Origin of the sequence: Leucobacter sp. OLIS6 (assembly GCF_002752355.1) — a bacterium.
In the GTDB taxonomy this organism is placed as follows: domain Bacteria; phylum Actinomycetota; class Actinomycetes; order Actinomycetales; family Microbacteriaceae; genus Leucobacter.
The window spans coordinates 230,687-454,147 of sequence record NZ_MRAV01000014.1 but is presented as its reverse complement, the minus strand read 5'-3'; the positions used below and the strand labels follow the sequence as shown (position 1 = coordinate 454,147).

The following is a 223,461-nucleotide window of genomic DNA, read 5'->3' as shown; positions in this document are numbered from 1 at the left end:
GCTGCCGGCGCACGAGGCGCTCGCGCGCATCGCGGACTGCGAGCTCGCGTTCCCGGTGCTGCACGGCGTCGACGGCGAGGACGGGGCGATCGCCGGCCTGCTGCGCATGGCCGGGATCCCCTTCGTCGGATCCCCGGTGCGGGCGGGCGCGCTCGGGATGGACAAGTGGGCGACGAAGCTCATCGCGGACGATCTCGGCATCGCCACCTCCCGCGGCGCGCTGGCCGGCGGATGGGCGGCGCCCGTCGGGGCCGCGTTCGCCTCGGAGCTCAGGCCGCCGCTCGTGGTGAAGCCCACCGCCGGGGGATCGAGCAACGGCGTCTTCGTCGTCGCGGACCGCTCCGACCTCGTCGCGACCGTCGAGCAGGCCCGCGCCTACGGCGATACGGTGCTGGTCGAGGAGTACGTGCGCGGCCGCGAGGTCGACATCGCCGTGTTCCGGGACGCGTCCGGTGGACTGCGAGTCGGATCGACCCTCGAGATCGGCGTGGTTCCCGGCGGGGTGTTCGACCGGGCCGAGAAATACGACGGAAGCGCCGAATTCACGATCCCGGCATCGCTCGACCCGCGCGAGGAGGGAGCGATCCGGCGGGCGGCCGTGCTGCTCTACGAGGCGCTCGGCTGCGCCGGCGTCGCGCGCTTCGACTTCTTCGCGACCGACGACGGTGTGGTGCTGAACGAGATCAACACCTCGCCCGGCATGACCGAGCAGTCGCAGGTGCCGCGAATGTACGCCGCGGTCGGCCTCGACTACGCGGGTCTTGTGGGCGAGCTGATCGCAGCCGCTCGCGAGGGGATCCGGCCTCTGTAGGAGGCCTCGGGGAGGCACCTTCCTGCTGAGCCCGGAACTCCCTCGGACTTCCGGCCGGGCACTCGGCCTAGAGCTTCCGGACCGCCTCGAACACGGTGGCGGGGAGATCCGGGTTCTCGCCCGTGCCGTTGATCAGCACCGCGATGACGTGCTCCGTCGCGGGGTCGTACATGACGAGACCCTGGAATCCGAGGCCCGTGCCGGTGTGGCCGCGCCACCCGTCGGTGCGGCCCAGCGCGAAGCCGTAGGCGTCGTAGAGCGGGCTGGCGGGATCGTCGGCGGTCGAGCCGAACTGATCCAGTCGCCACCGCTGGGCGCCCTGCGAGACGAGCGACCCCGAGCCCAGCGAACGCCCCCAGACGGCGAGGTCCGCGGCGTTGCCGGTGAGTCCGCCCGCCGCTCCGAACCAGCCGGGTGCGACCACCGGCAGCTGCTCGGCGATCTTGCCGTCGGCGAGCTGGAACCCCGTCGCGTTCTCGCTCCCCGAGACGAATCCGTTGCCCACGCTCTCCAGCTTCAGCGGTCGCAGCAGTCGCTGATCGACGGCCGTGACCCAATCGTCCCCGGTGACCTTCCGGATCACCTCGCCGAGCAGCAGGGTGTTCGTGTTCGAGTACTCGTAGGCGGTGCCGGGCGCGACGGGCTTCACGGCGTAGGAGAGCGCAAGGAGCTCGGAGGTCTGCGGGTCGCGAGCCGGATCCTTGCCGAGCATCGCGCCGAGGCCGGGCCTCGCCGAGTAGTTCGCGAGCCCGGATCGCATGTCGCCGAGCTCGGCGATGGTGATCCGGTCGCCGTTCGGCACCCCGGCGACGTACTTCGACACCGGATCCTCGAGCGACAGCCGCTTCTCGTCGGCGAGCTGCAGGATCACCGTGCCCACGAAGGACTTGGTGATGCTCCGGTAGGCGAAGCGCGTGTCCGCCGTCACCGGTTCGCCGGGGGCGCGTTCACCGAAGACCACGGTCGTCGAGCCTCCCGCGGCATCGGAGACGACGACCGCGCCGCCGGGCACGCCCGAACCGGCCAGCGCGGACTCGACCGCGGTCCGCAGATCATCCTCGCTCGGCAGCACTCCGGAGCCCGACGCGGAGGTCGCTGGTGGTGGATCGGCCGGCGGCGCGCCGGAGCACGCGGCGAGCAGCAGGACGAGCACGAGCAGCGGGGCGCGTCCGAGACGCGAGGCGATCGACGTCATGGGCTCATCGAAGCATCCCGGCGCCCCGCGCGCCAGTCCGAGTTCTCCCGCAGCGGTCGACCGGAGCCGAGCGCGCCCGGGAATGACCGCGCGACAGCCCGTGACAGCGTCGCGGCAGCGCGGTGACAGCGGCCCCCGCGAGGCTTGCCGCATGACATCACCACTGAACGAATGGGCCGTCGAGGCCGACGGGCTCGTCAAGGTGTTCGGCGACAACCGGGCGGTCGACGGCGTCGACCTCCGCGTGGCCGCGGGATCCATCTACGGCGTGCTCGGCCCGAACGGCGCAGGCAAGACCACCACCATCAGCATGCTCGCGACCCTGCTTCGCCCGGACGGCGGCAGCGCCCGGGTGTTCGGGCACGACGTCGTCCGCGAGCCGCAGGTCGTGCGGCAGCTGATCGGCGTGACCGGCCAGTACGCGTCGGTCGACGAGACGCTCTCGGCCACCGAGAACCTGATCATCTTCGGGCGCCTGCTCGGTCTCTCGCGGATCGAGGCCCGCGCGAAGGCCGTCGATCTGCTCGAGCGCTTCGGCCTGACCGAGGCGGCGAAGCGTCCCCTGAAGAAGTTCTCCGGCGGCATGCGCCGCAGGCTCGACCTCGCCGCGTCGCTCATCGCGCAGCCCCCGCTCATCTTCCTCGACGAGCCCACCACCGGGCTCGACCCGCGCACCCGCGGGCAGATGTGGGACACGATCCGCGAGCTCGTCGCGACCGGATCGACCGTGCTGCTCACGACGCAGTACCTCGACGAGGCCGATCAGCTGGCCGACCGCATCGCCGTGATCGACCGCGGACGCGTCGTGGCCGAGGGCACGCCGGACGAGCTGAAGAGCTCGGTCGGTACTTCGTCGCTCCAGCTGCGTATCGGCGGACGCGACGGGGGAGCCGTGCTCGGTTCCGATCTGGAGACCGCCTCGCGCGCGATCCAGCGAGTGCTCGGTGTCACCGCGGCACCGTCGCCCGAGGGAACCCGGCTCACGGCGCCCATGGCCGACGCTGACCGCGTCGCCGATCTGCTGATCACCCTCCGCGAAGAGGGGATCCCACTCGTCGAGATGAGCGTGCAGAAGCCGACCCTCGACGAGGTCTTCCTCGCCATCACCGGGCACGACGCCGCCGACCAGGCGGAATCGGCCGACGCCGAACTCCAGGAGGTCCGAGCATGAGCACCGCTACTCTCGAACGCATCGTCCCCGCCGCCGAGCGGGACCTCAAGAACCACACCAGCCTGAGCCAGTCCATCGCGAACACGTTCACGATGGCCTATCGCGGGCTCGTCAAGATCCGGCGCACGCCGGAACAGCTCGTCGACGTCACGGTCCAGCCGATCATCTTCACGCTGATGTTCGCGTACATCTTCGGCGGCGCGATCTCCGGCGACGTGCAGAAGTACCTGCCGTTGCTGATCCCCGGGATCCTGGTGCAGACCGTGATCACCGGTTCGGTCGTCACCGGCACCCAACTGCGCGAGGACATGGACAAGGGCGTGTTCGACCGGTTCCGTTCACTGCCGATCGCCCGCATCGCACCGCTCTCGGGAGCGCTGCTCGCGGACACGGTCCGGTATACGATCGCGACCACGATGACCTTCTTCGTCGGCTTCCTCATGGGCTACCGACCCGGCGGCGGACTCGGCGGGGTCGTGCTCGCCGGCCTGCTCGTGATCGCCTGCTCGTGGGCGATCAGCTGGATCTTCGCCTTCTTCGGGGTGATCGCACGCACCGCATCGAGCGTGCAGGGCATCTCGATGCTGATCCTGTTCCCGCTGACGTTCCTGTCGAACGCCTTCGTACCGGCGAACACCCTGCCCGCCTGGCTGCGCTGGTTCGCCGACATCAACCCGGTGTCGCACCTCGTCACCGCGGTGCGCGATCTCGCGAACTCCGGCACGGTCGGCGCGGACCTCTGGGTGTCGCTGCTGGGAGCCGCGGTGATCGTCGTGATCTTTGCCCCGCTCACGGTCAGGGCCTACATGCGCAAGGCCTGAGCCGGGATCCGGCATTCCGGGGTCCGACGCTCCGGATCCGGGTGCCGGATCAGACCGGCGGAACGGGTGCCCCGAGCACGGTGAATGCTCGAGGCACCCGTTCGTCCGCGCTCAGCGCGCGCGCCCGGGTGCGCGCCCGCTCGACCGCATCGGCTCCGACGAGGCGCGCGGCACGCACGCGGTGCAGTTCGAGCGCGAGGCAGGGCTGATCCTGGCGCGCGCCCAGCAGTTCGGCGAGGGCGAGCGCTTCAAGACCGCGATCCTGCAGCTCGGGGATCCCGATGGCCCAGGACGACCAACCGGTGAGCGCGGTGCCGAGCACGGGGCGATCGACGTAGACCGACCGCAGCCGCTGCAGCACGAGGAGCCGCTGTACCGCGATGGTCCGGGAGCGCAGCTTCGCGGCGAGCCGGGCCTGCTCGGCGGGCGGCAGCGAGTCGTCGATGCAGGCGGCCGAGACGTAGCCGGCCAGGGCAATCAGGTACCAGGGAGATGCGCGCTGATCGCTCTCGCGGAACTCGGAGATGGCGCGACCGAAGCTCAGGATCGCGTCGTCGAACCGTCCGCGGGATCGCTCGATCTCGGCGATGCCGAACCAGCCGATCGACGCGAGGCCCATCCCGTCGTCGGTGCGATCGACGGCGCCGGTGAGGTCGCGGAACATCGCTTCGGCCTCGTCCGCGCGTCCGAGCGAGATCAGCGCGAGGCCGCGGAGCCAGCCGCGCTCGCCCATCTCGTCCTCGGCCCCGAAATCCTCGAAGCCGGCGGTGCCGATGTCGAGCCAGTGCAGCGCCTCGGCCGGCCGTGCGGACTGGCTGGCGAGCTGCGCGAGCGAGTGCGCGGCCATGGCCGCGATCCACGGCTCGTCGGCGGAGGTCGCGAGCCGCCAGGTGCGTTCGGCGGCGATGCGCGCGGTCTCCGGCTCGCCGTCGTTCTCGGCGAGCTGGGCGACGAGCATCTCGGCGAAGAGCCGTGCGTCGGCGTCGGGGCCGGACCGCAGCGTCTCGAGCTCGGCCCGGGTGGCGTCGGCATCGAGCCCGGACTCGAGCATGTGCGAGACGCCCTGCCACAGCGGGCTCAGCGCGGGATCGCTGCGGCGCAGCCGGCGCAGGAGCGCGATGGCGCGGACCGCGCGGCCGGGATCGGTGCCGCCGAGCCCGACCGCGCAGGTGGCCAGGCAGAGCGCGAGCGCGTCGCTCGGGACCTCGGCGCCGTCCGTCCGACGTGCGGCGCGAGCGACGGTGTCGAAGACTTCGGACGCGGTGCGGGTGAACTCGGTGAACGCGCCGCGAACCGTCCACGACTGGGCCAGCACGCCGAGCAGCAGCACCGCCTCGCTGCGGCGGTCGTCGAGCACCGCGCGGCGCAGGGCTGCGAGCAGGTTGTCCTGCTCGGCTCGGATGATCCGGTAGGCCGGAGCTCCGAGCGAGCCGGGCAGCGCGAAGATCCCCGGGGATCGTGCGTCCGCGAAACCTCGCCCCCAAGCGAGCACCGCGTCCCAGGCCGCGTCCTCGATACCGTCGAGCCGGAGCCGGGCGAGACCGAACTCCCGGACCGTTTCGAGCATGCGGAAGCGGATCGTGCCGGATCCCGCGTCCTCGAACACCACGAGCAGCGATTGCGAGACGAGCCGGTCGAGGACCTCGTCGACCTCGGTCTCGCTCGCGCACACGCCATCGGAGCGCAGGACGCCGTTCGCGGTCTCGAGCGAGAGGCCGCCCGGCAGCACCGAGAGCATCGCCAGAGCGCGGCGGTCGACGGGTTCGAGCAGCTCCCAGCTCCACTCGATGACGGCCTGGAGGGTCCGGTGCCGCTCGGGTGCCGCGCGGTCCCCGACGGTGAGCAGCGCGAAGCGGTCCTCGAGCCGGGCCTCGATCTGCGCGGGGCTCATCGTCCTGATCCGCGCGGCCGCCAGTTCGATCGCGAGCGGGAGGCCGTCGAGGCGCGCGCACAGGCGGGCGACGACCTCGAGCGGGAGATCCGCGCCCGGCCTGACGGCCCGCGCGCGCTCGACGAAGAGGCGGACCGCGGACCCGGTGACCTCGTCGTAGGCGAGCGGATCGAGGGGGCGGCAGACCTCGGCTGCGAGCGCGAGCGGGGTGCGGCTCGTCGTGAGGATCCGCAGGCCGGGCACCGAAGCGAGCGCCTCGGCCGCCCACGACGCGACACCCGAGACGACTTGCTCGCAGTTGTCGAGCACGAGCAGGGTGTCGCGTTCACCGAGCGCGGAGAGCACGCGCTGGCGGAGGTCCGGTTGCGCGCGGGCGTCGGCGAGCCGCGTGCTCGTGGTGGTCTCGCTGATGCCGAGCGCTCCGCCGATGGCGGGGAGTACATCCGCGGATTCGCGTGCGCCGGCGAGCGGCACGAAGACGACGGACGGAGCGTCGGAGGCCGTGGCGACGGCTGCGGCGAGGCGTGTCTTGCCGAGGCCGCCGGCTCCGAGGACGGTGACGAGCCGGTGGGTGCGGAGCAGCGCGGAGGTCTCGTCGATATCGGAGTCGCGGCCGATGAGCGGGCTCAGAGCGACGGGGAGCCCGATCCTGACGAGGGCCCTGCGGGTGGTGCCGCTCGCCGCACCGCCCGCGGCTGCGGCGGGGGCGGGGGTGCTCCCGGGACGGTCGCGAGGCGTGTCGAGCCCACCATCGCCGCGCAGGATCCGGGCGTTGAGCTCGGTGATCGCGGTGCTCGGCGAGGCGCCGAGCTCGTCGCGAAGGCGAGTGCGGAACTCCGCGTAGACCGCGAGGGCGTCGGCGGCGCGTCCGGCGTGGGCGAGCAGCTCCATGAGTTCGACGTGCCGCCGCTCGTCGAGCGGGTGCGCCGTGAGCAGCGAGCGGAGCTCGCGTGCGGCCGCGTCGAGGTCGTCGGCTCGCCCGGTCGTCGCGAGCGCTCGCGCCCGCTCGGTGCGCAGGCGGTCGTGCAGACCGGCGGCCGCGACCCGGAGGTCCTCCGCGACGGGGGAGTCGCCGAGGTCCCGGCCGGGTTCCCCGGTCCAGAGCATCAGCGCCGCGTCGAGGGCCTGCACCCGGTCGGCCGGTTCGCGTTCACGTCGATCTCCGCCCACCGGGCGGTCTGCGACCTCGCGGGCGAGGTCGAGGTCGCTGCGCGCATCGGTGATCTCCCGGTGGTTCTCGCCCCGTGGACGTTCGAGGGCGTACCCGCCCGGGAGGGTCGTGATGATGCCTCCGTCGCCGGCGGCCCGTGCCCGGGAGACGAGGCTCTGCAGCGAGGCCTTCGGATTCTGGGGGAGGTCGTCCCCCCAGAGGTCGGCGGAGAGCGCATCGACCGAACGCGGTGCGCCGCTAGGTTCGAGGGCGAGGGCGACGAGGAGCGCCCGGAGCATCGGGCCGCCGGGATCCCGGCCGTCGAGGCGGACGGGACCGAGCACCGCGAGACGGGGAGACTCGGAACGCATGGGGTCGAGTGTATCCAGGGCATCGATGTCAGTGGTACGGAGTAGCCTCGAACGCATGGAACCGACACGTAGTGTGCGCCCGTTCGAGGTCATCAGCGAATACGAGCCGAGCGGCGATCAGCCGCAGGCGATCGCCGAGCTGGCGCAGCGCATCAACGCCGGCGAGACCGACGTCGTACTGCTCGGCGCGACGGGCACGGGCAAGTCGGCGACCACGGCGTGGCTCATCGAAGAGGTGCAGCGTCCCACGCTGGTGCTCGCGCACAACAAGACGCTCGCGGCGCAGCTCGCGAACGAGTTCCGCAGCCTGCTGCCCAACAACGCGGTCGAGTACTTCGTCAGCTACTACGACTACTACCAGCCCGAGGCCTACGTTCCGCAGACCGACACCTTCATCGAGAAGGACTCGTCGGTCAACGCCGAGGTCGAGCGTCTGCGGCACTCGACCACCAACGCGCTGCTGAGCCGGCGCGATGTGGTCGTGGTCTCCACCGTCTCGTGCATCTACGGCCTCGGCAAGCCCGAGGAATACTACGAGGCGATGGTCCCGCTGGTCGTGGGCGACCGCCTCGACCGGGACGTGCTGCTGCGGCGCTTCGTCGATATGCAGTACCAGCGCAACGACATCGAGTTCGTGCGCGGCAACTTCCGGGTGCGCGGCGACACGGTCGAGATCATCCCCATGTACGAGGAGAACGCGATCCGCATCGAGTTCTTCGGCGACGAGATCGAGGCGCTCTACTACCTGCATCCGCTCACGGGCGAGGTCATCCGCCAGGTCGACGCCGTGTCGGTGTTCCCGGGATCCCACTACGTCGCCAGCCGCCAGGTCATGAACCGCGCCATGGGCACCATCGCCGAGGAGCTCGACTGGCGCACCCGCGAGCTGAAAGAGCAGACGAAGCTCGTCGAGGAGCAACGCCTGCGCATGCGCACCACCTTCGACCTCGAGATGATGGAACAGATCGGCTTCTGCTCCGGCATCGAGAACTACTCGCGGCACATCGACGGCCGGCAGCCCGGCGAGGCCCCGCACTGCCTGCTCGACTACTTCCCCGACGACTTCCTCGTCGTCATCGACGAGTCGCACGTGACGGTGCCGCAGATCGGCGCCATGTACGAGGGCGACGCGTCGCGCAAGCGGACACTGGTCGAGCACGGGTTCCGCCTGCCGAGCGCGCTCGACAACCGGCCGCTCAAGTTCTCCGAGTTCCAGGAACGGGTCGGCCAGGTCGTCTACCTCTCGGCGACGCCCGGCAAGTATGAGATGGAGCGCGCGGACGGCGTCGTCGAGCAGATCATCCGCCCGACCGGGCTCATCGACCCGCGCATCGTCGTGAAGCCGAGCGAGGGCCAGATCGACGACCTGCTGGAGCAGGTCCGCATCCGTGCCGAGCGCGACGAGCGCGTGCTCGTCACGACCCTCACCAAGAAGATGGCCGAGCAGCTGACCACCTTCATGGAAGAGGCCGGCATCCGCGTCCGCTACCTGCATTCCGACGTCGACACGCTCCGGCGCGTCGAGCTGCTCACCGAACTGCGCGCGGGCATCTTCGACGTGCTCGTCGGCATCAACCTGCTGCGCGAGGGCCTCGACCTGCCCGAGGTGTCGCTCGTCTCGATCCTCGACGCCGACAAGGAGGGCTTCCTCCGATCCTCGACCTCGCTCATCCAGACCATCGGCCGCGCTGCCCGAAACGTGTCGGGCGAGGTGCACATGTACGCCGACAAGATCACCCGCTCCATGCGCGAGGCCATCGACGAGACCGACCGCCGCCGCGAGAAGCAGCTCGCCTACAACGCCGAGCACGGCATCGATCCGACCCCGCTGCGCAAGAAGATCGGCGACATCACCGAGCTCCTCGCACGCGAGGCGGCGGACACCGAGGACGTGCTCTCGCGCACCGGCGCCCACGCGCAGCGCAAGGCGGTCTCGCCGCAGCGGGCGAAGGGCAAAGCCGCGGCACGCGCCGGAGCGATCGCAGGCGAGGGCGCGGCCCAGCTCGAAGAGCTCATCGCGGACCTCACCCAGCAGATGCTCACCGCCGCAGAGGAACTCAAGTTCGAGCTCGCGGCACGCCTCCGCGACGAGGTATCCGAGCTCAAGCGCGAGCTGCGCAGCATGGACCAGGCCGGGCACCGCTAGAGCGCGGGCACCGCCGTGTATCGCGAGATCGAGCTCCCCGGCCTCGGAGTGCTCTGGCGCTCCGAGCGCTCGGTCGGCGCAGGTGCGCCCGCGGTGATCCCGGCCGACGGCAGCGCCGACATCATCCTGCGCGACGACGAACTCGTGGTCGCCGGCCCCTCGACGCGCTGGCTCCTCGGCAGCGGCAGCATCCACGGCGCCACGATCGGGCTCCGCTTCACGCCCGGGCACGCCGGTCGGGCGCTCGAGCTCGACGCGTCCGAGCTGCGAGACAGCCTGGTGCCCGCGACCGACGTGCTGGCGCCCGAGGTGCGGCGCCGCGGCGAACGACTGCTGCGCGTGCTCGGTGAGTCCTTCGGCGTCGCCGCGGGGGAGCCGTCCACGTCGGCGCTCCGCGCCCGATCCGCCGAACCGTTCGACATCGGCGCACCCGGCTGGACCGCTGAGGCGCTCCGCCTGGCTCGGCGAGGCGCGACCGCCGCACGGGCCGCTGCGGTGCTCGGATACTCCGAACGGCAGCTGCAGCGCCGCATGCTGCAGCACTTCGGCTACGGGTACACCGCGCTGCGCAGAGTGCTGCGCGCGGAGCGTGCGAGAGGGCTGCTCGGCTCCGGATCCTCCGTCGAGGCCGCGGCGCTCAGCACCGGCTACAGCGATCAGGCCCACCTCACGCGCGAGTTCGGCCGCATCGTCGGAACCACGCCGGCCCGATTCGTCGCGGCGAACGTCGGTGCGGCTCCGTCCCGGAACCGCACCGACGGGGCTCAGGCCGCGGGCTCGGCGGCGAGCGGCGCGTAGATGTCGATCGAATTGCCGTCGGGATCGAGCACCGTCGAGTAGCGCTGCCCCCACGGGGCATCCCACGGCGCCATCGACGCCGCGGCGGGGAACCGGTCTACGATCTCGGCATAGACTCGATCCACCTCGGCCGGTGTGGCCGCGCTGAACGCGAAGCCGATCCGGTTCTCACCGGTCGGCAGTTCGAAATCGGGAATGAACCCGCGGACGGTCGAGACTGGATCCCAGGCGAGCGTCATGCCGCCGGGTAGCACCGTCTCGACGTGGGGCGCCTCGTCCTGCCCCTCCGGGATGTCGAGGCCGAGCGCGCGGTAGAAGCTGAGGGACGCCGAGAGGTCGGCCGTCACGATGCCGATGAAGTCGAATGCGAGTGTCATGCGCTCAGCCTACGAGCGTCGACCCGGTCCCGTCTTGAACGAATCGGACACGCGTCGGACGCGCGGGGGAGCACGCTTCCGTTCGTACATGTATTCGAATATCCGGCTCGGATTCGATAGGATGGTCGGGTGACCTCGAAGCGCGAAAACACCCCCGTCCGCTCCAGCTCCGCCCACGCGCAGATCAGCGTGCAGGGCGCGCGGGTGCACAACCTGCGCGACGTCGACCTGGCGATTCCCCGCGACTCGATGGTGGTCTTCACCGGCCTCTCGGGCAGCGGCAAATCGAGCCTCGCGTTCGACACGATCTTCGCCGAGGGTCAGCGCCGCTACGTCGAGAGCCTGAGCGCCTACGCCCGCCAGTTCCTCGGGCAGGTGGATCGCCCCGACGTCGACTTCATCGAGGGACTCAGCCCCGCGGTCTCCATCGACCAGAAGTCGACCAACCGCAACCCGCGCTCGACGGTCGGCACCATCACCGAGATCTACGACTACATGCGCCTGCTCTGGGCGCGCGTGGGCATCCCGCACTGCGCGATCTGCGGTGAGCGCATCGCTGCGCAGACCGTGCAGCAGATCGCGGACGTGCTGATGGAGCTGCCCGAGAGCACGCGCTACCAGGTGCTCGCGCCCATCGTCAGCAAGAAGAAGGGCGAGTTCGTCGACCTCTTCCAGGACCTGGCGGCGAGCGGATACTCGCGCGCACTGGTCGACGGCGAGATGGTGCAGCTCTCCGATCCGCCGACGCTGAAGAAGCAGGTCAAGCACGACATCTCGGTCGTGGTCGACCGCCTCGTCGCCAGCCCCGACGGGCTCGGTCGCCTCACCGACTCGCTCGAGACGGCGCTCAAGCTCGCCGACGGGCTCGTCACCATCGACTACGTCGACCGCGAGGCGGGCGCCGCCGACCGCAGCCGCACGTTCAGCGAGAAACTGAGCTGCCCCAACGGGCACCCCGTCTCGCTCACCGAGATCGAGCCGCGGACCTTCTCGTTCAACGCCCCCTTCGGCGCCTGCCCCACCTGTTCGGGACTCGGCACCAGCATGTCGGTCGACGAGGACCTGGTACTCGGCGATCCCGATCTGTCGATCGAGGAGGGCGTGATCGTCCCCTGGACCAGCCAGGGCAAGAGCCTGTACCAGTACTACGAGAAGCTGCTGATCGGGCTGGCCCGCGACCTGGGCTTCACGCTCGATACGCCCTGGCGTCTGCTCCCCGAAGAAGTGCGCGATGCCGTGCTCTACGGCAACAACTTCAAGGTCAACGTGCGCTGGAAGAACCGCTTCGGCCGCGAGGTGAAGTACAGCTCCGGATTCGAGGGCGTGATCCCGTTCATCGAGCGCCAGTACGCCGAGGCGGAATCCGACAACCGGCGCGAGCGCTGGGCCGAGTTCCTCCGGGAGGTGCCCTGCCACGCCTGCAACGGCCAGCGGCTCAAGCCCGAGGTGCTCGCGGTCACGATCGACGGCGAGTCGATCGCGAGCGTCGGCGACTACAGCCTGAGCGATGCGCAGCGCTTCTTCCAGCAGGTCGAGCTCACCGAGCGCGAGGCCAAGATCGCGGCCCAGGTGCTGCGCGAGATCCGGCTCCGCTTCGACTTCCTCATCGAGGTCGGGCTCGGCTACCTCACCCTTGCCCGCGCCGCGGGCACCCTGTCGGGCGGCGAGGCCCAGCGCATCCGCCTCGCTACCCAGATCGGATCCGGGCTCACCGGCGTGCTCTACGTCCTCGACGAGCCCTCCATCGGCCTGCACCAGCGCGACAACCGGCGCCTCATCGAGACGCTGATCAAGCTCCGCAACCTGGGCAACACCCTCATCGTCGTCGAGCACGACGAAGAGACGATCGAGGCCGCCGACTGGATCGTCGACATCGGTCCCGGCGCGGGCGTCGAGGGCGGCACCGTCGTGCACTCGGGCGACTACGCCTCGCTGCTCGAGAACCGAGCATCGATGACGGGCGACTTCCTCGCGGGACGCCGGGCCATCGAGACCCCCAAGAAGCGACGCAAGCGCGAGCGCGGCCGCGAGCTCAAGGTCGTCGGGGCCCGCTCCAACAATCTGCAGAACGTCGACGCCACCTTCCCCCTCGGCATCATGACCGCGGTCACGGGCGTCAGCGGTTCGGGCAAGTCGACCCTCGTCAACGACATCCTCTACCGGGTGCTCGCCAACCAGCTCAACGGCGCCCGCATGGTGCCCGGCAAGCACACCCGCGTCACCGGACTCGAGCACCTCGACAAGGTCGTCCACGTCGACCAGGCGCCCATCGGCCGTACGCCGCGATCGAACCCGGCGACCTACACCGGTGTCTTCGACAAGATCCGCAACCTGTTCGCCGACACTCCCGAGGCCAAGACCCGCGGATACCTCGCCGGCCGGTTCAGCTTCAACGTCAAGGGCGGCCGCTGCGAGGCCTGCTCGGGCGACGGAACGCTCAAGATCGAGATGAACTTCCTGCCCGACGTCTACGTCGCGTGCGAGGTCTGCGGCGGATCCCGCTACAACCGCGAGACGCTGCAGGTCCGCTACAAGGGCAAGAACATCTCGGAGGTGCTCGAGATGCCGATCGCCGAGGCCGCCGAGTTCTTCGAGCCCATCTCGAGCATCCACCGCTACCTCAAGACCCTCGTCGACGTCGGCCTCGGCTACGTGCGCCTGGGCCAGGCGGCGACCACGCTGTCGGGCGGCGAAGCGCAGCGCGTCAAGCTCGCGACCGAACTGCAGAAACGCTCCAACGGGCGCAGCATCTACGTGCTCGACGAGCCCACCACCGGCCTGCACTTCGAGGACGTGCGCAAGCTGCTGCTCGTGCTCAACGGCCTCGTCGACAAGGGCAACACGGTCATCACCATCGAGCACAACCTCGACGTGATCCGCAGCGCCGACTGGATCATCGACCTCGGGCCCGAGGGCGGCTCCGGCGGCGGTACGATCCTCGCGACCGGCACGCCCGAGCAGATCGCCAAGGTCGAGGAGAGCTACACGGGGCAGTTCCTCGCCGAGATGCTGGCGAAGCACTGATGAACGAGGGCGATCACCGCGCGGCGTTCCGACCGGCGCAGGGCGAGATCCCCACCACGCCCGGCGTCTACCGGTTCTCGGACCGGCACGGGCGCGTGCTCTACATCGGCAAGGCGAAGAACCTGCGAGCCCGGCTCGCGAACTACTTCCAGCCGATGCACGCGCTCATGCCGCGCACCCAGCGCATGCTCACCCTCGCGGCGCAGCTCGACTGGACGGTCGTCGCGACCGATACCGAGTCGCTCGTGCTCGAGCACACCTGGATCACCGAGTACAAGCCGCCGTTCAACGTCCAGTTCAAGGACGACAAGACCTACCCCTACCTCGCGGTCACGCTGCGCGAGGACGCTCCGCGCTTGATCATCACGCGCAACGAGAAGATCCGCGGCGCCCGGTACTTCGGTCCCTACCCGAAGGTCTGGGCGCTCCGCGAGACCACGAACCTGCTGCAGCAGGCGTTCCCGATCCGCACCTGCAACGATGCCGACTACAAGCGGGCGATGGACTCGGGCCGGCCCTGCCTCGCGGGGCAGATCGGCCGCTGCAACGGACCATGCTCCGGCAAGATCTCGTTGGAGGCCCACCGCGAGCGCGTCGACGAACTCGTCGCGTTCCTCGCCGGCGGCGACACCAGCCATCTCAAGCAGCTGCAGCACGCCATGCGCGACGCGGCCGCCGAGCAGCGCTACGAGGACGCCGCCCGTCTGCGCGACCAGGTGCAGGCGGTCGAGCACGTGCTCGAGAAGAACGCGATCGTGCTCGGGCTCGACGTCGAGCTCGACGTCTTCGGGCTCAAGTCCGACGAGCTCTCGGCCGCGGCGCACCAGTTCATCATCCGCGGCGGGCGCATCCGCGGCGAGCGGAGCTGGATCGTCGACGTCGAACTGGACGACTCGCCCGGGACGCTCCTCGAGCAGGTGATCCAGTCCGCGTACGACGATGGCCACGAGGCGCCGGCGAAGATCCTCGTGTCGACCATGCCCGCCGACCTGCCCGCGCTCGAGGAAGCGCTCCGGGCGAACCGGCCCCGCCGCGGCAAGGTGCGGATCCAGGTGCCCGAGCGCGGCGACAAGGCGCAGCTCATGAACCGCGCACTGCTGAACGCGGGCGAGAACCTGCTGCGCCACAAGCTCAAGCGCGCGGCCGACATCACCGCGCGCACCGATGCGCTCGCCGAGCTGCAGGAGGGGCTCGACATGGGCGAGGCCCCGCTGCGCATCGAGTGCATCGACGTCTCGCACCTGCAGGGCACGGGCGTCGTCGCTTCCCTCGTGGTGTTCGAGGACGGCCTGCCCGCGAAGGGCGCCTACCGCAAGTACCGCATCGAGCAGACGACCGACGACACCGACTCGATCTATCAGGTCGTGTCGCGTCGGGCCGCGCAGCTCAACGCCGCGGTCGAGGCGGGGGAGCCGCCCAGCGGGAGGTACCGCGATCGGCCCCAGCTCCTGATCGTCGACGGCGGCCAGCCGCAGGTCGCGGCCGCGCAGCGCGCCCTGCGCGAGGCCGGCATCACCGACGTGGCGCTCTGCGGCGTCGCCAAGCGGCTCGAGGAGCTGTGGCTGCCCGACGATCCGTTCCCCGTGATCCTGCCCCGCACGAGCGAGTCCCTCTTCCTCGTGCAGCGCATCAGAGACGAGGCCCACCGCTTCGCGATCACTTTCCAGCGGCAGCGGCGCAGCACCGCCATCAGCAGCCAGCTCAGCGAGATCCCGGGGCTCGGACCCAAGCGCGTGCAGGCGCTGCTCAAGCATTTCGGATCGGTCGCACGGCTCCGCGCCGCGAGCCCGGAGGAGATCGCGAGCGCCCCCGGAGTGGGCGATCAGCTCGCCGAGCAGATCCATCGGCACGTGCATGCTCCAGCAGCCGGTAAGCTGGTGGGCGGAGAATCGGCTGAGACATCGGAGGAGGACGGCGAGTGAGCGAGCACGCACCCGGACAAGAGATCCTCATCGTCACCGGAATGTCGGGGGCCGGCCGGTCCACGGTCGCGAACGCCCTCGAAGACCTCGGCTGGTACGTGGTCGACAATCTTCCGCTCCCCATGCTCAAGACGCTGGCCGACATGGCCGATCGGTCGGGCGGCGCGCTGCCCAAGATCGTCGCCGTGATCGACGTGCGCGGGCGCGACCTGTTCGACGACATCCAGCAGACCGTCGCCGAGCTGCGCGGGCACGCGACCGTCCGGGTCGTGTTCCTCGATGCCACGGACGACATCCTGGTGCGCCGCTACGAGGCCGTGCGGCGCCCGCACCCGCTCCAGGCCGAAGGCAGCCTGCTCGACGGCATCCGGCTCGAGCGCGAGCGGCTGCAAGAGCTGCGCGCGTCCAGCGACGTCGTCATCGACACCTCGCGCTACAACGTGCACGACCTGTCGACCGCCACCCGAGAGATGTTCTCGGCGGAGGACACTCCCGGTCTGCAACTATCGGTGCAGAGCTTCGGCTTCAAGTACGGAGCCCCGACCGACGTCGACCTGATGGTCGACATGCGCTTCATCCCCAATCCGTTCTGGGAGCCCGAGCTCCGCCCCCTCACCGGCGTCGATGCCGAGGTGAAGGACTACGTACTCAGCCGCGAGGGGGCGGCCGAGTTCCTCGAGCACTACGTCGCCGCGCTGCAACCGGTCCTCGCCGGATTCCAGCGCGAGAACAAGCGACATGTGTCGCTCGCGGTCGGCTGCACGGGCGGTAAGCACCGCTCGGTCGCCATGGCCCGCGAGCTCGCAGACCGCCTCGCCGGGGTGCCCGGCGTGAGCGTGAGTCTGCGCCACCGCGACCTCGGTCGCGAGTAGTCCGCCGGCCGTTCCCGGCCAGCAGTCTGTCATCTCATCCGCATCCCTTCGAGAGGATCCTTTTCGTGCCATCGACCCCCGACGTCAAAACCGAGCTCGTCCGCGTTGTCCCGCAGCGCACCAGCGAGCGTGTATCGGAGCTGGCGACGATCCTGCGGCTCTCCGGGGGACTCCACACCATCTCGGGGCGGATCGCCCTCGAAGCCGAGCTGCACACCCCCGCGATCGTGCAGCGCGTCCGCAAGGATCTGGCCGAGATCTACGGCGTCCGCTCGGACGCCATGCAGCTCCCCGCGTCGAGCACGCGCCCCGGCGCCCCGCAGTTCCTCGTCCGCGTGCTCGACGGCGAGACCATCGCCCGCCAGCTGGGTCTCATGGATCCCCGCCGCCGCCCCATCCGCGGCCTGCCCAACCGTCTGACCACCGGCTCGCAGCCCGAGCTCGCGGCCATCTGGCGCGGCGCGTTCCTGGCGCGCGGCTCGGTCACCCCGCCCGGCCGCTCGGCGAGCCTCGAAGTCGTGTGCCCGACGAACGAGACCACCATGGCGCTCGTGGGCGCCGCGGGCCGCCTCGGCATCGCGGCCAAGAGCCGCGACATCCGCGGTCAGCACAAGGTGCTCGTGCGCGACGGCGAGGCGATCGGCGAGATGCTGAGCGCCATGGGCGCCGTCGATGCCCGCGCCGCCTGGGACGAGCTGCGCAAGGCGCGCGAGACCCGCGCCACCGCGAACCGCCTCGTCAACTTCGACGATGCGAACCTCCGCCGCTCCGCCCAGGCCTCCGTGGCCGCGTGCGCCCGCGTCGAGCGCGCGCTCGAGATCCTCGGCGACGAGACCCCCGAGCACCTGCGCTACGCCGGCGCGCTCCGCCTGAGCCACCGCGAGGCCAGCCTCGACGAACTCGGCGCCCGGGCCGATCCGCCCCTCACCAAGGACGCGATCGCCGGCCGGATCCGCCGACTGCTCGCGATGGCCGACAAGGAGGCCGAGTCGCGCGGCATCCCCGGCACCGAGGCGAGCCTGCCCGAAGAGCTCGACGCGCTCTGAAGCCGCTGCGAACACCGGTCATCTCGCGGAATATCTCGCGGTCGGGTCCGGTTGTCGGCATAGACTGAAGTCACATCAACGAAGAATTCGAAGGAGCGCCACATGGCCGCATACACCCTGCCCGAACTTCCCTACGATTACGCCGCCCTCGAGCCGCACATCAGCGGCAAGATCATGCAGCTGCACCACGACAAGCACCACCAGGCCTACGTGACCGGCGCGAACAACGCGGTCGATCAGCTGGCTGAGGCTCGCGAGAGCGGCAACCTGGCCACGGTCAACAAGCTCGAGAAGGACCTCGCCTTCAACCTCGGCGGTCACGTCAACCACACCATCTTCTGGAACAACCTGTCGCCCGAAGGCGGAGATCGCCCCGAGGGCGAGCTCGCCGCGGCGATCGACGAGTACTTCGGCTCGTTCGAGAAGTTCCAGGCGCAGTTCACCGCGACCGCGCTGGGCGTGCAGGGCTCCGGCTGGGCGCTCCTCGCGTGGGACACGCTCGGCCAGCGTCCGCACATCCAGCAGCTGTTCGACCAGCAGGGCAACCTGCCGGCCGGCCAGATCCCGCTGCTGATGCTCGACGTCTGGGAGCACGCGTACTACCTCGACTACCTGAACGTGCGAGCGGATTACGTCTCCGCGTTCTGGAACATCGCGAACTGGCAGGACGTGGCGAAGCGCTTCGATTCGGCGCGCACGCAGACCAGCGGGCTGATCCAGCTCGGCGAGTGAGTCGGCTCGGGCCGGTCCCTTCGGGGATCGGCCCGTTCGTCTCTCGGCGGGGCCCGCGGGTCGCCGTCGAGTGGTGCGGATCGCTCACCCGAGCGGTCCGCGCACCGGGGCGGGGAGTCCGTCTCGGCCATCTCAACAGTTGAAAGGCACGTGAATGGGCACACGGATCGCTATCAACGGTTTCGGTCGAATCGGCCGGAACTTCCTTCGTGCGGCGCTGAGCCAGGGGTCGGATCTCGACCTCGTCGCGGTGAATGATCTCACCGACACGGCGACGCTCGCACACCTCCTCAAATACGACTCCGTCGGCGGGATCCTCGATGCAGAGGTCACGCACGACGACACATCGATCACGGTGAACGGCGACACCTTCCGGGTGGTCTCCGAGCGGGATCCCGGGAAGCTGCCGTGGGCGGAGCTCGGCGTCGACGTCGTGATCGAGTCCACCGGACGCTTCACCCAGGTGAGCGATGCCGAGGCGCACCGCACCGCCGGCGCGCGCAAGGTGATCATCTCCGCGCCGGCCACGGGCCCCGCTCCCACCTTCGTCATGGGCATCAACGAGGACCGGTACGACGCGGCCAACGACCACGTCATCTCGAACGCGTCCTGCACCACGAACTGCCTCGCGCCCGTCGCGAGCGTGTTCGACGAGGCTTTCGGCATCGAGCGCGGCTTCATGATGACCGCGCACGCCTACACGGCCGATCAGGTCCTGCAGGACAGCCCGCACCGCGATCTCCGTCGCGCCCGCGCTGCCGCGATCAACATCGTCCCGACCTCGACCGGCGCGGCGAAGGCCATCGGCCTCGTCCTGCCGAAGCTCGCGGGCAAGCTCGACGGATCCTCCTACCGCGTTCCCGTGCCGACCGGCTCGATCGTCGACCTGACGCTGGTCACGCGCGACGGCCTCACGGCCGATGAGATCAACGCGGCGTTCCGCGCGGCGGCCGACGGGCCGCTCGCCGGGTACCTCCAGTACTCGACGGATCCGCTGGTCTCCAGCGACATCCAGCAGAACCCGCACTCGGCGATCTTCGATTCGGAGCTCACCGCCGTCTCGGGCAACCTGGCGAAGGTCTCGGCCTGGTACGACAACGAGTGGGGCTACTCCAACCGTCTCGTCGACCTGACCCGCTTCGTCGGATCCCAGCTCTCCTGAGCGCGAAGTCGGACGCCGGCCGACTCCAGCCCCCGGCACCCACATCCCCCTGAAGGAGGACCCAAGCCGCCATGCGCACCATCGAATCCCTCGGCCAGCTCCGGTCGAAGACGGTGATCGTCCGCTGCGATCTGAACGTTCCGCTCGCCGACGGCGAGATCACCGACGACGGACGGATCCGCGCTTCGCTCACCACGATCCGCGAGCTCCGCGAGGCCGGTGCTCGGATCGTGCTCATCAGCCACCTCGGCCGTCCGGCCGGTGCACCTGAGGAGCGCTACTCGCTGCGTCCGGTCGCGGTGCGCATGGCGGAACTGCTCGGGGCCCCCGTCGCGTTCGTCGGCGAGACCGTCGGGACCGAGGCCTCGGCCGCGGTCTCGGCGCTCGGCGACGGCGATGTGGTGCTCCTCGAGAACCTGCGATTCAACCCGGGCGAGACCAGCAAGGACGCGGAGGAGCGCCGAGCGTTCGCCGCGCGCCTCGCCGAGTTCGGCGACGCGTTCGTGTCCGACGGGTTCGGCGTCGTGCACCGCCGTCAGGCCAGCGTGACCGAGCTGGCCGAGGCGCTCCCGAGCGCCGCGGGCCGCCTGGTCGAGGCCGAGCTGCGCGTGCTCGAGCGACTGACCGTGACTCCTGAGCGGCCGTACGCGGTCGTGCTCGGCGGGTCGAAGGTCTCCGACAAGCTCGGCGTCATCTCGCACCTCATCGAACGGGTCGACACGCTGCTCATCGGTGGAGGAATGGTTTTCACCTTCCTCGCCGCGCAGGGGCATGAAGTGGCCTCCAGCCTCCTCGAGGCGGATCAGCTCGACACCGTGCGCGGGTATCTCGCCGACGCCGAGAAGCGCGGCGTGCGCATCGTGTTGCCGACCGACATCGTCGTGGCGGAGCGGTTCGCCGCCGACGCCGCGCACGAGGTGGTCGCCGCCGACGCCATCGACGGAAGCTCCTTCGGCGAGTCCGGCATCGGCCTCGACATCGGTCCGGCATCGGCCGCGGCATTCGCCGAGGTCATCTCCGAGGCCAAGACCGTCTTCTGGAACGGGCCCATGGGCGTATTCGAGATGGCGGCGTTCGCAGAGGGTACCCGCACCGTGGCGCGGGCGTTGACCGAGACCGACGGGTTCACCGTGGTCGGCGGCGGCGACTCCGCCGCGGCCGTGCGCGCGCTCGGCTTCCGCGACGACCAGTTCGGACATATCTCGACTGGCGGCGGCGCCAGCCTCGAGTTCCTTGAGGGGAAGACCCTTCCCGGTTTGGAGGTGCTCGCATGAGCAACGAATCGCAGAACGAGGCGCAGGACGCCGAGCTCGTCACCGACGACACCGTCGAGGTGGCGCCGCTCGCCGAGCAGGACGCAGCACCCGCGGCCGATGAGGCAGCCGAGCCGGTCGAACCCGTCGAGCTGCCGCAGGTCGAGCGCACCCCGCTCATCGCCGGCAACTGGAAGATGAACCTCGACCACCTGCAGGCGATCGCGTTCGTGCAGAAGCTCTCGTGGGCGCTGAAGGATGCGCGCCACGACTACGCGGATGTCGAGGTCGCGGTGTTCCCGCCGTTCACCGACCTGCGTTCGGTGCAGACGCTGCTCGCCGCCGATAAGCTCTCGTTGAAGCTCGGCGCGCAGGACGTCTCCCCGCACGAGTCGGGCGCCTACACGGGCGACATCTCGGCGCAGTTCCTCGCCAAGCTCGAGGCGGCCTACGTCATCGTGGGGCACTCCGAGCGCCGTCACGGGCACGGCGAGGACGACGCGACCGTCGGAGCCAAGGCCCGCGCGGCCGCGGCTGCCGGGGTCACCCCGGTCATCTGCGTCGGCGAGACCGCCGAGGACCTCGCCGAGCACGGGGCGGCGGCGATCCCGGTCGCGCAGCTCGAGGCCGCGCTCGCCGAGCTCCCGAAGGGTGCCGAGTTCGTGCTCGCCTACGAGCCGGTCTGGGCGATCGGCAGCGGCCAAGCCGCCACGCCCGAGCAGGCCGAAGCGGTCGCCCGCGCCCTGCGCGAGGCGATCCTGCGCGCGCGCGGCGAAGAGGCGGCCGGTTCCACCCGGATCCTCTACGGCGGCTCGGTGACGAGCCAGAACATCGCCGGCTTCATGCGGCAGCCGAACGTCGACGGCGCGCTCGTCGGCGGGGCCAGCCTCAAGTCCGACGAGTTCTCCCGAATCATCCAGTTCAAGAAGCACGTCACCGGCGCGTAGTCGGCGACGCACCGTGCCGTCCGGGGGAGGCCCCGGACGGCACGGTATACTGGTCGATGGCGCGCTGCGCCTCGACCCCTCGAAAGGTGGCCCGCGTGGGTATCCTCAAGATCGTTCTGCTCGTCTTCCTGGTGATCACCAGCCTGCTGTTGACGCTCTTCATCCTGCTGCACAAGGGTCGCGGCGGAGGACTGTCCGACATGTTCGGCGGCGGCGTCACCTCGAGCCTCGGTTCGTCGGGGGTTGCGGAGCGCAACCTCAACCGCATCACCATCGGCGTTTCGCTGGTGTGGTTCGCCTCGATCGTGGGCCTCGGCCTGGTCGAGCGCTTCGCGACGGTCTGACCGTCCGACGCCGTCCGGCGCACCACTGACCAGCAGCAGCCACGGCTGCATCGCAAGAAAGGCAACACGTGTCCGGTAGCAACGCTATCCGCGGTGCGCGAGTCGGATCCGGCCCCATGGGCGAGAAGGATCACGGCGTTCGCGCTGACCGCAAAGAGATCTCGTACTGGGATGCACTCGGCAACGAGACCGTCCGCTACTTCTCGGCGGACGTCTCCGAAGAGGAGATCCCCGAGCAGATCGATTCCCCGCACAGCGGCCTGCCCGCCGGCCGGGATCAGAACAATCCGCCGGAGCTCCTCAAGAACGAGCCGTACAAGACGCACCTCGCATACGTGAAGGAGCGTCGCACTCCCGAGGAGGCCGAGGAACTGCTGGAGGAGGCACTGCAGAAGCTGCGTGCCCGCCGCGGTTCGGCGCGCTCCAAGGCGTAATCGCACCTCGCCCGCGACCAGCGGGCACCGAGCGGCGCTCGGCCCGGATATCAGTTCCGGCCGAGCGCCGCTTCGTCTGCCCAGAGCACCGTTTCGACGCTGCCGCGTGCGCGACCGGCCGGCAGCGGCTCGGGGTCGGCGGCGGAGCGCACTCGTGCAATCGCCGGAGCCTTCTCTGCACCCGCGGCGAGCAGCCACAGGTGCTCGACCCGATCCAGTGCGCGGAAGCTCAGGCTGACCCGCTCGGGCGGCGGTTTCGGCGACTCGCGCACGGCGATGGCGAGCGGCTGCGCATCGTCGACGCGGAGCAGATCGTCACGGCCGGGGAAGAGCGAGCAGAGGTGCCCGTCGGGGCCGACGCCGTTCAGTGCGAGGTCGATGCGGTCGAGCCCGGCGATCAGTTCGGCGTACGCCGCCGCCGCGTCGTCCAGGCTCAGGCCGGTATCGGCGGCCGCGACGCGGTGCACGAGCGCGGGATCGACGTCCACCGTGCCGAAGAGCAGGTCGTCGGCGAGCCGGTCGTTGCGCTCCGCGTCGCCGGCGGGGAGCCAGCGCTCGTCGCCCCAGAGCACGCGCACCCGGCGCCAGTCGACGAGACCGCGGTCGCGGTGCGCGGCGATGCCCGCGAGGGACGCCTTGCCCATGCTTCCGCCGGTGAGCACGAGCACCGGGATCCGACCGTCCTGCTGAGCGCGCCGCAGCACGCCGATGAGGCGCTCGACGATCCGCTCGGTGAGCGCCGCGGTGTCGGGTGCGGACTCGACGCGGAGCCCGGCGGTCATCGCTCGCCCTCCGGCTGATCGGCGAGCAGCAGGGGAACGCCCGCGGTGAGGACGCGGCCGAAGAGCTGGTCGGCCTGCAGCAGGCGCAGATCCTCGACCAGGCACTGCGCGCGACCGCGCCGGGGGATCGGGACCTCGAGGCGCGGGTGCCCAGGCTGCGTGATGGCGGCGAAGGTGCCCCGCGAGCGCTCGATGACGGTGTCGGCGTCGTCGGAATGGATCGTGACGGACTGGATGCCCCACTCGATACCCGCGGATTCCGGCAGGTCGAGCAGGCGCACCGGCACGCCGAGCTGCAGGCGCAGCCAGGCGCCGAGCAGCATGGTCGAGGAGGAGTCGGGGGTGCCGCACACGGTGGCGCCCGTGATGCGTCGCTCGGGCGCGTTGTCGAGCGCCGCCGCGAGCTGCGCGCGCCAGAGCGTCACGCGGGACCAGGCGAGGTCCGTGTCGCCCGCGCGATAGCCGGAGGCGAGCTCCGTGAGGTGCGCGGCGGGATCCCGGAAGCCTCCGCTGTCGCTGATGCGGCGCTGCGCGAGCCGGCCGAGCGGGGTGTCGATGGTGCGGCTGGGCCACACGTCGGACCACCATACGACCACGGGTGCATCAGCGAGCAGCAGACCGCTGACCAGGCGTTCGGGATCGACGGCGACGGCTCCCCGGGGACGCAGGACGATGACCTCGCCCGCGCCGGCGTCGCGACCCACCCGGATCTCGGCGTCGAGCCCGCTGACCGGGACGTCGCCGATGCCGAGCTCGCGCTGCCGTGCGTCGCGGCTGACCTCGCCGACCCAGGTGGGGCGGTCCTCGCCCTCGGGCAGCGTGATCGCGATGATGCGCATGGGGTGCTCGCGCGACGCGAAGTTCGCGGCCGCGACCGCGTCCTCGAGCCCCTCGGAAGTGCTGAAGATCAGCAGGGTGAGCACGCGGCTGAGGGTGGTCGCACCGCCCTCGGCGCGCAGCAGCACGAGACGCTTGCTGATCCCGCTGACGGTGGTATCGGGCAGGGTCTCGATCACGGCATCCTCCAAGCGCGGCCGCTGCGTCCGAGCATCCGCTCGGCGCTCGTCGGGCCCCATCCGCCCGGATGGTAGGGCTCGGGCGCTCCGCTCGCGCTCCAGGCCTCTTCGATCGGATCGAGGATCCGCCAGGAGAGCTCGACCTCGCGCTGGCCGGGGAAGAGCGGGGGCTCGCCCAGCAGCACGTCGAGGATCAGGCGCTCGTAGGCCTCCGGGCTGGCCTCGGTGAAGGCGTGGCTGTAGCCGAAGTCCATGGTGACATCGCGGATCTGCAGGCCGGGGCCGGGCACCTTGGACGAGAAGCGGGTGGTCACGCCCTCGTCGGGCTGCACCCGGATCACGAGGGCGTTGTTGCCGAGCATCTCGGGAGCGACCAGCGGGTCGGCCGCCTTCTTGAACACGATGGCGATCTCGGTGACCCGCTTGGCCAGGCGCTTGCCGGTGCGCAGGTAGAACGGCACTCCGCGCCAGCGGGGCGTATCGATCCCGAGGGTGATCGCCGCGAAGGTCTCGGTGGTGGAGTGCGGGGCCATGCCCTCCTCCTCGAGGAAGCCGGTGACGCTCGCGCCGCCCTGCCAGCCGCCGAGGTACTGGCCCCGCGCGGTGGTCTCGACGAGGTCGTCGGGCAGCACAACCGACTCGAGCACCTGCTCCTTCGCCGCCCGCAGATCGTCGGCGCCGAGGCTGGCGGGCCGATCCATCGCGGTCAGCGCGAGCAGCTGCAGCAGGTGGTTCTGGATCACGTCGCGCGCCGCGCCGATGCCGTCGTAGTAGCCGGCGCGGCCGGCGACGCCGATGTCCTCCGCCATCGTGATCTGCACGTGGTCGACGTGCTCGGCGTTCCAGATCGGTTCGTAGAATACGTTCGCGAAGCGGAGCGCGAGCAGGTTCTGCACCGTCTCCTTGCCGAGGTAGTGGTCGATGCGGAAGACGTGCTCGGGAGGGAACACCGCGTCGATGGCGCGGCCGAGCTCCCGCGAGCTCTCGAGGTCGTGCCCGAACGGCTTCTCGATGACGACCCGGCGCCAGCTGTTCGACGGGGATTCGGCGAGGCCGACGTCGCGCAGCTGAGTGCTGACCGTCTGGAACGTCTTGGGCGGGATCGACAGGTAGAACGCGGTGTTGCCCCCGGTCCCGCGATCCCGCTCGAGCTCGCCGAGCACCTCGGCCAGACGTTCGTAGGCGGAGGCGTCGTCGAAGGCGCCGGTGACGAAACGGATCCCGGTGCAGAACTGCTCCCAGGTGTCCGGATCGAACGGCGTACGCGCGTGCGCGTCGACGGCCTCGCGCACCACCTGGGTGAACTCGGCGTCGCTCCACTCGCGCCGGCCGAAGCCGACGAGGGCGAAGCCGGGCGGCAGCAGGCCACGATTGGCGAGGTCGTAGATGGCGGGCAGGAGCTTCTTGCGCGCCAGGTCGCCGGTCACGCCGAAGAGCACGATGGCGCAGGGGCCGGCGACGCGGTCGAGCCGGAGATCGTCGGGGGAGCGGAGCGGATTCCCGATCACGCAGAGGCCTCCTCGGAGCCCCGCAGCGGCGCATCGGCGAATGCGGCCGCGATCGTGCGTGCGGCAGCGGCCGGGTCGGCGCAGCGCAGGGCGAACACCGGGCGGCCGCGCTCGGCGAGCACGTCGCGATCACCGCGGGCCTGCGCGGCGATGAGCTCGCCGAAACCGGAGTCCGACTCGGCGATGGCCAGCTCGGGCTCGGCCGCGTCGAGGATCTGCAGGAAGACGCCCACCGCCGGTCCGCCCTTGTGCAGCTGCCCCGTGGAGTGCAGGAACCGAGGTCCCCACCCGAAGGTGACGGGGGCCAGGAGCCGCTCCGCCGCGGCGGCCCGGAGCGTATGCAGCGCGCCTGCGGCGTCGCCCTCGCGGTCGAGATAGGCCTGGATCGCGAGGTAGCCGCGTGGGCCGACGGCGGCGCGGAGCGACGCGACGAGCTCGGCGATCGTGGACGGGAGGGAGGCCGCGGGTGCCGCGAGCACCTCGATGCCGAGATCCGCGGTGCCGGAGGCGTCTCCGATCGCTCCGATGGCCGGAATCGTGCCGTGTGCGTCGTCGAGGGCGGCCCGCGCGGCGACCTTCGCCGACTCGACGTCCGGCTGATCGAACGGGTCGATCCCCATGAGGAATCCGAGGGCGGCCGTCGCGACCTCCCAGGTGAGCATCTGAGCGCCGAGCGGACCCGAGACCGAGAGATCGAGTCGCGGCGCGGACGGGAGCTCGCCGTGATCGACAGCGCCGACGGTGACGCCGAGCGCGGTCGTCGGGAGGCCTTCGACGAGCTCGGGGGCGGCCGGGTCCAGCACGACCGGGAGCACGCCCCGGCCCGACTTGCCGGTCGACTCGGCTACGAGCTGCTCGATCCAGTCGCCGAGCCCCCAACGGGCATCGGCGGCCTCGGCGATGGCCAGCGCGAACCGCTCGGGAAGCCCCGCGGCGATCGCGGCGGCGAGCTGCAGCGCGGGGTTCTCGGATGCATCGGTCGCGAGCGCGGCGCGTACGTCCTCCGCTTCGGAGACGAGCGCGGCGACATCGGCGCCGGCGAGCCCCGAGGGGACGAGCCCGAAAGCGGTGAGTGCGGAGTAGCGGCCGCCGACGTTCGGGTCGGCGAGGAACACCCGTTGCCCGGCGTCGCGCGCGGAGGCCTCGAGGGGGGAACCGGGATCCGTTACCACGACGATGCGATCCGCGGGATCGATGCCCGCGTCGCGGAACGCCTGCGCGAAGGTCGCGCGGTGGCTCCGGGTCTCGATGGTGGATCCGGATTTGGAGCTCACGACGATCGCGGTCCGCGCGAGGTCTCCCGAGAGCGCGCGTCGCACCTGATCCGGGTGCGTCGAGTCGAGCACGACGAGCTCGACGCCGTCGTGCCGAGCGATGACCTCGGGTGCGAGGCTCGAACCGCCCATGCCGCACAGCACGATCCGGTCGATGCCGCGCGAGGCGAAGTCGCTCCGGAGCGCTGCGATGCCGCTCAGCAGTTCCGCGGCCCGAGCCGAGGCATCGGTCCATCCCAGACGGATCCGTGCCTCGGCCTCGGCTTCGGAACCCCAGATCGCAGCGTCGTGCGCCGCGATCCGGCTCGCGATGCGGCCGGAGACGAGGCGCTCCAGGAGCGCCTCGACCGAACCGCCGGTGGCAGCGCCCGCGGCGCCGCCGGTGTGGTCAGCCAGTGGGCTGCCGTTCGGCTCGTCGGCCGAACGCTCGCGCGTCAGAGGTTGCCCGTTCCCCATCCGCACGACCGGGTTCACCGCACGCCCTCCCGAGCGGCGCTCAGCGCGCCTCTGACCGTCTCGACCAGTTCTGCCCAGGAGACGTCGAACTTCTGCAGTCCCTCGACCTCGAGCAGCTCGGTCACCTCCGCGTAGTCGACGCCCTGGGCATCGATCGCGTTGAGCACCTGATCGGCCTCGCGGTACGTGCCGGTGACGGTGTCACCGCGGACCTCGCCGTGGTCGGCGACCGCCTCGAGCGTGGCTTCGGGCATGGTGTTGACGACGCCGGGCGCGACCAGGTCGATCACGTAGAGCGTGTCGGGCAGCGCGGGATCCTTGACGCCCGTGGACGCCCAGAGCGGACGCTGGGGGTTCGCACCGGCGGCGCGCAGCAGCGCGGCGCGCTCGGAGGCGAAGGACTGCTCGAAGACCTCGTAGGCGAGGCGCGCGTTCGCAACGCCGGCGGCGCCGGTGAGCGCCAGGGCCTCGTCGGTGCCCGCGGCACGCAGCCGCGCATCGATCTCGGTGTCCACTCGCGACACGAAGAACGACGCGACCGAGTGGATCGTCGACAGGTCGATGCCGGCCTCGCGGGCCCGCTCGAGCCCGGTGAGGTAGGCGTTGATCACCTGGCGGTAGCGCTCGAGGCTGAAGATCAGGGTCACGTTGACGCTGATGCCGGCTGCGATGGTCTCCGTGATGGCTTCGAGGCCCTCGACCGTGGCAGGGATCTTGATCATGGCGTTCGCCTTGCCGACGCGCTCCCAGAGCTGCTTGGCCTGGGCGACGGTCCCCGCGGTGTCTCGGGCGAGACCGGGCTCGACCTCGATCGAGACCCGGCCGTCGAGACCGTTCGAGGCGGCGTAGACATCGGCGAAGATGTCGCAGGCGTCGGCCACGTCGGCGGTCGTGAGCTCGAAGATCGTCTCGGTGACGTCCAGGCCGCGCTCGGCGCAGGAGGCGATGCGCGTGTCATAGCCGTGGCCCTTCGCCAGTGCATTGGCGAAGATCGTCGGGTTGGTGGTCACGCCGACGACGTTGCGCGAGCCGATCAGCTCGGCCAGGTTGCCGCTCTCGATGCGCGAGCGCGAGAGATCGTCGAGCCAGATGCTGACGCCGGCGGCGCTGAGGTCTGCGGTGGGTGATGCGGTCATCATTCGATCCTTTCGGGCGTGTCAGACAGCGGCGATGGTCTCGCGCGCGGCGGAGACGACGGCCTCGGTGGTGATCCCGAACTCGCGGAACAGGGTCTGGTAGTCGGCGGAGGCGCCGAAGTGCTCGATCGAGACGGAGCGGCCGCGGTCGCCCACGTAGCGCTCCCAGCCGAGCGAGAGGCCGGCCTCGACGCTGACGCGCGCGGTGACGGCGGCGGGCAGCACGCTCTCGCGGTACTCGGCGGTCTGCTCGGCGAACCACTCGAGGCACGGGGCGCTGACGACGCGGGCGCCGACGCCTTCGGCGGCGAGGATCTCGCGCGCCTCGACGGCGAGCTGCACCTCGGAGCCCGTGGCGATGAGCACCACGTCGACGGATCCGGTGGGGGAGTCGGCGAGCACGTAGGCGCCGCGACGCACGCCCTCGGCCGCCTGCTCGGCGGTGGCGAACTCGCCGCCGCGCGGCAGCACCGGGACGTTCTGCCGGGTCAGCGCGATGCCGGTCGGGCCCGCGTGGCGGGTGAGGATCTCGTGCCACGCGACCGAGACCTCGTTGGCGTCGGCGGGGCGCACCATCGCGAGGTTCGGGATCGCGCGCAGCGTGGCGAGCTGCTCGATCGGCTGGTGCGTCGGACCGTCCTCGCCGAGGGCGATCGAGTCGTGGGTCCAGACGAAGACGCTCGGCACGTTCATGAGCGCCGCCAGACGGACCGCCGGACGCATGTAGTCGCTGAAGATCAGGAAGGTGCCGCCGTAGCTGCGGGTCTTGCCGTGCAGCTGGATCCCGTTGAGGATCGCGCCCATCGCGTGCTCGCGGATGCCGAAGTGCAGGACCCGCCCGTAATCGTTGCCCGACCAGGCGCCGGTCGAGTGGTGCGCAGGCACGAAGGACGCGGCGCCGGCGATGGTCGTGTTGTTCGACCCGGCGAGGTCGGCGGAACCGCCCCACAGCTCGGGCATGACCGGGCCGAGCGCGTTCAGCACCTTGCCGCTCGCAGCGCGGGTGGCGATGCTGGTGCCGGGCTCGAACGCGGGCAGCACCTCCGCGGCCTCGGCCGGGAGCTCCTGCGCCTCGACGCGGTCGAACAGCGCCTTGCGCTCCGGGTTCGCGGCGGCCCAGGCGTCGAAGCCGGCCTGCCACTCGGCGCGCTTCTCGGCGCCGCGCTGCACGGCCTCGCGGGTGTGCGAGATGACCTCGGGCGCGACGGCGAAGTGCTGCTCGGGGTCGAAGCCGAGCGCCTCCTTCAGGCCTGCGAGCTCGTCGGCGCCGAGCGCCGAACCGTGGATCCCGCCGGTGTTCTGCTTGCCGGGCGAGGGCCAGCCGATGATGGTCTTCAGGATGATGAGGCTCGGCTTGCCGGTCTCGGCCTTCGCGGCCTCGATCGCCGAGTAGAGCTCGGCGACGTCCTCGACGTAGGCGCCGGTCTTCTTCCAGTCGACCTCGAGCACCTGCCAGCCGTAGGACTCGTAGCGCTTCGCGACGTCCTCGGAGAACGAGATATCGGTGTCGTCCTCGATCGAGATCTGGTTGGAATCGTAGATCGCGATCAGGTTGCCGAGCTCCTGGTGGCCCGCGAGCGACGACGCCTCGCTGGTCACGCCCTCCTGCAGGTCGCCGTCGCCGGCGACGACGTAGATGAAGTGGTCGAAGGGACTGGTGCCCGGAGCCGCCTCGGGATCGAAGAGGCCGCGCTCGTAGCGCGCGGCGTAGGCGAAGCCGACGGCCGACGCGAGACCCTGGCCGAGCGGGCCCGTGGTGATCTCGACGCCCTTCGTGTGGCCGTACTCGGGGTGACCGGGGGTCTTCGAACCCCAGGTGCGCAGCGACTCGAGATCTTCGAGCTCGAGGCCGTAGCCGCCGAGGTAGAGCTGCACGTACTGGGTGAGCGACGAGTGCCCGACCGACAGGATGAAGCGATCGCGACCCACCCAGTCGGCGTCGGCCGGATCGTGCCGCATCACCTTCTGGTGCAGCAGATACGAGACCGGTGCGAGGCTGATCGCGGTGCCCGGATGGCCGTTGCCGACCTTCTCGACCGCGTCCGCGGCCAGCACACGAGCGGTGTCCACCGCACGATCGTCGAGTTCATCCCACTGCAGTTCGTTTGCCAATGCCCAGCCTCTCGGAACCGTTGATTGCGCGAAGGCCGCGCAGACCGGCTCCCAGCCTACCGCGGGTCGGGATATCATGGAGAGCGATGTCCACCGAGATCGCAGCCCCCGAACAGCTCCACGAGCCGCGTCAGCGGCCGGGATTCCGCCGTACCGTGAAGGCATACGTGTCGCTGACCAAGCCTCGCGTCATGGAGCTGCTGCTGGTGGTGACGATCCCGGCCATGTTCCTCGCGCAGCGCGGGGTGCCGAACCTCTGGCTGGTGCTCGCGACGCTCATCGGCGGCGCCATGAGCGCCGGCTCGGCCGGCGCGTTCAACTGCTACATCGACCGCGACATGGATCGCAAGATGAAGCGCACCAAGAACCGTCCGCTCGTCACCGGCGAGATCTCGGACCGCGGCGCGCTGATCTTCTCCTGGGTGCTCGGCGTCCTGTCGGTCGTCTGGCTCTGGGCCACGACCAACTGGCTGGCGGCGGCGCTGTCGGCCGCGGCGATCTTCTTCTACGTCGTGATCTACACGATCGTGCTCAAGCGCCACAGCGAGCAGAACATCGTGTGGGGCGGCATCGCCGGCTGCTTCCCGGTGCTCATCGGATGGGCCGCCGTCACCGGTTCGCTCGATTGGCCGGCGTGGGTCTTCTTCCTCGTCATCTTCCTCTGGACCCCGGCCCACTACTGGCCGCTCTCCATGCGCTACCGCGAGGACTACGCCGCCGCCGGCGTGCCGATGCTCGGGGTGGTGCGCGGCCGGGTCACCGTCGGCCTGCAGGTGATCCTCTACACCTGGGCGACCGTCGTCGCGAGCCTCCTCCTCATTCCCGTCGCGGGCATGGGCCTGCTCTACTCGATCGCGGCGACCGCGTTCGGCGCCTACTTCATCGTGCAGGCGCACCGTCTCTACGGGCAGGCGATCCGCGGCAAGGAGGGCAAGCCGATGCAGGTCTTCCACACGGCGAACCTCTACCTCTCGGTGCTCTCGCTCCTCATCGCGGTCGACGCGCTGCTGCCCTTCTAAGAGCCGCAGGCGTGCTCACCGGTCCTGTTCAGGGCCCGGCCTGGTCTGGCCGACTGCGCTCGGCCGCGCGGTCGAACCCCATCGTGTAGGCGCGGGCCAACGTGCGACGCAGCGGAGTGCGCATCGCGGCAGGGATTCCAGCGCTGAGCATCGCGTGAACGGCGCGTGACCGCGCGCGACCCAGTGCGGTGTTGAGGCTCCCGAGTCGTGCCGCGGTGCGTGCGGAAGCGAGCCGGTCGTGCTCCCAGGCGCGCAGCGCGACGTCGAGGTCGTCATCTCGGCGCAGCCGAGCGGCGAGGAGCGGCGCGAGGCCGGCCGCGTCGAGCAGGCCGAGGTTCATGCCCTGCCCGCCGATCGGGCTCACCTCGTGCGCCGCGTCTCCGATGACGAAGAGCCGGCCGGCTGGATCGAGGCGCATGCGGTGGACGATCGCGCGGCGGATGCGAAAAGGCGAGACCGAGCCGATCGCGGCGGCGAGCGCGTCGGACCCCGCGCGTTCTGCGACCGCTCGACGGAGCGCATCCACCGCGGTGCGGTCGGGGCGCCCGTCGGCGTGCGCGGTGATCCGGGCGACGAGGCGACGTCCGCCTCCTGCCAGGGGGAAGGACTCGAGCACGCCGCGCCGGTCGAGGGTGATGATCGCGGTCCGGTCGTCCGCGCGGGGGTCGAGCGCGGCCGGGGCGTCGCTCATGAGGTAGCGGTCGGGGTACTCGTGCAGCGAGAACCCGGTGAAGGGCAGCGCCAGGTCGCGCCCGGCCGCTCCGGTCGCGATGACGACGGCGCGCGCCGTGCGCTCATGGGTGCGTACGCCGGTCCGTACAGAAACGCGGACGACCCCGGGTTCGGGCGCGAGCTCAGTGACGCGCGCGCCGCGGAGCGCTGCCGGCCCGGACGCCGAGATGGCGCGCTCGGTGGTGTGCTGCGGGATCGATGCGGCGAACGGGAATCGGGCGCCGAGTACGGAGAGGTCGAGGGTCGCGAGTCGCCGGGCGCGGTCGTATGCGGCCCCGCGTTCGATCCGTGCGGCCTCCTCGAGGATCCGCTCGGTCGCGCCGCACGCCTCGAGGGCGGCGAGCGCGGGCGGGTGCAGGCCGATCGCGCGACCGTTCGGAGCGCTGCCGGAGCGGGACCGCGTCTCGGCCGTGCCGTCCCGTTGCTCGAGCAGGAGCGTCTCCATCCCGTGCCGCTGGAGCTCGGCGGCCAGGAACTGGCCGACGGGCCCGGCCCCGACGACGATCGCGTCGTGGTCGACCGGGGGAGTCACGAGTCACCGCTCCGGGCGTCGCGCACGGCGAGCAGCCGGAACCTGCCGACGGTCTCGACCCGCCAGTCGGCCGGGAGGCGAGTCGCGAGCTCCGCGGGCGTGTAGCTCCTGCGGATGCTTCGCAGCCCGTCGACGCGGAGGAACGTTCCGTGCGCGACTGGAATCGCGCCGATCGCGAACCCGGCGTAGGCGAGGCGTCCGCGCGCGATGTCCGAGTGGATGCAGAGCCGTGAGGAGAGCGCCGCGGAATCGTCGATCAGCGCGTCGAACGCCGTGTCGTCGAGATGGTGCAGCACGTGGTTGGAGATGACGAGGTCGAACGCCTCGCCCGCCCGGACCAGGTCGTCGCTCGAGGCACTGCGGAAGCGGACTCCGGGCATCTGCGGCGCGCTCCGCGCTGCGCGTGCGGCGCGGGGGTCGGGGTCCGCTCCGAGTCCCTCGACCGCGAAGCCGTCGCGGCGCGCGAGCCCGACGATGCGGCGCAGCACGTCGCCGCCGCCGGAACCGATGTCGAGGATCCTGACCGGCCCGTGCGATTCGGCGAGCAGCGGACGGATGCTGGTGCGGTACACGCGACCCCAGCGCGACACGGCACGGTTGACCCGATCGAATCCGCGCAGCGTCCGCTGCAGCGTCTCCGGGTCGCAGCCGGGATCGTCCATGAGCTCGGCGAGCTCCGTGTCGCGCGAGCCGAGGCGCACCCGCGTCATGCGAGTGCCTGGGACGCCGTACGCCGCACGAGACGAACGGTCTCCACAGTGAGCCCGGGACCGAAGCAGAGGCCGACGACCCGGGCTCCGTCGGAGAGCGTCGCGTCGCCGAGGACGCGCTGGAGGATGAAGAGGATGGTCGCGCTCGACATGTTGCCGTAGTCCCGCAGGACGTCGCGGGAGTAGGTCATCGCCGCGTCGGGCAGGCCGACGCCGTCCTGCACGCGGTCGAGCACGCTCCTGCCGCCCGGATGGACCGCCCAGGCGTCCACCTCGGCGAGGGGATCGGCGCCGGCGCCGAGCACGGCCTTCACCACACCGGCGATCTCGCGGCCGATGATGCGGGGGACGTTCGCGGTCAGCCGCATCTCGAAACCGTGATCGCCGATGGTCCAGTCCATGTCCTCCTCGCCCTCGGAGGTGAGCGCGGTCGAGAAGGCCCCGACCTCGAGCGACGCCTCACGCCGCGCGGGAGCGGAGGCGACGACCGCGGCCCCCGACCCGTCGCCGAACACGGCGGAGGCGACGATCTGCTCCGGATCGCTCGAGGAGCGGATGTGCAGGGAGCAGAGCTCGGTGCAGACCACGAGGACGACTGAACCGGGCTGTGCGTCGCAGATCCTGGTGGCGGCGCGCAGCGCGGGGAATGCGGCGGCGCAGCCCATGAACCCGATGTGGGTCCGCTCGGCGGTGCTCGGGATGCCGAGCTGTCGGACGAGCAGGTAGTCGGGACCGGGCGCGAAGAAGCCCGTGCACGACGCGGTGACCACGTGGGTGACTTCCTCTGCCGCGTAGCCCGAACGGTCGAGCGCCTCCCGGGCAGCGGCGGTGCTCAGCACGGGCGCCTCCTGTCGGTAGAGCAGATTGCGTTCGCCGGTGCTCGGTGCGCGCAGCGTCGCGCCGTCCTCCGTGAACAGGTTCTCGCCCTCGCCGAACCCGCCGATGACCGAGTACCGGGTGTCGATCGCCGACGAGTCGAACGCAGCACCGATCAGTCGGGCCGTGAGCCGGCTGACTCCGGGCTGCGCCGCGAAGAAATCGCGGGTGCTCGGCTGCAGCAGCCGGGCCTGGGGGACTGCGGTGCCGATGGCGAGGATTCGTGTCGTCATGGGCTCATGTAACGCCCCTTCCGGCGCCAAGGGAAGCCCTTGACAGCAGAAATGCGGTTCGGAACTTACACCGCCGCGTGTCAACCCCCGGGCGAGACCGGTCCACATGCTCGAGACTGGCCGTGGTGTGCGTGCGCGGCGCACGCGGGAGCACGGAGGCGATGTGGCGACGACACGGAGGCGCTTCGCCTGCACGCCGGAAGCGGTGTTCGCGGTACTGGCGGACGGCTGGCTGTATCCGAGCTGGGTCGTCGGTGCCTCGCGGATGCGGGACGTCTCGGACTCCTGGCCGGCGCCCGGCGCGATCCTCGCCCACTCGGTCGGAGTCTGGCCGCTGCTGCTGAACGATTCGACCACGTGCGAGCTCTGGGACCCGCCGCGCCGGGCAATCCTCACAGCGAGGGGGCGCCCGTTCGGCGAGGCGCGGGTGGAACTCCTCGTCACTCCGGTGCCGAACGGCTGCGAGGTCGAGATGCGCGAGTACGCGGTGCGGGGGCCGGCCCGCCTCATCCCGCGCAGGATCGAGAGCCATCTCATCGGGCTCAGGAATGCGGAGACGCTGCGCCGCCTGCGTTTCCTGGCTGAGGGGAGGGCGCCCGGCCGCGCCGCTCGGCCTCGACAGGAGCCGCCCACGCAGTCGAACGGAGACGCATAGCCGAGCGAGAGGCAGGAGTCAAGGCCCTACGAGGGAACCCGGTTCCGCAGCAGAGTGATCCCAGGCCGGTGTACGGCGGGGCGCTCGCCCCGCACGATGCTGGGTCCGGACGGTCCTGATCGGATGCGTCACGAACTGTTCAAGGGAGAACCACCATGAGCTCCTCACCCAATCGCATCGTCGGAGGCATCTTCGGCGCCGTCTATGTGCTCGTCGGTCTGCTCGGCTTCGCCGTCACCGGGGGCGTCGGCTTCATCGCCACCAAGGGCGGGCTGCTGCTCGGTCTGTTCGCGGTGAATCCGCTGCACAACATCGTCCACCTGCTGATCGGTGCCGTGCTGCTGCTCGCCGCCTTCTCGGGCGTGCGCGCCGCGAAGGGCGCGAACGGAACGGTCGGCTTCGTCTACCTCCTGGTCGGTATCGTGGGCTTCTTCATCGCGGACACCGCGGCGAACATCCTCGCCCTCAACACCGCCGACCACGTGCTGCACCTCGCGAGCGCGCTCGTCCTGATCGTCGTCAGTCTCGCGGCGGACCGCGCGGTCTCGGCGTCGCCCACGCGTCTGACGCCCTCGCCGGCTCCGTGAACGGAACCCTCTGGTCGTCGCTCGCGGGATTCGGCATCGCCCTGATCCTGTGCGCGACGGCCGCGGGCAGCGGGATCGCGATCGCGGTCCCGCTGCTGCTGCTCGCGGCCGCCCACCTGGCCTGGGCGGTCGCCACGCTGCGGCTCGGGCGGATCGCGATGCCTCGGTTCGTCTGCGCTCTCGCGGCGAGCGAGGTGCTGCTCGCGGGCGGGATGCTGATCACCGGCGTGATCGGGTTCGTCCCGTTCCTCGCGCTCGCCGGACTCAGCTGGAGCGTGTCGGCCGTCGCCGCGATCGCGCTGCGCAGTGCGCGGCGGGAGCCTGCCGCCCTTCCGGTGTCTCGCGCTCGCCGGCCGGGCGTCTTCGTGCTCGTGCTCATCGCGGAGGCACTCGTCGTCTCCGCGGTGACGACGCCGGCGCTCGCGCTCTCGACGCCGGGCGAGTTCGCGCTGCCGCACGGCGAGTCCCACCAGGGGCACTGACGCCTCGCGGTCCCACCGCCGGCGAACACCTCGGCGGGAGGAACTCGGTCCGCAACCCCCTGGCGCCGAGCCGAACGCACTCATATCCTGGCGCCATGAACGCCATCGAGATCCTCACCGACCTGGCCCGGCGGCCGCGCGACGCGGCGGAGCACCTGCGCGAGCGGCTGACTCCGGAGCTGCTCAACGCCCACCCGCATCACGACAACTCGGTCGCGTGGTTGCTCTGGCACGCGGCCCGCGAGATCGACGAGCAGCTCTCGGCGCTCTCCGGGCGCGAGCCGGTGTGGACCGCCGACGGGTTCGACCTCCGTTTCGGACTCGCGATCGGAGCTCACGAACTCGGTTACGGCCACAGCGCCGAGCAGGCGCGTGCGATCCGAGTGGAGGACGCGGACCTGCTGCTGGACCACCTGGGAGCGGTGATCGCCGCGCAGCTCGCCTACCTGTCCGAACTCGACGAAGCCGCGCTCGCGCAGGTGATCGACGACCGCTGGGACCCGCCGGTGACGCGCGGTTCCCGTCTCGTCAGCATGACTGCGGACGCCCTCGAGCACGTGGGCCAGGCCGCGTACATCGCCGGGATGTCCCGCGACGCGTTCGAGGGAGGCCAGGCATGAGCGACCAGGACGTCGCCTCCGTCATGCACCTCGACCTGCAGCGCTACCTGGGGCTCTGGTTCGAGATCGGGCGTCTGCCGCTCCGATTCGAGGACGACGATGCGATCCGTGTCACCGCGGAGTACTCCCTGCTCGAGGACGGCACTATCCGGGTCGACAACCGCTGCATCGACGGCGAGGGCGTCCCGACGCAGGCCATCGGCAAGGCGGAACCTGTCGATGAACATCCCGGTCGGCTGCGGGTGACCTTCCTCCCCGCCGGTCTCCGCTGGATCCCCTTCACCCGGGCGGACTACTGGGTGCTCCGCATCGACCCCGACTACCGCATCGCGCTCGTCGGCACCCCCGATCGGAAGCACCTCTGGCTCCTCGCGCGGGACCCGGAACTCGATCCCGCGACGGCCGCCGACTACGCCGGCACGGCACGGGCGCAGGGCTTCGACCTGTCGCAGTGGATTCGAACCGAGCAGACGGGCACCCCGGTGGCGGACGTCGAGCTGAGAACGGACGCGCCCGAGTGAACGGCCTCGTCCGACGCGCGACCGCGTGGGCGCTCCGGCTGCGGCTGGTGCGCGCGTTGCTGCTCTACACCGAGCGCCGAGGAGCGATGCTGGCGGACAGTATCACCTACCGTGCGCTGTTCAGCATCTTCGCGGCCGTCCTGCTCGGGTTCTCGCTCGCCGCGCTGTGGCTCGGCGGCGATCCCGAGGCGCTGCGCGCCCTCCGGGACGCCCTCGAACGAGTCCTCCCCGGACTGTCGAAGGTGGTGGATCCCACTTCCGTCCGGGCACCGGTCGGTTTCACCGTCGTCGGCGCGCTGTCGCTCATCGGGCTCGTCGGCGCTGCGATCAGCGCGATCGGCAGCCTGCGCACCGCGCTCAGAGCGCTGTCCGACGAGCTGCACGACGATGGATTCTTCCTCTGGACGCTGCTGCGAAACCTCCTGGTCGGCGTCGCCTTCGGGGGACTCCTGATCGTGGCCGCCGTACTGGGCGTCGCCGCGTCGACGGGCGTCGAGGCCGTCTCCGGGTGGCTGGGGTGGTCCGCGCGCAGCGCCGGGGCCGTGTTCGCCGCACGGGGACTGGGCATCCTGATCGTCTTCGCGATCGACCTGGCGGCTATCGCCCTGGCGTTCCGTTTGCTGTCGGGGGTTCGCGCGCCCGCCCGGGCGCTGTGGACGGGCGCTGCGCTGGGGGCGCTCGCCCTGACGATCCTGCAGGAGCTCTCGGGCCTCTTCGTCCGCGGCGCCGCGGCGAACCCGCTGCTCGCGACCTTCGCGGCCCTCATCGCGCTGTTGCTCTGGGTGAACCTCTCGGTGCAGGCGATCCTGATCGCGAGCAGCTACATCATCACCGCGACCGCTGAGACGCACGATCGGGTGCGGCTGCGATACGGCGCGGAGACCTTCGCCCAGCGGCGTCGGCAGCAGGCCGAGGATCGGGTGCGCGTCGCGAAGGCCGAACTGCGCGCCGCGCAGGAGGCCGAGCGCGAGGAGCGCGAAGGGATCAGACCTGCGGACGATCCCCGGGAGTGACACGCGCCAGACGTCGGATGCCCACCACCGCGAGCAGGAGCACCAGGACGATCATCGCGATCAGGCTCGTCAGATAGAGCGGGGCTTCGAGGCGGTGCACCGCCTCGGAGTCCCAGTCGGCGTAGGTATCGCCGATCGAATTCAGATTGGCGAACGAGAGCATGAAGTAGGCGGGGCTGCCGAGCACGAGCAGTGCCAGGTAGATCGCCGCGAGCGCCCAGGACGGAAGCTCGCTGGACTTGAGCGCGGCGAACGCGGGGCCGGCAGCCGCGGCGACGGTCAACGCGATGAAGATGCCGCCGGGAACGAGAGCACGATCCTGACCCGCCCGTTGCATCGCGTCCAGCGTCCGGTCCAGCGGTTCGTGGCTGGCTGCGACGAGACCCCAGTCGTTCATCACCATGAGCCCGAAGAATCCGAACGCGAGGACCAGCAGGGACCCGGCGACGGCGATCGCGATGCGCACGCGGCGAGCCTCAGCCGTTCGCCGCCACCGGCCGCTTCAGCCGCAGCACGACGATGGTCATGGTCGCCGCCGTGAGCGAGGCGAGCACCATGTGCACGCCGACGGCCAGCGGGGGCAGACCCGAACGCGACTGGTAGACGCCGACGATGATCTGCACGATGAGCAGGCCGAGCAATGCGGCGGTCCAGCGGCGGGGACGGAGCTCGCGGGTGATGGCCCAGCCGAAGAGCACGGCCACGAGGGCGAACGAGATGTATCCGGGCCACGCGTGCACGTGCGCGAGGATCGAGGCGTCGAGGCCGTGGCGCTGGATATCGGCATCGCCCGAGTGCGGGCCCGCTCCGGTCGTGAGCACGCCGACCACCACGAGGATCGCCATGACGAAGGTGGTGATGTGCGTGAGGATCGCGAAGGGCTTCGGCACGGCGCGCTCGCGAGCACCGGGAGCCTCGTACATGCGCGCGATGTACGCGGCGGTGAGGCAGACGAGAACGAGCGAGACGATGTAGTGGAAGCTGACGAGGTTCGCGTTCAGGTGCAGCCACACGATGACGCCGCCGACAAGGGCCTGGACGAGCACGAGGACGAGGACGACGACCGAGAGGGTGAAGAGGTCGCGGCGGACCGCGCGGATGCGCCAGCTGAGGATCGCGACGAGGATCGCGAAGACGAGCAGCGGACCCGAGATGGTGCGGTTGCCGAACTCGATGAGCGAGTGGTAGCTCAGCTCATCGGTGGGGACCAGCGAGCCGGCGGTGCAGAGCGGCCAGGTGGGGCAGCCGAGGCCGGAGCCGGTGAGGCGGACGGCGCCGCCGGTCGCGATGATCGTCGCGTTCAGCACGAAGGACACCCACGCGGCGATGCGCAGGAAGCGCGAGGCGCGGAAGGTCGGACCCGCCGCGGGCGAATCGGATGCGGGGGAGACGGTGCTCGCGCTCGACACGGTTGAATTCCTCTCGATGCTGGGAACGAGCGGACCGGGTTCGTCGAACCGCGGCGCACCTCTCCCGTTTTCACAGTGAGTCTGTAGAATGGTGAGTTGAGGTTGCGTGCGGCGACCCGGAGCGCGGTGCCCAGCACCTGCGGTCTCGGAGTCACGGCCGCTCACGGCCCAGACTACTGCACCGCTGCAGGGAACTCGCAGGGCGCGGTCGCGCTCCGAGGGCCGGATCCCTCCGGTCTCGCGTCGGGTTCCCGCGCGGAGACGATCGAGGGATGGAAGCCATGCCAGAGGTGCTGATTGACCGGCCCGAGCTCGAGGGCTTGGGCGTATACGAGTTCGGCTGGCACGATGCCGATGAAGCCGGCGCTGCGGCGCAGCGCGGCCTCAGCGAAGCCGTCGTGCGCAATATCTCGGCGCTCAAGAACGAGCCCGAATGGATGCTGCAGCGACGCCTGAAGGCTCTGCAGATCTTCGACCGGAAGCCGATGCCCGGCTGGGGAGCCGACCTCTCCGAGATCGACTTCGACAACATCAAGTACTTCGTGCGCTCCACCGAGAAGCAGGCGACCTCCTGGGAGGAGCTTCCCGAGGAGATCAAGGAGACCTACGAGCGCCTCGGGATCCCCGAGGCCGAGCGTCAGCGCCTCGTCGCGGGCGTCGCTGCCCAGTACGAGTCGGAGGTCGTCTACCACCAGATCCGCGAGGATCTGGAGGAGCAGGGAGTCATCTTCCTCGACACCGACACCGCGCTGCGTGAGCACCCCGAGATCTTCGAGGAGTACTTCGGCACCGTCATCCCCTCCGGCGACAACAAGTTCGCTGCGCTGAACACCGCCGTCTGGTCGGGCGGCTCCTTCGTCTACGTCCCCAAGGGCGTGCACGTCGAGATCCCCCTGCAGGCCTACTTCCGCATCAACACGGAGAACATGGGCCAGTTCGAGCGCACGCTCATCATCGCCGACGAGGACAGCTACGTCCACTACATCGAGGGCTGCACCGCTCCGATCTACAAGAGCGATTCGCTGCACTCGGCCGTCGTCGAGATCATCGTGAAGAAGAACGCCCGCGTGCGCTACACGACGATCCAGAACTGGTCGAACAACGTCTACAACCTGGTCACCAAGCGCGCCGTCGCCGAGGCGGGCGCGACCATGGAGTGGGTCGACGGCAACATCGGCTCCAAGGTCACCATGAAGTACCCGTCGATCTACCTGACCGGCGAGCACGCGAAGGGCGAGACCCTCTCGGTCGCCTTCGCCGGCCCCGGCCAGCACCAGGACACGGGCGCGAAGATGATCCACCTCGCACCCCACACCAAGTCGTCGATCCTCGCGAAGTCGATCGCGCGCGGCGGCGGCCGCACGGGATACCGCGGCGAGGTCCGCGTGGAGGCGAGCGCGCACCACGCCGCCAACTCGGTCGTCTGCGACGCGCTGCTCGTCGACACCATCTCGCGCAGCGACACCTACCCGGCTATCGACATCCGCACGGACGATGCCGAGCTCGGCCACGAGGCGACCGTCTCGCGGGTCAGCGAGGAGCAGCTCTTCTACCTGATGAGTCGCGGGCTCGCCGAAGAAGAGGCAATGGCCATGATCGTCCGCGGCTTCATCGAGCCGATCGCCCGAGAGCTGCCCATGGAGTACGCGCTCGAACTGAACAAGCTCATCGAGATGGGCATGGAAGGATCCGTCGGATAATGACGAACGCTGCAGCAACGATGGACCCCGCTCAGCACGGCGCCGTGGCGCACTCGGACGGCGGCTGGGACCGCAAGATCCCGGTGCAGACCCGATCCGATCGGTTCACCTCGACCGATGTCGCCGATTTCCCGCAGGTCACCGGCCGCGAGGCCACCTGGAAGTTCGCGCCCATCGCGAAGTTCCAGGGTCTGCTCGACGGTGCGCTCGACGGTTCGCGCCTCCCGGTGTCGGTGACCGAGGTCGCCGGCGTCTCGAGCGAGTGGATCGGCCGTGACGACGCCCGCATCGGCCGCGCGGGCACCCCCGAGGAGCGGGGTGCGGCGAACGCCTGGACCGCGTTCGGCGAGGCGCACCTCGTGACCATCTCGGGCGACGAGACGGTCACCGCGATCGTCCGCCGCGACGCGCTCGACCACGCGGAGCGCGCCGCGCACACCGTGATCGAGGCCGCACCGCAGTCGCAGGGTCTCGTGATCCTCGAGAACGCGGGCGACGCGAACCTCACCGAGAACGTCGAGATCGTCGTCGGCGACGGCGCGAAGCTGACCGTCGTCAGCGTCCAGCAGTGGGACGACGAGGCGATCCACCTCGCCAGCCACTACGCCACCGTGGGTCGCGACGCGTCGCTCACCCACATCGTGGTGTCGCTCGGCGGTTCCGTGGTGCGCCTCAACCCCTCGATCCACCTCGATCACGAGGGCGCCAACGGCGAGGCGCTCGGCGCCTACTTCGCCGATGCGGGCCAGCACCTCGAGCACCAGGTCTACATGGATCACGACGCTCCCCACACCCGCAGTCGCGTCACCTACAAGGGCGCGCTGCAGGGCGAGGGCGCGCACACCGTGTGGATCGGCGACGTGCTCATCCGGCAGAACGCCGACGGCACCGACAGCTACGAGCAGAACCGCAACCTCGTACTCTCCGAGGGCACCCGGGCGGATTCGATCCCGAACCTCGAGATCGAGACCGGCAACATCGAGGGTGCGGGACACGCCTCCGCGACGGGCCGCTTCGACGACGAGCACATCTTCTACCTCCAGAGCCGTGGCATCTCGGCGGAAGAGGCGCGCAAGCTCGTCGTCCGCGGCTTCCTGCTCGAGGTGATCGCCCAGATCGGCGATGCCGCGACCGAGGAGCGTCTGAACGACGCCATCGAGGCGGAGCTCGCCGCGAGCGTGCGCTCGTGACCCGACAGAAGGCTCTGGCGCTCGCCGACCTCACGCAGGACCAGGCGGTCCGCGTCGAGATCGACGGCGTGCCGATCGCCGTCGTGCTCGACAGCCAGGGGGAGGTGCACGCCATCGGCGACACCTGCACCCACGGCCAGATCAGCCTCTCCGAGGGGTTCGTCGAGGACGACACGCTCGAGTGCTGGGCGCACGGCTCGGCCTTCTCGCTCCGCACCGGCGCACCGCAGAACCTCCCGGCCTACGAGCCGGTTCCCGTCTTCGTCGTCGAAATCGAAGACGGTGACGTGTACATCGATCCCACTGTTACGAAAGAGATTTGAACCATGGCCTCCATTCTTGAGATCAAGGACCTCCACGTCAGCGTCGAGACCGACCAGGGCGCGAAGCAGATCCTGAAGGGCGTCGACCTGACCATCCGCCAGGGCGAGACCCACGCGATCATGGGCCCCAACGGCTCGGGCAAGTCGACGCTCGCCTACGCGATCGCCGGCCACCCCCGCTACGAGGTCACGAGCGGCTCGATCCTGCTCGACGGCGAAGAGGTGCTCGAGATGAGCGTCGACGAGCGCGCGCAGGCGGGCCTGTTCCTCGCGATGCAGTACCCCGTCGAGATCCCCGGCGTCACCAACGCCAACTTCCTCCGCACCGCGAAGACCGCCATCGACGGCGAGGCGCCCGCCATCCGCACCTGGATGAAGGACGTCAAGGCTGCGATGAAGGATCTCCGCATGGACTCCTCGTTCGCCGAGCGCAACGTCAACGAGGGCTTCTCGGGCGGCGAGAAGAAGCGCAACGAGATCCTCCAGCTCGAGCTGCTCAAGCCGAAGTTCGCTGTGCTCGACGAGACCGACTCCGGTCTCGACGTCGACGCGCTGAAGATCGTGTCGGAGGGCGTCAACCGCGCCAAGGAGAACACCGGCCTCGGCGTGCTGCTCATCACGCACTACACCCGCATCCTCCGCTACATCAAGCCCGACTTCGTGCACGTCTTCGTCGACGGCCGCGTCGCCGAGCAGGGCGGCCCGGAGCTCGCGAACCGTCTCGAGGAAGAGGGCTACGACCGCTTCCTCACCGTCGAGGCGTAAGCTGCGAGCATGAGCGACTCCGCCACCACCACGTCGATCGACCCGGAGTTCCGGGAGCAGGCGCTCGAAGCGCTGAAGGACGTCTCGGACCCCGAGCTCGGCGTCAACATCGTCGACCTGGGCTTGATCTACGACCTGGCCTTCGACGACGAGCACGACGCGCTGGTCATCAGCATGACGCTGACGAGCGCCGGCTGCCCGCTGACCGACGTGATCGAGAACGACATCGCCGAGGCGCTCGACGGCCTCGTCACGGCCTTCCGCATCAACTGGGTGTGGATGCCGCCGTGGACGCCCGAGCGGATCACCGACGACGGTCGGGATATGATGAGAGCTTTGGGCTTCGCGATCTGATTCGCGAGCCTGCTCAGCGCCGAGGCCCGGGACGAGGAGACTCGTCCCGGGCCTCGGCGCGCAGATACAAGTGCAGGAGAGAACACCATGATCACCGTCGAGGATCTCGCGATCGACGTCGGCGCCCGACGCCTCATGTCGGGAGTGACGTTCCGGGTGAACCCGGGCGACAAGATCGGCCTGGTCGGACGCAACGGCGCCGGCAAGACGACGCTCACCCGTACCCTGTCGGGTGAGCTGCAGCCCGCCGAGGGCAAGATCACCATCTCGGGGGAGCTCGGCTTCCTGCCGCAGGACCCCCGCACCGGCGATCCCGAGCAGATCGCCAGGCACCGGATCCTCGACGCCCGCGGGCTCGGCACGCTGCAGCAGAACATCGAGAAGGCCACCGAGGACATGGCCTCCGACGATCCCGCCGTCGCGGAGAAGGCGATGAAGCGCTTCGGCAACCTGACGGACCGCTTCCAGGCGCTCGGCGGGTACGCCGCGGAGTCCGAGGCCGCCTCGATCTCGCACAACCTCGGGCTGCCCGACCGGATCCTCGACCAGCAGCTCAAGACGCTGTCGGGCGGTCAGCGCCGCCGCATCGAGCTCGCGCGCATCCTGTTCTCGGACGCCGACACGATGATCCTCGACGAGCCGACGAACCACCTCGACGCCGATTCGATCGTGTGGTTGCGCGAGTTCCTCAAGAACTCGAAGGCCGGCGTCATCGTGATCAGCCACGACATCGACCTCGTGGGCGAGACGGTGAACCGCGTCTTCTACCTCGACGCGAACCGCCAGGTCATCGACATCTACAACATGAACTGGAAGCTCTACCTGCGCCAGCGCGCCGCCGATGAGGAGCGCCGCCGGAAGGAGCGCGCCAACGTCGAGAAGAAGGCGACGGCGCTCAAGGATCAGGCGGCGAAGTTCGGCGCGAAGGCGTCGAAGGCCGCGGCCGCGCACCAGATGGTCGCGCGCGCCGAGCGGATGCTCTCCGGCCTCGACGAGGTCCGCCAGGTGGAGCGCGTCGCGAAGCTCCGGTTCCCGGATCCCGCGCCGTGCGGCAAGACCCCGCTCATGGCCGAGGGGCTGTCGAAGTCCTACGGTTCGCTCGAGATCTTCGCCGGTGTCGATCTCGCGATCGACCGCGGATCGAAGGTCGTCGTGCTCGGGCTCAACGGTGCGGGCAAGACGACGCTGCTGCGCCTGCTGGCCGGCGTCGACGAGCCCGACACGGGCGGCCTCGTCGCAGGCCACGGCCTGAAGGTCGGCTACTACGCGCAGGAGCACGAGACGCTCGACGTGAAGGCGAGCGTGCTGCAGAACATGATCTCCGTGTCGCAGCACCTCACCGAGACGGAAGCGCGACGCGTGCTCGGCTCGTTCCTGTTCACCGGCGACGACGTGCACAAGCCGGCCGGCGTGCTGTCGGGCGGCGAGAAGACCCGACTCGCGCTCGCGATGCTCGTGGTGTCGAGCGCGAACGTGCTGCTGCTCGACGAGCCCACGAACAACCTCGACCCGGCCAGCCGCGAGGAGGTGCTCGACGCGCTCGCGCACTTCTCGGGCGCTGTCGTGCTCGTCTCGCACGACCCCGGTGCCGTCGAGGCGCTGAACCCCGAGCGCGTGCTGATCATGCCCGACGCGACCGAGGACCACTGGTCGAAGGAGTACCTGGAGCTCATCGAGCTGGCGTAGCGAGATACTAGGCTAACGGCATGGCTCAATCCATCTCGTACAACCTGGGGGAGATGCACCGGGCGGCATCCGGCAAGTCGCGCACGCGACGGACGCGAATCGAATCGTCGCCGGCGGGGTCGGCATCGGCGCAGGGGATACGTGGAGCCGGCAGGCGGAGAACCTGAAGAAGGTCGTACACCGGTATGGGAAGTGACGTGCTGCGGCGCGGAGTCGCTGCCTGGATCTACTGGAGTACCGTTCTGGCGGTCGGGTCGGCGACGATCTACGGGGTCGTCCAGCACGCCGAAGATGCCGGTGGTAGTGGCGGTATCGGGTGGTTCTATGCGCTCATCTGGCTTCCCGCCCTATTCGGCGGATTGACTCTGGGGGCCGTGCTCGGGCTGCTTGCCCGTGCCCTCAATTCGAGGCCGCGAACCGACCGCCCACAAGATGAATCGCGGCCTCGATTTCCCGCTGCGGCGCTCTGGACTGGCGTCTGGTGCGCCGGCGGCTTTCTCGTGATCGCTGGGGCGATTCTGCTCGCCGATCGGCTCGCTCGCCCCGCGGAGGTCCTCGGCGGTTCCCTGTATGCCGTCCTTCCACTCCTCATCCCGGCGATTCCCCTGGGCCTGGTCAGCGCGCTCGGGACAGTCGTGGTGCCGCGGACGCTGCTGACCAGCCCTGCAGCGCCGGCGCGCCCTGACCGGATGGCGATGTTCGGAGCCGGACTCGGTGCGGCCCTGGTCGGGGGCGTGCCCTTGGGTCTCGTCCCGTCTGCTACTTTCTCATTCGCGGCAGCGGTTCCGTTCGGCGTCGGCTTCCCGATCGCATTCGTCCTGCTCTTCCTCCTGGCGATCGGATTCACCGGCTTTCGACTGCGGAGCCTGCACGGTCGGTGAGCGGCGCGAGCTTCAGCGCCGCTCGCGCGGGCCGAGCAGGCCGATGACGAACGCGGCGCCCTCGGCCTGCATGCCGTTGCGGTAGTACGACACGTGACCCTTCTCGTCCAACGAGTCGCTGGCCTGGCAGACGAAGTCGTTCTTGACGCAGTAGTCGCGGATGCGGTCCGCGAACGGCGCGAGCACGCCGGCACGACGGGGGAGGATCCCGCCGACCTTCTCGTCGAAGGTGCCGACGTCGTAGGGTTCGCCGCCCGCGAAGCGGGGATCCCCGTAGAGGACCACCGCGAGGATCCGATCCTTCGCCGCTGCATCGAGCTCGCCGACCGTCTCACCGATCAGCCGGTCCTTCGGCTCCGCGAGCGCGTCCCCGATGACGAAAGCGCCCTGGGAATACCCGAGCAGGATCGTCCGCTGATCGGGGCAGTGCTCCGCCTGAACGTTGAGCTGATCGATCAGCCGGCGCACGCCCTCGGTGCCGCCCTCGTTGATGTCGGTGTCCGCCGGGTAGAACAGGTTCGCCGTGAGCATCTCACCGGGGCGCGCCTCGGCGATGCGACGAGCGACCGGGGTGACGAGCTGGTTGTCCATGGGCTCACCCGTGCCGCGCGCGGTGATGACGAGATACGCGGTGCAGTATTCGGGCTGGGCGACGGGGGCCGGATGCTTCTTCGCGTCGAACTTCTCGGCGGCCTTCGGGGGAGCGGCGGGCTCCGTCACCTTCGACAGCGAGCTCCGGGTCGCCTGCGCGTCGGGCTCGGGCGCGCAGGCCGAGAGCAACGGCGGCAGCAGCACGGCGAGTCCCAGTACCGCGGCGAGCGCCGCGCGCCGGCGGCGGACAGGCCGCACCCGGCCGCCGCGCACGGTCGAATCCATCGCGCGGTCACGCATCGAGCATCGCGTCTTCCTCATCGGCGTCGCTGGGCCCGCGTCGCTGCTTGCGTCGTGCACTGCGTTCGTCCTGGCGGCGCACGGCCTCGCCGTCGGCGTTCAGCGTGCGGTACTCCTGACGCGCGGCGTAGCCGACGCCGATCAGGGCGATGAGGATGAAGACGTACCACTGGAGGGCGTAGGAGAGATGCGGACCCTCGTCGCGCTCGGGCTTCGGCGGGAGGGTTCCGATCTTCGCGCTCGGGGTCTCCGAGATGAGCTGACCGTAGGACGCGGAGTAGACCTCCCCGGTCACCCCCGCGAGCTCGATCAGCTCGGGCACGTCGATGCTCGCGACGGTGTGGCCCGTGCTGCTGCGTCCCGCGATGGAGGGCTCGCTCGCGCGGAGCCGCGCCTGCACCTCGACCTCGCCCTCGGGGCCGCGCGGCAGATCCTTCGGAACGGCCTGGTTGCCGTCGACCGGAACCCAGCCCCGGTCGATGAAGAAGACGCGGCCGTCGTCGAGCCGGAACGCCTGGATCAGATCGGATCCGACGCGACCCTCGCCCGGGCGATTGCGCGCGAGGTAGGTGTCGCCGATGTATTCGCCGCGCAGTTCGACCGGGTGCCACTTCATGCGGTCTTCGTCGAACTTCGCGGGATCGGTCACGATCTCGTCGAGCGGAACCGCGGCGGCGGCGTAGTTCGCGTCGAGACGGTTGATCTCGGCGCGGGCCTCGGCCCGTCGCTCGAACTGCCAGTTGCCGAGCAGCACGCAGGCGACGGCGAAGACCGCGAACAGCGCGAAGTAGCCCAGCCAGCGGCGGCTGCGGAGGAAGCTCCACCCGATTTCGGCGGTCATCGGTCGCTGGCCTCCGCATCGTCGAGTTCGCCCACCGGCACGACCGCGAGCGGGAAGTCGCGCGCGGCGAGGAAGTCGCGCAGCACCTCCAGGTGCGCATCGCAGGCCAACCAGGTCTTGCGCCGGTCTTCGGTATGGATCTTGGGATTGCGCCAGCGGATCGCGCTCGTCGCGGCATCGGTGCAGCCGGCGCGCGAGCAGGTGAAACGCATGGCGGGTTCCTCGCCGAACGCGAGGGGGAGTCCGAGGCTCACGCGGTCGCGCCCGTCGGGTCGTCGCCCTCGGCGCTCGAGGCGGAAGACGGCCGTGCGGAGCGTCGTTCCGCGGGGGCGTCGATCACGATCAGCGTCTCCGCGGGATTCTCGTCCGCCGAATCCTCGGTCTCGGCGGCCGGCTCGGCGCTCTCGAGCTGCAGCGGGCTCGGCGCGTCGGGACGTTCGCCGTCCGTGTTGGACACCGCATTGGCGATGAGTACGGCGAAATAGGGGAGGATGATCGCTCCCGCAGCGGACAGCAGCACCCACCAGCCGCGCACGAAGAAGAGCGATGCGACGCAAGCGATCCTGATCGTCATCATGATGAAGTACGCGCGCATTCGGTGCGCACGATCCTCGGCCGGGGCCGCCCCCACCGATGTCACGCGATACTGCTCGGCCATGCTCACCTGTCCTTCCACTCAAGCCTACGCGCTCCGGGCGCGTGCAAACTGACCGTGAACCGCGATCCTCTAGGCTGGGAACCCACTCCCACGGAAGGACCCTCGATGACCACTCCCCGTACTGTGCTCGTGACCGGCGGAAACCGCGGCATCGGCTTCGCCATCGCGGAGCGCATGATCGCCGACGGGCATCGCGTGGCCGTGACCTCCCGTTCGGGCGAGGGCGGTCCCGAGGGCGCGCTCACCGTGCGCGCGGACGTGAGCGACGCCGCGTCGATCGACGCCGCGTTCTCCGAGATCGAGGCCGAGCTGGGCGCGGTCGAGGTCGTCGTCGCGAACGCCGGGATCACCAAGGACACGCTGCTGCTGCGCATGACGGAGGAGGAGTTCACGAGCGTCATCGACACGAACCTGACCGGCACCTTCCGCGTGGTGAAGCGCGCCGCCAAGGGGCTGCTCAAGGGGCGCTTCGGACGCGTCATCCTCATCTCGAGCGTGGTCGGCCTCTACGGTTCGCCCGGGCAGATCAACTACTCGTCCTCGAAGGCCGCGCTCGTGGGCTTCGCCCGCTCGCTCACCCGCGAGCTCGGTGCGCGCAACATCACTGCGAACGTCATCGCCCCGGGCTTCATCGAGACCGACATGACCGCGGCCCTTCCCGAGGCGCAGCAGGAGCAGTACCGGGCGTCGATCCCCGCCGGCCGCTTCGGGCAGGTCTCCGAGATCGCCGGCGCGGCATCCTTCCTCGCAGGCGACGACGCGGCCTACATCTCCGGCGCGATCATCCCGGTCGACGGCGGCATGGGCATGGGCCACTGACCTCATCCTGACGGCTGGCCGGGAAGGGGCGTCGAACCCTGGCCCGGCCGGTCGACCGGGTCTAGATTGGGCCCATGAGCGCAGAGACGAGTCCCCGTTCCCTCGACCGAGTCGCCGCCGACGCGGCGCAGCTGACGCAGGCCTACCGGGCCCCCGAGATCCTGCGGGTGGTGAACGTCTGGGACGCGGTCAGCGCGCGCGTCGTCGCCGATCTCCCGGGCACCACGGCGATCGCCACCGCCGGGCACGCCATCGCCGCGAGCCACGGATACGGTGACGGCGAGCAGATCCCGCTCGACCTCATGATCGCGGCGATCGAGCGGATCGTGCGGGCCGTCGATCTGCCGGTCACCGCCGACCTCGACGGCGGCTTCGCGGACGCGGGGGAGACGGTGCGGCGCGCGATCGGCGCGGGAGCTTCCGGTGCGAACATCGAGGATCGCCTGCGGCCGTTCGACGAATCGGTCGCGCTGATGCGCGCGGCGGTCGAGGCCGGCGAGCGCGAGGGCGTGCCGTTCGCGCTGAACGCGCGCACCGATGCGCTGGTCCGCGGTGGCGACCGCCCCCGGAGCGAGAGCATCGCCGACGCGATCGAGCGCGGACGGGCCTACTTGGACGCCGGCGCCACCGCCGTGTTCGTCCCGGCGATCCTGAACGCCGACGAGACCGAGCAGCTGGTCGCGGGCATCGGCGATCGGCGTATCAGCGTCATCGGCCTGCCCGGTGCGCTGCGCGCGGCGGAGTACGAGGCGCTCGGCGTCGCCCGCATCTCGTACGGTCCGATGCCGCAGAACGTCGCGCTGGGCGCGCTGAAGGCGCTCGGAACGGACCTGCTCGCCGACGGCGTGCTGCCGGCGGACGTGGAGCAGCTCAACAACTTCTGAGCCGGTGTCATCCGAGCGAGCGCGAAGGGGCGCTGCCGACCCGGTCGGCAGCGCCCCTTCGGCCGCTGAGAGGCTCGGATGCTCGGATGCTCAGGAGAGACGATCGAGCAGGGGGATCGTCAGCGCGAGATCGTCCTCGATGGTCACGTCGGCGCGCTCGCGCACGACGGGCTTGGCGTTGAACCCGACGGAGAGCTCCGCGACGGCCATCATCTCGAGATCGTTGGCGCCGTCCCCGATGGCGACGGTCGCGGAGAGCGGGATCCCCGCCTCCTCGGCCCACTCGCGCAGCGCCTCCGCCTTGGCCGCGGCGTCGATGATCGGACCGGTGACGCGGCCGGTGAGCACGCCGTCCGCGACCTCGAGCCGGTTGGCGCGCCAGCGATCGAGTGCCAGGTCGGCCGCGAGGGGATCGAGTACCTCGTGGAACCCGCCCGAGACCACGCCGACCACGCCGCCGCGCGCGTGCACCTCGGCGACGAGTTCGTGGATGCCGCGGCTCGGACGCACCCGGGCGTACGCGTCGGCGAACACCGACTCCGGGGTGCCCCCGAGTGTTGCCACCCGTTCGCGCAGGCTCTCGGCGAAATCGAGCTCGCCGCGCATGGCGCGCTCCGTCACCTCGGCGACGAGTTCGCGGGTGCCGGCGACCTCGGCGAGCAGTTCGATCACCTCGTCCTGGATGGTGGTGGAGTCGCAGTCGAGCACGACGAGCGGGCGAACACGAGAATCGGCGGTCATGCGCACCAGTCTGGCACGCGGGCGGGGCTAGGCTTGACCGCATGGTGAATGTGCTCCGACTCTCCGATGTGTCCTACGTGCGCGACCGCCGGCCGATCCTCGACGGGATCGACTGGGCCGTGGAGAGCGATCAGCGCTGGGTGGTGCTCGGACCCAACGGCGCGGGCAAGACCACCCTGCTGAAGCTCGCGACCGCGAATGACTACCCGACGCGCGGCACCGTCGAGGTGCTCGACGAGACGCTCGGCCGCGTCGACATCTTCGAACTGCGCAACCGGCTCGGCTTCGCGTCCTCGGCGACCGCCCGCCGGATCCCGAACGACGAGACGGTGCGCAATCTGGTGCTGACCGCCGCGTACTCGGTCGAGGGCCGGTGGAACGAGGAGTACGACGACTACGACCTGCGGCGCACCGATCGCGTGCTCGCCGAGTGGGACCTGCTCGCGCTCGCCGACAACGCCTTCGGCACGCTGAGCGACGGTGAGCGCAAGCGCGCCATGATCGCGCGGTCGGTCATGACGGATCCGGAGCTGCTGCTGCTCGACGAGCCGAGCGCGAGCCTCGACCTCGGTGCGCGCGAGCGCCTGCTGCAGATGCTGTCGGGCTTCGCGCAGTCGCCCAGTTCGCCCGCGATGGTCATGGTCACCCACCACGTCGAGGAGATCCCGCCGGGGTTCACCCACCTGCTGATGCTCCGCGACGGGCGCGTGCAGGCCGCGGGCCCGCTGGCGGAGACCCTGACCGAGCAGAACCTCGAGGCGACGTTCGGGCTGCCGTTCGAGCTCTCGGTGCGCGACGGCCGCTACGCCGCGATCGCGCGTCCGTAGGGAAACGCCTCGCCCCGACCCGGCGCCCGCGGCCGCGCTCGTGATAGAATCGATCCTCGGTGCGGGTAACCGTGCCGCTCCCAAGACCTCTGGGCGTGCTGTTACACGCCCTTTCCAGGCGCACATCTTAAGGACCACTCCATGAAGAACGACATCCACCCCGAGTACAACGCCATCGTGTTCCGCGACCTGGCCTCGGGCGAGACCTTCCTCACCCGTTCGACGCTGACCAGCGAGAAGACCATCGAGCTCGACGGCGCGACCTACCCGGTCATCGACGTCGAGATCTCGAGCGCCTCGCACCCGTTCTACACGGGCAAGCAGCGCATCATGGACTCGGCCGGCCGCGTCGAGAAGTTCAACCAGCGCTTCAAGGGCTTCGGCGCCTAAGCAGCTGCAGCCAGACCGGCTCCTGGCGGGGCGGCGATCTTCGGATCGCCGCCCCGCCGTCGTTTTCGGGGCGGTGTTCGCGGTCGAGGCCGGGCTCAGGCCCAGTGTGCCGGCTGCGCTCTAGGCTGGCTGGGCGCTGCGTCGGCTGCGCCCTGCGAGAGGACGGGTTTTCGACGAGAGAACGGGTGTTGTCCAGGCGATCAGGCGTTCTCTCGTCGAACTCCCGTGCTCTCGTCGCCCCGAGAGCTCAGCCGTTCGTGCGCAGCGGCCAACCGCCGTCGGCGATGAAGTGCGGATCCCGAGCACGGCGCATGTAGTCCTGGAAACTCGCAGCCTGCGCGGCGGCCCAGCCGATCTGCGCCTGATGGAGCTCAGGCAGCTCTCCCGGGAGTGAGGCGGCGTACTTGCGCGCGATGGCCTGGAGCACGCGGCCCGTCGCGATGGCGTCCTCGCCGGCGTCGTGCGCCGCGGTGCCCAGCTCGACGCCGTAGTGCTCGGCCACCGCGACGAGCGTGCGCTTGCCCTTGCGGTACCGGTCGAACTGCTTGTCGAGGATGAGCGGGTCGAGCACGGGGGAGAGGGGCTCGAGCCAGGCGACCCCGTGGCGCGCGGCCTCGGCACGCAGCAGCGAGAGATCGAACGGCGCGTTGTACGCGACGATCGGGAATCCGCGCTCGATCATGGCGGCGAGCTGCTCGATGATCTGCGCGACGCCCACAGCCGGGTCGACGCCGCTCGCGCGGGCCACCTCGGTGCTGATGCCGTGCACGCGCACGGCGGGCTCGGGGATCTCGACGCCCGGATCGATCAGCCAGTCGTAGCGCTCGGTCACCTCGCCGCCGGGGCCGACGAGCGCGATGGTCGAGGTCACGATGCGTGCGCTCGCGGTCTCCACGCCGGTGGTCTCGGTGTCGAACACCGCGAGGTGCTCTGCCCAGAGGGGGAGTCGTTCGGTCATTCGCTGATCCTTCCTTCGGCTCGATGCTATCGGCGGCCGCCGACAACGGCCGCGGCGCCGCGTTCGGATCGGATGCCCAGGCCTTCCCGGGCTTCTGCACACCCGCGGCTCCGCATTCGCACAGGGCCGCCCGGATACACTCGGACTGTGAACGACGCACCTTCCGACCTCATCGTGCCGACCCTCGGAATCGGCACGCGCACCTGGCAGTACGGCGATCCTGACGGCGCCGCACTGATCCTCGTGCACGGGTTCCGCGGCGACCATCACGGGCTCGAGGGGCTCGCTCTGCGCATCGCCGAGCTGCAGCCCGACCTGCGCGTCCTCGTTCCCGACCTGCCCGGTTTCGGCGAGACCCCGGCGGTGCCCGACCGCGAGCACGGCATCGCGCTCTACGGCGAGTGGCTGCGCGCCTTCGCCTCGGAGGCGGCGCCCGACGGGCACGCGATCCTCGGGCACTCGTTCGGCACGCTCGTCGTCTCGAACGCGGTCTCCACGGGCCTCGATCCGCGCCTCGCGATCCTCATCAATCCGATTTCGGCGCCGGCGCTCGAAGGCCCGCAGGCGCTGCTCACGCAGCTGGCGATCGCGTACTATCGCGCGGCCGACGTGCTGCCGGAGCGCGCGGCCCGCGGGCTGCTCGGGCATCCGGCGATCGTGCGCACCATGAGCATCGTCATGGCGAAGACCCCTGACCCCGAGGAACGCGCTTGGATCCACGGTCAGCACGACCGCTATTTCAGCCGGTTCTCCGACACGACCACGCTGCTGCAGGCGTTCCGAGCCTCCGTGTCGCACACGGTCACCGCGTCAGCCCCCGACTACTCCATGCCGACGCTCATCATCGCCGGTGAGGTCGACGACATCACCCCGATCACCGAACAGCTGTCGCTGCACCGCAAGATCGAGGGATCCGAGCTCCGGATCCTGCCGGCCATCGGGCATCTCGTGCACTACGAAGCGGTGGAGGACGCTGCGGCGATGATCACGGCATTCCTGCGGGCGCACGCGGGGGAGCGGGTCGCGTGAGGATCCACCGCATCGACGATCTCTCCGCTCCCGAACTGGCCGACTACACGCAGCTGACCGACGTCGCGCTGCGCCGGGTCCGGGAGCCCGAAGAAGGGCTCTACCTCGCCGAGTCTCCGAAGGTGATCGACCGGGCGCTGCGCGCCGGTCATCGTCCGCGCTCGGTGCTCCTCCTGGAGGAGTGGATCCCGAAGCTCGAGGACGTGCTCGCCGGGCACCCCGAGGTACCGGTCTACGTCGGCTCCTCCGAGCAGCTGGCGCAGCTGACCGGCTTCCACATGCACCGGGGCGCGCTCGCCTCGATGCATCGCCCGGCGCCGCGCGACCCGGGGGAGCTGCTGCGCGCCTCCCGCCGCGTCGTCGTGCTCGAGGATCTCGCGGACCACACCAACGTCGGCGCGATCTTCCGTTCGGTCGCCGCGCTCGGAGCCGACGCGGTGCTGCTGACCCCCGCGTGCGCGGATCCGCTCTACCGCAGGGCCGTGCGCGTGAGCATGGGCGCCGTGCTGCAGGTGCCCTGGGCGCGCCTGCCGGACTGGCGCGAGGCCGGTCCGCTGATCCGCGAGTCCGGCTACGAGCTCGCGGCGTTCGCCCTCAGCGACGATGCGATCGACCTCGCCGACTACGTCGGTGCACTGCCGGATCGTCTCGCACTCATGTTCGGGACCGAAGGGGACGGCCTCACCCGCCGCGCCCTCGCCTCGTCGACCCGCGTCGTGACGATCCCGATGGAGCACGGCGTCGACTCCCTGAACGTCTCCACGGCCGCCGCGCTCGCGCTGTGGGCGGTGCGTACCGCCGACCGCCCGGCGGGTGCGGGGGAGCTCGCGCAGTGACCGACGTCGCCAGGGTGAGCAGAGGCCGGGCGATCGCGATCGCGATCTGCGCGGCGGTGATCGGCGTGCTGTCGTACGTGCTCGGCGTCGGCAGCACGACGGGTCAGCAGGCGGAGGCGAGCGTACTGGATGCGGCGACCTTCACGATGGATCCGCCGGCGCCGCTCAACCTCGTCTCGGTGTCCTCCGTCGCACTGGCCCTCGCACTGATCGGTGGTCTGACCATTGCGGCACACGGTTTCCGCCGTGCGTTCGTGATCGTCTTCACGGCGGGCTTCGCGATCCTCGCTTCTCAGCTGCTCAAGCAGCAGCTGCTGACCCGACCGGGCCTGTTCGAGTTCGACGCGCCGAACACCTTCCCGAGCGGCCACATGACCGTCTTCACGGCGCTCCTCGCCGCGGTGATCTGGGCCGTACCCCCGCGAGTCCGGGCCGTGGTGGGGCTGGTCGGCGCCCTCGTGATCGGCGCGGCGGCCTGGCAGCTGCTCGCCTTCGGCTGGCACCGCCCGAGCGACGTCCTCGGCGCGCAGGCGCTCGTGCTGTTCATCTTCGCGCTGCTGACCGTGCTCCATCCGCCGCGCCTCGGGTCACCGGCGGCGCTCGGCGCGACCGCTCGCGTGATCCTGACCGTGCTCGGCGTGATCGCCGTGCTCATCGCCCTGGCGATCGCGGCGTTCGCGGCCCTCGACTCGGCGAGTTCGTTGCTGCTCATCGCGGGGGAGCTGGGAGTGCTCGGCACCGGGCTGCTCACCACCCGGTGCCTGCTCGCGCTGGCCGGCTAGCTCGCAGCAGGAGGAGCGGCAGAACCGCTCAGCCGCGATCGGCCAGGCGCGCCTCGAGCTGCGTGATCCGCGCCTCGAGATAGGCGATGTAGTCGGCAGCGAAGTCGGCCTTGGCCTCGAGCCGATCGAGGCGCGGCAGGATGTGATGGTCGTTTCCGGCGAGCGGCATCCTCAGCGGATGGGCCGCATCGATGAGGGCGAAGTTCTGGTGGACGGCGTTGTTCTCCACCGGTACAGATTCCGTCATGGCTTCGACGCTAGCGCAGGAATCGCGACGATTCGGATTGTCGCGTCTGTTGTTATGTCAGCTCTACCGCTTGGCGCCGCGATGTCCCGGTCTGCCAGAGCGGATCGTCGCCTCCGAAGCCGAATGCGCGGTCGGCGTCGTCGGTGCGCCTCGGGTCGATGCGCCGCATTCGCAGCCGGATCTTGATCGGTATCCGGTGGGCGCCGCACCATACGTCGCGACGAGACCCGATGTCGCGTGGGCGGAAATGCGAGCATGCGGCCACACCAGCCTCGGTCTTTCCTCGCACCGCCATGTCTCGATAATCTATATTATGTCAGTTTGGGTTTGACGCGGGGTCCCCTGCGTTGTCGGGTGCGTGCGCCTGAGCTCTGAGAACCATCCGCAAACCTCTCTGGTGGTCGGTCGTCAACAGAATGGCGTGGCGGCTGAACGCCCAGTCCCGGCCGAGTGCACAAGGAACTGCGCGACCAGGAATCGAGCGGGCGAAGTCAAGCCGACAGAGCTCCGCGATCCGGGCTGAACGCCGTCGCGTTCCTGCCTTCGAAGGGCCTAGCCGGCCTGATTCGCCGCCGCGTAGTCCGGCAGCTCCTGCAACGTCCAGGTGTTGCCGTCGGGATCGTCGAACCAGACGAATCTGCCCCAGCCCAGGTCCTCGATCCCCCTGGTGGCGATCCCCCGGGCTTCGAGCATGGCCTTCGCTTCGTCGGCGCTCGGCACGACCACCTGGATGGTCTTCTGCTGGCCCGGTTCGAGCGGGATGTCGAGTCCGGTGCCGAACGCGATCGAGCAGGCGGAACCCGGCGGTGTCATCTGCACGAAGCGAAGCCCCTCGGTGGGCGTGTGATCGTGGTCGGCATTGAAGCCGATTCCCACGTAGAACTCTTTCGCGCGATCCACGTCCGTGACGGGAACGAAGATCAGCTCGATTTTCCAGGTCATGCCGCACCTCCAACGCGGGACGACCCCGCTCGCCCACAGCGTACGCGCGGCCACCGACATTCGAAAGAGCGCCATGGCGATTGCCAACGAGGCAGGATGACGCCCGCCTTCCCGAGGTACGGTGGCCTGGAACGGCACCCGAAGATGTGAGGTCGATATGGCGAACGTCCCCCGGATCATTCCCGCGATCACGAGCCGCGATGTCGCTGCCGCCGAGGCGCTCTACTGCGGCATCCTCGGCCTGGAGGTCGCGATGCGCGACGAGGACTCGGGGTTCCGCATGCTCCGCTCCCCCTCGAATCCGTCCGCGCAGCTCGTGATCAACGACGACGGTGCGGTCGCGCTGCCGCCCGGACTCGTGATCGATGTCGGCGAGGCCGGGGAGGTCGACCGCGTGCACGCCAGCGTCTCCGGTATGGGCCTGCCCGTCGTGGACGCGCTGAGCACTCGGGACTGGGGCATTCGACGATTCTCGTTCGTCGACACCCAGGGCGTGTGCGTCACCGTGGTCGCGCATGAGTCACCCGCGGAGCGAAGCCCCGAGGCGAACTGAAAACGGTGGGCCCGGCCGGGATCGAACCGACGACATCCACGGTGAAAGCGCCGCGGTTGGCGGTGGTCACTCCCCTGCGCAGAACCGCATGATATCAGCGGAAATCCGGGCCTCGCGGCGCTGGCACGCTTCGAGCATGGAAACTTTGCTTGAAGCGTTTAGCGTCTATCAGCGCGCCCAAAACCTCGCAGACACGACCATACGGAACCGCGAATCAATCGTCCGGTCATTCGGGCGGCGTGTCGCCACTCCCCTGCTGGAAGTCGGCACGCGCGAACTGCGCCAGTACATCGGACGCTCGGGGGTGACCGCTGGCACCAGGCGCACCGAGCGCGGTGCGCTCATCGCGTTCTACGCCTGCATGGTTGCAGACGGATACCTCCATTCGAACCCTGCTGAGGGTCTGCCCGTCGTGCGGGTACCCAAGGGCCAGCCGCGACCGTTCAGCGCTGAGCAGGTCGCCGTGATGCTCGAGAGCGGTGCGTACCGTCGCACGCGGGCGATGATCATGCTTGGCTATCACCAAGGCTTCCGCGTATCCCAGATCGCGCGAGTACGCGGCGACGATATCGACCTCGCCGAGCGCACGTTTTCAACCGTCTCGAAAGGTGGAAAGCCGGGGCTACTCCCCCTTCATCCCGAAGTCGCCGAACTTGCGCTCGATATGCCACGCACGGGCTGGTGGTTCCCGGCGCGCGACGGCAGCGACCGCCCGATAAGGGGCAGCTCAGTAACGGACTTGATAACAAAAGCCATTCGCCGTTCCGGGATCACTGATCCGCGCCTCACGCCGCATTCTCTCCGCCACGGCTTCGGCAGCGGCCTCGTTGAGCAGGGCGTCGATATCCGCGTGGTGCAGGAACTTATGCTGCATGAGGATCTATCGACCACGCAGATTTACACTCAGGTGTCACGAAAACGGAAGCACGAGGGAATCCAAGCGCTGCCGTCCGTGCGTCCTCCTGCGCGCTCAGGCCGTAGGATCGCAGCATGAATAAGCCCATCGCAGCTATTGCCCTCTCTTTGTCGTGCCTATTCCTCGCGGGGTGCTCAGCAGCTCCCGCCGGCGACGGGCGCGCGTGCATCGAGGTGCCGGCAGCGGTCAAGTCCGCAATTGCCGAAGGCGCCAATGGGGCGGCCATTACCCCCGGCGCTGCCGGCGCGGTGAAAAGCAAGGCGATGAAGGATGTGACCATCGTCGCAATGGAGTTCACCACGCCGGACGGCGAGACGTCCAAGGGTGTGTGGGGCGTTGGCGGCGACCTCGCGAGCGCGGCCGAGGCCGGCGGGACCATCGTCGCCATCGACGGATTCGCCGGCCAGTTCACGGACTGGCCGAAGCAGATCAACGGCCACAAGTTCGACGTGACCGAGGACGGCGCCGACGAGGCGCTCGCCTGCCTCGCGGCCTAGTCCGGGGTCGGGTTCGCCAGAGCGGTCCCCGTGACCCCGAACAGTGCGCCGCCGAGCACGAGCCACGCGGCGAGCTGTTCGGGGTTCACGAGCCCGTAGACGAGCGCGACGCCGCCGGCGCCGGCGAGGATGCCGTACAGCCAGCGCCGGCGGGCCAGCGTCAGCCGCTTCGTGCGCTCCCGGCGCTCGCGGCGGGTTGGGGTCTGGTCGGTCATGGGGTCGAGTCCTCTCGATAGAGCTTGTCAACGTAGGTGGGCGGATCGGCCGGCTGCCCGCCGAGGCGGTACACCTGATCGATCAGACGGCGCGTGTACGCCCACAGAGCACGGTTGGTCTGTTCAGCGGCGCCGAGGTCGCGCTGCATCCGTCCCTGAGCGGCGGTCACGTAGGTGAGCAGCGCCGCGACCACAACGCCGAACGCGGTGATCGCGGCGACTTCTACGCTCATGCGTCCGGGATGGCGTCGAGGTCCGCCTTGCTGATCTGACCGACGGCGAGCTTTTCGCCGCCGGCCTTCTCGGCGGCTCGGTAGCCGTTCCACTCGGCCTTGCTTACCGGCCGCTTCTTGCCAGTAATGGGGCTCACGGCGTAGATCGTGCCCTGCCCCTTGGTCGCTGCGTCCTGAACATAGGTCGGGTTCGCCATGAGTTCCTCCTGAGTGATGGCGGGTGCTGCCGGCTTCGAGGCCGGCTTGCTGGTGGGTGTGGTCTTGGTGATGGGTCGGAGCACGCCGAGGATCCCCCGCCGGCTGAGGTGCTCGCGGTGCACAGGGCCGGGATTCTGCGTGAGGCAATAGACGGTGTACTGGCCGGCGTTCGCGAGGGCGACGGCGACGTGCGGGAGCCCGTTGCCGTCGTAGGCGGACCAGAACACGACGTCGCCCGCCTTGATCGTCTTCCCGTCGTGACGGGTGAACAGCTTGGCAAGGTTCGGCCGATGCTTCGGGAACTGCCGCCACACCTCCGATGTCCAGCCCTCGGCGCCGGGTGCGTGCCCGTCGCCGGGCTTGCCGCCGAGCGCGTAGAGGTAGCTGAGCCACACGTCGTGACATTGGGCCGGCTGCTGCGTAGGCGCGGCGTCGAGGTCGAGCAGCTCGCCGTCAATCGACGCGGCCCACTTCTCGAGGTTCATACGGGGACTACCTTCCAGATGAATGAGACGGCCATCTGCTGGTTGTTCGCGAACTGGTAATGGCCGACGTTGATCTGTGTGTCGGTGGCGCCGCGTGAGGTCACGTTGCGCAAGACGACGAGCCCGAATCCGGTGCCGACGTTGTTGCACGAGACTTCGATGGTTTCGTCAGCGGCGATGACGGTGGGCAGCGAGACGACAGCGGTACGGCCGTAGAACGGGGCCACGCTGCTGCTCCACGCGCCGGCCGCTACGGACGCGAGGCCGGCGTAGAGGCGCCAGCCGCCGGCGCCGTTGCTTATGTAGGTCTTGCGGCCGGCATCGGTGTCCTGCCAGATCACGCCGTAGCGGGCGGCAGCGGCGGCGTTCGCTCGCTCTTGCGCGGTGCCGGACATGCGGCCGTTCCGAGCGGCGAGCACCTCGAGCGCGGCCACGCGGCTGAGGACGGCGGCGGGGTCGGCGCCGGAGTAGTCGAAGTTCTTGAGGGTGTTGTCGATGCCGAGCAGCATCTGTTGCAGCTCGGCGCCGAGCTTGTTGAACGGCGTGGTCGGGCTCGGGCCGGTCAGACCGAACGTGGGCGAGGTATACATGCTGCGGTGTCCTATCGGAGTGCGGTGATCTTGCTGTGATCGGCGACGAGGTAGCCGGCCGCGAGCTGGCCGATTGCGCGAGTGGAGGTGACTTGGCCGAGGGTGACGGTGGCGGATCCGAACACGGGGACGGGTGCCGGGTTCAGCTCGGCGCTCCACCCGCGGGGTCCGTAGCTGAGGGTGCCGCCGACGATGGAGAACGGGCCGGTGCCCGGCGCCCAGTTCGTCAGGGAGTTTCGGAACATGAACACTTCGGGCCGGCCGTTCGCGTCGAGCGGCGGGGCCGGGTTAAGGAAGCGCCGGCCGTAGCCGCCGAGGTACGTCTCAATGTCCTCGCGCGGGTGCCACTCGATTGGGCCTGTGGTCTGCCGCCCGTAGGTGCCCGTGATGGTGGTGTAGAGGTTGATATCCCACTGCGGCCAGTAGTCATATCCCCACGAGTGATCGGTGGTCATCTGCACGGTCATGGCGCTCGGCGCGTTCGGAATGAAGTTCCGTTCGTCCGACAGCTCTGTCATGGTCATGTAGGTGGGCGTGTCCGACTTCTGTCGGGTCTCGGCGCGGCGGGTCAGCTCCACGCGGGTGACCTGCTCGCGCGCTGTCGAGGCGGCGCTGATCCCGTTCTTGGGGCTGAACTGGGCGCCGTCGAGCACGAGTCCGTCGTCGTCGGATAGCCGCTGCTCGCCGTTCGCGAGCATCTCGATGCGCCGGCCGTCCGGCGGCGCGATGAACCGGATGATGTTGGCGCCCGGATCGTAGTAGACGCGGTTCTGCACCTCGGAGATTCGCGCGGTGTTCTGCAGCACGGTCAGCACCGAAACGTTCTGCTGCGTCTCGTAGGCTGCGACCGGGTACACAAGCAGCATCGACGCGTTGTCGTACTGATCGAGCCGGGTGGGCTGCCAGGCGATTGGGCTCGCGGTGCGGATATCGAGAAACAGCTTGCGCTCGGCCATCGTGCCCGGACCCCAGTGGAGCCGCTTCTGTGTCTCCTCACGGTTCGGCCATTTCGGGCCGTGTCGGCGGTCGGCCGCGAGCGGGCCGAGCTGATCGCGGGCCATGATGTCGATGAACCATACGTCTCGCCGGTTCCCGGTCTGGGGGTCGGTGAGCTTGCCGTACTTCGCGGTGATGGTCTCGATCTGGCCATCGAACACGGTCGCCTCGCCGCTCGCCGACATGACATCGCGGCGGCGGATGGTGATGGGGATCCGCCGGCCCTCGGCGGCCGTGTAGGCGAGCAGCTCGGCGCGGGGGTCGATGAGCCGCATCTTGAGCTCGGCGGGGTCCACCGCGCTCCACCAGTCGTTGGCGCCCCACGATATGTCGAACTTGGCGATGGCGGCGAGCCCTTCGGAGTGCCCGGATGCGACGAGCTGCCCGTCGATGTAGACCCGCGGGCGGTGGTTCTCAATCGTCTGCGGATCGGTCATGCGTAGATGTTCCTTTCGCGGTCGATCTGGTCGTCCTCGAGCGCCTCGCGGATCATGGCCACGAGTTCGTCGCGGTCGCCCACGTAGGCCGGGAAATTGAACTCCTGCTTGCGGTTGTCGATGACGGTGGTGCCAGCCTCGGAGCCCTTGGGGGTCGGCACGCGGGGCGCTTCGTAGGCGAGCGCGTAGCCGGCGGCGCGCGCAGTGTCGGCGAGCGGCGCCGAGTAGCCGGCGACGGCCGAATACTCGGGCGCGCTGAACGCCGCCACCTCGGGCGCAATGAGCATTCGCGCGGAGAACGACGGCATGTCGAACGCGGCGAGTTCGGGCTGCACGGGCGCCGCGAACGATGCCTTCGACATGCCGAGTAGATCCTTCGCCCACCCGGGGATCGCGTTGCTCGCGAGGTTCGCGATCCAGTCGATGGCGTTTTTCACCCAGTCGATGATGGCTTGGAAGACGCCCACGGCGGTGTTCTTGAGACTGGTGAACATGTCGCCGACAGCGCGGATCGGCGCCATGACGCGCTCGCCGAGCCAGCCGACGGCCTGCTGGATCCACTGAATGATGGCCTGCCACACGAGCACGGCCGTGTTCTTGAGATTGTTCCACCAGCCGACGACGGCGGCGATGGCCTCGCCGATGCGGTCGCCGAGCCACTGCGCGGCCTGCTTGATCCAGTCGATCACGGCCTGCCAGACAGCGGCGGCGACCTCGGCGATCTTGTCCCAGTTCTGAATGACGACGACGATAATGGCGATGAGCAGCGCGATAGCCGCGATCACGGCCAGGATGATCCACGTGATGGGCGAGGCGAGCCACGCGGCGTTGTTGGCCCACTGCGCGGCGGTCTGCACGGCCTGGATCGCGGCCCACGCCTTCATCGCGCCGTTGATGACGACGATGCCGGCCGCGAACGCTCCGAACGCGCCCACGAGCGGAGTGATCCACTCGCTGTTCTGCTGGAAATACTTGGCCAGCTCCGAGAGCTTCGTCGCGGCGTCCGCGACGATGGGCAGCAGCGACTCCCCGAGCGCGGCCTTCGCGTTCTCGAAGTTCGCTGCGGCCTTCTGCGCTGCGCCGGCTACGGTGTCCTGCTCGCGCGCGAACTGGCCTTGGGCGTCGCCGGTCTGCTTGGAGAGCAGCGAGAGCGTGGCCTGGGCCTTCGCCTGAGCGGTCATCTCGCCGGTCGAGCCGGCGGTGGCCTTCTCGAGCGCGCTGTTCGCGCTGGTGAGCGAGGCGTGCGCGCTGATGGCCTGCGTGCTCTCGGCGCCGAACTTCGCCACGGCGTCGTTGTACTTGGTCTGCGCGACGGTTGCGCGGTCCTGCGCCGCGCTCACCTTCGACACGTCCACGCTCGACTTGATGAGGCCGAGAGACATGGCCTCGGCCTTCACCATGGCTTCGTTCATCGTGACGCCGTAGCGCTCGATGGGGTCACGCTCGCCGCGGAGCAGCGAGCCGAGCGCTTCGACGGCCTCGGCAGTCGTGCCGCCGTAGGTCGCGGCGAGGTCCGAGCCGAGCCCGATCAGGTCGTTCGTCTTGGTCGCGGCGTCGCCCATCTCGAAACCCATGCCCTTGAGCTGGGCACCGAGGACGGACGCCATGTTGCCGTAGGCGGACGCGGAGAGCCCCACGGCGTCGGCCGCGTCCGCGCCGTACTTCTTCATGGTGTCGGCGTACTCGCCGAACACGCTCTCGACGGCGCCGCCGGCCTGCTGTAGCTCGCTCGCGGAGCCCACACAGTCGGCGGCGGCGGCGCCGATGGCGACGAGTGAGGCGCCGGCCCACTTCGCCGCGGTGTTCATGCGCTGGCCGAAGGCGTCGCTCTTCCCCGCGGCGTCGTCCATCGCCTTCACGGCGCTCGAGGCGTCGCCGATGATCTTGACAGCGAGGATGAGACTCTTGCCCACGGCCAGCTCCTTTCAGGTTCGGGATTCGATTTCGTCGTTCGCCACCTCGGTGACGTGCACCGCGGTGGCGTAGTCCTCTAGTCGCGGGCCGTCTTCGCCGCGCCAGCTCCACGGCGTGCCGCCGTAGTCGCGCGCGAGGACGACGGAGAGGAACTCGAGGGTTCCGTCGGGGTATCTTTTCCCAGGCCGGGCACCTCGAGGTCGGCGTCGGCATCCTCGGGCTCATCGGCGGGCGGCTCGACGCTCAGCGCTGCGGTGTCGCCGCTCGTGAACTCGGCCCACGAGAGTTCGGTCTTGCCGGTGCGACGGGCGGCGTTCCACGCGAGGAACGGCATCATCTTCATGGCGTTGTCCTCGAGCTTTCCCCACCCGCGGTTCTTGCGCAGCGCGGACTCGAACGCCAGGCGATCCTCGAGGGTGGTCTGCACGGTCTCGGTGCTGCCGTCAGAGAACGTAATGGTGAGCTGGTTGGTGGACATAGGTCAGGCTCCTTGAATTCGTGCGATGGCCTTCGCCACGAGGTCGTCGTAGATCCGGCCCCACTGGGGTTCGGTGGCCTTCGCCGCGTCTGCGGCGAACGGCCGGGGGGTGATGTGTCGTGCCGGCCATCCCCAATGGATGACGCCGGCGTACGGTACGGACTTGCGGCCGGCGCGGATGACGCCGGCGGTCTTGGTGCCCGATGAGCGGATGGTGCTGGCCAGCCGGCCGGTCGCGCCGCGGGGCACCCGGCGGCGGGTCTCGCCTTCGACGATTCCCGCCGCCTTGGCGTGGGCTTCCTTCATTTCCTCGAGGTCGTCGCCGGCCGCTCGCAGCGTCTTGCGGAACTTGGCCGCGCCGCGCTGTTCAATGCGGAGGTACTCGGATCCCGAGCTGACGGTGGAGCCCACGGGGCTGGCCTATTCGGTCGGCCAGGTGGGATCGCCGATCAGCGGCCACTCGAAGTCGTTGCTGTTCTTCTTCTTGACGTCGCCGCCGAGGCCGATGGGGCGCACCTTCACGACGCCGCCGTACTCGGCGCCGGTGTCGGCGTTCGGGACGAACACGAACGGCAGCTCCTTGCCGGCGTTCTGCGCGGCCCACTGCGCCAAGCTGTCCTTGGTGTACTGGTCGAGCGAGGTGCCGGAGAGCGCCCACGTGGTCGAGTCGGCGCCGCTCTCGTTGCTGCCGTCGAGCAGCGGGATATCGTCCTCGCTGTCGGTCGAGGGCGTGAGGCTGATCTTGGTGAGGTCGGCGGCGAGCTGCCGGGGCGAACCGACGGCGCCCACGGTGAGGCTGCCGGGGCCGAGAATGCGAGACATGGGTGCTCCTTAGCTGGGGATGATGAGGGTGTAGGCGGAGAGGGCGCCGCCGGTCGCCGGCTGGTAGGTGGCCGGCGTCGCCCTGGTGATCGGGAGGGTGGAGTGCTCGAGCGCGTCGAGCATGGCGTCGAGCTTCTGCCACGCCTGAGTCATCGACCCCGAGGGGCCGGCGATCAGGTGCACCTCCCAGTCGGCGGACCATTCCTCGGAGGTCGGGAAGGTCAGGGCCGGCGGCGTCACGAGCGCGACGCCGTAGCGCGAGGCCGAGGCCACGGCGGAGTCGTGCACGGTGGCGGTCGCCTTCGCGGCGTCGGCGGACGCCTTGAAGATCGCGGCGATGCGCTCGGCAAGCCGGTCGGCGGCGTCGATGCGGGGGGTGGGCATGGTCAGAGTCCAGACACGAGGAACGGGCGGAGGAACGGGTAGGCGGCGGTCATCGGATCGCGGTTCAGGCGCATCGGCTGCGGGGCCATGTCGCCCTCGAACGAAGTGATGCCGTTGCGGGCGAGCCGGCGATAGTAGAGGTCCGCGCCGACCTCGAGCACCGCCCGCTCGACGGCCGCGACCGGCACGCCGAACGGGTTGTCAGCGCCGCCGATGAATCCGTGCACGAGCGTCTCGGCTTCGTGCTTGGATCGCGCCGCGTACGGCGCGTCATCGTCAATCGCATCGACGTACCACGCGAGGTCGGTAGCCGGCGGCGGTGTGGTGCTCGAGGTCGTCATGGCTTAGGCCAGAAACTCGATGGGGAGCAGCGCGGTCGGGTGCTGGCACGCCTGCGCGAGGTAGCCGTACTTCGACACGTCCTTGGTCAGGTCCACGATGTTCTCCTGGTCGAGCTGCCAGGGGGCGCCGGCCGATTCCCACGTGGTGATCGCGAGAGGGTCGTAGAACGTGCCGGTGTTCGCGCCGGCGCCGGCGAGCAGCTCGAACCGGACGGGGCCCAGCTTGCCGCTGATGCTCGAGAGGTCGATGGAGCCCACCTGATTGACGCCGGTGCCGGACACGAGCATGAGGCGGTTGCCGGCGGTGTCCTCGAGGCGGAGCAGCCGCTTGAACACGTCCTTGGAAACCTTCGCGGCTTCGATGGTGTAGCCGCGATCCTCGTACTCGGAGAGGGCGTCCACGAGCAGGTCGAGCCACTCGTCGGCGCCGGCGCCGGCGGCGAGGCTGATCTTGTTACCGGCGGTCATCTGCGCCGTGATCGCTTCCTTGAGCAGCGTCCGAGTCGCGGCCTCGGTCGCGCGAGCGTACTCAAGATCCATCGCGCGGAACGCGGTGTTCAGGTAGAGCGCATCGGTGCGCTCGATCACCTGGCGGGAGAGCTTGGTGTATCCGCCGTAGGTGTCCACCGAGGCGGTGGCGCTGCCGAGCTGGATCTTTCCGAACTTGAGCGCCTCGCCCTCGCCGGACTGCTTCTCCACGGTCATGGAGTTCGACTTGAGCGTCATGTACTCGAGCGTCATGCCCTTCGCGGGCAGGGGCTCGCGGTGGAAGCTGTTGAGCGTCTTGCGGTTCTGCTCCACGAGACGCACGGTGTCGGCCACCCAGGTGTTGGGCTGGTGTGCGTCGGGGGTCGCGGCGCCTTCGTAGGCGAGGCGCTGCGCGTACTCGCGGGCGGTGTCGTCGCCGCCGGCGGCGGCGAGGATCAGGTCGCCGTAGCTGGCGAACGTCGGAGCCGTCTCGGGCTCGGCGTCGCTGAGCTGGGCCAGGCGTGCCTCGAGGCGGCGGTCGGAGTCGGTGCCGAAGGCGTCGAGCGCGGCGTCGAGATCCTCGCGGGTCAGGGTATCGGTCATGATGGGTTCCTTTCGGGGGCGGTCGATGGTGGCGGCAACGTCGGTGACGCCGGCGCCGGCGAGAGCGGGGATCGCGCACAGTGAGGTCTCGAGCAGCTCGGCCGCGTAGACGTGGTTCGTGTCGTCGGCTTCGTCGTACATGAGGGCGCCGGGCACGTCGCGCAGGATGTTGATTCCGACGCTGAGGCCGTCGCGCAGACCGTTCTCGGCCTCGGCGAGGGCGCGGTCGCCGTTCTCGCCCTCGGGGACGCTGAACGTTGCGGTGTCGCCGCCGTCGTAGCTGAGCATGAATCCCACGGGGTCGCGGTCGTCGTGGTCGCGGAGCAGCTTGACGGCCTTGAGCGGCTGACGCGGCGTGAGCGCGCCGGGCTCGATGACGATGCGGCGGTAGTCGGACGACGGGACGCCGAACACGACGATCTTGCCGGTGATGGTGCGCTTGGCGCGGTCGAGGGTCAGGGGGCCGTCGCTCGCGATGGTGAGCGTGGTGAGGCTCGCGGTGAGGTCGGTCATGCGGTGGGCTCCGTTTCGGGCGCGGGATCGGTGGCGGGCTCGGCGGGCGCCGGCTCGGGCTGGTCGTCAATGCCGTCGATGGGCATGAGCCCTTCATCGGCGCGGACCTCGGAGCGCGTCTTCCAGCGGCCGGCCAAGGCGAGGTTGTGCGCTTCGTACCGGGTCTTGGTGTCGGTGCGGAGCAGCGCGTCAACGTTGAACCGGGCGCGCTGGCCGGCGGGCAGCAGCTCGGAGAGCGCCTCTTCGATTTCGCGCAGCGGCTTCATGAGCGAGAACCGCACGTAGCCGATCCAGTCCTGTTCGACGTTGCTGTACGTCTGCGAGTTGCCTTCGACGGCGGCGAGCAGCAGCGAGGCCGGCGTGCCGAGCAGCCGGGCCACCTGTGTGGTGGTGAACTGCTGCGTTTCGAGGAACTGCACGTCGCTCGGCTTGAGCATGAGGGGCTGGTAGCGGAGCCCGGAGCCCATGACGCGGAGCCGCTCGGTGGGGCCGAACGCGACGGCGCCCTCGGCGGCGGTCCGCTTACTGCCGTCGGGGTTCCGGCCGTACCAGACGTGCTTGTACTTGTCGGCGTCGCCCGGTGCGAGTACCTGGTCGGTGGTGAGCACGCCGTCGGGCATCGACTGGTCCGAGAGCCACATGGCGCCGTAGTCGCGGGCGTCGAGCGCGCCGCGGAGTTCCATCTGCGCGGCCTGGATCGGGCCGAGCCCGCGGTCGAGGCCGGGGACGCGGAGCAGCTGCAAGTGCTTGACTTCGCCGTTGATCTTCCGGCCGAGGTGGTAGTAGGTGATCCGCTTGCGGCCGAGGGGCAGCCGCTCGACCTTGACCGTCACCTCGTTGGGGTCGAGCACGGTGATGTTCGACACGGTGCCGGGCCGGCGGGTGCCGGGGCCGAACCGTTCGATGACCCAGAACGCGTTGCCGTCGAGGTAGAGCGACGTGATGTTGTACTCGATCCATGCCGGCCGGTGCATCTCCATGCACGGCCGTTCGATGATCGAGGGCGTCGGGATCCGCACGTCATCGCGCTCGGCGCGGATCGAGAGCTGCATGCCGGCGGTCGCATGGATCTGCACGCCGCGGTAGACGGTCGAGAGCGACAGCGCGGCCTCGGGGCTCACGCTCGTGATCCGGTCGGAGCGCACCGGCAGCTCGGGAGCTGCGGCGGTGAGCTTCGCGGCGCGGGTCATCGGGGCGGTGAGCCATTCGAGCGCCGTAGTGAGGATCGACATGGCCACGAGCTTGGGGCCGGCTCGCCGCCGGCCCCAAGGTTCGATGCCCGTTCGGGGACTCTCGAGGACTTTCGAGGACTTTCAGGGACTTTCAGCCGAGCTGGAAGCCGACGGCCTTGGGGGCGTTGTCGAGCCCGAACGCGGCGAGCGTTCCGGACTCGAGCGCGCTGATCGAGCCCACCGAGGCGCGCCGGCCCCACACCCATGCGCCGTCGCTGATCCATCGCCGCGTCGCCAGCTCCACCGCGGCGTCGAGGGCGTGGTGCTGCTTGAACCGGAGCGTGGGGCCGTTCGGGTTCGTGATGCCGCCGAGCGTGCGCTGGCACGCGGCGCTCACCTTCGCGGAGTCGAGGTCAACGAGCGTGAGGCCGGCGGCTTGCGCCTCGAGGTAGAGCGACGCGGACGGCCCCACCCGGTCGATGGCGACCGGGGCGCCGTACTTCGCGCTCAGCTCCTTGAGCCGGTCGAGCGCCCACCATGTGCCGTTGTCGTGCCCGCCGTTGACGACGGCGACGAGCACGTAGGGCTGCCCGACTGCCGGCGTGACGCGCTGCGCCACGGTGATGGTCGTATCGACGCCATCGACGCCGACGGCCGCGCCGAAGCAGAGCGGGCCGTCGGCGGCGAGGCCGAGGTCGGCGGCGCCGGCCCACGCCTCGGCCGATATGACCCGCTCGGTGGCGCCGGTGCGCCGGTTGCCGTAGGCGCGGGCGAACTCCCCCGGCGGGAGCTGGCCGGCCGCGGTGACGAGCGTCTCCATGTCGAGCAGATGGCCGTAGCCGGGATGCCATCGCGCGATGTTCTCGAGGTCGAGCGGATCCGAGCCGTCGGGAATGCCGAAGTCGAACACGGCCGTTCGCGGGTTCTCCATCGCGCGCGCGGCGTCGATGCGCGGGTTCCAGAACGTCGATTCGATCGTGCCCTCGGCGCTGATGATCCAGAGCTGCGGCTGCTGCTTCACGAGCATTCGCCGGGTCGCGGTCGTCGGCTGGATCGCGGCGAGTAGCTGCGTGCCTTGCAGCTCGGAGAACGCCCACGCCTCATCCACCGAGTTCGAATCCGACTGCTTCGAGTGCAGCGAGTCCTCGGTCGGCGGGTGCGGCCGGAACTCGGATCCGTTGCGGAACTTGAGCACCTCGGAACCGTTCGTCAGCCGCCGGCGAGCGAACCGCTTGAGCTTCGACTCGGTGAACACGTCGCTCATCTCGCGCCACTTCGCCGAGGCGTGCTGACCCGATTGGGCGGTGTACCACGCGCGCCGGTTCGGCCCCATGAGGCACGATTGCAGGTTGCGGCCGAGGTCGAACTGCGTCTTGCCGGCCTGGCGCGGGAGCGTCAGGAACACGGTGTTGTAGTAGAGCATCCCGTGCTCATCGACCTCGCCGGCCACGTCCGCGACATAGCGTTGCCACGGGATAAACGGGGCGCCGATGCGCGCGGCGACTGCGGCCTGGTGCCCGCCGTAGGTGGGCCGGCTAAAGTTCCGCTGCGTAGCCGTTCGCGGGGTCACCATTCCGGGCGGGTACTGAAGCAAGGGCATCGAACAGCGCTCTTTCTGCGGGGGTCAAGTCTTCGTCCTCGGCGTCGGGGTCGTCGCCTTCGGTCTTGGTCAGGGTGGCCATCGTGGCCATGAGCCGCTCAACGTCGCTGGCGACGCTGCGGCCCTTCGCGTTGCCGGCGGCGATGGACTTCGCGAGCGCCATGCACATGCGCCCGGTGACGTTCTCGGCGGGCGTCAGCTCGCGCTCGGCACGGAGCGCCTCGAGGAAGGCGCGCACCTCCGCTTCCTCGGCGGATTCGGGCTCGGGAGGGCGCGCGGGGGCGTCGAATAGTGCGGGCTGATCGGTCATTTTCTCGGTCCTGCCGGAGGGGCTTTTTTTCTTACGTTGTTGTGGGAGAGAAGGGAGGTGGAGCGCGGGACTGCCGTCGAGTCAGCGCCAGAAAAACCGGGTTACCAGTCGGCGCCGGCTGCCACGGGTTCCGCGGTTCTCGGCTGTTCGGCTGTTGGCTGTTCGCGGCGCTCGAGGGGCGGCACGATGCTCGAGCAGCCGGTCGGGTAGGTCGAGTACCACTTGGCCACGGCCGGCCACATGTAGCGCGGCCTCATCGTGCGCGCCCGCTGCTCGACCACCTCGCGGCCCGGGTCGATGGTGATGATCTGATACCTGAGCGCGCGGTACTCGGCGAGCACGTTGGGCGGCGGGATGCTATGGATGATCCAGACCGTGCACCGGTAGGCAATGCGGGTAGCTCGGTCGATCGCTGCCTTGCGGGCGCCGATGGCCACGTGCCGCACGTGCTCGGGGTAGACGTGCGTCGAGGCCGGCGCGGCCGGCATGAGCGCCCGCGTGATGGCGTCGAGGTCGATGACGATATCCTCGGGCGCCGCGTGCTCGGCCAGGTACGTGGTCTTGCCCGACGCCGGCGGGCCGGTCACAACCTTGATGATCGCGCCGTACCCGGACAGCACGCGGTTTTGCCGCTTGCTGTTGCACCGCTTGCACGCCGGCCGGAGGTTTTCGAGGGTGTCGGTGCCGCCATGCGACCACGGGATGAGGTGATCCTTGGTCGTCGCGACGCCGAGGCACCCGGGCATCCGAAGATGGCACCGGGTGCCGTACGTCTCGAGCACGAGCCGCGTGAGGCCCGTCTGCGCCCGTCCGCCGCGCTTACTTGCCATCGTCGGGATCCCTGAGCTGCTTCGCCCATGCGTGCACGTCGGGCCACGCAAACCGGCGCTCGGTGCGGCTGAGGTTGATCGCTCGCGGCCCCTTCTTGCGCTTGAGCATGAGCTTGAACTGCTCGGGGTCGATTTGGAGCCATTCGCACACCTGGGCCTCGGTGGCGAGGGGCTGCGGGGCGCGCGTGCCGCTCATCGCCGGCGCCCCAGCCACCAGAGACGCCCGAACAGCAGCAGTGAGCCGATGGCGAGCGGGAGCGTCGTCCAGAGCCCGCTGTTCACGAGTCCGCACCTTCCCCGGCCGCTGCGGCCTCGCGCTCAGCGAGCCGGGCGGCATGGGCGCCCAAGGCGCGCTCGAGCGCGAGGGTCAGGCCGGCGACATCGACCGCCATGTGCTCGAGGTCACTGAACGGCTGGATCTTGCCGATGACGACGCCGTAGGCCATGCCGACGGTGGCGAACGCGAGCGATGCGGTGTCGTCGGGCAGCAGCACGCCCGAGGCTTCGGCAGCGGCCATCTTCTCGAGTAGCGCGTCGACGTTGGCCAGCAGCGCCTCGCCCTCGAGCGTGGTCGTGAGGTTCAGGGTGACGGTCGGAGTGGTCATGCGGTGGGCTCCGTCTCGGGCTCGGCGGTGGTGTTCGCGGCGTGCGCGGCGGCGTGGATCGCGTGCCGGCCTCGCGCGAGTTCGAGGATCTGCGTGATGTTGTCAACCGCGGCGGCCTCGAGGGCGAGCGAGTCGGGCTCCGCTGGCTCGATCTTCCCGATGGCTGCGGCGTAGGCTGCGCCGACAGTGGCGAACATGCGCTCTCCATCGCCTTCCGGGAACTTCATGCGCGCGGTCTCGGCGGCGGCGATCTGGTCGAGCAGCTCACCAACCTTCGCGATCAGATCGGCGGCACCGTGGATCGGGGCAACAGGGATCGTGGTGGTGTTCATGCGGTGGGCTCCATTTCGGGTCCGATGACGACGGGCTGTCGTCGCTTGGTGGTGGTCTCGGCGGCGAGCTGCGCGGCCCGCTCGGTGCGGCGCGCAGCGAGGCTCTCGTGCATGTCTTCCAGCAGCTCGCGCTCGACCTCGGCTCGGAGTTGCTGGGCCGCTGCCATCGCGTCGAGCCAGGTCGCACGGAATGCCCAGAGATCCATGCCGATCTGCTGCCCGGTGTCGTCGTCCTCGGCCCAGGCGACGGCGTACCAACGCTGTTCGGGGTTGACCGGCCGCGAGCTGAGCGCGCGCTTGGTGCGCCCGACTCCGGCGCGAATGATGGTGGTCATGAGGTTGCTCCTGGGATGGTGAGGGTGAGTGCGGCGACGACGAGCGCGGTGGCGATGAGCGTGAGGACGAACAAGGCCCGGTTCATAGCTCGACCCCCTCGGCGCGCAGGATGGCCTCGGCGGGTGAGTCGCACCGAACGCACGTGCTCGAGGTGATCGGGCACCAGTGCCACGCGGTGCGGGCGGTGGGCGGGCCGAAGCCGGCGGGGCATGGGTAGCGCTCGGCTTCGGCGTTGATGCGCTGCTGCTCGGGCGAGACGACCGCGGGCCGCTGGCGGGCCTCGGGCTTGAACTTCGGGAAGCGCGGGGCCGGCGCGGGGCGCTGCGGCTTGCCGTCGCCGGCGGAGAGGTTCGGGCGCTTCACCTGGTCGTTCCAGTGCGACTCATCGCCGGCCGGCTCGGTGTCGGCATCGGGGGGCAGCAGCTCGAACTCTTCGGACGGGGTTTCGTGCGCGCTCGCGTCTACACCCGGGGTCTCAGGTACATGTCCTTGAGGTGTTTGGTGGTTAGTTGATGGTTCGGGGGACTCTGCGGCCCGGGGGGTCCGGGCTCCCGAGCCCTCCCCGGGCTCTACGGTCCGGGGGTCTCCCCCGGAGTTATCCACAGGCTTGATGCCCTCGAGGATCGCTTTGCCGGCGTCGCGCCGGCGGTGCTGGGCCGAGTGGTCGCAGTCTGGCGGGCACGCGAGCGTCACGGTGTAGAGGTTCGGGCGCATGTGGTCCGGGCGGTTGCGGGTGCCGCCGGCGTTCGTCTCGGTGCGAATCTCGCCGAGTTCCTCGAGCTTGCGGATGGCGCGACGTGCCGAGCGTGCGGCGCTCTCGCGCGCTGTGCGGGCCGCTGCGCGCGCTTCGCTGGTGTCCTCGGCTGCTACGGCGTCCCAGCCGTCGAAGCCGGCGTAGCGGGCGAGCGTGAGCAGCCCGGGGAACGCTTCACCCTCATCGTTCGCGTGCGATGCGATGCCGGCGAGCACGAGCTTGGCGGCGCCCGTCGCGCGGCTATGGTTCATCGCGATGGCGACGTGCTCGAAACTCATCGCTCCCCCACGGGTGCGGCAAGCGCTTCAATCTCCGCACGAACGTAGCGCCGATGGGTGCCACCAGGGCGCGGAGCCGTGAGCTTCCCACGGTCAGCCATTGCCGCGAGTCCCCCAGGCGTCAGGCCGCTAATCCGCGCCGCCTCGGCGGGCCGGATCAACTCCCGTTCGTTGTGGTCATCACGCTCTGTCATGACGCCGAGCGTACACTACGAATCGTGATGATCGTCACGTGTCATCGCGTCTATCGCGTTTATGGCGAATAGTGTTAGGGTTGCGTCATGAGCATGACGAACCCGGCCCTAGGCGGGCAGAGCGCAGACGAGACCATTGGCGAGCGTGTGCACCAGCTGATGTGGCGTGCACGGCTCTCGCAGACGAGCTTTGCTCCGGAGCTTGGCATTGGCCAGGCGGCACTCTCGATGAAGCTGCGCGGGCGCCGCGGATGGAGCGCCGACGAGCTGCGCACCATTGCGCGCTACTTCGGCGTATCGACCGACTACCTGTTCGGTCTGAGTGATGGAGTGGGCCCGGCCGGGATCGAACCGACGACATCCACGGTGTAAACGTGGCGCTCTACCAGCTGAGCTACAGGCCCTCTCGCCCGCGAGCGGGCTCCCCCAAGCTTAGGGGAACCCGCTCGCGGAGACGAATCTCGGGGAGTTACGCGGCGAGCCCCTCGATGGCCTCGCGGTAGGCGCCGAAATCGCGAGCCTCGCCCGGTGAGGTCTCGAACGAGGCGAGGACCTTGCGGCCCTCGCCGATCACGATGGTGGCGCGGGTCGCGATGCCCGCCTCCTCGACGAACGCGCCGAACTGCTGTGCGACGGCGCCGTGCGGCCAGAAGTCCGACAGGATCGAGAACTCGTACTTCTCCTGCTCGGCCCATGCCTTGAGCGCGTAGACGGAATCGACCGAGATGCCGACGAGGCGCACGCGCGAGTCGTCGAAGATCGACAGGTTGTCGCGTAGCGCGCACAGCTCCCCCGTGCAGATGCCGGAGAACGCGAGCGGGAAGAAGACCAGCGCGACGGGCCCCTCCGCGACGAGCTCCGTCAGGTTGAGCTCCTCGCCGTGCTGATCCGACAGGGTGAAATCAGGCGCGATCGCTCCGACCTCGAGCACCATTGCGAACTCCTCTCTCGGCGCGGACGCGCCACCATGATGGGAAACGTTCCAATGCTAGCGAGCGCGGCACCGCCGGATGTCATCGGGCGACACGCGGCGAGGCCGCTCGAAACCCCGCGAAGACGCCGAATTTTGTGCGGATCGGACACGGCACCCACCGAAATACGCGGGAACCGTCGGAGGAAGCCGCTAGTCTGGACGGTGGTCCGCGCATCCGCGGAACCCTCCTCGCCTCCCCCGCACCTGGGTGGAGCGCGACGCTTGGTGAAGGAGCAATATCTTGGCCGTGAACACTGAGGATCCGTACGCACCGGATCAGGACGATCTGGACCCCCAGGAGACCGCCGAGTGGCGCGAGTCCCTGGACGCGGTGGTCGAGGCGCGAGGCGCCGGCCGCGGTCGCGAGATCATGACGAGCCTGTTGGCACGTTCGCGCCAGCTGCACCTCAACGTGCCCCAGGTCCCGACGACCGACTACGTGAACACGATCGCGTCCGAGGACGAGCCCGAGTTCCCCGGCGACGAGGAGCTCGAGCGCAAGTACCGTTCGTGGATCCGCTGGAACGCGGCCATGACCGTGCAGCGCGCGCAGAAGCCGGGTATCGGCGTCGGCGGGCACATCTCGACCTACGCGTCGGCGGCTTCGCTCTACGAGGTTGGCTTCAACCACTTCTTCCGCGGCCAGGATCACCCGGGCGGCGGCGATCAGATCTTCGTGCAGGGCCACGCCTCCCCCGGCATGTACGCCCGCGCGTTCCTCGAGGGACGGCTCACGGCCGATCAGCTCGACGGCTTCCGTCAGGAGCACTCGCACCGCGGTGGCGGGATCCCCAGCTACCCGCACCCCCGCCTCATGCCCGACTTCTGGCAGTTCCCCACGGTCTCGATGGGCATCGGCCCGATCAACGCGATCTACCAGGCGCAGTTCAACAAGTACCTGACGAACCGCGGGATCAAGGATGCTTCCGACCAGCACGTCTGGGCGTTCCTCGGCGACGGCGAGATGGACGAGGTCGAGAGCCGCGGGCAGCTCCAGGTCGCGGCGAATGAGGGCCTCGACAACCTGACCTTCGTGATCAATTGCAACCTGCAGCGTCTCGACGGCCCGGTCCGCGGCAACGGCAAGATCATCCAGGAGCTCGAGAGCTACTTCCGCGGCGCGGGCTGGAACGTCATCAAGGTCGTGTGGGGCCGCGAGTGGGACTCGCTGCTCGAGAACGACACCGACGGCGCCCTGCTCAACCTCATGAACGTCACCCCCGACGGCGACTTCCAGACCTACAAGGCCGAGAACGGCGCGTACGTGCGCGAGCACTTCTTCGGGCGCGACGAGCGCGCGCTGCACCTCGTCGACGGCTACACCGACGAGCAGGTCTGGGGCCTGCGCCGCGGCGGCCACGACTACCGCAAGGTCTATGCGGCGTTCAAGGCGGCGACCGAGCACAAGGGCCGCCCGACCGTCATCCTCGCGAAGACGATCAAGGGCTACGGCCTCGGCCCGCACTTCGAGGGCCGCAACGCGACCCACCAGATGAAGAAGATGACGCTGGAGGACCTGAAGCTCTTCCGCGACACCATGCACATCCCGATCTCGGATCGCGAGCTCGAAGCCGACGTCTACAACGCCCCGTACTACCACCCGGGCGAGCAGGACGAGGCGATCCAGTACATCCACGAGCGCCGTCGTTCGCTCGGCGGGTACCTCCCGGAGCGTCGCACGAAGCACACCGACATCGTGCTGCCCGAGGCCAAGAGCTACGCCATCGCCGCGAAGGGCACCGGCCAGCAGGAGGCCGCGACCACCATGGTGTTCGTGCGCATGCTGAAGGACCTCATGCGCGACAAGGGCTTCGGCGCGCGCTTCGTGCCGATCATCCCCGATGAGGCGCGCACCTTCGGCATGGACTCCTACTTCCCCACGTCGAAGATCTACAACCCGAACGGGCAGAACTACGTCTCGGTCGACCGCGAGCTGCTGCTGGCATACAAGGAGAGCCCCCAGGGCGTCCTGATCCACGTCGGCATCAACGAGGCCGGCGCGACCGCGGCGTACACCGCCGTCGGCACGTCGTACTCGACGCACGGCGAGCCGATGATCCCGATCTACATCTTCTACTCGATGTTCGGGTTCCAGCGCACCGGCGACGCGATCTGGGCCGCGGGCGATCAGATGGCGCGCGGCTTCATGATCGGCGCGACCGCCGGCCGCACCACGCTGACCGGCGAGGGCCTGCAGCACGCCGACGGCCACTCGCTCGTGCTCGCCTCGACGAACCCGGCCGTGGTGTCCTACGACCCCGCCTACGGTTACGAGATCGGGCACATCGTCCGATCGGGCATCGAGCGGATGTACGGCGGGAACCACCCGGATCCGAACGTCACCTACTACCTCACCGTCTACAACGAGCCGTTCAAGCACCCGGCCGAGCCCGAGAACGTGGACGTCGACGGCATCATCCGCGGCATCCACCGCGTCAGCCCGGCGACCGAGGGCGGCATCCCGGCTCAGATCCTCGCGTCGGGCGTGGCCGTGCCGTGGGCCATCGAGGCGCAGGAGCTGCTCGCGAAGGACTGGGGCGTCGCCGCCGACGTGTGGAGCGTCACCAGCTGGGGCGAGCTCCGTCGCGACGGCATCGACGCGGATCGCCACAACTTCCTGCACCCGGAAGAGACGCCGCGCACGTCGTACCTGGAGCAGAAGCTGCAGGGCGCCGAGGGGCCCGTGGTCGCGGTCAGCGACTGGGCGACCGAGGTCCCCGACCTCATCCGCCAGTTCGTGCCCGGCGACTACTCGGTGCTCGGCGCCGACGGCTTCGGCTTCTCCGACACCCGTGCCGCTGCACGCCGCTACTTCGCGATCGACCGCGAGGCGGTCGTGGTGAAGGTGCTGCAGCGCCTCGCCGCGCAGGGCAAGATCGACGCCTCGATCCCGCGCCAGGCCGCCGAGCAGTACCGCCTGCTCGACGTCAACGCGGGTACGACGGGCGGCGCCGGCGGCGAGGCGTAAGCGGCCGAATCCCGATGGATCGATCGAAGGAACAGGAGCTCGCCTGGCTGCGCACCATCGCAGGCGAGCTCGCCACCCAGACGATCACGCGGCTCGAGGAGACGCTGCCCTGGTACGGCGATATGCCGCCGTCCAGGCGCAGCGCCGTCGGGCTCGTGGCGCAGACGGGCATCAGCTCGTTCATCCAGTGGTACGAGGACCCCTCCTCGACGCCGTGGATCGCGTCCGACGTGTTCGGCTCCGCACCGCGCGAGCTGCTGCGCTCCATCAGCCTGCAGGAGACCCTGCAGCTGATCCGTGTGGTCGTCTCGGTGGTCGAGGAGCGCGTGGCGAGTCGCAGCGAGGCGCTGCGGGAGTCGATCCTGCACTATTCGCGCGACGTCGCCTTCGCGGCGGCCGACGTCTACGCACGCGCCGCCGAGGCCCGCGGCCTCTGGGACGCCCGCCTCGAGGCGCTCGTCGTCGACTCGATCCTCACGGGTGAGAGCGACGACGAGCTACCGAGCCGCATCGCGGCCCTCGGCTGGCACGGCGACGGCGAGGCCGCGGTGCTGGTCGGCACCTCGGATCGCGTCGTCGACGTGGATCAAATCCGTCGTACCGCCCGGCACGCCGGGGCCGATGTGCTCATCGGTCTGCAGGGCACCCGCCTGGTGCTCGTGCTCGGGCGCATGAACCCCGAGGTGAAGGAGGGGCGCACCTTCCCCGCTCCCCTGCCGTTCATCGACATCGCAGCACGGCTCGCCGACGGATTCTCCGACGGTCCGATCGTGCTCGGTCCGCCCGTCGAGAACCTCGTCGAGGCGTCCCGCAGCGCCCGCGCCGCCCTCGCCGGCGTCGCCGTGGCGCGCTCCTGGCGCGGCGCGAGCAGGCCGGTCTCGGCCGATGACCTGCTCCCCGAGCGCGCGCTCGCGGGCGACGGCCTCGCGCGCCGCACACTCATCGAGCAGATCTACGAGCCCCTCGTGGCGCAGTCCGGCGAACTGCTCGAGACGCTCTGGTGCTACCTCGACAACGGCCGCTCCCTCGAGGCGACCGCCCGCGAGCTCTTCGTCCACCCGAACACGGTGCGCTACCGGCTCAAGAAGGTGACCGAGCTGATCGGCTGGAACGCCACGGGAGCCCGTGAGGCGCTGATCCTGCAATCGGCGCTCATCGTCGGTTCGATCGCCCAGCACGGCGGAAGGCGCGCCGGGCGCTCCAAAAAATAGCGGACTTCCACAACGGAACCGCGAAACACTGGTTGAATACATGCACTCCCTGCATGCCTGATCTGAGAAACTAGGACCCGTGATCATCATCGCCTGCCCCGGACAGGGCTCCCAGACCCCCGGCTTCCTCTCCGAATGGCTCGAGGCACCCGGCGCCCGCGAGTTCCTCACCGCCGCTTCCGAGCGGAGCGGCGTCGATCTGATCGCGCACGGCACCGAGAGCGACGCCGACACGATCCGCGACACCTCGGTCGCCCAGCCGCTCATCGTCGCCGCTTCCGTGCTCGCCTGGCGCGCGCTCGAGGCGCGCACATCGCTCGACGGCATCGGCGTGGCCGGCCACTCCGTCGGCGAGTTCGCCGCGGCAGCAGCGGCCGGCGTGCTCGACGCCGGCGACGCCCTCGCGCTCGTCGGCACTCGCGGTCGTGCGATGGCCGCCGCGGCCACCCGCGCCGAGACCGGCATGGCCGCGGTGGTCGGCGGCGTCGAGGCCGACGTGCTCGCCGCGATCGAGGCGCAGGGCCTGACTCCCGCCAACCGCAACGGCGGCGGCCAGATCGTCGCAGCGGGCACCCGCGAAGCCCTCCTCGCGCTCGGCGAGAACGCCCCGCGAGGAGTACGCGTGATCCCGCTCCAGGTCGCCGGCGCGTTCCACACCGAGTTCATGGCCGAGGCCGTGCCCGTGCTCGCCGACGCAGCAGCAGCGGTCACCCCCAACGATCCGGTGCGTCCCCTCTGGACCAACGCCGATGGCAGCCGCATCGAGAGCGGTGCCCGGTACCTCGAACTGCTCGTCTCGCAGATCGCGAACCCCGTGCGCTGGGACGCCTGCATGACCTCGTTCCAGGACGCCGGCATCACCGGCCTCATCGAGCTCACCCCGGCCGGGGCGCTCACCGGCATCGCGAAGCGCGCGCTCAAGGGCGTGCCGACCGTGGCCGTGAAGACCCCCGCCGACCTCGACGACGCGATCGCGCTGATCGCCGACGCCGCCTGATTCCGGAAGGACCCACCGATGGCACAGCTCGTCCAGCCCACCGGACCCGCTCACACCCGCATCCTCTCGGTCGGCGCCGCCCGCGGCGACCTCGACGTGCCGAACGACGACATCGTCGGCCCGATCGATTCCTCCGACGAGTGGATCCGCCAGCGCACCGGCATCGTGCAGCGCCGCCGGGCCAGCGCCGAGGTCGGCGCGGTCGATCTCGCGGTGCAGGCCGGCGAGGAGGCGATCGTGCGCTCGGGCCTCGACCGATCCGAGATCGATGGCGTGATCATCTCGACCATCTCGAACGTCGCGGTGACCCCCTCGATGGCATCCCTCGCGGCCCACCGCCTGGGTCTCACCCCCGCGGCCGCGTTCGACATCTCGGCCGCGTGCGCCGGCTACACCTACGGCGTGGGTCAGGGCGACGCCCTCGTGCGCGCCGGCATCTGCAAGAACGTCCTGGTCATCGGCGCCGAGAAGCTGTCCGACATCATCGATCCCACCGACCGCTCGATATCGTTCCTGCTCGCCGACGGCGCCGGCGCCGTGGTCATCGGAGCGAGCGACCACCCCGGCATCGGCCCGACCAACTGGGGCTCCGACGGCGAGAAGTGGGACACGATCGGCGTCACCTCCACCTTCGAGGAGTACCGGGCGAACCCGACCGAGGTGCCCTGGCCGACCCTGCGCCAGGACGGCCAGACCGTGTTCCGCTGGGCCGTCTGGGAGATGGCGAAGGTCGCACGGCAGACCCTCGAGGCCTCGGGCATCGAGCCCGGCGATCTCGCCGCGTTCATCCCGCACCAGGCCAACATGCGCATTGTCGACGAGTTCGCGAAGCAGCTGAAGCTGCCCGAGTCCGTCGCGATCGCCCGCGACATCGAGATGCAGGGCAACACGTCCGCGGCCTCGATCCCCCTCGCCATGCACGCCCTGCTCGAGGAGCGTCCGGAGCTGTCGGGCGGTCTCGCCCTGCAGATCGGCTTCGGCGCCGGCCTCGTCTACGGTGCGCAGGTCGTCGAGCTGCCCTAGTCTCGACCCACACGCTTTACCGACCGTCCATACCCACCGATACAAGGAGAATCCGCACATGGCATTCAGCAACGAAGAGGTCCTCGCAGGTCTCGCCGAGCTCATCAACGACGAGACCGGGATCGCGGCCGACGTCGTCGCAGCCGACAAGTCGTTCACCGACGACCTCGACATCGACTCGATCTCGATGATGACCATCGTGGTCAACGCCGAGGAGAAGTTCGACGTCAAGATCCCCGATGAGGAAGTCAAGAACCTCAAGACCGTCGGCGACGCCGTCGACTTCATCGTCAAGGCTCAGGCCTGAGACGGCGGTCTCCGCGCTGCGGAGGCCGCATCGGAGCCGCCGCGGGCGGGCGTCCCATCGACGGGCGCCCACCCGCGAGGCCTCCCCACAGTTTTCAGCAGCCGGGCACGAGCCCGGCCTCGCATCGATTGGACTCGCGGAGCACCCAACATGAGTAAGAAGATCGTCGTCACCGGCATCGGCGCCTCCTCTCCCCTCGGCGGCACGGCCACCGAGAGCTGGGAGTCCCTCCTCGCCGGAGAGTCGGGCGTTCGCACGCTCGAGCAGGAGTGGGTCGCCAAGTACGAGCTGCCCGTGACCTTCGCGGGGCAGGCGCGCGTCTCGCCGGCCGAGGTGCTCGACCGGCCGGTCGCGAAGCGCCTCGATCCGTCGAGCCAGTTCGCGCTCGTCGCCGCGAAAGAGGCCTTCGCCGACGCCGGTAGCCCCGAGGTCCCCTCCGAGCGTCTCGGCGTCGACTGGGCGACCGGCATCGGCGGCGTCTGGTCGCTGCTCGACGCCTGGGACACGCTGCGAGAGAAGGGCCCCCGCCGGGTCATGCCCCTCACCGTGCCGATGCTCATGCCGAACGCGCCGTCGGCCGCCGTATCGATGCACTTCGAGGCCCGCGCCTACGCGCGCACCGTGGCCTCGGCCTGCGCATCGAGCACCGAGTCGATCGTCAACGCATACGAGCACCTGCAGGCGGGTCTCGCGGACGTCGTGATCGCCGGTGGCTCGGAGGCCGCGATCCACCCGGTCACGATCGCCTCGTTCGCCTCGATGCAGGCGCTGTCGAAGCGAAACGACGATCCGGCGCACGCGTCGCGCCCGTACAACACCGATCGTGACGGCTTCGTCATGGGCGAGGGCGCTGCGGCGCTCGTGCTCGAGACCGAAGAGCACGCGCTCGCTCGCGGCGCCAAGATCTACGCCGAGATCGCGGGCGGCGGAGTGACCGCCGATTCCTACCACATCACCGCCAACGACCCAGAGGGCAAGGGCGCCATCCGCGCCATGCTCATGGCGCTCGAGCAGGCCGGCGCGACCCCCGAGGACGTGACGCACATCAACGCGCACGCCACCTCGACCCCGGTCGGTGACATCAACGAGTACCGTGCCCTGCAGGCCGTCTTCGGCGAGCGTGCGGACACCATCCCGGTGTCCGGCACCAAGGCCGCGACGGGTCACCTGCTCGGCGGCACCGGCGCGCTCGAGGCGATGTTCTCGGTGTTCGCGGTGCAGAACCGCGTCGCTCCCCCGACCATCAACCTGGTCGACCAGGATCCCGAGATCCCGGTCAACGTCTCCGTGCAGCCGCAGCCGCTCGGCGACGGCCCGCAGCTCGCCATCTCGAACTCCTTCGGGTTCGGCGGCCACAACGCGGTCGTGGCGATCCGCTCGTACGACGCCTAGTCGACGGCGAAGCCACAGCACCAGAGCGCAGCAGAGGCCCGGATCCGTTCAGGATCCGGGCCTCTCTCGTTGGCGTGCCGACCGACCCCCGGTACTCCGCTGGCTCCATCGGCACAGTTTGTCGGGCGGCGGTTCCGGTGCGCTGCGCGCCCCGGCCGCCGCCCAGCTCTATCCGACCCGGTGCAACGGCACCACGATCGCGTCGCCCGGTTCCGCCCCGCGGAACGGCTCGAGCTCCTCGTCCCAGGACTGTCCCAGCGCGAGCCGCAGCTCGCGCGCGAGGACATCGGGATCGCCCGCGGCGCCGATGATGGCGGCGTGGATCGCGTGCTCGGTGAGCACCCCGTTGCCGGCGCGGTCGGTCTGCATGTGGAAGATCCCGAGCGACGGGGTGTGCATCCAGCGGCCGCCGTCGCCGATGCGGCTGGCGTTCTCGGTGATCTCGAAGCGCAGCTGCTGCCATCCGAACAGCGAGGACGCCACCGCGGGCGCGGTTCCCGCAGGCCCGCGCCAGTTCGCCGTGGCGCGCACGAAGCCGGGCATGAGCGGCTGCGGGGTCCACTCGAGTTTGACCGTCCGCCCGATCTCGCGAGCGAGCGCCCACTCGACGTGCGGAGCCAGCGCCTTCGGGCAGGAGTGCACGAAAAGCACCCCCGTGGCGGTTGCCGACGTGGTTTCAGACGACATCGCGATCTCCTCCTCCGACTCGAAACGTCTTCCCCAACGTCGATTCGGTGCGGATCGGATCCGTCACTGGCGATCCTGCCATACGATTTCGGGTCGCGCAACGACCTCTCAGCGGTTGCCCGGCCCCCGGAGCCGGCTGCGCCCGCTCAACCGGCTGCGCAGAACTCGTTGCCCTCGGGATCGCGCATGACCCACCAGTGACCGGCCGGTCCCTGGTCGACCTCGGTGAGGCGCGCGGCGCCGAGCGCCTCCAGCCGTGCCAGCAGGACGTCGAGTCCCGACTCCCCCGCGTGCACATCGAGGTGCAGGCGGTTCTTCACCTGCTTCTGCTCGGGCACCCGCTGGAACAGGACCCGGCGCCCCTCTCCGGTGCCGCTGAACGGATCGAACGCGTCGTCGGGGTGCCGGATCGCGGCGAGGGACGCGAAGCGCCGGGAGCCTCCGTGCTCGGTGGTGGCCGCTTCCGGCAGTTGCCCTGCCGCCAGCAAGTGCGAGACGAGCGCACCGGGATCCTCGACCGCGTACTCCAGCGCTCCGGCCCAGAAGTCGGCCAGGGCGTGCGGATCACGGCAGTCGACGACGAGCTTCCAGTGCAGAGCCATGCCCCTGTTCTACCCGGTGCGGCGGGGACCCGCAAGGGTTGGAAGGACCGCGGAGGCGACCGGGCCTCGTGACGCCGCATAACGCGGTGGCGCGCGTTCCCATCCGGGCGGAGTACCGTTGAGGGTATGAAACCGTTCCTGCTGATCAGCACCCGAGGCGAAGACGAGCTCGCCGCGCAGGAGCACGCCTCGTACTGCCACCTGACCGGGCTGCTGCCCGAGGATCTGGAGTGGCGTCGGGTGGAGCGCGAACCCCTCGGGCCGATCGATCTCGACCACTATTCGGGCATCATCCTCGCGGGCAGTCCGTTCACGGTGAGCGAGCCCGTCGAGTCCAAGTCGGAGACCGAGCTGCGGGTCGAACGGGAACTCTCCGAGCTGCTCGACGAGGTGATCCGCCGCGACGTGCCGTTCCTCGGCATCTGCTACGGGGTCGGCACCATCGGAGCGCACCAGGGTGCGATCGTTGATCGCGCCTACGGCGAGCCCGTCGAAGCGGTGCGCGTCTCGCTCACGGAGGCCGGGCTCACCGATCCGCTCATGCGGGAACTCCCGGACGAGTTCGACGCGTTCGTCGGCCACAAGGAGGGCATCAGCCGCCTGCCCGAGCACATCGCGGTGCTGGCGAGCTCCCCCGGGTGTCCCGTGCAGGCATTCCGCGTCGGGCGCAACGTCTACGCGACCCAGTTCCACCCCGAGCTCGACGGTGCGACGTTCGCGTCACGCATCCGCATCTACGCCGATCACGGGTACTTCGACCCGGTGGAGCTCGACGCGGTCGTCGAGCGGGTCGAAAACGCCGACGTTCGGGCGTCGCAGCTCGTGCTCGGCCGCTTCGTCGAGGAGTACGCCCGGGCGCTCCCCGACTTCGTCGAGCCGACCGGTGGTGCGGATTCGGCGGACCTCGCCGGTGCGACGGTCGTCGACTTCCCCGCGCCCGGCATCGGTGCGGCAGACGCACCGCGACTCGTCTCGAATCGCTGATCGTGCACGCCGAGATCCACGGCGACGGCATGCCGGTGCTGTTCCTGCACGGCGCGGGCGTCGCCGGCTGGATCTGGCGGCAGGCAGCCTCCGAGGTGCGCGAGGCGCACGACAACCTGCAGACGATCGCGGTGGATCTTCCGGGGTTCGGCCGCTCGGCGGCATCGACTTACCCGGGTGCCGACGCGACGGTCGCCGAGCTCTCCGATCTGATCCGTGACCGGGGCCCTGCCGTGGTGGTGGGCTTCTCGCTCGGCTCGCAGCTCGCGCTGCGCCTCGCGTCGCTCGCTCCCGATCTCGTGCGCGGGCTCGTGTGGATCAGCGGCGAGACGCGTCCGACGCCGTTCCCCTGGGCCACCGGCGTCGGAGCGGGTGCCGCTGCCGCCCTCGGCCGGGTGCCGGCGTTCGCGAGCCGTCAGGCGACGCAGGCCGGGGTGCCCGTTCCGCTGCGCTCGGAGTACCTCTCGGATCTGCGATCCATGCGCGTCGACTCGGTGCGCCGCAGCGTCGACGAGAATCAGCGCTTCCGCGCGCCCGTCACCATCGATCGTTACCACGGACCCGCGGTTGCGCTCGCCGGATCGCTGGAGCGTCGGATCGTCCGGGAATCCGCCGACCGCCTGCCGGAACTCATTCCGGGCGCCGCGGTCGAGGTAGTAGCCGGCGCCAAGCACCACATCCCGTACCGGTTCCCCGAACGGGTCGCGGCCGCGACCCTCGGTGTGCTCGACGCGGATCGCTAGCGTCGGGCGCCCCGCCGCCCGACGCGGAACTCGTCGGGCACGCGCGGTCCGCCGTCGAGTTCGTCGGCGACGAGCGCACCGAGCAGCGGCGCGAACTTCGCCCCGTGCCCCGAGCACGCCGACAGGATCGTGATGCCGTCGTCACCGTCGATCACGAAGTCCTCGCTCGGCGTCATGGTGAAGAGGCAGGTCGTCTCGGCGTAGGGCTCCGGATCGAGGCCCGGGTACTCGGACGCGATCCGTTCGATCATGGCGTGGCGGGCAGTGTCGGAGATGCGACCGTCCTGCTTGGCCGCCGATGCCAGCGGTCGGCCCGCGTGGTACTCGGCGATCTTGAGGCCGCGGAAGCCGGCGTCGCGCCCACCCGGCAACGCATAGCTGCGCGAGGACCGGTCCTGCCGGATCACCGTCGGCCAGTTCGCATCGGCGAAAGCGGCCGCGTACGGGAAGTGGAATGCCTCTTCCTGCGTGACCTCGAAGGCCGGCAGCCCCGCGCGGAACGCGTCGCTCAGCGGCAGCTTCGGCAGCAGTTCGGGCAGCCATCCGCCGGCGGCGACCACCACCCGGGTCGCGTGCACGGGCTCCCCCACCCCGCTGTGCACGAGGTACCCGCCTTCGACCCGTTCGACCGCCTCCACGGTCCAGCCGGTGCGCAGCTCCGCACCGTGGTTCTGCGCCGCACGGACCATCGCCCGCACCGTGCGTTCCGCGTCCAGCACGCCGGCGTCGGGCTGATGCAGCACCTCGGTGTCGAAGCGGAACTGGGGCCAGCGCTCCCGAGCGGCTTCGGCCTCGAACACCTCGTGCGGGATCCCCTGCTGCGCGAGCACGCGCGAGAGCACGGTGGCCGGCACGAGATCCCCGTGATCGAGCCCGCCGGTGCGCGAGATGAGCGGCTCGCCGCCGATCGCCGAGAGTTCCTCCCAGAGCGGTGCGGCGCGCTGCACGAGGCCGGTGTAGAGCGGGTTCGCGTAGGGATAGCGGAAGATGCGCGCCGAGCCGTGCGAGCTTCCGCGAGCGGAGGCGGGGCGATCCCGTTCGAGCAGCAGCACCTCGTGCCCTCGGCGCGCGAGGTGCCAGGCGGTGGAAGCACCGGCGATGCCCGCGCCGATGACGAGGTGGGAAACGGAGTCCATGTCGACAGTCTGCCAGAGGGCGCACGGACGGCGAGGGGGCGAAGCGACCCCTCGGTCGCTTCGCCCCCTCGCCGAGCGGAGCTCGCTCGATCAGTCCCGCGCGTCGGCGGGATCGCCGCCGGAGCGCGGCTTCGATCCGGTGGATCCACCGGGCCCACCGGGCCCGCTCGCGGCGCTGCTGCCCGCGGCCTCCGCCGCCGTCAGCTCGCGCAGCTCGGCTTCCAGAGCCTCGGCCTCCGCGCCGCCGACGGCCTCGCCGCGCGCGACCATGCCCGACTGATCCGACAGCGGGATCTGCTTGAGGAACAGCGCGAGCACGAACGATGCCAGAATGAACGGCAGCACGTACCAGAACACCGGCGCGAGCGAATCCGCGTAGGCGTTCACGATCCCGTCGCGGATCGGCCCGGGCAGCTCGCTCATGCGCTGCGGATCCAGCGTCGCGGTGGCCTGACCGGGATCGGCGACCCCGGCGCCCGCGAACACCTTGCCCAGCTGCTCGCTGAGCCGGGAGGTGAACAGCGCGCCGAAGATCGCGACGCCGAGCGAGGCGCCGACCTCCCGGAAGTAGTTGTTGGTGCTCGTCGCGGTGCCGATGACCTCGGCGGGGACCGAGTTCTGCGCGACCAGCACGATCACCTGCATGATCAGGCCGAGCCCTGCGCCGAAGAAGAACAGGTAGACGCAGATCAGCCAGATGGGCGTATCGGCCGAGAGGGTGGTCATGGCGACCATCGCGGCGGCGGTCACGAGCGTTCCGATGATCGGGTAGATCTTGTATCGGCCGGTCTTCGTGATGACGATGCCCGAGGCGATCGAGGTGCCCATCATGCCTACCATCATCGGGATCATGAGCAGCCCCGAAGCCGCGGCCGACGTGCCCGACGACATCTGGAGGAAGGTCGGCACGAACGCGATCGCGGAGAACATGCCGATGCCGAGCGTCAGTCCGATCGCCGTGGTGTTGATGAAGATCGGGTTGCGGAAGAGCGAGAGCGGGATGATCGGATCCTCGGCCTTCGATTCGACCCACACGAACAGGCACGCGGCGACCAGCAGGCCGGCGCCCCACATCCAGGTTTCGGGGGCGTCCCAGCCGTGCAGCTTGGCGTTGCCGCCGAAGTCGGTGAAGAAGATGAGGCAGACGGTCGCCGCCGAGAGCAGCATGACGCCGAGGACGTCGATCTTCTTCTCCGCCTTCTTGTTGGGCAGCGTGAGCGTGAACCACGCGATCGCGAACGCCGCGATGCCGACTGGAATGTTGATGTAGAACGCCCACTCCCAGGTGAGGTGGTCGACGAAGTACCCGCCGAGCAGCGGGCCGGCCACCGCGGAGATGCCGAAGATGGCGCCGAGCGGGCCCATGTACTTGCCGCGCTCGGACGCGGGCACGATGTCCGCGATGATCGCCTGCGAGAGGATCATCAGCCCGCCGCCGCCGAGGCCCTGGATCGCGCGGAAGACGACGAACATCCAGAAGTCGGTCGCGAATGCGGCACCGACGGACGCCAGCGTGAAGAGCGCGATCGCGATGAGGAAGAGGTTGCGGCGGCCCAGCACGTCGCCGAACTTGCCGTAGATCGGCATCACGATGGTCGTGGCGAGCAGGTAGGCGGTCGTGATCCACGCCTGGTGCTCGACGCCGCCGAGCTTGCCGACGATCGTGGGCATCGCCGTCGAGACGATGGTCTGGTCGAGGCTGGACAGCATCATGCCGGCGATGAGCGCCGAGAAGATGATCCAGATGCGCTTCTGGGTCAGGAGCAGCGGCGCGTCAGCGGTCGCCGAACGGCCTGAGGCTGCGCGAGCGGGGGAACTCATGCGGATCCTTACTGTGGGGTGTGGCATCGGTCGGGTGGGAGGTCTGCGGGCGCGCCGGAGCGCACTGGCGGAGCGAGGCGTTGTCGCCGAGCGGAGCGGGTCGTCTGCGGAGCTGGTGTTGTCGGGAGCGGGTCGGGGCGAAGCGGGTCGACCCGGGTCAGGGGTTCGGGGACGCGCCGCCGATCGGAGCGTCGGGATCCCGGAAGAGCCGTCGGACCTGTGCGAGCGTCTCCTCCAAGACCCCGCGCATGCTCACGGGTTCCGCGCCCGATCCGACGGTGGCGAAGTAGTGACCGGCGGCGGTCAGCACGATCGGCATGAGCGACATCAGCGCGAGCTGCACCCTCGGGTCCTCGGGTTCGAGCCCCTCGCGCTTCGCGATGAGGGCACGGACCATCTCGTGCTGCGCCTTGTTCTCGCGGATCAGGCGCGTCATGAACTCCGGCTCCTTCTCGAGCAGGGCGTGCATGTCGGTGAGGCTGCCCGTGATCTGCAGCATCTCGTCGAAGCTGCGCCAGGAGACCTCGACCAGATCGTTCATGAGGGCGGGCCCGAGCTCGGCGTCGCCGGTGCCGCGAGCGACGAACCACTCGGCGAGCTCGTCGCTGATGGCGTCGCTGGGACGCCCGATGATCGCATCCTCCTTCGTGTGGAAGTAGTTGAAGAAGGTGCGGCGCGAGATGCCGACGATCTCGCACAGCTCCTCGACCGTGAAGCCGTTCATGCCGTGCTTCGCGGTGAGGCGTCGGGCGTTCTCGGTGAGGCTCAGGCGCGTATGGCGCATGCGCCGCTCGCGCGATGATTCTGCACTCTTGGTCACGGAGTGCAATTATGCACCATTCTCCTGAGAGTGCAACTTTGCGGCGAGGGCCCCATCGCCATGCACCGCCGGTCAGGAAATGCGGGGAGGCTCGGTGCGGCTCCGGGCCGCGAGCTGCGCGTTGTAGCGTTCGAGCTCCGCATCCTCCTCCGCCTCCCGGTGCCGTGCCGAACGCATCTCGCTCCTCCGCCACTTCGACAGGGTCACGATCAACACGATGAGCAGCGGGAGTTCGCCGTACGACCACGCGAGCCCGCCGGCGATGGCCTGGTCGAGCGCGCGCGGGATCCCCCAGCCTGCCGGATCGTCGGCGTAGGCGCGGAACAGCGGTGCGGTGCTCAGCAGCATCACGAGTCCGAACACGGCGTGGATCTGGATCTCGATCACGACATTGGCGAGCCGAGCCCCGTACGAGGGCGCGCGCGGCAGCGGGTCGAGGGACCAGAGGGGCGCCGCTGCGATGATGCCGAGCAGGAGGAACAGGGTGAGCAGCACCCCGTGGCCGCCCGGGAGTGCCAGGAGGGCGCTCACGGCATCGGTGAAGTAGAGCGCCGGGAACGCGAGTGCGGCGATGACGATGGCCATCGCGGGGTGCAGGAGGATCCTCGCGACGGAAGATCGGGCGCCGCCGATCGCACCGCGTAGGGTCGGCCGGCCGATCCCGCGGTGCGGAACCGCGCGCAGCAGCAGCCTGCCGGGGCTGCCTATGAGCAGCAGGGGCGGCGCGACGACCATCAGGGTGATCTGCTGGAACAGCAGCGCGGACACGAGCGCCTCGGCCTGCGCGTTGACGCCGAGCCCGGTGGCGCCGAACCAGAGCGCGCAACCGAGCACGAAGGACAGCACGCGGGCCGGCGACCAGCGCCTCCCCCTGCGCCGCAGGGAGATCGCGCCGGTCAAGTAGGCCGCGCAGATGATCAGCGCGATCCAGGCGAGCGGTGAGGCGCGAAGCGGGTCGAAGACGAACAGGTCGGCGAGGCCGAACGGTCCAGGTTCGGTCGGGCTGATGACTGGGCGGGCGGGCATGGCTGCTCCTCGGTCGATGCGTCTCGGGGCGCGTCCGTGCTGCTCTGCTCCGGCACATCGGAGGTCGCTGAAGGAGCGCGGTGCGCAGCGCGCTGCACGCGTCGGGCGAGCAGCGGCGGGGAACCGAGAGGAATCAGGTCCGGCTGACGGCGAGGACCGCTGGAGAGGTGCGGAGTGCGGGCCACCCGGGGACCGGGAGGCGGGGTCGCGATCCGCCGATGCCGGCGGTGAACCGTGCGAGAAGTCGGCGGTCCGAAGCGAGCAGCAGGACGGCGGTCAGCAGCAGGGCGAGAACGCACGCCGCGATGAGGTCGGCGTGCTCGCCGCCCTGCGGTGAGAGCCGGGTGCCCGAATCGGCATGGGGAGCATCGGCCGGAGTGGCTGACTCCGCCGAGCCCGGTACGGCCGGTTCGAGGGCGTCGATCGCTGCGCCCGCAGCTGCTGCGGGCGCGGATCCGTGATTCGCCGGGTCTGCGAGCAGCAGGGAGTGCATGCCGATGAGTCCGAGGAGGATCGCGCCGACGGCGAGGAATCTGCCGAGGCTCCCCCGCGGTACCCGCTCGTGCCGATTGCTCACGCGGGCCACGCTAGCAGTCCGCCCAGAGCTCTGGCCGGGCGGCTTCTCTAACTCGGCGGTGTGGGAGGCAGGGCCGTTCAGCGCAGGAACAGGATCCAGAGCGGCAGGCTGACGATCAGCCCGGCGACGAACGCGATGACGACCGCGAGGCCGCCCTGCCGGAGGAAGCGTCCGGGTACGCGCACCGTCGCCCACCGGGGGTCGGCGGCGATCGCGGCCAGCACCGCCGCGTCGACGCGATCGTCGAGCACGGCGACATCCGGGTTCGCGGGATCGAGCACGACCGACGCGGGCGCGTTCCGCTGGATACCGTAGCGTGTGGGCAGCAGGACGTAGGCCGTGCGCGGCAGGCCACCGCTCGGCAGCACCTTCACGAGCGCGAGGCGAGCGGACTCCGGGGATGCTGGGAAGCGCATCGTCGCGGCGACGCGCTGCTCCCGCCCGAACACCTGTCCGACCCGAGCGGGGGCCGTCTCCCCCGGAGCCGCACCGGTGGCGAGGAGCTGCGAGCGCTGCGCGATCAGCGTCACCAGGCGGTCGACCATGCGCAGGCCGATCCCCAGGTTCACGAGGATCACGACGAGGAGCGTCGGCAGCATGATCAGCTGCGGTGTAATGCCCCTCGGGTGGAACCCCTCGGTCGCGAGGACGATCGACTGCGCGATCATCAGTCCGAGCAGCGCGCCGAGAATGACCCCGGCCGCGATCCCGAAGTTGCGCTGCAGAGACCAGTCCATGCCTTCAGTATGCAGTATCCCGGTACGCCGCCGCCATCGCGACCACGCTCGGCGGTGCCCGCACAGTTCGAGTCCGCGTCGGTGTTCGCCGCCCGGCTACGCCCCTGCAGAATCCGGACTCGAACGTGAGAGGCGCTCTGCGATCTCGCGTGCGACGGCGTCCGCGGGCTTCGCGGTCGTGTCGATGACGGCCGCCTGATCGTGCAGCCAGGAGCGCGCAGCTTCGATGTAGGGGCGGACGTGGTCGTGACGGAATGTCGATGGCCCCATGTCGGCGTCGTCATCGATGCGGTGCCGCAGCGTGGTCTCGTCCGCGTGCAGGACGAAGTGGTGCACGGTGATCTCGTGCCGACCGAGGTCCGCAGCGATCTCTTGCCAGTACTGTTCGGTGAGCACGGTCATCGGAATGATGAGGGTCCCGCCCACATAGTCGAGCACCCGTCGGGCAGTCTCGGCGACGAGCGGCCTCCAGGGCGGCCAGTGCTGGAAGTTGCCCGTCTCGGGCAGAGCCGGCGCGATATCCATGAGCACCTCGCCGACCTTCTCGGCGTCGAAGATCCGCGACTGCGGGACCAGGGGCTGCAGGAGGCGACTGGTCGTCGTCTTCCCCGCCCCGTGCGTTCCGTTGAGCCAGATGATCACGATCCCAACAGTAGCTGTGCCTGTTGCGGGCGTCGTGCTCCCCCGGGGTCCGATTCGGGGATGGCTACGCTGATACCGAAGCCGATGCCGTCGATCGAGGAGTCATGATGTGGAAGGTTGGACCGGTCCGATCAGTCCGAGAAGCGACTGTGTTCCGGAACGCGGACATCCTCGATGTGCAGCTCGTCGATGAAGCCGACCGGACGCGCGCCGTTTCGGAGGCCACCTACACGGAGCTCCGGGAGACATCGGACGCGCTGATCTCGGTGCGAGTGGATCCGCTGCGGCTCGATCCCGCGCAGATCGCGGGACTCGCTCCCGACTTCCTCGAGTTCACTCCCGCAGACCCCGAGAAACCAGGTCTGCTCACGGAGCAGCTGGCGGCGCTCGAGCCGCTCGGTATCCCGTCGATCTGCGCCGGCCTCACCATCGCCCGTGACGATCTTTCGCTGCTCGGCCACGAGTCGCACCTGGAGCGGCTGATCGACGCCGGCGCCCGGTATGTGCAGGTTGAGATCCAGTCGTTCGTCGATCCCGATTTTCGTATTCGCGGCGCCGTTCGCGAACGGATCGGGGACCTGCTCGCCCGATTCCCGATCCTCATCTCGGATTCCTGGACGGACCTGGGCACGCAGGCCGGGGTCGGCGAAGCTGGCCTTTTCTTCGACCTGGCCCAGGACGCGATCACTCCGGCCGGCGTCGTGCGCCTGATGCGGGGCCGCTGAAACCGTATGCCCCGCGCTAGCCCTACTCTGACCCACGGATTTTCGCGGACACACAGAAGCCCGGTCAGGAAACCAGTCCTGACCGGGCAACATTCGAAGTTCGATTGGTAGGGCGTGCGGGGCTTGAACCCGCGACCGACGGATTATGAGTCCGCTGCTCTAACCGGCTGAGCTAACGCCCCTGGGCAACTCCCTCAGTCTATGACCCCGCCGAGGATCTCCTGGCCGCGGCCGCCGCGCGGCGCGCGCGAAACACTCGGATCCTGGGATCCAGAAAGCGCCACGCGAACAGCAGCACGATGACGGCGAACAGCAGCATGGCGATCGCACCGTCGGAGGTCGTCAGGAACCCCGTGAGCATCGGGTGCTCGGCGCGAGTCGCCGCGTCGAACTCCCACCAGTGATCCTGACCGCGCACCGAGGCGCCCGCCGATCGCGGGGTGCCGCCGAGCTGCCGCCCGAGCCACGGGCGCACCACCGCGTTGAGCAGGACCCCGACGACGAGCGGCAGCACGAGCGCCACAATAAAGCTCGGCGGGCGCACACGGAAACGGGACTCGGTCACCCGACGATCCTACGGCCGTTGGCCGTCGGCCGCCGCCCACTGGCAGCGCGCGGCCGGTCTCCCTGCCAGACTGGAGCGATGCCGCACCGCCTGTTCGACGCACCCGCGATTGAGGTCGCTCCGCATCTGCTGGGCGCCCGTGTCTCGGTGCAGCACCCGGGCGGCTCCGTCACGGTCCGCATCACCGAGGTCGAGGCGTACCACGGCGTCGGGGTGCCCGGCCCCTACGACGCGGGCTCGCACTCGAAGGACCGCCGCACCGAGCGCAACGCCTCGATGTTCGGCCCGCCGGGCCACGCCTACGTCTACTTCAGCTACGGTATGCACTTCGCGCTCAACCTGGTCTGCTCGCCCGAGGGATCCGCCTCGGGGGTGCTGCTCCGCGCGGGCGAGGTCGTCGCGGGCGAGGCGCTGGCCCGATCCTTCCGCGTGCGGAAACGCGGCATCTCCACCCCGGATGCACCGGCTGGCTCAGGCGCACCGGGCACCCCTGCCGCACCGGAGATCCCGCACCGCGCGCTGGCCCGCGGCCCCGGCAACCTCGCGGCCGCGCTCGGCGTGACCCGCGAGGCGCACGACGGCCGTGACCTCTTCACCGCACCGTTCTCGTTCGAACCGGCGCCGGCGCTCGCCGCCGAGATCGCGCGGGGACCGCGCGTCGGTGTGGCGGGCGAAGCGGGCGGTCCGGCGTTCCCGTGGCGGTTCTGGTTGCCGGGCGATCCGACGGTGTCGGCGTTCCGGCCCGGCCGCGGAGCGCCGCGGGGCTGAGCGCCGCGGCGCCCGCAGCATCCGCCGAACAGGGCCCTACTCCCCCGGCGCGAGCAGCCCGCTCTCGTAGGCGAGGATCACGAGCTGCGCGCGATCGTGCGCGCCGACCTTGCTCATGATCCGGTTCACGTGCGTCTTCGCGGTGTGCGGCGAAATGAAGAGCTGCTCGGCGAGCTCCTGGTTCGATCGGCCGCGGGCGACGAGCAGGAGCACCTCGACCTCCCGCTCGGTGAGGCCGGAGAGCTCCGCGGGGACCCCAGTGCCGCGGACGCCGCTCGCGGGCATCACGTAGCGGCTGATGAGCGCCCGGGTCGCGACCGGCGAGAGCAGGGTGTCGCCGGCGTGCACCGCGCGCACCGCCCGAGCGATGTCGTCGGGTTCCGCCCCCTTGCCGATGAAGCCGCTCGCACCGGCGCGCAGCGCCGACACCACATACTCCTCCTCCTCGAAGGTGGTGAGCACGAGGACCCGCACTTCACCTGATCCCGGTTCGGCGCAGATCGCCTCGGTCGCCCGGATCCCGTCGACGTCGGGCATGCGGATGTCCATGAGCACCACATCGGGGCGCAGCCGCGAGGCTTCCGCGATCGCCTCCCGGCCGTCGGCGGCGGTGCCGATCACGTCGAGGTCGTCGTGCACGGCGAGGATATCGGCCACGGCCTGCCGGATCAGGGGCTGATCGTCGACCACGAGCACGCGGATCATCGGGCGCCCTCTTCGGGGATCGGGAGCACGGCGCTCAGGTGGAACACTCCGGCGATCCGGCCCGTGGTCACGGATCCGCCGAGCGCGGCGACGCGCTCCCGGATCCCGACGAGCCCCAGTCCGGCGGACGTAGCAGGATCCTCCGCGGTACTCGTGCCGACCGGATTGGAGAGCTCGATGCGCAGCTCGTGCAGATCGACGTCGAGCCGCAGCGCCGCTCGATGCTCCGAACCGTGCTTGAGTGCGTTGGTCAGGCCCTCCTGCACGAGGCGGTACGCCGCCCGGTCGGTCGCGCCCAGGATCCGCGAGGGATCGCCGTCGATGCGGAGCTCGACGTCGAGACCCCCCTCGCGCACCCCGGCCAGCAGCGCCTCGAGCCGGTCCAGGCCGGGCTGCGGCGCGGTCCCGGGATCGCTCGTCTCGTCGGCGCGCAGGTAGTGCAGCAGCTCCCCGATCTCGCCGATGCCGCCGCGCGCGGCATCCCGGATCGTGCTGAGCGCCTCGCGGGCGCGCTCGGGTCGTTCCTCGAGCAGGCCGGCCGCGACGCCGGCGTTCAGGTTGATCACCGCCAGCTGGTGCGCCACGGTGTCGTGCAGTTCCCGCGCGATGCGCAGGCGCTCCTCGGCGACCCGCTGCAGCGCCTCGCTCTCGCGCGTCTCCTCCGCGCGCTCCGCCCGCTCGGTCATCGCCGCCAGGTACTCGCGCCGCGAACGGGCGCTGTCGCCGAGGGCAGCCGCGATCGACAGCGCCGCACCGACCTGGAACACCCGGGGCGAGAACGAGCTCCAGTCGGTCACGGCGATGCTGAGCAGCAGGATCAGCCCGGTGGCGACGGCCGCGGCGATGAGTGCGAGCCGCCGAGGTGCCCGGTTCGCGAGCGTGAACGCGGCGATCGTGAGCCCGATCCCCGGCCCGATCGACGGCGAGGACCCGAGCGCGGCGAGGAAGAACACCGCGAACGTCGCGACGAAGACCGCGAGCGGCCAGCGCCGCCGGACGAACATGAGGCCGGCGGGGATCACGAGCAGCAGCACGCTCCAGAACTGGTGCAGCGCGCTCGGCTCGCCCATGGGCGGTCCCGGCGGGCGCCCCCAGGCACCTCCCGAACCGGGCATGCCCCCGAACCCCATGCCCAGGCCGCTGCCCACCAGGATCCCGCCGCCCAGCAGCACGACGAGCGCGGCGGTCAGATCCGCCGCCCAACCGGGCCAGCGCTCGTGTTCCTCCGGCTCCGTCGCAGCCGCGCGTGCATCGCTCATGCCCCCAGTCTGCCCGGGTTCGGCCGAACGCGCGTCGCCCGAGTGCGGCATCCGGGATACCGCGATCGCAGTACGGGGTGTACCCGCAGGGGTGACGCGCAACCGGCGCCCCCTCGGAAGACTCGGAACAGTTCTCGATCGAAGGACGAAAGGACCCCCGATGTACTGGACCATGCTGCGGCGCGAGCTGCTCGGACGGAAACGGCAGACGATCATCGTCGCAGCCGGACTCGCGATCGCCATCGCGCTCGTCATCGTCGTGTCGGCGCTCTCCGCCGGCGTCAAGCAGGCGCAGACCCGAGCCCTCGAGGGCGTCTACGGCGTCGGCACCGACCTCACCGTGACCGGCGCCGCCACTGAGCCCGGCCAGGGCGGCGGCCCGCGCTTCGAATTCGGCCAGAACGACGGACAGAGCACGGACGGCACGACGACGCTCGCGAAGTCGCGCCTCATGTCGAACCCGCGCCAGGGAACGCTCGATGCCAGCACCGTCACCGCGGTCGGCAAGCTCGACGGCGTCGCCAAGACGACCGGGGCGCTCAGCCTCACCAACACCACGTTCACCGGCGAGATGCCCGACCGCTCCCAGATGCAGTCGCAGAGCGGCGGCATGAGCGCACCGCCCGAGGGCGGCGCAGGAGGCGCCGGCGGTTCCGGCGGCAGCTCGTTCGGCATCGAGAGCTTCACCGTGCTCGGCGTCGATCCCTCGGCCACGGGCGTCGGCCCGCTCTCGGCGACGAAGGTGAGCTCGGGACGCGCGCTCGCCGCATCCGACGCCGGGAAGAAGGTCGCCGTGGTCGACTCCCTCTACGCGAAGACCGAGAGCATCGCGGTCGGCGACTCGGTCGAGGTCGGCGGCAGCACGGTCGAGGTGGTCGGCATTGTCGCATCGACCGGTGACGAGGCGGAGACCGCCGCGAACGTGTTCCTGCCCATCGACACGGCGCGCACCCTCGCCGGTGTCGAAGACGTCGTATCGACGGTGTACGTGAGCGCCGATTCTGCGAGCGGTATCGAAGCGCTACAGCAGAAGATCGAGAAGCAGGTTCCGGACGCCACCGTGAGCTCGCAGGCGGATCTCGCCGCGCAGGTCTCAGGCTCCCTCTCGAGCGCCTCCTCGTTGATCACGAATCTCGGCACCTGGCTCTCGATCATCGTCCTCGCGGTCGCCCTGGTCATCGCCATGCTGCTGACCAGCTCGGGCGTCTCGCGGCGCACCCGGGAGTTCGGCACCCTGAAGGCGATCGGCTGGTCGAACCGGCGCGTGGTCGGACAGCTCGCCGGCGAATCCGGTGTCCAGGCCCTGATCGGTGGCGTCGTGGGCCTCGTGCTCGGTCTGGGCACGGTCGGGATCATCAACCTGATCGCCCCGAAGATCGGCGGCGGCGCCACCGCCACCGCGGGTCGCGCGGCGGCCGAGGGCGCGATGCCCGGCGGCGCGGGCGGCGGAATGCCTGAGAGCGGGGGCGGAATGCCCGGCGGCTTCGGACGCGCGGCGCAGCAGGCGACCGAGATCGTGCTGCACGCTCCCGTGACCCCCTGGATCGTGGCGGCCGCGATCCTGCTCGCCCTGTTGGGCGGCCTGGTCGCCGGCAGCTTCGGGGCCTGGCGCGCCGCACGGCTCAGCCCGGTCGAGGCGCTGAGGGCCGTCGCATGAGCCCCCTCGACGCGGCCCGGCCGGGTCCCCAGCTCAGCACCGATTCAGAACGGAACGAGACCCAGATGAACCCCACAGCCCAGGCGGCACCCGAGACCGCCGTCTCCCCCGACCCCGCAGCCCGGTCGCGCATCGAGCCGATCTACGTGCTGGACGGCATCACCAAGAGCTATCGCATGCAGGGACGCACCCTCACCCCGCTGACCGGCGTGGACATCAGCATCATGCCCGGCGAGTTCGCGACGATCCAGGGCCCCACCGGCGGCGGCAAGTCGACGCTGCTGCAATTGCTCGGCGCGCTCGACCGGCCGAGCAGCGGAGTGCTGCGGCTGGACGGGATCGACCTCGCCGCGGCGCGTGACGGCGTACTCACCCGGATGCGCGCCGCGCGGATCGGCTTCGTGTTCCAGTCGTTCAATCTGATCCCCACGCTCACCGCCAGCGAGAACGTGAACGTGGCGCTCGAGGGACGCGGCATGACCGCGTCCACCCGGACCGAGCGCGTCGCCGAGGCCCTCGCGAAGGTCGGGCTGGCGGATCGCGGCGGGCACCGGCCGAGCGAGCTGTCGGGCGGCCAGCAGCAGCGCGTCGCGATCGCGCGCGCCATCGTCGCGGGACCCAAGGTACTGCTCGCCGACGAGCCGACGGGCAACCTCGACGAGTCGATGCGCGACGAGATCCTCGAGCTGCTGGAGGGGTTGAACCGCGAGGGCCTCACCATCGTCGCGGTCACCCACGACTCCGCGGTCGCGAAGCGGGCGCACCGGCGGCTCCGCCTCGACGGCGGCCGCCTGCACGAGGTGCGGCGCTAGTCGCGGTCCGGGGCGGTGCCCGGCTCGGCCCGGGCGCCGACGCCGGGCGCCGCCTCGTCGAGCACGTTCGCGCCGTTCTGCGGGTGGAACCGCGCCAGCATGATCACACCCGCGACCGCGATGAGGCCACCGGTCACGAAGCCGAGAATCTGGAGGCCGTTCGCGCCGGACGCCTCGCCGAGCACGAGGATGCCGATGAGCACCGCGACGAGCGGGTCGATGACCGTGAGCCCGGCCACCACGAGGTCGGGCGGGCCCGAGGAGTAGGCGTTCTGCACGAACACCATGCCGAGCAGCGCGCCCAGCACGAGCAGCGCCGCGCAGGCCCAGGTGAGCCACTCCACGTCGCCCTGCTGGAAGCGGACGATGATGGTCTTCGCGAGCGTCGCGACGAAGCCGTAGAGCACACCGGCGCCGACGATGTAGAGCAGCGCGATGCGGCGGTGGCGCAGCGCGAGGAACGCGATGACCGCGAGCACGAGCACGACCGCGTAGGTGATGAGGATCACGAGCAGCTTCTCGTTGCCGATCGGCCGCTCGACCGCGGCGAAGGCGGCCACGGTGACGTAGGTGACGATGCCGCCGACGCACATGGCGATCGCGGTCTTCGCCCGCTTGCCGAGGCGCACCCCCGAGAGACGGGAGTTGAGGATCGAGGTGATCACCAGGCCGACGACGCCGATGGGCTGCACGACGATGATCGGGGCGACCGTCAGCGACAGCAGCTGGAACACGACCGCGAGGCCGAGGCACACCGTGCCGACGACCCAGGAGGGCCGCCGCAGCAGGCTGAGCACGTGCCGGAAGGAGAGCCCGGATCCCGCGCTCTCGCCCGTGATCCGCTCGACCTTGTTGAGCCCCCGCGACTGGTACTGGGCGCCGAACGCGAGCAGCGCGGCGCCCACGAGCGCGGCGAGGATACCGAGGAGCTGCTTGGGCGAGAACTCGACCTCGCTCGCGATCTCGGCGGTCTCGAGCAGGAACGGCGCGGTGCCGACGGAGAGGAGGCTCGAGATCACTCCTCCAACCTACCCGTTCACGGAGCGGGGTGTCCCGCGCATGATGTCGATGAGTCGTGCCGCGGCACGCGGGACCTCGTCGTTGACGATGATCTCGTCGAACTCGTCGGCGGCGGCGAGCTCGACCTTGGCGGTCTCGAGCCGTCGCGCGCGCTCCTCGCCGTCTTCGGTGCCGCGCCCCACGAGGCGGTTGACCAGTTCGTCCCAGCTGGGCGGGGCGAGGAACACGAGGCGGGCATCGGGCATCGAGGCGCGCACCTGGCGCGCGCCCTGCAGGTCGATCTCGAGCAGCACGAGCTCGCCGCGCTCGGACGCCTCCTGCACAGGACCGCGCGGCGTGCCGTAGCGGTACTTGTTGTGCACGGTCGCCCACTCGAGCAGTTCGCCCGCGGCAAGCATGCGGTCGAACTGCTCGTCGCTCATGAAGAAGTAGTGCGTACCGTCGACCTCGCCCGGGCGCGGGGCGCGGGTGGTCGCCGAGACCGAGAGGCTCACCTCGGGGTAGTGCTCGCGGATGTAGGTCGCCACGGTGCCCTTGCCGACCGCCGTCGGGCCGGCCAGCACGGTGAGCGGCGGGCGCGTGCCCGCCGCCTCGGCGCCGACGCGCTCCCGGACGAAGCCCTCGAGCCGTTCGCGCTGCTGGCGGCCGAGGCCGCCGAGGCGCTTGCGCTCCGAGATGCTGAGCTCCTCGAGGATTCGGCTGAGCTTCACCTGGCCGATCGCGGGGAACGAGAGCAGGAAGTCGGTGACGCGGAGCGACGCGGCCGGAGTCTCCGGGACCCGTGCCTGCTCGAGCACGCGCAGGGGCGACGCCTCGCCGCTGCGCAGCCGACGCTTCACCTCGGCCCGCGCGCGCCGCGCGGCGACCGCCGCCCGGCTCGCAGCCGTCCGATCCACGTCGGGCATTGCCCGATCCGATGCCCGCTCCTCGGCCATCCCTACCCCTTCAGTGCTTCTGCGATCGCATTCGCCCGGTCCCGCACTCGCGCGGCGAGGCCGTCGGCTCCCCCGGCGAGGACGCTGCGCGATTCGTTCGCGAGGATCGCGTCGCCGAGACCACCAAAGATATCGCGTGCGCGTTCGATCTGCGCGCCCTGGAACCCGAAGCCGGGCGCCAGCACCGGCAGCGCGGGCCCGGCCGGCCGCACCGAAGGATCGATGCCAAACTCGTCGAGCACGAGCGTCGCCCCCAGAACGACGCCGATCGAGCCGACCTGAGCCGTCGGGTCGTGCGCCAGATTCCACGCCGCGGCATCGCCGACCATGGCGTTCGCGACGGTCGATCCATCGGTGCGCACGGCGGTCTGCACCGGGCGCGCCTCGGGGTTCGAGGTCGCGGCGAGCACGAACAGCCCCTTGCCGTGCTCGCGCACGTGACCGAAGGCTCCGTCGAGCGTGCCGAAGCCCTGGTAGGCCACCACGGTCATGGCGTCGACCTCGAGCGGCGAGCCGGGGGTGAGCCAGGCGTCCGCGTACGCGGCGAAGCTCGATCCGATGTCGCCGCGCTTCACGTCGGCGACCACGGCGAGCCCGGCCGCGCGGGCGTCGGCGAGCACCCGCTCGAGGGCGGCGAAGCCCGCCGATCCGAATCGCTCGAAGAAGGCGATCTGCGGCTTCACGCACGCGGCGACGCCGGCGGCGGCCGCGACGACGTCGCGGCCCATCCGCTCGGCTCCGGCAGCGTCGTCGGAGAGGCCCCAGTCGGCCAGCAGCGGCGCGTGGGGATCGATCCCCGCGCACAGGTGCCGGCCCGCCGCGAACTCCGCGGCGAGCCGGTTCCCGAAGGCGACCGTGGTCATCGAGCGGCCTCCGCGCGGGCCAGGACGCGGTCGGCCTCGTATTCCTGCAGCGACTTCACGTCGAAGCCGCGCTGCTGCGCCGAGATGGCGCCGACCGCGGCCGAGAGCTCCGAGATCGTCGTGAAGATCGGCTTGTCGGCCGCCACGGCTGCCGCACGGATCTCGTAGCCGTCGGCGCGAGCCGAGCTGCCCGAAGGCGTGTTGATGATCATGTCGATCTCACCGCGGTTGATCAGGTCGACGATGGTGTCGCCCTCGGCCTGGGCCGAGTGCTTGCGCACCGTCTCGCTCTCGATGCCGTTGCGGCCGAGCACCACCTGGGTGCCGGGCGTCGCGAGGATCCGGTAGCCGAGCTCTTGCAGACGGAGCGCGGGGAGCACGACCGCGCGCTTGTCGCGGTCGGCGACCGAGAGGAACACCGTGCCCGAGGTGGGCAGCTCGCTGCCCGCGGCCGACTGGCTCTTCGCGAAGGCGACCGGGAACGTGCGGTCCATGCCCATGACCTCGCCCGTCGAGCGCATCTCGGGCCCGAGCAGCGAATCGACGACGAGACCCTCGTGGGTGCGGAAGCGCTTGAACGGCAGCACGGCCTCCTTGACCGCGATCGGCGCGTCGATCGGCGCGCGCGAGCCGTCGCGCTCGGGCAGCAGGCCCGAGTCGATGAGCTGCTGGATCGACTCGCCGGCCATCAGGCGCGACGCGGCCTTCGCCAGCGGGATCCCGAGCGCCTTCGAGACGAACGGCACCGTGCGCGACGCGCGCGGGTTCGCCTCGAGCACGTAGAGCACGCCCTGGCCGATCGCGAACTGCACGTTGAGCAGGCCGCGCACGCCGATGCCCTCGGCGATGCCCAGCGTCGCCTCGCGCACCGCCGCGATCTGGTCGTGGCCGAGCGTGACGGGCGGCAGGGTGCAGCTCGAGTCGCCCGAGTGCACGCCGGCCTCCTCGATGTGCTCCATCACGCCGCCGACGTACAGCTGCTCGCCGTCGTAGAGGGCGTCGACGTCGATCTCGATCGCGTCGTCGAGGAACCGATCGACGAGCAGCGGGTGGCCGGGGCCGACGAGGGCGTGGCCCTCGATGCGCTCGAAGTAGCCGCGCAGCGAGGCGGTGTCGTAGACGATCTCCATGCCGCGGCCGCCGAGCACGAACGACGGGCGGACGAGCACCGGGTAGCCGATCTCCTCGGCGACGCGGACCGCGCCCTCCTCGTCGATCGCGGTGCCGTTGCGCGGGGCCAGCAGGCCGGCGCGCTCGAGGATGTTCGAGAACGCGCCGCGCTCCTCGGCGAGGTCGATCGCCTCGGGGGTGGTGCCGAGGATCGGGACGCCCGCGTCCTTGAGCGGCTGCGCGAGGCCCAGCGCGGTCTGGCCGCCGAGCTGCACGACGACGCCCAGCAGCTCGCCCGACGCCTGCTCGGCGTGGATGACCTCGAGCACGTCCTCGAGCGTGAGCGGCTCGAAGTAGAGGCGGTCCGAGGTGTCGTAGTCGGTGGACACCGTCTCGGGGTTGCAGTTGATCATGATCGTCTCGTAGCCCGCCTCCGAGAGCGCGAACGAGGCGTGCACGCAGGAGTAGTCGAACTCGACGCCCTGACCGATGCGGTTGGGGCCGGAGCCCAGGATCACGACCTTCTTGCGATCGCTCGGCGCCACCTCGGTCTCGAGGTCGTAGGACGAGTAGTGGTACGGCGTGAGCGCCGGGAACTCGCCCGCGCAGGTATCGACCGTCTTGTAGACGGGGCGGAGGCCCAGGCCGTGGCGCAGGCCGCGGATCTCGGACTCCGAGACCCCGCGGATCGCGGCGATCTGCGCGTCCGAGAAGCCGTGGTCCTTCGCCTCGCGGAGCACGTCGAGCGTGAGCTGCGGGGCCGCCTTGACCGTCTCGGCCACCTCGTTGATCAGCTGGATCTGGTCGAGGAACCACGGGTCGATCGCGGTCGACTCGAAGACCTGCTCGATCGTCGCGCCGAGGCGCAGCGCCTGCTGCACGTCGACGATCCGGCCGTCGGTCGGACGCTTGATCGTCTCGAGGATCTCGGCGACGGGACGCGCCTCCTCTCCCCAGTGGAACGAGGTGCCGCGCTTCTCGAGCGAGCGCAGCGACTTCTGCAGCGCGGTCGTGAAGTTGCGGCCGATCGCCATCGCCTCGCCCACCGACTTCATGGTGGTGGTGAGGGTGTCGTCGGCGGCCGGGAACTTCTCGAACGCGAAGCGGGGAGCCTTCACCACGATGTAGTCGATGGTCGGCTCGAAGCTCGCGGGCGTCTTCTGCGTGATGTCGTTCGGGATCTCGTCGAGGCGGTAGCCGAGGGCCAGCTTCGCGGCGATCTTGGCGATCGGGAAGCCGGTGGCCTTCGACGCGAGCGCCGACGAGCGCGAGACGCGCGGGTTCATCTCGATGACGATCACGCGACCGGTCTTGGGGTCGATCGCGTACTGGATGTTGCAGCCGCCCGTGTCGACGCCCACGCGACGGATGATGTCGATGCCGATGTCGCGGAGCTTCTGGAACTCGCGGTCGGTCAGCGTCAGCGCGGGCGCGACGGTGATCGAATCGCCCGTGTGCACGCCGACGGCGTCGACGTTCTCGATCGAGCAGACGACCACCGTGTTGTCGGCGGTGTCGCGCATGAGCTCGAGCTCGTACTCCTTCCAACCGAGGATCGACTCCTCGAGGAGCACCTCGGTGGTCGGGCTGTAGTGCAGGCCGTCGCCCGCGATGCGGACGAGGTCCTCCTCGGTGTAGGCGAAGCCCGATCCGAGGCCGCCCATGGTGAACGAGGGGCGCACCACGAGGGGGTAGCCGAGGTCCTTGGCGAACTCCTTCGCCTCCTCGATCGTGTGCGCGACGTGCGAGCGCGCCACGTCGGCGCCCGACTCGATCACGAGGTCCTTGAAGATCTGGCGATCCTCACCGCGCTGGATCGCGTCGACCTTCGCGCCGATGAGCTCGACGCCGTGCTTCTCGAGGATCCCGAGCTCGTGCAGCGACATGGCGGCGTTGAGCGCGGTCTGGCCGCCGAGGGTCGGCAGGATCGCGTCGGGGCGCTCCTTGATGATGATCGACTCGATGACCTCGGGGGTGATCGGTTCGACGTAGGTCGCGTCGGCGAAGTCCGGGTCGGTCATGATCGTGGCCGGGTTCGAGTTCACGAGGATGACGCGCACGCCCTCTTCGCGGAGCACGCGGCAGGCCTGGGTGCCCGAGTAGTCGAACTCACAGGCCTGACCGATGACGATCGGGCCGGAGCCGATGACGAGGACGGAGTTGATGTCTGAACGCTTGGGCATGTGCTTAGGCCTCCGAGGCGGTGGTCTTGCGCTCGGTCACCAAAGCGCGGAATCGATCGAAGAGGTAGAAGGCGTCGTGCGGGCCGGCCGCGGCCTCGGGGTGGTACTGCACCGAGAACGCGGGGAGATCGAGGCACTCGAGCCCCTCGACGACCTGGTCGTTCAGGCTGTAGTGGCTGACCTGGACCCGACCGAGCCCCTCGGGCGAATCGAGTTCGCCCTCGATGGGCGCGTCGACCGCGAAGCCGTGGTTCTGCGCGGTGATCTCGACGCGGCCGGTGCGCTTGTCGAGCACGGGCTGGTTGATGCCGCGGTGCCCGAAGGGCAGCTTGTAGGTGTCGAAGCCGAGCGCACGCCCGAGCAGCTGGTTGCCGAAGCAGATGCCGAAGTAGGGCAGTCCGTCGCGCAGCAGTTCGCGGAGCAGCACGACCTGGGTCTCGGACGCCGCGGGGTCGCCGGGGCCGTTCGAGTAGAACAGCGCGTCCGGTGCGATCTCTCGGATCTGCTCGAGTGTCGTGGAGGCGGGCAGCACGATCACGTCGAAGCCGTGCTCCGAGAGGTACTGCACCGTCGCGCGCTTGATGCCGAGATCGAGCACCGCGATGGATCCGACGCGCTCGATGCCCTCGGCCGCGGGCACGTCGTAGCGCTCGGGCGTGGTGACGGCCTCCGAGAGGTTCTTGCCGGCCATCGACGCCTGCTCGCGCACGCGGGCGAGCTGCTCGTCGTCGGACAGTTCGAGGGCGGCACCCGAGAACACGCCGGCGCGCATGGCGCCCGCCGAGCGGATGTGACGGGTCACGGCACGGGTGTCGATGCCCGAGATGCCGACGACGCCGTCGTTCACGAGGTCCTCGTCGAGCGAGCGCTCGGCGCGGAAGTTCGAGACGCGGCGCGCGGGATCGCGCACGACGAAGCCGGCGACCCAGATCTTGCGCGACTCCATGTCGGTGTCGTTCGCGCCGGTGTTGCCGATGTGCGGGGCCGTCATCAGCACGATCTGGCCCGCGTACGACGGGTCGGTCAGGGTCTCCTGGTAGCCGGTCATGCCGGTCGAGAAGACGACCTCGCCGAGGGTCTCGCCCGTCGCGCCGTAGGCGCGGCCGGTGTATCGCGATCCGTCCTCGAGCACGAGCACTGCGGCTCCGCCGGGCACGGCGCTCGCCGGCGGTGCCGTCACTTCTGGGCTGTTGGTGGTCACGCGTCCTCCTGGGTGGTGCTGGTCCGTTCGTCGGCCGGAGCCGGCGAATCCTGCGGTGCCGCGGCGATCCGGTCGATCGCGGCGGTGAATCGGTGGTGGTCGTCGGCCTCGACGAAGCGGAAGCCGGACTCGAGCTGGCGGCCCTCGGAGAGCCAGCGCAGCAGGGTGATGCCGTCGCGCTCCACGAACTTGCCGACGCGGGGGCCGGAGGCTCCCGAGCCGAGCACGCGGGCGGCCGGCAGGTGGACGGGCTGCTCGCCCGCCACCGTGATCGTGATGCCGTCGGTGCGGACCTCGACGGCGGCGGGGCCCCGGTAGCGCAGGCCTGGTGCGGCCACGCGGTCCATGGGGGCGCCGGCCGGAGTGGTCGACACGTACGCGGCGTTCGGGAACTCGGCGACGAGTTCTCCGGTCGGCGCGACGCCGCCGATCACGTCGGCGTCGCGCCGGCTTCGTCGTCGCCAGCCGAGCCACATGGCCAGCAGCACGAGCACGGCGAACGCCGCCACGATGATCGTGAAGGTGGTGCGGTCCATCATGCGGAGGCCCCCGCGGCGGCGACCGTCTCGGCGTCGACCAGGCGGCCGTCGTCGAGCGTCAGATAGCCGCGCCGGATCGTCGTGTGCACGCGGCCGGGCAGCTCCATGCCGAGGAACGGCGAGTTGGTGCTGCGGCCCCGCAGATCGTCGACGCCGAAGGCGCTGCTGCCGGTGGGATCGACGAGCACCAGGTCGGCGGGCTGGCCAGCCGCGAGCTCCGCCGGGTGCCCTTCGAGGCGCCCGATCTCGGCCGGCTTCTGCGAGAGCATCCGCTCGAGCTCGGCCCAGCTGGCGTGCCCCTCGCGGATCAGGGTGAGCAGCGCGATGGGCAGAGCCGACTCGAGGCCGACCATGCCGAACGCGGCGACGTCCCACTCGCTCTCCTTCGCCTCGGTCGGGTGCGGCGCGTGGTCGGTCGCGATGATGTCGATGACGCCGTCGGCGACCGCCTGGCGCAGCGCGCGCACGTCGTCCTCGCGGCGCAGCGGCGGGTTCACCTTGTAGCGAGGGTCGTAGCTGCGGGCCAGCTCCTCGGTGAGGATCAGGTGGTGCGGCGTGACCTCCGCCGTGATCTGCACGCCGCTCGCCTTGGCCCAGCGCACGACCTCGACGGAGCCGGCCGTCGACAGGTGGCAGACGTGCAGACGGGCGCCGATGTGCCCGGCCAGCAGCGCGTCGCGGGCGATGATCGATTCCTCGGCCACCGCCGGCCAGCCGGCGAGCCCGAGCTCGCTCGAGAGCCGCCCCTCGTTCATCTGCGCGCCCTCGGTCAGGCGCGGGTCCTGCGCGTGCTGCGCGATGACGCCGTCGAAGGTCTTCACGTACTCGAGCGCGCGGCGCATGAGCAGCGGATCGTGCACGCACTTGCCGTCGTCGGAGAACACGCGCACCCCGGCGCGCGACTGCGCCATGGCGCCGATCTCGCTGAGGCGCTCCCCCGCGAGTCCCGCGGTCACCGCGCCGATGGGGCGGACGGTCGCGTAGCCCGCGTCGTCGCCGAGGGCCTGCACCTGCTCGACCACACCCGCCGTGTCCTGCACGGGGCTGGTGTTGGCCATGGCGAACACCGTGGTGAAGCCGCCGGCGGCCGCGGCGCGCGTGCCCGTGAGGACCGTCTCGGACTGCTCGAAACCGGGCTCGCGCAGGTGGGTGTGCAGATCGACGAGGCCGGTCAGCGCGACGAGGCCGTCGGCCTCGATGACGCGCTCGCCGTCGCGGGGCTCGAGCCCGCCCGCGGACTGCGCGGCGCGCTCGACGATGACGCCGCTCTCGATCCGCAGGTCGACGGGCTCGGCGCTCAGGTGGTCGGCGCCGCGCTCGGTGAGCTGCGCCGCGAGACGCGCGCCTCGGATCAGGATGCCGGGATTGCTGCTCATTCGGAGTCCTTCGGGGTCTGGCGCCGCTCACCGGAGAGCAGCAGGTAGAGGGCGGCCATGCGCACGGAGACGCCGTTGGCGACCTGCTCGAGCACCGTCGAGCGCGGGGAATCGGCCGCGGCCGACGAGATCTCGAGGCCGCGATTCATGGGACCGGGGTGCATGACGATCGCTCGGTCGCTGAGGCGTGCCAGGCGCAGGTCGTCGAGGCCCCAGTTGCGGGCGTACTCGCGCTCGTTCGGGAAGTAGGCCGCATGCATGCGCTCGCTCTGGATGCGCAGCATCATGACCACATCGGGCTTCGCGCGCAGCGCGGCGTCGAGGGAGTGCTCGACGGTGACCGGCCAGTCGCGCGCGCCGTAGGGCTGCAGGGTCTCGGGTGCCACGAAGGCGACGTGCGCGCCGAGCGCGTTCAGCAGCCACAGGTTGGAGCGCGCGACGCGGGAGTGCGCGAGGTCGCCGACGATCACGACCGAGACGCCGTCGAGATCCCGGCCCCGGCTCGCCTCGCCGAACAGGCGCCGGCGCATGGTGAACGCGTCGAGCAGCGCCTGGGTCGGGTGCTCGTGGGTGCCGTCGCCCGCGTTCAGCACGCCGGCGTCGATCCAGCCGCTCGAGGCGAGCCGCGCCGGGGCGCCGGACGCCGGGTGGCGGATCACGACGCCGTCCGCGCCGATCGCCTGGAGGGTCTGCGCCGTGTCCTTGAGGGACTCGCCCTTGGAGACCGAGGAACCCTTCGCGCTGAAGTTGATCACGTCGGCGCTCAGGCGCTTCGCAGCGGCCTCGAACGAGATTCGGGTGCGCGTGCTGTCCTCGTAGAAGAGGTTGACGATCGTCTTGCCGCGCAGCGTCGGCAGCTTCTTGACCTCGCGCTGCTGGGTTGCGGCCATGTCCTCGGCGGTGTCGAGGATCAGCAGGGCGTCCTCGCGGCTCAGCGTCCGCGTATCGAGCAGGTGCCTCATGCGATCGTCACCGAATCCTCGCCGTCGTGCTCGACGAGACGCACCTTGATGCGTTCCTCCTTCGAGCTGGGGAGGTTCTTGCCGATGTAGTCGGCGCGGATCGGCAGTTCGCGGTGGCCGCGGTCGATGAGCGCGGCGAGGCGCACTGCGCGGGGACGACCGTAGTCGTTCAGCGCGTCGAGGGCGGCCCGCACCGTGCGGCCCGAATAGAGGACGTCGTCGACGAGCACCACGGTGGAACCCTCGATGCCGGTCGCCGGGATCTCGGTCGGCTGCGGGGCCCGGGTCGGGTGGTGCGCCAGATCGTCGCGGTACATGGTCACATCGAGCTGCCCTACGGGCACTTCGGTGCCTTCGATCCGGGAGATCAGCTCGGCGATGCGATGCGCCAGGACCACGCCGCGTGTCGGGATCCCGAGCAGAACCAGGTTCTCGGAACCCTTGTTCGCTTCGATGATCTCGTGGGAGATACGGGTCAGCGCCCGCGAGATTTCGGCACTTTCAAGTACCGTTCGCGTCGTCACGCTTCGCCCCCCTTCTCCGCCTCACAGGACGGGGTTAAAGAAGTGCATTGTGCGAGAACGATCCTAGCGGATGATCACGGTCCGACACGCGCGCGACCGACGCCCACCGCAGGAAACGCGACAGGCGGCCCCCGAGCCGTGCTCGAGAGCCGCCTGGAACGCGGTCGGCGGGACGCCTAGACGTTGCGCGCGTGCTCCGCGATCTTGCCGAGCACGCCGTTCACGAACCGGCTCGAGTCCTCGGTCGAGTACTCCTTGGCCAGTTCGACGGCCTCGTCGATCGCGACGGGCGCCGGGACCTCGTCGTTGAAGAGGATCTCCCACGCGGCGACGCGCAGCAGGGCGCGGTCGACGTTCGGCATGCGTTCGAGCGACCAGCCCTGCGCGTAGCTCGAGATCAGTTCATCGATCTGCTCGCGGTGATCCTCGACGCCGTCGACGATCTCGCGGGCGTACAGCCAGGACTCCATGCGGTCCGGCTCGGCCGAGGCGCGACCGGACTCGGCCAGGACGACCGAGCGCAGCTCTTCACCGCGCACGTCCGCCTGGAACAGCATGTCGAGGGCCCGCTTGCGGGCCTTGCTCCGTGCACTCATGTAGCAGGCGCCGACTAGTCGTTGACGCGGCCGAGGTAGTCGCCCGTGCGGGTGTCGACCTTGACCTTGGTGCCGGTCTCGAGGAACAGCGGGACCTGGATCTCGGCGCCGGTCTCGACGGTTGCGGGCTTGGTGCCGCCGGTGGAGCGATCGCCCTGCAAGCCGGGCTCGGTGTAGGTGACCTCGAGCACGACCGACGCGGGGAGCTCGATGTAGAGGGGCTCGCCCTCGTGCAGCGCGATCTGCACCTGGAGGTTCTCGAGCATGAACTTGGCGGAATCGCCCACGACGGCTCCCGAGACGGTCAGCTGGTCGTAGTCGGCCTGGTCCATGAAGACGAAGTCGGCGCCGTCCTGGTAGAGGTACTGGAAGTCGCGGCGGTCGACGTTGGCCGTCTCGATCTTCGCACCGGCGTTGTAGGTCTTGTCGATGATCTTGCCCGACACGACGTTCTTCTGCTTGGTGCGGACGAAGGCGCCGCCCTTGCCCGGCTTCACGTGCTGGAACTCGACCACGCTCCAGAGCTGACCGTTCTCCTTGATGACGGTGCCGTTCTTGATGTCGTTCGAGGTTGCCATATGCTCGTGTGTCTCCGGTTCGTGAAAGTTCGAGCGCGAGATCGCGCCGATCCAGTATAGAGCCTCCAAGCTTCGCGCCCGGCTGCGGATCCGCCCCTAGGCTGTCGGCCATGCATATGCTCCCCCGCACCCTCATGCACCTGCGCCGCGCGAAGCGGGCGTCGCGCCTCGGCCTCACCGATGTGGCGCGCGCCGAGTTCCGGGTCTCGCCGACCGACATCGACGTGCTGCGGCACATGAACAACGGCAAGTACCTGTCGATCATGGACGTCGCCCGCTTCGAGCTCATGCAGCGCAACGGCGTGCTCGCCGCGTTCGACCGCGAGGGCTGGTACCCGGTCGTCGTCGCCCAGACCATCACCTACCGCAAGTCGCTCAACCCGTGGAAGCGCTTCGCCATCGAGTCGAAGGTGCTCGGCTTCGACGAGCAGGCCGTCTACATGGAGCAGCGGTTCCTGCGACCCGACCGGTCCGGATCCGACGAGATCTACGCACGTGCGTTCGTGCGCTCCCGGATCCTGCGCCGATCGGGTGGCGTGGTGCCCGTCGACGAGATCATCGAGCGGCTCGGCGCCGACCCGGCCGAGTTCCACGTCTCCGACGACCTGCTCGCCTGGGGCCGGCTGAGCCGGCTGCAGTCGACCCGGGAGCCCGCGCCGAACGCCTGGTGAGCGGGTGCCGCGGGGAACCGACGGTCTCCCTCGGCTAGCGCTCCCGACCGAAGGCCGCCGCAGCCAGGTCGCTGCGGTCGGTGACGATCCCGTCGACGCCCCGCGCGACGAGCGCGCGCATCCGCTCGGGGTCGTCGATGGTCCAGACGTGCACCTCGGTGCCGTGCGCGTGGGCGGCATCGAGCAGTCGCCGGGTCAGCACCGGCACCGGGCCGCTGCGCTCCGGGATCTGCAGCGCGTCCACCTCTGCGAGGATCCGGCCGACGCGCGTGCGCGCTCCGGTCGCCAGCGCGAGGAGCAACGCGACGAGCACCGATCGCCCCGGGGACGTCGCCGGAGCGGATCCCCCGTGGGCGACCGCGGACGCCAGCGCTGCGCGGCGCGTCGGATCCGAGAAGCCGGTGATCAGGATCCGGTGCGCCTGCCCGGCGACGATCCGGCCGACCTGCTCCGCCGCGGCGGGATCCTTCACGTCGACGTTGAACCGCCCCGCGGGGAACCGCTCGAGCGCCTCGGCCAACGTCAGCAGGCCGCCCCGATCGGCGAAGAGCTCCGCCAGCTCCGCGTGCCGCACCTCGGAGATCCGGCGCGGATCCGTGGCGAGCCGACGCAGGTCGGGGTCGTGGACCAGCACGACCTCTCCGTCGGCGGTCAGCCGGCAGTCGGTCTCGAAGCAGTCGGCGCCGACCCGATCGGCGGCGGCGAAGGCGGCCGCGGTGTTCTCGGCGGCCGCACCGAACTCGGTTCCGCGCGCGAAGCCTCGGTGTGCGAGGATCCGCGGACGACCCGCGTCGGCGAAGTAGGGATGCGTCACGTCGGCGCCTCAGCCGATCGGCGGCCGCGCCCCGAGGTGCGGCCCCTGGTTGCCGATCTCGCGGGCGGCGATCCGCACCACGTCGTCGCTCCGGTCGAAGACGTGGCGCGCAGCCAGGCCGCCGTCGGCGAGGGTCCCCGCGAGCCAGGTGAAGGTCTGGGTGTCGACGGGATCCGCTCCCGCGACGAGGCGGCCGAGCTGCAGCGCGAGCATCTCGGGCAGCGACACGTGCGGGCCGTGCGCGTAGCCGAGCCCGAGCACCGACGGCCGCTCGCCGGCGGGAATCGCGCGGAGCGTCCACTCGATCCGACCGCCGTCCGTTCCGGCCACGGCGACGCGCGGCGTCGATGGATCGGGAACCGCGTCGAGACGCCCGAACTCGCGCACGACCTCGGTGGCGAGCACCAGGCCGCCCGCCGCGCCCGACGCCCCGGCCGAGCGGAACAGTTCACGCCACGCGAGATCGCCGAGCCCGTACGGCGCGAGCACCGCTTCGAGCGTCGGATCCTCGGCGATCGCGTCGGCCAGCGCGGCCGGATCGAGCCCGGCCTCGATCAGCGCCTCCGGCTCCGGAGCCTCGATCCCGACGCGCTCCGCCAGTGCGCGGGCGCGCCGGAACGCGGCCGAGAACCGAGCGCTCGCCTCCGCATCCAGCTCTGCGAACGCCGCGGTGGAGAAGCGCTCTCCGAGCCGATCGCTCTCGGCATCGAGCCAGTCGTCGAACTCCCGTTCGGCGCGGGCGGCATCGGTCGCGCCGACGACCGTATCGAGCCGCTCGGCGAGTTCGGGCAGCAGCAATCGTGCGAGCCGGAGCTCGTCGCCGCTCGTCCGCGCATCTGCGTTCATGCTGAGATCCTTCCATGCATCCGCGATGCTCGGCACCGCGACCTTCGAGTCAGGCATCGGGCACCGAGGCTTCGACGAGCGCGAGCACCCGCTCGGGCAGCTGCCTCGGGTCGTCCACCCGGCTGCCGTCGGGAGCGTACCTGCGGACCAGCTCGTCGTCGCCGATCCCGATCCCGAGCACCTCGACACCGCGCGCTCGCAGCCGCATCAGCTCGGACCTGGCCTCCGCCGGATCGTTGCTGCCGCCGTCGCTGATCAGCAGGACGATGCGTCGCCGGGATGCGCCCTCGGCACCGCGCTCCCGCGACGCGGACGGATCGAGCACGCCGAGCTCCTGGCCCGCCGCGCGCAGCGCGGCGGCGTCGTTGGTCGCCCCGCCGGGCGCTCGGACCTCGGCGCGCAACCGCCTGCGCGAGCGATCGTCCAGGGACCCGGCGAGGGGTTTGACGACCACGGCCTCGGCGTCGTACACGATCAGGGAGGTACGGATCGCGAGGTCCAGCTCCGTACCGCTCGCCCGTTCGACGGCGGCGAGATCGCGTTCGACTCCGGCCAGACCCTCGAGCATCACGAGGGCTGCGTCCGCCGCGAACGAGGCCGGACGGCCGCGCATCGATCCCGAACGGTCGATCAGCAGGACGTAGTCGGTATTCCCGGTCTCTCGATCCGGGCGCCGACGGGACTCTCTGGGCAGGAACGCCTCGGGCCGACGGATTCCCGCGCGCACCGCGGTCACGGTCGCGACGAGCCGGTTCTCGTCGAGCAGTTCGCCGTCGGCCGAAGCCCGCCGCGCGAAGGCGCGCCGCTCGGCGAGGCGGTCGGCGATGACCCGGTGCCAGGTCTCGCGCATCCGCTCGATCGTCCCGCTCAGCCGCTCCGCACGGATCCGGTAATCGGCGAGTTCGGCGGGCACGGCGGGCACGGCGGCCGAACGTCCCGCGGGGCCGGACGCGGCGGGATCGTCGCTCGCGGGCGAGGTCGCCTCGAGATCGCTCGGCAGCTCCAGCAGCTCGTCCACGATCGCTCCGGTGGCGGGAAGCGGCGTGGCGAGCACCCGGGTGAGGAACCCCGCCTGCTCCGCCGCGAACAGGTCCGCACCCTCCGATTCAGCACGCCGTTCGCCGGCTCTGGCGCGCCGGTCGTCCTCCGGCGGTGCCGCCACCGCGTCCCCGTCGGCGGCCTCGGCCCCCTCCGCGGCGCCGGACGCGTCCTCGCCGCCCGTGCCGGAATCGAAGCCCTCGACACCTGGCCCGTCGTCGGACCGCGGGTCCTCCCCCGCGTTCGCGAGCCCGCGCTGGGCGAGATCGGTCGCCAGCAGGCGCTCGTACGGCGGCTGCAGCAGCGCGAGCGCGCGTTCGAACCGGCGGAGCGCCGGACGCGCGGGATCCGGGGCCGAGACCCGGCGAAGCGCGTGCGCGCCACCCGCTCCGAGCCTCTCGAGGTGATCCAGCTCGGCGGCGACCTCGGCTTCCGCGTGGATCGCGACCCCGGGCGTCAGCGCGAGGCAGAGGATCGCGGCGATCCACTGCAGGTGCCTCGGCATGCCGATCAGATCCACCCCGCCCGCGCCGGCGGGCAGGCTCCGGAGCGTCGCAGCGGCGAGCTGCTCGCGGAACGCCGGGAACGAGCCGAGGAGCTCCCCCGCGCCCTGGAGCCGATCGACCGCGGCGAGCAGCGGTTCGAGCGCCCCGGATGCGTTCGCCAGCGAGCGTCTCCGGCGCTGGCGGGCGGGAGCCAGGGCCGCCCAGCGCACCGGACCCCAGAGCTCGAGCATGGTCAGCGCGATCGCCTCGTCCTCGGGATGCCCGCGCTCGGCGAAGAAGGTCGGGCTCACGTGCAGTGTTCCGCGGTCGAACCGCCAGTCGGCTCCCTCGCCGACCACGATCTCGACGCCGAGCACGCGCGCGACGGCCTGCAGCCTCGCGGCCAGCGACGGCGTCGGTGCGGGAACGGAACTCATGCGCACAGACTATCGACCTTGTCGTAGCGAAGCCCAGAACTCGACTGATATCGTGGCCGAATGTTGCCTCTTGATGCTGATCCCGCACTTCTTGAGCTCGCTGCCGCGCACCACGATCTGGTGCGCACCCGACGCGCGCTGCGTGCGGATCTGCGCCGGCTCGGCGCCGCGGCGCCGGGCGTCGCCCCGTCGACGCCCCTCCCCGACGAACTCCGTCCGGCCGCGGCCGCCTGCGACGCCCTGCTGGCCGTGCGGGACGCCCTGCTCGCGGATCCGGCGATCCGCCCACTGGCGAACGACGCGCTCGACCGCCGCGCCGCGGTCCTGCGCACCGTCGTCCACGCCGTGCGCGCCGAGCGGCTCGATGCGCGACGCTCCGACGAGCGCGCCGGCATCATCGCACGGGCCGTCTCGAGCGGCCGGGAACTCGCACCGCACGAGCGCGAACGCGTCGCGGAGCTGGACGCCGCCGCCCCCGACCGCTCGTGGGAGCAGCGGCTCGGGAACCCCGCGATGCGCGACGCCGTCCTCGCCGAACTCGGCCGACTGCGGCTGCGCAGCGCGCGGTCCCAACTGCGCGGCGGTCTGCTGCGCACGGAGCAGATGCGTTCGATCATCGAGGAGGCCCTGCCCGCGCTCCGCCGCGGCGCACCGATGCTCCTGATCGGCGAGACTGGCGGCGCCAAGACCGCGCTCGCCGAGGCGATCGCCCGTGACGAGCTCGGACGCGAGCCCGAGCTCGTGTCCGGCTACGGCGACATCTCGAGCGCCCAGCTCGTCGGCGCCCACGAGCTGCGTGCCGAGGGCGGAGCCACGGTCAGCGTGTTCGTACCGGGCCCCCTGCTGCGCGCGATGACCGAGGGCCGGGTGCTGATCCTCGACGAGGTGAACGCCATGCCGCCCGAGTTCCTCAAGCGGCTCAACCGGATCCTGCAGCTGCGCCCCGGCGACCGCTACGCCGTGCAGGAGCACGCGGGCGACACCGTCGAGATCAGCTCGGGCTTCGCGATCATCGCGACGGCCAACGAGCAGAGCGGGCACCGGTACCGCGGGATCGATCGGCTCAGCGCCGAACTCGTGAACCGTTTCGGTGCGAACGCGTACCGGGTCCACTACCCGGACTCCGCGGCCGCGACCGGGTCCGATCAGGCTGCGACGCCGCGCGAGAACCTGCTGCTCGCCGCGGCCGCGGTGTGCGACGAGGATGGGCGCCTGCCCGACGCGCTGCCGCTCGCGCAGCTCGAAGCGGTCGCGCGCGCCGCGTTCATCAGCCAGCAGGTCTTCTCAGGCCGCACCGACGGCGGCTTCGAGCGCTATGTGAGCACGGAACGGGAGGTCGACGGACGTCCCGGACTCGAGGAGTCGGTGCTCGCACCGCGCACGCTCGTCGCGATCCTCGAGAAGGTCGCGGGCAGTGCCGGCACCGTCTCGCTCGAGCACGCGCTGCGGCGCTTCGTCGAGGGCGTGATGCACCGGGAGGACCGCGCCGTGCTCACCCTGATCATCGAGGGGCAGGGCTTCCGCCTCTCCTGACCGTTCCGGGGGTAGCATCGGCCGTGTGCAGCGACTCATCCCGGCGCAACGGCTGATCGTCGCCGTCGCGGTCCTCGCCTCCTTCGTGGCGTTCCTCGACGGCACGGTCGTCACGGTCGCGCTCCCCGCCATCAGCCGCGAGCTCGGCGGCGGGCTGACCACGCAGCAGTGGGCCGTCGACGCCTACCTCGTGACGCTGAGCTCGCTGATCCTGCTCGCGGGCTCGCTGTCGGACGCCTTCGGACGCGTCACGATCATGCGGGTCGGACTCATCGCCTTCGGCGTCGCATCCGTCGCGGTCGCCGCCGCGCCCGACCCGCTGTTCCTCATCGTCGCGCGCGCGTTCCAGGGCGCGGCCGGTGCGCTGCTCGTCCCGAGCTCGCTCGCGCTCATCACCGCGACGATGCGCGATGAGGTCCAGGCCCGCGCCATCGGGGTGTGGACCGCGTGCACCACCGCGGCCCAGCTCGTCGGACCGCTGCTCGGCGGGCTCTTCGTCGACTTCCTCTCCTGGCGCCTCGTGTTCCTCATCAACGTGCTCCCCATCGCGGTCACGCTGCTGCTGCTCCGCCGGGTGCAGCTGCCCGAGCACCAGCGCGGCGCGAGGGTCGACTGGTGGGGCGGCGCGCTCTGCGCCATCGGCCTCGCCGCGCTCGTCTTCGCGCTCATCGAGCAGCCCCGACTCGGCTGGGCCGCTCCCGCCATCTGGTTGGCCGGGATCGCCGGGATCGCACTGCTGCTCGGGTTCGTGGTGCGGCAGCGGCGCACCGCCGAACCGATGATGCCGCTCCAGCTGTTCCGGGTCCGTAACTTCGCGTGGGGCAATCTCGCCACGCTCTTCGTCTACGCGGCGCTCTCGCTCAACGGCATGGTCATCGGCGTCTACCTGCAGCAGGGCGCGGGCCTCGGCGCCACCCAGGCCGGACTCGCCAGCCTGCCGATCACGATCCTCATGGTCCTGCTGAGCTCCCGGGCGGGGTCGTGGGCGGGAAAGCACGGCCCGCGGATCTTCATGACGGTCGGTCCCGCGCTCATGGCGGTCGGTGCGCTGCTGCTGCTGACCGTCGCTTCGAGCTTCGACTACTGGTGGCAGGTGCTGCCGTCCATGCTGGTGCTCGGGCTCGGACTCTCGCTGACCGTGGCCCCGCTCACCTCGGCGGTGCTCGGATCCATCGGCGCCGAGCGCAGCGGCATCGCTTCGGCCGTCAACAACGCGGTCTCCCGCGTCGCCGGCCTCCTCGTCATCGCCCTGCTCTCGACCATCGTCGGGGGCAGACTCGACCTCTCCGGGTTCCACAGCGCCGCAGTCGTGACCGCGGCGCTGTTCGCCATCGGTGCGCTGGTCGCCTGGATCGGGATCCGCCGACCGGCTCAGTCCGCCGGCGGCTCGTAGGCAGACGCGCGGCGAGGATCAGTCGTCCTCGTCCTCGTCGCCATCGCCGTCGAGGCGCGCCTCCAGCTGCGCGATCTCCGCGCGGACCGCTTCGACGACCTCGGGCTCGTCCTCCCAGAGTTCGAGGAACTCGGAGTCGGGCTCGATCATGTCGGTCAGCAGTTCGATACCGCGTTCGAGATGCGCGTCCAACCGCTCGAGGTCCCCGGGCCACACGGTGCTGCGCCCGAGCACGGCGAGCAGGTAGCAGGCCGCGCGCACGCGGTCGTAGTCATCGTCGTATTGGAAGGCGTCCGCGATGTGCGCGTCGATGTCGAGGCCCGCGAACACCTCGGCGAACCAGTCCGCCGCTCCGTCGGTGTCCCACGGTGAGACTCCCCATGCACCCATGCGCTCCGCCTTTCGTCGTGCCCGATCGCTGCGGGCGTCCGATCGCTAGTTCGCGATCTCCTGGTACGCGAACTGCAGCACCGACTCGTCGACGCCCGCGAGCACGCGCGGCTTCGCGATGTCGTCGAGCACGATGAACCGCAGCATGCCAGCACGCGCCTTCTTGTCGCGCTGCATCGCCGAGAGCAGACCGGGCCAGCGGCCGGCGGGGTACGAGAGCGGCAGGGTGAGCGAGGAGAGGATCCGGCGGTGCCGCTCCACCGCCTCGTCCGAGAGCGATCCCGCCATGCGGCCGAGCTCGGCCGCATACATCATGCCGATCGAGATCGCGACGCCGTGGCGCCACTGGTACCGCTCCGCGTGCTCGATCGCGTGACCGAGCGTGTGGCCGTAGTTGAGGATCTCGCGCAGGCCGCCCTCGCGGAAGTCCTCGGAGACCACGCGGGCCTTCACTCCGATCGCGAGCTCGACGAGGCGCCGGAACTCGGGAGTCTGCGGATCGGTCGCCCGGTCGACATCAGCCTCGAGCAGGTCGAGGATCTCGGGCTCGGCGATGAACCCGCACTTGGCGACCTCCGCGAAGCCGGCGAGGATCTCGTTGCGCGGCAGGGTATCGAGCAGGGCGAGATCGCAGATGACCGCGTGCGGTGCGTAGAACGCCCCCACGAGGTTCTTGCCCTCGGAGGTGTTGATCCCGGTCTTGCCGCCGACCGCGGCATCGACCATGCCGAGCACGGTCGTCGGGATCTGCACGAGGCGCACGCCCCGCAGCCAGGTGGCGGCGACGAAGCCGGCGAGATCGGTCACCGCGCCGCCTCCCAGACCGATGATCGCGTCGGACCGGGTGAAGTCGGCCTGGCCGAGCACCCCCCAGCAGAAGGACGCGACCTCGATGCGCTTGGCCGATTCCGCGTCGGGCACCTCGGCGAGCAGGACCTGGCCGTAGCGCTCCTGCAGGGAGTTGCGGAGCTCGTCCGCGAAGCGGCCTACGGTCGGTGTGTGGATGATGAGCACCTTCGCGACGCGGTCGCCCAGTGCCTCAGGGACCCGGTCGAGGATCCCGCGTCCCACCGAGATCGAATAGTCGGCGTCCCCGGTCACCTCGATGGTGGTCACGGACGACTCGTTCGACGGTTCACTCACTCGGTCTCTCCTTCGGTCCTGCTTCGGTTCCTGGCCTGCTCGGCCGCGCGCCTGCGCCCCTGAGCGCGCACCCACTCGGCGGCGCGCACGGCGAGCTGCTCCTTGGTGGCGCGGTCGGTGCGGAACGTCACGTCCGCGACCTCGTCGTAGAGCGGCTTGCGCTCCTTGAGGATGCGCCCCCACGCGCCCGGATCGTCGCGCAGCAGCGGACGGCGCGACAGGTTCGCGGTGCGCAGCACTGCGCGTTCCGTGGTCATGAGCAGCACCACGGGGTGCGCGGCGAGACGCCGCCGGGTCTCGGGATGCAGCACCGCTCCGCCGCCGAGGGCCACGATGCGCGCTCCCGGCTCGGCGAGCTGCTCGGCGATCACCTCGGCTTCGATCCGACGGAACTCCGGCTCGCCGTGGGCGGCGAAGAACTCGGTGATGGCGCCGTGCTCGCGCACGAACACCGCATCGGTGTCGACGAACGGCACGCCGAGCTCGCGCGCGAGGCGCCGCCCGAGGCTCGTCTTGCCGGCGGCCATGGGACCGACCAGCACGACGGCGACATCGGGGACCCGTCCGCGCCTGCGCCGTCGCGCCGGCCGTCGCCGCGCGCCGCGCTTCGCGGAGTTCGCACCGGCGTCGCCGGTCCGCTCCCCCGGCTGCGGATCGGTGCGCTTCCCGGCAGCCGGCTGCACCGGCACGGGGGCCGTACGCGGCGGAGCCGGAACCGGACGCGAGGCGGGCGGGCCCGCGTCGCGCCCGGCGCGGCGGGACGCGGTCACGATTCGAGCGCGGTCGCGAGGTTCTCGGGGATCGCAGCGAGATAGGCGTCGAGGTTGCGCTTCGTCTCGGCGACGCTGTCGCCTCCGAACTTCTCGGTGACGGCGTCGGCCAGCACGAGCGCGACCATCGCCTCGGCGACCACGCCGGCGGCCGGAACGGCCGAGACATCGGAGCGCTGGTGATGCGCCTTCGACTCCTCGCCCGTGGAGACGTCGATGGTGGGCAGGGCGTGCGGGACCGTCGCGATGGGCTTCATGCCCGCGCGGACACGGAGCAGCTGCCCGGTGGTCATGCCGCCCTCGATACCGCCGGCGCGGCCCGTGTCGCGCACGATCCGTCCGTCGCGCAGGTGCAGCTCGTCGTGCGCCTCGGAACCGCGGCGCCGGGTCGTCTCGAAACCATCGCCGACCTCGACCGCCTTGATCGCCTGGATGCCCATGAGCGCGCCGGCGAGACGCGAATCGAGCCGCCGGTCCCAGTGCACGTAGGAACCGAGCCCCGGGGGAAGGCCGTAGGCGAGCACCTCGACGATGCCGCCGATGGTGTCGCCCGACTTCTTGGTGTCGTCGACCTCGGCGACCATGCGCTCGCTCGTCGCGGCGTCGAAGCAGCGCAGCGGATCGGCGTCGAGCGCCGCGACGTCCTCGGGACGGGGCAGCGGAGTGCCTGCGGGGGTTTCGACCGCACCGATCGAGACCGTGTGGCTGACGAGCCGGATCCCGAGCTCGGCCAGGAACGCACGTGCCACGGCGCCGAGGGCGACGCGGGCGGCGGTCTCCCGCGCGCTCGCGCGCTCGAGCACCGGCCTTGCCTCGTCGAAACCGTACTTCTGCATGCCGGTCAGGTCGGCGTGGCCGGGACGGGGACGCGTGAGCGGGGCGCCTCGACCGCGGGACTTCTCGGAGAGCTCGATCGGCTCGGGACTCATCACCTCGGTCCACTTGGGCCATTCGGTGTTGCCCACCCGGATCGCAACCGGGCCGCCGATGGAGCGACCGTGCACGACGCCGCCCGAGAGGTGGAGCTCGTCCTGCTCGAACTTCATGCGCGAGCCGCGACCGTAGCCGAGCTTGCGCCGTTCGAGGTCGGCGCGGATCCCGTCGATCGAAACGGGCACGCCGGCGGGCAGCCCCTCGAGCACGGCAATGAGTTCTGGGCCGTGGGATTCCCCGGCCGTGAGCCAACGCAGCATGGATCTATCTTTCCATACGCGGCAGGCCCGCTGCGCCGCGCATGACGTCGAGCAACGCCGACTCGTCGGGCAGCGGGAACGACGGCTCCCCCGCGACGAAGATCCGGACCTGCACCAGCGCCTGCTCCACGAGCATGTCGAGGCCGGGATGGGCGATGCCGCCCGCGACCCGCCAGCGCTCCGCGAGCGGGGAGGGCCAGGGGTCGTAGGCGACGTCGAAGAGCGGGGCGCGCTCGAGCCCCGCGGGCAGCTCGACTCCGGCTCCGGCGGGCCCCGGCAGCGCCGAGATGACGAGCGTGGCGTCGGCCTCCTCGGCGGCCGCGGTCGCGTCTTCGGTGCCGAGCACCGCACCGGAGACGCGGACCGCGGCACCCGAGGCCTCCCCCGTCCCGTCGAATCGCGCCACGAGGTCGGCGACCGCCGCGGAGTTGCGCGCGAGGAGCGTGATGCGCTCGGCCCCCAGACGCCGGGCGGCGAGCAGAGCGGAGACCGCCGTCGCTCCCGACCCGAGCACGACCGTGCGCAGTGCGTCGAGTCCGGCACCGCGGATCGCCGCCGCGAGGCCCGGCACGTCGGTGTTGTATCCGGCCCAGCGCGGGACCGCGTCGCCGGGGCCGACGATGCGGAGCAGAGTGTTCACGACGCCGCTCTCGGTCGCGACGGGATCGAGCACCGTCGCGATCCGACGCGCCTCCTCCTTCAGCGGCATGGTCACCGAGAAGCCGCGCCATTCGGGGCTCCGACTTCGCAAGAAGGCGTCGAGACCAGCCACGCCGCAGCGCACCCGGGTGTAGCTCCAGTCCAGGTCGAGCGCACCGTACGCCGCGCGGTGGATCCGCGGGGAACGGGAGTGCTCGATCGGGCTGCCGAGCACGGCCAGGCGCTGCGCGGTCGCTCGGAGCTCCGGCTCGACGGCCGGCGCTCCGAGCGTCGTCGGATCAGTCACAGCGCTTGCCGCCCTGAGCCCGGTGCGCCTCGCACCACTGCCCGAGCTTGGCCACCGCCGCCTCGTGCTGCTCGTTGGTCTCCGAGAACACGGTCTCGCCGGTCTCGAGGTTGATCGGCACGAAGTAGAGCCACTTGCCCGGGGCCGGCTTCATCGCGGCCGCGATGGCGACGTCGCCGGGAAGGCCGATGGGTCCGATCGGCAGGCCGGGATTCGCGTAGGTGTTGTACTTGTTCGAGGCGTCGGCCCGCTCGGCCTCGGTGGTCCACACCGTGTGGGTGTTGCCGGTGCCGTACGCGACTGTGGCGTCTGACTGCAGCTTCATGCCCTGATCGAGACGGTTCTGGAATACGCGGGCGATCTTCGGGAAGTCCGCCTGGTTGGATCCCGCCTCGCGCTGCACGATGGAGGCGAGGGTGAGGACGCGGAGCTCGTCGGCCTCGGGCACGCCGTGTTCGCGCAGCGCCTGCCCCATGCGCTCGACCATCTTCTTGATGATGCTCTCGGCGGTGTCGCCCGGCTCGAATGTGTAGGTGGCCGGGAACAGGAAACCCTCGATCGAGGGCGCGGCCTTCGGGATCCCGTACTTGCTCGGATCCTTGACCGCCGCGTCGAAGTCGGCCTGCGGAATCCCGGTGACCTTCGAGATCCGCGCGAGCGCGTCCCCCGCGGCCATGCCCTCGGGGATCGTCACCGTCAGCTTGATCTGGTTCTTGGGGTCCTGCAGTGCGGCGAGAGCCGCCTTCGCGCTCATCTGCTTCTTCAGCTGGTAGGAACCGACCTGGAACTCCACGGCCGGATCCTGCTTGAGCAGCAGATCGTAGAACGCCTCGGACGTCTTCACGACGCCCTGCTTCGCCAGGGACGCGGCGATGTCGCTGCCGATCTCGCCCTCGCGGATCGTGACCACCGCGGATCCGGTGCCGGAGCCCTCGTAGTCGTTCTTCTCCCAGCCCATGGCTTTCGAGACTTGAGCGCCGAAGCTCGACCAGAGCACCGCGACCCCGGCGCCGAGGCCGCCGAGCAGCAGCACCGCGACGAGCAGGACGATCAGCACCCGCTTACCGGTGCTGCTCTCCCGCTTGGCGCGACGTCCGCGCTTCTCTCGTGCGTTCATCGTTCGTCTCCTCGGTCTTCGGCGATCGGGTCGGCGTCCTGCGGATCGAGCGCTTCGCCGGGGGGCGCGCTCTGCGCGCGCTCGGTGTCGAGCGCGTGCTGCAGGATGACGACGGCCGCGGCCTGGTCGATCACCCCGCGACTGTTCTTGGTGTTGCGTCCAGCCTGGTGCAGCTGGCTCTGGGCCGAGACGGTCGACAGGCGCTCGTCGACGAGGCGCACGGGCAGGCCGCGCTCGGCGAGCCGTCGCGCGAAGGCCTCGGCGTCGTCGGTCGACGGGGTACGGGCGCCGCTCAGGCTCAGCGGCAGGCCGACCACGGCTTCGAACGCGCCGTGCTCGGCGAAGAGCACCGCGATACGCTCCACGTCGTGCCCGCCCGAGGCGACACGTCGGACCGTCTCGACCGGCGTGGCGAGCATGCCGTGGGCATCGGAGCGGGCCACGCCGATCCTGGCGCGGCCCACGTCGATGCCGAGTCGTACGCCCGTGCGCACCCTACGCTCCGATGCTGCGCCGGATCTCGGCGAGCGCGTCGTCGATCTTGGAGACATCGGCGCCGCCGCCCTGCGCGAGGTCGGGCTTGCCTCCGCCGCCGCCGCCGAGCACCTGCGCACCGAGCTTCGCGAGGTCACCGGCGCGGATGCCCGCATCGCGAGCTCCCGCGGTCGTCGCCGCGATCACGACGGGCTTGCCGCCGGCATCGCCCGCGAGCACGACCACGCCGGCTTCGTCGGCCAGACGGTCACGCAGCTGCAGCACCAGACCCCGGACGTCGTCGGCTGAACCGACCGTGCCGAGCGAACCGAGCACTGCACGGACCGAGCCGAGCATCTCGGCACCGGCGAGCAGCTCGGGGACGCGCTCCGCGAGCTTCGCGGCCTCCAGCTGGGCGATCTTCTTCTCTGCGGCCTTCAGCTGCGCGCCGAGATCCTGCACGCGCTGCACCAGCTCGCCGCGCGGCGTGCGCAGCCCGGCGGACAGCTCATGCACGATGGCGCGCTCCGCCGCGAAGCTCTGGAACGCCTCGAGGCCGACGAGCGACTCGATGCGGCGGTTGGTCGAGCCGACCGAACTCTCGGAGATCAGGTTGATCATGCCGACCTCGGCGGAGCTCGACACGTGGGTGCCCGCGCACAGCTCGCGCGACCAGGGCCCGCCGATATCGACCATGCGCACGCGCTCGCCGTACTTCTCGCCGAACAGTGCCATGGCGCCGAGCGCCTTCGCCTCGTCGAGGGGCATCTCGCGCGTGACGACCTCGTAGTCCGACCGGATCGCCCGGTTCGAGATCTCCTCGATCTCGCTCTTCGTCTCGGGGCTCAGCGCCTCTCCGTGCGTGAAGTCCAGACGCAGGTAGCCGGCCTTGTTGTAGGAGCCCGCCTGGTGCGCGTTCGAGCCCAGCACCTGGCGCAGCGCGGCGTGCACGATGTGCGTGCCGGAGTGGGCCTGCGTGGCCCCGCGACGGTAGTCGGCGTCGACACGGGTCTCGGCGCGCGCGTCGACCGAGATCGTGCCGACCTCGACGCGCACCGTGTGCACGATCAGACCGGGCACCGGCTTCTGCACGTCGAGCACCTCGGCTTCGAAGCCGTCGCCGATGATGAGGCCCTGATCGGCGTCCTGGCCGCCGGACTCGGCGAACAGGCTCGTCTCGGCGAGCACGACCTCGGCGACCTGGCCCTCGCTCGCAGCGGGAACGGGCTTGCCGTCGACCACGATGCCCAGCACACGGCTCTCGTGCGTCAGCTCGTCGTAACCGGTGAAGAGCGTCTCGCCCTGCCCCCGGAGCTCCTTGTAGATCGAGAGGTCGGCGCGCTGGCCCTTCTTCGCCTTCGCATCGGCCTTCGCGCGCTCGCGCTGCTCCTGCATGAGTGTCTTGAACACGCCCTCATCGACGGTGACCCCGGCTTCCTCGGCGATCTCGAGCGTCAGCTCGATCGGGAAGCCCTTGGTGTCGTGCAGCAGGAACGCCGTGTCCCCGGTCACGGCCCGCGTGCCGCTCTTGGCGGCGTCGATGGCGCCGTCGAGGATCTCGATCCCCGAGGCGAGGGTGCGGAGGAAGGTCTTCTCCTCGGCGTAGGCGGCGCGCGAGATGAAATCGAAGTCGCGCTCGACCGCCGGGTAGGAGCCCTTCATCGCGTCGCGGGACACCGGGAAGAGCTGATCGAACACGGGGCCCTCGACGCCGAGCAGGCGCATCGAGAGGATCACGCGGCGCAGCAGGCGGCGCAGGATGTAGCCGCGGCCCTCGTTCGACGGCGTCACTCCGTCGGCGATGAGCATGAGTCCCGAACGCACGTGATCGGCGATGACGCGCAGGCGCACGTCGTCGGTGTGGTCGGCGCCGTAGGTCTTGCCGGCGAGCTCGGCCGCGCGGTCGAGCACCGGCCGCACCTCGTCGATCTCGTACATGTTGTCGACGCCCTGCTTGAGGAACGCGACGCGCTCGAGCCCCAGGCCGGTATCGATGTTCTTCTTCGGCAGCTCGCCAAGGATCGTGAAATCGGTCTTCGACTTCACGTCGGCGACCTGGTACTGCATGAACACCAGGTTCCAGATCTCGACGTAACGGTCGTCGTCGGTCGCGGGGCCGCCGTCGATGCCGTACTCGGGACCGCGGTCGAAGAAGATCTCGGAGCAGGGGCCGGCCGGCCCGGGCTGCCCCGTCGACCAGTAGTTGGTGTCCTTGCCGAGACGCTGGATCCGCTCCTCGGGAAGGGTGGAGTGCTGCTTCCAGAGCGCGATCGCCTCGTCGTCGTCCTCGTAGACGGTCACCCAGAGGTCGTCGGCGTCGAAACCGAGACCGCCATCGGCCTCGCTCGTGGTGAGGAGCTCCCAGGCGAACTGGATCGCGCCCTCTTTGAAGTAGTCGCCGAACGAGAAGTTGCCGCACATCTGGAAGAAGGTGCCGTGGCGCGGCGTCTTGCCGACCTCTTCGATGTCGTTGGTGCGGATGCACTTCTGCACGCTGGTGGCGCGCGGGTACGGCGCGGGGACGAGACCCGAGAGGTAGGGGACGAAGGGGACCATGCCGGCCACCGTGAACATGAGGCTCGGGTCATCGCTCACGAGCGACGCCGAGGGCACCACCGTGTGGCCCTTCCGTTCGAAGAAGTCGAGCCAGCGGCGACGGATCTCAGCGGTCTGCATGGGGTTCTGGTTCCTTTTGGGAGGTACGTACGAGTGGAAGTCGGGGTGCGCTCAGTCGGCGGCGTGCTGCTTGGCCTCGAGGCGACTCAGACGGCGTTCGACCTCGTCGAGCGTCTCGTCGAGTTCGGCCTCGCCCTCGCGGTACCCGTTCGCGAGCGCATCGCTGAACTCGCGCGCGCCGCGGTTCACGCGTTCGAAGAAGCGGCGCCCCTCGGGCGTCTGGTTGACGAAGTGGGCGGCAACGAAACCGGCGGCGACTCCGACGATCAGCCAGGACAGTCTGCGCATGGGGATCCTCCAGATCTCTCGACCGTGCAAGTCTAGCGGGGGCGCCTTTGCGCGCCCTTCATATCCCGCGTCGCGGCGCGTGCGCGGCACCGCATCGCAGCGGAGACGCCGAACGGCCGCCGGATCGCTCCGACGGCCGTTCGTATCGCTGTGCGCGAAGCGCTTAGCGGGCTGCGTAGTACTCGACGACGAGCTGCACTTCACAGGTCACGGGGACCTCGGCGCGCTTCGGACGACGGACCAGGCGGGCCTGGAGCTTGTCGAGCTCGACCTCGAGGTAGCCCGGAACCGGGGGCAGGACCTCGGCGTGACCGCCGGCTGCGGCGACCTGGAAGGGCTCGGTGCCCTCGGAGCGCTCCTTGACGTGGATGAGCTGACCCGGCTTCACGCGGAAGGAGGGGCGGTCGACGATCTTGCCGTCGACGAGGATGTGGCGGTGCACGACCATCTGGCGAGCCTGAGCGGTGGTGCGGGCGAAGCCGGCGCGGAGCACGAGGGCGTCGAGACGCATCTCGAGGAGCTCGACCAGGTTCTCACCGGTCAGGCCGTCCTGGCGACGGGCTTCCTTGAACGCGATGACGAGCTGCTTCTCGCGGATGCCGTACTGGGCCCGGAGACGCTGCTTCTCGCGCAGACGGACGGCGAAGTCGCTGTCACTCTTCCGCTTGGTGCGGCCGTGCTGGCCGGGACCGTAGGGGCGCTTCTCGAGGTAGCGCGCGGCCTTCGGGGTCAGGGCGATCCCGAGCGAGCGGGACAGGCGGGTCTTGGAACGGGTACGCGACGTAGTCGACACGTGGATCCTTTCGAGTTTCTGCTGAGCCGTGCGCGGATGCGCGCGGCCGTGTTCTCTCGGCCAGGCTGCGCCCGCATCAACTGAGTGATGCACGCGACGCAGCGAACCGTTTTCGGTGAGGGAACGACCAGTGCAGAAACCCGGCTACAGGGCGCCTGCCACCTGGCTCTCGTACGCAGCCAGCTGCGAGAGCGGTGTTGGCCAGCGTTCAGCTTATCAGATCGAGGCGCGACGCTGCCCCGGAGGCGGCTCCGGCGATTCCTCTCCGCGGTCGCGGTGGCGGTCGAGCGCGTCGAAGGAGCGATCCAGCCCGCGACGGAGGATCGGACGCAGCGGTCGCTCGACCCACCGTTCGATCGCGGCCGCGAGCAGCAGGCAGGCGAGCACGGTCAGCCCGAGCAGCGCGATCGGCGGCAGCTCGGTGTGCAGCGTCTCGATGATCCAGCGGCCCCACTGCTCGTGGATGAGGTAGAGGGGGTAGGTGAGCGCGCCGGCGTAGGTCATCCAGCGCCAGCCGCGATGCGCCAGCGGCGTGAGGGTGATGAGCGCGACCAGCGCGAAGATGCCGATGACGATGATCGCAGCCGTGAGCTCGTCGCCGGTGAACCCGGAGTACTTGGGCATGCGATCGTAGATCTCCTGAGCGATGGTCTGCCGGACCGCGATCGCGATGTTGAAGCCCAGCAGCATCCACCGGAGCAGGCTGTGCCCGCGCGAGTGGATCAGGTAGAGCACCATGCCGCCGGCGAACAGCGGGGCGTAGCTCGGCGACAGCAGCGTCGCGAGGAACGCGTTGCCGCTCTCCTGCGCCACGAGCGCCAGGAACGGCCACAGGAACGCCAGCCCGATCATACGCCGCTCGGTCAGTCCGAAGGCCAGAACGATGCCGATGAGCACGTAGAAGCGCAGCTCGACCCAGAGCGTCCAGTAGACGCCGTCGACGTGCGGCTCCCCCATGGTCTCCTGGAGCATGGTGAGATTCGCGAAGAACTGCGGCAGGGAGACCGCATCGTCGCCGCCGGGCGCGATCCACAGCAGCAGGATCGTCGTGAGGAGCACCGCGGCCCAGTACGCGGGCAGCAGGCGAGCGGCTCGCGCCGACACGAACTGGCCGATGGTGCGCCCCTCGGCGGAGAGCAGGATCACGAAGCCGCTGATCACGAAGAACAGCTGCACCCCGAGCGCCCCGTACGCGCTGATCGGCGCGAGGTGCGGGAACTGTTCGGCCACCGGCACACCCCACACCTCGGTCTTCCGGGAGGTGAAGTGGTACACGAGCACGGCCATCGCGGCACCGAACCGGGTGAGGTCGAGCAGCAGGAATCTCGGCCGCGAGGTCGCGAGCGGGCTGAACTGCGTGGCTGAAGCTTGCGTGAACATGACCCGGACCACCGTACGCCCCCGGACTCCGCGGAGCCTGGTTGCGGGGCGATGCCCGCTCCGGCTAGCCTCCGCGCGTGATGCGTCGGATCTTCTCGAGCCGATCCGCGATCTCGCGCTCGCGCCCGTGCTGGGTCGGCCGGTAGTAGGTGGTGTCCTCGAGCTCGTCGGGCAGGTACTGCTGGCGGACGACGCCGCGCGGATCGCTGTGCGGATAGAGATAGCCCTTGCCGTGACCGAGCCGTTTTGCGCCGGGGTAGTGCGCGTCGCGCAGCGGTTTGGGCACGAGCCCGAATCGCCCCGCTTTGACGTCCGCGATGGCGGAATCGATCGCGCTGATGACGGCGTTCGATTTGGGCGCCGTCGCGATGTAGATGGTCGCCTCGGCGAGCGGGATCCGTGCTTCGGGGAGGCCGATGAGCTGCGTCGCCTCGGCCGCCGCCACGGCGATCGGCAGCGCCTGGGGGTCCGCCATGCCGACGTCCTCGGCGGCGTGGACCATGAGCCGACGCGCGATGAACCGAGGGTCCTCACCGGCCTCGATCATGCGGGCCAGGTAGTGGATCGCCGCGTCGGGGTCCGAACCGCGCAGCGATTTGATGAAGGCGCTGATCACGTCGTAGTGCTGGTCGCCGTTGCGGTCGTAGCGGAGCAGCGCCCGGTCGACGGAGACCGCCACGATCTCGCCCGTGATGAGCGCGGGCCCGGGCGGCTCTTCGGCGCGCCGATCCGGCGAGTCGCCCGATCCGTCGGTTTCGGCGTCTTCGTCTCCGTCGTCGTCGCCCTCTTCGTCCTCGTTGATCGCGTCGAATTCGAACTCGCCGTCGACGCCGTCCTCCACCGCACCGCCCGTCGGGGTGGAGAGCGCCGAACCGGCGGCCGCCTCGAGGGCCGTGAGCGCACGTCGGGCATCGCCCGAGGAGAGCTGCACGAGGGCTTCCAGCGCTTCGTCGGTCAGTTCGACCGCGCCGTTCAGACCGCGCGGATCCGCGACGGCGCGCTGGATGAGCACGCTGAGGTCCTGATCTGTGAGCGGCTCGAGCGTGAGCAGGAGCGAGCGCGACAGCAGCGGGCTGATGACCGAGAACGACGGGTTCTCGGTCGTGGCCGCGACGAGGGTCACCCACCCGTTCTCGACGCCCGGCAGCAGCGCGTCCTGTTGCGCCTTGGTGAAGCGGTGGATCTCGTCGAGGAAGAGCACGGTCGCCACGTCGTAGAGATCGCGGTCGTTGAGCGCGCGTTCCATCACCGTGCGCACGTCCTTGATGCCGGCGGTGACCGCGGAGAGCTCGACGAAACGCCGCCCGCTGGACTGGGCGATGGCCTGCGCGAGCGTTGTCTTGCCCGTGCCTGGAGGGCCCCAGAGGATCACCGACACCGGACCGGCGGCCCCGCCGCCCGACGAGGCGAGCACGCGCAGCGGGGATCCAGGACGCAGCAGATGCGCCTGACCCACGACCTCGTCGAGGGACTGCGGGCGCATGCGCACGGCGAGCGGCGCGGTGGCTGCGGGAAGCGTAGGAACGGTCACGCGGCCATGGTATCCGTGACCACCGACAACGAATCGGGAACTCGGGTCCTCCCTCGCCAGAGCGCTATGGCATAGTGGGAGAGGTCATGCCCGCGACCTTCGCGGACCCCCGAAACGACAGGTGAGCAGCACGGTGAGCGATTCGACGAACGAGACGACCTGGGGACGAGTCGACGAGACCCTCACGGTGTACGTACGCGAGGCAGACGGCGAGCGTGCCGTCGGACAGTACCCCGACGGCACCGCCGAAGAGGCGCTCGCCTACTTCGAGCGCAAGTACGCCGACCTGGCCGGGCAGATCTCGCTGCTCGAGCAGCGCATCGCGCGCGGCACCGCCGCGGCCGACGTGGCCGACACCGTCGCCCGCCTGCGCGAGCAGCTCGTCGAGCCCGCTGCGGTCGGCGACCTCGCCGCGCTGCGCGAGCGAATCGCCAAGCTCGACGGCAAGGCCCACGAGCTGACCGAGAAGCAGCAGGCCGAGCGCGAGGCCGCCAAGCAGGAGGCCGTCGCGAAGCGCGAGGCGATCGTGGTCGAGGCCGAGCGTCTCGCCGCGCAGCCCGAGGCGTCGGTCCGGTGGAAGGAGACCGGACAGGCCTTCGAGCAGCTCTTCACCGACTGGCAGGCCGCTCAGCGCGGCGGCCCGCAGGTGCCCAAGTCGCAGGCCGATGCGCTGTGGAAGCGCTTCCGCGCGGCACGGCAGCAGTTCGACACGGCTCGCCGCGCGCACTTCGCCCAGCTCGACGCGACCAACAAGGACGTCAAGCAGCGCAAGGAGCGCATCATCGCCGCCGCCGAGGCGCTCGCGCCCAAGGGAATCGACGGCATCTCCGCCTACCGGTCGCTCCTCGACGAGTGGAAGGCCGCCGGCCGTGCGAGCCGCAAGCTCGACGATCAGCTCTGGGCCCGCTTCAAGGCCGCCGGCGACGTCCTGTACGCGGCGAAGGCCGCGGAGGTCGCCCAGACCAACGAGGAGTACTCGGCGAACCTCGTCGCGAAGGAGGAGCTGCTCGGCGAGGCCGAAGCGCTGCTCCAGGTGACCGACCGCGTCGCCGCGCGCAAGCGTCTCACCGAGTTCCAGATCCGCTGGGACGAGATCGGCCGGGTCCCCCGCGAGGCCGTCCGCGCCGTCGAGGGTCGTCTCCGTGCGATCGAGGATCACGTGAAGCAGCTCGAGGACGAGCACTGGCGCAAGAGCAACCCCGAGACCAAGGCCCGCAGCGAAGGTCTGCGCGGCCAGCTCGAGGCGTCGATCTCCGAGCTCGAGGCCGAGATCGCCGCCGCGGAATCCGCGGGCGACGCCAAGGCGAAGACCGCCGCGGAGGAGAAGCTGTCGACTCAGCGCTCCTGGCTCGCCGCGCTCGGCGACTAGGCGGGCGTCGGCCGGACCGACTCTCCACAGCTTCGATCCCGGGGGTTCCGAACCTCCGGGATCGCTTGCATCATGGGGGCATGTCCGCTTCCCCGCCCCGCATCGACCGCTGGCCCGTCGCCGTCCGCTCCGCCGCCCGACTCCGCGGCGCGCTGACCGACTGCGGCCCGGGTCTGCGCGGCATCGGGTGGCCGGAGTCCCCTGCAGTGCGCCTGGTCGCACTCGCGGCCTGGATCGGCCCCGAGCTCGCGGCCTGCGGGGCCACCGCCGCTTGGGTGTGGGGTGCTCGGCGCGATCCGGGTCGGCCGTTGCGTGCGGCCGTGCTGGGCGGGCGACGCGCACGCAGCACTGAACCGAGCGCGCTCCGCGTGCACGAGTACCGTCTGACCGCCGCCGACCTCGTCGAATTCGACGGCCTCGCGGTCACGTCCCGCGTCCGCACCGCCGAAGAGTTCCTCTTCCACGAACCGGAGTTCGGGCCCGCGGAGCGCGCAAGCTGCCGGTTGCTCGTGATCGGCACGGCGGGCGGCGCAGACGCCCTGCGCTCACGTGTCGAAGGATCCCGGCGCCCGCATCGGGCCCGCGCCCGCGCCCGCTTGCGCGAGTGCGGGCTTTCCGCGGATCAGCCGCCGCTCACCCGGTAGGCGTCGTAGACGCCCTCGATCCGACGCACCGCGTTGAGCACGTGCTCCAGGTGGGTCGTGTTCGCCATCTCGAAGACGAAGCGGCTCAGCGCCAGCCGCGAGCTCGAGGTCTGCACCGAAGCCGAGAGGATGTTGACGTGGTGCTCGGAGAGCGCACGGGTCACGTCCGAGAGCAGGCCTGAGCGGTCGAGCGCCTCCACCTGGATCTGCACCAGGAACACGCTCTTGGCTGTCGGTGCCCACTCGACGTCGACGAGGCGCTCCTCCTGGTGGGCGAGCGCGAGGAAGTTGCGGCAGTCGGTGCGGTGCACCGAGATGCCCTGCCCCTTGGTGATGAATCCGCGGATCTCGTCGCCGGGGACCGGCGTGCAGCACTTGGCGAGCTTCACCAGCACATCGGATGCGCCCTTGACCACGACTCCGCTGTTCGCGTCGGGTTTCCCCGCTCGCCGCGCACCGAGTCCCGGCCGGGCGGTCTCGACGGCTTCGACGGTGGCCTCGTCGGCCGTGACCAGTGCGGTCACCTTCTCGATCACCGACTGGGCCGAGACGTGCCCCTCGCCGACCGCCGCGAAGAGCCCCGTGACATCGACGTAACGCAGCTGCAGGGCGACCTGCTGGATCGCCTCCGAGTTCATGATCTGGTGCAGGGGCAGGTTCTGCTTGCGCAGCGCCTTGGTGATGTCTTCCTTGCCCTGCTCGACCGCCTCGTCCCGGCGCTCCTTGGTGAACCACTGCCGGATCTTGTTCTGAGCCCGCTTGCTCTTGACGAAGCTCAGCCAGCTCTGGTTCGGCCCGGCGTCGGGATCCTTCGAGGTGAAGACTTCGACGACGTCGCCGTTGTGCAGTTCGGTCTCGAGCGGCACGAGGCGGCCGTTGACCCGGGCGCCCATGGTGCGGTGCCCCACCTCGGTGTGCACGGCGTAGGCGAAGTCGACTGTGGTTCCGCCGTCCGGAAGACCGATGACGCGCCCCTTGGGGGTGAAGACGTAGACCTCTTTGGCGCCGATCTCGTAGCGGAGCGCATCGAGGAACTCGCTCGGGTCCTCGGTCTCGGCCTGCCAGTCGGAGATGTGCGCCAGCCAGGCCATATCGGCGGAGCTCTGCCCCTGCGCCTGTCCGCCCTGCTGCTTGTACTTCCAGTGCGCGGCGACGCCGTACTCGGCGCGCTGGTGCATTTCGAAGGTGCGGATCTGGATCTCGACGGCACGGCCGTCCGGACCGATGACCGTGGTGTGCAGCGACTGGTAGAGATTGAACTTCGGCGTCGCGATGTAGTCCTTGAACCGGCCGGGGATCGGGGTCCAACGCGCATGCACTGCGCCGAGCACCGCATAGCAGTCGCGGATCGAGCTCACGAGCACGCGGATCCCGACGAGGTCGTAGATGTCGTCGAAGTCGCGCCCGCGCACGATCATCTTCTGGTAGATCGAATAGAGCTCCTTGGGCCGGCCGGTGACCTCGCCCCGGATCTTGGAGTCCCGCAGATCGGATTCGATCGAACTGATGACGTCGCCCACGAGTTCTTCCCGCTTGGGGTTGCGCTGGGTGACGAGGTTCTGGATCTCGGCGTAGAGCTTCGGCTTGAGCACCGCGAACGAGAGATCCTCGAGCTCCGTCTTGATCGACTGGATGCCGAGGCGGTGCGCGAGCGGCGCGTAGATCTCGAGCGTCTCCTGCGCTTTGCGCTTCGCGGAGTCGCCGGGCACGAAGCCCCAGGTCCGCGCGTTGTGCAGGCGGTCGGCGAGCTTGATGACGAGCACCCGGATGTCCTTCGACATCGCGACGACCATCTTGCGGACGGTCTCGGCCTGGGCGGAGTCGCCGTACTTCACCTTGTCGAGCTTCGTCACGCCGTCGACGAGCATGGCGATCTCTTCGCCGAAGTCGTCGGTGAGCTGCTCCAGCGTGTAGTCGGTGTCCTCCACCGTGTCGTGCAGCAGCGCCGCCGCGATCACGACCGGTGCGACCCCCAGGTCGGCGAGGATCTGCGCGACCGCGATGGGGTGCGTGATGTACGGCTCGCCGCTTCGCCGCTTCTGGCCGCGATGGGCCCGCTCGGCGACGGTGTAGGCCCGCTCGATGACCGACAGGTCGGCCTTGGGCGCGTTCCCCCGGACGGTGCGGACCAGTTGGTCGACCGCTCCGGGGGAACTCGCGCGCGAGAAGATGCGCGGCACGAGCCGCCGCAGGGAACTCGCAGAAACGGTTCCCGGATCACTAGCCGCCATGCGAACCCTCCCGTCGCTGAGATGGTTGAACGCTACACCACGCTGGGCTCGGGCTCCGAATCGGCCTGGAGCTGCTCCGCCTTCTGATCGTGCTTCTTGATCGCGGGCTCGCCCCGACGCAGCAGCGCGTACGTCGGCGCCGCGATGAAGATCGTCGAGTAGGCACCCACGAGAATTCCGATGAACAGCGCGAGCGCGATGTCGCGAAGGGTTCCGGCCCCCAGCACGAACGCGCCGATGAACAGGATCGAAGCGACCGGCAGCAGCGCCACGACGGACGTGTTGATCGAGCGCACGAGCGTCTGGTTCACGGCGAGGTTGACCGCCTGCCCGAAGGTGCGACGCTCGGTGAGCTCGCCCGGTGCGGTGTTCTCGCGGATCTTGTCGAAGACCACGACGGTGTCGTAGAGCGAGTAGCCGAGGATCGTCAGGAAGCCGATCATGGCTGCCGGAGTGATCTCGAAGCCGGTGAGGCCGTAGACGCCCGCCGTGATGATGAGGTCGTGGAACAGCGCGATGAGCGCTGCGAGCGACATCTTCCAGGTGCGGAAATAGATCGCCATGACCAGTGCCGCGAAGAGGATGAACACCCCGAGCGCGATCACCGCCTGGCGCGTGATGTCCTGCCCCCAGAGCGCACCGATGTAGGACGAGGTCACCTCGGACTCGTCGACCTGGTAGGCATCGGCCAGCGCCTTGCGGATCTCCTGCGCCTCGGCGTCCTTCAGCTGCTCGGTCTGCACGCGGATGTCGGTCTGCCCGACGAGCGAGACGCGGGGCGCGGAGCCCGGCAGCACCTCGTCGACGGCCTTCGTGGCGAGCGCCTGATCGCGCTTCTGCCCCTCGGCGATGTGCACCTGGAACTGGCTGCCACCGGTGAACTCGATGCCGAAGGTGAATCCACCGCGCAGCAGCGGCCCGGCGATCGAGATGAGGATCATGACCGCCGCGACCAGGAACCAGGTCTTCCACCGGCCGATGAAGTTGATCGACTTCTCACCGGTGTAGAGGGCGTTGCCGAATTCGGAGAATGAGCGAGCCATGGTCAGCTCTCCTTACCGGTGGTGTCGGCGACGCTCGCGGCGTCGTGGGTGCCCGCGGCTTCCGCGGCCTTGCGTTCGGCGATCGTCTGTCGGCGCTCGGCTTCCTTCCGGCTGCCGGCGTTCTTCTTCGCCTTGCCGTGGGACGCCACGGCGGGCTCGCGGAACTGCACGCGCCCGCGGTACACCGCGCCGAGGCGGCGCGGGTCGAGGCCGGAGAACGCGTGGCCCTCGTTGAAGAACCGCATGCGGCTGACGAACGCCATCATCGGGTGCGTGAACAGCGCGACCACGAGGATATCGACGAGCGTCGTGAGGCCCAGCGTGAAGGCGAAGCCGCGCACGTTGCCGATCGCCAGGATGAACAGGATCGCGGCGGCGAGGAAGTTGATGCCGTCGGAGGCCAGGATCGTGCGGAGCGCCTGCTTCCAGCCGCGCTCGACCGACTGCTCGAGGCTGAGCCCGTCGCGCAGCGCGTCACGGATGCGCTCGAAGTAGACGATGAAGGAGTCGGCCGTGATGCCGATGGCCACGATGATGCCCGCGACGCCCGCGAGCGACAATCGGTACCCCTGGCGCCACGACAGCACTGCGAGCAGCAGGTAGGTCAACAGCGCCGCGATGGCCAGCGACGCGACCGTCAGCGTGCTGAGCGCCCGGTACTGGAACAGTGAGTAGACGACGACGAGGATCAGGCCGATGAGGCCGGCGAGCAGGCCGGCCTGCAGCTGGTTGGTGCCGAGCGTCGCCGAGATGTCCTCCTGGCTCTGCACGGTGAAGCTGATGGGCAGCGCGCCGAACTTCAGCTGGTCGGCGAGCGCCTTCGCGGACTCCTGCGTGAACCCGCCGGTGATCGACGGCTTGCCGTTGAGGATCTGACCGTTCATGGTCGGTGCCGACAGCACGCTGCCGTCGAGCACGAACGCGAACTGGTTGAACGGCGGCTGCGCGCCGTAGAGCCGAGTGCTGATGTCGCCGAAGGTCTTGGTGCCCTTCTTATCGAAGGTCATCTGCACGGCCCAGCCGCCCGTGGTGGCGCCGGTCTGGGTGGTCTCGGGCTGCGCGACGGCGTCGGAGATGACCTCGCCGCCCATCTCGACCGGGCCGAGGATGTACTTGACCGTGCCGGTGTTGTCGCAGGTGATCAGCGGGCGATCCGCGGGCGCCGATGCGGCCGCGGTCGCGGAGTCCGCGGTGCACTCGAACGCCGCGAACTGCGCCTGCAGCCCGGCGGTCAGCCATTCCTTGTCTCCGGCACCCTTGGGCAGGGTCTTGGGGTACAGCTCGCCCTTGGCCTCGGCGTCCTTCGCGGCCTGCTTCTGCGCGGCCAACGCCTTCTCGGCCTCGGCCTTCTGCGCGGCATCGGTGGGCATCTGGATCTTGCCGGATCCCTCTGCGAGCACCGGGCGGAAGTCGAGCTTCGCAGACGCCTCGATGCGCTGCAGCGTCGCTTCGTCGGCCTTGCCCGGGATCGACACCGAGATGTTCTGGTTGCCCTGGGTGGTGATCTCGGCCTCGGAGACGCCCGAGGCATCGACGCGCTGGCGGATGATGGAGACCGCCTGCTGCAGCTGCTCCCCCGTCACGGTCTGCCCGCTCGTCTGCTTCGGCGCGAGCAGCACCTGCGTACCGCCCTGCAGGTCGAGGGCGAGCTTCGGCATCCAGGTCGCCTCACCCCTGGCCACCCCGAAGGCGAGGAGGCCGGCGAGCCCGACGATGATGACAACGAGGAACGTGAGGGAGCGACGGGCTTTGCGCACCGCGGGGGGAGAAGCCACGGAAGGACTACTTTCTCTGACGGGAAGACGGGCGGCTCCCCGGCGAGGCCGGGGAGCCGGAGCTGATTGCGGCGGTTACGCCTTGTCGCTCGACGGCTTGGCGTCGCCGTCGGTGCTCGGGGCGGCCTCGTCGGCGGCGGCCTCCGCGGCCGGCGCCTCGGGGGCGTCGCTCTGAGTCGGGGCCTGAGCGGCCGTGTCCCCGGCGACCCGCTCGCCGAACTCGGGATCGTCGTCCGGGGCGATGTCGGCTGCGGGCTCGACGACCGTCTCGGCCGGGGCGATGATCTGGCCCACCGCGTTGCGGTGGACGACGAACGAGGAGGTGCCGCTGTGCACGGTCACGCGGTTCTCTTCGGCGTCGACCGACTCGATGGTGCCGTAGATACCCGACTGGAGCATCACCTCGGCACCCGGACGCAGGCCGTCCTGCAGCTCCTGCATCGCCTTCTGCCGCTTCTTGCCGTTGCGGAACATGAAGATGACGAGCACTGCGATGAGTGCGAACATGACGATCGTAATCGGGTCCACAACTGGCCTTTCAGAGCGGGAACACAGGGGTGCGCCGAATGCGCACATATGGAACGACTATAGGGCATCCGGCATGGGAATACCTGTGGCTTCCCATGCGCGCCGGGTCGCCATGCGTCCGCGCGGAGTGCGGGTCAGCAGGCCGGACCGCACGAGGAACGGTTCGACCACGGACTCGATGGTCTCGGCCTCTTCGCCGACCGAGACCGCGAGCGTCGACAGACCGACCGGCCCGCCGCCGAAGCGCTCGACCACCGCGTGCAGCACTTCGCGGTCGAGCCGGTCGAGACCCTGCTCGTCGACGTCGTAGAGGTGGAGCGCCGCATGCACGCTCTCGGTGTCCCCCGGGGTGCCGTGGACGAGGCAGTAATCGCGCACGCGCCGCAGCAGCCGGTTGGCGATGCGCGGGGTGCCGCGGGAGCGCCGCGAGATCTCGCCGATCCCGTCGGGAGCGATCTCGAAGTCGAGCAGCCGGGCGGCGCGGCGCACGACGTCGGCGAGCTCGTCGTCGGCGTAGAACTCGAGGTGCGCGGTGAACCCGAAGCGGTCGCGCAGCGGGTTCGGCAGCAGGCCCGCGCGGGTGGTCGCCCCGACCAGGGTAAACGGGGCGAGCTCGAGCGGGATCGACGTCGCACCGGCACCCTTGCCGACCATGATGTCGATGCGGAAGTCCTCCATGGCGAGGTAGAGCATCTCTTCGGCGCTGCGGGCCATGCGGTGGATCTCGTCGATGAAGAGCACCTCGCCGGGGGTGAGCGCCGAGAGCACCGCCGCCAGATCGCCGGCGTGCTGGATGGCCGGCCCGGAGGTCTGATGCAGCGGCTTCTCGAGCTCGGCCGCGACGATCATCGAGAGCGTGGTCTTGCCGAGGCCCGGAGGACCCGCGAGCAGGATGTGATCGGGCGAGCGCTGCTGGATCGTGGCCGCGTCGAGCAGCAGCCGGAGCTGCTTGCGCACCTTGGCCTGCCCGACGAACTCGTCGAGCGAACCCGGCCGCAGCGCACCCTCGAAGCTCAGCTCGGTCGGAGTGGCCTGCGCCGACAGCTCCCCCGTCATCGCGCCGCGCTCCCGGTCCGCGCGCGAGGCGCCTGCAGCAGCGCCAGGGCCGCGCGCAGCAGGCCGGCCTGGTCAGCGGGCGCGCCCGCGGCGCGGGCGTCGTCGACGGCACGCTCGGCATCGGACTCGCCCCAGCCGAGACCCATCAGGCCGGCTCGCACCGCGTCGGCCGCGAGCTGATCCGCATCGATCGCGGCGGGTGCCTCGGTCGGCGCGGCGAAGGCCTCGGGGCGCAGCTTGCCGGCGAGGGACACCGCGATGAGCTTCGCCGTCTTGGGCCCGATGCCCGAGACCCGCTTGAACGGCTTCTCGTCTTCAGCGAACACGGCGGCGGCGATCTCGCTCGGCGTGAGCTCGGAGAGCACACCGAGCGCGCTGCGAGGCCCGACGCCCGAAACGGCGAGCAGTTGTCCGAAGACTTCGAGCTCGTCGGCGGTCGCGAATCCGAACAGGGTCAGCGAGTCCTCGCGCACCACCAGCGAGGTGTGGAGCGAGAGCTGCTCGCCGGGTGCGTTCGCACCCGCCCGACCTGAGGGCACCTCGACCCGCAGGCCGAGACCACCGACGCCGACAACCACCCAACCCGCACCCGCGGAGAGCACGGGGCCCTGAATCGAAGCAATCACGCAGTCACCCTACGGCGCGGCACCGACATCGCGCCGGGGCCACGCCGCAGCAGGCGAACATATCTTCGAATCAGGCGCCGACGGGCTCCGCGACGCGCTGGTCGGCGCGCACCGAACGGTTGACCGAGGAGATGATCGCCTTGAGCGTCGCGCGGCTGGTGTCGGGGTCGATGCCGACGCCCCACAGCCGCTGCCCGTCGACCTCGAGGTCGACGTAGGCGGCGGCGACCGCGTCGCCGCCGGAGCTCATCGCGTGCTCCACGTAGTCGAACAGGGTGATCTCGTGACCGTGCTCGCCGAGCGCCCGGATGAACGCGTCGACCGGACCGTTGCCGCGCGCGGTCGTCTGCTGCTGCTCGTCGCCGACGCGCAGGTCGACGGTCAGCTCGGTCACCCCGTCGCCCGCGCTGGCGGTCGCGGTACGGGTGATCTCGTACCGGCCCCAGCGGTCCGCGGCGGGATCCTGCGCGGGCAGGTATTCGTCCTGGAAGATCTTCCAGATGGAGTCGCTCGACACCTCGCCGCCCTCGGTATCGGTGAGACCCTGAACGACCGCGCTGAACTCGATCTGCAGTCGGCGCGGCAGGTCCAGCGAGTGGTCGGTCTTCAGCAGGTACGCGACGCCGCCCTTGCCCGACTGCGAGTTCACGCGGATCACCGCTTCGTACGAGCGGCCCAGATCCTTCGGGTCGACCGGCAGGTAGGGAACCGCCCACTCGATGTCGTCGACGGTGACACCGGCGGCCTCCGCGTCGGCGGCCATGCGCTCGAAGCCCTTCTTGATGGCGTCCTGGTGGGATCCCGAGAACGCCGTGTAGACGAGGTCGCCCGCCCACGGGCTGCGCTCGGGCACGCGCAGCTGGTTGCAGTACTCGGCGGTGCGACGCACCTCGTCGAGTCGCGAGAAGTCGATCTGCGGGTCGATCCCCTGCGTGAACAGGTTGATGCCCAGCGCCACCAGGTCGACATTGCCGGTGCGCTCGCCGTTGCCGAACAGGCAGCCTTCGATGCGGTCGGCACCGGCCATGTAGCCGAGCTCGGCGGCCGCGACCGCGGTGCCCCGGTCGTTGTGCGGGTGCAGCGACAGGATCACGTTCTCGCGGTGGTTCAGGTGGCGGCTCATCCACTCGATCGAGTCGGCGTAGACGTTCGGGGTCGCCATCTCGACGGTGGCCGGCAGGTTGATGATCACCTTGCGCTCGGGCGTGGGCTCGAAGATCTCGAGCACGTCGTTGCACACCTCGACCGCGTACTCGAGCTCGGTGCCGGTGTACGACTCGGGCGAGTACTCGTAGTAGACGTCGGTACCCTCGCAGATGTGCTCGCTCGCGCGGCACAGCTTCGCACCCTCGACGGCGATCTGCTTGATTCCCTCGCGGTCCGAGCGGAACACGACGTCGCGCTGCAGGATGCTCGTGGAGTTGTAGAGGTGCACGATCGCCTGCTTCGCGCCGATCAGCGACTCGTAGGTCCGGGTGATCAGGTGCTCGCGCGCCTGGGTCAGCACCTGGATGGTGACGTCCTCGGGGATCGCGTCCTCTTCGATGAGCTGGCGCACGAAGTCGAAGTCGGTCTGGCTCGCCGAGGGGAAACCGACCTCGATCTCCTTGTAGCCCATTTTCACGAGCAGGTCGAACATGATCCGCTTGCGCTCGGGGCTCATCGGGTCGATGAGCGCCTGATTGCCGTCGCGCAGATCGACCGCGCACCACCGGGGAGCCTCGGTGATCCGCTTGCTCGGCCAGGTGCGATCGGGCAGATCGACCGCGATGATCTCGTGGAACGGACGGTACCGGTGGATCGGCATGGTCGTCGGCTGCTGCTGGTTCTTCATGATCTCGTCTTCATCTCTCGCTTGCGAAGTTTTTCAGCCAACACGAAACGCCGCGACGAGGGAGGCCTGAGAACTAGGACTCGTCGCGGCAGCTAAGAAGAAGCGAGCGGAACCGCATACCGTCACTATACACGGCTCGCCCACCCCACCCGGCCGGCCGTAGGCTGGCCCCATGTCCCGGATCGCCCGCACGCCCATCCGCACGCTCGCGGCGGCCGCACTCTGCGGATTCGCTCTCGCCGCCGCTCTGCTCTCAGTCGCCGCGCCGGCGCAGGCCTCGGTCGACGACTTCTCGTACGAGAGCTGGGACGCCCGGTACGTGCTCGATCTCGATGCGGACGGCCGCGCGACCGCGCGCGTCACCGAGACCCTGACACCGGTGTTCCCGGACTTCGACCAGAACCGTGGACTCGTGCGCGCTCTGCCGCTCGCCTACGAGGACTCCCCCGTGCCGCCGACCGACATCTCGGTGACCGACGGCGACGGGCGGCCGGTGCCGTTCACCACCGAGGACACCGACCGGTTCCGCGGCATCCTGGTCGGCGACGATTCCTATGTGCACGGGCGGCAGACCTACGTCATCTCGTATTCGCTCCGCGACGTGGTCGTCGCGGCGACGAAGACGAAGGTCGACGAGTTCTATTGGGACGTGCTGCCCATTGAACGGAAGCAGCGCGTCGATGCGTTCTCCCTCGACGTGGAGTTCGCTCCGGCCCTCGCGAAGCACCTCACGGGCGATGCCGCCTGCTACTCCGGGCCCTCGGGATCGAAGGCGCGCTGCACCATCGACTCGCCGCCCGCGTCGGGAACCGCGGCGGCTGCGACCGTGCGCCTCTCCGAGGTCGCACCCGGCTCGGGCGTGACCGTCGCCATCGGCATGGATCCGGGCACCGTCACGCAGCCCCCGCAGCGGGTCCCGAACTTCTGGCTGGACCGGTTCCCCGCGATCCTCGCCCTGGGCGCGCTCGGCTGCGGCATCGCGGGGGCGGTCCTCGTCGGTCGCCTCGTGCGGCGGCGCCGCTTCTTCCGCGGAACCATCGTGGCGCAGTACGACGTTCCGCCGCACCTCCCTCCGCTGCTCGCGGCGAACCTGCTCGGCAGCGCGAAGTCGGTGCTGCCCGCCGAGTTCGTGCATCTCGCTGTGCGCGGTGCGATCCGCATCGAGGACAGCCAGCAGGCCGAGAGCTTCTGGTCGGGCAAGCAGCCTCCGGTGCTCCGCCTGCTCGACCCCGCCGCAGCCGCGGACCCGCTCGACCAGCGCACCCTCGCGGAGCTGTTCGCAGGGCTCGGCCCGGGCCAGGCGTTCCAATTGCCGGCGAAGGATTCCCGTTTCGCGCAGCGGATGCAGAAGCTCGTGAGCGGGGTCCCCGCCGAGGCGAGATCGCGCGGCTACACGACGACGGAGGCCAGCCGCGGCGCGCGGATCCTCGGATTCGTCGCCCTGGGGCTGGTGCTGGCGACCGCGCCGCTCTTCGTGCTCGGAATCGGGCGCCCCGAAAGCCTCACCTTCGGCGTCGGGCTGCTGCTCGCGGTGTCCTTCGTGCTGGCGATCGTCGCGATCGCGAAGCACCGGGTGCTCACGCCCGCAGGGGCCGAGGCCCGTGAGTACCTGCTGGGCGTGAAACTGTTCACGAGCGTGGCGGAGGCCGACCGGATCCGCACCCTCCAGAGCTACACCGGCGCCGAACGCCTCGAGGAGGCCGGGGTCGACGTCGTGCAGCTCTACGAGCGGCTGCTCCCCTATGCGATGCTCTTCGGCCTCGAGAAGGAGTGGGGTCGCGTGCTCGAGATCCGCTACCAGGAGGCCGGGGTCGCCGTTCCGATCTGGTATCCGGGGCTCGCGGACCACGGCCTCGCAGGACTCGACCGCAGTCTGAGCGAGATGTCGAGCAGTTTCAGTTCCTCGGCGAGCTACAGCTCGAGCTCGTCGGGCGGGTCATCGGGCGGAGGCTTCTCGGGCGGAGGCGGCGGAGGCGGGTTCTCCGGCGGCCGCTGACCCGATCCTGGTCGGACGCGTGCGGGGAAGGCGGGGCGGACCGCGTCGCGTCCGCCCCGCCCCGCACGCAGTCACTCCGCCGGGCCGAACCCGAGCCGCTCGGCGATCGCCTCCGCCTGCGCGACGACCTCGTCCTGCCACGGCTGCAGCGGGTGCGCCGGCGACGCGTCGAACGAGGCTCCGAACGGATCCTCGACCCCCGTCTCGCGTCCGCTCAGCGCTTCGAGCACCGCGAGCCCGCAGAACGGGACGTGCACCGGCGAGTACCCGCCCTCGTGGGAGAACACGACGCGCCCGCCGCACGCTTCCTCCGCGACTTCCAGGATCCGCTCGGCCATCGCCTTGAACCCCCCTGATGTCACGGTCATGCAGCCGAGCGGATCGACCGCGCTCGGGTCGAAACCGCTCGACACGATCACGAGGTCCGGTGCGAACGCGCGGATCGCCGGCACCGCCACCCGCTCGATCGCCGCGAGGTACGCGCCGTTGCCGGATCCGGCGGGGAGCGGGATGTTGATGTTGCGCCCCTCCGCTCCGGGGCCGCCGATCTCGTCGATCGAACCGGTGTCCTGCGGGAACAGGCGGTCCTGGTGGATGGAGATCGCGAGCACGTCGGGATCGTCCCAGTAGATCTGCTGCGCGCCGTTGCCGTGGTGGACGTCGTAGTCGACGATCGCCACCCGTCGCACGCCGAGCTCGGCGCGCGCGTACTCGATCGCCACGCACACGTTCGAGAAGAGGCAGTATCCCATTCCCATCTCCCGGCGGGCGTGGTGGCCGGGAGGGCGGACCAGCGCGTAGGCGTTGTCGACCTCGCCCCGCATCACCGCGGCGACCGCGGCCATGGTGCCGCCGGCCGCCAGCTTGGCGATCTCGAACGAGCCCCGGCCGAACGGCGTGTAGCCGTCGCCCGCGTCCCCGCCGCGATCGGCGCTCAGCCCGCGGATCCGCTCCACGTGCTCCGGCGTGTGCACCCGCAGCAGATCGGTGTCGGAGGCCTCGACCGCCTGGATCCGGACGAGCGCGTCGATCAGGCCGGAGACCTCGACGAGGCCCGCCATGCGGGACTTGGATTCGGGGCTCTCGAACGCCTGGTGCGGCTGGTTGAAACCGCCGGACGGAGCGACCCCGACTGCGGTCCCGGTGTCGTGCCAGGCGTAGCGCTCGTGCCAGACGTATCCGGTGGTCCGCTGCGTCATCGGGAGGCTCCTTCGTTCAGAGGTGCGCCGAGATGCTCGGCGTCCGGTTCGTTGAGGTGATCGAACAGCGCGTCGACGCGCTCCCGCTCGGCTCGGGACACCGGCACGAGGTACGCGCAGGCCACGTAGACGACGGTGTTGACCGCGAGTGCCGCGACGCCGCTCGTCATGCCGCCGAGCACCGGGATCGCGATCGGGTACACGATCTGCAGCACAGCGGCGACGGCGAAGCCCGAGATCATTCCGGCGATCGCTCCGACCGCGTTGCCGCGCCGCCAGAAGATGCCGAGCAGCAGGGTCGGGGCGAGCTGCACGATCCCCTGGTACGAGACCATGGCGAGCGCGATGAGCCCGTTGAGGGTCGTCGCGGTCAGAACCGCGATCACGCCGGCGATGATGGTGAGCACGCCGACCGCGATCTTGCCGGTCTTCGGATCCTCGATCCGCTCCCCGCGCGCCACCCCGACGATGTCGTTGGCCGTCTGGGCGCCGAGCGCCTGGAGGTTGGCGCCCACGTTGCCCATGGTGGCGGCTACCACGCAGATGCCCGCGAGCGTGAGGATCACGGGTCCCCCGACGCTGGCGGTGATGAACCAGACCGCGTCGGTCGCCTCTGCGACGCCCGGCAGGCTCGCCGCGAGCATCGCGAGGATCGACAGCGCGGTGCCGAACACGAAGAGGATCGGCGCCGCCATGACCGCGGAGCGCTTGATGGTGCGGGTGCCGCTCGACGCGAAGAGGCGCACGAAGATATCGGGCCAGCACCAGCCGCCCAGCGCGCCGGTGAGCACGAGCGAGAACAGGTAGAGGGGGCCCTCGGCGCTGCCCGGCCCGGGCAGTCGGAAGAAGCCGTCGGGCAGCTCGGCGAAGCCGTGCCCGTTGGTGACGAGCCAGGTGATGAGCCCGAGGATCAGCAGCAGCCCGAGCCCGTAGGCGACGAGGCCCTGCACCATGTCGCTGAGCACGAGGCCGCGCGCGCCCATCCGCACCGTCCAGACCTGACGCAGCACGAGCACCCCGATGCCGATGAACGCGGCGGTGCCCGCGGCGACCTGCCCGAACGAGAGATAGGTGAAGACCAGCGTCAGCGACTGCATGCCGAGCACGATCCAGGGGAACGAGGCGAGGATGCCGATGATCGCGGCGACGACCCGAACCGCTTTCGACCCGTATCGCAGCCCGAGCAGATCAGCCTGGGTGCGCAGGTCGAAGCGCTTGCCCCAGGTGTGCACCGGCTTGGCGAGCATGAACATGAGCACCACCGCGAGCAGCGCGTAGGGCACCGAGTAGAAGCCGATCGCTCCGGCAGCCGCCGCGTAGCCGGCGAAGGAGATGAAGATGGTGCCGGGCAGCCACGTGTTCACGAAGGCCATGGTCGAGAAGAAGGGGCCGAACGATCGCCCGGCGGTCGCGTACTCGCTGAACGAGTCGGTCCGCTTGCGGCTGCGTTCGAGCACGAACACGATGACGAGGAAGAAGAGGGCGACTCCGCCGTAGCCGAGGAGGATCACGGTCGGGCCTCCCCCGCGTTCGACGGCCGCGCAGCGGCCGATTCGTCCCGCTCCGCGCGGGCGTCGAGGGCGTACATGCACCAGATCGCCGCGAGTACGAGCAGTCCGGTCACGATGAAGTACCAGACTCCTCCGTCGCCGACCCACCACTGGAGCGGTGGGAAGAGCATGATGATGAACGAGGCTGCGACCAGCGCGGCGATACCGCGCCTGCGGCCCCGGGCCGGGCCTGACCTGGCGGGTGCGGTCATGAGGGCGTCCTTTCGTCGGCGTCGTTGCCGAATCCTGCCGGAACGTTCCGGCATTGCAGCAATGATGCATCGCCACGAGCGCGACGTCAAGCATCGATCCGAAGTCGCACGGCGTCCCGCGCACCGCGATGGCGCCCGCTAGCATGTGGATCATGAGCGCCAGACGGGTCACGATCGTCGATCTCGCAGCCGAACTCGGCCTGTCGAAGACGACGGTCTCGGATGCCCTGCACGGGCGCGGACGGGTCGCACCCGAGACCGTGTCCCAGGTGCGCGACACCGCAGCCGCGCTCGGCTACGTCGGCAATCGCGCCGCGCAGCAGCTCCGCGGCAATCGCGTCGGCGCGGTCGGCCTGTACATCCCGCCCGTCGTCCGCAGCTTCGCGTTCTACATGGAGTTCGTCTTCGGCGCCGTCGCCGCAGCGGGCGAGAACGGGATCGACCTCGTCCTGCTCACGCGCGACGAAGCCGCGCTGCGCAGTCGCCCGCCCGCGGTCGACGGGATCGTCGCGATCGATCCGCTGCCGGGCGACCGCGTGCTCGAAGCGCTCGCCGCCCTCGCGGTGCCGCTCGTCACGGCCGGCCGGCCGCTCGATCCGGAGGCGGTCGCTGCGGACGGCACGGTCGAGGTCGGATACCCCGCATACATCCGCGAACTGCTCGACCGAGCGCACGCTCGCGGACTGGATCGCCCCGCACTGCTGCTCCCCGATCAGCAGTTCCACTCGTCCTTCGCCGAGGACGTCGTGATCGGCTACCGGGACTGGTGCGAGGAGCACCGGGTCGAGCCCTGGATCCGCGAGATCCCCGTGCACCCGAGCAATGATCGCGTGGCCGAGGTCCTCGACGAACTCGTCTCGGGTCTCGATCCCGACATCGTGCTCTGCAGCTACCAGGGACTCGCGGGAAGGCTCCTCGCACCGCTCGAGCGGGGCGGCAAGCGGCCGGGCCCCGACTTCGAGCTGGTCTCGCTGGTCGGCGATCCCGTGACCGAGCTCGGTGACGAACGGATCACGAGCCTCGACATCCGCCCCGCCGAATTCGGCCGGGCATCGGTGCTCCTGCTCCGGGACCTCCTGGAAGGCGCGGCCCTGGCCCCGGCGAGCCGGACCCACGAGGCGGTGATCCCGGGAGACGCGATCCCCATCGCCGCGAGTCGCTAGCGGCCGTCAGGCCCGCTGGTACCGAGCGCTACCGAAGCCGATCACGAAGTAGCCGATGAACGGGAGTAGCCAGAGCAGGAGGACCGAGAAGAACGGCCCCTTGCCGAAGTTGCCGCCCACCTTGATCGCCACGATCAGCGCGAGGATCACGTTGACGATCGGGATCAGGTAGAGCAGCACCATCCAGCCGGAGAATCCCGCGATCTTCACGAGGAAGATCAGATTGACGATCGGGATGATCGCGAGGATCCCGGGGTAACCGGCCTTGGTGAAGGTCTTCCAGAGCGCGATGGCGACGAGCACGTACCAGATGATGCCGACGACGGTGGCCGGACCGCTGAGCGCGGTGATCTGGGTCTGGTCGGTGATTCCGTAGTCCATGAGGGTTCCTCCCCTGAGTGCCGCGCCTGCGGCGTCCCTGTGCGTTCGAGCCTAGTCAGCGGGTCGAGCCCGCGACAGTGCTCAGAATCCGAGCCGGCCCAGCGCCTTGGGGTCGCGCTGCCACTCCTTCAGCAGCTTGACGCGCAGCGACAGGTAGATGCGACGCCCGAGCAGCGCCTCGATCTCGTGCCGGGCCCGCTCTCCGATGTCTCGGAGCTGCGATCCGCCCTTGCCGATCACGATGCCCTTCTGGCTGTCGCGCTCGACGTAGATCGACGCGTAGAGCGCCAGCAGGCCGTCCTCGCGCTCCTCGCGGTCGTCGACGGTCGCGGCGAGCGAGTGCGGCAGCTCGTCGCGCATACCGTCGAGGGCCGCCTCGCGGATCAGCTCGGCGATACGGTCGTCCTCGTTCTCGTCGGTGATCTGCTCGGCCTCGTAGAGCGGCGGCGACACCGGCATGAGCTCGAGCAGCACGTCGGAGAGCACGTCGAGCTGGTCCCGGGTGACCGCGGAGATCGGCACGACCGCATCCCACTCCCGCAACTCGCCGAGCCGTGTCAGCTGGTCGATGATCTCGCCGCTCGAGGCCTCGTCGACCTTGGTGAGGATCGCGACCTTCTTGGCGCGCGGGAAGTCGTCGAGGCGCTCGTTGATGAAGCGATCGCCCGGGCCGAGCTTCTCGTCAGCGGGCACGCAGAAGCCGATCACGTCGACGTCGCCGAGCGTCGCTTCCACGAGCGCGTTCAGCCGCTCGCCGAGCAGGGTCCTGGGCCGGTGGATACCTGGCGTGTCGACGATGATGAGCTGGCCGTCGGGCCGGTGCACGATGCCGCGGATCGCGCGGCGCGTGGTCTGCGGCTTCGGGCTCGTGATCGCGATCTTCTGGCCGACGAGTGCGTTCGTCAGCGTGGACTTCCCCACATTGGGCCGCCCCACGAACGAGACGAATCCCGCACGGTGCTCGCCCTCGGGCTCGGTGCCGACGCCGTCGGCCTGCTCTGCGTTCACTGCTGTTCCTCTTCCCGGCGGACCTGATCCGCGTCGTTGTCTTCGGTGCCCACCCAGCGCACACGCGCCGTAACGAGGCGCTGCCTGCGCCGCTCGGTCTCGAGCGCGGTCAGTTCGATCCCGTCGATCTCGACCCGGTCGCCGGGCTCCGCGAGCCGACCGAGGTGCTTGGCGAGCAGGCCGCCCACCGTGTCGACCTCGTCGTCCTCGAGCTCGCGCTCGAAGAGCTCGCCGAGTCGGTCGATCGTGAGCCGGGCGCTCACGATGAAGCCGTCGCCGTCGAGCACGATCTCGGGCGTCTCGCGATCGTGCTCGTCGCTGATGTCGCCGAGCAGTTCCTCGATGAGGTCCTCGAGCGTGACCAGGCCGGAGATCCCGCCGTACTCGTCGACCGCGAGCGCCAGGTGCACGGACTCGCGCTGCATCTGGCGCAGCAGCTCGTCGGCGGGCTGCAGCTCGGGTACGAAGAGCGCGGGCTTCATCACGCGCGTGATCGGCGCGGATTCGGCCTCCTCGGGCCGGCGCAGCACGAAACCGCTCGCGTCGCGCAGGTGGGCGACCCCGACCACGTCATCGACGTCGTCGGTGACCACCGGGACCCGCGAGTGCCGCGACGCCAGGATCGCTTCGAGCGCGTCCTTCATCGACAGCCCGGCGTCGACCGTCACCATGTCGATGCGGGGCACCATCAGCTCGCGCACACGGGTCTCACCGAACTCGACGAGCGAGTGGATGTAATCGCGATCGTCCGCTTCGAGCAGCTCCTGCTCCGCGGCCTGATCCACCATCGACAGCAGCTGCTGCTCGTCCCGGATCAACGCGCTGCTGCCGCCGCGTCCCGGGGTCACCCGGTCGCCGACGCGCATCAGGCTGCTCGCGATGGGCCCGAGCAGCACGCGGATCCCGTGCACGAGCGGAGCCGAGAACCGGATGATCCCCTCGGGATGGTGCGTACCGACCGTACGGGGACTCGTGCCGACGAGCACGAAGGTGACCGCGGTCATGATGAGGGCGGCCGCGAGCAGCGTCAGCCAGAGCGGTTCGATGAGTGCGGCGAGCACCAGCGTGATGAGCACCGCCGCGAGCGTCTCGGCGGCGACACGGGCGAACCCGAGGGCGTTCTGGTGCGCGGCCTCGTCCTCGGCGATCGCCCGGATCGACGCACCGCGACGGGCATCCTCGGACAGCGCCAGGAGCTCGGCCTTCGAACGCACCGAGAGCGCCGCATCGCTCGCGGCGAGCAGGCCGCCGATCGCGAGCAGCACGACGGCCGCCGCGAGGAACAGCGCGATCAGGCCGCCGGTCATCGGCCCCGCTCGCGCATCGCGAACCCGAGCAGCAGATCCCGCTGGAGCCCGAACATCTCGGCTTCCTCGTCGGGGGTGCCGTGGTCGAATCCGAGCAGGTGGAGCATGCCGTGCGTCATGAGCACGCGCACCTCCTGGACGAGGTCGTGTCCCGCGGCCTCCGCCTGCAGCTCGGCGACCTGCGGGCAGATCACGACGTCGCCCAGCAGACCGGCGGGCGTCGGTGCGTCGACACGGCCCGGACGCAGCTCGTCCATCGGGAAGCTCAGCACGTCGGTGGGGCCGGGCTCGTCCATCCACTGCACGTGCAGCTGTTCGATCGCGGCCTCGTCGACGAACAGCACACCGAGATCGGTCTCGGGATGGACGTGCAGCGATTCGAAGACGAACGCGGCGAGGCGCTGCAGGCTCTCCTCCGCGACAGCGATGCCGGACTCGTTGTTGATCTCGACGCTCATGCTGCGGGACCCTTTCGTTCGTCGCGGTTCGCCGCGCGTGCTTCTTCGTATGCCGAGTAGGCGTCGACGATGCGGCCGACCAGGCTGTGCCGCACGATGTCGTCGGACGACAGCTCGGCGAAGTGGATGTCGTCGACGCCGCGCAGGATCCGGTTCATGAGCCGGAGCCCGCTCGTGCCGATGGGCAGATCGACCTGGGTCACGTCGCCCGTCACGACCATCTTCGAGCCGTAGCCGAGGCGGGTGAGGAACATCTTCATCTGCTCGGGGGTCGTGTTCTGCGCCTCGTCGAGGATCACGAAGGACTCGTTGAGCGTGCGCCCGCGCATGTAGGCGAGCGGAGCGACCTCGATGGTGCCGTTCGCGAGCAGGCGCGGCACGAGGTCCTGATCCATCATGGATCCCACCGCGTCGAACAGCGGCCGCAGATACGGATCGATCTTGTCCTCGAGGCTGCCGGGCAGGTAACCGAGCCGCTCGCCGGCCTCGACCGCCGGGCGGGTCAGGATGATCTTCGCCACCTCGCGGCGCTGCAGCGCCTGCACGGCCTTCGCCATCGCCAGGTAGGTCTTGCCCGTGCCCGCGGGACCGATGCCGAACACGATCGTGTTCTGATCGATCGCGTCGACGTAGGAGCGCTGACCCGCGGTCTGGGGCCGGATCGCGTTGCCGCGCACGCTCAGGATGGGTTCGGACAGCACCTGCGCGGCGGTCGGGCCGTCGCCGCGTTCGACCATGCGGGTCACCTCTCGGACGTCGTGGCGCGAGACCGCGCCGCTGCGACGGGCGACCTCGAGCACTTCGCCGACGACCTGCTCGGCGGCGCGCACCTGCGCGGCCGGGCCCCGAAGGGTCAGCACGTGATCGCGCGCGTGGAAGGAGACGGCGGGGTGCTGCTGCTCGAGGTCGGCGATGAGCTGATCGCGATGCCCGAGGAAGCTCGCAAGGTCGACCCCGGTGAGCAGCACGGTGCGCTCGAGCTGCGGGCCCTCGTTCGGAGCCGGAGCGTCAGTTGCCAACGAGGCTGCGCTCCTCGAGTCCGCCCGCCAGCACGTGCGCGTGCACGTGGAAGACGGTCTGCCCGGCGCTCGCGCCGGTGTTGAATAGGAGCCGGTAGTCGCCGTTCGCGTGCTCGTCGGCGAGCTGCTGCGCGACCTCGATCATCTCGGCGAGCAGCGCGGGATCGCCCGCCGCGAGCTCGGTCACGTTCGCGTACTCGGTGGTCTTGGGGATCACCAGGAGGTGCACCGGCGCCTGCGGGCTGATGTCGGGGAACGCGATCACGCGCTCGGTCTCGGCGAGGATCTCGACCGGGATCTCGCCTGCCACGATCTTGCCGAAGATGGTCTCTGCTGCCATGGGATCAGTCTATCGACGGACTCACCAGCGGCCGAGCGCGACGTTCAGCACGGCGAGGCCCGCGGGTCCGGCGGAGGAGGTGCGGAGCACGGTCGTACCGAGCACGAGGATCTCGGCACCGGACGATTCGAGCGCGTCGAGCTCCGCATCGCTGAACCCGCCCTCGGGCCCGACGACGAGCAGGATCTCGGCCGGACGGGAGGTGCCGGCCGCGAACCCGGCCGCCCAGTCGGACAGCGTGCGCTCCCCCCGCGGGTGCAGAGCGATGACCGCGCGATCGGGATCCGACGCGGCCGCGCGCAGCTCCTCGGAGGAGATGGGAGCCCCCACCTCGGGGACTCGGGCGCGGAGCGACTGCTTGGAGGCTTCCCGGGCGATGCGCGCCCACTTCGCGACGCCCTTCGCCGCCTTCTCGGCACCGCCACCGCCGTCCCAGCGCGAGACGGATCGGGCCGCCTGCCACGGCACCACCCGGTCGACGCCGAACTCGGTGGCCTGCTCGACCGCGCGCTCGTCCCGGTCGCCCTTGGCGAGCGCCTGCACCAGGGTCACTCGGGGGTTCGCCTCGGGCTCGGTCCGCACCTCGTCGAGCTCGACCGCGAAGCGGTCGCGATCCGTGCGGACGACGACGCCCCCGCCGATCGTGCCCGCCCCGTCACCGAGCAGGATCCGCTCGCCGACGCGGAGTCGGCTCACCCGCACGGCGTGCCGCGCCTCTTCGCCGCCGACCTCGACGGTCGCGCCGACGGCCAGCGCGGCCCCGCGCTCGGCGTAGTACAGATTCGCCACGGTGCTGCCCGCCCGCCGTCAGCCCTGGCGGAAGAAGCGGTCGCGGATCTTGCCGAAGAAGCCCTGCTGGAACTCCCCCAGTTTGGGCCCGTCGTCCTTGCCGAGCGCGGCCAGCTGGCGCACCAGGTCCTTCTCGCGGTTGGACAGCTTGGTCGGTGTGACCACCTGGGTCGCGATCTTCAGATCGCCGCGTGCGGTGGATCGAAGGCCCTGGATGCCGCGGCCCCGGATCGTGATGACGTCGCCCGACTGGGTGCCGGCGGGGACCTCGACCTGCACGTCGCCGTCGAGGCCGGTGATCGTGCTCTCGGTGCCGAGGATCGCGTCGGTCATGCCGACCTGCAGCGTGCAGAGCAGGTCGTTCCCGTCGCGGCTGAAGATGTCGTGGTGGGTGACTCGGAACTCGATGAACAGGTCACCGTTCGGCCCGCCGCCCGGGCCGACCTCGCCGCCGCCGCGCATCTGGAGCCGGGTGCCGGTGTCGATACCCGAGGGGATGTCGACGTTGAGGGTGCGCCGCTCGCGCACGCGGCCCTTGCCGCCGCACTCCACGCAGGGGTGCTCGATGATGGTGCCGTAGCCGTGGCAGGAACCGCAGGGGTGGTTGGTGACCACGTTGCCGAACAGCGAACGCACCTGCCGCTGCACCTGGCCGGAACCGTGGCAGACGTCGCAGGTGACCGGCACGGTGCCGGGCTGGCAGCAGCTGCCCGAGCAGGTGCCGCAGAGCACGGCCGTGTTGATGCTGACCTCGCGCTGCACGCCGAAGATCACCTCGGCGAGCGAGACGTCGACGCGGATCATCGCGTCGTCGCCGCGTTCGGCGCGCGATCGGGGCCCGCGCTGGCCGCCGCCGAACCCGCCACCGCCGAAGAACGTCTCGAAGATGTCGCCGAAGTCGCCCATCGACGCGCCGCCCTCGGAACCGCCCATATCGTAGCGGCGACGCTCATTGGGGTCGCTGAGCACATCGTAGGCGTGGGTGACGCCCTTGAACCGCTCGGACGCCTCCTCGCTCGGGTTCACGTCGGGGTGCAGTTCCCGCGCCAGGCGACGGTAGGCCTTCTTGATCTCTTCGGGCGATGCGTCGCGTGCGACGCCGAGCGTCTCGTAGTGGTCCGCCACGGTGTGCGGCTCCTCTCATCGATTCGATGGTGGATGAAGTTCGTCGGTCGCGGACGCCGGGTGCTCCCGGGCCGCGACCCGGGTCAGCCCTCGCCGAGGGCCCGGTTCAGGTATCTCGCGACCGCGCGAACGGCCGCCATGTTGCCCGCGTAGTCCATGCGCACCGGTCCGAGCACGCCGAGCTGGGAGGGCGTGCTCGAGTCGTCCTCATAGCCGGAGGCGATGATCGACGCGCTCTCGAGCCCGTACGGCTCGTTCTCGCGCCCGATGGACGCCGAGACCTCGCGGCCCTCCTGGGCCATCTCGCCGAACAGGCGGAGCAGGGTGACCTGCTCCTCGATCGCCTCGAGCACCGTGGAGAGGCTGCCCGAGAAGTCGGCGCCGCGCGAGAGGTTCGCGGCGCCCGCGATCGCGATGCGTTCGCTTCGGTTCGCGCGGAGCTGCCCGATGACGACCGCGAGCACGCTGCGCACCAGCTCGGCCTCGGCCGGCTCCGCCCAGTCCCCGACGGTGCGGTCGAGGAGCTCGACCGCCTGCACCGCGCGCTCGAGGTCGGAGCCGATCACCGCGCCGGCGATGCGCTCGCGCAGGCCGTGCACCCAGGCCTCGGTGACGCGCACCGCGGGCAGTGCGGCCACCTGCTGCTCGACCACGCCGGTGCCGAGGATCAGCACGCAGAGCACGCGGGCCTCGCCTACGGCGACGAGGTCGATGTGGCGCACCGCCGTGCGCTTGAGCGACGGGTACTGCACCACGGCCACCTGGTTGGTGAGCTGCGCCAGCAGCCGCACGGTGCGGGCCATGGCGTCGTCGAGGTCGCTCGACTCGCCGAGGAACCGCTCGATCGCCGCCCGCTGACCGGCGCTCAACGGCTGGAAGCGGCTGAGCGTGTCGACGTAGAGCCGGTAGCCCTTGTCGGTCGGGACGCGGCCCGACGAGGTGTGCGGCGCCGCGATCAGTTCTTCGTCCTCGAGCAGCGCCATGTCGTTGCGGATGGTGGCGGCGGAGACGCCGAAGCTGTGGCGCTCGACGATCGACTTCGAGCCCACCGGCTCGTTCGACTCGACGTAGTCGCCCACCAGCGCGTGCAGCACGGCGAGACTGCGTTCCGAGACCATCACGCACCTCCTCGCCGGCGTTCGATATGGATCGGGTCGGCACCCGTCGATTGGCACTCGCAATCGATGAGTGCCAAGTCTAGCCCACCGACCTCGCGGAACAGCCCGCTCGCGGCCACCGCGTCGCCCCGATTCAGCCGTCGGCGGAACCGAGCAGCCGATGCACCACGGTGTCGGCGAGCAGACGACCGCGCAGGGTGGGGATGATCCGGCCGCGGATCGCCGCCGGACCGTCGATGAGTTCGCTCGCGATGAGACCCGGAATCGCCCGCCGCTCCTCCGGGCGGAGCACCGAGGCATCGAGCCCGTCCGAGATCCGGGTCTCGAGTAGGATCCGCTCGGTCCGCCTGGACTCGGCGTCGAGCGTCTCGCGGGCGTGCGCCGGCGAGATGCCCTCGGCGATCCGCTGCGAGTACGCGGCGGGGTGCTTGACGTTCCACCAGCGGACGCCTCCGACGTGGCTGTGCGCACCCGGGCCCGCGGCCCACCAGTCCTCGCCCGTCCAGTACGACAGATTGTGACGGGATCGCGTCTCGGACGTGCGCGACCAGTTGCTGATCTCGTACCAGCGCAGACCGGCCTCGGCGATCCGCGCGTCGGCGAGTTCGTACATCTCGGCATGGAGATCGTCGTCGGGTGCGGCGACCTGCCCGCGCTTGATCTGCGCCGCGAGCTTGGTCCCCTGCTCGATGATGAGCGCGTAAGCCGAGAGGTGATCGGGTTCACAGGCGAGCGCGACGTCGAGCGATCGCTCCCAATCGCCGATCCGCTCGCCCGGGGTCCCGTAGATCAGGTCGAGACTGACTTGCAGGCCCGCCTCCTTCGCCCATTCGACGACCAGCGGGATGCGCTCGGGGGTGTGCGTGCGATCGAGGGTGGCGAGCACGCTCGGCACGGCGGACTGCATGCCGAAGCTCACCCGGGTGAACCCCGCATCGGCGAGCGTGCGCAGGTAGGCGGCGTCGACCGAGTCGGGATTCGCCTCCGTCGTCACCTCCGCTCCGGCGGCCAGCCCCCACTCGTCGCGGATACGGCCGAGCATCGAAGCGAGGTCGCCGGCCGGGAGCAGCGTCGGCGTCCCGCCGCCGAAGAACACGGTCGAGACCCGCCGTTCGGGGAGGCCGGAGTCGCGCAGCACGCGAGCTCCGAAGGAGAGCTCGGTCGCCGCCTCTGCGGCGTACCCGGCCTGGCTCGCTCCCCCGCCGAGTTCGCTCGCCGTGTAGGTGTTGAAGTCGCAGTAGCCGCAACGCACCCGGCAGTAGGGCACGTGCACGTAGACGCCGAACGCGCGATCAGACGCGCCGTCGAGCACGCTCGCAGGAAGGGAACCGTCGGACGGCGCGGGATCGCCCTCCGGAAGGATACTGGGCACGCCTAGCCCTTGCCGCCGCGCGACTTGCCGCGATTCTTGCCACCGTGCGGCTTCGAGCCGGGCGATTTGCCGCTCTGGGCTCTGCCTTTCGATTTGCCCCACGACTTCGCGGTCACGGGCGCCGGGTCATGCGGCTCGTCCTGAGCGGGCTCGGAGTCGGCGGGCGCGTCGACGTCGGTGGGCGCGTCCGAATCGGCGGGTGCATCGGGCTCGGGCTCGGGCTCGGGCTCGGGCTCGGGCTCGGGCTCGGGCTCGGGCTCGGGCTCGGGCTCGGGCTCGGGCTCGGGCTCGGGGCCAGGATCCACCGCGGCGGCCTCAGCCGCAAGGGGGTCGGCCGTCGCCTGCGGTTCGGCTTCGAGCAGCGGTGCAGGCTCGGGCGCCGCCTGCGGGGTGCTCGGCGCGGACGCCTGAGGGAGGTCATCGGACTCGGTCGACTCGACCGCAACCGGCGAGGATTCTGCCGGAGCCGGGGCGTTCGACGCGGGTCCCGCACCCCCGGTCAACCCGGGCGCGGGCACCGTCGGGGTGGCATGCACCGCCGCGGGCTCACGCTCGGACGCGGCCGCCTCGACGGGAGCCGCGTCGGGCACCACACCCGGCAGCATCGCTTCGAGGTGCTGCTTGGCACGCCCGATCGCGGAACGGATCTGCGAGCGTCCCTTGAGCGCGCTGGTCGACCCGAGGAAGCCCCGGGTGACGCCCCAGACGGTGTCGTCCGAACGGTGCTCGACGAGGAACAGCTCCTCGCCGATCGCGCCGTTGTCGTCGGCCGTGCCGATGGCGAAGCCGACGCGGTCGGCCTCGTCGATCACATAGACCACTCGGATGCGGCGGGACTGCTTGCCGCCGTTGCGGCTGATCGTCGCGGTCGTGCCGGAAGTCAGGTACGGCTCGCCGTCGGGACCGAAGTGGTCCTCGCGCGCGGCGGGCGCCTCCGCCGAACCCTGCTCGTCGAAGGTGAGCCCCGCGTACTGCCCGCCGTCTCCACGGACCACGTCGGCGACGGTCTCGCCGGATGCCCGGTGCGCACCCCAGGTCATGAGCAGACTGACCGCGGCCAGGAAGCGCTCCTGTCCGCTGCCGATCAGCAGCGACTCTTCGAAGGGGGTGGTGCCCTCGGGCGGGAAACGGAGCAGATCCGGCGCGTTCGACGCCCCGACGGCGGCATAGGTCACCGGCATCGGCACGTAACTGCTGCGCCGACTCACTTCGTCTGCTCCTTGCCCTCCACGTCACCCGAGAGCGCAGCGATGAAGGCTTCCTGGGGCACCTCGACCCGGCCCACCATCTTCATGCGCTTCTTGCCCTCCTTCTGCTTCTCGAGCAGTTTGCGCTTGCGGCTGATGTCGCCACCGTAGCACTTGGCGAGCACGTCCTTGCGGATCGCGCGGATGGTCTCGCGGGCGATGACGCGCGCGCCGATCGCGGCCTGGATGGGCACCTCGAACTGCTGACGCGGGATCAGCTTGCGCAGCCGTTCCGCCATCATCGTGCCGTAGTGGTAGGCGTTGTCGCGGTGCACGATCGCGCTGAACGCGTCGACCTTGTCGCCCTGGAGCAGGATGTCGACCTTGACCAGATCGGCCTCCTGCTCGCCCATCGGCTCGTAGTCGAGACTCGCGTACCCCTGGGTGCGGCTCTTGAGATGGTCGAAGAAGTCGAACACGATCTCGCCGAGGGGCATGCTGTAGCGCAGCTCGACGCGCTCGCCGAGGTATTCCATGCCGAGCAGGCTGCCGCGCCGGCTCTGGCAGAGCTCCATGATCGTCCCGACGTAATCCTTCGGCGCGAGGATCGCGACGCGGACCATCGGCTCCCGCACGCTGGCGATCTTGCCATCGGGGTACTCCGACGGGTTGGTCACCGTGATCTCTTTGCCGTCCTCGCGCGTGACCTGGTAGACCACGCTCGGTGCCGTCGCGATGAGATCGAGGTCGAACTCGCGGCGCAGGCGCTCGCTGATGATCTCGAGGTGGAGCAGACCGAGGAATCCGCAGCGGAATCCGAAGCCCAGGGCGACCGAGGTCTCGGGCTCGTACTGCAGGGCCGCGTCGGAGAGCTTCAGCTTGTCCAGCGCTTCTCGCAGCACCGGGTAGTCGCTGCCGTCGATCGGGTATAGTCCCGAGAACACCATCGGCTTGGGGTCCGTGTAGCCGGGGAGCGGCTCCTCGGCGGGCTTCAGCTTGGTCGTGACGGTGTCGCCGACCTTCGACTGGCGCACGTCCTTCACGCCCGTGATGAGGTAGCCGACCTCGCCGACGGCGAGACCGCCCGTGGGGGTCGGGCCAGGGGCCGAGACGCCGATCTCGAGCGCCTCGTGCTCGGCCTTCGTCGACATCATCTGGATCTTCTCGCGCGGCGTCAGCCGGCCGTCGACCATGCGGACGTAGGTGACGACGCCGCGGTAGGGGTCGTAGACCGAGTCGAAGATCATCGCGCGGGCCGGCGCATCGGCCTGGCCGACGGGCGCCGGGATCCGTTCGACGACGCGATCCAACAGCTCTTCGACGCCCGCGCCGGTCTTGCCCGACACCTTGAGGATGTCGTCGGGGTCGCCGCCGATGAGGTCGGCGATCTCACGCGAGACCCGCTCGGGGTCGGCCGCGGGCAGATCGATCTTGTTGAGCACGGGGATGATCTCGAGGTCGTTCTCCATCGCCAGGTACAGGTTGGCGAGGGTCTGCGCCTCGATGCCCTGCGCGGCGTCGACCAGCAGGATCGCGCCCTCGCAGGCCGCGAGCGAGCGCGAGACCTCGTAGCTGAAGTCGACGTGCCCCGGCGTGTCGATCATGTTGAGCGCGTAGTCGCCGCCGGCGGCCTGCCAGTGCATGCGCACCGCCTGCGACTTGATGGTGATGCCGCGCTCGCGCTCGATATCCATGTTGTCGAGGTACTGCGCGCGCATATCGCGGTCGGAGACGGTGCCGGTGATCTGCAGCATGCGGTCAGCGAGCGTCGACTTGCCGTGGTCGATGTGCGCGATGATGCAGAAGTTGCGGATCTGCGCGGGGTCGGTCGCAGCCGGCTTGGGCGGATTCACACTTCGTGGAGACATATGGAGGCCATTATTCCAGAGAACCGCGGCTCCCGCGGCCGTTCGCGCTTCGAACGCGCTCCCGCGCGGCGGAGTCTGCGAGGATTGGACCATGGCACAGGTCGTCGCGCTCTATCGTTTCCCGGTCAAGGGGTTCACCCAGGAAGCCTGCGAGGAGCTCACGATCCAGGATGACGGACGGGTGCGCGGGGATCGAGCGTTCGCCTTCCGGTACGCGAACGCGCTCGCGCCGCGCGAACGCGACGGCATGGAGATCTGGTCCAAGTCGAAGGGCCTGACCCGGATGGAGTATCCGGCGCTGACCGCGCTCAAGCTCTCGACCGACGTCTCCGCGGGGCGGATCCGCATCGACGGGCCCGACGGCCTGCACCTGGACGAGCCGCTTACGGACGATGGGCGCGAGCGGCTCTCCACGGCCGTGACCGAGTACCTGCTGGGCTCGGCCGACGCGCGCGGACTCGAGGCCCCCGGACGCCTGCCGCTGAGTCTGCTGGGTGATGCCGATCATTCCCGGTTCCAGGACAGCGCCCGCGGATTCGTCTCGATGCACAGCCGCGAGAGCATCCGCGCCCTCGGCGCGGCGCTCGCCCGCCCCATCGACGATCACCGCTTCCGCTCCAACATCGCGATCGAGGGCGTCGAGCCCTGGGAGGAGATCTCGGAGCTGTCGCGGGTGCGGATCGGCGACCTCGAGTTCGCGCCGCAGGAGGTGATCGGCCGCTGCCTCAACACGCACGCGAATCCCGAAACGGGCGTCCGCGACGCCGAGGTACTCACCACGCTGACCCGGGTGATCGGGCAGACGCAGCCGACCTTCGGGCGGTTCCTGCTCCCCCTTCACAGCGGCGGCACGATCCGCATCGGCGACACGGTCGAGCTCATCGCCTGAACTCCGCACCCATCTCTGCTAAACTCGACTCTTGGCTTGCGTGTGGATCAACACCACACACCCCGCAAGGTGCCCTCTCTCGCCGCGCGGACAACCCGTCAATACCTCTTACCTCGTAAGGACAGAACCCAACGTGGCAAACATCAAGTCGCAGATCAAGCGCATCAAGACCAACCGCAAGGCGACCGAGCGCAACCGTGCGTACAAGAGCGAGCTCCGCACCGTGATCCGTCAGGTGCGCGAGGCGATCTCCGCCGGCGACAAGAGCGCTGCCGAGGCCAAGCTGCAGGTTGCCGCGCGCAAGCTCGACAAGGCCGTGAGCAAGGGCGTCATCCACAAGAACCAGGCCGCGAACCGCAAGTCGAAGCTCGCGGTCAAGGTCGCCGCGCTCTAAGCTCGACCAGCTTTCACAGCTTCCAACAGGCCCCGCCGGGATTCCGGCGGGGCCTGTTGTGTACTCGGGCTCCATACAGCTCCGCGCATCTGGCGCTTCCACCCTGCGCGCGTTTCTCTCGACCACCGAGCGTCGGCCTCGGGGCAGGCTGTTCGGCCTGATGCGGTGTTCGGTGTTCGGCGTGGTCGGCGGGCTGGCGCGGCGTGGCGGACAGGCCGATGCCTGCACCGGCAGCCGCCGCGCCCACGATCGGACGTCGGGCGTACGGACGCTCGGAACCCGACCCGGCGCGCATCGACCACGGCCGTCTCGTACGTGGCCCGGTGGGAGAGCATCTCCTCGGAGAAAGCGATCCGTCGCGAAACTCTGCGGCGAGAAGCTCTGCAGCGAGAGCCGGTCGAGTGAGGTCCGTCGCTGCCGGAACCGGTGCGACCGGAATCGGTGCGGCCGGAACCGCCGCCGGCGGATTAGGCGCGGCGGGGTTCGCGGCCGCGGCGGGCGACGAAGAGCACGAAGCGTTCCAGCGCATATTCGGGGTCCCGGCTGCCGCCCTTGAGCAGCCACTCGGTCTCGGCCGCGAGATCGATCGCCGCCGCCAGGTGCTCCTCGCTCCACGCCCGGCCGTCCTTCACCGCACGTTCCGCCTGCCAGGGTGCCATGCCCAGGTCCTTCGCGAGCTGCCCCGCGGATCCGCGGGCTCCGTAGGCCCGGGCGATGCCGCGGAGCTTGAAGTTGAGCGCAGCGAGCATGGGAATGGGATCGGTGCCCGTCGAGAGCGCCTGGCGGAGCAGCACGAGCGCATCGGCCGCCTTACCCGCAGTCGCCGCATCGGCGACCTTGAACGCGCTCGCCTCCACGCGCCCCTCGGTGGCCCGCTCGACGTCGTCCTCGGTGATGCGGGCGCCCGCGGTCTCGACGATCTGAGCGCAGGCACCGGCGAGCTCGCCGAGACCGCCCGCGTAGGCGAGGACGAGCTGTCGCACCGCGCCGGGCGTCGCCTGCGCCCCGAGTCGGTGGAACTCGCCCATGGCGAAGTCGTAGCGGTCCTGATCCTTCTTGATCTCGAGGCATGGGATCTCGATCGCGTCTGCGAGCCCGCGGACCTGATCGAGCACGGCCTTGCCGCGCTGCCCGCCGCCGTGGCGGAGCACGAGAGTCGTGTCGTCGGCCGGCTGTTCAAGGTACCGCTTCATGTCGGTGATGAACGCGTCGGAGCACTTCTCGACACCATCGACCCGGATGAGGCGGGGCTCGGCGAAGAGGGAGGGGCTCGCGATCGTGAAGATCTCGCCCGAGGCGTAGCCGGAGGCTTCGAGGTCGTGGACCTCGGTCTCGGGGACCGCGGCCTTGAGCTGATCGCGGATGGTCCGCGCAGCGCGGTCGGCGAGGAACGCTTCGGGTCCGCTGATGAGCACGACCGGGGCGGGCCGCGCTTCGAACCATCCCACCTGAGGGATCTTGCTCTTGCTTCCGCCCTTTGCCGCTGCCACCCCTCAAGCCTAGGGCAGGCCGCCGACATCGTCCGCCCGTCCGTCGCTTCGCCACCGCGCTCCGCCCATACCCGAGCCGCTCCGTCGACCCGAGGCGAGATCGCGATCGCGCCGAGTCGATCCGTGCGCAGCACGACGGCGCCCGCCTGCTCGTAGGACGTGATCGTCTCGACGGTCGGATGCCCGTAACGATTACCCGCCCCCACCGAGACGACGGCGAGTCCCGCACCGACCGCGGTCGCCAACCGTGGATCGTGATCGCGCGAACCGTGGTGCGCGATCTTCACGAGATCCGCCGAGAGGTCGGTCCCCGCTCGCTGGAGCCTGAGCTGCTCCTCGCGCCCGGTGTCGGCGAGCAGCAGCATCGCGAACCCGAGCACCCGCACGCCGAGCACGAGGGAGGCGCCGTTCGAATCAGCCGGCCGCTCGCCGACGGACGGCGCGAGCACCGAGACTTGGATTCCGGAGCGCTCGTCCCGCCTCGCGCTCTCGGGAGCACCGGAGCCACCGGAGGGGGCCGACAGGAAGATCTCGCGCCCCGCGAACCCCAGCTCGACCGGCACCGCGGCCGCGCACAGTTCGCGGAGCACGCGCCGCTCTGCGACGGCTCTCGGGTCGCTGACGCAGGCATCCGGCGCGGTTCCTCCGCCTGTTCGAGCGACGGTCTTGCCGACAGGCGGTGCGATGGTCGCCGAGTCGACACGGTCGATCACCCGCCCGAGCGCACCGACGTGGTCGCGATCGTCGTGAGTGAGCACGAGGCGCCGGATCCGGGCGACTTCGAAGCGCCGAAGGCAGCGCGCGAGCGCCTCGGGATCGTCCCCCGTGTCGACCAGCACGACCGCGTCGGGCGACCGAGGGTCCCGCAGGAGCAGCGCGTCGCCCTGCCCGACATCGCAGGCGACGAACGCCCAGTCGCGGGGCGTGGCCGCGCGTTCCGCGAGTGGAACCGCGACCGTAACCCCCGCTGCGATCCCCGCGGCGCCGAACACGAGCAGCGCGATCACGACGCGCACCATCGTCGGCGCCGCCGGGGCGGGACGCCACGGCGCGCGCTGCCGCACCCGCGCACCTCCGGGCAGCCCGATTACGCCGGAACGCAGTCCCACCGCGATCATCGGAGCGCACTGTGCGGCGATCAGCAGCACCGCGCCGCCCCACCCTCCCGGCCAGTCGAGTCGGGCGAGCGGAAGGGTCTCGCAGACTTCGGCGACGGCGGCCACCCAGCGAGCCGCCCAACTCGCCACCACGACGGCGGCGCTTCCCAGCGGCTCGGATACCCCGAGCAGGAGCAACCCGATCAATCCGATGCCGGTGCCGATCGGTGCCGCGGGCGCCGCGAGCAGGTTCGCGAGGATGCCGGCCAACGGGATTCCCGGTTCGATCAGGAGCAGACCGGGGCCGCAGGCGAGCTGCGATGCGACGCTCATCGCGATCGGCAAACGGAGCACCCGGGGCAGCCGCGCAGTCCGTCGCAGGCGCTCCTCGATCACCGGGACGAGGAGCAGGACTCCCCCGGTCGCCAGCACGGACAGCCCGAACCCTGCCTGCCTCGATTGCCAGGGGTCGGCGAGCACGAGGAGCAGCACGGCCGCGCCAAGCGCGGGCGGCCCGGCCCCCGGCGCTCCCCCGAATCGACTGGCCAGCATCACTCCCGCCATGACCGCCGCACGCTGCACGCTCGGGTCGGGACCGATGAGGGCGACGAAACCGACGAGAGCGAGCCCCGAGAGCACGATCCGGGTGCGGCGCCCGGCGCCGAGGCGCGTCGAAACCCAGGTGATTGCGCCGATCACGAGTGCGCAGTTCGACCCGGATACCGCTGTGAGATGCGTGAGCGAGGTCGCACGCATGCTGTCGCCGAGGCGCTCCGGCACCGAGCTCGTGTCGCCGACCGCAAAGCCCGGCACCAGTTCGGCGCCCGGAACGCCGGCGGCCGCGACGGCGAGGCGGGCGCGGGACTCCGCTAAGGCACCCACGACGCCGTCGAGCGAACCCTGGATCGACTCGACGGCGCCGCGCGCGGATATCTCGAAGGCGGCGCCCGATTCGGGCGGCTGCGCTCGGACCCCGCCCGTCACCCGGACCCGGCTTCCCGGCCCCCACTCGGGCGCGGGAGCTCCGTCCAGCCAGACGAGGACGGGCGCGGCATCGACCGTTCCCCGGAGCCAGGATCGCGTCCCTTCTTCTGATGACCGCGACCCCGGATAGGTGCTCAGCCGCACTTCGACGGTCATCGCGCGGCCGATGTCGGCCGATGCGCTCAACCCGGGATGCCTCCGCTCCTCCTCGAGCACGATCAATCTGGCCCCCAGAAGGAGGAGCGCCGCGGCCCCGATCAGCAGCGCACCGAGCACCCGGGTACGGAACACCCGGGTTCCGAGCACCGAGTCCGGCTGACGCCCGGTCCGATTCCGCCGACGACCGCGGACGTACACGACCGCTCCCATGAGAAGCACCAGCAGCACCGAAACGACGCTCAGCCAGACACCGGCACCGGGCAACGCGATGACGACGGCCGCAAGGGCCCAGGTGCAGAGCGACGGGGCGAGCACCCGCCAGAGCCCCTCGACGCTGCCGGGGCGACGCGCAGCGCTCACCCCGCCCGCACGGCGTCGCGGAACCCGTCGAGCGTCTTCTCACCGATGCCGGGTACCTCGAGCAGGTCTTCGACGGAGCGGAAACGACCGTTCGCGGTGCGCCAGTCGACGATCCGCTGCGCCAGCGCGGGGCCGATGCGAGGCAGCGCCTCGAGCCCCGCGGCGTCCACCTCGTTCAGATCGAGCTGAGCCGAGTCGCCGGGCCCGCCCGCGCCGGCGGAGGCAGTGCCTCCACCGGCGGCCGAGGGATCGGCCGCATCGGACCGGGTCGGGATCAGGATCTGCTCGCCGTCCTGCACGGTCCTCGCGAGGTTGACACCCGCGACGACCGCCTCCTCGGTGGCGCCGCCCGCTGCTTCGACCGCGTCCTCGACCCGCGCGCCCGCGGGCATCCGAAACACTCCGGGGTGTTCGACCGCGCCGATGACGTGCACGAAACGGGGAGCGTCGTCCGGCTGGTCGTGCGGCACGCCCCGCTGCGGCGACGCATCTGCAGCGGCGCGACCCTCGTCCGTGACGCGGTGAACCGCCTCGGCGGTGCTCGGCGCGGCTTCGACGCGGTGCGGCCGGAACCACACGAGAGCGACCGCGACCACGACTGCGATCGTGAACACGGCGATGCCCACGACCATGGGCACGGCCACGGCCCGCCGCAGGTGCTCCCGCACCGGGGTCACCGGCTGCAGGCGCATCGGCGTGGGCGGCGGTTCGGCCGAGAGCTGCGGGCCGAACCGCTCGAGGAGCGCGCGGCGGATCTGGGTGCGGTCGAGCGGAGGCGGTGACGAGATGTGGGACATGCGAACGACCGTAGGTGGGTGGGGCCGCGGTCGGTCGGTTCTGCACAGGGAGCGGAGTGATGCGTCTCGGTGGGCGCGTCCGCGCGGGGGATGCGGATCGAATGGCCGGATCAACTGTATTAGTGTAATAATACAGTGAGACAACGCGTCGCACGAGATTCCGAGAGCAGGGACACCCATGAGGATCGATGACTCCCGCCCCATCTGGGCGCAGCTCGTCGACGAGGTCCGCCGCCTCATCGCTTCGGGCGAGTGGCCACCCGGCGGAAAGATCCCATCCGTCCGCGAGCTCGCGCTCGAATTCGGCGCCAACCCGAACACGGTGCAGAAAGCCCTGGTCGAGATCGACCGCCTCGGTCTCACCACCACCGAACGCACCGTCGGTCGGTTCGTGACCACGGACCGCGAGTCGGTCGCGACTGCGCGGTCCGCACTCGCCGAGACCTCGGCGGATCACTTCATCGACGCGATGAGCGGCATCGGGCTCGAACCCGCCACCGCCCTCGCGCTTCTCGAACAGCGCTGGGCACAGCGCGCAGCACACGGAAAGGACGTGCCATGAGCACATCGATCACCCCGGAGCACCCGGCCGTCGAGGTCGAGGGACTCCGGAAGACCTACCACGGGCGCGACGCGCTCGACGGGCTCTCGCTGCAGCTCGCCACCGGACAGATCGTCGGCCTGATGGGCGACAACGGCTCCGGCAAGACCACCCTGCTCAAGATCCTGGCGGGTCTGCTCTCGGAGTGGGAGGGCGAGGTCCGCATCGATGGGCGCACGCCGGGACCGGAATCGAAGGCGATGGTCTCGTTCCTTCCGGACGCGTCGTTCCTCGCGGACGGCCTCCGCCCCGCGGATGCCATCGCGCAGTACGCGCGCTTCTTCGCAGACTTCGACGAGGCGAAGGCGCGGGAGATGATCGATTTCTTCGCGCTCCCGTGGGACCTGACCCTCAAGGAGATGTCGAAGGGAATGCGCGAGAAGCTGCAGATCTCGCTCGCGATGTCCCGCCGCGCCCGCGTCTACCTGCTCGACGAACCGATCTCGGGAGTCGATCCGGCATCGCGCGATGTGATCCTCCGCGGCATCATCTCCGGATTCGCCGAGGATTCGCTCATGATCATCTCGACGCACCTGATCCAGGATGTCGAGGCGATCGTCGATTCGGTCGTGTTCCTGCGAGGCGGTCGGATCCTGCTCCAGGGCGCGGCCGATGAGCTCCGCGAACAGCACCAGATGGGCCTCGACGCCCTCTTCCGAAAGGTCTATGCATCATGATGTCGGCACTCATCTCCCAGGAGCTCCGCACGAGCCGGCGCATGCTCCTCGGCACGCTCGGCACGATCGTCCTCGTCGCCGCGTTCTCCTTCATCCTCGCCGCGCTCCGCGTTCCGCTGATCGGTTCCGCCGGGCTCGTGGTGGGGATCCTCGCATCGCTCCTGCTGGTGCCCGCGGCGCTCGCGGTCCTCGCGATCCGTTATTGGCAGTCGATGTACGGGCGCGAGGGCTACTTCACGATGTCGATCCCGGTGCGCGGTCGCGGCCTGTTCTGGGCGAAGACGCTGTACGCCCTGCTCGTCGCTGTGGTCGCCGCTGCGATCTCGGCCCTGGGGCTCGCCACTGCGATGGTGGTGCTCGGTATCTCACAGGGGCTCTCGACAACTGCCGCCCTCGAATCGCTCCGCGGCACGCTCGACTCGCTGGGGGCTCCCATGCTCTGGTTCCTCGCGGTCGTCCTGCTCGTGCAACTGGTCTTCGCGGTGCTCTGCGGTGCGGCGATCATGTCGATCGGCGCCGAGGGACGGTTCAACCGGCTCGGGTTCGGTGCTCCGCTGCTCGGCTGGGTCGGACTCTACGTGTTCATGCAGGCCGCCGGACTCGCGGCGATGCTCTTCGTCCCCCTCGGCCTGACCATCGGCGGCCCCGATGCCGGCACCCTCGTCGCGCAGGGCATGCTGCAGGAGTTCATCGACGCGCTCCGGAACCCCGGTGCCGGCGGACAGCAGCAGGTCGACGTGCTGGGTCTCGGCGTCATCCCGCTGACCATCGCGGTGACGGCCCTGCTGGCGTGGTGGGGCGTGCGTTCGATCGAACGGCGCACCTCGCTGCGCTGAACCCGCGAACGACGAAGCGGAGCGGAACCGCGCAGGTTCCGCTCCGCTTCGTCGTTCCGGCCGCCATCGGCGACCGGGGTGGCACCTAGCTCGCGGGCTTCGTGACGATGCTCACGATCTTCGGCACGCGCACCACGGTGTTGACGATCTCGCGGTCGCCGATCGCGCGCTGCACGGCGGGCGATGCGAGCGCCGCGGTCTCGGCCTCGGCCTCGGTGACGGACGCGGGCAGCGTCAGGCGGTCGCGCACCTTGCGATCGACCTGGACCACCATCGTCACCTCGTCCTCGACGAGGAGCGCGGGATCGGCCTGCGGCCACACCGCCAGCGCGACGGTCGGCTCGTGTCCGAGCTTCGCCCACATGTCCTCCGCCGCGTAGGGCGCGAAGATCGACAGGATCATCGCGATCGCTTCTGCCGACTCGCGCACCGCGGCGTCCGCCGCTCCGGCACCCGCGTCGATCGCCTTGCGGGTGACGTTGACCTGCTCCATGAGGCGCGCGACGACGACGTTGAACTTGTACGCCTCGACCAGTTCCGGCGCATCGGCCAGCAGCTTGTGCGTCGCTCGGCGCAGCCCGGTATCGCCCGAGTCGAACGACGCGCCCGCCGCCGAGCCGGACTTCTGCACGTCGTCCGCGATGCGCCAGGCGCGGGCCAGGAACTTGGCCGAGCCCTGCACCGATACGTCGGCCCAGTCGATGTCGTCCTCGGGCGGGCCCGCGAATGCCAGCGTGACGCGCAGCGCATCGGCGCCGTGATCGCGCAGCTCGGAGGCGAACTCGACGAGATTGCCCTTCGACTTCGACATCTTGGCGCCGTCGAGCAGCACCATGCCCTGGTTGAGCATGTCGAGGAACGGCTCCTCGAAGTCGATATAGCCGAGATCGTGCAGCACCTTGGTGATGAAGCGCGAGTAGAGCAGGTGCAGGATCGCGTGCTCGACGCCGCCGACGTACTGGTCGACGGGCGCCCACTTCTTGGCCTCGGCGGGATCGAACGCCTGGGTATCGTCGTTCGCCGACAGGAAGCGGAAGTAGTACCAGGAGCTGTCCACGAAGGTGTCCATGGTGTCGGGATCGCGCGTCAGCGTCTCGCCGGTCTCGGGATCGACGACGGTCGCCCACTCGGTGGCCGCGCCGAGCGGCGAGGCGCCCTTCGGCTTGAGGTCCAGGCCCTCGGACGCCGGCAGCTCGACGGGGAGCGCCGACTGCTCGACCGGACGCATGGAACCGTCGGCTCCGTGGAGGATCGGGATCGGGGTCCCCCAGTAGCGCTGGCGCGAGATGAGCCAGTCGCGCAGGCGGTAGGTCTTGGCTCCGCGGCCCGTGCCGCGCGCTTCGAGCACCTCGATGGCCTTCGCGATGGCATCGGTCTTGCCGAGGCCGTCGAGCTCGCCGGAGTTCACGAGCACGCCGTCGCCCGAGGCGGCGACGCCGCTCTCGGCCGGATCCGCGACGATCTCGCCTTCGGCGTCGCGCACCTCGAGCACGACCCGCACCGGCAGGTCGAACTTGCGCGCGAAGTCGAGGTCGCGCTGGTCGTGCGCGGGCACGGCCATGATCGCGCCGTGACCGTAGTCCGCGAGCACGTAGTCGGCGGCCCAGACCGGGATCCGCTCCCCGTTGACGGGGTTGATCGCGAAGTGGTCGAGGAAGACGCCGGTCTTCTCCCGGTCGGCGTTCTGCCGATCGATCTCGCTCTGCTTCTGCGCTTCTTCGAGGTAGGCCTGGAACTGCATACGCACCTCGGCCGACGCCGAAGCGGCGAGCTCGGCGGCCAGGTCTGAGTCCGGCGCGACAACCATGAAGGTCGCGCCGTGCAGCGTGTCGGGGCGCGTGGTGAAGACCGGGACCTTCTCGGCCCGGCCTTCGATCTCGAACTCGACCTCGGCACCGACGGATCGGCCGATCCAGTTGCGCTGCATGTTCAGCACCTTGGTGGGCCACTTGCCCTCGAGCTGGTCGAGGTCGTCGAGCAGGCGATCCGCGTAGTCGGTGATGCGGAAGTACCACTGGGTGAGCTTCTTCTTGACGACCACGGCGCCGGAGCGCTCGGAGGTGCCGTCCGCCAGCACCTGCTCGTTGGCGAGCACCGTCTGATCCACCGGATCCCAGTTGACCCAGCTCGCCTTGCGGTAGGCCAGGCCCTTCTCGTACATCTTGAGGAACAGCCACTGGTTCCACTTGTAGTACTCGGGGTCGCTTGTGTGCAGCACGCGGCTCCAGTCGAACGACGGCGCGTACAGTCGGAACGAGGCCTTCTGCTGCGCGATGTTCGCGTAGGTCCACTCACGGGGATCGACACCCCGCTTGATCGCCGCGTTCTCGGCCGGGAGGCCGAAGGAGTCCCAGCCGATCGGGTGCAGGACGTCGTAGCCGCGGCCGCGCCAGTAACGGGCGAGCACGTCGCCGAAGCAGAACGCTTCGGCGTGCCCCATGTGGAGGTCGCCCGAGGGGTAGGGGAACATGTCGAGCACGTACTTCTTGGGCCGTCCGTCGTCGGAACGACCCGCGGCGAACGGCTCGAGCTGCTCCCACACGGGAAGCCATCGATCCTGAATCGCCCGGAAGTCGTAGCCTTCGGCCTGCTGCTCGGTCACGCGCACCTCGATCTCTTACTCGCACGCACCCGCTCGGCAGCGGGCGCACAAGTCACCAGGATACCGCGCCGAGCGCGCGGATCAGGGGCACCGCCTTCAGCTCCTTCTCCGCGCGTTCGCGTTCAGGATCCGAGTCCGCGGTGATGCCGCCTCCGGCGCCGACGCGAGCGGTCTCGAAACGCGACGGAGCCGGTCCGGGCTCGGGCGATCCTCCGCGCAGTTCGGCGCTCCGGATCGTCATCGCGAGCTCGGCGTCGCCCCCGTCTCCGATCCACCCGAAGCATCCCGAATAGAGGCCACGCGGCCCCCGTTCGAGCCCGGCGAGGATCTCCACCGCACGGCGCTTCGGCGCCCCCGTCATGGATCCGCCGGGGAAGCAGGATCGGAGCACCTCGGCGATGCCCGCGCCCGGTTCGAGGCGGCCGCGGACGGTGCTCACGAGCTGGTGCACGTGCGCGTGGGTCTCGACCCTGAGGAAGCCGTCCACGCGGACGCTGCCCGGCCGGCAGACCCGGCTGAGGTCGTTGCGCATGAGATCGACGATCATGAGGTTCTCGGCGCGTTCCTTCGGGTCGTGGGCGAGCTCGGTCGCGAGCTCGGCGTCCCGTGCCGGATCGGAATCCCTCCGCCGCGTGCCCTTGATCGGCCGGGTCGTCACGCCGTCCCCGCGGATCTCGATGAAGCGCTCGGGGCTGGCGCTGACGAGCGCACGATCGCGCGACGCGACGACGCCGCCGCGGATCGCGCCGCCCGCCGCCCGCAGCTCGCGGTAGAGGTCGAGCGCGTCGAAGCTCCCCTCGATCTCGGCGGTGTCCGTGAGGCAGAGCACGTAGGCGTCGCCCGCCGCGATCGCGGAACGGCAAGCCTCGACGTCGGCGCGGTAGTCCGCCGCGGTCCGCCGCCACGCGGGCGCCCCCGTGGACTCTGCCGGGCCGTCCGATCCCTTCTCGTCGGCCCGCTCGCCGACCGCCCGGGGCTCGGCGAAGAGGCTGGTCCCGAACCGCGCGATCCACGCGTCGATCGCCGCGTCGCTCTCGCCCCGCAGTTCGGCGGCCTCCTGTTCGTGATCGATCACGAGCACGGTCGATGCCCGCAGGGCGAAGGCGGGAGCCGCGGTGTCGGGGGCCGGCTCGAGGTCGAGCAGCGCCACGCCGAACTCGTACGACAGGGCGACGACCCAGCCGCCGGAGAAACCGCGGCGAGCACCCGCGTCGTTCGAGGGCTCGAGCAGCGCCAGGAACTCCTGCTCCCGGCCGGGCCGGGCGTCGACGACCTGATCGGCCGCGCCGAGATAGCTCGTCCGGGAGTCCCCTGCGGCGGAGCCGTCAAGCCAGAACCAGGCCGGCTCCGTGGACAGCGCCCGCGCGACCGCTTCGGGATCCCCCGGGTACGGCAGGGTGCGAACCGCACCGCGCACCGCTTCGACCATGCAGCCAGCGTAGTGTGGGACGGAGCCAGGGACCGCGCGAGGAAGGGGCAGCGCCGTGACGCATCCGGAGCCCGCACCGCGCGACGAGCTGCTCGTGGCGGATTCCTTCCGCGTGCGGGTCCGCGAGGGGCGAGCGGAGGTCCGCGGACTGAGCCACCACATCGACCGGTTCGTCTGTTCCACCCATCGAGCGAGCGGCGGCGGGCTCCGCGGCCTCGGCAACTTCCTGGACGAGGCACGATTCCGCATCGCCGAGTACGGCGAGGGATTCCCCCGCTGGGAGCTCCGGCGCAGCGGAGCGGATCGCGGCCTGCAGCTGCGCCTGTCGCTGCGGCCGCTGCCCGAGCTCCGCACCGCGATCGAACTGCGCTCCGCGCCCGGCGTCGTGCTCGAGCATCCCGACCGCAAGGGACCGAACATCTCGCGGCTCGCCGAGCTCAATCGGAGCCTCGGCGCCGAGGCCCTGCTGCTCGATCCGCAGCGCCGGGCGGTGGAGGGCGCGACCACGTCGCTCATCTGGTGGGAGGACGGGGTCCTGTTCGCCAGCGAGGTCTCCGCCCGGGTGCCGAGCGTGACGGAACGGCTCATCGACGAGGCCGCGACAGCCTTCGGGATCCCCCGCGCCTCCGCGTCGCTCGAACCGGAGGCGCTCGCTGCGCACGAGGTCTGGGCGGTCAACGCGCTGCACGGGATCCGCCCGGTGAGCGCCATCGACGGCATTATGCCGCCCGCCCCGGATCCGCATCGTCTCGCGCGGTTCCGGGAGGCGATCGATGCGACCTGGCAGGAGGTCGCGCCAGCTCAGCTCCGCATAAAGTGATATCTTTTTAATATCGCACCCCGGCGACCGAAGGAGCCCGCCCATGACCACCACCCCCGAACCCGTCGGCCACGACGGGATCCGCGTCGATATCGCCGAGCGGTCCGCCTGGCACCTCGGCAGCGCGGCCGGCATCACGGCACTGCTGCTCGCCATCATCGGATTCCCGGGCGGCGGCCTCCTGGTCATCGGCGGCGGCGCACTCCTCGACAGCGGAGACGGCGCCGGCGGGGCGATCCTCGTCCTGGGTCTCGTCGTCATCATCGGGGCGGTGCTCATCTGCACGATGCTCACCATCGTGACGCCGGGCCACACCTCGGTGCGGCAGTTCTTCGGACGCTACGTCGGAACCGTCCGCCGCGACGGCATCAGCCTCGTCGCCCCCTTCACGAGCGGGAAGAAGGTCTCGGTGCGCGTGCACAACTTCGAGACCAACGAGCTGAAGGTCAACGATTCGGACGGCAACCCGGTCAACATCGCGGCGATCGTGGTCTGGCAGGTCGCCGACACGGCCAAGGCGATGTTCGCCGTCGAGAACTACGGCGAGTTCATCGAGACCCAGGCCGAGGCCGCGCTGCGGCACGTCGCGACCACCCACCCGTATGACGAGCCGGGCCCGGGCGAGCAGTCGCTGCGCGGCAGCACGGATCTCGTCTCGGCGGAGCTCGCCGAGGAGGTCGCTGCGCGGGTCGCGATCGCCGGCCTCGAAGTGATCGAGGTGCGCATCTCGTCGCTCGCGTACGCTCCCGAGATCGCGCAGGCGATGCTCCAGCGCCAGCAGGCCAGCGCGGTGATCGCCGCCCGCGAGAAGATCGTCGAGGGCGCCGTCACCATGGTCGAGCAGGCCCTCGGCCGACTCGAGCAGGAGGGCGTCGTGGTGCTCGACGACGAACGGCGCGCGCAGATGGTCTCGAACCTGCTGCTCGTGCTCACGAGCGACCAGCGGGCGACCCCCGTCATCAATGCGGGCTCCCTCTACAGCTGATCATGTCCGAGAGGTCCGAGGCGGAAGCGGACGGCCGCCGGCACACGGGGTCGTCGCAGCGACGGAGCGGTGAGCGCAAGCAGCTGCTGCTCCGGCTCGATCCCCGCGTGCACGCGGCCGTCGCGAAGTGGGCGTCCGACGACCTCCGATCGGTGAACGCGCAGATCGAGGTGCTGCTGCGGCAGGCGCTCGCGGACGCGGGTCGGGATCCCGGGGCGGAACCGATGCGCGGCCGAGGCCGGCCCCGCACCGATCAGAGCGGCTGAGCAGTCCGCCGACGCCGGTTCCGCAGCACGAAGAAGGCCCCGATGGCGAGTACGAGCGCCAGCACTCCGAACGGCAGCGTCGCTCGGAATTCCTCCGTGAACGCCGTCGAGACCGCGACCGCGAGCATCAGCACCGCCCCGATGACGGCGCCCACGCGCGACCCGGGCACGCGGTAGGCGAGCTCCTCCCCCGAAGCTGCGATCCGCCGCCGGAAGGCGATATGCGTGACGAAGATCATAAACCAGGTGAACATCGCGCCGAACATCGAGATGGCGAACATCATGGTGAACGCCTCACCCGGGATCAGCACGTAGATGATCGTCGCGACCGCGATGCCGGCCGTCGACAGCAGCAGCGCGTTGAGCGGCGCACCGTTCTGCCGGACCCGCCCGAATGCCCGGGGCGCCTCCCCCGCTCGCGCCAGCGAGAACATCATGCGGGTGGAGATGTAGAGCTGGCTGTTCATCGCCGACAGGGCCGCGATGATCACCACGAAGTTGAGGAGCGAGTCCGCATAGGGGATCCCGACGAGCTGCATCACCGTGACGAACGGGCTCCCGCCCCTGAGGATCTCGGACACCGGCGCGATCGACACGATCAGCGACAGGGTGAGGAAGTAGAAGACCACGAGGCGGAAGATCGTCGCTCTGAAGGCGCGTTTGACGGCCGCCTCCGGCTCCTTCGCTTCGCCGGCCGCGACCGCGATCATCTCGATGCTCAGATAGCTGAAGATCGAGACGATCACGGCGAACCACATGCCGGTCAGGCCGTTCGGCATGAACCCCTCTCCCGCCGTCCAGTTATGCAGCCCGTAGCCGCCGTCGCCCGAGAAGAACACGAGCCAGGCCGCCACGATCACGAAGGCGATGATCGCGAACACCTTGATCGCCGAGAACCAGTACTCGAGCGTGCCGAAGTTCTTCACGTTCATCGCGTTCACGCCGATCAGAGCGGCGGAGAAGAGCACGACCCAGATCCAGGGCGGGACACCGGGGAACCAGAGCTGCATGTACTCGCCGACCGCCGTCACCTCGGTGCCGACCGCGAGCACGATGCAGGCCCAGTACATGTAGCGCACGAGGAACCCCGACAGCGGGTTCAGGTAGTGCTCGGCGTAGGCGCCGAAGGATCCGGAGGTCGGGTGCCTCACGGTCATCTCGGCGAGCACGCCCATGAGCATCAGCGCGATCGCACCGCCGATCATGTAGCTGACGATCACGCTCGGGCCGGCGAACCCGATCGCGAACTTGCTCCCCAGGAAGAGGCCGGTGCCGATGGCCCCGCCCAGCGCGATCATGCTGAGCTGGCGGGCGCTGAGCGTCTTCTGAAGCCCGATCTCGCGGGTCTGGATGTCGCTGAACTCTCGAGTCATGGTGCTGGTCCGTTCGGTCGTGCGTCGTTGCAGGGCTGGATCAGGAGCGGTCGGCGCTCAGGTGACCGCGCCGCGGGTCTGGAACTCGGGCGCCCGCCATACCTCCTCGTCGAGCACCCATCGGAGCGTCTCCACCGCGTCCCACACGTCCAGGAAGCCGACATAGAGCGGAGTGATGCCGAAGCGCAGCACCTCGGGCTCGCGGTAGTCGCCGACGACGCCGTTCGCGATGAGCGCCTGCATGACGGCGTACCCCTCCGGGTGCCGGTAACTCACGTGACTGCCCCGTCGCCCCGGATCCTCCGGGGTGATGAGCGTCAGATCGTGATGCGACAGCCGCTGGTCCACCAGGTGCATGAAGAGGGTCGTGAGCGCGAGGGACTTCTCACGGAGCGCGCAGTCGTCGACGCTCAGCGCAAGATCGACACCGACCTCGGTCATCGCGAGCGAGACGATCGGCTGGGTCCCGGTGAGGAAGCGGTCGATCCCCGGCGCGGGCTCGAACGCGACGGCCATGTCGAACGGTGCGGCATGCCCCCACCAGCCCGAGAGCGGCTGCTCGGCTGTGGCCTGGTGGCGCTCATGCACCCACACGAACGCCGGCGATCCCGGCCCTCCGTTGAGGTACTTGTAGGTGCAGCCGATCGCGAAGTCCGCGTCCGCTTCGCTCACGCGGACGGGCACCGCGCCGACCGAGTGGCAGAGATCCCAGATCACCAGAACACCGGCCTCGTGCGCACGCCGCGTCTCCGCCGCCATGTCCCAGAGCGCCCCCGTGCGGTAGTTCACGTGCGTGAGCAGGAGCACGGCGACATCCGCGCGGAGCGCCTCCGAGAGCGGCAGATCCTCGTCGACGAGGCGCAGCTCGTAGCCGCGGTCCAGCAGCTTCGCGAGCCCCTCGACCATGTAGAGATCCGTCGGGAAGTTCTCGCGCTCCGAGACGATGACACGGCGTTCCGGAGCGGCCCGCTCCTGAATCTTCAGCGCGGCGGCGAGCACCTTGAACAGGTTGATCGAAGTCGTGTCGCTCACGACGCATCCGCCGCGCTCGCCGCCGATCAGGCGTCCGATCTTCGCGCCGATCCGCTTCGGCAGTTCAAACCAGTCGTGCGTGTTCCAGCTCGCGATGAGGTCGTGCCCCCACTCGCGCTCGATGACCGCCGCCGCGCGTTCGAGCGCTCCCTTCGGCCTGGCTCCGAGCGAGTTGCCGTCGAGGTACACGAGTCCCTCCGGGAGGAGGAACTCGTCGCGGAGCCCGGCCAGCGGGTCCTGGGCATCGGCCTCCGCGCAGAACGCGCGGGTGATCGGAGTGCGGTCGGTGTCGGTCATGGGGTCCTCTCGGTCGACCGGGATGGGAAGTTCGGGGGGGGTCAGGGGCGCCGGAGCACGGCGTGCACGGGCGATGCGTCGGCGCCCACCAGGCGCAGCGGGAACGCGATGAGCTCGCCGGGCCCCTCGGGCGCGAGCGCGAGATCCAGTCCTTCGAGCAGTACGATTTCTGCGGCGATGGCCGCCCGGTGAGCCGCGAGCACGTTGTCCTGCAGCGGATCGAAGGAGTCGAGATCGATCCCGAGCAGTCGACCTCCCTGTTCGGCGAACCAGCGCACGAACGCGGGGTCGACGCCCGGGCTCTTCGGCATCCAGTCGTTGCCGGGTACCGCGCGATGCCGAAGCAGCAGGCGTTCGACGGGCGCGGCCGAGACGTCCGCGATCCGCGCGCGGATCGCGGACTCCGGCGCGAATCTGAACGGATCGCTCGAGCGATCGACCAGCTCGGAGACGTCGAGGACCAGGCAGGATCCGATGCAGGCGTCGAGATCGATCGACGCGGCGTCGGGGGCGCCCTCGAGCACGTGGGCGGGTGCATCGATGTGCGCACCGACGTGGCCGGTGCTCGTGATGGTCTGCACGGAGACGGAGTCCCCCGCGGCGATCGACCAGCGCCGCTGCAGGCGGAACGGGGCGTCGCCGGGCCAGACGGCGGTCGCACCGTCGACTGCGGGGCTGAGGTCGATGATCTGCACGGCTTCCCTCCATCGCGAACGTGCGGTTTCGATCTCAGTCTGTCGAGAACGCGGGACTGGCGCCGATAATCCGGAAATCTTCCAGCTTTCGGTAGATCATCCGGATAGGCTTCAGCGTGACCCGCCCATCTGGAGGAGCCCGTGAACACTTTCCCGCTCACCGAGACCGACCGCGCGATCCTCTCCGAGCTCGCCGCGGACGGCCGTCTGCCCTACACCGAACTCGCGGCTCGCGTGGGAATGCCCGTCTCCACCTGCCACGGGCGCGTTCGCGCACTCGAGGCCGCCGGGGTGATCCGCGGATATCGCGCCGACATCGATCCGGAGGTGACCGGGTCCAGCGTCAACGCGCTGATCCTGCTCCGCGTGCTGAGCCACGAGCGCGACGGAATCCCGGTGCTCGCCGAGCAGCTGCGCCGGGTGCCGGGGGTGCAGCAGGTCTACCTGATCGGCGGCGATCGCGACTTCGTGCTCCACGTCGCGTGCGCGAGCGTGCCGGCGCTGCGCGATCTGATCGCGCAGCACATCGGCTCGAATCCCGCGCTCGCCCAGTCCCAGACCCAGATCGTCTTCGACCACTTCCGCGGCCTCAGCCCGGTCTGACCGGCTCAGAGTTCGATGCGGCGCGCCCGTACCCCCTCGGGCAGTTCGGTGTGGGTGATCAGGATCGCGGCGCGCTCGTCCGGCAGCGCCCCGAGCAGGTCGGCGAGCAACGCATCGGCGACCTCCCGATCGACACCCGCGGTCGGCTCGTCGAGGATCACGACCGGGAACTCCGCGAGGATCGCCCGGGCCAGCGCGATACGCTGCGCCTGGCCGCCCGAGACGAGCGCTCCGCGCTCGCCCACCTGCGCACCGAGCCCGCCGCGGGCACGTGCCCAGTCGCCGAGACGCACCCGATCGAGCACGGCCAGCAGCTCGTCGTCGCTCGCGTCGGGCTTCGCGAACTTCAGGTTCTGCCGCAGGTCGGTGTCGAAGAGGTGCGGGGTCTGCTCGCAGAGCCCGACGACGGCCCGCACCTCCGTCTGAGCGAGATCGCGCGCCTCCCGCCCACGGATCGCGTACGAGCCCGAGTAGTCGAGGAATCGCACGAGTGCAGCCGCGAGCGTGCTCTTCCCCGCACCGCTCTCGCCCGACACCACCAGTGTCTCGCCCGGGTGCAGCGCGAAGCTCACTCCGGAGAACGCGGGGCCGGCGGAACCCGGGTGCGCAGCGGAGAGGCCGTGGACCTCGAGCAGCGCGGCGCGCGGATCCTCAGCGGGAGCCGCGGCGCCATCGCCCGCACCGTCGACGGGGATCTCGGCCGGCAGCGGCGTCTCGATCAGCTCGGCGACCCGCTCGGCGCTCGCCAGTGCGGTGCGTCGCGCCACGAACGCCGTCGGCACGAGCGCGAACACCTCGAACACCGCGGCCGGGACCACGACCGCCGCCGCGAACAGCGGAGCGGAGAGCCCCTGCCCGGTCACCGGCGCGAGCAGCAGCAGGATCACGATCGAGGCGATCCCCGAGGCCGCCCCGAGCACGGCCGCGCTGAGCCCGGCGGCCCGGGCCCGGCGCAGCTGCACGCGGGACAGCTCGGCCTCGGCCGCGGAAATCCGTGCCCGCTGCCGGTCCAGTGCGCCGAACGCCGCGAGGGCCTCGGCCGCACGGAAGCGCTCCAGCAGCGTGTCCAGCAGGGCCGCGCGCGCGGCGCCCAGCTCGCGATCGCTCTCGGCCGCGATCCTGGAGGACCAGCGGATCGCGAGCACGCCCGCCCCCGCGAGCGCCAACGCGAGGATCAGGGCGGCGAGCGGCGACACGATCGCGATCGCGAGCAGGGCGAGACCGATGACGATGCTGCTCGTCACGATCGGCTGGCGGACGCGGAGCGGAAGGTCCTGCAGCTGGTCGACATCGTCGACGAAGGCGCCGAGGACTTCGCCCCGCCGTCGGTCCTCGATCGCGCCGGGGATCCTGGGGACGAGGCGCTCGTAGGCGTGCACGCGGAGATCGGAGAGCTGGGTGAGCGCCGCACGGTGGCTGGCGAGCCGCTCCGCGTAGCGGAAGGCGGCTCGACCGATCGCGAGCGCGCGCACGCCCACGATCGCGAAGGTCAGGTGCAGGATCGGGGGCTGCTCCCCCGCGCGCACGATGAGCCACATGCTCAGCGCGAGCAGGCCGACCACGCAGGCGTCCGCGAGCACGCCGAGAACGACCCCGGGCGCGCGCTTCGACCGTTCGGGCAGGGCCAGGGCGATGACTCGTTCGAGCGGAGTCGCCTCTCGCTCGAACGCGACGGAGCGGGTCATTCGGTGTCTCCGATCCGGACCACGCGGTCCGCCGAGGCGAGCAGCGCCGCCCGGTGGCTGATGACGAGCACCGCGCGCCCGGCTTCCGCCTCGGCACGGAGCGCGTCGGCGAGCACGGTCTCGTTCTGCGCATCGAGTGCGGAGCTCGGCTCGTCCAGGACGAGGGCGTGCGCGCCGGCCTCGTCGGCGCGGTAGAGCGCGCGGGCGACGGCGACGCGCTGCGCCTGCCCGCCCGACAGGCCGGAGCCGCCGGCACCCAGCGGGGTCCGGGCGTCGAGATCGCCGAGCCCGACCCGTTCGAGCACGCGCTCCGCGCGCTCGTCGTCGATCCGATCGGCACCGAGCGCGAGGTTCTCGGCGACAGTGCCCTGCAGCAGGTCGGGGCGCTGCCCGCTCCAAGCGATCGCGCCGGAGTGCGCGGCCGAGCCCGTGCTGGGTTCGAGGAACCCGAGGAGGGTCGCGACGAGGCTCGTCTTACCGGCGCCGGACGGCCCCGCGAGCGCCACGACTTCGCCCGGAACGACCTCGAAGCTCACCGGGCCGACGACTGCACGGTCGCCGCGGTGCACCACGACCCCGTCGAAGCGGATCCCCCGGAGTCCGTGACCGAGCTCGGCACGGACGGTGGACGGGGCCCCGCTCGCACCCTTGGACCCAGCCGTTTCATCGCCGCGGGGGCCCGGATCGCTCGGGCCGTCGATGAGCGCGAACACGGCACCGACCGCCGCGAGCCCCTCCGCCGAGGCGTGGTAGGCCGCGCCGACCTGCCGGATGGGCGCGAAGGTCTCGGGCAGCAGGAGCAGCACGAAGAGGCCGAGCCCGAGGGGGAAGCTCCCGCTGACGAGCCGGGTGCCGACGGTCACCGCGACCAGGGCGATCGAGAAGGTGCCCGCGAGATCGAGCACGAAGCCCGAGAGGAAGGTGACCCGCAGAACCTGCATCGTGCGGGAGCGGTAATCGCCGGTCTCGCGCGCGATGCGCTCGCTCTGCCGCGATTCGCGGCGGAAGATCTTGAGCGTGGGCAAGCCCTCGACCGCGTCGAGGAACGATCGCGAGAGCCGGTTCAGCTGCGACCACTGGCGGTCCTGCACCCGCTGCGTCGCGAGCCCGATGAGGATCATGAAGATCGGGATCACCGGGAACACGATGAGCACGGTGATCCCGCTCACCGGGTCGGCGAGCAGCACCGTGAGCACGAGGATCGGCGTCGCGCACGCCGCGAGGATCAGCTGGGGCAGGTAGCCCGAGAAGTAGCCGTCCAGCGCGTCGAGGCCGCGTCCGAGCGACACGGCGCGCTCCGCCTCGGAGCGGCCGTCCGTCGCCAGAGGCGAGCGGGCATCGAGCGCGTCGAGCGCCGCAGTACGCAGCTGGGACTTCGCGAGCACCGCGCCGCGCGCCGCGAGGCGATCCATCGCGAAGCCCGCGCCGGTGCGCACGACCAGTGCGGCTCCGGCCGCGAGCAGCAGCGAAGGCAGATCGGCGACGGAGGACGAGCCCTCGGCGACGCGGCCGCCCGCCGCGCTCGCGGCTCCGCCCGGGATCCCGAGAGCGGGCAGCGCGACCGCGGTGATCGCCTGGGCCAGGAACCAGCACCAGGCGACCACCGCGAGCGTACGGACCACGCCGAGGACCGCTCCGATCGCCAGCACGCTGCGGGCGGCCCGAGCCGTCCGCAGCAGCCGGGGATCGAGTGGTTTCATCTCGGATCAGCCTAGTGGGCGGCTGCCGGGATGTGCGTCCGAGAGATGCGCTTGCGGAAGACCCAGTAGGTCCAGCCCTGGTAGGCCAGCACCAGCGGCATCGTGAACACCGCGACCCAGGTCATGAGCTCGAGCGTCTTCTGCGAGCTCGCCGCGTCCGCGATCGACATGGACAGGGCGGGATCGGTGCTCGAGATCATCACGTTCGGGAAGAGCGCGGCGAAGATCGTGAGCAGTGCGAACGCGATCGTGACCGCGTTGCCGGCGAAGGCGATGCCCTCGCGGCCCCGGAGGTTCGCGATCAGGCCCACGATGAACGCGACCGCTGCCACCGCGGCAAGCGCGGCGATCAGCACGACGTTCGGGTTCGCCCCGTGCATCAGCACGGTCCAGACGAGGAACGCCGCTGCCGCGACCAGGGTCACGATCCCGACCTTCGTCGCCAGCCCGCGTGCCCGGGTGCGCACATCGCCCTCGGTCTTGAGCGCGATGAACACGAGCCCGTGGGTGAAGCAGAGCAGCGTCAGCGTGACCCCGCCGAGCAGGCCGTAGGGGTTCAGCAGCGTGAGCAGCGAGCCGGTGTAGATCCACCCGCCCGTCGAGAGCTCCTCGATGGGCAGCCCCTGCACCAGGTTCGCGAACGCGGTGCCCCAGAGCAGCGGCGGAAGGAGCGAGCCCCAGAAGATGAACTGGTCGAACCAGCGGGTCCACTCCCGGCCCTTGCCCTGGTGGCGGTACTCGAACGAGACACCGCGCAGGATCAGCGCCACGAGGATCAGCAGCAGCGCCAGGTAGAAGCCCGAGAACATCGTCGAGTACCACTCGGGGAATGCCGCGAAGAGGCAGGCGCCGGCGACGATGAGCCAGGTCTCGTTGAGGTCCCAGACGGGGCCGATCGTGTTGATGAGGACGCGGCGGTCGGTATCGTCCTTGCCGAGGAACGGCAGGGCCATGCCGACGCCGAAGTCGAAGCCGTCGAGCACGAAGTACCCGATGAGCATGACGCCGACGATGAGAAACCAGATGGTGGTGAGTTCCATGATCGTGATCTCCTAATAGACCGTCTGCAGCGTCGACGCGTCGGCATCCGCGTCGTCGTCGCCGTCCGCGGACAGGTCGGGGGTGCCGACCTTCGCGGCCTTCGTGATGAGCTTGAACTCGACGACCGCGAGCGAGCCGTAGACCAGTGTGAACACGATGAGCGAGACCAGCACCGCCCAGCCGGGAACTCCCGGCGAAACGCCCGACGAGGTGGTCATCACCCCGAACACGAGCCAGGGCTGGCGACCCATCTCGGTGAAGATCCAGCCGACGAGCGATGCCACCATGGGGATCGGCGCCGTCCAGATGGCGACCCGCCACGCCCACGCGGGAACTTCGCGATTCTTGCGCGTCAGCCAGAGGCCCGCGATCGAGACGAGCGTCGCGAGGCCGCCGAGGCCGATCATCCAGCGGAAGGCCCAGTAGGTCACCCAGACGATCGGCACGAAGGAGCCGTCGGTCGGGCAGGTGAGCAGCGTCGAGTCCGCTCCGCAGAACTGCTGCGTGTACTGCGCCTGCAGGTCGCGGATGCCCTCGACGCTGCCGGTGAAGTTGCCGTTCGACAGGAAGGACAGCAGGTACGGGATGCGGATCGAGAAGATCTCGTGCGCCCCGTCCGGCGTGCCCCAGCTGAAGATCGAGAACGAGGCGTCCGCGCCGGAGCCCGTGTTGTAGAAGGCTTCCGCGGCCGCCATCTTCATCGGCTGGGTCTGCGTCATCACCATGCCGAGCGAATGCCCGGTCAGACCGACGCCCGCGAAGGCGAGGATGTTCGCCCAGAGGCCGAATCGCAGGCCCGTGCGCATGTCGTCGACGAACTGATTGCGCTTGAGGTGCCATGCGGCGACGGCGACCATGACGCAGGCGGCGAACATGATCGACGCGAAGATCGTGTGCGGGAACTGGTGGGTGGCCACCGGGTTCAGCAGCACGGCTCCGATGTCGGTGAGCTCGGCACGGCCCTTCTCGGCGTTGATCTCGAATCCGACGGGGTTCTGCATGAACGCGTTGGCGGCGAGGATGAAGTAGGCCGAGAGCATCGTCGCGATCGACGTGAGCCAGATGGAGGCGAGGTGCAGCCCCTTGGGCAGCTTGTCCCAGCCGAAGATCCAGAGACCGATGAAGGTGGCCTCCAGGAAGAAGGCGATGAGGCCCTCCATGGCGAGGGGCGCGCCGAAGATATCGCCGACGAAGCGGGAGTAGTTCGACCAGTTCATACCGAACTGGAACTCCTGCACGATGCCGGTGACGACGCCCATTGCGAAGTTGATGAGGAAGATCTTGCCGAACAGCTTGGTCAGGCGGAGGTATTTGGCCTTGCCCGTCCGGTACCAGCAGGTCTGCAGGATCGCAACGAGGAACGCAAGGCCGATAGTGAGCGGAACGAAGAGGAAGTGATACAGCGTGGTCAGCCCGAATTGCCATCGGGCCAGCGTGAGCGCATCGAGGAAGTCGTTCATATGACACTCCAGGGTGCGGGCGCGCACTCACTATGGAGCGCACTCCCATAGTGAGTTCCGGCTGGGGATGGTGATTCCCCGCAGAGCTACCGAACGGTGTCCGGTCACTGTCCATTTTCCGCTTCCTGGGGGTTCACTGCAAATACATCTTGACGTCGAACAACACCTGGATCAGGGATTTCTTCACGTCGAGCGACATGTCACCCGGCACCCCCGTCTCTGCCTAGGATGGACTGGTGACTGATCCCGCCATTCCCGATTCCCGGCCGAGACTCGCAGCCCGGGCCGAGGACTGGGTGCACTCCCGCCGAGAGAAGCGGGCGAAGGCCCGCGGCAAGCTGCCCGCGGTGATCCCCTACATCGGCTACGGATCGACCGAGTGGGTGCGCGTGCTCGGGCGCGTGCTCTACTTGAAGCCCGCGGCGCACGAGCAGAGCCGCTTCCGGTCGGACGTGGCCGAGGTCTCGCGTGTGCGCGGCTGGCGCACCTTCACGAGCCTGCACGTGCCGCACCAGCGGGTGCAGGTGCTCATCGACGGCGAACCGCACGCGCAGGTCGAGGCGGATCGCGGCGGCGTGGTCGACGCGAACGTGCGCGCGGCGCTGTCGCCGGGCTGGCACACCGTCGGACTCCGCATCGCCGACGAGGAGCTCGCCGAGGCGCCCGTCTACATCGTCGACCCCGCGGCCCGCTTCGGCGTCCTCTCGGACGTCGACGACACGATCCTCATCACCGCCCTGCCGAAGCCGCTCGTCGCGGCGTGGAACAGCTTCGTGCTCGACGAGCATGCCCGGTCGGCGACGCCCGGCATGGCCGTGATGCTCGACCACCTGATGGCGGCCCACCCCGGCTCCCCGGTCATCTACCTCTCCACCGGCGCGTGGAACGCGGCACCCGCGCTCAGCCGCTTCATGGCGCGCAACCTCTACCCCATGGGGCCGCTACTGCTCACCGACTGGGGCCCGACCCACGATCGCTGGTTCCGCAGCGGCAAGGAGCACAAGCGCCGCGAGCTCCGCCGCCTCGCACGCGAGTTCCCCGAGGTGAAGTGGGTGCTGTTCGGCGACGACGGTCAGCACGACGAGGCGCTCTACCACGAGTTCGCGACCGCGCACCCCGAGAACGTCGCCGCCGTCGCGATCCGTCAGCTCTCGGTCGGCGAGGCCGTGCTGGCGGGCGGCCGTTCGAAGGCCCGCCTGCACCGCAGCGTGAGCGGAGTGCCCTGGATCTACGGACCCGACGGCGCCACGCTGCGCGAGGAGCTGCGCAAGCTGGGACTGCTGTGAGCGCCGGCGCCGCGGGCTTCTCGGGATCCGAGCCGCCGCAGACGCGGCAGTGGCGGCGGGCCTCGCGCAACCTCACCGGACGCTTCACCGTCAACGAACGCGCGCCGCTGCTCCAGGTCGTCAAAGCGACGGTCGCCGCGATCCTGACCTGGTTCGTCTGCCTGCTGATCTTCCCCGAGCAGCTGCCGATCTTCGGCGCGATCGCAGCACTGCTCTGCGTGCAGGAGAGCGTCGACGCCTCGCTCACCCGAGGGATCGAGCGCGTCGTCGGCGTACTGCTCGGCGTCTCGGTCGCGATCGGCGCGGGCAGCATCTTCGGCGCCCAGTCCTGGCTCTTCATCCTCGCCTTCGTCGTCGCCATGGCGGTCGGCTGGCTGCTCCGCATGAGCAACAGCTCCATGAACCAGATCGCAATCTCGGCGCTCCTCATGATCGCGCTCGGCGGGCTGCACCTCGGCTACGGCGTCGAGCGCCTCGTCGAGACCGCGATCGGCGCGGCGATCGGTGTCATCGTCAACGCGGCGATCGTCGCACCCGTGCGCACCACCTCGGTGCGGGCGAGCATCAGCGAGCTGACCCTCGATGCGGCCGCGGCTCTCCGGCGACTGGCCGATGCGCTCGCCGAGCCCCGCGACGAGGCCTGGCTGGACGACATGCTCACCCGGGCCCGCGCCCTGCAGCAGAAGCGCTCCGACGTGCACGCCCTGCTGCGGCGGGCTCGCGAGAGCCTCCGCCTGAACCCGCGCGGCCCCCGGCACCGCGAGGCCCTCGCAGCCGACGACGCGCTGTTCGAGCGGCTGCAGCCGATCGTCACGCAGGTCATCGGCATGTCGCGCGCGGTCTACGACCTCTACGATCCCGAACTCGTCGAGGATCCCTCGGTCGCCGGCATGGTCGAGGAGATGCGTCGGGCGGCGCACGACCTCGAGCTGCTCGCCCACCCGGCCGCCGAGGGCGGTCCGACGGGCGACGACGCTGAGGCCGAGCCGCTCGCGCTCACCCAGCCCTACACGATTCCGCGTCCGCACCCCGTCCACTGGGTACTCATCGGATCGCTGATGGAGGATCTGCGCCGCGTGCGCGGCCGCATCACCGGAGAGCTTCCGTAGCCGCCCGCCGACCGCCTAGTCTGAATGCATGGGTGCATGGGGCGTGAAGGCGTTGCAGAGCGATGAGGGCCTCGAGCTCCTCTCTGCGATCGAGGGGCTGGCCGCGGGGCGGAGCAGCGTCACGGCGGACGAGCTCGTCGCCGCGGCCCGGAGCGAGGGATTCCTCGGCGACGATCCGGGTGACGACGAGTACCTGTTCGACGTCACCGCGCTCGCGCTCTCCGAGGTCCTGACCGGCGACACCGACCAGCTCGCGGATCCGCCGCTCGGAGGCATCGCGTTCGAGGCGACCACCGAGGGCACGCGGGCCCTGCTCGCCTGGCTGCATCGGATTCGGGATTCCGACGAGGAGGATCGGGAGTACCTCGAGCTCTGGGAGGGCGACCCGGAGCAGGCCGCGCACCTCGAGATGACCATCGCGGCGCTCGAAGCCCTGAGTCCGGGAGCGACTCCGCCGTCCCCCTGACGGACGCGAACAGGGTCGGCCCCCATTCGGGGGCCGACCCTGTTCATCGCTCAGGCGGTCCGGGCGATGCCCCGGCCCGCTGCGCGCTCAGTCCTGGACCAGCGCGGCCTGGACGTCGATGTTGATGGTGACGTCGGAGCCGAGCAGCAGGCCGCCCTTCTCGAGCGGCGCGTTCCAGGTCAGGCCGAAGTCCTCGCGCTTGACCACGGTGGTGGCGGTGAAGCCGGCCTTGTAGTTGCCGTACGCGTCCTCACCGAAGCCGCCGAACTCGAAGTTGAAGGTGACGGGCTTGGTCACGCCGCGCATGGTCAGCTCGCCGTCGACGAGGAAGTCGCCGCCGTCCTCGCGAGCGCCGGTCGAGACGAAGCTCAGCTCGGGGTACTCCTCGGCGAGGAAGAAGTCGCCGGTGCGCAGGTGCCCGTCGCGGTCCGCCTGGTTGGTGTTGACCGAGGCGACCTCGGCGGTCGCGGAGACGGTCGAGTCGAGCGGGTTCTCGCCGGTCTGGAAGGTCGCGTCGAACTTCTCGAACTTGCCCTTGACCTTGCTGATGGCGAGGTGGCGGATCGAGAAGCCGACCTCCGAGTGGGTCGGGTCGATCTTCCAGGTGCCGGTGCGGTAGCCGGGGATCTGATCTGCGGTGATGGTCATGGCGTGCGCCCTCCAACGATTGATGGTTCAAGTACGAGGATCATTCTCTCACGATCCATTCAGTTGAATGCAACTGTCGCGATGAATATTCCCCGAACTCACGGTTTCTTCTCGAAACCGCTCGTCGGAGCCCCGCGATCAGCGCGGGCGGCGCTTCGCGCTCGCGCGCGCCTGCTCGACCGTGCGATCCCCCTCGGCGGCCGCCGCGGTCGGCTCGAACGATCCGTACCGCCGCTCCGCGGCACGGGCGATCAGGAAATCGCTGATCGCCGGGTTCTTCGGCAGCAACGAGCCGTGCAGGTAGCTGCCGATCACGTTGCCGGTTCGCGCGCCCTCCACGCCGTCGCTCGGGTTGTTCCCCGCCCCCTGGATCACCCGCCCGAACGGCACCGATCCGGGGCCGAGCGTCGTGACACCGCTGTGGTTCTCGTACCCGATGATCTCTCCGAACTCGTCGCTCTCGAGCACGATGTTGCCGATCATCCGCGTGTCGTCGCCGCGCGTCTCGACGTCGAGCACCCCGATCCCGACGAGCTCCTCGCCCGTGTAGGTGACGAAGCGGTGGCCGAAGAGCTGGTAGAGCCCGCAGATCATGAGCATCGGAGTACCGTCCTCCGCGAGCTCTCGGATCCGGTCCCGCTTGTCGACGAGGTCGATCGCGACGCGCCCCTGGCCCGAGTCCTGCCCGCCGCCGCCGACCATGATGTCGATCCGTTCGGGCAGCGGATCGCCGGGATTGATCTCGACGATGCGCGGCTCGAACCCCTGCAGGCGTGCACGCCGGGCCAGCGAGAGCACGTTGCCGCGATCCCCGTAGATGTTCATGTCCCTCGGATAGAGGGAGACGATGACGAGCTCGCGCGGAGCCGTCCGATCCTGCTGATCGTCGTTCACCAGATCTCCTCCACATCGGTCAGGGTGGCCAGCTCCTTGCGCAGCGCGAGCATCGCCGTGTAGGTGGAGAAGATGCGTCGCGGGCGCCCGGGGGTGCGCTCCCGGAAGCCGGCAAGCGCCGCCGCGAGGTCCTCCTGCACCGTGCCGACCGCGACCTCGTCGTGCTCGAGCCGCAGCGCCATGTCCCAGGCGCGCGCGCCCGAGACGGTGTCGACGCCCTCGGACGCCAGCGAGGCGAAGTCCACGTCCCACAGCCACGACATGTCGCGTCCGTCCGCGTACTGGTCGTTGATCGCGATCATGGTGCCGACGCCCTCGGGAGCGAAGGAGGCGAGCGCGAGGCGGAATCCGGCGGGGTTCTTCACCAGCACCAGTTCGAGCGGCTGCCCGTCGAGCACCAGCTGCTCGCCGCGGCCGAACGCCGGACGCACCTCCGAGAGCGCCGAGAGCAGCGCTTCGGGGTCCGCATCGCCGAGCACCATCCGCACGGTCGCGAGCGCGGCCGCCGCGTTGAAGGTGTTGTAGAGGCCCTCGAGCTTGAGCGTCGTCGCCCGGTCCTCGCCGTCGAAGCGGAACACCGCGGAGTGATCGCCGACCTCGACGAGGGTCACATCGGCGGATCCCGCGTCGGGTGCGTCGATCCCGAGGGCGTCGTCCGCGGGCGAGCCGGCGTGGAAATCGTCGTCGCTCGGGAACATCGCACGGAGCTTCGGGGAGAGCCCGAACTCGCGCACGGCGACTCCCCTGCCGGAATCGGCGACGCGCGCGCCCACCGCGGCGAGCAGCGGATCCTCGCGGTTCACCACCACCCCGTCGGTGGTGGCGTCGGCGATCCGCTGCAGCAGTTTCGCCGTCGCATCGATCTCACCGAAGCGGTCGAGCTGATCGCGCAGCACGTTGAGCAGCAGCGTGTGCCGCGGCTTCACCTTCGCGATGAAGTGCATGGCATGGGCCTCGTCGAGCTCGAGCACCGCGATGTCCGCTGCGAGGCGCCCGCCGATCGAGCTCTCCTGAACCGCCGCCGCGACGACGCCGCGCGAGAAGTTCGAACCGGTGCGGTTCGTGAACACCCGCAGGCCCTGGGCCTCCAGGATCTCGACGATCATCTTCGTGGTCGTCGTCTTGCCGTTGGTGCCGCTCACCGCGACCACGCCGTGCGGCAGACGGCCGAGCACGCGGGCGAGGTACCCGGGATCGAGCTTTTCGACGACGAGACCGGGGAGCGCGGAGCCTCCGCCGCGCAGCCGGGCGACCTGACGGACCGACTTGCCGATCACGGTCGAGAGGAAGTCACGCATGCACACCAGCGTACTGGGCGCACGCCTGCGCAACGGCCCGGCGCGTGGCGGGCGCCGGGATCAGGTCTGGCAGCCGGGGCACCAGTAGAGCTTACGGTTGGCCATCTCCTCCAGCGCGATGTTCGTGCCGCAGCGCTTGCAAGGGGTCCCCTCGAGCTTGTAGACCCAGTGCCGCTCATCGCGCTCGGTCAGCGCGCGCTGGTAGGCCTCGCCCTCGAGCCCGTCGATGGTGATCATCTGCCCGACGGTGATGCCGATCTCGAGCAGGTGCGCCCAGTCGTCCCACAGCGCCTCGAGCACCGTACGGTCGAGCGAATTCGCCGGGGTGTGCGGATCGAGCTCCGCACGGAACAGCATCTCGGCCCGATAGACGTTGCCGATCCCCGCGACGACCGACTGGTCCATGAGCACGAGACCGATCGGGGTCTTCTTCTTCGCGGCTCGCTCGACGAAGCGGTCGCGCTCGCGAGGCGTATTCGCGTTCGCAGGATCTGGCCCGAGGCGCTGGATCACCGCGTCGGCCTCGGCCGGAGTGAGCACTTCGCACGCCGTCGGGCCGCGCAGGTCGGCACACACGAGATCGTTGAGCAACCGCACGCGCACCTGGCCGACGGGCTCGGGCGGGAAGATCGCTGACGCCTCGGTCTCGCGATCGTGCTCGGCCATGCGGACCCGTGTGCGCCGCGGAGCGCCGATCGAAGTCACCGAGTCCTCGCCGTCGCGGTCGACGGGAGCCCGGCCGTCAGGACGGGAGTACTCCCCCGTCTGCCCCAGCTTGGAGTGCCCGGGCGTGACGCCGTGGATCTGGATGCTCGGATCGACGCGTACCGCGCCGGCGAAGTCCCAGGCCCCGTAGATGCCGAGGTGGACCCGCAGCCAGTGCGGGTCCCCGTCGGGAGCGCCGGCGAACTCCAGGAACATCTGCTTGCCGACGGCGCGGGCATCGATCATCTCGCGACCGTCGATGATCGCCGCGCCCGGCGCGAAACGGCCCTGCGGGCTCGAGACCGCCACCGGACCGCCCACGAAGTTCGCGGCGAACTGACGGGCGATCCGGTGTACGGAGTGTCCTTCGGGCATATCGCTTAGATCGCGTCGACCTGCTTGCCGGCGATGAGGCCGGTGCGCTCGTATTCGCCGAGCTGGCCGATACGGCGCACGTGGCGCTCGTCGCCGGGGAACGGAGTCGCGATGAACAGGTCGATGAAGCGGATCGCATCCTCCACCGGGTGCTGCCGTGCACCGATGGAGATCACGTTCGCGTTGTTGTGCTCGCGCGCGAGGCTCGCGGTCGACTCGTTCCAGACGAGCGCGGCGCGAATCCCCTCGACCTTGTTGGCGGCCATCTGCTCGCCGTTGCCCGAACCGCCGAACACCACGCCCAGCGCCTCGACGCCGTCGTGCTGATCGCGGGCGACGCCGACGGCGGCGTTGATGCAGAACGAGGGGTAGTCGTCGAGCGCGTCGTACTCGGCGGGACCGTGATCGATCACCTCGTGCCCCTGTTCGCGCAGGTGCTGCTGCAGCTGCTGACTGAATTCGAGTCCGGCGTGGTCGGTCGCAACGTGAATACGCATGACTGCGATCCTATCGGCAGCCCGAGGGGCCGAATTCAGAACTGCGGGCCGGCGGTGCGGCCCCGTTTGAGTTCATAGAAGCCCGGCACGCTCGCGGCCGCGTAGATGCCGTCCCACAGCCGGAGCGCCGCGTCGCCCGTGGGCGCCGGGGTCACGACCGGACCGAAGAAGGCGACGCCGTCGATCGAGATGATCGGGACGCCCACGTCGGGGCCCGCGATCTCGAGCGCGTGCGCGGTGTTCGCGCGCAGCTGCGCGTCCGAGGTCTCGAGGTCGGTCTCGGCGGCGATGCGCTGCGCGGCCTCGCCCACGATGCCGACTTCTTCGAGCGACTCGGCGACGATCGCCTCGACGTCCTCGCGCTCGCCCGGATGCACCCGGGTGCCGATCGCCGTGTAGAGCGGACCGACGACGGATTCACCGACCTCGCGGCGGGCCGCCTCGACCACGCGGCCGAAGCGATGGCCGCGCACGTGGTGCTCGTGGTGCGAGTCGTCGGGGTTGTTCTCGTTGATGATGCGCAGGCTGATCGGGTGCCAGGCGATGTCGAAGCCGCGCACGCTCGCGACCTCGCTGGCCCAGCGGCTCGTCATCCAGCACCAGGGGCAGATCGGATCGAACCAGAACTCGACGGACGTCGGTGTGTTTCCCATGTGACGATCCTAAGCTGGAGATCTGACATTTCGACGAAGGGGGCGGGGCGCCTGTTCCAGTGGATCACCGATGCCATTCAGGCGTTCGCGATGGCGACCGTCGAGTCCCCCTGGATCCTGCTCGTGGTCCTCATGCTCTGCATCGTGGACGCGGCGTTCCCGCCGGTCCCCAGCGAATCCGTCGTGATCGCGGTGGCCACCGTCGTCGCGAAGGACCACCCCGAGGCGCTGCTCTGGCTCGGTGCGATCGCGGCCGTAGGCGCGTTCACGGGCGACCAGATCGTCTTCCGCATCGGGCGCAGGCTCGGTGATCGCCGACCGAAGTGGCTTTCGGGCCGCCGCGTCTCGAGGGCGCTCGATTGGGCGACGCACGCGATCGACCGCAGCGGCCCCATCCTCATCATGACCGGTCGCTTCGTGCCCGTCGGGCGCACTGCCGTCAACCTCGCGGCGGGCACCACCGGCTACCCGGTCCGCAAGTTCACGATCGCCGCGGCGTTCGCCGCGGTCTTCTGGTCCGCGTACTCCATCGCTATCGGCGCCGTCTTCGGGCACGTGTTCGGCAACCATCCGCTGCTCGCCCTGGTGCTCGGCATCGCCACCGCGTTCGTCATCGGTCTGCTCGTCGAGGTGGTCACCAGCCGTATCAGCGGGCGCAGGCGCGACGCGAAGGCCGCCTCGGCGGCCGCACTGACCGATGCGGGCGATGCCGGTCCCACCGCAGGATCCGGAACCCCGGACTCAGCTCGGGATCGGGAAGAGGGCGTCGATCTGCTCTGACTGCTCGGCGCTCGGACGGAACGCCGAGCCGGCCGCCGCGTTCTGCTGCACCTGTTCGATCCGGGTCGCGCCCGCGATCACGCTCGCGATCGGCCGATGCTGCAGCAGCCACCCGAAGGTCGCCTCGAGCATGGAGACACCCCACGCGTCGCAGAGATCCCGGTAGGCGTCGAGCGCGTCCCAGTCCGCCTGCTCGGCCACGTGCGGGCGCTGGCGCATGATCCGCGAATCTGCTGGGAAGTGGTCGCGCGTGAACTTGCCCGTGAGCAACCCGTTGGCGAGCGGGAAGAAGGGCAGCAGGCCGAGCCCGTTGCGCAGCGCGGCGGGAGTGACCTCCCGGTCGGTCTCCCGATTCACGAGGCTCAGCTCGTTCTGCGCCGAGACGAAGGCCGTGCCGCCGAGCTCGGTCGCGACGCGGGCCGCCTCGTCGATCTGCTCGGCCGAGAAGTTCGAGTGTCCGATCGCACGCACCTTGCCCTCGCGCACGAGCTCGTCGAGCGCCGCCAGCGTCTCGCCGATCGGCGTCTCCGTGTCGGGCCAGTGCATCTGGTACAGATCGATCCGGTCGGTGCGGAGACGTGAGAGGGATCCCTCGACCGAGGCCCGGATGAACTCGCGCGAGCCGCGTGCTCCGGCGTACGGCGCGCCGGAATCCGGGTATCCGAACTTGGTCGCGAGCACGATCCCGTCGCGTCGCTCGCCCAGCACGCGGCCCATCATCTCCTCGCTCCGCCCGAACGAGTACCCGTACAGGTCGGCGGTGTCGAAGAAGGTGATCCCCGCATCGAGCGCGGCCCCGATCACGCGGTCGGTTCCGGCCTGATCCTCGGTGGCCGAGCCCGGCCGGCCGAAGTTGTTGCAGCCGAGTCCGACCGCCGAGACGAGCAGGTCCGATGTTCCGAGCGCACGCGTATCCGTCATGTCCTCAGCGTAGCCCTCGGATCGGGCGTCGCCCACGCGGTCAGCAACCTCACCGAAACCGGACAGGCGGAGCACGGCGGGATGTCGGTGGGTGGGAATAGTCTTGAGTCGATCCGCGGCCCGCACCATCGGCGCCGCGACCCCGTATTCCATCGCACAGAACCACTGCAGCAGAAGGAGCATCGTGCCCGGAGAGAACCTCACCCGCGCAGAGGCGCAGGAGCGCGCCGCCATCGTCACGTCCCGCAGCTACGCCGTCTCGCTCGACCTCGCGACCGGCCCCGAGCTGTTCCGCGCCGAGACCGTGGCGCGCTTCGACGCGACGGAGGGCGCTGCGACGTTCATCGATCTCATCGCCGAGCGCGTGCTGAGCATCGATCTCAACGGACGCGCCATCGACCCCGCTGCCGCCTTCGCCGACTCGCGGGTGCAACTCGACGGCCTCGCGGCCGAGAACGTGCTCACCATCGTCTCCGAGCAGCGCTACACCAACACGGGCGAGGGCCTGCACCGCTTCGTGGATCCCGCCGACGGCGAGGCCTATCTCTACACGCAGTTCGAGGTGCCCGATTCGCGGCGCGTGTTCGCGGTGTTCGAGCAGCCCGATCTGAAGGCGACGTTCCAGTTCACCGTCACCGCGCCCTCGCGCTGGAAGATGGTCAGCAACCAGCCGACGCCCGAGCCCGCCGCAGCCGGCGAACGCGACGGGGAGGCGCTGTCGACCTGGGCGTTCGAGCCGACGCCGGTCATGTCGAGCTACATCACCGCGCTCATCGCCGGTCCGTACCGCGAAGTCCGCTCCGAGCTGACCAGCCGCGACGGCCGCACGATCCCCCTCGGTGTGTTCTGCCGGGAGTCCCTGGCACCGCACCTCGATGCCGACTACGTCTTCGACAAGACGCGCCAGGGCTTCGCCTTCTTCGAGGAGCAGTTCGACTACGCCTACCCGTTCGACAAGTACGATCAGCTCTTCGTCCCCGAGTTCAACGCGGGCGCGATGGAGAACGCGGGCGCCGTGACCTTCACCGAGGCCTACGTGTTCCGCAGCCAGGTCACCGACGCCATGCGCGAGCGCCGGGTCGTCACGATCCTGCACGAGCTCGCCCACATGTGGTTCGGCGACCTGGTCACGATGCGCTGGTGGAACGATCTCTGGCTCAACGAGTCCTTCGCCGAGTACATGTCGACGCTCGCGACCGCCGAGGCGACCGAGTGGAGCGACTGCTGGACCACCTTCGTCGCATCCGAGAAGTCCTGGGCCTACCGTCAGGATCAGCTCCCCTCGACGCACCCCATCGTCGCTCCCATCCGCGATCTGCAGGACGTGCTGGTCAATTTCGACGGCATCACGTACGCCAAGGGCGCGTCCGTGCTCAAGCAGCTCGTCGCCTGGGTCGGACGCGAACCCTTCATGCAGGGCGTGCACGACTACTTCGTGAAGCACCACCACGGCAACACCGAACTCCCCGACCTCCTCGGCGAGCTCGAAGCCCGCTCCGGCCGCGATCTCACCGAGTGGTCGAAACTGTGGCTCGAGACCGCGGGCGTGAACACGCTGCGTCCCGAGTTCGAGCTCGACCCCGACGGCCGCTACACCCGGTTCGCCGTCCGCCAGACCGCGGTCGACGCGTATCCGACCTTGCGCCCGCACCGCATCGCGGTCGGCCTGTACGAGACCACGGGCGCGGGCGACCGCGCCGTGGTGCGGCGGGTGCGGCGCATCGAGATCGATATCGATGGCCCGCTGACCGAGGTACCCGAACTCGTGGGCGTCGTGCAGCCGGATCTGCTGCTGCTCAACGATGACGATCTGAGCTACGCGAAGATCCGCCTCGACGACCGTTCCCTCGCGACCGTCACGGAGCATCTGGGCGGAGTCGAGGACTCCCTGGCGCGGGCGCTGCTCTGGGGCAGCCTCTGGGACGCGACCCGCGACGCCGAGTTCCCCGCATCCCGCTTCGTCGATCTGGTGCTCGCGCACATCGGCTCCGAAGACGCGTCGACGACGCTCCGCACGCTGCTGAACCAGCTGCTCCTGGCATCCGAGAGCTACGTGTCCCCCGCCCGGCGCACCGCGACCCTGGAGCGCGTCGCCGATGCGCTGTGGCAGCTGGCAGCCGACGCGGACCCCGCTTCCGACCGGCAGTTCCAGTTCGTCCGAGCCTTCGCGCAGCTCGCCGCGAGCCCCGACCAGCTCGACATCGTCCTCGCGCTGCTCGAGGGCACCGCTCCGCTCGAGGGGCTCGACATCGACACCGATCTCGGCTGGGAGCTGCTCATCGCCCTGGCCGCGGGCGGCCGCGCGACCCGCGAGGAGATCGAGGCCGCACTGGCCGACGACCGGACCGCCACCGGCGAGCAGTCCGCGGCGCACGCGCGAGCGGCTCTCCCCACCCACGACGACAAGGCGGCCGCCTGGGCCTCGGTCTTCGAAGCGAGCACGGCGTCCAACCTCATCGTGCGCGCCACGGCGATCGGGTTCACCCGTGCTGCCGACCTCGCCCTGCTCGAGCCGTTCGTCACCCGGTACTTCGAATCGATCTCCGGCATCTGGGCCTCTCGCAGCCACGCGATCGCCGAGGAACTCGTCGAGGGCTTCTTCCCATCGCCGCTCGCCGACGAGCGCCTGCGCACGGCGACCGCGGCCTGGCTCGACGCCAACCCCGAAGCTCCGGCAGCCCTGCGCCGCCTCGTCTCCGAGCACCTGTCGGGTGTCGAGCGGGCGCTCTCGGCGCAGACCGCCGACGCGGAGGTGTAGATGCTGCAGACGGCCGAGAACACCGCGGGCGCGGCGATCCAGGATTTCCTGAAGACCTACCACGTGCCGCTCAGCATCGTGCTGATCGTCATCCTCGCGATCCTCGCGAACTGGATCCTGCGCAAGCTGCTCATGCGCGCGGTCAATCAGATCGTCCGCGGGGTCAAGAAGGCCCAGGACGTCGACACGACCTCGGAGATCCAGGCCGCGCCGTACGTGAACGCGCGGGCCGTGCAGCGCACGCGCACGCTCGGCACCGTCGGCCGCGTGGTCATCACCTGGGTGATCGTGCTGATCGCCCTGGTGCTGATCCTCGGGCAGCTGTCGGTGAACCTCACCGCGATCCTGGCCTCCGCCGGCGTCATCGCAGCCGGCCTCGCCTTCGGTGCGCAGAACATCGTGAAGGACGTGCTCAACGGCATCTTCATGGTGTTCGAGGACCAGCTCGGCATCGGCGACGTGGTCACCATCGGCACGGTCAACGGCACCGTCGAGGACGTCGGGATCCGGGTGACCCGGGTCCGCGCCATGGACGGCACGCTCTGGTTCGTGCGCAACGGAGAGATCCTGACCCTCGGCAACGCTTCGCAGGGCTGGGGTCGGGCGCTCATCGACGTGACCGTCGCCGCCGACCAGGACCTCAGCCACGTCTCCGAGGTGACGCTCGAAGCCGCCCGCGCGCTGCTCCACTCCGAGAAGTTCGCCCGCAAGGTCACCGGCGAGCCCGAGATCCTCGGCCTCGAGAGCGTCTTCGGCGACCGCGCCACACTGCGCCTCGCGGTGCGCACGCGGCCGGAGGCCCAGTGGGAGGTCCAGCGCGGCATCCGCGCCGAGATCCGCCGTCGCTTCGCCGCCGAGGGCATCCAGCTCTCCGACCAGCTCCCCAACCCTCCCGGAGGCGCCAAATGAGCGAACAACCGAGCCTTGCCGGGCAGACCGAACCGCCGACACCGCGGCTCACCCTGCGCTCCGCGGAGCAGGGCGCGGCGGTCACCGATACGGTCTGGGGCCAGATCGGCGGGAGCGAGACCTTCGAGCGCATCGTTCGCACCTTCTACCGTGGGGTGCGAGAGGATCCGGTACTCGCGCCCATGTATCCGCAGGACGACTGGGACGGTGCCATCCGCAGACTCCAGCTCTTCCTTGAGCAGTACTGGGGCGGCCCGACCACCTACTCCGAAGAGCGCGGGCACCCGCGCCTGCGCATGCGGCACGCGCCGTTCCCCGTCACACCCGAAGCGCGCGACCGGTGGCTCGCGCACATGAACGCGGCGCTCGACGAGGCCGCACTCCCTCCGCTGCACGACGCCGCGCTGCGCGACTACGTCGAGCGGGCCGCGTTCGCGATGGTCAACCGCTTCGAGTAACCGATCGGAAGTCACGTTTCGATCTCGTCTTTTGCGGTCCGCGCCGGTCGGAGGTAGCGTGGCACCCGTCTGGACACGCTCAACGGCGAGAGTGGCCAGACCCCTTCTCGGCCATCCGGGCTCGCGATCCGTTTCCCCGTGATCGGAAACCGCTATTCTGCGTGTCCGCCGTCCCGCGGCGAGTCCTCGGAGCCTACGATGCATGGACGACGACCTGAGGAGGCGCCATCATGCAGCTCGGACTCCACTTCCGCCTGAGCGACGAGAAGGCGGCGCAAGTGCTCGAGGCCGCCGGAGACGACGCGGCGCTGCGGACCGTCCTCGCCGAGCTCGAGGAGAACGAGGCCGAGTTCTCGCGCGCCTGCGAGACCGACAAGGCCTGGGACCCGATCGCCTGCGCCATCGCGCCGGCGGGCACAGACGATGCCTGGCCCGCGCGCGGCGTGATCGGCGGCGCCCGAGAGCTGCAGGACGACGATGAGGAGTCGCTGATCACGCACCTGAACCCCGGCGAAGCCGCCGAGGTGGCCGACTACCTCGACGAGCTGAGCGACGAGGAGTTTTCGGCGGCCTATCGCGCCATGCCCCAGGAACTCCGCAACCCGGAGCACGGCGACGACGAGGAAGCGTACGCGCTCGGCTGGCTCGACGAACTGCGCGCCTTCTTCTCGGCGGCCCGCGCCGAGCGCCGGCACGTCATCTTCACCGTCTGGCACTGATCCCGCGACACCGGCGAAACCGCCGAAGCCGCCGCGCGGCGGTGCACTGCCGAAGGCGCGCGATGCGTCGCCCGCCGTGTCCCGGTCAGCGCGCAGCGAGCACCGCTTCGCGCTGCTCGGCAGACAGCCGCTTGACCGCTTCGCGGACCGTGAGCCCCGAAGCACGCGAGGCTCGCGGCAGGATCCAGTCGAAGACGAGTTCGGGGCGCCTCCGCGAGGTGTCCCGCAGCACCCAACCGATCGCCTTACGGATGAAGAACTCCCGCTCCTCCAGCATGCCGTCGGCGTAGCGGCCGAAACGGTCGAAGTCCCCGCCGCCGGCGCGCAGCGCTTCGAGGTGGGCGAGCAGCACCGAGCGGCGGATCCAGAAGTCCGGATCCGCCGCCCAGCGGTCGAGCGTTCCGCCGAGGCTGGGATCGCGCTCGAGGAGCGGACCCAGCACGGATCCCGCGAGCACGTCCACGAGCGCCCACGTACGCGATTCCCGGATGAGTCGTTCCAGCAGCGGGACGTCATCGCTGCCGAGCAGACCGGTCGAAGCGACCAGCACCTCGGCTGCCGCGGTTCGGCGCTCGTGCACCGGGACCGCCCAGAGCTCGACCGCGAGCGCCGTCACCCCCGCGCGGTCCATCCCCGCTCCGCGCAGCGTCCGTTTGACGACCGAGCGGACCATCGGCACCGGAACCCCGTAGTGCTCCAGCTCGCTCTTCAGATAAGCACGCTCCTGCTCCGCCAGACCGGGTACGGAGCATTCGCGCAGGTCGGCGTCGATGCGCTGCGCCAGATCTCTCGGGTCGGTCATGGCGCCATCCTAGGAGCAACGGCCGCACCGTCCGGCGTCAGCCGTCGGCGGGCCCGCCGGGTTCTCGATCCTCGTGGGCGCCGCCGGCGGCGCTCCACCCGAGAAGCAGCGCCACCAGTGCGAAAGCCGCACTGCTCATCGCGGGTCCCGCGGGACCCGCGATGCCGAGCATCGCGCCTCCCGCGATGGGCCCGACGACCGCGCCGAGGTTCAGCGCAGCGGTCGCGAAGGATCCGCCCAGGTTCGGTGCCGATTCCGCGGTGCCGATGGTTCGCGCGACGAGCACGCTCCCGAGGCAGAAGGAGAGCGCACCCAGCGGAAGCACGAGGATCCACACCGCGAGAGGGCTCCGCAGGGCCGTTCCCAGAAGCATCCACCCGACCAGGGCGGCCGGAGCGACGACGCGGATCAGCGCTCCCCAGTGCCGGTCGCCGAACCGCCCGGCCGCGAACACTCCGATGCAGGATCCCGCTCCGAACAGGGCGAGTACCGCGGGAACCGCCGCCGCCGGCAGCCGGGCGCCGTCGGTGACCATCGGTGCCAGGTAGGTGAACGTGCAGAACGTCGCCGCGTTCGCGAGCGCGGCGAGGAGGATGAATCGGAGCAACACGGGGCGGCGCAGAGCAGACAGCTCCTCACGCAGCGATGCAGCTGCCCGAGGTCCCGCCGCCGCGGGAGCCGCGACGAGGATTCCGCCGAGCGCGGGGAGGCACAGGCCAGCCAAGACCCAGAGCGATGCGCGCCACCCGAAGGCGTCGCCCACCAGGGCACCGGCCGGCACTCCGGCGATCAGTGCGACCGTGGTCCCTCCGAGGATCACCGCCAGCGCTCGGGTCCGCGAGCTCGGAGGCACCGCACGCGCCACGGTCGAGAGCGCCACCGCGAGGAAGCCGGCGTTCGCGAGCGCCGCGAGAATGCGTGTCAAGAACAGCGTCCCGAAGTCGCCCGCGCACGCACCGACGGCGTGTGCGGCGATGAACAGCAGTAGGAACCCGCCGAGCGTCCAGCGCGGCGGGAGTCGCCGGGCCAGCACGGCCATGGTGGGGGCGCCGACGACCATGCCGAGTGCGAATCCCGAGGTCAGGAGGCCGGTAGCCGCGACGGAAACGCCGAGATCCGCCGCGATCCCGGGCAGCAGTCCCGAGAGCATGAATTCGGAGGTGCCCTGCGCGAAGACGGCGAGGGCGAGGAGATATACCAGGAACGGCATGTGATGAGTGTCTTTCCGAGAGAGGTCGAACGTGGGTTCGTTCGGCGCTCTCGGCAGCGCGAGGCGGGTTCGCACGCATTCCGCGCGGATCAGCGCGCGGAATGCGTGGTGCGGTGTCGGAGGCTCGGGCTACCGGTGCGCCGGCAGCCCTGCTCTGTCCGATTCGGGAAGACTCATCTCGTTCAGCTTACGGCCACGGGCGCTCCCGCCGTCGCGTCACCGTCCTCGCTCGGTGCCCGGGCGAGACCCAGGTCCGCGAGCGCGAGGATCGCTCGCCCGGGATGCTCAGCGATGCGGTTGAGTACGTACAGCCACCACTCGGGCCCGTACACCACGTATTCCCGAGTGACGAAGCCCTCCGCCGCCAGCCCGTCGAGCAGCTCGACGCCGAGTCCCTGCAACGCCTCGAACTCGACCTGCTCGCCGCGCAGCTCCTCGCCGAGCTCCGCGCGCAGCCCGTCGACCAGGGCCGCGTCGTGCGTCGCAATGCGGATGGGGTGCCCCGCGCGCACGAGCGCGGCGACAGCGGTCCGATACGCCTGCAGCATCGGTGCCGAGTCGCGCGGGAACGCCACGCCCTCCGGTTCGAGGAACGCGCCCTTCACCACGCGGACCGGGCCCGGGCGACGCACGACGCGTGCGAGATCGCCGGGCGTTCGGTGCAGCCGCGCCTGGAGCGTGATGCCGGTCTCCGGGAAATCGTGCGACAGCCGCTCCCAGAGGTCGAGCACCAGGTCGGTCCGGTCGGATCCCTCGGCGGAGATCAGCGCAGACGTACCCGCTTCGCGTGCCGCCTGCGCGATACGGCTCGCGTTCTCCAGTCCGAGTCGGGCCGAGACCAGGGCTCCGATGTGCGAGAGGTCGAAGCAGATGGTCGCCGGTCGCTCTTCCGCGGCGAGACCCGCCGCCAGAGCGACCAGACGCCGCGTCTCGCGCTCGGCCGTGCTGCGGCTCCGCACCGATTCCCCCACGAGCTCGACGCTGCCGAGGTGCCCACGTGCGGCATTGGCGCCGAGCAGCGCGATCGCGTCCGCCGCGGTATCGCCCGCGATGTACCTGGCGGCGACACGACGCAGGGCGCGAGCAAGATCCGGGACCTCCAGAGCGCGCTGCTTGAGCCGCTCGTCCAACGCGAACGATCGGAGGGTGTCGGAAGCGGACTGCAGCGTTTCGGGAGTGAGCATCACGTACCGATCCTCGACGGGTCGCACGCTTTCCGTATTGAACGGAATTGCGCCGGAACTATGCCCGATAGCTCCCCGGCGTACTCGCGACGTGGGAGCGGAAGACCCGGTGGAAGTGGCTCTGATCCGCGAAGCCGAGCTCGGCGGCGACACCCGCAAGCGTGCCGCCTTCACGCAGCAGTCTTCGGGCGGCGTTGACCCGATGGTCGTGACGCCAGGAGGTCGGGGTCAGTCCCGTGGTCCGCTTCATGGCACGGATCAGTTGGAATCGGCTCATTCCGGCGAGTTCCGCGAGCTCGTCGAGCGCCGGCGCCATCTCGTCATCGCGGAGCCGCGCGATCACCGCCCGCAACCGCGTGCTCGTCTCCGGATCGGAGACCGGCGCCTCCCGGTGCAGCGGTACGGCTCGCGCGCATCGGCGCAGACCGTTCCGCAGCTCCTCGCCGATGCGAGCCGGATCCGGGACTCCGCCCGCGAACAAGCGCTCGTTGAGCGCATCGAATCGCCGGTGCAGCCCGGGAACCCGGAACACCGAGATGGCTCCGAGCAGCCGCGCCGTCTCCCCTGCCTCCGGGTCGGCCGCGCCGAGCAGCTGCCGGATCCAGTACTGCTCCGCGTGGATCATCTGGTACTCCCAGCGTCCGCCCTCGGGGTTGCAGGCGTGCACGTGCCCTGCGGGAATGCAGAGCACATCGCCCGGCCGGAGCTCGACGGACCGGCCGCTCGCACCGGTGAAGCTCGACTCGCCGGCGTCGATCAGCCCGATCGAGAAGCGGTCGTGAGTGTGCGGCCGGTAGCAGGCGACCTCGCGGCAGGACCGTCGCGATTCCAGCTGCGGAAGCGCGTCGCTGCGCCAGAACTCGGCGGTCACGTTCTCCCGAGGCGGCGGCCCCTCGTTCCCCGGATCCGAGGGGGATTCAGGCTTGGTACTCGACAACCGGGTTCCCTCCACCGTGTGACCGCTCGGCCATCACGCTATCCCACTCCGGTGCGACGTCCGCGCCGCTCACTGCAGTTCGGCGAAGAGCCGCATCACTTCCGGTCCCATCTCCAGCTGGGTGAGCACGATCCGGAACGACCCGTCGGGATCCACGAAGAAATCGGTGCCGAGCCCGCCCGACCAGCCGAAGCGCCCGGCGTTCGGCCCCTGCGTCAGCACCGAGACTCCGAAGCCCCAGCCGGTGCCGTCCCAGAATCCGGGGAAGAAGCTGTCGTCGGCCTTGATCCGATCGGGCACCTGATCCGTTCGCATCAGGGCAAGCAGCTCCGGCGCGAGGAACGGTCGGCCGTCGTGGCGGCCGCCGTCCGCGAGCATCCGCGCGAACGCCGCGAAATCGGCCGCGGTCGAGACGAGCTCGGAGTGGCAGAGATCGAAGGGAGCCGGAGCGGCCGACAGCCCACCGGCAGCCGGCTCGACCTCGACCAGCGAACCGTCGGCGACGCGCCGGACCGCCGCGGGCAGCCGATGCGCCTGCTCGCGCGGCACGCTGAATCCGGTGTCGACCATGCCGAGCGGTGCGAAGAGCTCGCGCCGCAGGTGCGCGTCCAGGCCACCGGTCGCCCGCGACAGGAGGATCCCGAGGATGCCGAAGGAGTGGTGGTACCGCCAGGCCTCCCCCGGGTGGAAGGCGAGCGGCAGCGACGCGATCGCGCGCAGCCAATCCTCCGCGCCGATGGCCAGCGGCTCCTGACCGGCTTCGACCCCCGCCTCCGCCATGGCCGCCCCCAACGGGCACGGCACCGTCATCACCCCGTACCCGGAGGTGTTCGTGAGCAGATGCCAGATCGTGATCGGATGCTCGGCGGGCACCGTGTCGTCGAGTTCCGCGTTCGGCTCGCGCAGCACCCGACGGTCGGCGAGCTCGGGCAGCCACCGCTCCACCGGGTCGTCGAGCCCCAGACGCCCCTGCTGCACCAGCCGCAGCGTCGCGACCGCGAGCACGGACTTCGTCATCGACTGGATGCGCACGATCGCGTCGGCGGGCAGCGCCCCGACCGCCACCGTTTCGAAAGCGCCGTCGGCGGCACCGTCGACGCCGACGAGCCCGGGGAACACCCCCTCGGCCGCGTGCCGTTCCAGTACCGATCGCAGCGATTCCGTCATGCGTCGATTCAAGCGGCAGCGTCAGCCGGTGTCCACCGATCCGCTGCGGGAGCACCGGAGATAGTCAGAACAGTCGGCTCCCGCGGACCTCGTCCGGCTCCTCGAGCTCCAGCAGGATCTGCTTCCGCCGCAGTCCGCCGCCGAAGCCGGTGAGCTTGCCCCCGGCGCCGACCACGCGATGGCACGGGATCACGATGCTGACGGGGTTGCGCCCCACGGCCTGCCCCACCAGCTGGGACAGCGAGCGATCGCCGAGGCCGATGGCGATGTCGCCGTAGGTGACCCGCTCGCCGTAGGGGATCTCGCGCAGCCGCGCCCAGATCTGCTCCTGCATCGCATCGCCCGCGGTCACCGCGGGAACGTCGAACACGCGTCGTTCCCCGGCGAAGTACTCGGCGAGCTCCCGCGCCGCCTGCGCGAACACCGGATCGGATCCTGCGCCGACCTTGGGCCCCAGCCCGTCCGGCGGCGGAGTGAAGCGGTACCCCTCGAAGTAGAGGCCGGCCAGCGCATCGCCGTCCGCCACCAGGAGGAGCGGATCCACCTGCGAATCGATCACCGTATGCCGAACGCTCATGCGTCGACCCTCCTTCCGCTCGCGCGGGTCCATCTTCCCGCACTGCAGACGTTCGGGGGGTGCGGAACGTGAGATCGACTGTGCAACGGGCATCGTTGCGAGAGGATTGTCGACGTGAGTCTCACGAAACGTCCTCCCGCAGCGTCTGCAGTGCGATGAACATGAAACAGCCGTTCGAAGTCGTGGTCGCCCTCCACAGCACCACCGTGCTGCGCGTCTGCCGGTCGCTGCTCGGGATCCACGACGCCGATGATGCCTGGTCGGAGACCTTTCTCGCGGCGATGCGGGCCTACCCGGACCTGCCCGAGACCGCGAACGTCGAGGCCTGGCTCGTCACCATCGCCCGCCGGAAATCCATCGACGTGCATCGGGCGAGCAAACGGAATCCGTTGCCCGTCGAGGAACTCCCCGAAGCGCCGACGGGGCTCGGGGTGCCCGGCGCCGACGACACCGAGCTGTGGCGGGCGGTCGGCGAGCTTCCGCCCAAGCAGCGCCAGGCGATCACCTTCCGATATCTGGTCGGGATGCCCTACGCCGAGATCGCCGCGATCCTCGGCGGAACCGTCGAATCCGCACGCAGAGCGGCCGCCGACGGACTCAAGAACCTCAGAAGAACCTATCCGGGCACGAACACGGAAGGAGCACGATCATGAACGACATCCGAGACGAAGATCGTATCGCCGCCCTGACGGCACCCGTCACCCCCGACACGCTCGCCGAGCTGCACCGGCGGCTGGAGGCCTCGGCGCAGTCCGAGGGGCTCCTCGACGTCGCCTACCGCATCGTCGACAGCCCGCTCGGCAAGCTGTTGCTCGCCTCCACCCCGCGGGGACTGGTCCGCGTCGCCTTCGCGACCGAGGACCACGACCGAGTCCTGGAGCATCTCGCCGCCAAGGTCAGTCCGCGCGTGCTGCGCGCACCGAAGCGGCTCGACACCGCGGCCCGCGAGCTCGACGAGTACTTCGAGCGCAAGCGGAGGACCTTCGACCTCGCACTCGATCTCTCGCTCTCCAAGGGATTCCGACAGCTCGTGCAGCAGCACCTGCCCGAGATCGACTACGGGCAGACCCGCAGCTACAAGCAGATGGCCGAGATGGTCGGGAATCCGAAGGCGGTCCGCGCCGTCGGCACCGCCTGCGCCACCAACCCGCTGCCCGTCGTGGTCCCCTGCCACCGCGTGCTCCGCACCGACGGGACGCTCGGCGGCTACATCGGCGGGCTCGAAGCCAAGACCGCTCTGCTCGAGATGGAGGCCGCGGCATGACCGAGCTCTTCGAGTTCCCCTCCGCACCGGAGCATCCCACAGAGGTCGCCGAAGGCGCCGTGCACGTGCCCGGCTGGCTCACGCTCGAGCAGCAGGCGTGGATCGTCGGACAGTTCCGTGCCTGGACGGCGGGCCCGGTTCCGATCCGCGCCGCGAAGGTGCGCGGTCACGAGATGTCGGTGCGCACCGTCTGCCTCGGCTGGCACTGGCAGCCCTACCGGTATACGCGGGAGGCCACCGACGTGAACGGGCAGCGCGTCCTCCCCTTCCCCGACTGGATGGTCCGGCTCGGGCGGCGTGCGCTGCGGGAGGCCGGCTCCCCCGAGCACGAAGTCGCTGCGTACACTCCGGACACCGCGCTCGCGAACTTCTACGACGAGAGCGCGAAGATGGGGATGCACCAGGACAGGGACGAGCAGACGCTCGCCCCCATCGTCTCGCTGTCGCTCGGCGATGCCTGCACCTTCCGGTTCGGCAACACGGAGACCCGCAACCGGCCCTACACCGATCTGCGACTCCGCTCCGGCGACCTGTTCGTATTCGGCGGAGCATCGCGCCTGGCCTACCACGGCGTCATCCGGATCCACCCGTTCACCGCGCCGGACGGCTGCGGGCTCGACGGCGCCGACGGGAAGAGCGCCGGCCGGATCAACATCACCATGCGCATGACCGGCCTCGACGGCTGAGACGAACGGAGACACACGTGACCGGAACGCACGAGGACCCCGGTGTCGTGATCGGCGACGACGGGCTCGCCCGGCCCGCATGGGCATCCGTCGATCCGCTGCTGCGCGAGTACTACGACACCGAGTGGGGCATGCCCGTCACCGACGAGCGCGGGGTCTTCGAACGCGTCTCGCTCGAAGGCTTCCAAGCCGGTCTCTCCTGGGCGACGATCCTGCGCAAACGTCCCGCGTTCCGCACCGCCTTCGACGGATTCGACCCGGATCTGATCGCGGCCTACGGCGACCGGGACGTCGAACGCCTCCTCGCCGATGCGGGGATCGTGCGCAACCGACAGAAGATCCTCGCCGCCATCGGGAACGCTCGCGCCACGATCGCGCTGCGGGAGGACGTGGGCCTGTCGGCGCTGATCTGGTCCTTCCGACCCGCGGAGACCCCGCGGCCGCAGCGCTTCGAGGAGATCCCGACGACCTCGCCCGAGTCCGTCGCGCTCTCGAAGGAGCTCCGTCGTCGCGGCTTCGCCTTCGTCGGACCGACGACGATGTACGCCCTCATGGAGGCGATCGGGATCGTCGACACCCACCTGATCGGTTCGCACCGCCGCGGCAGTTCGGGGATCTGGCCCGCTCAGTAGCGGTTGGACGCGGCGGTCAGCGCCTCGGCGACAGAGGGATCCGTTCAGGCACGCCGGTACTCGGCGGTGATCGGGCACTCGAACGGATCCCGCGCGGCGAGCCCGACCCGGTTGAGGTAGGCGATCACGATCGCGTAGGACCGCCAGAGCGAGGTCTCCGTGTACGGGACCCCCAGCGTGCGGCAGTGCTCGCGGACGATGGCTCGCGCCCGTGCCAGGTGCGGGCGCGCCATGCTCGGGAACAGGTGGTGCTCCACCTGATAGTTCAAGCCGCCCATGAGCCACGTCGCCCACCAGCCGCCCCGGATGTTGCGCGAGGTGCGCACCTGCTTCGTGAAGAAGTCGAGCTTCGCATCGTGCGCGATCACCGGCATGCCCTTGTGGTTGGGAGCGAACGAGGCGCCCATGTAGACGCCGAACACCGCGAACTGCACCCCCATGAACGCGCAGGCCATGCCGAACGGGAGCAGGAGGAACACGGGGACGAGGATCAGCGCGAAGCGGGCGGCGATGATGCCGATCTCGATCCAGCGCCCCCGCACCGGTTCGCGGCTCGCGAGGTGCCCGAAGCTCTGCCGGTGCAGGTTCAGCCCTTCCAGGGTGAGCAGCGGAAAGAAGAACCAGCCCTGGCGCTTCGTGAGCATGCGTCGGAACCCGCGGGCCTCGACCGCGTCCTCCTCGAGGAAGGAGATCGTGTCGACCTCGATATCGGGATCCTTGCCGACCCGGTTCGGGTTCGAGTGGTGCCGCGAGTGCTTCGAATCCCACCACGAATAGCTCATGCCGATCGCGCCGGCGAGGATCCGGGCGAGCCGGTCGTTCGCCGGCCCCGTCGACAGGATCTGCCGGTGCGCCGCCTCGTGCGCGAGGAACGCGATCTGGGTGAAGATGATGCCGAGCGCGGCGGCGATGAGCAACTGGTACCAGGTCTCCCCCAGCAGGATGAAGCCCGTGATCGCTCCGCCCAGAGCGAGCAGCAACGCGGTTCCGACGGCCAGGTAGAACCACGGGGTGCGACGCAGGAGCCCGGATTCCCGAACGACCTGGGAGACCCGGGTGTAGGCCTTCGCGATCGGCGGGAAGTCGCCGGCCTTCGCGCGCGTGGGCCGGAGCGGGCCCGGCCCGTCGAGTGTGCGGGGAGCAGTCGATGACACGATCGGCACCTGTCTGGTTATGAACTACCGGTCGCGGCAACTCAGGTGAAGCCACAGGCGGTCGCCGATCGCTTCCCTCACCGTAGCCGACGAACCATGCCGGCAGCTGTACATTGCGCAGAACCCTCCGCACCGAACGGCGGACCGGTGGCGGCTAGCCGCCGGACCCGCTCGGGCACTGCTGCAACGCCCAGCTCCGGGCCGCGTCGAGGGCGGATCCGTCTTCCGGATCCGCCGGATGATCGGGTGGGATCGCCCCCTCGAAGAAGTTGCCGTCGCGGTCGCCCATCAGCGCGAAGGACAGCGTGACCTGGGCACCGTCGGGAAGCATGAAGCCGCCGTTGAGGGTCGTATAGCCGGCGCTCTCCGATCCGAAGGTCGCGGTCCTCTCCTGCCCGGCGAAGGCCAGCAGCACCATCTCGGCGGCACTCGCCGACCGCGTCGACTGCACGAGCGCGACCGGCCACCCCGTCAGTTTGGCCGGCACGCCCGGGAGTGACGGAGCGACCACGAGCCCGGGCAGACCGAGCTGATCGAGCGCGCCGAACCGCCCCGCGAACACGGGCAGGCCGTCCCACCGCCGACCCTCCCAGCTCAGGGAGGTCCCGCTGACGCGGATCGCACTCGCGCGGCCGTCGCGCGCACGGAACTGCTCGACCGTGCCGTCGTCGAGCAGCGGGCTCGCCGCGAGCAGCATGGCCCACGCCAAGCCGCCTTCGTTCTGCTGCAGGTCGATGACCCACCCGCAGGCGGAGCGGGCCTGCGCGGATCCGAAGATCTCGCTCGCCGCGCGGAGGTACCGATCCTGCTCGCCCGCGTGGACGCTGGAGAAGCCCGGGATCGTCAGGATGCCGATCCGCCCCTCGTACCGAACGGTCGGGGTCGTGCGGGACCACGGGACATCGGGCTGCGAGGTTGCGGCGGCCTGCTCGGGTCCCGAGAAGCGGCTGTGGCGCCCACCGGCGGCACGGGCCAGGCGGCTCAGAGCCGCGTAGGTATCGGAGGGAGATTCGGCCGCGCGCAGACCGGGGACCTCCTGCGCGAGCGCCTCGTCCCACTCAGGCGTGTCCACGTAGTAACCGGCCCGCAACCCGGAGAGCGCCCGGTCGACGTAGGCGCGGACCCCGGAATCGTCGACCGGTGCGGCGGCAGCGATGCTCAGCAGCAGTGCGCCGCCGGTGATCGCGGCCGCCATCGATCGCAGCGCGGTCCGCCTCACGCCGACGGTGCCCCGGTGAATTCGATGCTCGCGAGGATCCGCTCGCGCAGCTGCGTCGCTTCGGCATCGGCGAGACTCACCGGGGTCTCGATCTGGACCGACCACTGCCGGTCGCCATGGATCCCGCCGACCCAGTAGGAGCGGAGCTCAGCCCCGACCGCCTCGGCCACCCAAGCCTCGGCCCCGTCGATGGCCCGGTTCTCGAGACGGGTCGGCCGGGGGTCGTACGTCGACACTTCGATGAAGGCTCGCGCGTAGGCGTCGAGATCGTTCTGCACCGACTGCAGTTCGCTCGCGGTGACGCTCGCCGGGTATCCGTCGTCGAGCACGGCCGTCGCGGACGCCGTCAACCGAGTCGAAAATGGGAGCCAGCGGAGGTCCTCGGTGACGCGCAACTTCAGAACCGGGATCTCGACCGCCGCGCCGCGCGCCGGCTCGACGTCGGGTGTCTGCGACGTCGGCGGAGCCGACTCGTTCGGAGCCGTGCGCGGCGTGGACGGTTTCGGTGCGTCACCGGCATCGGCATCGGCGCAGCCGGCGACTCCCCCGATCAGGAGCAGCGCGCTCAGCAGGATGCCGGTTCGTCGGTGAAGATGTCGCACGGGAGCCCCCTCGCTGCGGTCGACGGCTTTCGAGGATTCTCTCACGTCGGGCGAGACCAGTACGAGGGTTCGTACACGTCGTCGTTCCCGACTCGGAGCTTCCGGCACGCAACGCTGCGGCCGGAGCGCCAGCGCGGAAGGCCCGGGCGGAACCGCCTTCCTGGTCGATCGGAACGCTCGGATCAGGTGTGGTGCCCCCGGCAGGATTCGAACCTGCGACCAACGGATTAGAAGGCCGTTGCTCTATCCACTGAGCTACGGAGGCGGGTACTTCGAGGGTACACGGCGAGACCTTGCGGGCTCGCGAGAAGACCGGACAGCCTCAGAGAGGCGGCCCGGTCTGCGTGCTCGGCCACCGGCCGATCACCCGCGAAGCATTCCGGGGGCCGCGCCGCGCGCGGACCCCGGCGCGTGCTTACAGCGCGCGGATGTTGGTGGCCTGCGGGCCCTTCTGACCCTGCTCGGTCTCGAACTCGACCTTCTGGTCCTCGACCAGGTCGCGACGGCCGCTGCCCTGGATCGCGCTGAAGTGCGCGAAGACGTCGGCGGAGCCGTCGTCGGGTGCGATGAAGCCGTAGCCCTTTTCGGAGTTGAACCATTTGACGGTGCCAGTGGCCATAACGTCTTTCCTTCGGTTGTTCTGGATCACTCGTGGTGATCCGTGTGACCGCCGCGACGGCGTCGCTGCGGAGCTTCTTATCTTTCCGGATTCTGCCCGGAAGTGCCACCTCAAGCCGTACGGATTATCGGTGGGCGTTCTCCCGCCGTTGCCGTCCGGTGACCCGGAGACCGGACGCGATGAGGCGGCGCACGAGTTCGTGACCGCTCACGGAGACAGCGCCCGCGGCGATGAGCCGCGCGTGCGACTCCTCGGGTACATCGTAGTGGTCGAGGTCGAATCCGCGGGCAGGAATCCCGTTCGCCGCGGCGAAATCGTGCAGCTCCTCGACCGAGGCGTCGCTCACGAGGTGGGACCAGAGCCGCCCGTGCGCCGGCCAGGCCGGAGGGTCGATCAGCACGGTCATGCGCTCGATCCTACGCGCCTCGGAGCGACTAGGCTTGTGCAGTGCTCCGCAATTCGAAGACCCGACTCCCGTTCGAGGTCTGGGCCCTCGTCGCCGGCGGGTTCACGGTCGCTCTCGGCTACGGCGTGGTCGCTCCGACGATCCCGCAGTACGCGCACGCCTTCGGCGTGACGAACCTCGCGGCGTCCGCCATCGTCAGCGCGTTCGCGCTCATGCGCCTCGTCTCCGCCCCGCTGGCCGGTTGGGTCGTGGGCCGCCTCGGCGAGCGGCGCACCTATTCGACGGGCATTCTGATCGTCGCTCTCTCGACGGGTGCCTGCGCTCTCGCGAACAGTTACCCGCAACTCCTGGTGCTGCGCGCGGCCGGTGGCATCGGATCGACGATGTTCACGGTCGCCGCGACCGCGCTGCTCATCAAGGTGAGTCCCGTGCAGGCCCGCGGACGGGTCGCCAGCGTCAACGCCGCCGGCTTCCTGCTCGGCACGCTCCTGGGCCCCGTGCTCGGCGCGCTGGTCGCGGGCTTCGGCCTGCGCGCCCCGTTCGTCTTCTACTTCGCAACGCTCATGATCGCCGCCGCCGTGGTCTGGTTCGCGCTCCGCCGGTCCGCGATCGTCGGTCGGCGCGACGACGCGGACGCCGAACCCCCGCTCCGCTTCGGCGAGGCGCTGCGGATCCCGAGCTACCGGACGCTCCTCGGTTCCGTGTTCGCGTTCGGCTGGTCGTCCTTCGGCGTGCGCGTCTCGATAGTCCCCCTGCTCATCGCCGCGACGTTCCCGGGGCAGCCCGCGCTCGCCGGCTGGGTGCTCGCGGCATACGCGGCGGGCAACGCGATCCTGATCTTCCCCTCCGGCCGGTGGACCGACCGCCTCGGACGCCGCCCCCTGCTCATCACCGGCATGGCGGTCACCGCGCTCGGGTATGCGGCGCTGCCGGCCGCGCAGTCGATCTGGGTGACCCTCGGGATCATGCTGGTCGCGGGCGCGGGATCCGCGCTCGTGAACCCGGGACAGCAGGCCGTGCTGGCCGATGTCGTCGGCCTGCGGCGCGGCGGCGGCGTGGTCGCGGGCTACTCGATGGCGAGCGACCTGGGCGGAGTCCTCGGCCCCCTCGTCGCGGGCGCGATCGTCGATGCGGCGGGCTTCGGCTGGGCCTTCGCGGTCACCGCCGCGCTGCTCGCGCTCACCGCCATCGCCTGGTCGTTCACGCCCGTCGCCGGGAGTTCGGCCGCTCGTGACCGGAACGTCAGCAGCACCGGGTAGGCTGCGGCCATGCAGGCCTCCTCGACTCCTCCCGCTGCGCCCGTTCCCGCCGTTTCCGGTCCCGGCGACACCGACGCCGAACCGCGCGTCGCCATCGTCTCGGGCGCCGGCTCCCCCGACGGCATCGGCTTCGCCATCGCCCGACGGCTCGTGCAGTCCGGCTACCGCGTCGTCGTCGGTGCGACAACCGACCGCATCGAGCAGCGCGCGGCTGAGCTCCGGGCGCTGATCGCGCCGCGCCCGACCCCGCGGCGCGCACGCCAGGTCGATCTCGGGCGCGCGAGCACCCCCGTCGCGATCGGCGTCGCGGCCGACCTCACCGCGGCCGAGGGCGCGCAGCGCATGGTCGACGCGGCGATCGAGACCTACGGCCGCATCGACGCGGTCGTCAACAACGCGGGCATGACCTCGGTCTCCGATCCGCAGGATCCCCAGTCCATCGACGGGCTCGACCTCGCCGGCTGGGAGCACGCCCTGACCCGCAATCTCACGACCGCCTACCTCCTCACCCGAGCGGCGATCCCGCACCTCGCGGCGGCGCCGCACGGGCGCATCGTCACCGTCTCATCGGTTTCGGGGCCGTTGCTCGCCTACCGCGGCGACGTGGGCTACCACGCGGCCAAGGCCGGCCTCGTCGGACTCACCCGTTCCCTCGCGGTCGACCTCGCCTCGAGCGGCACCACGGCGAACGCGGTCGCACCGGGCTGGATCCGCACGGGCTCCGCAACGGAGCACGAGAACCGCATGGGCGACGCGACGCCGCTCGGCCGATCGGGCACCCCCGACGAGGTCGCGGCCGTCGTCGAGTTCCTCGCGTCGCCGGGCGCGTCGTATGTCACGGGCCAGGTGCTCGTGGTCGACGGCGGCAACGCCATTCAGGACGAGAAGGGGCTCTAGCCTTCGAGGTCGTCGATGCCCGGGGTCCAGCTCAGGCCCGGGCGACCCCAGCCGTTCTTGCGGAGCGCCTTCTGCGCACCCTTGCTCTCGGGGTGCAGCAGACGGTCCACGTAGAGCAACCCGTTCAGGTGGTCGAACTCGTGCTGCAGAATGCGGGCGAACCATCCGCTGGCCTCAATCTCGAACGGCTTGCCGTCGATGTCCTGAGCGCGCAGCAGCGCCCGCGGTGATCGGCGCAGCGCGAAGCGCTCGCCCGGGAACGACAGGCAGCCCTCGATCTCGTCGTCGCCGGGCAGTCCCGGTTCGAGCGGTGCGATCCACAGCTCGGGGTTGATCGCGACACCCTGTTCGGGCGCCTCGTCCTGATCGTCGTACATCCAGACGAAGAGGCGCTTGCCGACGCCCACCTGGGGCCCCGCCAGGCCGACGCCCGGCGCGGCGACGGTGGTCTCGTACATATCGTCGACCAGGGTGCGCAGCGACGCATCGAACTCGGTGATGGGCTCGGCGGGGCGGTGCAGCACGGACTCGCCGCTGATCAGGATGGGAAGGACTGCCATGGATCCAAGCCTATCGACGCGCACGGTCGGGACTGTGCGAGAATAGATGTCGGTGTTTTTGCACCGCGTTCAACAACGTCGACAGGATTCTCCGCGCATGCGTCCCGCTCCCTCCCGCCTCGTCACGACGGCCCTCGCCGCCGTCGCCGTCACCGCCCTGACTCTCCCGCTCGCAGCGTGCAGCGGATCAGGCCCGTCCGCCGCGCCGCGCTCCGGACCCGCCGACACGCTCGTCTACGCCACCGGCGATGCCGAGCCCACCTGCCTCGACCCGCACGTCGGCGGCAACTTCCCCCAGGCGCTGCTCGGATCGCAGGTGCTCGAATCGCTCGTCGGCCTCGACGAGAAGCGCGAGATCGTGCCCTGGCTCGCCGAGAAGTGGCAGCAGAGCCCCGACGGCCTCACCTGGGACTTCACCCTCAAGCCGGGGCTGACCTTCACCGACGGCACCCCGGTCAACGCCGCCGCCGTCAAGGCGAACATCGAGCACCTCCAGGACCCGAAGACCGCATCGTCCACCGGCTACCTGGCCGTGCAGCAGGTGAAGCGCGTGGAAGTCGTCTCCCCCACGGTCGCGCGGTTCCACCTCGTACGTCCCGACGCCGCACTCCTCGAATCGCTCGCGCAGCCTTGGGTCGCGATCGAGTCGCCGAAGGGGATCGCACGCGGCCAGGAGGCGAACTGCCTCGCTCCCGTAGGCACCGGTCCGTTCACCGTCGCCGGGTGGAGCAAGCAGGATCGGGTCGAGCTGACCCGCAACCCGGACTACCGCTCCGCCCCGCAGGGCACCGAGCTGCCCCCGAAGGACGCGGTGCAGAAGGTCACGTGGCGCTTCATCCCCGATGCGACCTCGCGCTACGCGGCGTTGCAGAGCGGCGAGGTCGACGTGATCGACAACCCGCTCCCCGACCAGATCTCGCAGGTCGAGAAGGGCGGCGCCATCGCGCACCTGAACGCACCGCGACCCGGTGCCAGCAACCGCATCGAGCTGAACACCGCCCAGGCCCCCTTCGACGACGAACGCGTGCGCAAGGCGTTCATCGCGTCCGTGAACGTGAACGCCGCCGTCGAGTCCCTCTTCGACGGCACCGCCGAGCGCTCCGCCAGCGCGCTGTCGAGCGTCGAGCCCCTCTCGCTGCAGTCGAAGAGCGCGTACGTGTACAACCCCCGCGTCGCGAACGACCTGCTCGACGAGGCCGGCTGGACGAAGCGCGACGCCGACGGCGTGCGCACCAAGGACGGCAAGCGCCTCGAGGTCCGGTTCCCCGTCAGCACCGACCAGTCGGTACCCGCCGAGCAGGCGCTGTTCCAGCAGCTGCAGGCCGGCGCGAAGGAGGTCGGGTTCGACGTCAAGATCTCGCTGCTCGACCTGTCGAGCTGGTACGGCGCACTCGGCGCCCACGAGTACGAGCTGGTCAGCGCGCCCTACACCAAGATCGGGCCGGACGTGCTGCGGTTCCTCTACCACAGCGATGCCACCGTGCCCGCCCCGAGCGGCTACTTCGCGAACCACGCGATGATCAAGGATCCGGAGCTCGACCGCCAGCTCGACCTCATCGGCACCGACAGCGATCCGACGAAGCGCGCTGCGGCGGCCAAGGCGGCGCAGGAACGCATCGCCCAGCTCTCGATCATCCTGCCCCTCTACGACCAGCAGAACCACTTCCTGTACCGCTCCGATCTGCAGGGCTTCCGCGCTCTGCCGACGGTCAGCACTCCCGTGCTCGCCGACGCGGTCGTGGGCGCGAAGTAGCGGGGATACGATTCCCCGGTGAGCACGAGCGCGGCGCGACCGCCGCATCCGACCCTCCGCCGAGCCGTGATCGCGCTCGGCGGAGCGGTCGCTGTGCTCTTCACCGTCGCGACCCTCGCGTTCCTCGCGCTCCAGCTGCTGCCCGGCGACTCCGCCGAGGCCGCGGTCGGCGGCCCGGGCAGCCAGGCGAGTGCGGAGGCGCTGGCCGCGGCGCGCGCGCAGTACGGACTGGATCGCCCGATCGTCGTCCAGTACTTCGATTTCCTCGGCCGGCTGGTCCGCGGGGACCTCGGGATGTCGTACGCGCAGAAGATCCCGGTGACCGACGTGCTGGCGCACGCGCTGCCCCCGACTCTCGCGCTGGCCGCGACGGCGCTCCTCGGGGCCTGGGTACTCGCGTTCCTGAGCCTGCTCATCGCGAGCGGACGATCGCGCGTCGCGCGCGCCACCGCGTCCGCGCTCGACCTCGTCGCGGCGGCGATGCCGAACTTCTGGCTCGCGAGCCTGCTCGTGCTGCTCTTCGCGGGCACCCTCGGCTGGCTCCCGGCGGTGAGCACGGGCGGTCCGTCCGGCCTCGTGCTCCCCGCGCTCGCGCTGGCGATCCCGACGGCGGGCTTCATCGCGCAGGTGTGTCGCAGCGGCATCGACGACGCCCGCTCGGCCCCCTTCATCGACAGCGCCCGAGCCCGTGGCGAGACGACGTTCGGCCTGCGATTCCGCCACGTGCTCCGGCACGGGATCGTCCCCGGTCTCACGCTGACGGGTTGGGCGCTCGGCTCGCTACTCGGCGGGGCCGCGGTGATCGAGGTGATCTTCGCCCGGCCCGGACTCGGACGCACCCTGGTGAGCGCGGTGCTCGCCCGCGACGTTCCCGTGGTCCTCGGCGGCGTGCTGATCAGTGCGCTCGCCTACGTGATCGTGACCCTGGTCACGGACGTGCTGGTCGCGCGCCTCGATCCGCGTACCGAGGGCCGGATCGAGGCGATGGCCCGTGTCTGAGTTCCGCCGTCCGCGCGCGAGCGCCATCGAGATCTCGGCCGGGATCGTCGTCGCCGCGCTGCTCCTCGCCGTCGCGGTCCCCGATCTGCTCGCCCCGCACGATCCCCTCGCCGTCGCTCCGGATCAGGCGTTCCTCCCGCCCGGAGGCGCGCACCCGCTCGGCACCGACGAGTCCGGCCGCGACATCCTCAGCCGCGTGATCTTCGGAGCCCGGGATTCGCTGCTCATCGGGCTCGCCGCCACCGCAGCGGGCCTCGGCATCGGCCTTGTGCTCGGCGGCCTGGCGGGAGGCAGCGCGAGGCGCGGCCTGGCGCCGCTGCGCTTCGCCGCCGACCGGATCATCGAGGCGCTCTTCTCGTTCCCCGGGCTGCTGCTCGCGCTCCTCATCATCGCGATCCGCGGCCCCGGGGTCTCATCGGTCGTGATCGCGGTCGCGCTCGGCACCGCCCCCGGGTACGCGCGGATGGTCCGCAGCGGCATCCGCTCCGCCATCGGTTCCGCCCCCGTCGAGGCGGCCCGGTCGCAGGGCGATCGCGCGCTGCGCGTCTGGTCGACGCTGATCCTCCCCGAAGCGATGCGTCCCGTCGTCGTGCTGGCGGCCCTCGGCATCGGCCACGCCGTGATCCTCTCGGCCGCGCTCGGCTTCCTGGGCCTCGGCAGCCCGCCGCCCGCCCCCGAGTGGGGCTCGATGCTCAACGCCGGGCGCCCCTATCTCGTGCGCGCCTGGTGGCTGACGGTGTTCCCCGGCGCCTGCATCATGCTCACCGGGCTCGCGGCGACCGTGCTCGGCCGGGCGCTCGACCGCCGCGGGGGGTTCCGATGACCGCCCGCAGCACCGAGATCCTGGCCGCGATCACCGATCTCACCGTCCGCTTCCCGTCGCAGGATCGCGCCTCCGTCGACTGCGTCTCGCTCGAGGTCGGATCGGGCGAGGTGGTCGCGCTCGTCGGCGAGTCCGGATCGGGCAAGACGCTGACCGGTCGCGCACTGCTCGACCTGCTGCCGCCGCTCGCGCGGGCGTCCTGGAGCGCGCGCCGGATCGCAGGCACCACCGGGCCCGCGACCGCGGCTCCCGAACGCGCTGCGAACGCCTGGGCCCGCATCCGCGGTTCGGCGGCGGCCCTCGTGCCCCAGGACGCGCTCGGCGCGCTCGATCCGCTGCGCCGCATCGAGTACGAGACCGGGGATGCGCTGCGGCTGCACCGGGGCTCCGGCCGCGCGGAACGCCGCGGGCCGGTCATCGACGCGCTCGTCTCCGCGGGGATCCCGGATGCAGAGGAGCGGCTGCCGCAGCGCAGCGACGAGCTCTCGGGCGGGCTCCGCCAGCGCGTGCTGCTGGCCTCCGCCACCATCGCCGACCCGCGCTTCATCGTCGCGGACGAACCGACGACCGCCCTCGACGCCGCCTACCGCGACCGCGTGCTCACCGCGCTCCGCGCCCGGGCCGATGCGGGTGCCGGCGTCCTCCTGGTCACCCACGATCTCGGCAGCGTGCGCGCGGTCGCCGACCGGGTGCTCGTGATGCGCGACGGACGGGTGATCGAGTCGGGGACGCCCGAGGAGGTGCTCGGCAGCCCCCGTCACGCGTTCACCCGCGAACTGCTCGATGCGTCCCCCGAGCGCGCACCGCGCGGGACCCGCCTACTGGGGCGGAACGGGGACGCGTCCTCGGAGATCCGCGCGGCGGGGCCCGACGAGACCCCGATCCTCGAGCTCGCCGAGGTCTCGGTCGCGTTCGGCCGACGCACGGTGCTGCACCGCGCCTCGCTCGCGGTCCGCGACGGCGAGACCGTCGGGCTCGTGGGCCCCTCCGGCTCCGGCAAGACCACCCTGCTCCGCGTCGCGCTCGGGCTGCTGCGCCCGGACACCGGCGCTGCGCGCGTCGACGGCGCATCCTGGGCCGCCGCACGCCCGCGCGAACGGCGCGCGCTGCACCAGCGCCTCGCCCTCGTCCCGCAGGATCCCCTGGCGTCGTTCCCCCGCGGAGCGAGCGGACTCGCGATCCTGCGCGATGCCCTGCGCGCCGCCGGTGTCGAGCGCGGGCTGCGCCGGGGGCGTGCCCTGGGCCTGGCCGACGAGGTGGGGCTCCCCGCATCCGCGCTGGCGCGCCCCGCCGCCGATCTCTCGGGGGGCCAACGGCAGCGCCTCGCCATCGCCCGGGCGCTCGCCCGCTCGCCCCGGATCCTGCTGCTCGACGAACCGGTCTCGGCGTTGGACCTCACCGTGCAGGCACGGGTGCTCGACCTCCTCGACGACGTGCAGGCGGAACGCGGCACCGCGATGCTGTTCGTGTCGCACGACCGGGCCGTGATCGATCACATGAGCGATCGGATCCTGCACGTGGAGCCCGGCGGTTCCCTCGGCGGGGCCGCCGGGTCCGCCCGTCGGTAGACTTGGCTCGTCCGTCCGCAGAACCGAGGAGAGCTCCCGTGTCGAACACCCCCGCCGAACAGATCGTGTGGATCGACTGCGAGATGACGGGACTCGACGTCGAGCTCGACGGGCTGTGCGAGATCGCCGTGATCGTGACCGACTTCGACCTGAAACCGCTGCACCCGGGCTTCGAGCTCGTCATCAACCCGGGGCCCGATGCACTCGCCCACATGAACGACTTCGTACGGAACATGCACGAGACCTCCGGCCTGCTCCCCCGCATCGAGGCCGGCGTCGACCTCGCGGAGGCCGACCGCCTCGTGCTCGAATACGTCTCGCAGTGGGTGCTGCCGGGTCGCCGCCCCCTCGTCGCGGGCAACACGATCGGCATGGATCGGCGCTTCATCGCCCGCTACCTGCCGCAGCTCGAGGAGCGCCTGCACTACCGCAGCATCGACGTCTCCACGATCAAGGAGCTCTCGCGTCGCTGGTACCCGGCCACCTACTTCGCGGCCCCCGAGAAGCGCGGCGGCCACCGCGCCCTCGCCGACATCGCCGAGTCGATCCAGGAGCTCGCCTACTTCCGCGACGCCGTGCTCGTCGCGCAGCCCGGGCCCGACAAGGCCGCCTCCGAGGGACTCGCGAAGGCGGCCATGGAGCGCTTCGCCCCGCTCATCGACGGCGAGGACGCCCCCGCGGCACCGTCGGCCGGCTAGGGGCGTCCCGCTCCGCCGCTACTTGGCGTACAACTTCGCGAGCGAGTCGAGCATCATCCCCGCCGAGTAGTAGTCGAGGCGGAACGTCTCGCCCGGGGTGTACTGCACCTTGCCCGCCTCGACCGCGGGAGCGGTCGAGAACGCCGGGTTCTTGGCGACGGTGTCGTGCGCGAGCTTGTCAGCAGAGACGACGAGCCAGTTGTCGCCCGTCAGTCCCTTCTGGATGTTCTCCATCGACAGGTTCACGATGTCCTTGCGGTCGGCGCCCATCGAGGTGTCGCCCTTCACCGAGTCCGGGATCTGCGCCATGCGGAACCCGAGCTCCTGCAGGATCTGCACGTGCGGCGAGTCCTTCGTCAGCGCGGCCGCGCCCGATCCGTCCCCGAAGACCATGAGCGCGGAGGTCGTGCCCTGCGGCACCGCGATCCGCTTCTTCACGTCGGCAAGGTGCTGCTCGTAGTCCGAGATCACTTCCTTCGCCTGCGACTCGCGCCCGGTCGCCTCGGCGATCGTGCGCGTCACGTCCTGCCAGGACTCCCCGCTGTAGTCGATAACGAGCACGGGGGCGATCTTGCGCAGTTGCGCGACGCTGTCCATCTGCGAGTCGCCGCTGTTCTTCGAGACGAGGATCAGATCGGGCGCGTACTCGACGGCGTTCTCGATGTTCGGCGAGGCGTTCTCGTAGAGCTTCTTCACCTTCGCGGCCTTCGCCTCCTTCGACCACTGGTTGAAGAAGCCCTGGTCGTCGCTCAGGCCGTCGATGTTGGGGCTGGTCGAGGCGCTCGCGACGACCGGCGCACCGACGGCCAGCGCCGATCCGGTGAGCGTCGTCGAGGTCGAGACGATGACCTTCGGCTGCTCCTTGAGGGTCAGCTTCCCATCCGAGGTCTGGATCGTGCGCGGCCACCCGCCGCTCGTCCCGCCCGATGCCTCGCCCGCGTCCCCCTGGCCGCCCGAGGAGCACGCCGAGAGCGTCGCGGCCACGAGGATCGCGCCCGCGATCGCTCCGAGCCGTCGCCGGGATCGGGTGTTCTGCTGGGCCGAATGCCGAATGCGCATCGCCTTACCTTTCTGCGGCCGCGGTGGCCGGTGCTGTCGGAATCTCGGGTTCTCCGTCGTGGACCGCGTCCCGAGGCGGTTCGTGCGGGATCACCAGCGGCGTTCCCGTCACGGGGTCTGGAATGACGAGGGCGGGCAGGCCGAAGATCTCGGCGACGGCGTCCCCCGTCACGACGTCGGCGGGCGGTCCGCTCGCCCGGATCCGGCCGTCGCGCATCGCGACGAGGTGCGTCGCGTACCGCGCGGCCTGGTTGAGGTCGTGCAGCACGGCCACGATGGTGCGCCCCTCGTCGCGGTTGAGCCGTCGGCACAGCTCGAGCACCTCGTACTGGTGCGCCAGGTCGAGGAACGTGGTCGGTTCGTCGAGCAGGATCGTCTCCGTCTCCTGCGCGAGCACGAGCGCGATCCAGACGCGCTGCCGCTGGCCGCCGGAGAGCGCGTCGACCGGGCGGTCCGCGAGCGGAGCGACGCCGGTGACGCGCATCGCCCGCTCGACCGCCTCATGATCCGCGGCGCTCCACTGCCGGATCACGCCCTGGTGCGGGGACCGTCCCCGCGCGACGAGGTCGCGCACGCGCATCCCGTCGGGCGCGAGCGCCGACTGCGGCAGCAGACCGACCCGCCGCGCGACCTGCTTGGTGCCGAGCCGGTGGATGTCCTCGCCGTCGAGCAGCACGGTTCCCGCACTCGGCCGGTGCAGCCGGGCGAGCGCGCGCAGCAGCGTCGACTTGCCGCAGGCGTTCGGCCCGACGATCACGGTGAATTCGCCCTCCGGGATGTCGATGTCGAGCCCGGCCGCGATGATCGTGGAATCGTAGGCGAGCGTCGCGTCCCGCGCGGCGAGGCGGGGCGAGGATTCGCGGGTCATGAGGTTCTCCGGTTCTCGAGGAGCAGCAGGGCCATGAAGTAGGTGCCGCCGACCGCGGCGGTGACGATGCCGACGGGCATGCTGTCGAGCGCGGCCTGGCTCAGTACGTCGGCGCCGAGCAGCAGCAGCGGGCCCATGGCGGCCGAGGCGGGCAGGGAGGCGACGGAGTCGCGCGTCAGTCGGCGCGCGAGGTGGGGCGCGATGAGCGCGACGAACATGATCGGTCCGACCGCGGTCGTGGCGAGCGCGACGAGCACGGTGCCCGCGAGCACCATCAGCGCCCGCGTGCGTTCCACCCGCAGGCCGAGCGACGCCGCGAGATCGGGGCCGAGCTCCAAGTCCCGCATCGCCGGCGCGAGCCCGAGCGTCGCTCCGAGCACGACGAGCACGCAGATCGCGGTCGGGATCGCGACGCTCCAGTCGGAGGCCTCGAGCGTTCCGGTCACGGCGCGCAGTGCGCCGAACGCGGCGTCGCTGTCGGCGCGCACGAGCAGCCAGCGGTTGAACGCCCCGAGCATCGCGCTGATGGCGATGCCCGACAGGATCAGGACCAGGCCGCCGAACCCGCTGCGCAGCGACAGCGCGTAGATCACGGCTCCCACCGCGATGCCGCCGACGAGCGACGCGGCCGAGACCGAGGCGTACGACGCGCCGAACAGCAGCACCGCGACGAGGATCCCGGTCTGAGCGCC

The 223,461-nt window shown here is 70.2% G+C and carries 223 protein-coding genes, 3 tRNA genes and 1 pseudogene (2 of these 227 only partly in view); 86 read left to right on the top strand and 141 right to left on the bottom strand.

Features of this window, described 5'->3' with window-relative positions:
- Positions 1 to 811 carry the 3' portion of a D-alanine--D-alanine ligase gene (locus tag BMH31_RS12270; RefSeq protein ID WP_099724988.1) on the top strand. It extends 176 nt beyond the left edge of the window, so only the last 811 of its 987 coding nucleotides appear in the window; its start codon lies off the left edge, out of view; it ends in the stop codon at positions 809 to 811.
- Between the two features lie 67 nt (positions 812 to 878).
- Here the strand turns inward: BMH31_RS12270 and BMH31_RS12265 are convergent, their stop codons facing one another.
- Complete coding sequence (locus tag BMH31_RS12265; protein WP_158234967.1) at positions 879 to 2,006, bottom strand: serine hydrolase domain-containing protein; 1,128 nt, start codon at positions 2,004 to 2,006, stop codon at positions 879 to 881.
- Positions 2,007 to 2,157: 151 nt separating this feature from the next.
- Between BMH31_RS12265 and BMH31_RS12260 the strand changes: the two genes are divergently transcribed.
- Positions 2,158 to 3,177 (top strand): ATP-binding cassette domain-containing protein, encoded by a 1,020-nt coding sequence (locus tag BMH31_RS12260; protein ID WP_099725318.1) that lies wholly within the window; start codon positions 2,158 to 2,160, stop codon positions 3,175 to 3,177.
- Positions 3,174 to 3,998, top strand: coding sequence for an ABC transporter permease (locus BMH31_RS12255; RefSeq protein WP_099724990.1), 825 nt, complete (start codon positions 3,174 to 3,176; stop codon positions 3,996 to 3,998). Before BMH31_RS12260 ends, BMH31_RS12255 begins: the two co-directional genes overlap by 4 nt.
- A 49-nt stretch (positions 3,999 to 4,047) precedes the next feature.
- Here the strand turns inward: BMH31_RS12255 and BMH31_RS12250 are convergent, their stop codons facing one another.
- A complete protein-coding gene (locus BMH31_RS12250; protein ID WP_099724991.1) occupies positions 4,048 to 7,410 on the bottom strand; it encodes a BTAD domain-containing putative transcriptional regulator in 3,363 nt (1,120 codons plus the stop codon).
- 55 nt (positions 7,411 to 7,465) lie between these two features.
- Here BMH31_RS12250 and uvrB point away from each other — a divergent pair, with 55 nt between their 5' ends.
- Together uvrB and BMH31_RS12240 are read left to right on the top strand one after the other, a co-directional pair.
- A complete protein-coding gene (uvrB, locus tag BMH31_RS12245; protein ID WP_099724992.1) occupies positions 7,466 to 9,556 on the top strand; it encodes an excinuclease ABC subunit UvrB in 2,091 nt (696 codons plus the stop codon).
- 15 nt (positions 9,557 to 9,571) lie between these two features.
- On the top strand, positions 9,572 to 10,354 hold the full coding sequence (locus tag BMH31_RS12240) for a helix-turn-helix domain-containing protein (RefSeq protein WP_099747387.1): 783 nt from the start codon (positions 9,572 to 9,574) through the stop codon (positions 10,352 to 10,354).
- Here BMH31_RS12240 and BMH31_RS12235 read toward each other — a convergent pair.
- Entirely contained in the window at positions 10,321 to 10,731 is a 411-nt protein-coding gene (locus BMH31_RS12235; protein ID WP_099724994.1) for a VOC family protein, read from the bottom strand. The genes BMH31_RS12240 and BMH31_RS12235 overlap by 34 nt on opposite strands.
- A 129-nt stretch (positions 10,732 to 10,860) precedes the next feature.
- On the opposite strand from BMH31_RS12235, the gene uvrA reads away from it, so the two are divergent.
- From uvrA to BMH31_RS12185, 10 genes are all read left to right on the top strand, one after another.
- Complete coding sequence (gene uvrA, locus BMH31_RS12230; RefSeq protein WP_099724995.1) at positions 10,861 to 13,755, top strand: excinuclease ABC subunit UvrA; 2,895 nt, start codon at positions 10,861 to 10,863, stop codon at positions 13,753 to 13,755.
- Positions 13,755 to 15,677 carry an excinuclease ABC subunit UvrC gene (gene uvrC / locus BMH31_RS12225; protein ID WP_099724996.1) on the top strand — a complete coding sequence of 641 codons (1,923 nt, stop codon included), beginning with the start codon at positions 13,755 to 13,757 and terminating at the stop codon, positions 15,675 to 15,677. Before uvrA ends, uvrC begins: the two co-directional genes overlap by 1 nt.
- Complete coding sequence (rapZ, locus tag BMH31_RS12220) at positions 15,674 to 16,549, top strand: RNase adapter RapZ (protein ID WP_099724997.1); 876 nt, start codon at positions 15,674 to 15,676, stop codon at positions 16,547 to 16,549. The genes uvrC and rapZ overlap by 4 nt, the downstream gene beginning before the upstream one ends.
- Before the next feature lie 65 nt (positions 16,550 to 16,614).
- Positions 16,615 to 17,595, top strand: a complete 981-nt coding sequence (gene whiA, locus BMH31_RS12215) for a DNA-binding protein WhiA (RefSeq protein WP_099724998.1) — start codon at positions 16,615 to 16,617, stop codon at positions 17,593 to 17,595.
- Between the two features lie 102 nt (positions 17,596 to 17,697).
- Positions 17,698 to 18,327 (top strand): superoxide dismutase, encoded by a 630-nt coding sequence (locus BMH31_RS12210; RefSeq protein ID WP_099724999.1) that lies wholly within the window; start codon positions 17,698 to 17,700, stop codon positions 18,325 to 18,327.
- 154 nt (positions 18,328 to 18,481) lie between these two features.
- On the top strand, positions 18,482 to 19,489 hold the full coding sequence (gene gap / locus BMH31_RS12205; protein ID WP_099725000.1) for a type I glyceraldehyde-3-phosphate dehydrogenase: 1,008 nt from the start codon (positions 18,482 to 18,484) through the stop codon (positions 19,487 to 19,489).
- Positions 19,490 to 19,560: 71 nt separating this feature from the next.
- A complete protein-coding gene (locus BMH31_RS12200) occupies positions 19,561 to 20,763 on the top strand; it encodes a phosphoglycerate kinase (protein WP_099725001.1) in 1,203 nt (400 codons plus the stop codon).
- Positions 20,760 to 21,689 (top strand): triose-phosphate isomerase, encoded by a 930-nt coding sequence (tpiA, locus tag BMH31_RS12195; protein ID WP_099725002.1) that lies wholly within the window; start codon positions 20,760 to 20,762, stop codon positions 21,687 to 21,689. The genes BMH31_RS12200 and tpiA overlap by 4 nt, the downstream gene beginning before the upstream one ends.
- 95 nt (positions 21,690 to 21,784) lie before the next feature.
- Positions 21,785 to 22,033 (top strand): preprotein translocase subunit SecG, encoded by a 249-nt coding sequence (gene secG / locus BMH31_RS12190; protein WP_046456770.1) that lies wholly within the window; start codon positions 21,785 to 21,787, stop codon positions 22,031 to 22,033.
- A gap of 68 nt (positions 22,034 to 22,101) precedes the next feature.
- Positions 22,102 to 22,467: an RNA polymerase-binding protein RbpA gene (locus tag BMH31_RS12185; protein ID WP_099725003.1), complete on the top strand. Its 366-nt coding sequence runs from the start codon at positions 22,102 to 22,104 to the stop codon at positions 22,465 to 22,467.
- Positions 22,468 to 22,517: 50 nt separating this feature from the next.
- On the opposite strand, the gene pgl is transcribed toward BMH31_RS12185, so the two are convergent.
- Genes pgl through tkt form a run of 6 tightly spaced genes read right to left on the bottom strand, consistent with a single transcriptional unit; the run spans position 22,518 to position 30,751 of the window.
- Positions 22,518 to 23,249, bottom strand: a complete 732-nt coding sequence (pgl, locus tag BMH31_RS12180) for a 6-phosphogluconolactonase (RefSeq protein WP_099725004.1) — start codon at positions 23,247 to 23,249, stop codon at positions 22,518 to 22,520.
- On the bottom strand, positions 23,246 to 24,265 hold the full coding sequence (locus BMH31_RS12175; protein WP_099725005.1) for a glucose-6-phosphate dehydrogenase assembly protein OpcA: 1,020 nt from the start codon (positions 24,263 to 24,265) through the stop codon (positions 23,246 to 23,248). The genes pgl and BMH31_RS12175 overlap by 4 nt, the downstream gene beginning before the upstream one ends.
- The gene (gene zwf / locus BMH31_RS12170) at positions 24,262 to 25,773 is read right to left on the bottom strand and encodes a glucose-6-phosphate dehydrogenase (RefSeq protein ID WP_099725006.1); all 1,512 of its coding nucleotides are present in this window, start codon (positions 25,771 to 25,773) and stop codon (positions 24,262 to 24,264) included. Before zwf ends, BMH31_RS12175 begins: the two co-directional genes overlap by 4 nt.
- Positions 25,770 to 27,521: a glucose-6-phosphate isomerase gene (locus tag BMH31_RS12165; RefSeq protein ID WP_241898272.1), complete on the bottom strand. Its 1,752-nt coding sequence runs from the start codon at positions 27,519 to 27,521 to the stop codon at positions 25,770 to 25,772. The genes zwf and BMH31_RS12165 overlap by 4 nt, the downstream gene beginning before the upstream one ends.
- Positions 27,518 to 28,642, bottom strand: a complete 1,125-nt coding sequence (gene tal, locus BMH31_RS12160) for a transaldolase (protein WP_099725007.1) — start codon at positions 28,640 to 28,642, stop codon at positions 27,518 to 27,520. The genes BMH31_RS12165 and tal overlap by 4 nt, the downstream gene beginning before the upstream one ends.
- Positions 28,643 to 28,660: 18 nt before the next feature.
- On the bottom strand, positions 28,661 to 30,751 hold the full coding sequence (gene tkt / locus BMH31_RS12155) for a transketolase (RefSeq protein ID WP_241898271.1): 2,091 nt from the start codon (positions 30,749 to 30,751) through the stop codon (positions 28,661 to 28,663).
- An 86-nt stretch (positions 30,752 to 30,837) separates the two neighbouring features.
- Between tkt and BMH31_RS12150 the strand changes: the two genes are divergently transcribed.
- On the top strand, positions 30,838 to 31,770 hold the full coding sequence (locus BMH31_RS12150; RefSeq protein ID WP_099725009.1) for a heme o synthase: 933 nt from the start codon (positions 30,838 to 30,840) through the stop codon (positions 31,768 to 31,770).
- A 28-nt stretch (positions 31,771 to 31,798) separates the two neighbouring features.
- Here the strand turns inward: BMH31_RS12150 and BMH31_RS12145 are convergent, their stop codons facing one another.
- The 3 genes from BMH31_RS12145 to BMH31_RS12135 are packed head-to-tail and all read right to left on the bottom strand — an operon-like array spanning position 31,799 to position 34,853.
- Positions 31,799 to 33,034, bottom strand: a complete 1,236-nt coding sequence (locus BMH31_RS12145) for an NAD(P)/FAD-dependent oxidoreductase (protein ID WP_099725010.1) — start codon at positions 33,032 to 33,034, stop codon at positions 31,799 to 31,801.
- Positions 33,031 to 33,744 (bottom strand): methyltransferase domain-containing protein, encoded by a 714-nt coding sequence (locus BMH31_RS12140; protein WP_306460340.1) that lies wholly within the window; start codon positions 33,742 to 33,744, stop codon positions 33,031 to 33,033. Before BMH31_RS12140 ends, BMH31_RS12145 begins: the two co-directional genes overlap by 4 nt.
- Positions 33,741 to 34,853, bottom strand: coding sequence for a type III polyketide synthase (locus BMH31_RS12135; protein ID WP_099725011.1), 1,113 nt, complete (start codon positions 34,851 to 34,853; stop codon positions 33,741 to 33,743). Before BMH31_RS12135 ends, BMH31_RS12140 begins: the two co-directional genes overlap by 4 nt.
- A gap of 163 nt (positions 34,854 to 35,016) precedes the next feature.
- On the opposite strand from BMH31_RS12135, the gene BMH31_RS12130 reads away from it, so the two are divergent.
- The 6 genes from BMH31_RS12130 to BMH31_RS12105 all read left to right on the top strand — a co-directional run bounded on the left by BMH31_RS12130 (position 35,017) and on the right by BMH31_RS12105 (position 38,731).
- The gene (locus BMH31_RS12130) at positions 35,017 to 35,508 is read left to right on the top strand and encodes an SRPBCC family protein (RefSeq protein WP_099725012.1); all 492 of its coding nucleotides are present in this window, start codon (positions 35,017 to 35,019) and stop codon (positions 35,506 to 35,508) included.
- 155 nt (positions 35,509 to 35,663) lie between these two features.
- On the top strand, positions 35,664 to 36,095 hold the full coding sequence (locus tag BMH31_RS12125; protein WP_099725013.1) for a DUF4383 domain-containing protein: 432 nt from the start codon (positions 35,664 to 35,666) through the stop codon (positions 36,093 to 36,095).
- Positions 36,092 to 36,577 carry a hypothetical protein gene (locus tag BMH31_RS12120; protein WP_099725014.1) on the top strand — a complete coding sequence of 162 codons (486 nt, stop codon included), beginning with the start codon at positions 36,092 to 36,094 and terminating at the stop codon, positions 36,575 to 36,577. Before BMH31_RS12125 ends, BMH31_RS12120 begins: the two co-directional genes overlap by 4 nt.
- Before the next feature lie 95 nt (positions 36,578 to 36,672).
- On the top strand, positions 36,673 to 37,197 hold the full coding sequence (locus tag BMH31_RS12115) for a DinB family protein (RefSeq protein WP_099725015.1): 525 nt from the start codon (positions 36,673 to 36,675) through the stop codon (positions 37,195 to 37,197).
- Positions 37,194 to 37,718, top strand: coding sequence for a lipocalin family protein (locus BMH31_RS12110; RefSeq protein ID WP_099725016.1), 525 nt, complete (start codon positions 37,194 to 37,196; stop codon positions 37,716 to 37,718). Before BMH31_RS12115 ends, BMH31_RS12110 begins: the two co-directional genes overlap by 4 nt.
- A complete protein-coding gene (locus BMH31_RS12105; protein WP_241898270.1) occupies positions 37,715 to 38,731 on the top strand; it encodes a YihY/virulence factor BrkB family protein in 1,017 nt (338 codons plus the stop codon). Before BMH31_RS12110 ends, BMH31_RS12105 begins: the two co-directional genes overlap by 4 nt.
- Here BMH31_RS12105 and BMH31_RS12100 read toward each other — a convergent pair.
- A complete protein-coding gene (locus tag BMH31_RS12100; RefSeq protein WP_099725017.1) occupies positions 38,703 to 39,197 on the bottom strand; it encodes a hypothetical protein in 495 nt (164 codons plus the stop codon). The two genes, BMH31_RS12105 and BMH31_RS12100, sit on opposite strands and share 29 nt — an antisense overlap.
- 10 nt (positions 39,198 to 39,207) lie before the next feature.
- Entirely contained in the window at positions 39,208 to 40,140 is a 933-nt protein-coding gene (locus BMH31_RS12095) for a COX15/CtaA family protein (protein WP_241898269.1), read from the bottom strand.
- A gap of 281 nt (positions 40,141 to 40,421) precedes the next feature.
- Between BMH31_RS12095 and sufB the strand changes: the two genes are divergently transcribed.
- The 7 genes from sufB to BMH31_RS12060 all read left to right on the top strand — a co-directional run bounded on the left by sufB (position 40,422) and on the right by BMH31_RS12060 (position 47,039).
- Positions 40,422 to 41,840, top strand: a complete 1,419-nt coding sequence (sufB, locus tag BMH31_RS12090; protein WP_046456766.1) for a Fe-S cluster assembly protein SufB — start codon at positions 40,422 to 40,424, stop codon at positions 41,838 to 41,840.
- Positions 41,840 to 43,030: a Fe-S cluster assembly protein SufD gene (sufD, locus tag BMH31_RS12085; protein ID WP_099725018.1), complete on the top strand. Its 1,191-nt coding sequence runs from the start codon at positions 41,840 to 41,842 to the stop codon at positions 43,028 to 43,030. The genes sufB and sufD overlap by 1 nt, the downstream gene beginning before the upstream one ends.
- Positions 43,027 to 43,353, top strand: coding sequence for a non-heme iron oxygenase ferredoxin subunit (locus BMH31_RS12080; protein ID WP_099725019.1), 327 nt, complete (start codon positions 43,027 to 43,029; stop codon positions 43,351 to 43,353). Before sufD ends, BMH31_RS12080 begins: the two co-directional genes overlap by 4 nt.
- Positions 43,354 to 43,356: 3 nt before the next feature.
- Positions 43,357 to 44,118, top strand: a complete 762-nt coding sequence (gene sufC / locus BMH31_RS12075) for a Fe-S cluster assembly ATPase SufC (protein WP_046456672.1) — start codon at positions 43,357 to 43,359, stop codon at positions 44,116 to 44,118.
- Positions 44,119 to 44,127: 9 nt separating this feature from the next.
- Positions 44,128 to 44,472: a metal-sulfur cluster assembly factor gene (locus tag BMH31_RS12070; protein ID WP_099725020.1), complete on the top strand. Its 345-nt coding sequence runs from the start codon at positions 44,128 to 44,130 to the stop codon at positions 44,470 to 44,472.
- Between the two features lie 87 nt (positions 44,473 to 44,559).
- A complete protein-coding gene (locus BMH31_RS12065; protein ID WP_099725021.1) occupies positions 44,560 to 46,158 on the top strand; it encodes an ABC-F family ATP-binding cassette domain-containing protein in 1,599 nt (532 codons plus the stop codon).
- A gap of 185 nt (positions 46,159 to 46,343) precedes the next feature.
- Positions 46,344 to 47,039 carry a hypothetical protein gene (locus BMH31_RS12060; RefSeq protein WP_099725022.1) on the top strand — a complete coding sequence of 232 codons (696 nt, stop codon included), beginning with the start codon at positions 46,344 to 46,346 and terminating at the stop codon, positions 47,037 to 47,039.
- 12 nt (positions 47,040 to 47,051) lie between these two features.
- Here the strand turns inward: BMH31_RS12060 and BMH31_RS12055 are convergent, their stop codons facing one another.
- Genes BMH31_RS12055 through BMH31_RS12040 form a run of 4 tightly spaced genes read right to left on the bottom strand, consistent with a single transcriptional unit; the run spans position 47,052 to position 49,429 of the window.
- Positions 47,052 to 47,930, bottom strand: coding sequence for a cutinase family protein (locus BMH31_RS12055; RefSeq protein ID WP_241898268.1), 879 nt, complete (start codon positions 47,928 to 47,930; stop codon positions 47,052 to 47,054).
- The gene (locus BMH31_RS12050) at positions 47,923 to 48,771 is read right to left on the bottom strand and encodes an SURF1 family protein (protein ID WP_099725023.1); all 849 of its coding nucleotides are present in this window, start codon (positions 48,769 to 48,771) and stop codon (positions 47,923 to 47,925) included. The genes BMH31_RS12055 and BMH31_RS12050 overlap by 8 nt, the downstream gene beginning before the upstream one ends.
- Entirely contained in the window at positions 48,768 to 48,983 is a 216-nt protein-coding gene (locus BMH31_RS12045; RefSeq protein WP_099725324.1) for a hypothetical protein, read from the bottom strand. Before BMH31_RS12045 ends, BMH31_RS12050 begins: the two co-directional genes overlap by 4 nt.
- A gap of 38 nt (positions 48,984 to 49,021) precedes the next feature.
- Positions 49,022 to 49,429: a DUF3099 domain-containing protein gene (locus tag BMH31_RS12040; RefSeq protein WP_099725024.1), complete on the bottom strand. Its 408-nt coding sequence runs from the start codon at positions 49,427 to 49,429 to the stop codon at positions 49,022 to 49,024.
- A 105-nt stretch (positions 49,430 to 49,534) separates the two neighbouring features.
- Between BMH31_RS12040 and fabG the strand changes: the two genes are divergently transcribed.
- A complete protein-coding gene (gene fabG / locus BMH31_RS12035; RefSeq protein WP_099725025.1) occupies positions 49,535 to 50,248 on the top strand; it encodes a 3-oxoacyl-ACP reductase FabG in 714 nt (237 codons plus the stop codon).
- Positions 50,249 to 50,322: 74 nt separating this feature from the next.
- Positions 50,323 to 51,132, top strand: coding sequence for an isocitrate lyase/phosphoenolpyruvate mutase family protein (locus BMH31_RS12030; protein ID WP_099725026.1), 810 nt, complete (start codon positions 50,323 to 50,325; stop codon positions 51,130 to 51,132).
- A 90-nt stretch (positions 51,133 to 51,222) separates the two neighbouring features.
- Here the strand turns inward: BMH31_RS12030 and serB are convergent, their stop codons facing one another.
- Positions 51,223 to 51,873: a phosphoserine phosphatase SerB gene (gene serB / locus BMH31_RS12025; protein ID WP_099725027.1), complete on the bottom strand. Its 651-nt coding sequence runs from the start codon at positions 51,871 to 51,873 to the stop codon at positions 51,223 to 51,225.
- Between the two features lie 41 nt (positions 51,874 to 51,914).
- Here serB and BMH31_RS12020 point away from each other — a divergent pair, with 41 nt between their 5' ends.
- The gene (locus tag BMH31_RS12020) at positions 51,915 to 52,700 is read left to right on the top strand and encodes an ABC transporter ATP-binding protein (RefSeq protein ID WP_099725028.1); all 786 of its coding nucleotides are present in this window, start codon (positions 51,915 to 51,917) and stop codon (positions 52,698 to 52,700) included.
- A gap of 141 nt (positions 52,701 to 52,841) precedes the next feature.
- Positions 52,842 to 53,090 (top strand): type B 50S ribosomal protein L31, encoded by a 249-nt coding sequence (locus BMH31_RS12015; RefSeq protein ID WP_046456662.1) that lies wholly within the window; start codon positions 52,842 to 52,844, stop codon positions 53,088 to 53,090.
- 247 nt (positions 53,091 to 53,337) lie between these two features.
- Here BMH31_RS12015 and BMH31_RS12010 read toward each other — a convergent pair whose 3' ends face one another.
- Positions 53,338 to 54,048 carry an exonuclease domain-containing protein gene (locus BMH31_RS12010; RefSeq protein ID WP_099725029.1) on the bottom strand — a complete coding sequence of 237 codons (711 nt, stop codon included), beginning with the start codon at positions 54,046 to 54,048 and terminating at the stop codon, positions 53,338 to 53,340.
- A gap of 147 nt (positions 54,049 to 54,195) precedes the next feature.
- Here BMH31_RS12010 and BMH31_RS12005 point away from each other — a divergent pair, with 147 nt between their 5' ends.
- From BMH31_RS12005 to BMH31_RS11995, 3 genes are read left to right on the top strand one after another with little or no spacing between them, the layout of a single operon-like run.
- Positions 54,196 to 55,077, top strand: coding sequence for an alpha/beta hydrolase (locus tag BMH31_RS12005; RefSeq protein WP_241898267.1), 882 nt, complete (start codon positions 54,196 to 54,198; stop codon positions 55,075 to 55,077).
- Positions 55,074 to 55,913 (top strand): RNA methyltransferase, encoded by an 840-nt coding sequence (locus tag BMH31_RS12000; RefSeq protein WP_099725031.1) that lies wholly within the window; start codon positions 55,074 to 55,076, stop codon positions 55,911 to 55,913. Before BMH31_RS12005 ends, BMH31_RS12000 begins: the two co-directional genes overlap by 4 nt.
- A complete protein-coding gene (locus tag BMH31_RS11995) occupies positions 55,910 to 56,695 on the top strand; it encodes a phosphatase PAP2 family protein (protein ID WP_241898266.1) in 786 nt (261 codons plus the stop codon). Before BMH31_RS12000 ends, BMH31_RS11995 begins: the two co-directional genes overlap by 4 nt.
- A gap of 28 nt (positions 56,696 to 56,723) precedes the next feature.
- Here BMH31_RS11995 and BMH31_RS11990 read toward each other — a convergent pair whose 3' ends face one another.
- Complete coding sequence (locus BMH31_RS11990; protein ID WP_143469876.1) at positions 56,724 to 56,942, bottom strand: hypothetical protein; 219 nt, start codon at positions 56,940 to 56,942, stop codon at positions 56,724 to 56,726.
- 552 nt (positions 56,943 to 57,494) lie between these two features.
- On the bottom strand, positions 57,495 to 57,884 hold the full coding sequence (locus BMH31_RS11985) for a VOC family protein (protein WP_099725033.1): 390 nt from the start codon (positions 57,882 to 57,884) through the stop codon (positions 57,495 to 57,497).
- 157 nt (positions 57,885 to 58,041) lie between these two features.
- Between BMH31_RS11985 and BMH31_RS11980 the strand changes: the two genes are divergently transcribed.
- The 3 genes from BMH31_RS11980 to BMH31_RS15435 all read left to right on the top strand — a co-directional run bounded on the left by BMH31_RS11980 (position 58,042) and on the right by BMH31_RS15435 (position 59,850).
- On the top strand, positions 58,042 to 58,437 hold the full coding sequence (locus tag BMH31_RS11980) for a glyoxalase (RefSeq protein ID WP_099725034.1): 396 nt from the start codon (positions 58,042 to 58,044) through the stop codon (positions 58,435 to 58,437).
- Positions 58,438 to 58,573: 136 nt separating this feature from the next.
- Positions 58,574 to 59,431, top strand: coding sequence for a tyrosine-type recombinase/integrase (locus tag BMH31_RS11975; RefSeq protein WP_158234968.1), 858 nt, complete (start codon positions 58,574 to 58,576; stop codon positions 59,429 to 59,431).
- Positions 59,428 to 59,850, top strand: a complete 423-nt coding sequence (locus tag BMH31_RS15435; RefSeq protein ID WP_143469874.1) for a hypothetical protein — start codon at positions 59,428 to 59,430, stop codon at positions 59,848 to 59,850. The genes BMH31_RS11975 and BMH31_RS15435 overlap by 4 nt, the downstream gene beginning before the upstream one ends.
- On the opposite strand, the gene BMH31_RS11965 is transcribed toward BMH31_RS15435, so the two are convergent.
- The 23 genes from BMH31_RS11965 to BMH31_RS11850 all read right to left on the bottom strand — a co-directional run bounded on the left by BMH31_RS11965 (position 59,847) and on the right by BMH31_RS11850 (position 75,872).
- Entirely contained in the window at positions 59,847 to 60,065 is a 219-nt protein-coding gene (locus tag BMH31_RS11965; RefSeq protein WP_099725037.1) for a hypothetical protein, read from the bottom strand. The two genes, BMH31_RS15435 and BMH31_RS11965, sit on opposite strands and share 4 nt — an antisense overlap.
- Positions 60,062 to 60,298 (bottom strand): hypothetical protein, encoded by a 237-nt coding sequence (locus BMH31_RS11960; RefSeq protein ID WP_099725038.1) that lies wholly within the window; start codon positions 60,296 to 60,298, stop codon positions 60,062 to 60,064. Before BMH31_RS11960 ends, BMH31_RS11965 begins: the two co-directional genes overlap by 4 nt.
- The gene (locus BMH31_RS11955; protein ID WP_099725039.1) at positions 60,295 to 60,981 is read right to left on the bottom strand and encodes a hypothetical protein; all 687 of its coding nucleotides are present in this window, start codon (positions 60,979 to 60,981) and stop codon (positions 60,295 to 60,297) included. Before BMH31_RS11955 ends, BMH31_RS11960 begins: the two co-directional genes overlap by 4 nt.
- Positions 60,978 to 61,571: a hypothetical protein gene (locus tag BMH31_RS11950; protein ID WP_099725040.1), complete on the bottom strand. Its 594-nt coding sequence runs from the start codon at positions 61,569 to 61,571 to the stop codon at positions 60,978 to 60,980. The genes BMH31_RS11955 and BMH31_RS11950 overlap by 4 nt, the downstream gene beginning before the upstream one ends.
- Before the next feature lie 11 nt (positions 61,572 to 61,582).
- The gene (locus tag BMH31_RS11945) at positions 61,583 to 63,004 is read right to left on the bottom strand and encodes a hypothetical protein (protein WP_099725041.1); all 1,422 of its coding nucleotides are present in this window, start codon (positions 63,002 to 63,004) and stop codon (positions 61,583 to 61,585) included.
- Complete coding sequence (locus tag BMH31_RS11940) at positions 63,001 to 64,917, bottom strand: hypothetical protein (RefSeq protein ID WP_099725042.1); 1,917 nt, start codon at positions 64,915 to 64,917, stop codon at positions 63,001 to 63,003. The genes BMH31_RS11945 and BMH31_RS11940 overlap by 4 nt, the downstream gene beginning before the upstream one ends.
- 77 nt (positions 64,918 to 64,994) lie before the next feature.
- A complete protein-coding gene (locus tag BMH31_RS11935) occupies positions 64,995 to 65,396 on the bottom strand; it encodes a hypothetical protein (RefSeq protein ID WP_099725043.1) in 402 nt (133 codons plus the stop codon).
- 3 nt (positions 65,397 to 65,399) lie between these two features.
- The gene (locus tag BMH31_RS11930; protein ID WP_199068491.1) at positions 65,400 to 65,807 is read right to left on the bottom strand and encodes an HK97 gp10 family phage protein; all 408 of its coding nucleotides are present in this window, start codon (positions 65,805 to 65,807) and stop codon (positions 65,400 to 65,402) included.
- Positions 65,808 to 65,816: 9 nt separating this feature from the next.
- Positions 65,817 to 66,218, bottom strand: a complete 402-nt coding sequence (locus BMH31_RS11925; protein ID WP_099725044.1) for a hypothetical protein — start codon at positions 66,216 to 66,218, stop codon at positions 65,817 to 65,819.
- Positions 66,219 to 66,227: 9 nt separating this feature from the next.
- Positions 66,228 to 66,602: a hypothetical protein gene (locus tag BMH31_RS11920; RefSeq protein ID WP_099725045.1), complete on the bottom strand. Its 375-nt coding sequence runs from the start codon at positions 66,600 to 66,602 to the stop codon at positions 66,228 to 66,230.
- A gap of 2 nt (positions 66,603 to 66,604) precedes the next feature.
- Positions 66,605 to 66,943: a hypothetical protein gene (locus BMH31_RS11915; protein ID WP_099725046.1), complete on the bottom strand. Its 339-nt coding sequence runs from the start codon at positions 66,941 to 66,943 to the stop codon at positions 66,605 to 66,607.
- 3 nt (positions 66,944 to 66,946) lie between these two features.
- Entirely contained in the window at positions 66,947 to 68,527 is a 1,581-nt protein-coding gene (locus tag BMH31_RS11910; protein ID WP_099725047.1) for an HK97 family phage prohead protease, read from the bottom strand.
- A complete protein-coding gene (locus BMH31_RS11905) occupies positions 68,524 to 69,759 on the bottom strand; it encodes a phage portal protein (RefSeq protein ID WP_099770531.1) in 1,236 nt (411 codons plus the stop codon). The genes BMH31_RS11910 and BMH31_RS11905 overlap by 4 nt, the downstream gene beginning before the upstream one ends.
- 91 nt (positions 69,760 to 69,850) lie before the next feature.
- A complete protein-coding gene (locus tag BMH31_RS11900; RefSeq protein ID WP_143469872.1) occupies positions 69,851 to 71,272 on the bottom strand; it encodes a hypothetical protein in 1,422 nt (473 codons plus the stop codon).
- A complete protein-coding gene (locus BMH31_RS11895) occupies positions 71,235 to 71,609 on the bottom strand; it encodes a hypothetical protein (RefSeq protein WP_099725050.1) in 375 nt (124 codons plus the stop codon). Before BMH31_RS11895 ends, BMH31_RS11900 begins: the two co-directional genes overlap by 38 nt.
- A 101-nt stretch (positions 71,610 to 71,710) precedes the next feature.
- Positions 71,711 to 72,439, bottom strand: a complete 729-nt coding sequence (locus BMH31_RS11890; protein WP_099725051.1) for an HNH endonuclease — start codon at positions 72,437 to 72,439, stop codon at positions 71,711 to 71,713.
- Positions 72,429 to 72,635, bottom strand: coding sequence for a hypothetical protein (locus BMH31_RS11885; RefSeq protein ID WP_099725052.1), 207 nt, complete (start codon positions 72,633 to 72,635; stop codon positions 72,429 to 72,431). The genes BMH31_RS11890 and BMH31_RS11885 overlap by 11 nt, the downstream gene beginning before the upstream one ends.
- Positions 72,636 to 72,717: 82 nt before the next feature.
- A complete protein-coding gene (locus BMH31_RS11880) occupies positions 72,718 to 73,044 on the bottom strand; it encodes a hypothetical protein (protein WP_099725053.1) in 327 nt (108 codons plus the stop codon).
- The gene (locus BMH31_RS11875; protein ID WP_099725054.1) at positions 73,041 to 73,376 is read right to left on the bottom strand and encodes a hypothetical protein; all 336 of its coding nucleotides are present in this window, start codon (positions 73,374 to 73,376) and stop codon (positions 73,041 to 73,043) included. Before BMH31_RS11875 ends, BMH31_RS11880 begins: the two co-directional genes overlap by 4 nt.
- Positions 73,373 to 73,711, bottom strand: a complete 339-nt coding sequence (locus BMH31_RS11870; protein WP_099725055.1) for a hypothetical protein — start codon at positions 73,709 to 73,711, stop codon at positions 73,373 to 73,375. The genes BMH31_RS11875 and BMH31_RS11870 overlap by 4 nt, the downstream gene beginning before the upstream one ends.
- A gap of 82 nt (positions 73,712 to 73,793) precedes the next feature.
- A complete protein-coding gene (locus BMH31_RS11865) occupies positions 73,794 to 74,744 on the bottom strand; it encodes a hypothetical protein (protein WP_099725056.1) in 951 nt (316 codons plus the stop codon).
- A gap of 525 nt (positions 74,745 to 75,269) precedes the next feature.
- Positions 75,270 to 75,342, bottom strand: a tRNA-Val gene (locus BMH31_RS11855).
- A gap of 65 nt (positions 75,343 to 75,407) precedes the next feature.
- On the bottom strand, positions 75,408 to 75,872 hold the full coding sequence (locus BMH31_RS11850; RefSeq protein WP_099725057.1) for a peroxiredoxin: 465 nt from the start codon (positions 75,870 to 75,872) through the stop codon (positions 75,408 to 75,410).
- Between the two features lie 280 nt (positions 75,873 to 76,152).
- Between BMH31_RS11850 and aceE the strand changes: the two genes are divergently transcribed.
- The 6 genes from aceE (at position 76,153) to BMH31_RS11820 (ending at position 83,809) form a co-directional block, all read left to right on the top strand.
- Entirely contained in the window at positions 76,153 to 78,879 is a 2,727-nt protein-coding gene (gene aceE / locus BMH31_RS11845) for a pyruvate dehydrogenase (acetyl-transferring), homodimeric type (protein WP_099725058.1), read from the top strand.
- Between the two features lie 14 nt (positions 78,880 to 78,893).
- Positions 78,894 to 80,090: a helix-turn-helix domain-containing protein gene (locus BMH31_RS11840; protein WP_099725059.1), complete on the top strand. Its 1,197-nt coding sequence runs from the start codon at positions 78,894 to 78,896 to the stop codon at positions 80,088 to 80,090.
- Positions 80,091 to 80,169: 79 nt separating this feature from the next.
- Entirely contained in the window at positions 80,170 to 81,087 is a 918-nt protein-coding gene (locus BMH31_RS11835) for an ACP S-malonyltransferase (protein ID WP_099725060.1), read from the top strand.
- A gap of 18 nt (positions 81,088 to 81,105) precedes the next feature.
- Positions 81,106 to 82,110, top strand: a complete 1,005-nt coding sequence (locus tag BMH31_RS11830) for a beta-ketoacyl-ACP synthase III (RefSeq protein WP_099725061.1) — start codon at positions 81,106 to 81,108, stop codon at positions 82,108 to 82,110.
- A gap of 58 nt (positions 82,111 to 82,168) precedes the next feature.
- Complete coding sequence (locus BMH31_RS11825; protein ID WP_099725062.1) at positions 82,169 to 82,417, top strand: acyl carrier protein; 249 nt, start codon at positions 82,169 to 82,171, stop codon at positions 82,415 to 82,417.
- A gap of 150 nt (positions 82,418 to 82,567) precedes the next feature.
- A complete protein-coding gene (locus tag BMH31_RS11820) occupies positions 82,568 to 83,809 on the top strand; it encodes a beta-ketoacyl-[acyl-carrier-protein] synthase family protein (protein WP_099725063.1) in 1,242 nt (413 codons plus the stop codon).
- A 168-nt stretch (positions 83,810 to 83,977) separates the two neighbouring features.
- Here BMH31_RS11820 and BMH31_RS11815 read toward each other — a convergent pair whose 3' ends face one another.
- Together BMH31_RS11815 and BMH31_RS11810 are read right to left on the bottom strand one after the other, a co-directional pair.
- A complete protein-coding gene (locus BMH31_RS11815) occupies positions 83,978 to 84,496 on the bottom strand; it encodes a DUF3145 family protein (protein ID WP_099725064.1) in 519 nt (172 codons plus the stop codon).
- Positions 84,497 to 84,642: 146 nt separating this feature from the next.
- On the bottom strand, positions 84,643 to 85,098 hold the full coding sequence (locus BMH31_RS11810) for a VOC family protein (protein WP_099725065.1): 456 nt from the start codon (positions 85,096 to 85,098) through the stop codon (positions 84,643 to 84,645).
- Positions 85,099 to 85,224: 126 nt separating this feature from the next.
- On the opposite strand from BMH31_RS11810, the gene BMH31_RS11805 reads away from it, so the two are divergent.
- Both BMH31_RS11805 and BMH31_RS11800 read left to right on the top strand, forming a co-directional pair.
- Positions 85,225 to 86,082: a glutamine amidotransferase gene (locus tag BMH31_RS11805; RefSeq protein WP_099725066.1), complete on the top strand. Its 858-nt coding sequence runs from the start codon at positions 85,225 to 85,227 to the stop codon at positions 86,080 to 86,082.
- Between the two features lie 2 nt (positions 86,083 to 86,084).
- Complete coding sequence (locus BMH31_RS11800; protein WP_099725067.1) at positions 86,085 to 86,825, top strand: alpha/beta fold hydrolase; 741 nt, start codon at positions 86,085 to 86,087, stop codon at positions 86,823 to 86,825.
- On the opposite strand, the gene BMH31_RS11795 is transcribed toward BMH31_RS11800, so the two are convergent.
- The 7 genes from BMH31_RS11795 to BMH31_RS11765 form a co-directional block, all read right to left on the bottom strand.
- Positions 86,822 to 87,961 (bottom strand): FAD-dependent oxidoreductase, encoded by a 1,140-nt coding sequence (locus tag BMH31_RS11795; RefSeq protein ID WP_099725068.1) that lies wholly within the window; start codon positions 87,959 to 87,961, stop codon positions 86,822 to 86,824. The genes BMH31_RS11800 and BMH31_RS11795 overlap by 4 nt on opposite strands.
- A gap of 90 nt (positions 87,962 to 88,051) precedes the next feature.
- Positions 88,052 to 89,782 carry an MDR family MFS transporter gene (locus BMH31_RS11790; protein WP_099725069.1) on the bottom strand — a complete coding sequence of 577 codons (1,731 nt, stop codon included), beginning with the start codon at positions 89,780 to 89,782 and terminating at the stop codon, positions 88,052 to 88,054.
- 157 nt (positions 89,783 to 89,939) lie between these two features.
- On the bottom strand, positions 89,940 to 90,602 hold the full coding sequence (locus BMH31_RS11785) for a TetR/AcrR family transcriptional regulator (RefSeq protein ID WP_143469868.1): 663 nt from the start codon (positions 90,600 to 90,602) through the stop codon (positions 89,940 to 89,942).
- 72 nt (positions 90,603 to 90,674) lie between these two features.
- The gene (locus BMH31_RS11780; RefSeq protein WP_099725071.1) at positions 90,675 to 91,628 is read right to left on the bottom strand and encodes a cytochrome c oxidase assembly protein; all 954 of its coding nucleotides are present in this window, start codon (positions 91,626 to 91,628) and stop codon (positions 90,675 to 90,677) included.
- Positions 91,629 to 91,761: 133 nt separating this feature from the next.
- Positions 91,762 to 92,205, bottom strand: a complete 444-nt coding sequence (locus BMH31_RS11775; protein WP_143469866.1) for a DUF6153 family protein — start codon at positions 92,203 to 92,205, stop codon at positions 91,762 to 91,764.
- A 77-nt stretch (positions 92,206 to 92,282) separates the two neighbouring features.
- Complete coding sequence (locus tag BMH31_RS11770) at positions 92,283 to 92,942, bottom strand: hypothetical protein (RefSeq protein WP_099725073.1); 660 nt, start codon at positions 92,940 to 92,942, stop codon at positions 92,283 to 92,285.
- Positions 92,943 to 93,038: 96 nt separating this feature from the next.
- Positions 93,039 to 93,584 carry an AAA family ATPase gene (locus BMH31_RS11765; protein ID WP_099725074.1) on the bottom strand — a complete coding sequence of 182 codons (546 nt, stop codon included), beginning with the start codon at positions 93,582 to 93,584 and terminating at the stop codon, positions 93,039 to 93,041.
- 149 nt (positions 93,585 to 93,733) lie between these two features.
- On the opposite strand from BMH31_RS11765, the gene BMH31_RS11760 reads away from it, so the two are divergent.
- Entirely contained in the window at positions 93,734 to 94,309 is a 576-nt protein-coding gene (locus BMH31_RS11760) for a hypothetical protein (protein WP_099725075.1), read from the top strand.
- A 105-nt stretch (positions 94,310 to 94,414) separates the two neighbouring features.
- Here BMH31_RS11760 and BMH31_RS11755 read toward each other — a convergent pair.
- Both BMH31_RS11755 and BMH31_RS11750 read right to left on the bottom strand, forming a co-directional pair.
- Positions 94,415 to 94,491: transfer RNA gene (locus tag BMH31_RS11755), tRNA-Ile, on the bottom strand.
- Positions 94,492 to 94,508: 17 nt separating this feature from the next.
- The gene (locus BMH31_RS11750; protein WP_143469864.1) at positions 94,509 to 94,874 is read right to left on the bottom strand and encodes a hypothetical protein; all 366 of its coding nucleotides are present in this window, start codon (positions 94,872 to 94,874) and stop codon (positions 94,509 to 94,511) included.
- Positions 94,875 to 94,952: 78 nt separating this feature from the next.
- Between BMH31_RS11750 and BMH31_RS11745 the strand changes: the two genes are divergently transcribed.
- Positions 94,953 to 95,642, top strand: coding sequence for a DNA-3-methyladenine glycosylase (locus BMH31_RS11745; RefSeq protein ID WP_099725077.1), 690 nt, complete (start codon positions 94,953 to 94,955; stop codon positions 95,640 to 95,642).
- Between the two features lie 36 nt (positions 95,643 to 95,678).
- Here the strand turns inward: BMH31_RS11745 and BMH31_RS11740 are convergent, their stop codons facing one another.
- Positions 95,679 to 96,347 carry a response regulator transcription factor gene (locus tag BMH31_RS11740; RefSeq protein ID WP_099725078.1) on the bottom strand — a complete coding sequence of 223 codons (669 nt, stop codon included), beginning with the start codon at positions 96,345 to 96,347 and terminating at the stop codon, positions 95,679 to 95,681.
- A complete protein-coding gene (locus BMH31_RS11735; protein WP_158234969.1) occupies positions 96,344 to 97,606 on the bottom strand; it encodes a sensor histidine kinase in 1,263 nt (420 codons plus the stop codon). The genes BMH31_RS11740 and BMH31_RS11735 overlap by 4 nt, the downstream gene beginning before the upstream one ends.
- A gap of 160 nt (positions 97,607 to 97,766) precedes the next feature.
- Between BMH31_RS11735 and BMH31_RS11730 the strand changes: the two genes are divergently transcribed.
- Together BMH31_RS11730 and BMH31_RS11725 are read left to right on the top strand one after the other, a co-directional pair.
- Positions 97,767 to 99,263, top strand: coding sequence for an ABC transporter permease (locus tag BMH31_RS11730; RefSeq protein WP_099725080.1), 1,497 nt, complete (start codon positions 97,767 to 97,769; stop codon positions 99,261 to 99,263).
- Between the two features lie 65 nt (positions 99,264 to 99,328).
- The gene (locus tag BMH31_RS11725; protein ID WP_241898265.1) at positions 99,329 to 100,075 is read left to right on the top strand and encodes an ABC transporter ATP-binding protein; all 747 of its coding nucleotides are present in this window, start codon (positions 99,329 to 99,331) and stop codon (positions 100,073 to 100,075) included.
- Here BMH31_RS11725 and BMH31_RS11720 read toward each other — a convergent pair.
- From BMH31_RS11720 to efp, 11 genes are all read right to left on the bottom strand, one after another.
- Positions 100,072 to 101,094 carry a DMT family transporter gene (locus BMH31_RS11720; protein WP_241898264.1) on the bottom strand — a complete coding sequence of 341 codons (1,023 nt, stop codon included), beginning with the start codon at positions 101,092 to 101,094 and terminating at the stop codon, positions 100,072 to 100,074. The two genes, BMH31_RS11725 and BMH31_RS11720, sit on opposite strands and share 4 nt — an antisense overlap.
- A gap of 9 nt (positions 101,095 to 101,103) precedes the next feature.
- Positions 101,104 to 102,000: a guanylate kinase gene (gene gmk / locus BMH31_RS11715; protein WP_241898263.1), complete on the bottom strand. Its 897-nt coding sequence runs from the start codon at positions 101,998 to 102,000 to the stop codon at positions 101,104 to 101,106.
- 32 nt (positions 102,001 to 102,032) lie between these two features.
- Entirely contained in the window at positions 102,033 to 102,893 is an 861-nt protein-coding gene (gene pyrF / locus BMH31_RS11710) for an orotidine-5'-phosphate decarboxylase (protein WP_099725082.1), read from the bottom strand.
- Positions 102,890 to 106,186 (bottom strand): carbamoyl-phosphate synthase large subunit, encoded by a 3,297-nt coding sequence (gene carB / locus BMH31_RS11705; protein ID WP_099725083.1) that lies wholly within the window; start codon positions 106,184 to 106,186, stop codon positions 102,890 to 102,892. The genes pyrF and carB overlap by 4 nt, the downstream gene beginning before the upstream one ends.
- 4 nt (positions 106,187 to 106,190) lie before the next feature.
- On the bottom strand, positions 106,191 to 107,387 hold the full coding sequence (carA, locus tag BMH31_RS11700) for a glutamine-hydrolyzing carbamoyl-phosphate synthase small subunit (protein ID WP_241898262.1): 1,197 nt from the start codon (positions 107,385 to 107,387) through the stop codon (positions 106,191 to 106,193).
- The gene (locus BMH31_RS11695) at positions 107,384 to 107,926 is read right to left on the bottom strand and encodes a hypothetical protein (RefSeq protein ID WP_199068494.1); all 543 of its coding nucleotides are present in this window, start codon (positions 107,924 to 107,926) and stop codon (positions 107,384 to 107,386) included. The genes carA and BMH31_RS11695 overlap by 4 nt, the downstream gene beginning before the upstream one ends.
- Complete coding sequence (locus BMH31_RS11690) at positions 107,923 to 109,302, bottom strand: dihydroorotase (RefSeq protein WP_099725084.1); 1,380 nt, start codon at positions 109,300 to 109,302, stop codon at positions 107,923 to 107,925. The genes BMH31_RS11695 and BMH31_RS11690 overlap by 4 nt, the downstream gene beginning before the upstream one ends.
- Positions 109,299 to 110,264 (bottom strand): aspartate carbamoyltransferase catalytic subunit, encoded by a 966-nt coding sequence (locus BMH31_RS11685; protein ID WP_099725085.1) that lies wholly within the window; start codon positions 110,262 to 110,264, stop codon positions 109,299 to 109,301. The genes BMH31_RS11690 and BMH31_RS11685 overlap by 4 nt, the downstream gene beginning before the upstream one ends.
- Positions 110,261 to 110,788: a bifunctional pyr operon transcriptional regulator/uracil phosphoribosyltransferase PyrR gene (gene pyrR / locus BMH31_RS11680; RefSeq protein WP_099725086.1), complete on the bottom strand. Its 528-nt coding sequence runs from the start codon at positions 110,786 to 110,788 to the stop codon at positions 110,261 to 110,263. The genes BMH31_RS11685 and pyrR overlap by 4 nt, the downstream gene beginning before the upstream one ends.
- A gap of 176 nt (positions 110,789 to 110,964) precedes the next feature.
- Positions 110,965 to 111,384 carry a transcription antitermination factor NusB gene (gene nusB / locus BMH31_RS11675; RefSeq protein ID WP_099725087.1) on the bottom strand — a complete coding sequence of 140 codons (420 nt, stop codon included), beginning with the start codon at positions 111,382 to 111,384 and terminating at the stop codon, positions 110,965 to 110,967.
- Between the two features lie 14 nt (positions 111,385 to 111,398).
- On the bottom strand, positions 111,399 to 111,962 hold the full coding sequence (efp, locus tag BMH31_RS11670; protein ID WP_046456631.1) for an elongation factor P: 564 nt from the start codon (positions 111,960 to 111,962) through the stop codon (positions 111,399 to 111,401).
- A gap of 110 nt (positions 111,963 to 112,072) precedes the next feature.
- On the opposite strand from efp, the gene BMH31_RS11665 reads away from it, so the two are divergent.
- The gene (locus tag BMH31_RS11665; RefSeq protein ID WP_046456630.1) at positions 112,073 to 112,633 is read left to right on the top strand and encodes an acyl-CoA thioesterase; all 561 of its coding nucleotides are present in this window, start codon (positions 112,073 to 112,075) and stop codon (positions 112,631 to 112,633) included.
- Positions 112,634 to 112,667: 34 nt separating this feature from the next.
- On the opposite strand, the gene BMH31_RS11660 is transcribed toward BMH31_RS11665, so the two are convergent.
- From BMH31_RS11660 to BMH31_RS11650, 3 genes are read right to left on the bottom strand one after another with little or no spacing between them, the layout of a single operon-like run.
- Positions 112,668 to 113,447: a glycerophosphodiester phosphodiesterase family protein gene (locus BMH31_RS11660; protein WP_099725088.1), complete on the bottom strand. Its 780-nt coding sequence runs from the start codon at positions 113,445 to 113,447 to the stop codon at positions 112,668 to 112,670.
- A gap of 9 nt (positions 113,448 to 113,456) precedes the next feature.
- Positions 113,457 to 114,293, bottom strand: a complete 837-nt coding sequence (locus tag BMH31_RS11655; RefSeq protein WP_099725331.1) for a hypothetical protein — start codon at positions 114,291 to 114,293, stop codon at positions 113,457 to 113,459.
- 49 nt (positions 114,294 to 114,342) lie between these two features.
- Entirely contained in the window at positions 114,343 to 116,253 is a 1,911-nt protein-coding gene (locus BMH31_RS11650; protein WP_099725089.1) for a vWA domain-containing protein, read from the bottom strand.
- Positions 116,254 to 116,313: 60 nt separating this feature from the next.
- Here BMH31_RS11650 and BMH31_RS11645 point away from each other — a divergent pair, with 60 nt between their 5' ends.
- Together BMH31_RS11645 and BMH31_RS11640 are read left to right on the top strand one after the other, a co-directional pair.
- Positions 116,314 to 117,786 (top strand): AAA family ATPase, encoded by a 1,473-nt coding sequence (locus tag BMH31_RS11645; RefSeq protein ID WP_099725090.1) that lies wholly within the window; start codon positions 116,314 to 116,316, stop codon positions 117,784 to 117,786.
- Between the two features lie 25 nt (positions 117,787 to 117,811).
- Positions 117,812 to 119,179 carry an MFS transporter gene (locus BMH31_RS11640; RefSeq protein ID WP_241898261.1) on the top strand — a complete coding sequence of 456 codons (1,368 nt, stop codon included), beginning with the start codon at positions 117,812 to 117,814 and terminating at the stop codon, positions 119,177 to 119,179.
- 18 nt (positions 119,180 to 119,197) lie between these two features.
- Here the strand turns inward: BMH31_RS11640 and BMH31_RS11635 are convergent, their stop codons facing one another.
- The 12 genes from BMH31_RS11635 to BMH31_RS11580 all read right to left on the bottom strand — a co-directional run bounded on the left by BMH31_RS11635 (position 119,198) and on the right by BMH31_RS11580 (position 131,832).
- Positions 119,198 to 119,569, bottom strand: a complete 372-nt coding sequence (locus tag BMH31_RS11635) for a DUF4259 domain-containing protein (RefSeq protein WP_099725091.1) — start codon at positions 119,567 to 119,569, stop codon at positions 119,198 to 119,200.
- A 45-nt stretch (positions 119,570 to 119,614) separates the two neighbouring features.
- Positions 119,615 to 120,712, bottom strand: a complete 1,098-nt coding sequence (aroB, locus tag BMH31_RS11630; protein ID WP_199068509.1) for a 3-dehydroquinate synthase — start codon at positions 120,710 to 120,712, stop codon at positions 119,615 to 119,617.
- The gene (locus BMH31_RS11625; protein ID WP_099725092.1) at positions 120,709 to 121,482 is read right to left on the bottom strand and encodes a shikimate kinase; all 774 of its coding nucleotides are present in this window, start codon (positions 121,480 to 121,482) and stop codon (positions 120,709 to 120,711) included. The genes aroB and BMH31_RS11625 overlap by 4 nt, the downstream gene beginning before the upstream one ends.
- Positions 121,479 to 122,675 (bottom strand): chorismate synthase, encoded by a 1,197-nt coding sequence (gene aroC, locus BMH31_RS11620; RefSeq protein ID WP_046455936.1) that lies wholly within the window; start codon positions 122,673 to 122,675, stop codon positions 121,479 to 121,481. The genes BMH31_RS11625 and aroC overlap by 4 nt, the downstream gene beginning before the upstream one ends.
- 4 nt (positions 122,676 to 122,679) lie before the next feature.
- The gene (locus BMH31_RS11615) at positions 122,680 to 123,621 is read right to left on the bottom strand and encodes a shikimate dehydrogenase (RefSeq protein ID WP_099725093.1); all 942 of its coding nucleotides are present in this window, start codon (positions 123,619 to 123,621) and stop codon (positions 122,680 to 122,682) included.
- Complete coding sequence (mltG, locus tag BMH31_RS11610; protein ID WP_099725094.1) at positions 123,614 to 124,738, bottom strand: endolytic transglycosylase MltG; 1,125 nt, start codon at positions 124,736 to 124,738, stop codon at positions 123,614 to 123,616. The genes BMH31_RS11615 and mltG overlap by 8 nt, the downstream gene beginning before the upstream one ends.
- Positions 124,735 to 125,232, bottom strand: a complete 498-nt coding sequence (gene ruvX, locus BMH31_RS11605) for a Holliday junction resolvase RuvX (protein ID WP_199068512.1) — start codon at positions 125,230 to 125,232, stop codon at positions 124,735 to 124,737. The genes mltG and ruvX overlap by 4 nt, the downstream gene beginning before the upstream one ends.
- 1 nt (position 125,233) lies before the next feature.
- Positions 125,234 to 127,888, bottom strand: coding sequence for an alanine--tRNA ligase (gene alaS / locus BMH31_RS11600; RefSeq protein WP_099725096.1), 2,655 nt, complete (start codon positions 127,886 to 127,888; stop codon positions 125,234 to 125,236).
- A 51-nt stretch (positions 127,889 to 127,939) separates the two neighbouring features.
- On the bottom strand, positions 127,940 to 128,176 hold the full coding sequence (locus BMH31_RS11595) for a YtxH domain-containing protein (protein ID WP_046455940.1): 237 nt from the start codon (positions 128,174 to 128,176) through the stop codon (positions 127,940 to 127,942).
- A 163-nt stretch (positions 128,177 to 128,339) separates the two neighbouring features.
- Positions 128,340 to 128,969 (bottom strand): 30S ribosomal protein S4, encoded by a 630-nt coding sequence (gene rpsD / locus BMH31_RS11590; RefSeq protein WP_099725097.1) that lies wholly within the window; start codon positions 128,967 to 128,969, stop codon positions 128,340 to 128,342.
- Positions 128,970 to 129,185: 216 nt separating this feature from the next.
- Positions 129,186 to 130,349 carry an acyltransferase gene (locus BMH31_RS11585; RefSeq protein WP_099725098.1) on the bottom strand — a complete coding sequence of 388 codons (1,164 nt, stop codon included), beginning with the start codon at positions 130,347 to 130,349 and terminating at the stop codon, positions 129,186 to 129,188.
- A gap of 64 nt (positions 130,350 to 130,413) precedes the next feature.
- Positions 130,414 to 131,832: a replication-associated recombination protein A gene (locus BMH31_RS11580; protein ID WP_099725334.1), complete on the bottom strand. Its 1,419-nt coding sequence runs from the start codon at positions 131,830 to 131,832 to the stop codon at positions 130,414 to 130,416.
- A 181-nt stretch (positions 131,833 to 132,013) separates the two neighbouring features.
- On the opposite strand from BMH31_RS11580, the gene BMH31_RS11575 reads away from it, so the two are divergent.
- Positions 132,014 to 133,249, top strand: a complete 1,236-nt coding sequence (locus BMH31_RS11575) for a DUF349 domain-containing protein (RefSeq protein WP_099725335.1) — start codon at positions 132,014 to 132,016, stop codon at positions 133,247 to 133,249.
- An 80-nt stretch (positions 133,250 to 133,329) separates the two neighbouring features.
- Positions 133,330 to 133,893, top strand: coding sequence for a hypothetical protein (locus tag BMH31_RS11570; RefSeq protein WP_099725099.1), 564 nt, complete (start codon positions 133,330 to 133,332; stop codon positions 133,891 to 133,893).
- Here BMH31_RS11570 and BMH31_RS11565 read toward each other — a convergent pair.
- The 7 genes from BMH31_RS11565 to leuA all read right to left on the bottom strand — a co-directional run bounded on the left by BMH31_RS11565 (position 133,872) and on the right by leuA (position 142,986).
- Complete coding sequence (locus BMH31_RS11565) at positions 133,872 to 136,124, bottom strand: bifunctional (p)ppGpp synthetase/guanosine-3',5'-bis(diphosphate) 3'-pyrophosphohydrolase (protein ID WP_099725100.1); 2,253 nt, start codon at positions 136,122 to 136,124, stop codon at positions 133,872 to 133,874. The genes BMH31_RS11570 and BMH31_RS11565 overlap by 22 nt on opposite strands.
- Before the next feature lie 32 nt (positions 136,125 to 136,156).
- Positions 136,157 to 137,167 (bottom strand): protein translocase subunit SecF, encoded by a 1,011-nt coding sequence (secF, locus tag BMH31_RS11560; RefSeq protein WP_099725101.1) that lies wholly within the window; start codon positions 137,165 to 137,167, stop codon positions 136,157 to 136,159.
- A gap of 2 nt (positions 137,168 to 137,169) precedes the next feature.
- Positions 137,170 to 138,942, bottom strand: a complete 1,773-nt coding sequence (gene secD, locus BMH31_RS11555) for a protein translocase subunit SecD (RefSeq protein WP_199068515.1) — start codon at positions 138,940 to 138,942, stop codon at positions 137,170 to 137,172.
- 75 nt (positions 138,943 to 139,017) lie between these two features.
- Positions 139,018 to 139,449, bottom strand: a complete 432-nt coding sequence (yajC, locus tag BMH31_RS11550; protein ID WP_241898260.1) for a preprotein translocase subunit YajC — start codon at positions 139,447 to 139,449, stop codon at positions 139,018 to 139,020.
- A gap of 78 nt (positions 139,450 to 139,527) precedes the next feature.
- The gene (gene ruvB / locus BMH31_RS11545) at positions 139,528 to 140,526 is read right to left on the bottom strand and encodes a Holliday junction branch migration DNA helicase RuvB (RefSeq protein WP_099725104.1); all 999 of its coding nucleotides are present in this window, start codon (positions 140,524 to 140,526) and stop codon (positions 139,528 to 139,530) included.
- Positions 140,523 to 141,152: a Holliday junction branch migration protein RuvA gene (ruvA, locus tag BMH31_RS11540; RefSeq protein ID WP_099725105.1), complete on the bottom strand. Its 630-nt coding sequence runs from the start codon at positions 141,150 to 141,152 to the stop codon at positions 140,523 to 140,525. The genes ruvB and ruvA overlap by 4 nt, the downstream gene beginning before the upstream one ends.
- A gap of 70 nt (positions 141,153 to 141,222) precedes the next feature.
- On the bottom strand, positions 141,223 to 142,986 hold the full coding sequence (gene leuA / locus BMH31_RS11535; RefSeq protein WP_099725106.1) for a 2-isopropylmalate synthase: 1,764 nt from the start codon (positions 142,984 to 142,986) through the stop codon (positions 141,223 to 141,225).
- Positions 142,987 to 143,158: 172 nt separating this feature from the next.
- Between leuA and BMH31_RS11530 the strand changes: the two genes are divergently transcribed.
- Positions 143,159 to 144,982 (top strand): DUF2207 domain-containing protein, encoded by a 1,824-nt coding sequence (locus BMH31_RS11530; RefSeq protein WP_099725107.1) that lies wholly within the window; start codon positions 143,159 to 143,161, stop codon positions 144,980 to 144,982.
- 71 nt (positions 144,983 to 145,053) lie between these two features.
- On the opposite strand, the gene BMH31_RS11525 is transcribed toward BMH31_RS11530, so the two are convergent.
- The 3 genes from BMH31_RS11525 to BMH31_RS15770 are packed head-to-tail and all read right to left on the bottom strand — an operon-like array spanning position 145,054 to position 147,943.
- A complete protein-coding gene (locus tag BMH31_RS11525; protein WP_099725108.1) occupies positions 145,054 to 146,181 on the bottom strand; it encodes a class II histone deacetylase in 1,128 nt (375 codons plus the stop codon).
- The gene (locus BMH31_RS11520; RefSeq protein ID WP_241898259.1) at positions 146,178 to 147,692 is read right to left on the bottom strand and encodes a sodium:solute symporter family protein; all 1,515 of its coding nucleotides are present in this window, start codon (positions 147,690 to 147,692) and stop codon (positions 146,178 to 146,180) included. Before BMH31_RS11520 ends, BMH31_RS11525 begins: the two co-directional genes overlap by 4 nt.
- Entirely contained in the window at positions 147,689 to 147,943 is a 255-nt protein-coding gene (locus BMH31_RS15770; RefSeq protein WP_241898258.1) for a hypothetical protein, read from the bottom strand. Before BMH31_RS15770 ends, BMH31_RS11520 begins: the two co-directional genes overlap by 4 nt.
- 152 nt (positions 147,944 to 148,095) lie before the next feature.
- On the opposite strand from BMH31_RS15770, the gene BMH31_RS11515 reads away from it, so the two are divergent.
- Positions 148,096 to 149,106, top strand: a complete 1,011-nt coding sequence (locus BMH31_RS11515) for a LacI family DNA-binding transcriptional regulator (RefSeq protein WP_158234970.1) — start codon at positions 148,096 to 148,098, stop codon at positions 149,104 to 149,106.
- A 6-nt stretch (positions 149,107 to 149,112) separates the two neighbouring features.
- Here BMH31_RS11515 and BMH31_RS11510 read toward each other — a convergent pair whose 3' ends face one another.
- The 12 genes from BMH31_RS11510 to lepA form a co-directional block, all read right to left on the bottom strand.
- On the bottom strand, positions 149,113 to 149,487 hold the full coding sequence (locus BMH31_RS11510) for a DUF5684 domain-containing protein (protein ID WP_099725110.1): 375 nt from the start codon (positions 149,485 to 149,487) through the stop codon (positions 149,113 to 149,115).
- Between the two features lie 81 nt (positions 149,488 to 149,568).
- Entirely contained in the window at positions 149,569 to 150,495 is a 927-nt protein-coding gene (gene era / locus BMH31_RS11505) for a GTPase Era (protein WP_099725111.1), read from the bottom strand.
- Positions 150,492 to 151,802 carry a hemolysin family protein gene (locus tag BMH31_RS11500; protein WP_099725112.1) on the bottom strand — a complete coding sequence of 437 codons (1,311 nt, stop codon included), beginning with the start codon at positions 151,800 to 151,802 and terminating at the stop codon, positions 150,492 to 150,494. Before BMH31_RS11500 ends, era begins: the two co-directional genes overlap by 4 nt.
- The gene (ybeY, locus tag BMH31_RS11495) at positions 151,799 to 152,260 is read right to left on the bottom strand and encodes an rRNA maturation RNase YbeY (protein WP_099725113.1); all 462 of its coding nucleotides are present in this window, start codon (positions 152,258 to 152,260) and stop codon (positions 151,799 to 151,801) included. Before ybeY ends, BMH31_RS11500 begins: the two co-directional genes overlap by 4 nt.
- Positions 152,257 to 153,228, bottom strand: a complete 972-nt coding sequence (locus tag BMH31_RS11490; RefSeq protein ID WP_241898293.1) for a PhoH family protein — start codon at positions 153,226 to 153,228, stop codon at positions 152,257 to 152,259. The genes ybeY and BMH31_RS11490 overlap by 4 nt, the downstream gene beginning before the upstream one ends.
- 40 nt (positions 153,229 to 153,268) lie before the next feature.
- Complete coding sequence (locus BMH31_RS11485) at positions 153,269 to 153,619, bottom strand: histidine triad nucleotide-binding protein (protein WP_099725115.1); 351 nt, start codon at positions 153,617 to 153,619, stop codon at positions 153,269 to 153,271.
- A 21-nt stretch (positions 153,620 to 153,640) separates the two neighbouring features.
- Positions 153,641 to 154,408: a 16S rRNA (uracil(1498)-N(3))-methyltransferase gene (locus tag BMH31_RS11480; protein ID WP_099747388.1), complete on the bottom strand. Its 768-nt coding sequence runs from the start codon at positions 154,406 to 154,408 to the stop codon at positions 153,641 to 153,643.
- 18 nt (positions 154,409 to 154,426) lie between these two features.
- On the bottom strand, positions 154,427 to 155,533 hold the full coding sequence (dnaJ, locus tag BMH31_RS11475) for a molecular chaperone DnaJ (protein ID WP_099725117.1): 1,107 nt from the start codon (positions 155,531 to 155,533) through the stop codon (positions 154,427 to 154,429).
- An 83-nt stretch (positions 155,534 to 155,616) separates the two neighbouring features.
- Positions 155,617 to 156,651: a heat-inducible transcriptional repressor HrcA gene (gene hrcA, locus BMH31_RS11470; protein ID WP_099725118.1), complete on the bottom strand. Its 1,035-nt coding sequence runs from the start codon at positions 156,649 to 156,651 to the stop codon at positions 155,617 to 155,619.
- 133 nt (positions 156,652 to 156,784) lie between these two features.
- On the bottom strand, positions 156,785 to 158,023 hold the full coding sequence (gene hemW, locus BMH31_RS11465) for a radical SAM family heme chaperone HemW (RefSeq protein ID WP_099725119.1): 1,239 nt from the start codon (positions 158,021 to 158,023) through the stop codon (positions 156,785 to 156,787).
- A 2-nt stretch (positions 158,024 to 158,025) separates the two neighbouring features.
- A complete protein-coding gene (locus tag BMH31_RS15590; protein ID WP_241898257.1) occupies positions 158,026 to 159,231 on the bottom strand; it encodes a DUF1990 family protein in 1,206 nt (401 codons plus the stop codon).
- Positions 159,228 to 161,078, bottom strand: a complete 1,851-nt coding sequence (gene lepA, locus BMH31_RS11450) for a translation elongation factor 4 (protein WP_099725120.1) — start codon at positions 161,076 to 161,078, stop codon at positions 159,228 to 159,230. Before lepA ends, BMH31_RS15590 begins: the two co-directional genes overlap by 4 nt.
- A 91-nt stretch (positions 161,079 to 161,169) precedes the next feature.
- Between lepA and BMH31_RS11445 the strand changes: the two genes are divergently transcribed.
- Both BMH31_RS11445 and rpsT read left to right on the top strand, forming a co-directional pair.
- Positions 161,170 to 161,967 carry an MOSC domain-containing protein gene (locus BMH31_RS11445; protein ID WP_099725121.1) on the top strand — a complete coding sequence of 266 codons (798 nt, stop codon included), beginning with the start codon at positions 161,170 to 161,172 and terminating at the stop codon, positions 161,965 to 161,967.
- 133 nt (positions 161,968 to 162,100) lie between these two features.
- Positions 162,101 to 162,361 carry a 30S ribosomal protein S20 gene (gene rpsT, locus BMH31_RS11440; protein WP_099725122.1) on the top strand — a complete coding sequence of 87 codons (261 nt, stop codon included), beginning with the start codon at positions 162,101 to 162,103 and terminating at the stop codon, positions 162,359 to 162,361.
- A gap of 467 nt (positions 162,362 to 162,828) precedes the next feature.
- On the opposite strand, the gene holA is transcribed toward rpsT, so the two are convergent.
- The 3 genes and pseudogenes from holA to BMH31_RS11425 form a co-directional block, all read right to left on the bottom strand.
- Entirely contained in the window at positions 162,829 to 163,776 is a 948-nt protein-coding gene (holA, locus tag BMH31_RS11435; protein ID WP_342586344.1) for a DNA polymerase III subunit delta, read from the bottom strand.
- A gap of 797 nt (positions 163,777 to 164,573) precedes the next feature.
- Positions 164,574 to 165,704, bottom strand: a pseudogene (locus BMH31_RS15765) (ComEC/Rec2 family competence protein); the annotation flags it as partial.
- 743 nt (positions 165,705 to 166,447) lie between these two features.
- Positions 166,448 to 167,248 (bottom strand): helix-hairpin-helix domain-containing protein, encoded by an 801-nt coding sequence (locus tag BMH31_RS11425; protein ID WP_241898256.1) that lies wholly within the window; start codon positions 167,246 to 167,248, stop codon positions 166,448 to 166,450.
- Positions 167,249 to 167,426: 178 nt separating this feature from the next.
- Between BMH31_RS11425 and BMH31_RS11420 the strand changes: the two genes are divergently transcribed.
- The 3 genes from BMH31_RS11420 to BMH31_RS11410 are packed head-to-tail and all read left to right on the top strand — an operon-like array spanning position 167,427 to position 169,362.
- Positions 167,427 to 167,810, top strand: a complete 384-nt coding sequence (locus BMH31_RS11420; protein ID WP_099725125.1) for a GntR family transcriptional regulator — start codon at positions 167,427 to 167,429, stop codon at positions 167,808 to 167,810.
- Complete coding sequence (locus BMH31_RS11415; RefSeq protein ID WP_099725126.1) at positions 167,807 to 168,526, top strand: ABC transporter ATP-binding protein; 720 nt, start codon at positions 167,807 to 167,809, stop codon at positions 168,524 to 168,526. Before BMH31_RS11420 ends, BMH31_RS11415 begins: the two co-directional genes overlap by 4 nt.
- On the top strand, positions 168,523 to 169,362 hold the full coding sequence (locus BMH31_RS11410) for a hypothetical protein (protein ID WP_143469862.1): 840 nt from the start codon (positions 168,523 to 168,525) through the stop codon (positions 169,360 to 169,362). The genes BMH31_RS11415 and BMH31_RS11410 overlap by 4 nt, the downstream gene beginning before the upstream one ends.
- Positions 169,363 to 169,447: 85 nt before the next feature.
- On the opposite strand, the gene leuS is transcribed toward BMH31_RS11410, so the two are convergent.
- A complete protein-coding gene (gene leuS, locus BMH31_RS11405) occupies positions 169,448 to 171,964 on the bottom strand; it encodes a leucine--tRNA ligase (protein WP_099725128.1) in 2,517 nt (838 codons plus the stop codon).
- 52 nt (positions 171,965 to 172,016) lie between these two features.
- Positions 172,017 to 173,393, bottom strand: coding sequence for an anthranilate synthase component I family protein (locus BMH31_RS11400; RefSeq protein WP_099725129.1), 1,377 nt, complete (start codon positions 173,391 to 173,393; stop codon positions 172,017 to 172,019).
- Positions 173,394 to 173,448: 55 nt separating this feature from the next.
- On the opposite strand from BMH31_RS11400, the gene BMH31_RS11395 reads away from it, so the two are divergent.
- Genes BMH31_RS11395 through BMH31_RS11385 form a run of 3 tightly spaced genes read left to right on the top strand, consistent with a single transcriptional unit; the run spans position 173,449 to position 175,464 of the window.
- Entirely contained in the window at positions 173,449 to 174,213 is a 765-nt protein-coding gene (locus BMH31_RS11395; RefSeq protein WP_099725130.1) for an aminotransferase class IV, read from the top strand.
- Positions 174,214 to 174,256: 43 nt separating this feature from the next.
- On the top strand, positions 174,257 to 175,198 hold the full coding sequence (locus BMH31_RS11390) for an SPFH domain-containing protein (RefSeq protein ID WP_099725131.1): 942 nt from the start codon (positions 174,257 to 174,259) through the stop codon (positions 175,196 to 175,198).
- A 2-nt stretch (positions 175,199 to 175,200) separates the two neighbouring features.
- Entirely contained in the window at positions 175,201 to 175,464 is a 264-nt protein-coding gene (locus BMH31_RS11385; protein ID WP_206746920.1) for a hypothetical protein, read from the top strand.
- On the opposite strand, the gene BMH31_RS11380 is transcribed toward BMH31_RS11385, so the two are convergent.
- Genes BMH31_RS11380 through BMH31_RS11370 form a run of 3 tightly spaced genes read right to left on the bottom strand, consistent with a single transcriptional unit; the run spans position 175,452 to position 178,861 of the window.
- Positions 175,452 to 176,837, bottom strand: coding sequence for an amino acid permease (locus BMH31_RS11380; protein WP_099725132.1), 1,386 nt, complete (start codon positions 176,835 to 176,837; stop codon positions 175,452 to 175,454). The two genes, BMH31_RS11385 and BMH31_RS11380, sit on opposite strands and share 13 nt — an antisense overlap.
- A gap of 57 nt (positions 176,838 to 176,894) precedes the next feature.
- Positions 176,895 to 178,166 carry a kynureninase gene (gene kynU, locus BMH31_RS11375; RefSeq protein ID WP_099725133.1) on the bottom strand — a complete coding sequence of 424 codons (1,272 nt, stop codon included), beginning with the start codon at positions 178,164 to 178,166 and terminating at the stop codon, positions 176,895 to 176,897.
- 41 nt (positions 178,167 to 178,207) lie between these two features.
- Positions 178,208 to 178,861, bottom strand: coding sequence for a cyclase family protein (locus BMH31_RS11370; RefSeq protein WP_158234971.1), 654 nt, complete (start codon positions 178,859 to 178,861; stop codon positions 178,208 to 178,210).
- 141 nt (positions 178,862 to 179,002) lie between these two features.
- Between BMH31_RS11370 and BMH31_RS11365 the strand changes: the two genes are divergently transcribed.
- Positions 179,003 to 179,464, top strand: a complete 462-nt coding sequence (locus tag BMH31_RS11365) for an Lrp/AsnC family transcriptional regulator (protein ID WP_099725135.1) — start codon at positions 179,003 to 179,005, stop codon at positions 179,462 to 179,464.
- 5 nt (positions 179,465 to 179,469) lie between these two features.
- On the opposite strand, the gene cydC is transcribed toward BMH31_RS11365, so the two are convergent.
- The 4 genes from cydC to BMH31_RS11345 are packed head-to-tail and all read right to left on the bottom strand — an operon-like array spanning position 179,470 to position 185,350.
- Entirely contained in the window at positions 179,470 to 181,149 is a 1,680-nt protein-coding gene (gene cydC, locus BMH31_RS11360) for a thiol reductant ABC exporter subunit CydC (protein ID WP_099725136.1), read from the bottom strand.
- Positions 181,146 to 182,849 carry a thiol reductant ABC exporter subunit CydD gene (gene cydD / locus BMH31_RS11355; protein ID WP_099725137.1) on the bottom strand — a complete coding sequence of 568 codons (1,704 nt, stop codon included), beginning with the start codon at positions 182,847 to 182,849 and terminating at the stop codon, positions 181,146 to 181,148. The genes cydC and cydD overlap by 4 nt, the downstream gene beginning before the upstream one ends.
- An 11-nt stretch (positions 182,850 to 182,860) precedes the next feature.
- Positions 182,861 to 183,889, bottom strand: a complete 1,029-nt coding sequence (gene cydB, locus BMH31_RS11350; RefSeq protein WP_099725138.1) for a cytochrome d ubiquinol oxidase subunit II — start codon at positions 183,887 to 183,889, stop codon at positions 182,861 to 182,863.
- A gap of 12 nt (positions 183,890 to 183,901) precedes the next feature.
- Complete coding sequence (locus BMH31_RS11345) at positions 183,902 to 185,350, bottom strand: cytochrome ubiquinol oxidase subunit I (RefSeq protein ID WP_099725139.1); 1,449 nt, start codon at positions 185,348 to 185,350, stop codon at positions 183,902 to 183,904.
- A 236-nt stretch (positions 185,351 to 185,586) separates the two neighbouring features.
- Here BMH31_RS11345 and BMH31_RS11340 point away from each other — a divergent pair, with 236 nt between their 5' ends.
- The 3 genes from BMH31_RS11340 to BMH31_RS11330 are packed head-to-tail and all read left to right on the top strand — an operon-like array spanning position 185,587 to position 188,211.
- A complete protein-coding gene (locus tag BMH31_RS11340) occupies positions 185,587 to 186,636 on the top strand; it encodes a phosphatase domain-containing protein (protein ID WP_099725140.1) in 1,050 nt (349 codons plus the stop codon).
- Entirely contained in the window at positions 186,633 to 187,745 is a 1,113-nt protein-coding gene (locus BMH31_RS11335; RefSeq protein ID WP_099725141.1) for an FUSC family protein, read from the top strand. Before BMH31_RS11340 ends, BMH31_RS11335 begins: the two co-directional genes overlap by 4 nt.
- Before the next feature lie 28 nt (positions 187,746 to 187,773).
- Positions 187,774 to 188,211, top strand: a complete 438-nt coding sequence (locus BMH31_RS11330) for a hypothetical protein (protein ID WP_099725142.1) — start codon at positions 187,774 to 187,776, stop codon at positions 188,209 to 188,211.
- Positions 188,212 to 188,298: 87 nt separating this feature from the next.
- Here BMH31_RS11330 and BMH31_RS11325 read toward each other — a convergent pair whose 3' ends face one another.
- From BMH31_RS11325 to BMH31_RS11300, 6 genes are all read right to left on the bottom strand, one after another.
- Complete coding sequence (locus BMH31_RS11325) at positions 188,299 to 188,859, bottom strand: YceI family protein (RefSeq protein WP_099725143.1); 561 nt, start codon at positions 188,857 to 188,859, stop codon at positions 188,299 to 188,301.
- A 138-nt stretch (positions 188,860 to 188,997) separates the two neighbouring features.
- Positions 188,998 to 189,753: a glutamine amidotransferase gene (locus tag BMH31_RS11320; RefSeq protein WP_256382381.1), complete on the bottom strand. Its 756-nt coding sequence runs from the start codon at positions 189,751 to 189,753 to the stop codon at positions 188,998 to 189,000.
- On the bottom strand, positions 189,750 to 191,051 hold the full coding sequence (locus BMH31_RS11315; protein WP_099725144.1) for a Mur ligase family protein: 1,302 nt from the start codon (positions 191,049 to 191,051) through the stop codon (positions 189,750 to 189,752). The genes BMH31_RS11320 and BMH31_RS11315 overlap by 4 nt, the downstream gene beginning before the upstream one ends.
- Positions 191,052 to 191,111: 60 nt before the next feature.
- Positions 191,112 to 192,131, bottom strand: coding sequence for a DNA-formamidopyrimidine glycosylase family protein (locus BMH31_RS11310; protein WP_099725145.1), 1,020 nt, complete (start codon positions 192,129 to 192,131; stop codon positions 191,112 to 191,114).
- 5 nt (positions 192,132 to 192,136) lie between these two features.
- Positions 192,137 to 192,628 (bottom strand): ribose-5-phosphate isomerase, encoded by a 492-nt coding sequence (locus BMH31_RS11305; protein WP_099725146.1) that lies wholly within the window; start codon positions 192,626 to 192,628, stop codon positions 192,137 to 192,139.
- Between the two features lie 35 nt (positions 192,629 to 192,663).
- On the bottom strand, positions 192,664 to 193,281 hold the full coding sequence (locus tag BMH31_RS11300) for a DsbA family protein (protein ID WP_099725147.1): 618 nt from the start codon (positions 193,279 to 193,281) through the stop codon (positions 192,664 to 192,666).
- Between the two features lie 90 nt (positions 193,282 to 193,371).
- On the opposite strand from BMH31_RS11300, the gene BMH31_RS11295 reads away from it, so the two are divergent.
- Positions 193,372 to 194,061 (top strand): DedA family protein, encoded by a 690-nt coding sequence (locus BMH31_RS11295; RefSeq protein WP_099725148.1) that lies wholly within the window; start codon positions 193,372 to 193,374, stop codon positions 194,059 to 194,061.
- Here BMH31_RS11295 and BMH31_RS11290 read toward each other — a convergent pair.
- A complete protein-coding gene (locus BMH31_RS11290; protein ID WP_099725340.1) occupies positions 194,023 to 194,982 on the bottom strand; it encodes an aldo/keto reductase in 960 nt (319 codons plus the stop codon). The two genes, BMH31_RS11295 and BMH31_RS11290, sit on opposite strands and share 39 nt — an antisense overlap.
- A gap of 184 nt (positions 194,983 to 195,166) precedes the next feature.
- On the opposite strand from BMH31_RS11290, the gene pepN reads away from it, so the two are divergent.
- The 4 genes from pepN (at position 195,167) to BMH31_RS11270 (ending at position 199,826) form a co-directional block, all read left to right on the top strand.
- Positions 195,167 to 197,740 carry an aminopeptidase N gene (gene pepN / locus BMH31_RS11285; RefSeq protein ID WP_099725149.1) on the top strand — a complete coding sequence of 858 codons (2,574 nt, stop codon included), beginning with the start codon at positions 195,167 to 195,169 and terminating at the stop codon, positions 197,738 to 197,740.
- On the top strand, positions 197,741 to 198,649 hold the full coding sequence (locus BMH31_RS11280; protein ID WP_099725150.1) for a mechanosensitive ion channel family protein: 909 nt from the start codon (positions 197,741 to 197,743) through the stop codon (positions 198,647 to 198,649).
- Positions 198,646 to 199,107: a globin gene (locus BMH31_RS11275; RefSeq protein WP_099725151.1), complete on the top strand. Its 462-nt coding sequence runs from the start codon at positions 198,646 to 198,648 to the stop codon at positions 199,105 to 199,107. The genes BMH31_RS11280 and BMH31_RS11275 overlap by 4 nt, the downstream gene beginning before the upstream one ends.
- Before the next feature lie 230 nt (positions 199,108 to 199,337).
- Positions 199,338 to 199,826: a DUF1877 family protein gene (locus BMH31_RS11270; protein ID WP_099725152.1), complete on the top strand. Its 489-nt coding sequence runs from the start codon at positions 199,338 to 199,340 to the stop codon at positions 199,824 to 199,826.
- An 85-nt stretch (positions 199,827 to 199,911) separates the two neighbouring features.
- On the opposite strand, the gene BMH31_RS11265 is transcribed toward BMH31_RS11270, so the two are convergent.
- From BMH31_RS11265 to BMH31_RS11240, 6 genes are all read right to left on the bottom strand, one after another.
- On the bottom strand, positions 199,912 to 200,628 hold the full coding sequence (locus tag BMH31_RS11265; protein ID WP_099725153.1) for a DNA alkylation repair protein: 717 nt from the start codon (positions 200,626 to 200,628) through the stop codon (positions 199,912 to 199,914).
- Positions 200,629 to 200,665: 37 nt separating this feature from the next.
- Complete coding sequence (locus BMH31_RS11260) at positions 200,666 to 201,838, bottom strand: Cmx/CmrA family chloramphenicol efflux MFS transporter (protein WP_099725154.1); 1,173 nt, start codon at positions 201,836 to 201,838, stop codon at positions 200,666 to 200,668.
- 182 nt (positions 201,839 to 202,020) lie between these two features.
- Positions 202,021 to 203,022 carry a proline dehydrogenase family protein gene (locus BMH31_RS11255; RefSeq protein WP_099725341.1) on the bottom strand — a complete coding sequence of 334 codons (1,002 nt, stop codon included), beginning with the start codon at positions 203,020 to 203,022 and terminating at the stop codon, positions 202,021 to 202,023.
- A 58-nt stretch (positions 203,023 to 203,080) separates the two neighbouring features.
- Entirely contained in the window at positions 203,081 to 203,893 is an 813-nt protein-coding gene (locus BMH31_RS11250; protein ID WP_099725155.1) for an AraC family transcriptional regulator, read from the bottom strand.
- Positions 203,894 to 204,028: 135 nt separating this feature from the next.
- Positions 204,029 to 205,126, bottom strand: a complete 1,098-nt coding sequence (locus tag BMH31_RS11245; protein WP_099725156.1) for a serine hydrolase domain-containing protein — start codon at positions 205,124 to 205,126, stop codon at positions 204,029 to 204,031.
- Between the two features lie 64 nt (positions 205,127 to 205,190).
- Positions 205,191 to 205,703 (bottom strand): methylated-DNA--[protein]-cysteine S-methyltransferase, encoded by a 513-nt coding sequence (locus BMH31_RS11240; RefSeq protein ID WP_099725157.1) that lies wholly within the window; start codon positions 205,701 to 205,703, stop codon positions 205,191 to 205,193.
- Between the two features lie 161 nt (positions 205,704 to 205,864).
- On the opposite strand from BMH31_RS11240, the gene BMH31_RS11235 reads away from it, so the two are divergent.
- The 4 genes from BMH31_RS11235 to BMH31_RS11220 are packed head-to-tail and all read left to right on the top strand — an operon-like array spanning position 205,865 to position 208,285.
- Positions 205,865 to 206,356 (top strand): sigma-70 family RNA polymerase sigma factor, encoded by a 492-nt coding sequence (locus BMH31_RS11235; protein WP_099725342.1) that lies wholly within the window; start codon positions 205,865 to 205,867, stop codon positions 206,354 to 206,356.
- Positions 206,353 to 206,967 carry a methylated-DNA--[protein]-cysteine S-methyltransferase gene (locus tag BMH31_RS11230; protein WP_099725158.1) on the top strand — a complete coding sequence of 205 codons (615 nt, stop codon included), beginning with the start codon at positions 206,353 to 206,355 and terminating at the stop codon, positions 206,965 to 206,967. The genes BMH31_RS11235 and BMH31_RS11230 overlap by 4 nt, the downstream gene beginning before the upstream one ends.
- Positions 206,964 to 207,653, top strand: coding sequence for an alpha-ketoglutarate-dependent dioxygenase AlkB (locus BMH31_RS11225; RefSeq protein ID WP_099725159.1), 690 nt, complete (start codon positions 206,964 to 206,966; stop codon positions 207,651 to 207,653). Before BMH31_RS11230 ends, BMH31_RS11225 begins: the two co-directional genes overlap by 4 nt.
- A gap of 17 nt (positions 207,654 to 207,670) precedes the next feature.
- Complete coding sequence (locus tag BMH31_RS11220; protein ID WP_099725160.1) at positions 207,671 to 208,285, top strand: DNA-3-methyladenine glycosylase I; 615 nt, start codon at positions 207,671 to 207,673, stop codon at positions 208,283 to 208,285.
- Positions 208,286 to 208,329: 44 nt separating this feature from the next.
- Here the strand turns inward: BMH31_RS11220 and BMH31_RS11215 are convergent, their stop codons facing one another.
- From BMH31_RS11215 to BMH31_RS11190, 6 genes are all read right to left on the bottom strand, one after another.
- Positions 208,330 to 209,439: an acyl-CoA desaturase gene (locus BMH31_RS11215; protein ID WP_199068518.1), complete on the bottom strand. Its 1,110-nt coding sequence runs from the start codon at positions 209,437 to 209,439 to the stop codon at positions 208,330 to 208,332.
- 154 nt (positions 209,440 to 209,593) lie between these two features.
- Positions 209,594 to 210,658, bottom strand: a complete 1,065-nt coding sequence (locus BMH31_RS11210; RefSeq protein WP_099725161.1) for a S41 family peptidase — start codon at positions 210,656 to 210,658, stop codon at positions 209,594 to 209,596.
- Positions 210,655 to 211,260, bottom strand: coding sequence for a hypothetical protein (locus tag BMH31_RS11205; RefSeq protein WP_143469860.1), 606 nt, complete (start codon positions 211,258 to 211,260; stop codon positions 210,655 to 210,657). The genes BMH31_RS11210 and BMH31_RS11205 overlap by 4 nt, the downstream gene beginning before the upstream one ends.
- 189 nt (positions 211,261 to 211,449) lie before the next feature.
- Positions 211,450 to 211,525 (bottom strand) — tRNA-Arg (locus BMH31_RS11200).
- A 150-nt stretch (positions 211,526 to 211,675) separates the two neighbouring features.
- Positions 211,676 to 211,879, bottom strand: a complete 204-nt coding sequence (locus BMH31_RS11195) for a cold-shock protein (protein WP_046456000.1) — start codon at positions 211,877 to 211,879, stop codon at positions 211,676 to 211,678.
- A 124-nt stretch (positions 211,880 to 212,003) separates the two neighbouring features.
- Entirely contained in the window at positions 212,004 to 212,285 is a 282-nt protein-coding gene (locus tag BMH31_RS11190; RefSeq protein WP_099725163.1) for a DUF4031 domain-containing protein, read from the bottom strand.
- 41 nt (positions 212,286 to 212,326) lie between these two features.
- Between BMH31_RS11190 and BMH31_RS11185 the strand changes: the two genes are divergently transcribed.
- Together BMH31_RS11185 and BMH31_RS11180 are read left to right on the top strand one after the other, a co-directional pair.
- Positions 212,327 to 213,544, top strand: a complete 1,218-nt coding sequence (locus BMH31_RS11185) for an MFS transporter (RefSeq protein ID WP_099725164.1) — start codon at positions 212,327 to 212,329, stop codon at positions 213,542 to 213,544.
- Positions 213,545 to 213,553: 9 nt separating this feature from the next.
- A complete protein-coding gene (locus tag BMH31_RS11180; RefSeq protein WP_099725165.1) occupies positions 213,554 to 214,441 on the top strand; it encodes an SDR family NAD(P)-dependent oxidoreductase in 888 nt (295 codons plus the stop codon).
- Here BMH31_RS11180 and def read toward each other — a convergent pair.
- Positions 214,438 to 215,001, bottom strand: a complete 564-nt coding sequence (gene def / locus BMH31_RS11175) for a peptide deformylase (RefSeq protein ID WP_099725166.1) — start codon at positions 214,999 to 215,001, stop codon at positions 214,438 to 214,440. The genes BMH31_RS11180 and def overlap by 4 nt on opposite strands.
- Before the next feature lie 97 nt (positions 215,002 to 215,098).
- On the opposite strand from def, the gene BMH31_RS11170 reads away from it, so the two are divergent.
- Genes BMH31_RS11170 through orn form a run of 5 tightly spaced genes read left to right on the top strand, consistent with a single transcriptional unit; the run spans position 215,099 to position 220,842 of the window.
- Positions 215,099 to 216,754 carry an ABC transporter substrate-binding protein gene (locus tag BMH31_RS11170; RefSeq protein WP_099725167.1) on the top strand — a complete coding sequence of 552 codons (1,656 nt, stop codon included), beginning with the start codon at positions 215,099 to 215,101 and terminating at the stop codon, positions 216,752 to 216,754.
- 18 nt (positions 216,755 to 216,772) lie between these two features.
- Positions 216,773 to 217,753, top strand: a complete 981-nt coding sequence (locus BMH31_RS11165) for an ABC transporter permease (RefSeq protein WP_099725168.1) — start codon at positions 216,773 to 216,775, stop codon at positions 217,751 to 217,753.
- Positions 217,746 to 218,576, top strand: coding sequence for an ABC transporter permease (locus BMH31_RS11160; RefSeq protein ID WP_099725169.1), 831 nt, complete (start codon positions 217,746 to 217,748; stop codon positions 218,574 to 218,576). Before BMH31_RS11165 ends, BMH31_RS11160 begins: the two co-directional genes overlap by 8 nt.
- Positions 218,573 to 220,144, top strand: coding sequence for an ATP-binding cassette domain-containing protein (locus BMH31_RS11155; RefSeq protein ID WP_099725170.1), 1,572 nt, complete (start codon positions 218,573 to 218,575; stop codon positions 220,142 to 220,144). The genes BMH31_RS11160 and BMH31_RS11155 overlap by 4 nt, the downstream gene beginning before the upstream one ends.
- 38 nt (positions 220,145 to 220,182) lie before the next feature.
- Positions 220,183 to 220,842, top strand: coding sequence for an oligoribonuclease (gene orn / locus BMH31_RS11150; RefSeq protein WP_099725171.1), 660 nt, complete (start codon positions 220,183 to 220,185; stop codon positions 220,840 to 220,842).
- Positions 220,843 to 220,860: 18 nt separating this feature from the next.
- Here the strand turns inward: orn and fepB are convergent, their stop codons facing one another.
- The 3 genes in view from fepB to BMH31_RS11135 are tightly spaced (at most 4 nt apart) and all read right to left on the bottom strand, a layout consistent with a single transcriptional unit that may run on beyond the window.
- A complete protein-coding gene (gene fepB, locus BMH31_RS11145) occupies positions 220,861 to 221,901 on the bottom strand; it encodes a Fe2+-enterobactin ABC transporter substrate-binding protein (protein ID WP_099725172.1) in 1,041 nt (346 codons plus the stop codon).
- Between the two features lie 4 nt (positions 221,902 to 221,905).
- Positions 221,906 to 222,769, bottom strand: coding sequence for an ABC transporter ATP-binding protein (locus tag BMH31_RS11140; protein ID WP_099725173.1), 864 nt, complete (start codon positions 222,767 to 222,769; stop codon positions 221,906 to 221,908).
- Positions 222,766 to 223,461: the 3' portion of an iron chelate uptake ABC transporter family permease subunit gene (locus BMH31_RS11135; protein ID WP_099725174.1), read on the bottom strand. Its footprint extends 357 nt past the window's final position; only the last 696 of its 1,053 coding nucleotides appear in the window; its start codon lies beyond the right edge, outside the window; it ends in the stop codon at positions 222,766 to 222,768. Before BMH31_RS11135 ends, BMH31_RS11140 begins: the two co-directional genes overlap by 4 nt.

What these genes read in the sequence shown, in the direction of transcription:
- BMH31_RS12265 (WP_158234967.1), bottom strand. Translation starts at nt 2,006, where the DNA reads ATGACGTCGATCGCCTCGCGTCTCGGACGCGCCCCGCTGCTCGTGCTC.
- BMH31_RS12260 (WP_099725318.1), top strand. Translation starts at nt 2,158, where the DNA reads ATGACATCACCACTGAACGAATGGGCCGTCGAGGCCGACGGGCTCGTC.
- BMH31_RS12255 (WP_099724990.1), top strand. Translation starts at nt 3,174, where the DNA reads ATGAGCACCGCTACTCTCGAACGCATCGTCCCCGCCGCCGAGCGGGAC.
- BMH31_RS12250 (WP_099724991.1), bottom strand. Translation starts at nt 7,410, where the DNA reads ATGCGTTCCGAGTCTCCCCGTCTCGCGGTGCTCGGTCCCGTCCGCCTC.
- uvrB (WP_099724992.1), top strand. Translation starts at nt 7,466, where the DNA reads ATGGAACCGACACGTAGTGTGCGCCCGTTCGAGGTCATCAGCGAATAC.
- BMH31_RS12235 (WP_099724994.1), bottom strand. Translation starts at nt 10,731, where the DNA reads ATGACACTCGCATTCGACTTCATCGGCATCGTGACGGCCGACCTCTCG.
- uvrC (WP_099724996.1), top strand. Translation starts at nt 13,755, where the DNA reads ATGAACGAGGGCGATCACCGCGCGGCGTTCCGACCGGCGCAGGGCGAG.
- BMH31_RS12210 (WP_099724999.1), top strand. Translation starts at nt 17,698, where the DNA reads ATGGCCGCATACACCCTGCCCGAACTTCCCTACGATTACGCCGCCCTC.
- gap (WP_099725000.1), top strand. Translation starts at nt 18,482, where the DNA reads ATGGGCACACGGATCGCTATCAACGGTTTCGGTCGAATCGGCCGGAAC.
- BMH31_RS12200 (WP_099725001.1), top strand. Translation starts at nt 19,561, where the DNA reads ATGCGCACCATCGAATCCCTCGGCCAGCTCCGGTCGAAGACGGTGATC.
- tpiA (WP_099725002.1), top strand. Translation starts at nt 20,760, where the DNA reads ATGAGCAACGAATCGCAGAACGAGGCGCAGGACGCCGAGCTCGTCACC.
- pgl (WP_099725004.1), bottom strand. Translation starts at nt 23,249, where the DNA reads ATGACCGCCGGGCTCCGCGTCGAGTCCGCACCCGACACCGCGGCGCTC.
- tal (WP_099725007.1), bottom strand. Translation starts at nt 28,642, where the DNA reads ATGATGACCGCATCACCCACCGCAGACCTCAGCGCCGCCGGCGTCAGC.
- BMH31_RS12150 (WP_099725009.1), top strand. Translation starts at nt 30,838, where the DNA reads ATGTCCACCGAGATCGCAGCCCCCGAACAGCTCCACGAGCCGCGTCAG.
- BMH31_RS12140 (WP_306460340.1), bottom strand. Translation starts at nt 33,744, where the DNA reads ATGACGCGGGTGCGCCTCGGCTCGCGCGACACGGAGCTCGCCGAGCTC.
- BMH31_RS12135 (WP_099725011.1), bottom strand. Translation starts at nt 34,853, where the DNA reads ATGACGACACGAATCCTCGCCATCGGCACCGCAGTCCCCCAGGCCCGG.
- BMH31_RS12125 (WP_099725013.1), top strand. Translation starts at nt 35,664, where the DNA reads ATGAGCTCCTCACCCAATCGCATCGTCGGAGGCATCTTCGGCGCCGTC.
- BMH31_RS12115 (WP_099725015.1), top strand. Translation starts at nt 36,673, where the DNA reads ATGAACGCCATCGAGATCCTCACCGACCTGGCCCGGCGGCCGCGCGAC.
- BMH31_RS12110 (WP_099725016.1), top strand. Translation starts at nt 37,194, where the DNA reads ATGAGCGACCAGGACGTCGCCTCCGTCATGCACCTCGACCTGCAGCGC.
- sufB (WP_046456766.1), top strand. Translation starts at nt 40,422, where the DNA reads ATGCCAGAGGTGCTGATTGACCGGCCCGAGCTCGAGGGCTTGGGCGTA.
- sufD (WP_099725018.1), top strand. Translation starts at nt 41,840, where the DNA reads ATGACGAACGCTGCAGCAACGATGGACCCCGCTCAGCACGGCGCCGTG.
- sufC (WP_046456672.1), top strand. Translation starts at nt 43,357, where the DNA reads ATGGCCTCCATTCTTGAGATCAAGGACCTCCACGTCAGCGTCGAGACC.
- BMH31_RS12070 (WP_099725020.1), top strand. Translation starts at nt 44,128, where the DNA reads ATGAGCGACTCCGCCACCACCACGTCGATCGACCCGGAGTTCCGGGAG.
- BMH31_RS12065 (WP_099725021.1), top strand. Translation starts at nt 44,560, where the DNA reads ATGATCACCGTCGAGGATCTCGCGATCGACGTCGGCGCCCGACGCCTC.
- BMH31_RS12060 (WP_099725022.1), top strand. Translation starts at nt 46,344, where the DNA reads ATGGGAAGTGACGTGCTGCGGCGCGGAGTCGCTGCCTGGATCTACTGG.
- BMH31_RS12055 (WP_241898268.1), bottom strand. Translation starts at nt 47,930, where the DNA reads ATGCGTGACCGCGCGATGGATTCGACCGTGCGCGGCGGCCGGGTGCGG.
- BMH31_RS12050 (WP_099725023.1), bottom strand. Translation starts at nt 48,771, where the DNA reads ATGACCGCCGAAATCGGGTGGAGCTTCCTCCGCAGCCGCCGCTGGCTG.
- BMH31_RS12045 (WP_099725324.1), bottom strand. Translation starts at nt 48,983, where the DNA reads ATGCGTTTCACCTGCTCGCGCGCCGGCTGCACCGATGCCGCGACGAGC.
- BMH31_RS12040 (WP_099725024.1), bottom strand. Translation starts at nt 49,429, where the DNA reads ATGGCCGAGCAGTATCGCGTGACATCGGTGGGGGCGGCCCCGGCCGAG.
- fabG (WP_099725025.1), top strand. Translation starts at nt 49,535, where the DNA reads ATGACCACTCCCCGTACTGTGCTCGTGACCGGCGGAAACCGCGGCATC.
- BMH31_RS12030 (WP_099725026.1), top strand. Translation starts at nt 50,323, where the DNA reads ATGAGCGCAGAGACGAGTCCCCGTTCCCTCGACCGAGTCGCCGCCGAC.
- serB (WP_099725027.1), bottom strand. Translation starts at nt 51,873, where the DNA reads ATGACCGCCGATTCTCGTGTTCGCCCGCTCGTCGTGCTCGACTGCGAC.
- BMH31_RS12020 (WP_099725028.1), top strand. Translation starts at nt 51,915, where the DNA reads ATGGTGAATGTGCTCCGACTCTCCGATGTGTCCTACGTGCGCGACCGC.
- BMH31_RS12015 (WP_046456662.1), top strand. Translation starts at nt 52,842, where the DNA reads ATGAAGAACGACATCCACCCCGAGTACAACGCCATCGTGTTCCGCGAC.
- BMH31_RS12010 (WP_099725029.1), bottom strand. Translation starts at nt 54,048, where the DNA reads ATGACCGAACGACTCCCCCTCTGGGCAGAGCACCTCGCGGTGTTCGAC.
- BMH31_RS11990 (WP_143469876.1), bottom strand. Translation starts at nt 56,942, where the DNA reads ATGACGGAATCTGTACCGGTGGAGAACAACGCCGTCCACCAGAACTTC.
- BMH31_RS11985 (WP_099725033.1), bottom strand. Translation starts at nt 57,884, where the DNA reads ATGACCTGGAAAATCGAGCTGATCTTCGTTCCCGTCACGGACGTGGAT.
- BMH31_RS11980 (WP_099725034.1), top strand. Translation starts at nt 58,042, where the DNA reads ATGGCGAACGTCCCCCGGATCATTCCCGCGATCACGAGCCGCGATGTC.
- BMH31_RS11975 (WP_158234968.1), top strand. Translation starts at nt 58,574, where the DNA reads ATGGAAACTTTGCTTGAAGCGTTTAGCGTCTATCAGCGCGCCCAAAAC.
- BMH31_RS15435 (WP_143469874.1), top strand. Translation starts at nt 59,428, where the DNA reads ATGAATAAGCCCATCGCAGCTATTGCCCTCTCTTTGTCGTGCCTATTC.
- BMH31_RS11965 (WP_099725037.1), bottom strand. Translation starts at nt 60,065, where the DNA reads ATGACCGACCAGACCCCAACCCGCCGCGAGCGCCGGGAGCGCACGAAG.
- BMH31_RS11960 (WP_099725038.1), bottom strand. Translation starts at nt 60,298, where the DNA reads ATGAGCGTAGAAGTCGCCGCGATCACCGCGTTCGGCGTTGTGGTCGCG.
- BMH31_RS11955 (WP_099725039.1), bottom strand. Translation starts at nt 60,981, where the DNA reads ATGAACCTCGAGAAGTGGGCCGCGTCGATTGACGGCGAGCTGCTCGAC.
- BMH31_RS11950 (WP_099725040.1), bottom strand. Translation starts at nt 61,571, where the DNA reads ATGTATACCTCGCCCACGTTCGGTCTGACCGGCCCGAGCCCGACCACG.
- BMH31_RS11945 (WP_099725041.1), bottom strand. Translation starts at nt 63,004, where the DNA reads ATGACCGATCCGCAGACGATTGAGAACCACCGCCCGCGGGTCTACATC.
- BMH31_RS11935 (WP_099725043.1), bottom strand. Translation starts at nt 65,396, where the DNA reads ATGTCCACCAACCAGCTCACCATTACGTTCTCTGACGGCAGCACCGAG.
- BMH31_RS11925 (WP_099725044.1), bottom strand. Translation starts at nt 66,218, where the DNA reads ATGTCTCGCATTCTCGGCCCCGGCAGCCTCACCGTGGGCGCCGTCGGT.
- BMH31_RS11920 (WP_099725045.1), bottom strand. Translation starts at nt 66,602, where the DNA reads ATGCCCACCCCCCGCATCGACGCCGCCGACCGGCTTGCCGAGCGCATC.
- BMH31_RS11915 (WP_099725046.1), bottom strand. Translation starts at nt 66,943, where the DNA reads ATGACGACCTCGAGCACCACACCGCCGCCGGCTACCGACCTCGCGTGG.
- BMH31_RS11910 (WP_099725047.1), bottom strand. Translation starts at nt 68,527, where the DNA reads ATGACCGACCTCACCGCGAGCCTCACCACGCTCACCATCGCGAGCGAC.
- BMH31_RS11905 (WP_099770531.1), bottom strand. Translation starts at nt 69,759, where the DNA reads ATGTCGATCCTCACTACGGCGCTCGAATGGCTCACCGCCCCGATGACC.
- BMH31_RS11900 (WP_143469872.1), bottom strand. Translation starts at nt 71,272, where the DNA reads ATGGTGACCCCGCGAACGGCTACGCAGCGGAACTTTAGCCGGCCCACC.
- BMH31_RS11895 (WP_099725050.1), bottom strand. Translation starts at nt 71,609, where the DNA reads ATGACCGATCAGCCCGCACTATTCGACGCCCCCGCGCGCCCTCCCGAG.
- BMH31_RS11890 (WP_099725051.1), bottom strand. Translation starts at nt 72,439, where the DNA reads ATGGCAAGTAAGCGCGGCGGACGGGCGCAGACGGGCCTCACGCGGCTC.
- BMH31_RS11885 (WP_099725052.1), bottom strand. Translation starts at nt 72,635, where the DNA reads ATGAGCGGCACGCGCGCCCCGCAGCCCCTCGCCACCGAGGCCCAGGTG.
- BMH31_RS11880 (WP_099725053.1), bottom strand. Translation starts at nt 73,044, where the DNA reads ATGACCACTCCGACCGTCACCCTGAACCTCACGACCACGCTCGAGGGC.
- BMH31_RS11875 (WP_099725054.1), bottom strand. Translation starts at nt 73,376, where the DNA reads ATGAACACCACCACGATCCCTGTTGCCCCGATCCACGGTGCCGCCGAT.
- BMH31_RS11870 (WP_099725055.1), bottom strand. Translation starts at nt 73,711, where the DNA reads ATGACCACCATCATTCGCGCCGGAGTCGGGCGCACCAAGCGCGCGCTC.
- BMH31_RS11865 (WP_099725056.1), bottom strand. Translation starts at nt 74,744, where the DNA reads ATGAGTTTCGAGCACGTCGCCATCGCGATGAACCATAGCCGCGCGACG.
- BMH31_RS11850 (WP_099725057.1), bottom strand. Translation starts at nt 75,872, where the DNA reads ATGGTGCTCGAGGTCGGAGCGATCGCGCCTGATTTCACCCTGTCGGAT.
- BMH31_RS11840 (WP_099725059.1), top strand. Translation starts at nt 78,894, where the DNA reads ATGGATCGATCGAAGGAACAGGAGCTCGCCTGGCTGCGCACCATCGCA.
- BMH31_RS11830 (WP_099725061.1), top strand. Translation starts at nt 81,106, where the DNA reads ATGGCACAGCTCGTCCAGCCCACCGGACCCGCTCACACCCGCATCCTC.
- BMH31_RS11825 (WP_099725062.1), top strand. Translation starts at nt 82,169, where the DNA reads ATGGCATTCAGCAACGAAGAGGTCCTCGCAGGTCTCGCCGAGCTCATC.
- BMH31_RS11820 (WP_099725063.1), top strand. Translation starts at nt 82,568, where the DNA reads ATGAGTAAGAAGATCGTCGTCACCGGCATCGGCGCCTCCTCTCCCCTC.
- BMH31_RS11815 (WP_099725064.1), bottom strand. Translation starts at nt 84,496, where the DNA reads ATGTCGTCTGAAACCACGTCGGCAACCGCCACGGGGGTGCTTTTCGTG.
- BMH31_RS11810 (WP_099725065.1), bottom strand. Translation starts at nt 85,098, where the DNA reads ATGGCTCTGCACTGGAAGCTCGTCGTCGACTGCCGTGATCCGCACGCC.
- BMH31_RS11805 (WP_099725066.1), top strand. Translation starts at nt 85,225, where the DNA reads ATGAAACCGTTCCTGCTGATCAGCACCCGAGGCGAAGACGAGCTCGCC.
- BMH31_RS11795 (WP_099725068.1), bottom strand. Translation starts at nt 87,961, where the DNA reads ATGGACTCCGTTTCCCACCTCGTCATCGGCGCGGGCATCGCCGGTGCT.
- BMH31_RS11790 (WP_099725069.1), bottom strand. Translation starts at nt 89,782, where the DNA reads ATGAGTTCCCCCGCTCGCGCAGCCTCAGGCCGTTCGGCGACCGCTGAC.
- BMH31_RS11780 (WP_099725071.1), bottom strand. Translation starts at nt 91,628, where the DNA reads ATGCCCGCCCGCCCAGTCATCAGCCCGACCGAACCTGGACCGTTCGGC.
- BMH31_RS11770 (WP_099725073.1), bottom strand. Translation starts at nt 92,942, where the DNA reads ATGGACTGGTCTCTGCAGCGCAACTTCGGGATCGCGGCCGGGGTCATT.
- BMH31_RS11745 (WP_099725077.1), top strand. Translation starts at nt 94,953, where the DNA reads ATGCCGCACCGCCTGTTCGACGCACCCGCGATTGAGGTCGCTCCGCAT.
- BMH31_RS11740 (WP_099725078.1), bottom strand. Translation starts at nt 96,347, where the DNA reads ATGATCCGCGTGCTCGTGGTCGACGATCAGCCCCTGATCCGGCAGGCC.
- BMH31_RS11735 (WP_158234969.1), bottom strand. Translation starts at nt 97,606, where the DNA reads ATGAGCGATGCACGCGCGGCTGCGACGGAGCCGGAGGAACACGAGCGC.
- BMH31_RS11730 (WP_099725080.1), top strand. Translation starts at nt 97,767, where the DNA reads ATGTACTGGACCATGCTGCGGCGCGAGCTGCTCGGACGGAAACGGCAG.
- BMH31_RS11725 (WP_241898265.1), top strand. Translation starts at nt 99,329, where the DNA reads ATGAACCCCACAGCCCAGGCGGCACCCGAGACCGCCGTCTCCCCCGAC.
- gmk (WP_241898263.1), bottom strand. Translation starts at nt 102,000, where the DNA reads ATGCCCGACGTGGATCGGACGGCTGCGAGCCGGGCGGCGGTCGCCGCG.
- pyrF (WP_099725082.1), bottom strand. Translation starts at nt 102,893, where the DNA reads ATGACCACGGTCGCCTTCGGGAACCGGCTCGCCGCGGAGTTCGCGGCG.
- carB (WP_099725083.1), bottom strand. Translation starts at nt 106,186, where the DNA reads ATGCCCAAGCGTTCAGACATCAACTCCGTCCTCGTCATCGGCTCCGGC.
- BMH31_RS11695 (WP_199068494.1), bottom strand. Translation starts at nt 107,926, where the DNA reads ATGATGGACCGCACCACCTTCACGATCATCGTGGCGGCGTTCGCCGTG.
- BMH31_RS11690 (WP_099725084.1), bottom strand. Translation starts at nt 109,302, where the DNA reads ATGAGCAGCAATCCCGGCATCCTGATCCGAGGCGCGCGTCTCGCGGCG.
- BMH31_RS11685 (WP_099725085.1), bottom strand. Translation starts at nt 110,264, where the DNA reads ATGAGGCACCTGCTCGATACGCGGACGCTGAGCCGCGAGGACGCCCTG.
- nusB (WP_099725087.1), bottom strand. Translation starts at nt 111,384, where the DNA reads ATGAGTGCACGGAGCAAGGCCCGCAAGCGGGCCCTCGACATGCTGTTC.
- efp (WP_046456631.1), bottom strand. Translation starts at nt 111,962, where the DNA reads ATGGCAACCTCGAACGACATCAAGAACGGCACCGTCATCAAGGAGAAC.
- BMH31_RS11665 (WP_046456630.1), top strand. Translation starts at nt 112,073, where the DNA reads ATGCATATGCTCCCCCGCACCCTCATGCACCTGCGCCGCGCGAAGCGG.
- BMH31_RS11655 (WP_099725331.1), bottom strand. Translation starts at nt 114,293, where the DNA reads ATGAACGCAGATGCGCGGACGAGCGGCGACGAGCTCCGGCTCGCACGA.
- BMH31_RS11650 (WP_099725089.1), bottom strand. Translation starts at nt 116,253, where the DNA reads ATGAGTTCCGTTCCCGCACCGACGCCGTCGCTGGCCGCGAGGCTGCAG.
- BMH31_RS11645 (WP_099725090.1), top strand. Translation starts at nt 116,314, where the DNA reads ATGTTGCCTCTTGATGCTGATCCCGCACTTCTTGAGCTCGCTGCCGCG.
- BMH31_RS11635 (WP_099725091.1), bottom strand. Translation starts at nt 119,569, where the DNA reads ATGGGTGCATGGGGAGTCTCACCGTGGGACACCGACGGAGCGGCGGAC.
- aroC (WP_046455936.1), bottom strand. Translation starts at nt 122,675, where the DNA reads ATGCTGCGTTGGCTCACGGCCGGGGAATCCCACGGCCCAGAACTCATT.
- mltG (WP_099725094.1), bottom strand. Translation starts at nt 124,738, where the DNA reads ATGAACGCACGAGAGAAGCGCGGACGTCGCGCCAAGCGGGAGAGCAGC.
- alaS (WP_099725096.1), bottom strand. Translation starts at nt 127,888, where the DNA reads ATGCAGACCGCTGAGATCCGTCGCCGCTGGCTCGACTTCTTCGAACGG.
- BMH31_RS11595 (WP_046455940.1), bottom strand. Translation starts at nt 128,176, where the DNA reads ATGCGCAGACTGTCCTGGCTGATCGTCGGAGTCGCCGCCGGTTTCGTT.
- BMH31_RS11585 (WP_099725098.1), bottom strand. Translation starts at nt 130,349, where the DNA reads ATGTTCACGCAAGCTTCAGCCACGCAGTTCAGCCCGCTCGCGACCTCG.
- BMH31_RS11580 (WP_099725334.1), bottom strand. Translation starts at nt 131,832, where the DNA reads ATGCGCCCGCAGTCCCTCGACGAGGTCGTGGGTCAGGCGCATCTGCTG.
- BMH31_RS11570 (WP_099725099.1), top strand. Translation starts at nt 133,330, where the DNA reads ATGTCCGCTTCCCCGCCCCGCATCGACCGCTGGCCCGTCGCCGTCCGC.
- BMH31_RS11565 (WP_099725100.1), bottom strand. Translation starts at nt 136,124, where the DNA reads ATGGCGGCTAGTGATCCGGGAACCGTTTCTGCGAGTTCCCTGCGGCGG.
- secF (WP_099725101.1), bottom strand. Translation starts at nt 137,167, where the DNA reads ATGGCTCGCTCATTCTCCGAATTCGGCAACGCCCTCTACACCGGTGAG.
- yajC (WP_241898260.1), bottom strand. Translation starts at nt 139,449, where the DNA reads ATGTTCGCACTCATCGCAGTGCTCGTCATCTTCATGTTCCGCAACGGC.
- ruvB (WP_099725104.1), bottom strand. Translation starts at nt 140,526, where the DNA reads ATGACGGGGGAGCTGTCGGCGCAGGCCACTCCGACCGAGCTGAGCTTC.
- leuA (WP_099725106.1), bottom strand. Translation starts at nt 142,986, where the DNA reads ATGAAGAACCAGCAGCAGCCGACGACCATGCCGATCCACCGGTACCGT.
- BMH31_RS11530 (WP_099725107.1), top strand. Translation starts at nt 143,159, where the DNA reads ATGTCCCGGATCGCCCGCACGCCCATCCGCACGCTCGCGGCGGCCGCA.
- BMH31_RS11525 (WP_099725108.1), bottom strand. Translation starts at nt 146,181, where the DNA reads ATGACGCAGCGGACCACCGGATACGTCTGGCACGAGCGCTACGCCTGG.
- BMH31_RS15770 (WP_241898258.1), bottom strand. Translation starts at nt 147,943, where the DNA reads ATGACCGCACCCGCCAGGTCAGGCCCGGCCCGGGGCCGCAGGCGCGGT.
- BMH31_RS11515 (WP_158234970.1), top strand. Translation starts at nt 148,096, where the DNA reads ATGAGCGCCAGACGGGTCACGATCGTCGATCTCGCAGCCGAACTCGGC.
- BMH31_RS11510 (WP_099725110.1), bottom strand. Translation starts at nt 149,487, where the DNA reads ATGGACTACGGAATCACCGACCAGACCCAGATCACCGCGCTCAGCGGT.
- BMH31_RS11500 (WP_099725112.1), bottom strand. Translation starts at nt 151,802, where the DNA reads ATGACCGGCGGCCTGATCGCGCTGTTCCTCGCGGCGGCCGTCGTGCTG.
- ybeY (WP_099725113.1), bottom strand. Translation starts at nt 152,260, where the DNA reads ATGAGCGTCGAGATCAACAACGAGTCCGGCATCGCTGTCGCGGAGGAG.
- BMH31_RS11485 (WP_099725115.1), bottom strand. Translation starts at nt 153,619, where the DNA reads ATGGCAGCAGAGACCATCTTCGGCAAGATCGTGGCAGGCGAGATCCCG.
- hrcA (WP_099725118.1), bottom strand. Translation starts at nt 156,651, where the DNA reads ATGGTCTCGGAACGCAGTCTCGCCGTGCTGCACGCGCTGGTGGGCGAC.
- lepA (WP_099725120.1), bottom strand. Translation starts at nt 161,078, where the DNA reads ATGTCTCCACGAAGTGTGAATCCGCCCAAGCCGGCTGCGACCGACCCC.
- BMH31_RS11445 (WP_099725121.1), top strand. Translation starts at nt 161,170, where the DNA reads ATGGCACAGGTCGTCGCGCTCTATCGTTTCCCGGTCAAGGGGTTCACC.
- BMH31_RS11425 (WP_241898256.1), bottom strand. Translation starts at nt 167,248, where the DNA reads ATGTCCCACATCTCGTCACCGCCTCCGCTCGACCGCACCCAGATCCGC.
- BMH31_RS11420 (WP_099725125.1), top strand. Translation starts at nt 167,427, where the DNA reads ATGAGGATCGATGACTCCCGCCCCATCTGGGCGCAGCTCGTCGACGAG.
- BMH31_RS11415 (WP_099725126.1), top strand. Translation starts at nt 167,807, where the DNA reads ATGAGCACATCGATCACCCCGGAGCACCCGGCCGTCGAGGTCGAGGGA.
- BMH31_RS11410 (WP_143469862.1), top strand. Translation starts at nt 168,523, where the DNA reads ATGATGTCGGCACTCATCTCCCAGGAGCTCCGCACGAGCCGGCGCATG.
- BMH31_RS11400 (WP_099725129.1), bottom strand. Translation starts at nt 173,393, where the DNA reads ATGGTCGAAGCGGTGCGCGGTGCGGTTCGCACCCTGCCGTACCCGGGG.
- BMH31_RS11390 (WP_099725131.1), top strand. Translation starts at nt 174,257, where the DNA reads ATGACCACCACCCCCGAACCCGTCGGCCACGACGGGATCCGCGTCGAT.
- BMH31_RS11385 (WP_206746920.1), top strand. Translation starts at nt 175,201, where the DNA reads ATGTCCGAGAGGTCCGAGGCGGAAGCGGACGGCCGCCGGCACACGGGG.
- BMH31_RS11380 (WP_099725132.1), bottom strand. Translation starts at nt 176,837, where the DNA reads ATGACTCGAGAGTTCAGCGACATCCAGACCCGCGAGATCGGGCTTCAG.
- kynU (WP_099725133.1), bottom strand. Translation starts at nt 178,166, where the DNA reads ATGACCGACACCGACCGCACTCCGATCACCCGCGCGTTCTGCGCGGAG.
- cydC (WP_099725136.1), bottom strand. Translation starts at nt 181,149, where the DNA reads ATGACCCGCTCCGTCGCGTTCGAGCGAGAGGCGACTCCGCTCGAACGA.
- cydD (WP_099725137.1), bottom strand. Translation starts at nt 182,849, where the DNA reads ATGAAACCACTCGATCCCCGGCTGCTGCGGACGGCTCGGGCCGCCCGC.
- cydB (WP_099725138.1), bottom strand. Translation starts at nt 183,889, where the DNA reads ATGGAACTCACCACCATCTGGTTTCTCATCGTCGGCGTCATGCTCATC.
- BMH31_RS11345 (WP_099725139.1), bottom strand. Translation starts at nt 185,350, where the DNA reads ATGAACGACTTCCTCGATGCGCTCACGCTGGCCCGATGGCAATTCGGG.
- BMH31_RS11330 (WP_099725142.1), top strand. Translation starts at nt 187,774, where the DNA reads ATGGGTGCATGGGGCGTGAAGGCGTTGCAGAGCGATGAGGGCCTCGAG.
- BMH31_RS11325 (WP_099725143.1), bottom strand. Translation starts at nt 188,859, where the DNA reads ATGACCATCACCGCAGATCAGATCCCCGGCTACCGCACCGGCACCTGG.
- BMH31_RS11315 (WP_099725144.1), bottom strand. Translation starts at nt 191,051, where the DNA reads ATGCGTGACTTCCTCTCGACCGTGATCGGCAAGTCGGTCCGTCAGGTC.
- BMH31_RS11310 (WP_099725145.1), bottom strand. Translation starts at nt 192,131, where the DNA reads ATGCCCGAAGGACACTCCGTACACCGGATCGCCCGTCAGTTCGCCGCG.
- BMH31_RS11305 (WP_099725146.1), bottom strand. Translation starts at nt 192,628, where the DNA reads ATGCGTATTCACGTTGCGACCGACCACGCCGGACTCGAATTCAGTCAG.
- BMH31_RS11300 (WP_099725147.1), bottom strand. Translation starts at nt 193,281, where the DNA reads ATGGGAAACACACCGACGTCCGTCGAGTTCTGGTTCGATCCGATCTGC.
- BMH31_RS11295 (WP_099725148.1), top strand. Translation starts at nt 193,372, where the DNA reads ATGGCGACCGTCGAGTCCCCCTGGATCCTGCTCGTGGTCCTCATGCTC.
- BMH31_RS11290 (WP_099725340.1), bottom strand. Translation starts at nt 194,982, where the DNA reads ATGACGGATACGCGTGCGCTCGGAACATCGGACCTGCTCGTCTCGGCG.
- BMH31_RS11280 (WP_099725150.1), top strand. Translation starts at nt 197,741, where the DNA reads ATGCTGCAGACGGCCGAGAACACCGCGGGCGCGGCGATCCAGGATTTC.
- BMH31_RS11275 (WP_099725151.1), top strand. Translation starts at nt 198,646, where the DNA reads ATGAGCGAACAACCGAGCCTTGCCGGGCAGACCGAACCGCCGACACCG.
- BMH31_RS11270 (WP_099725152.1), top strand. Translation starts at nt 199,338, where the DNA reads ATGCAGCTCGGACTCCACTTCCGCCTGAGCGACGAGAAGGCGGCGCAA.
- BMH31_RS11265 (WP_099725153.1), bottom strand. Translation starts at nt 200,628, where the DNA reads ATGACCGACCCGAGAGATCTGGCGCAGCGCATCGACGCCGACCTGCGC.
- BMH31_RS11260 (WP_099725154.1), bottom strand. Translation starts at nt 201,838, where the DNA reads ATGCCGTTCCTGGTATATCTCCTCGCCCTCGCCGTCTTCGCGCAGGGC.
- BMH31_RS11255 (WP_099725341.1), bottom strand. Translation starts at nt 203,022, where the DNA reads ATGCTCACTCCCGAAACGCTGCAGTCCGCTTCCGACACCCTCCGATCG.
- BMH31_RS11245 (WP_099725156.1), bottom strand. Translation starts at nt 205,126, where the DNA reads ATGACGGAATCGCTGCGATCGGTACTGGAACGGCACGCGGCCGAGGGG.
- BMH31_RS11240 (WP_099725157.1), bottom strand. Translation starts at nt 205,703, where the DNA reads ATGAGCGTTCGGCATACGGTGATCGATTCGCAGGTGGATCCGCTCCTC.
- BMH31_RS11235 (WP_099725342.1), top strand. Translation starts at nt 205,865, where the DNA reads ATGAAACAGCCGTTCGAAGTCGTGGTCGCCCTCCACAGCACCACCGTG.
- BMH31_RS11230 (WP_099725158.1), top strand. Translation starts at nt 206,353, where the DNA reads ATGAACGACATCCGAGACGAAGATCGTATCGCCGCCCTGACGGCACCC.
- BMH31_RS11225 (WP_099725159.1), top strand. Translation starts at nt 206,964, where the DNA reads ATGACCGAGCTCTTCGAGTTCCCCTCCGCACCGGAGCATCCCACAGAG.
- BMH31_RS11195 (WP_046456000.1), bottom strand. Translation starts at nt 211,879, where the DNA reads ATGGCCACTGGCACCGTCAAATGGTTCAACTCCGAAAAGGGCTACGGC.
- BMH31_RS11190 (WP_099725163.1), bottom strand. Translation starts at nt 212,285, where the DNA reads ATGACCGTGCTGATCGACCCTCCGGCCTGGCCGGCGCACGGGCGGCTC.
- BMH31_RS11180 (WP_099725165.1), top strand. Translation starts at nt 213,554, where the DNA reads ATGCAGGCCTCCTCGACTCCTCCCGCTGCGCCCGTTCCCGCCGTTTCC.
- def (WP_099725166.1), bottom strand. Translation starts at nt 215,001, where the DNA reads ATGGCAGTCCTTCCCATCCTGATCAGCGGCGAGTCCGTGCTGCACCGC.
- BMH31_RS11170 (WP_099725167.1), top strand. Translation starts at nt 215,099, where the DNA reads ATGCGTCCCGCTCCCTCCCGCCTCGTCACGACGGCCCTCGCCGCCGTC.
- BMH31_RS11155 (WP_099725170.1), top strand. Translation starts at nt 218,573, where the DNA reads ATGACCGCCCGCAGCACCGAGATCCTGGCCGCGATCACCGATCTCACC.
- fepB (WP_099725172.1), bottom strand. Translation starts at nt 221,901, where the DNA reads ATGCGCATTCGGCATTCGGCCCAGCAGAACACCCGATCCCGGCGACGG.
- BMH31_RS11140 (WP_099725173.1), bottom strand. Translation starts at nt 222,769, where the DNA reads ATGACCCGCGAATCCTCGCCCCGCCTCGCCGCGCGGGACGCGACGCTC.